We start from the raw sequence: 230,686 nt of genomic DNA on the forward strand, positions 1-230,686 counted from the left end.
GAGTTATAACATTAATACCTGCAGGAAGAGTCGCTAGGTCAAACGATTTTATGAGCTCTGGATTATTCTTAAAAGATACATCAAAAGTCTTAATCTCAGCACCATTATGTAAACTTAAAGTATATTTTTTATCATTAATAAGCGCTATGCTTTCTAGATTTGTTTTTAATGCTACAACGGCTCTGTTTTTATGGTTTGCTACAGAAATTGAAACTCCAATCTCTTCAATTTTATGGTTAATTGGAAAAAGATAGTCTTTGTTTAGGTGGCTAATTTTCACCTTATACTGTTTACCTAACTCTGCCAAAAGCGGGAAATTGCCGATACCCAATTTATTCACCTTAAAGGTTGTAATAAGATCATTGTTCTGGTCAGTTACAGTACCATCGGCAGATGGTAAACCATAGCCCTTTACATCTTTAATTACTACACCTATTTTATTAATAACACCGTGGATTAGGTGCCCACCTTCAGGAAGAAACTGTGCATCTATGTTATTTTTTGCAATTTCATTGACTATAACCCTTTCTTTTTCTGGGTCAATGACCCTAATGGATTCAATAAAATAGTTCTGTTCCTCAAAATTCCGCATCCAATTTGTGTAAGCCTTAATGTTATAATAACCAGAACTAAAGAGAGAATCAATAGTAAATATGTTTGAAGCGACTCCATTATCAATACGGATGAGTTTTTTCTTAATAATGTTTTTGTTTTCGTCTTCAACACTCACGTATAGATTTGTAGTCAATAAAGATGTTTTTTTAGTTTTCTTATCTAAAACATAGGCTGTAAAACCAATTGATTCACCTTTAATGTAAGTTGACTTATTAAGATGTAGATAAACTAATTCTCTTGGTGCATCAATATAATCATCAAAAATGTTAATTAAATCTGATTCTTCTTGAGCATTAAGAAAACTAAAAGAAATACATAAAATGAAATACAGGGATAAGGTAGAATAGTGTGATTTCATAATAGCTGATTTTGTACATGAATATATCAAAAATCACTCCAAAGTAAAACGACTTTAATGCATTATTAAGTATTGTTTCAGCCTTTAACTGATGGTTAAACCATTAGAAACTTCATCCTTGTCAGGATTAACAAACACCAAATTACCTGCTTCATCCTCGGTCATTAAAATCATCCCTTGGCTTTCTACACCACGAAGTTTTCTAGGTGCTAAATTCACTAAAACTGTAACACGTTTACCAATAACGTCTTCTGGCTTAAAGCTTTCTGCAATACCAGAAACGATAGTCCTAGTGTCAATACCAGTATCTACTTTTAAAACCAATAGCTTTTTTGTTTTTGGCATTTTTTCTGCTTCTAAAATAGTACCAACTCTAATATCTAGTTTTGTGAAATCATCAAAAGTGATTTCTTCTTTTTGAGGTTCAACAACTTTATTTGCAACTTCGTTAGCTTTTTTACTGGCTTCAAGCTTTGCTAATTGTGCTTCGATTTGAGAATCCTCAATTTTAGAGAATAGTAGTTCCCCTTTTCCTATTTTATGTTCTGCAAGAAGTAGAATTTCTTTCGTTGATATATCTTCCCAATTAGATTCTGAATCAAGTTCAGAATGACAAAGAATTGCCTTTAGTTTATGAGATGTAAACGGTAAAAAAGGCTCGGATAAAACAGCTAGTGCAGAAGCAATTTGTAATGCCACAAACATTACTGTTTTAGTGCGTTCTTCATCTGTTTTAATAGTTTTCCATGGCTCTTCGTCAGCTAAGTATTTATTACCTAGTCGCGCCAAATTTATAAGCTCTTGGCTTGCTTCTCTAAAACGGTAACGCTCTATAGAACTAGAAATAACAGCTGGATAGGCTTTTACAGTGGCTAAGGTTTCTTCATCTATAGGTTTATAGTTTGATGGAGTTGGCACAATACCATTATAATATTTGTTGGTTAGCACCACAACACGATTAATAAAGTTTCCAAAAATGGCAACGAGTTCATTATTGTTTCTCGCTTGGAAATCTTTCCATGTAAAATCGTTATCCTTAGTTTCTGGTGCATTTGCCGTTAACGCATAACGCAATACATCTTGTTGGTTAGGGAAATCCATTAAATAGTCTGGTAACCAAACTGCCCAATTTTTTGAGGTTGAGAGTTTATTATTTTCTAAGTTTAAAAACTCGTTTGCAGGTACATTTTCTGGTAAAATATAAGAACCTTCAGCCTTTAACATCGATGGAAAAATAATACAGTGAAATACAATATTATCCTTACCTATAAAGTGAACTAGTTTTGTGTTTTCATCCTTCCAATAATCTTCCCAATTTTTGCCTTCTCTTGCAGCCCATTCTTTGGTTGAAGAAATGTAACCAATTGGAGCATCAAACCAAACATAAAGCACTTTACCTTCACCTCCTTCTGCAGGTACCGGAATTCCCCAATCTAAATCTCTAGTTACTGCTCTTGGTCGCAGACCATCATCTATCCAAGATTTTACTTGACCGTAAACATTGGGTTTCCAGTCTTTTTTATGCCCCTTTAAAATCCATTCTCTGAGAAAATCCTCATGCTTGTTTAAAGGTAAAAACCAATGTTTGGTTTCTTTTAAAGTTGGTACATTTCCTGTTATAGCCGATTTCGGGTTTATTAAATCTGTAGCGTTAAGGCTGCTTCCACAGTTTTCGCACTGATCACCATAAGCTTCTTCATTTCCACATTTAGGGCAAGTTCCTATTACAAAACGATCAGCTAAAAACTGATTGGCTTCAGCGTCGTAAAGCTGCTCTGTAACTTCTTCTACAAACTCATTTTTGTTGTAGAGTGTCTTAAAAAACTCTTGAGCTGTATCATGATGGATTTTAGCCGAAGTACGCGAGTAATTATCAAAAGAAATACCAAACTCTTCAAAAGATTTTTTGATAATTGCATGGTATTTATCGACGATGTCTTGTGGTGTAACTCCTTCTTTCTTTGCCTTTATTGTAATTGGCACTCCATGTTCATCACTTCCGCAAATAAAAGCAACATCATTACCTGTTAATCTTAAATAACGAGAATAAATATCTGCAGGCACATATACACCAGCCAAATGACCAATATGTATTGGACCGTTGGTATAAGGTAATGCTGCAGTTATAGTATATCTTTTCGACATGATGTTCATTTTAATTGAAGCGCAAAATTAGCGATTTTACTTGTAGTAATAAAACCAAAAGACCTCTAGTGAAACTAAAGGCCTTATTCTCAATATTCTTTATAATTATTATCTTATTATCAACGACTTACTAAAATTTTGGTTTCCTACTGAAATTCTGTAGATGTACTGACCCACATTTAGTTTTGTGGATACCGCATTTTTTATATTAATACTATGCTCACCTGCAAATAGCATTTCATTTTTAAGTGTCGCAATATCTCTACCCATAATATCATATAGTTTTATGACTGTATGTTGAGTATATGGATTTTTTATTTTTAATACAGAATCATTGTCTGTATAAAGCACATAATGCTTAAATCTATTTTTGTTAAAGTCTTCAACACCGAGTGTACTACAATTAAAACCAAGATCAATTCTGGCATGGGTTGTATTAAGTAAGGCTTCATCTACTAAATCACTATCTATACAAAGCCATTCTTGCATTATACTAGCGTAGATTTCTCTAAAATCTTGCGTGTAATCTAAATTTCCTTCACCATCGTTATTTGTAAGGTCTGGATGTTGACTTATAAAGCCGTTGCCCTGTATTGCTGGGCCAAATAGCATTAATGGAGCGGCTTTCCCATGGTCTGTTCCATTAGAACCATTTTCGTAAATACGACGACCAAATTCACTAATGGTCATTGATAATACCTTATCGTCAAAACCTGCTTGTGCCAAATCTTCGTAAAATGTTTTTATAGAGTTAGATAAATCTATCATCAAATCTCTATGGTCGTCCACTTGGTTAGCATGTGTATCAAAACCATCTAAGCTTACCATGTATACTTTAGTACCTAAATTTCCTTTAATCAATTTTGCTACAATAGATAATTGCTGACCCAAATCTGAATCCATATAGCTGAAACTATTAGTGCCTTGTGTGTAAGCATCATGTATGGTTCCTGCATATTGATAGGTGGTATTTGTTGTGCCTCGCATAAACTCTAACTGCTCGCCATAAATACATTCAGGAAAACTAGACATATCATGTACAGTTCCGTTTTGGGCAATAGATACAAGTTGGTCTGGATTAGCAACAGAAAACGCATAATTATTTGATGCACCATCAAAAATTAAATTTCCAATACTGCCTATTTGAACAGCAGCAGGAATAACTGGCGGATTTAGTAAATATTCAGGATATAATTCTTCAAAATGACGACCTAACCAACCAGATTGTGTTGTGTTCGTTGGATCTGTTGACGCCCAAACATCTGAACCTGCAAAATGTGATTGACTAGGGTTTTCATAACCTACTCCATGTACCACTTTCATAGCACCATTATCCCAGAGATTAAGTAAATCATTCATATAATTTGGAATACCAAAATCTGGAGTTAAAGGGGTAATTTCATTCAAATTATGCTTAATCGATGGTCGCTGTATGGCGTAGGTATCATAATCGTAAATAGGTACAATTGTATTAAGTCCATCATTACCTCCTTTTAATCTAATTATTACAAGAACACGATCGCTTTCAGAATTACTAATAGCAGCTGCTAATTTAGAATTGCTTGATGCTGATAGTGGCATTCCTCCAAGCATCATCGTACCTGCTCCAGATAAACCTAAAGCTTGTAAGAAGGATCGTCGGTTCCATTTTTTGTGCTCTTGGTCGTGAGCACTAGTGCCAAATTTTTTATCTTCATTTGAATTATGATCACACATAGCAGTAGGTTATTTAAGTTGAAATTCTGGAATTTTTATAAGATGGAGTAAAAGTAAAACCATTTGGTAAGGAACGGAATCCCATTGCAAATTCCATATTTGGTTTTCATAGTAGTTTTCTGGTAAATTGTGCTTAAAAACATCTGTTGCAATTTGGTATTCTTCAACAGAAAATAATTCCTTTGGCACAAATCTATCTATAACGCTCTTAGCGACAACGTAAGGATCGTTACTATTCCCTGAGCTTTCTATAGCGAAGGTTCTTAACTCTTCGTTATAGTAGTCCCAAGTCTGCCAAACTGCCCATTGTAAAATCTCCCAACGACCTGTTAAGGTACTAGAGTTAATCCAATCTCTGTCTCCTTGCCATCCAGCAACATCAACAGGTTCAAACATAGATTGTCCCATAAGACCATTTATCCACGGCATAGCTTCATAAAAATCTTGATGTATACTAAAATTTGTGGCTTTTATATATGATACGGTCATATCATAAGGGCTTTTAATCTGAATGCCTATTGTTTTTGAGTCGAAGAAATGTTCACTCTTAAAAAGGGCTCGCAATACATTAGCAATATTAAAATCTTGTACGAAGATTGCCGCCATATCTGTAACAACATCTTCATTAACCGTAGCACTTACAAAATAAGTATATAATTTTCTGCAGATATACTCTGCAATTAGAGGTGATTTTTCCTGAAATAAAATATTAATAACGTCGTCATAACCCCAATTTCCAGTTTGCTCAAAAATGGTTTTATCAGAATCGTCAAAGGTACTAGCATCAAAGTAAATAGGATAGGTCCAGTTCCAATTAAGTCTATGGTTATAACCAGTTAAGGCTTTAGAGGTTTCAACAATGTCTTGTTGTATATAGCCATTATCTACACCAAGTGTGAATAATTCGTATAACTCTCTGGCGTAATTTTCATTTGGACTGAAATTAGTATTTTCTAAGCCATTCAAATAAATTAGCATGGCACTTGTAATACCAATGTCTCTTACAAATTCTTGAAAATTACCAAGCATATAAGTTTCTAAAACACTGTAATATTCATAAAGATGATTACTCAAATAATAATCTTCTAAACGCGTCACAAAATGATTGCTCCAAAACATAATTAAACGTCCTTTTAAGCCTGTGGTTTGCATTTGGTTCATTACCTCAAACATTACTTCAGTGTGATTGAGCTGTGTTTGTTCATCAAAATCGAGACCAAGATTGGCATAATCATCACTTGTGTAATTTGCCCAAACGGGTTCTGGCCAATTGGGAGCATTTAAAGATTCGTCAATTAATTGGTCAATGAGATCGTTTGGTGATAATGCAAGCCCGTTATTGATTGTCGCTTTATTTGCGTCGTAACCAAGGCGTCTGTAAGCGTGCCTAACTCTTAATTCGTTCCAAGGATTTTGGGTAGAAGGAACGTAAGGTTGCAAACTTGTTGTAATACAGGAAGTAAAAACAGTCATACAGTAGGATTTTATTTCAAAATAGTAAATTTATTGCGAAAGCAATAAGGTATATACGTTAAAGTTGCTGATTTCAGATGTTTTTTGTTAAAAATTTATTAAAAAATGATTGCTGCGTGATTTCCTATTTTACTTTTTATATTTACAAAAAGCAAATTTTATGATTTTGAGACATTCCATTTTACTTTTATTTTTTGCTATCAACCTAGCTTTAAGTACTGCTTTTTATGCTCAGAACGAAACAGATAATTCATTCGAAATGACATCTAAATTAATCCAACCACCATATTTAAAAGCTGGTGACACAGTAGCTATTGTTGCACCTTCGGGAATTTTAAAAAATCGTGAACGCGAAGTGCAACAAGCCGTAGATTTATTAAAAAAATGGGGTTTGCACGCTGTTGTTGGTAATCACGTATTTAGTAAGGACGAGCATTTTGCTGGTACTGACGAAGAACGTTGTGAAGATTTACAAAAAGCGATGGATGATCCTAAAATAAGTGCTATTTGGTGTGCTAGAGGTGGTTACGGAACGGTTAGAATTTTAGACAAAATAGATTACACAGAATTCAAGAAAAAGCCGAAATGGATTATTGGTTATAGCGATATTACAGCATTACACAACCAAGTACATAATGAAGGATTTCAATCACTTCATGCTTTAATGTGTGTGAGTTTAACAAAAGATTTAAGCGAAGTACAAAATTCGATTGATACTTTTAAATCTGCTTTATTTGGTAACCCTGAAAATTATACTTTAGAAGGTTCAAAATATAATAGAGAAGGTGATGCGTCAGGTGAATTAGTTGGTGGAAATCTTACCATGTTGCATACCATGTTAGGCTCTAAAGAAAGTATTAATACGTCAGGAAAAATATTATTTATTGAAGAAATAGGCGAATACAAATATCATATTGATCGCATGTTACAAAGCATGAAAAGGGCTGGTTATTTTGACAACTTAAAAGGGCTGATTGTTGGTGACATGTCTAAACTGAGAAAAAATACTACGCTTTGGGGAACTTCTGTTGAGCAATTGGTACTTGATGCTCTAAAGGATTATGATTTCCCAATAGCGTTCAATATGCCTGCAGGTCACGAAAAAGATAATAGAGCTTTGGTTTTAGGTAGAACTGTTGATTTGAATGTTAGAAAGAACAAATCTTTTGTAGAATTTAAAAATTAAAATATTGTGATACTAAAACTTTTTTAGAATATTTATTTGTAAGAAAAAATTCTAAATTTATATTTTAAAGGTTGTAAATCAAAAATTTATGATTAAATTTAAGTGATATTATTACTCCTAATTTTAATCAATCTACTCTATGAAATTTTTGCTCAAGTCTTCGCTACTCCTACTTTTACTAAGTTTGTTTTTTCCTCAAAATGCTAAAGGCCAGACACCTCCAATAGAACCTTCCGAACTGTCTCGATCTGATATTCCTTTTTCTGTAAGATGGTGGAAGCCTAGATTACCTGACGACCAATCAATTACCGATCCTACTAGTTATTGGTTTTATAACCCTAATGCAGTGCTACCTAATGGCTTAAATGGTAAAGCAGATCAATTTTATGCTAACAGATTTCTTTGGACTTACGATGATTTAGATAATGATGATACGACAACAATAAAGTTTCCTCTTAATGCGTCCAATTATGCTACGGTTAGAAGCACTCAGTATGCTATACCACTATATATTGATACTGATAATTTTACTGGCACACCAGAAGAAATAGATTTAGAATTAGGAAACATGATTGCTACAAACCTGTGCGATAGACCTTTACGTAGTATATGGGAAATACAACAAAATTGGTTTGTAAATAGACCGGATTATAATTCATCTGAGTATTTAGACTATCAAATAATACAGGTTAAAAAATTAGTTAATCATGGTAATATTTCATTTCAACAAGATGATTCTGGTGGAAATGTATCCTCAGTTGACTATGGAGGTTCTTTTAGTGCGTCATCTATGACTAAATTTAATACATGGGTGTTAAATAATAATAATGTGCCTACAGAATTACAAAATGAATTATCAAATTATGATGACCTAAAAGACTATCTAAGAACTAAATTATCTTTACCAATTCCTAGTGAAGACCCTGCAAACCCTGACTTAACATTACCTAATCGAGATGATTATCCAGTAGGTGAAGTAGGGGATGATCAATATCAAGCTGCTCTGGATAATTATCAAGCAGCATACTCTCTGTATGACACAACTTGTAATTGTCATTTTGCCGATATCTATGAAGCAACAGAAGATGAAATCAATGATACCAACGTACTGCCTGTTTCGAAATTGAAATATTTTTTTAGAGAATTTCAAAAAGATATGATGATTGATTATTATACCCAATTACATAATAGTATAGATTCATACATATTTACAGAATTTGAAACTCAAGGAACCTATTCAGCAAATAATACAGAACGAAATGAATGGTTAGCACCAGCTTTTGATTTTTGGATTTCAGAGTTGTACCCAAAAGATAATGAGATTGGCTTGGTCTACGATGTTTTTGAAATATCTCGTTTCCTTAGATCTGCATTTTTTGAAGATGACGATTCAAAAAAAGATGTTGTAAGCAGTATTACAGTTGCTAGAACTCAAAAAAAGACCAATAGAACAAGTATAGCTTTGTCATATGCTTCTGGTTTAACTATGATTGCTCCATGGGATGTCTATATTGCTCCATTTGATGGCCCTCAACCCCGTTTTTATGGTGATTCAAATGATTATGATGATCTTTTGTCATTTATAAATTCTAATAATAGTTTATTTGACAATTTTAATATTGTTGAAGAACATAACTATTCGTTTTTAAATTATTATGATGAGGTTCAAAGTGTTTCTGACGTTTATATTATTGATGGTTCAGGTAATTCCGTTGTAGACAATACACGAGACAGAGTAGGCCTTTTGAGAAATAAAAAACTACTAAATATTAGTAATGAATCTAGGGTTAAAATAGGGAATACAGAGTACACAGTTACGCAAACAACAGATGGAAGTATATATGTACCTAAAGGTAGTGTGCAAATTGGAGAACCAGTATATTATGTGAAATTGTATCATGCGAATACTGATAAATATTCCATGTATTTTGACGATTCTTATCGAGTTGAGCGTTCAGCAAATATGCCAGATGTAGATATCACAACAGGTTTTGTGACAAGTGTTCAACCAAGAGTATCACCAGTTGGTAAGACAATCTATTGGACAGATCAGGGTTCATTAGATATACCTGTAGGTAGTATTGTAGGAATTAACGGATCTGAATATACTACAAATGTTGAAACTGGTGTTGGTAACATTTATTTACCATCATCAGCTAATATTAATGTTGGAGATACCGTATGGTATATAATTAATCCTCATGACCCTAATGATCCATATGATGATATTCAAATTTATCCCACAGAAGATAAACCATTTGCTGTAACGTATAGAAATCAGGATAATTATGTAGCTCCTGGAACGGTTAATTGGACAAACACAACCTTATATCCTGATAGGACATTTGTCGTTTGGACAGGCATGGCTCAGCAACCAGATACCTTTAATATTCCTAAAGGAAGCAAGGTGCTCATTAATGATAATTTGTATACAACTGTTGAAAATACTACTAATGGGAGTTTATATTTAGCTTCTGAAGAATATATTCCTAAGAGCACATTTAAAAATGGTGATTCAGTTTGGTATATCAAAGATGATAAAGGAAGTATTATTTATCCCAATAATAAGATCTATAATGATGGAGTTATGCATATAGTGAATTTAGATGATTCACCAACTAAGGTTGCTGTAAAAGTAAAAAAGAACCTATTTCCTGATCACTTTGGTAAAGTCTATTCTCCAGATATAACTACCTTTCAGAACACAGAATACATAGATGCAGGTTTATACCATATTAATATTCTTAATAATAATTTGGATAAATGGGCAATTTTAAAACAAGGCAATGGATTTGGTGGAATTACAGTCCAGAATCTAACAACTAGTAGTGATGAGGTTTTGGTTTATCCTAATCCAAATGACGGAACATTTACAATCAAGCTTCCAGACCAATATACAAATAGCAACATTAATATTTATAATAGTGTTGGATTATTAGTCTATAAAAACTCAGAAGCTACTGCATTAACCAATGTTAGTATGTCAGGACTGTCAAGTGGGATTTATATTGTTCAAATAAAGATGGATGGTGAATACATGACAAAGAAAATAATAATGAAGTAAGAGTGGCATTTTACGATTTATCAAAAGCAGAGAGAAACCTACTAGTTGAAAAAATTAATCAAGAGATTGAAGGTGATTTAGAACAAAGTAGATTAGAAAAGATTACCATGTACTTTTCTGATGAAGACACTTACATTAGGAAAGCAGGTTACTTAACCATTGGTGAAATCTTCTATGCGCAACCTCATTTACAAACTAAAATTCTTTTTACTTTAAAACAGCTGCTAAAATCTGATGACGAATTAATTAGGCAAACTGTAATTAATGCTGCTGGTGAAATCGGAAAATTTCATTTTGATAAAATTCAACATTTTATGGATGCAGGTTTGTTTGATAGACACCACCGTGTAAGAAATGCTGTGATTGGTTCTATCAAAAAAATGAGCGAGCGAAACCCAGTACCAGTTTTGGCTTGGGCTAAAACTTATCTTAAGCATGAGGATAAAGAAATTCGTCGTGAAATTTGCCATGGTATTGAGTTAAGAGGACGCACGCATCCTCAAGATGTTTTACCGCTATTAAAAGAATTAGAATTTGATGAAACTAAGCGTGTTTCTGATACATTAATTCATGTGATTGGTCAAATAGCATACAAAAGAGGTTGTTTGCAAATGGTCGTTAAACATCTCAATACATGGAAAAACAAAAAATTAGTTCAAAGTGCCTTGGATGAAATCGTTGACGTACATAATCGTTATAAAAAATTTGCGATTTTCACACAACAAGAAGCAATTAATTATATTGATGCTAATTATAATCCTTTGTAATTTCTTCCAAAACTTTGTTAAATAATTCTTTTCCATTTTTATCAATAGAAACAAACCAAACATTAGTTTTACAAGTTCTATTAAATACATCTGAATTAGACGAACATTTCTGAATAGTCCCTTTAATTATATAACCTGAATCTACTTTTTCGGCTGAATATCCATATTCGTTGTAAAAATCACCATATGAATTTTGCCAGATTTTCTTTCCTTTTTTATCAGTTTTAATGACAAACATATCATAGTTGCCTTTTCCATAAGAGCTTGTAGAACCTATAATAAGGTAACCATCTTCCGTGGCTAAAATAGAACTTGCCTTATCATAGCTTTTCCCGCCAAATTGTTGTGACCAAATTTCATTACCATTTGTATAATTTTTGGTCAACAGAATTTGTGAAGATAGCCCATCTCTAGAACCGATTGTCGTGACATTGATTGAACCATTTTCGGTTTGGATTTTTGGTTGAAATTTTAAGTTCGTTTTTTTGATGAATTTATTATTTAGTACACGATTTGTTGTGAGAAGAATATCTGTAACTCTATTGAATTGATCGCGTTGAACTTTAAGAATATAATCAAAAACGAGTAGTTCACTTTTATTTAAGACTTCAACCTCTTGATCTTCATCCCAACCATCTAGTGAAACCCATAATTTATTGTCTACCAATTTCAGCGTAAAATCAATCTCTAATTCCTCACTATAATAATCACCTTCGTAGCTTTCTAAGTCAGCAAGTGAAGCTTTTTCTTCAAGTATTTTGCTGTATAAGCTTGCTTTACCTGAAGGATAGAACAATATTAATTCATCGTTAAAGAAACCAACCTTCAATTTAGGGTTATAAGAAATGCTATAAACATTTGGCTTCTCTTTAGTAAGCTCAATCGGATTGTTATTTCCGTTTCTCCATGTCAGTTTACCATTATTAGATTCAATGCGTATGAGGTAATCATTAGGTGATAAATATTGTCCAATTAATTTGCTTTGCCCTAAACTATTTGAAACAGTTTTTAGACGATTGTCATAAGTATCTTTAACCTCTTTTTTTGGTAATAACACTTTAGCAATTTCGTCTGCAATACTGCCACTCCAAAGCTTACTATTATTACTCATTACAAAGATGCTGAGCTTTTCTTCAGGGTAACGTACCGTTTGAGAGTGATATGAACCTGTTCCCCCAGAATGATGAACAGATCTATAATTGAGTCTATCTTCTAACTCTAGTCCAAAACCATAAGTGGTTATTTCACTATTTGGGATAGGCTTCTGGCTATCAATGAGTAATACATCGTTGTTAAATTTTGCATTCTGTATGGCTCGTTCAAAAATCAATTGGTCTTTTAATGTCGTAAACAAAAACCCATCACCATAAAGATTAGTAATCATAGGATATTGCTGCCATACTCCATCTCCCCAATCTGAATAAGGTAAAGCTTGATTAGGTATCACATGCATGTAATTTTTAAGAAATGTAGTATTGTTCATTCCTAAATTCTGGAAGAATTTTTCTGAGTAATCATGAAAGTTTTCTCCAGTTGCAACTTCTATGATTTTTGTTAATAAGGTGTAACCAGAATTACTATACATATACCTTGAGCCTGGTTTAAAGGCTAAATCTTGTTGTTTTTCTAACAACTTTATAGCGTCGTCATTATCTAAGCCTTCTCTTCGCCACCAAGGGTCTTGCTGTATACTCATTAAGTCGTAAAAATCTCTAATACCACTCGTATGATTAATCAAGTGTCTTATTTTAATTATCTCTTTTACGCTTGGGTAAAGTTTAGGCAGATGTTTTCTAATGTCATCTTCTAGACTTAGCTTTTCTTCCAATGCTAAATTTAGGATCATTAAAGCAGTAAATTGTTTGGCCGTTGAAGCAATGTTAGAACACGAGTTGGTATCAATCTTTACATTGTGTTGTAGACTGGCTAAACCCTTATAATTTTCATAAATGATTTTTCCATCTTTAACGATACCTACAAATAATCCAGGTTCATCAGACGTTAGTTTTGAATCGACTATTGAAATAATTTCTTTTAACTTCTCTTGTTGAGCAACGCTAAAAAAGGATGCAAGTAAAAATGATAAGGCAATGATTTTTTTCATGACTATATTTAATAATTCGATACAAATGTGGTGCATTATTGTATGCCAGACGCTTCAAATCTTGATTTGAGACCTCTTTTAAGATAATTTTTCGATATAATCTTTTGGAGAAAGTGATGTGCTCTTTTTAAAAGCTCTATTAAAGGTGGCTTTACTGTTAAAGCCTGAGTCTAAGGCAATGCCTAAAAGTGTTGTGGTATTGTGCTCGCCAGCTTCCAATTTATGCTTTACGGCTTCAATTCTGTAGTGATTTATAAAATCATTAAAGTTCATTTGAAAACCTGAGTTTACTGTAGAAGAAATAACTTTGGTATTTGTATTGAGTGCTAAAGCGACATCAGATAAGTTTAATTTCGGATTTTCATATACTCTATCTTTGGTAAGTAATGCTGATAGTTTTTGTTTCCATTGCTCAATATCATTTTCTTCAGAGATTTCTTGTATTATCTCTTCTTCTTTTTCTTCAAAAATAGTCGCGTCTTTAGAATTAATATCATTAAAAACAGATGCTTTTACAGCATTAGAATATCCATTTAAAGATATATAATAAAAGACAAAAGAGAAAGCAATATAGTGCCAGAACTGACTGCCGAATTCTCCCCAATCTGGGTTAGTGATAAAGAAAACAACACGCAGTATTAGAATTGCAAGAAAGGCAATCATAAAATTTCGAATCCACTGAAATAAGATGCTGTCAGCATAACTCACTTTTTGAAATATTAAGGTCTTATAGCTGTTGTAATAACGTAGACTTAAGATAAGGTAAAATGTCATGGAAATTAGTCCAGTTACCTGATACCAATTAGCTAAGTCCTTGTCTCTACCATCGGCATAGAAATAGTAATCATCCAATACCAACTTATCGGTTACAAAAATAATCAGGCTGTAAATCATATACAGAAAGGCAGGAATAAAATGTTGCCAATCCCTTTTTGAAAGACGAAATGATTTGTTAAGTAAGCTTTGCGTGTAAAAATAAACAATAGGACCAATTAAAAGCACTTGCATAAAAGGAACAAAAAACAAAATCTCTCTGGTGAGCTTTTCTGAATACCAATTAGCATAGCCTAACATATACGGTGTAATGTACATAGCGTACAAAAACAATAAAAGACTAAGCCATTTACTGGATTTATTTTGATTTATAATTCCATTTCTCAATAATAAGAATGAAAAAACAATCCCATGAAAAAAAAAGATAAGAAGTAGTGAGCTTTTTTGTCCAAAACCAAATGGGAAGTTCATTAAAGAGTCAATTTAATTTATAAATTAAGCTATTCTGAATACCAGAATTTAAAAGTAATACTATTTTTCTACTTTAGCGATATGGCACAACACAACGAACTTGGTAAAAAAGGAGAACAATTAGCTGTAGATTTTCTTCTAAAGAATAATTATGAAATTATTGAGCGAAATTACCGCTTTGACAAAGCCGAGGTTGATATTATAGCCTTAAAAGACAATATTCTTGCCATAATTGAAGTAAAAACACGATCTACTACAGATTTTGGGAATCCTCAAGATTTTGTAAAACCAAAACAAATAAAAAATCTTGTAAAGGCTGTTGACGAATACGTTAATGAGAATGATTTAGATATCGAAGTTCGGTTTGATATTATAGCAATTGTAAAAGAAGGGAAAGGATTTATGATTGAGCATCTAGAAAATGCCTTTTATCATTTTTAATGTTCTAGAGTAAGAAAATACTTTCGTAATCAATCCGTTTAATCGAAAAAATTGTCTGATTAATGCTTTTATAAGTAAATTTGATGTACTAATAACCCCAAATTCACACAATTATGAAATTAAGACTACAACACCTACTAAGTCTCCTAATTATCAGTATCATATTTAGCTGCAGTGACAAAGAACCTATAGAAGATGCTGCTTATCAAAATTATTTTGCCGTTACAGAATATTCCATTCCTGAAAATTTATCAAGCAGACCCTCCACATCTGCTGATTATTGTTTTACTGTTGATTTAATTGCAGGTCAGAACATGTATGCAGGAACAGTTACGATATCTAAAACAGAAACGGATTTAATTCTCACTTACAATACTTATGGTGCTTGGACCATCGGAACAACTCACGTTAGTATCGGAGATTGTAATGAAGAATGGGTGCCTTTAACTGGGTCTGGTAATCCTAAGATCGGAAAGTTTGGCCATACAGAACCTCATAGTGAAAACATTAATAGAGTGGTTTATGAGATTAGCTTAGATGTATTACCTGATTATACAGATTTATACTGTTTTGCTGCTCATGCTGAAGTAGAAGGTCCAAACGGAGAAGAAACAGCTTGGGCTGGTGGCGACAATGGTGGTATTGGCGGTATTGGTAGAAGCGCAACAAGTACTAATTCTCAATATGGTTATACGGTAAAAGAATTTGAAGGAAGGAGTTGGGCAACTTATATTGAAGCCTACCAGTGGGCATGTGGAATATGGTAATCTCTATTTTACTTAACAATAATTGAATAAAAGAGTAACAGTGATGTTGCTCTTTTATCTATAAAAATTCATCTCATCCAAATATTCCCAAACATTCTCTGGCAGCATTGGTCGAATATTTTTACCATCTTTTATAGATTTTCTAATAAATGTTGATGACAATTCCATTATTGGTGCATCAACATGATGGATTTTAGGATGCTTATCAAATTGTGTTTCAATTTTACCATCTGAAAGCCTAGGGTAAACGTAAATATGATGATTTTCTAAAATGAGTTCGTAGTTTTTCCACTTATGAAAACTTTTTAAATTGTCTTCACCCATTATGAGAGCAAATTCATAATCTGGAAATTTCTCGAATAAATACGTCAACGTATCTATGGTATAATTGGGCTGTTTTAAGCTAAACTCAATATCACTAGGTCTTAATTTCGTATAGTCTTTTGTAGCGCGGTATACCATTTCTAATCGTTGGTGATTATCTAATAAACTACTTTTCTTTTTAAAAGGACTTAGCGGAGTTACTACAAACCAAACCTGGTCTAAATCACTATACTCAACTAAATGATTGGCTATAGTGAGATGCCCGACATGTATTGGGTTAAAGGTGCCGAAGTACAGACCGATTTTCATTTTATTCCTCAATAAACTTTGAAACTAACTCATATGCATTATCTAAAGCGTCTTCTAAATTAGCATTTACCACAATTTCATCAAAAAGTGGCGCTGTTGCCAATTCGGCAGGTGCTTTTGCTACACGCATGCTTATCTTTTCTTCGCTTTCCTCACCTCTATCTTTAAGACGTCTTACGAGTTCATTTAAATCTGGTGGTTTTACAAAAATAGCAATCGTTTGTTCAGGAAATTTTCTTTTAATACGTAAACCGCCAGAAACATCAATATCGAAAATAACATGTTTGCCTTTTGCCCAAATGCGCTCAATTTCTGATTTTAAAGTGCCATAAAAATTATCTCTATACACTTCTTCCCATTCTAAGAATTCGTCATTTTTAATCTTGTTCTTAAATTCTTTTAGAGATAAGAAATAATAATCCTTAGCATCGACTTCATTGCCTCGTTTTTCTCGTGACGTTGCAGAAATTGAAAACTCTAAATTGAGTTCGGGTTGTTTTAGCAAATGACGAACAATAGTCGTTTTTCCAGAACCAGATGGTGCTGAGAATACGATGAGTTTGCCTTGTTTTTTAGTTTTAATTTCTGACACTGGTAAGATTTTTTAATTTCACACTTAAAGAACATTCAATAATTGTTCCTTAATTTTTTCGAGCTCATCTTTCATTTGTACAACAAGCTTTTGCATTGGTGCATAATTAGATTTTGAACCTATTGTATTAATTTCTCGTCCAATCTCTTGAGAAATAAAACCAAGTTTTTTTCCGTTAGAATCATCAGAGTTTAGTGCTTTTTCAAAATAATCTAAGTGATTGTCTAGCCTTACTTTTTCTTCCGTGATATCAAATTTTTCGATGTAGTAAACGAGTTCTTGTTCAAATCGATTTTCATCTACTTTTTCTTTAATATCTGCAACACCCTTTTCTAAACGTGCTCTTACTCCATCGATACGATCTGGATCCATTGTAATCACTTCTTGCAATAGTCGTCTTAGTGTTTTAATTCTATCTAAAAAATCTTGTTTTAGGATGGCACCTTCGTCTTTTCGGTAAACCACAATTTTGCCAATTGCTTCATTGATACCGTTTGCAATTAAAGCCCATTCTTCTTCATCAATATCATCACGCTCTGTAGTTACAGCATCTGGTAAACGAATTGCCATTTTTAAGAGTTCTGTTGCATCGCCATCAACAACGCCCTTAAGCTGCTTTATATATTCATTAACTACAGTTTTGTTGATTTTAGAGCTAGTGTCTTCACCAGTAATTTCAACATAAAGCGAAAAATCTACCTTTCCTCTTCCAAGATGTTTTGCAATAAGCTTTCTTATGTCTAGCTCTTTTGCACGATACATGGATGGCATGCGAGCATTGAGATCTAAGCTTTTACTATTGAGTGATTTTAATTCTATAGATATTTTTTTAGTTGGGAGCTGAAGTACAGATTTCCCATAACCTGTCATGGATTGTATCATTAAGACATTACTATTTAAGTTGCGCAAAGGTACAAAAAGGAATGGTTTTATGGTTTTAATAAATAGTTTGAAAAGGGTAAAGTAGAGACTTGAGACTTTTATAACTTTGCAATTCTAATTTGAAATGCAATAGATGTATAAAAAACAGTTTGAAATCCGCTGGAGCGATATAGATGCTAATGGTCATTTAGCCAATTCTGCCTATACTAATTTTATGAGTCATGCAAGAATGTCCTTTTTTGGTCAGCAAGGCTTTTCTATGCCAGAAATTAGAAAACATAATGTAGGACCAGTGGTGTTTTATGAGCATATGTACTATTTTAAAGAATCGTTCATTGGAGCACCAATTACTGTTACTATTGAAGTTTCTGGTTTAAGCGAAGATGGAATGTTATTTATGTTTGAACATAATTTTTACAATCACAAAGGTCAAAATTTGGCGTATTGCGAAATGCAAGGTGGTTGGATAGATTTAAAGTTGAGGAAGTTGACAGGCTTGCCAGAAAATTTAATGGAGTTGGCTAATGAGTTTCCAAAATCAGAAAGCTTTAGAATTTTGACAAAAGCTGATACTCGTAAGCATGGTGTACGACCAGAATCTATAAAAGTTTAGAGCGCTTATTTAAAAACTGAATGCTGTTTAAAAGATTTAATTTGAACATTTTTTATAAAAGGCTTCAGAATTTGATTAGGAATATAGCGTTTGTGTTTACAGTAACAGGTCAACGCTTTTGGCTCTGCTCCAAGTGTACTTTTAATTTCAGAGGCTGTTCTACCTAAATTTATTTGGTTTGATTTTGTTTCGATACCTATCCTTACATAATCGTTTAAAATCCTAGGGTAAATGGCAAATTCTTTGTTATTGGAATAATCAATACCTATAAAGTGTGCATCGAGATGAGTTTCGTTTTGCATAGCTGAGAGGAATCCAACTAATTTACCATTCAGGAAATAGCCTTTTACTATAAATTTGTCTTTAAATGTTTTTTTGAGATGAATGTATGTATCGAGATTTAAAATTTGAGCGTTAAAATCAGCATTATCAATAGTATTTTGATATAATTCTTGAAGTTCTTCTTTATGCTTCTCTATGTCTTTCTCAGAAAAGAATTTAGCCTCAAGACACTCACTCTTAGAATCTGCTTTATTCGCTTTTACTCTGTATTTTGATTTTAATGCTTTTTTATAATCCTCAAAAGACTGCCATTCTGGTTTCAAAGTAATAATCATATTAGGCTCTACTTGCATTGCCGCATAATCGTAGGGTTTTAAATGATCTGTGATGTAAAGTGATTCATTTTCAAAATCTTTGATGAATATGGCACTTAATTTTCTTGTGTTCTTTGAGAGTTGCCCAACTGCTTTAGCAATAGCATTAAACGTATCAATTTTATCTTCACCATCTTTTAAAAATGTACCATATTCACCACTCAAAAATACATTTCCACAAAACAATACACCAATGTGATTTCTACAAAACATATTGTTAACCATACGTCTAATTTTATCAGACATTCTAATATTTTTAGTAATGGTTTCTATACCAATCGTAACAATTTGTGTGTTAGCAAAAGCAACAGCTTCTTCGCCTTTTAAAATGAAAATATAATTGAATTCAATATCTGTATTTGCAAGTTCGAAAGCGCTTAAGAATTCTGGTGAATAATAAATATTGGTACAACAATTTACACTATCCCAATAAGTTTGAGGAATAGCATCAACTGTTTTAAAAACTTCTGATTTTAATTGCAATACTAATTAGTTTGTTTAATTTTTACAGTCACAAGGTATACACCTAAAAATATTATAAGCATAGCACCAATTTTTATAGAATCAATAAAATCTACTCCCATTGCAAGTGCAAAAAGTCCGGCAATAACTGGTTGAAGATAAATAAATGTGCCTACAGTAGATGCTTTTAGTTTATTTAACGCTAAAGGGTTAAATAAATAGGTGCCAAAGGTTGCTCCAATAATTACAAACAACACAGAGAATGTAGTATATGGTGTAAAAGTTTGCCATTGTACGGCTTCTAATTCATTATATCCAAACGGAATCAAGATAATTAAACCAAACAAAAACAACCATTTAATAAAAGTGAATGGGTGGTATTTCGCTGTTAATTGCTTTATTAATATGACGTAAATACTGTATGAAATAGCATTTAAGAAAATGAGTAAATTACCCAAAGGTACATTATCGCCAGCTCTTGCAGACTTGCCATAAATGGTTAAAATTAACGCTCCGACTATACCTAATACGACTCCGAATATTTTGAGCTTAGTGACACTCTCTTTTAAAATAATGGAAGATAGTATCAAGATAATAATCGGTACAATTATCATTATAGATGAGGCGTGGATTGGTGAAGTATACTCTAATCCTTTAAAAAAGAAAAGCATATTAACAACAACACCAAAAATGGCAGCTACAAAGAATTTAATGAAATCTTTTTTTTCAATCTTTTGTTTAGGTACAAAAAAACTCAATAACCAAAATAATACTGTAGCACCTGCGACTCTTAACAACACAAAACCAAACGGCTTAATATAATTTTCATTCATTACAGTTTTTGCAATGGTATAGTTAAGTCCATATAATAGCTGCACCATAAAAAGTGCAAAAATGGCAAAGCCTCTACTGTTCATGTATAGCTTGTTTTGCAGCTTCAACCGTTTTTTTAGAATTACCTATAAAAATCTGATTATTGTAAATTATAACTGGTCTTTTTAAGAATGTATAATGTTCTAAAATGTAGCTTTTGAAATCTTCCTCTGATAATGATTTATCTTTTAAACCTAATTCTTTATATAGTCTAGCACGTTTACTAAATAAACTTTCGTAACTGTCTGCTAAGCCTCTCATCTCTTCAATTTGAGCTTTTGTAATCGATTCCGTTTTTATGTCTTGAAGTAGGAATCCTTTAGGTAAATTAAGCTCATTAATGATACGAGTACAGGTATTACAAGTGCTTAGGTAGTATATTTTGTTCATCTTAAAAAGCAATCTATATGTTATGAGATTACAAAGAAACCGTATTTAAAATGAATTTTAAATACATTTATGAAAAATATGAGTAACACAACTCTAAGTGTTACAAAAGGTTTATAATCGATATAATTATTATATTGTAAACACTTAAACTATAGGTATGCAAAGACAATGTCCAGAGTGTGGAGATAAAATTAGAGGAAGAATTGACAAGAAGTTCTGTAGCGATGGTTGTAGAAATGCACACAATAACCGTGTAAACAAGGATTCTAAAAATCTTATTAGAAACACAAATAATAGATTGCGAAAAAATTACAGAATCTTAGAAGGCCTTAACCCAATTAAAAAGACGAAATGCTCTAGAGCCAAACTCATAGAAAAAGGATTTGACTTTAACTATTTTACAAGTATTTATACTACCAAAGCTGGCGCCATTTATTACTTTGTATACGACCAAGGCTATTTACCATTAGAGGGAGACTACTATGCTTTGGTAAAACGTGACGACTAGGACCCTCTTTTAGTTGTACTATTCCAATTTTCGCCTTTAAGCTCTAGTGCTGCTTTTAAAATATCCTTCTGGCTAATTTGCCCAACAAGCTTACCGTTTTCTATGATAGGGAAACGACGTCTTTTGGATTGTAGAAACTTGTTTGCTGCATCAAAAACATCCAAATTACCATCAATAGTTTCTACATTTATGGCCATTCGCTTTTCAACATTATCATGCTCTAAAGGCATATTATAATAACGGCTTTCACTCAATTGCTTTAAACAATCACCTTCAGAAATAATACCTACGAGTTCTTGCTTCTCATTAACTACAGGTCCACCAGAAATTTTGTGTTTAATTAAAGATTCAACAACCTCTTGTACAGATTGATCTGGTCTAAACGTTATAAGATTTGTAGTCATATAATCTTTCACTTTTAATGACGTTGGTGTTGAAGCATTTTGCTGCTTTCGAGCACCTTGAAAACTCTTTATTCCCATAGCGTTAAAAATTTTGTGTTAATCTTAAAGTTACTCAAAATTAATTATCTAGCAAAATCAAAAACCATAAGCTTATATATTGCGTACTTTTATCGCTCATATTTAACCTTTTAACTTGAAAAAACAAATTAGTGTCATTGGTTGTGGTTGGCTTGGGCTTCCTTTAGCTACATTTCTAATTGATGAAGGATTTAAGGTTAGAGGTTCCACAACTTCAGAAAACAAGTTAGAATTATTAAAAAAACATGCCATTGAAGGTTTTATAATTCGCTTAAATGAAGATGGTATTTCTGGAAATTATTCTGAATGTTTAAAAGGAAGTGAAATAGTTATTATTAATATTCCACCTGGTTTAAGACGCAATACAGATAAAAATCATGTCGCCGAGTTATCGCATCTCATTAAAGCAATTGAAGCTCATCGCGTTGAGAATGTACTTTATGTGAGTTCAACTTCAGTTTTTAAAGATGAATCTCATTTTCCGATAATAACAGATTTAACAGCTCCTAACGCAACATCAAATAGCTCTAAACAACTTATCGAAATTGAACAAAAGCTTCAAAATAACTCTAATTTTAATACTACCATTTTGCGTTTTAGTGGCTTATTTGATAAAGATAGGCATCCTGCAAAATATTTGTCTGGTAAAACAGGGGTTTCAAATCCAGATGCTCCCATTAATTTAATACATAAAGAAGATTGTATTCAAATTATCACTGCAATTATAAAAAATCAACTTTGGAGTATAGCGTTAAACGCTTCATACCCAAAACATCCCAACAAAAAAGAATACTATTCTGAGTTTTGTAAACTTCATGATTTGTCCTTACCAGAATTTAATTCAGCAGAAAAAAGTAAAGGAAAAATAATTGATAGCACCAAATTGGTACAGCTTTTGAACTATACCTTTAAACAAGCACCATAGAAATTAATAGATTTTTAAGACCATTTTCTATTAATTTTTATAGTTTTAGCCCTTTAAATTTTTGAAATAACAATCTAAGTACTAATAAACAAGAATAAAATGAAACAGATTACAATTGCAGTTCTTATGCTATTTTCGGTAAGCGTTTTTGCACAGACTAATGCAGATTTGAAAAAACATTACGAAGCATATTACAAACAAATGAAAAAACAAGGTGATATACAAGGTATTATCAATGCCATGACACATCTCGATGTTTTAGAGCCTTCTGTAGCTCGCAAAGACACTTTGGCTTATATATACCTTTCTGAAGGACAATATATGCAAGCTTTAAACACTATTGGAGTAGAAAAAAATGCTACAGATTCTGATATGAATGTTGAAGTAAAAGCCTTAGCATTAAAAAATCTTAATCAGCCAAAAATGGCTTTAGAACATTACGAAGTGCTTTATAAGCGTAATCCAAATGTGTATTTAGCATACGATATGGCCGATATGAAAATTCAGACCAATGATTTGCCAGGCGCAAAACTAAATATAGATTATGCACTAACTAACGTAAAGGATGATATGAAGCGTGCGTTCTATGAGTCGCAACAACCTTATGAAACTTCAATGAAAGCAGCTTTACATTATTTAAAGGGTTTATTGACATTTTCTGAAAATAAAGAAACTAATATCGATGCGGCTCTAAAATTAATGAACGATGCCTTGGCTATTGATCCTAATTTTAATTTAGCAAAAGTTAGTCGACAAGCTTTAGAATCTCAAAAAGCACAGCTAGCAAAACAAACTGCTACTGAAAAAAAGAATTAAAATCTAATTAATTTATAAAAAAAATGGAGCTCACTGAGCTCCATTTTTTTATATAATTGCTTTATTATTCGGCCTTAATTTTATTATAATAATCGTATTCTAATTTTTTATTTATTTGATAATTAAGATTAGAAAATGCTACTAGCACCTCTTTAACACTTTGCAATTTATCAGCTCCATCTATATTATCTAAGGTTAAGTTTTCATTTAATTTTAAAAGCATAGTTTCTAAAATTGCCGTTCTAGATATAATAGGATTGACAAGAAACTGCTTTGGAGTTGCTGTTTTAAAATCGTTAATAAACTCTTTCAATTCTTCCTTATCACTATTAAAAAATGATAAATCAGCCTTTTTTAAATAGCTAATTTGAATTGCCAGTTCTTGATAGTTTTCCCATTCGGCAATTGCATCTTCGCTTTCTGAACTAAGCGCATAGTCCTTATATTCAAAATTCTCAATAGCTTTTTCAGTAATAATTGGTTTTTGATTCGTTTTTTCCGTCTCTACAACTTCCACAGTGCTTTTATCGTCACCACAACTTAAGAAGACAAAACAAAATATACTTAAAACGTAAAATCCAATTTTCATGAGTTACTTATTTGCTTGTAAATATAATTAAACTATTATTTTGAAATTCTATTATATAAACTCAAGAATTATTTCATTGTAAACATCGCAACAGAATGGTGTTTTTTCTAAAAAATTTAATATTAATACAGCGAAATTCTTGCTATTTTTGCGAATAACCTAATTTAAATAAATGTCTTCAAAAATATTAATTATTGGTGCCTGTGGGCAAATAGGAACTGAATTAACTACAAAACTTAGAGAAATTCATGGTGTAACTAATGTTATTGCCAGCGATATTAATACTAGAAATTTAGATTTGGTTAATTCTGGGCCCTTTGAAATTATAGATGCAAAAAATTATAATGCCATTAAGGATTGTTGCTTGCAAAATAATGTAAAGACTGTTTACTTAATGGCTGCATTATTGAGTGCAACTGGCGAAAAGTACCCAATGGAAGCTTGGGATTTGAATATGAATTCCTTGTTCCATGTGCTCAATTTAGCAAAGCAAAAAACTATAGATAAAATTTTCTGGCCAAGTAGTATTGCTGTTTTTGGTCCCACCACACCTAGTGAAAATACACCTCAACACACTATTTGCGAACCTACTACGGTTTATGGTATTACTAAACAAGTGGGTGAACGTTGGTGCGAATACTACCATAACAAATATGATGTAGACGTGCGCAGCATACGTTATCCAGGTATTATAAGCTATAAGGCTATGCCTGGAGGTGGTACTACCGATTATGCTGTAGAAATTTACCATGAAGCTATAAAAACAGGAAAGTATGAGTCTTTCTTATCTGAAAACACAAGCTTACCAATGATGTTTATGGAAGATGCTATAAAAGCAACTACGAAAATTATGGAAGCACCGGCTGAAAATTTAACTATACGCTCAGCATATAACCTCTCCGCAATCAGCTTTACTCCAAAAGAAATTTTTGAAAGTATTAAAGCTAAGATGCCAGAGTTTTCTATGAGTTATAAGCCAGATTTTAGACAAGCCATTGCAGATAGTTGGCCATCCTCAATTGATGATAGTGTTGCAAGAAAGGATTGGAATTGGCAGCACGATTATAATCTAAAGGAAATGACTTCTGAGATGCTAAAACAATTGAGAAAGAAGTATAATTCATAAAAAAACAAAAAAACCGATACTTTCATATCGGTTTTTTTTGCTCCTTCTCTTGGGCTCGAACCAAGGACCCTCTGATTAACAGTCAGATGCTCTAACCAACTGAGCTAAGAAGGAATATCTTTTTTCGCCTTAGCGAGCGCAAATATAAAATTATTTTTAATCTCTACAATACCAAACTTCAATTTTTTTGAAGTAAAATTATTTGGTTACTGCTTTAAAAATATCATTACCATTAGCAAATAACACTAGTGCTATTAAAATAAAGAATCCCACAATTTGAGCACGCTCTAAGAATTTTTCACTTGGTTTACGACCAGAAATAATTTCATACAGTAAAAACATAACATGTCCTCCATCTAAAGCTGGAATTGGCAATAAGTTTAAGACCGCAAGCATTATAGATAAAAAGGCTGTTAGTTTCCAAAAAGCTTCCCAGCTCCAAAAATCTGGAAATATATCATAAATGGCCTTAAATCCACCAAGACCTTTATAAGCTCCTGTCTTTGGGTTAAAAATCGCCTTAAGTTGAGAAAAATAGTTAACTATTGTAGATTTAAACTTACGTCCACCAGCTGCAAAACTTTCGCCAAAACTATATTCTCGTCTGGTAACATCGTAGTATCCAAGCTCAGTAAAACGCTTAGCATCAATGAGTCTAAAAATATTCAGCTTACCTTCTTGAGAAACGCTTAATTCTCTTGTCAGGGTACTCTCATCTCTTAATATTTCTGCCCTGACCTTTTGTCCTTTAAGATCTTTTAATTCAGCTTCAAACTCATCAAAATAATCAAGCTTTTTACCGTTTAGACTTAAGATAACATCACCTCTTTGTATATCGGCTGAAGCATTAGCCGAAGAATCTGGTACAGACTCTACAATAAAAGGATAGCGGTATCTAAACAGATTTCTACTCCCTTCATCAGATAATTGCCCTAAAAAATTCTCGGGAAGATCAATGATTTTCTTCTCTCCTTGTCTATCAACAGTAATTTGTTCAGCACCAATAATATACTGACCTATTTCAGAATCTTTTTCAATGGCTTGGTCATTAATTGCTAATACTTTATCACCTGTTTTAAACCCAGAATCTAAAAGTACTTGGTTCTCAACCAAATAACCGCCTTTTAAACTATCTATCTTTATATCAGTATCACCATATACAAATGATACAAATACAAAAATTACATAGGCTAAAATAAAATTAACCGTTACACCACCTAACATAATAATAAGACGTTGCCATGCAGGTTTAGAGCGGAATTCCCAAGGTTGTGGCGGTTGTGCCATTTGCTCCTTATCCATACTCTCATCAATCATTCCTGCAATTTTCACATAACCACCAAGTGGTAACCAACCAATACCATATTCGGTTTCTCCAATCTTCTTTTTAAATAGTGAAAACTTGACATCAAAAAAGAGGTAAAATTTTTCGACTTTAGTTTTAAAAAGTTTTGCAGGTATAAAGTGTCCTAACTCATGTAATACAATAAGTAAGGATAAGCTTAGTAAGAATTGGGATATTTTTATTACAAATTCCATGTAGTCATTTTCAAATTTCGATTGACAAAAGTAATCTTTTCAAGGCATTTAGAAAACTATTGTATTTCTATTCGATTTATTTTTAACATCGATTTATTAATCTTTAGATTAAATCATCATATTTCTGTTAAAAAAGTTCAAGAAAAATAGCTTGGGTCGTACCTTTGCAATTCAAATTTTCAACATAATTATAATGTCTTTTCTTTCATTTTTTAAAGGTTATAAAAACTTCGGAATATTCTTCTCATTGCTTTGTATCATTATTATTGCAATAATTTACAATATTCTAAATGTAAAGAAGCCTTTACCTATATACCAACCTGCTATGGTGAGCGAAGAATTGGTAGATAGTACAATTCAGCATCAGCAGAAATATCACAAGATTGCAGATTTTAATTTAACCAACCAAAATGGAGAAACCATAACTCAAAACACCTACAAAGACAAAATCTATGTGGCCGACTTCTTCTTTACAACATGTCAAACCATTTGCCCAATAATGACAGACCATATGTATCAAATTCAAAAAGAGATTATAAGTGATGATGACGTTATGTTGCTATCACATTCTGTAACACCAAAGATTGATAGTGTAGCTCAGTTAAAAAAATACGCCAAAGAGAAAGGTGTTATAGACAGAAAATGGAATTTAGTAACAGGAGATAAAAAGCAAATCTACGCACTTGCTAGAAAAAGCTATCTAGCTGTTAAAACAGATGGTAATGGTGATGAATATGATATGATTCATACCGAAAATTTTATGCTCATCGATAAGAAACGTCAAATTAGGGGTTTTTATGATGGTACTAAATCTGAGGATATTAAAAAACTGTTAGAAGATATTGAGATATTAAAAGCAGAATCATAAATTCTTCCAAAAATGGTTTTAACCAGTTGAAATTTTAACTTACTTTTGCTTCTTTAAAATCAATCTAAATAAGAATAGGCTTGACATTAGCAGAACTAAAACGTGGGCAACAAGGCATTATTACTGATGTGTCCTCTGTTCATATTCCTTTGAAACTTCTCGAAATGGGATGTTTACCAGGTAATTCTGTAGAATTGGTTCAAGTTGCACCTTTTGCAGACCCTATGTATCTTAATATTAATGGTTCTCATTTAGCAATAAGAAAAGAAACTGCTATTCATATTTTAATAGAAACTGTCAATGGCTAAGCAGATCAATGTTGCTCTTATTGGAAACCCAAATACAGGAAAAACATCTGTATTTAATGCATTGACTGGTCTTAATCAAAAAGTAGGTAACTATCCAGGTATAACTGTCGAAAAAAAAGAAGGCATTTGTAAATTACCTCGTGGTGTAAAAGCACATATCATCGATTTACCTGGAACCTATAGTTTAAATGCTTCATCACTTGATGAAAATGTGGTTATAGAGCTTCTCCTAAACAAAAATGATAAAGATTTTCCAGATGTTGCGGTTGTGGTGAGTGATGTTGAAAATCTAAAAAGAAATTTACTTTTATTTACGCAAATAAAAGACTTAGAGATACCAACGATTTTGGTTATTAATATGTCTGATAGAATGAAATACAAGGGTATTTCGTTAGATATAGATTATTTAGAAGAGCAACTCGAGACAAAAATTGCGTTAATCAGTACACGCAAAAAACATGGTATTGCAGAATTAAAAGAGCTAATTACTAATTATAAAGACTTATCTATAAAGCCATGTTTAAATGCATCATCTATAGATACAGAGTATTTTACCAATCTTAAAAAAGCATTTCCAAATCAACTCTTGTATAAGCTTTGGTTAGTCATTACCCAAGATGTCAACTTTGGCAAAACAGACAGAAAAACCATTGATGCAGTATCTAATTTTAAAACTAAAGCTAAAGGCGATTTAAAACGACTCCAACAAAAGGAAACTATAAAACGCTATCAGTTTATTAATGAGACTCTAAAAAAAGGACAAACTATAGATCTTAATTCAGCAAAAGATCTTCGTATAAAACTAGATAGAGTGCTCACTCACAAAGTTTGGGGTTATTTAATTTTTGGTGTTATTTTATTGACCATCTTTCAAGCTATTTACGATTGGGCTCAAGTGCCTATGGAGCTTATTGATGGTGCATTTGCTTCTTTAAGTGAATGGACTAAAAATATTATGCCACAAGGTGCGTTCACCGATTTAATTGCAGAAGGCATTATTCCTGGACTTGGAGGTATCGTCATCTTTATTCCGCAAATTGCATTTTTATTTCTATTCATTGCTATTCTAGAAGAAAGCGGTTATATGAGTCGTGTGGTGTTTTTAATGGACCGAATAATGCGACGTTTTGGGCTCAGTGGGAAGAGTGTTGTACCTTTAATTTCAGGAACTGCGTGTGCTATTCCGGCAATTATGGCAACACGTAATATAGAAAGCTGGAAAGAGCGTTTAATTACTATACTGGTAACACCTTTTACTACATGTTCTGCTCGTTTACCAGTGTATTTAATAATCATAGAATTGGTAATTCCTGAAGGTCGTTTTTTTGGTTTAGGTTATCAGCCTTTAACCTTAATGTTACTCTATCTTATTGGTTTTGCTGCAGCCGTAGGATCGGCTTGGATTTTAAATAAAGTGCTTAAAATAAGAAGCAAGACCTTTTTTGTTGTAGAGATGCCAAACTACAAATTACCTATGTTAAAAAATGTGGTATTAACTGTTCTAGAAAAAACAAAATCGTTTGTATTTGGTGCTGGTAAAATCATTCTTGCTATTTCCATCGTACTATGGTTTTTAGCTTCTTACGGACCAGGAGAAAATTTTAATAATGCCCAAAGTATTGTAACTGAACAATATGCTTCAGAGAATTTAACTCAAGACGAATTACACCAAAAAATTGAATCTCATAAGTTAGAACATTCCTTTATTGGTATTGCTGGACATGCAATTGAACCTGTGATTAGACCACTAGGTTACGATTGGAAAATTGGAATTGCCATAGTTAGTTCTTTTGCTGCACGCGAAGTGTTTGTTGGCACACTCGCAACTATATATAGCGTTGGGAGCGACGAAGAAGAAACTATTAAAAATAGAATGGCAGGTGAAGTAAATCCTATTCTAGGTGGACCTTTATTTAACTTTGCCTCTGGTATATCCTTACTGTTATTTTATGCCTTTGCCATGCAATGTATGAGTACATTAGCCATAGTAAAACGTGAAACTAACTCATGGAAATGGCCAATGTATCAACTAGTTATTATGAGTGCTTTTGCGTATATTGTAGCTTTAATTGCTTTTCAAGTATTAAAATAGCATGAACACCATTATTCAAAACATATTAGTTTTTACTGCTTTAGCTCTTGCTCTACTTTTCTTGGTAAGAAAGTTTATTTGGACCTCTAAAAAAACAGCTTCAAAAGCTTGTGGAAATGATGATGATTGCGGTTGTCATTAAAATCACTTAAAAAAAGAGAATAGAATTTCTAGTCTTCTTGGCTTCAAATCAACATTCTTAAACTAAAGTTTTTTCAATTCAAAAATTTACTAAATTTGTAGTAATGAGTAAATTATTTGCCATACCACTTTCTGCGCTAATGCTTATACAGAGTTTCAATATTGGAACAGATGATATTCTGCAATTTGACGAATTGATTGAACATGCCCAATTTCACAAACAGGAATATGGTGATAATTTTTTGGTTTTCTTATCAAAACATTATGGAGAATTAAAAACAGAACACAGTAAAAATCATCAAGAAGAACAAAAAGATCATGAACAATTACCTTTTCAGTGTCAAGGTCATTTCTCAACTGTAATTGCTTTTTTACCCCATCAAACACCTATATATTCAGGTGAAATTGAAACCTTAGACTCAACAGAATTCAATTTTCGTTACTTCAATTTTTATTCGTCATTGTACGAAGAAAAACAGCTACAGCCACCCAAACAGGCCTAATTCATTTCTTTTCAAATTTTGTTTATAACAGCTCATTATAAAATGAGTTGACACTATTTTTATCTATGAATTATGCTATCATATATTATAAAATTCAGCTTACGGAATAAGTTTATTATTCTTCTATTTACCTTATTTATTGTAGGGTTTGGAATGTATTCACTTTCTCAAATCCCTATTGGAGCTGTGCCAGATATTACCAATAACCAAGTGCAAGTTATAACTACATCTCGAAATCTTTCTACACAAGATATGGAACAGTTTATAACCTATCCTGTAGAATTAGAAATGGCAAACTTACCTGGAGTTCGAGAAATTCGATCTGTTTCAAAATTCGGTTTATCAGTAGTGACCATTGTATTCGATGACGACATTGGCACCTACCTGCCGCGTCAACTTATTGCTGAGAAAATAAAATCGGCTTCAGAAAAAATACCAGATGGATTTGGAACACCAGAAATGGGACCAATAACCACTGGACTTGGCGAAATCTATCAATACGTATTAGATGTAAAACCAGAGTATAAGGGTGATTATACCGCAGAAGACCTTCGAACCATACAAGACTGGATTGTAAAAAGACAATTATCGGGTATACCTGGTGTGGTAGAAGTTAATACTTGGGGCGGATTTTTAAAACAGTATGAAGTCGCTATAAATACTGACAAACTGAATGCAATGAATATTACTGCTCAAGAAGTTTTTAATGCTCTTCAGATGAATAATAGTGTTGCTGGTGGAGGTTATATTGAAAAAGTAAACCAAGCTTACTTTATTCGTGGTGATGGACTAGTCACTTCTTTAGAGGATATAGGCAATATTGTTATTAAAAACAATTCAGGTGTACCAATCTATGTAAAAGATTTAGCAGAAGTGGGTTTTGGATACGCAACACGTTTTGGTGCGATTACTGGTAATGGTGAAGGTGAGAAAGTCTTAGGGCAAGTAATGATGCTTAAAGGTGCCAACTCAAAACAAGTGATAGAGGCTGTACAGGAACGTGTAACTTCCATTTCTAAATCTTTACCTAAAGGTGTCTATATCAATGCCTTTTTAGACCGAAGTGAATTAATTGCCAAAACAACCTTTACCGTTACTGAAAACCTTATTTTAGGATGTCTCATTGTGATTTTTGTAGTGGTTTTGCTCCTGGGTAATTGGCGTTCTGGTTTAGTTGTAGCGTCTGTTATACCATTGTGTTTACTATTCGCAATAGCATTAATGAATATGTTTGGTGTTGATGCCAATTTAATGAGTTTAGGTGCAATTGACTTTGGGATTATCATTGACGGAGCCGTTATTATAGTTGAATTTATAGCATTTCAGATTACAAGAAAGCAGTCCGAAATTTCTGCGCTTAGCAAACATGAAGTACAAGCATTTAAGGATAAAGTTACTTTTGAAGGTGCTTCGAAAATGATGAATTCGGCCATCTTTGGTCAACTTATAATTCTCATTGTTTTTATTCCTATTCTTTCTTTAAGTGGTGTTGAAGGGAAAATGTTTAGACCCATGGCATTAACCTTTAGTTTCGCATTAATTGGCGCCATGTTGCTATGTTTTACTTACGTGCCTGTAGTGGCTTCATTGTTTTTGAAACCATCAAAATCTTCAGAGAAAAATATTTCAGTTCGACTAATGCAATGGATTAATGCGATTTACGCTCCAACCATTCATTGGGCGTTACAGAGTAAGAAACTAGTTCTAGTGATTGCTACCTTGTTATTAGCTGGTTCAATCTATTTATTTGTTAACATGGGAGGCGAGTTTGTACCTACTTTAGACGAAGGCGATTTTGTCATACAACCTGTACTTAAAACAGGAACTTCATTGAGTAAAACGGTAGAAATTACCACTAATATCGAAAACATCTTAATCGAAAATTTCCCAGAGGTGAAACAAGTCGTTACTAGGATTGGTGCTGCCGAAGTACCGACAGACCCCATGTCTATGGAAGAAAGTGATGTCATTATTACGCTAAAGCCAAAAGGAGAATGGGTATCAGCATCCTCTAAAGATGAACTTGCTAATAGATTTAAAGAAGCACTAGCCATTATTCCAGGTATGGAAGTGGAATTTACGCAGCCGATAGAAATGCGGTTTAATGAACTTATTACTGGTGTAAGAGCAGATATTGCGATAAAAATTTTTGGCGATGATCTCAGTATACTCACCAAAAAAGGAAGTGAAATAAAATCATTGATTGAAAATGTTGAAGGTGCTGCAGATATTGTAGTTGAAAAAATTGATGGTTTACCTCAAATGAGCGTTAAATATAATCGTGCAAAGGTAGCGCGCTACGGACTCAATATTGAAAACTTAAATACGATGTTATCCATGGGATTTGCTGGTAAAACCGTTGGTAGTGTTTATGAAGGAGAAAAACGTTTTGACCTTGTAGTTAGATTAGATGAAGCAAAGCGCAAAAACATTGATAACATTAAAAATTTTTATATCGATTTACCCAATGGAGGCAAAATACCAATGAGTGAATTGGCTGAAATCACTTATCAAAAAGGAGCCGCCAAAATTTCTAGAGATGACACGAAAAGACGGGTCGTAGTAGGTGTTAATGTTAGAAATCGAGATTTAGAATCTGTAGTTACGGATATTCAAAATCTTATTAATAAACACATAGATTTACCTGTTGGCTATAATATCTCATATGGTGGCCAGTTCGAAAATTTGCAAACTGCTAAAACGAGACTATTAATTGCAGTACCAATAGCCCTCATACTTATTTTTATAATGCTCTATTTTGCTTTTAATTCTATTAAGGACGCACTTCTTATATTCTCTGCCATTCCACTCTCTGCAGTTGGAGGTGTTTTATTATTATGGATTAGAGATATGCCCTTTAGTATTTCAGCAGGTGTAGGTTTTATCGCCTTATTCGGTATCGCTGTGCTTAACGGTATTGTACTTATTGAGCATTTTAAAGAATTAAAACATAAAGGAATTAAAGATATGGAGACATTAATTAAACAAGGTACTAAAGACCGTCTTCGAGCTGTCTTGTTAACCGCTTCTGCGGCTGCTTTGGGTTTCTTGCCAATGGCAATTTCTACAAATGCCGGTGCAGAAGTACAAAGACCTCTTGCAACCGTTGTTATTGGAGGATTAGTTACTGCAACGTTACTCACACTCGTCGTTTTACCCGTACTCTATTCGTACTTTAATCGTGTCAGTACTAAGGGTAAAAACCATAACTCTAATAAGACTTTATTATCTACAATATTAGCTTTAATCGGATTATTTTCGATGCATTCTTATGGGCAAGAAAATCCGAAAACACTTGAAAATCTTATAACAATTACTACTGAAAACAATGCAAGATTGAATGCCAGCAGGTTAAAGGTTGAGCATTCTCATGCACTTATCAATAGTGCATTCGACTTTGATAAGACACAACTCTATTACAGTTACGATCAAAATAATATTGCTATTAATAATGAACCTATTCGAGTATTTGGCATACAACAAGATTTTCTGTTTCCAACGGTTTATTCTTCACAAAAAAAACTGAATAAAGAGAGTCATAATTTAGAGACTACGAGTTACGCTATTAGAGAAAAAGCACTGAAACGTGAAGTTACTTCTTATTATTACACTTATTTATATGCGGTACAAAAAGAACAGATTTATCTAAAACTAGATAGTTTGTATCAAAATTTTTCTAGTGTTGCTCAAAGGCGTTTTGAGTTGGGTGAAACCAATTATTTGGAAAAAATTACGGCAAAATCTAAACATCGACAAGTTAATCTCGATTTCCTGAAAGCCAAAGAAGATGTGGCCATAGCTTACAATCATTTAATGAGCACGATTCAAAGTAAAGATAGTATAGACGTTGCCATTATACCATTACCAAAAGTGTCCTTGGATATTATAAATAGGAATGAGAGTCCGGAGTTAGCTTTTTACTCAAATTCGATTGCGCTACTAGAGTCTAAGCGTCGTTTAGAAAAGCAAAAACTACTTCCAGATATAAGTTTAGAGTATTTTCAAGGTAGCAATTCAGGCATAAAAACCAACTTATATGGTTATCAAATAGGACTAAAAATTCCATTACTATTTATGGGTAAGTCATCAAAAATAAAAGCTTCAAAAATTGCTAAGGCTATTGCGATAGAAGAATTTGAGAATTATAAAATTCAATTTAATACCAAACAAGATGTATTACTATCTCAATTAAATCAACATCAGAAAGCTTTAGACTACTATGAAAAAGAAGGTGCTAATCTCTCAAATGAGATATTAAAAACGGCCAATAGTAGCTTCAAAAATGGTGAGATTGATTTTTACCAATATATTCTAAGTCTAGAAAATGCGTACGATATTCAATTAAAACATCTCGAAAGTCTGAATAATTACAACCAAAGCGTTATAACTATCAATTATTTAACCTTATAAAATAAGTCTTATGAAACCTATATATAAAATTGTTGTATTAAGTAGTGTTCTCACTATTCTTGGATGTAGAAATTCTAACAACGAAACCAAAATTAATAGTCAACAGACCGATGACCGTATCATTGTTTCTAAAGAACAGTTTAAACAAAATAATATGCAGTTAGGAAGCATTGAGGATGAGGCATTTCCTATGAGTATAAAAGTGAATGGTATGATTGATGTCCCACCAGAAAATAAGGCTGTGGTTAACTCGATAACTGGTGGTTATATAAAAACGATTCCACTATTAGTTGGTGATGTTGTAAAGAAAGGTCAAAAATTGGTGACTATTGAAAATCCAGAATTTGTAGAAATGCAACAAGAATACATGGAAATAAAGGAACAGCTCAATTATCTAAAGTCAGAATATGAACGCCAAAGCATCATGTTTAAAGAGAACATCATTTCTCAAAAAGTATTTTTAAAAGCAGAAAGCGAATATAAAACAGCAACTGCAAAATATAATGGTCTTAGAAAGCAGCTGACTCTGTTAAACATTAATCCAACAAGTGTAGAGCAAGGCAATATCACTTCAGTAGTTAATTTGTACGCACCAATTGGTGGCAGCATTACCGAAGTTAACGTTTCTAAAGGCACATACGTATCTCCTTCAACTTCAATATTAGAGATTATTGATAATAGTCATATCCATATTGAATTATCGGTTTTTGAAAAGGACATTTTGAACATAAAAAAAGACCAAAAGATTAGTTTTAGTATTCCTGAAGCTTCAGAGAAATCTTATGAAGCAATAGTACATTTAGTTGGGACTTCTATTGACGAAAACAGAACTATAAAAGTACATGCACATCCATTAGATGAATCACAACATTTTTTAACAGGTATGTTTGTCAATGCCAAAATCATTACAGATACAAGAAATTCAATAGCATTACCTGAAGATGCATTAGTGGAATCTGATGACAATTATTATGCATTATTACTAGATGAAGAAACAAATGATAGTTACTTTTTTAAACAGGTCAAAATTAAAAAAGGCACCTCTTACAATGGTTTCTCAGAAATAAATGATACAAACTTAAATTCTACGGATAAATTTTTGGTAAATGGCGCGTTTAACTTAATCAATATGGAATAAGCATCAACAATTGGTTGCACTTTTTGAATTATTTAGCTACATTTGAAAAATATTTAAGTAAGCTTAAAATTTAATTAAAGCTAATAAAAATGTCAATCGCCATTGAAAATTTTGTAAAGGCTATTTACAATAACAATTCTCACGATGCTAGAGATACCAAACCTGGAAATATTGCAAAGAAGCTAGGGATTTCTAATGCAGCTGCCACCGATATGGCTAAAAAACTAGCTGTAAAAGAATTACTACATTACCAAAAATATCAAGAATTGCAACTTACAGAGAAAGGTAAAAAAATGGCCTTGAATATTGTAAGAAAACATCGTCTTTGGGAAGCATTCTTATTTAAAATGTTCGATATGTCACTTCATGATATTCATAAAGAAGCAGAACTTTTAGAGCACCAGACATCAGATTTATTAGCAAATAAAATCAGTGCATATTTAGGCCATCCCAAATTCGATCCACATGGTGATCCTATTCCAAATTCAGATGGAGAAATTACAACAACAGACACCTCCATTTCACTTTCAAGTGCAGAAGAAGGAAAAACATATATCATTTCTAGATTGATGAGTGACGATAAGGAATTCTTTGAATTCTGTGCACAGCATAAACTCAAATATGGACATGAGGTAAGAGTGTCTAAACAACTTATAAAAAATAAAATGACTGAACTTAGGATCGAAAACCATACAATTTTATTAAATGAAGATTTTTCAACATTAATTTATGTCAATGCAATTACTTAAAAAAAACAGTATTTCTTCTATTGCGTTTTTTGCAACAGCATTATTTTCATTTTCACAAGAAAATAGTGACGTCGATGCCTTAGTTACAGACAGACCAGATGCTACTGAGGCATCTTCTACAGTTGGTAAGGGTGTTTTACAGATTGAAACTGGTGGATTATATGAGGCTTTTAAAAATAACAATATAAAGTCCGAAACTTTTACTTTTAATACTACATTAATTCGTTACGGAATTCTCGATAATATGGAATTACGACTAGGCTGGGATTTTGTTGAAGGCACCACTAAGTTAAATGGAAACCAATTAGACGATATTACAAGTGGACTTTCACCATTATTATTAGGTTTAAAAATTGATATTCTGGAAGAACAGGGATCTATGCCAGAAATTGCACTTATGGGTCATATATTTCCAGTATTTAGTTCTTCTAAAGATTTTAGACCAGAATACACTGGAGTAGATTTTAGACTCGCCTTATCTCATACTTTAAGTGAAAAATCAAGTATTGGTTATAACATAGGGGCACAATGGGGAAATGATTCACCTGAAGCAGCCGCAATTTACTCAGTGTCTTATGGTCTCAGTTTATCGGACAAATTTGGGTATTATATAGAGTTATATGGAGATTTGCCTGAAGATAACTCAGCCAATCATTACTGGGATTCTGGCTTTACATATTTAGTAACAAACGATTTGCAATTTGATTTGTATGCTGGTACAAGTATTACTGATGGGCAAGATTTATTATTAGGAATGGGATTAAGCTATAGAATGCGTAAAAAATAATTGATATATGAGAAAAGTAATATTATTAATAGCTATTACACTGATTTTTAGCTGTAAAAATGAAACTAACAAAGAGGACGGAAAACTGAATGTGGTAACCACCACTACAATGATTACCGATTTGGTGAAAAACATAGGAGGTGAACATATTAACCTCCAAGGGCTGATGGGCTCAGGTGTTGATCCACATCTATATAAAGCAAGTGAAGGAGATGTTTCAAAATTGGTCGATGCTGACATTATTTTTTATAACGGTTTACATTTAGAGGGTAAGCTTGTAGACATTTTTGAAAAAATGGGAAGTGGAGACAAAACACCAATTGCATTAGCAAGCGAAATCAACAAAAAACAACTTATCGGTTCAGATTATTTTGCCTCTAATTACGATCCACATGTGTGGTTTAATATTGACTTCTTTAAACAATTTGTAGAAAAAGTTACTATTGTACTCTGCGAAAAGGATCCGAAAAACGCGGAAATATTTAGAGCTAACGAAAAGCGCTATTTAACAGAATTAGATTTTTTAAAGAAAGATGTGCAAAGTGTTGTTGATGCATTACAGCCAGAAAAAAGGATACTAGTAACAGCTCATGACGCCTTTAATTATTTCGGAAAAGCATACGATTTTAATGTCGTAGGCTTACAAGGCCTATCCACTGCTACAGAGGCAGGTGTGCAAGACGTACAAAAATTATCAGCTTTCATTATTGAAAATAATATCAAAGCTATTTTTATTGAAAGTTCAGTGCCAAAACGAACTATTGAAGCTTTACAAGAAGCTGTAAAATCTAAAGGGCATGATGTTGAAATTGGAGGCACACTTTATTCAGATGCTTTAGGAAATGCGGGCACACTAGAAGGGACTTATGTTGGCATGTACCGCTACAATATTAAAACTATTGTTACTGGTTTACAGTAAGTGGTTTTTAGTTGAAATTCGTAGCAGTTAATCTTATAAATAAAATTCTAAGACAAGTTCTTTATAATAATAAATGATGAAAAAAATAGCCGTAAAAGTTGACGATTTAACCGTTGCCTACAACTACAAACCTGTGCTTTGGGACATCGATTTAGAAATCCCAGAAGGTGTTTTAATGGCTATTGTTGGACCAAATGGCGCAGGAAAATCTACACTCATTAAAGCTATCTTAGGGATATTAAAACCTATTGCTGGTAGTGTTAGTATTTATGGAAAGTCTTATGAAAAGCAACGACAGCTAGTCGCTTATGTGCCTCAAAAAGGAAGTGTGGATTGGGATTTCCCAACTACAGCATTAGATGTTGTTAAAATGGGAACTTATGGAAGCTTAGGTTGGATAAAAAGACCCGGGCAAAAGGAAAAAAAAGCTGCTCTTGAAGCTTTAGAAAAAGTAGGTATGTTGGCTTTTAAAAATAGACAAATAAGCCAGCTTTCTGGTGGACAACAACAACGTATATTTTTGGCAAGAGCTTTGGTTCAAAATGCCTCTATTTATTTTATGGATGAGCCTTTTCAAGGTGTAGATGCTACGACAGAAATCGCCATTATTAATATTTTAAAAGAATTAAGAAAAGCTGGTAAAACAGTTATTGTAGTTCATCACGATTTACAAACCGTACCAGAATACTTTGATTGGGTTACATTTTTGAATGTAAAGAAAATTGCCACAGGACCAGTTAAGGATATTTTTAATGATGATAATTTGACTAAGACTTATGGAATAAATTATAAGGTAAGTATACAAGAGTAATGGATATACAAGAGTATTTCTCTTTAGTCTTCTCAGACTACACATTAAGAACCATAACACTAGGAACAGCAATTTTAGGAGCTGTTACAGGAATGTTAGGTAGTTTTGCCGTACTTAGAAAACAAAGTTTGTTAGGTGACGCTATTTCTCATGCTGCATTACCAGGAATAGCTATTGCATTTTTAATCACAGGAGCAAAAGATAGCAATACTCTACTTTTTGGAGCTTTAATCAGTGGTCTTATTGGAACCTTTTGGATTAGAGGCATTATCACCAAAACCCATTTAAAATCAGACACAGCGTTGGGTTTAATTCTATCCTTATTTTTTGGATTCGGAATGCTATTACTCACTTTTATTCAAAAACAACCCAATGCTAACCAAGCAGGATTAGATAAATACCTCTTTGGGCAAGCAGCGACATTAGTTGTAAGTGATGTTTGGATGATGGCAATCGTTACCGGACTTTGTTTGCTAGTAATGCTAACATTTTGGAAAGAGTTTAAAATATTACTTTTCGATGCAGACTACACCAAAACTTTAGGTTTTAACACTAAATTTATTGATATACTTATTACAAGTTTTATCGTGCTAGCTATTGTTTTGGGTTTACAAACGGTTGGAGTTGTTTTAATGAGCGCCATGCTTTTAGCTCCTGCTGCTGCTGCAAGACAATGGACGAATAGCTTATCTGTAATGGTATTCTTAGCAGCTATTTTTGGAGCCTTTTCTGGTGTTTTGGGCACTGCAATTAGTGCCAGTCAGAACAATTTGTCCACTGGTCCTGTAATCGTATTAGTCGCTTCAGTATTCGTTGTCTTCTCATTTATATTTTCACCAAGTCGTGGGTTACTATTTAAACAACTTCGATTTATTAAAAATCGTCGCGATTTACAGTTACACAAAACATTAGCATTTATGCATCAAATTGCCGCAACGCATGAAGATATTTCACATCCACATGCTATAAAACTTTTAAATAGTTTTCAAGGATATACAAAATCTACGCTTCAAAAATTGGTAGATAAAGATTATGTTCAGCTCCAAGGAAATATGTGGAGTTTAACTAAAATAGGATTTGAAACCGCAGCTAATCTGTACACTAAACAAACCACTGAAGATGAGTAGTGCACAAATAGAAATACAGCTTATAGCGAGTCTAGTAGCAGTTGCCTGTGCTATTCCTGGTACATTTTTGGTGCTAAGAAAAATGGCAATGATAAGTGATGCTATTAGTCATTCCATATTACCAGGAATTGTAATTGGTTTCTTTATTACTCACGATTTAAATTCACCTTTACTAATCCTTCTAGCAGCATTAACGGGAATTATCACCGTAGTGTTAGTAGAATACATTCAAAAAACTGGATTAGTTAAAGAAGATACAGCTATAGGACTTGTCTTTCCAGCGTTATTTAGTATTGGAGTTATAATGATCGCAAAAAATGCCAATGATGTGCATTTAGATGTTGATGCCGTTTTACTTGGTGAATTAGCTTTTGCTCCATTCGATAGGTTGCTAATCAGAGGAACAGATGTTGGCCCAAAATCACTTTGGGTTGTTGGAACAATTCTAATGATTACAATAACTTTGTTAATCACATTTTTTAAGGAATTAAAGATTAGTACTTTTGATAAAGGTCTAGCGGCTTCACTAGGGTTTTCGCCAGCTATTCTACATTATGGATTAATGTCAGTTTCATCTGTAACTACTGTTGGAGCTTTTGATGCTGTTGGAGCTATTTTAGTTGTTGCATTAATGATTGCTCCTGCTGCTGCTGCCTATTTACTAACTACAGATTTAAAGAAAATGTTAGCTTTAGCAATTGGGTTCGGAATTTTCAGTGCCATATTTGGCTATTGGGTTGCGCACTGGTTAGACGCATCAATTTCAGGTTCTATAACAACAGTTCTAGGATTAGTCTTTTTATCGGTGTATTTGTTTGCACCAACAAAAGGTGTTATCGCTGTTATGTACAGAGAAAGACAACAGCGAACAGAAGTTTCTTTATTAACATTTTTATTGCACTTAAAAAATCATGATGACCTTAAGGAACGCCATGTTAATCATCTCAACGAACATATTAATTGGCAAAAAGTTAGGTCTAAAACTGTATTAGATTTAGCTCAGAAAAACAATATGATTCATATTGAAAATAATATCGTTTCGTTAACAAAAAAAGGTGATGAATTTACTTCTAAAGCGATTGACTATATCATCACCAATGAAGATACTCAAATTGAAGACATGAAAGATGACTTCTTTTTATTTAGAGGTTAACGATTTTTAAATCGTTTTTAGCATAGATTATATACATATACCAAAATATTGACTATATTTATAATTGGTAAACCAGTTTGGTAAACCAATTATTTTGATTTAAAGGCTTATTCTATGGCATCAAAACTGTACTTTTTCGGATTGCTAATCATACTATTGTTAGTTACTCAAACTGCTTTCGCTACTGATTATACTGTGAATTCGGCAAGTCAATTCAACAATCTTAATTTACAACCTTGTGATGTTGTCACTTGGACAAACGGAACCTATTCTAATCAAGACATAGACTTTAATGCTATGGGAGAATCTGGTAGTCCAATTGTACTAAGGGCAGAAACACCTGGAGGTGTAATTTTTACTGGCGAATCTAGAATGAATATATGGGGAGAATACCTAATTGTTGATGGTTTTTATTGGAATGGTGGTATTGGGTTTAATAACCATGTTGAATTTAGAAGAAGTGGTTCCAACTCAGATTTTGCAAACAACTGTATTATGCGAAATTGTGCATTCAACGATTTACAGGTAGAAGACCTTACTGAACCAGATGCAAAAAGTAGATGGGCTGTACTCTATGGCACTAATAATACTATTGAAAATTGCGCATTTCTTAATAAAGATACCACTGGTGTATGCATTTTAGTGGAACTGTCTTATAATAATGGTGGTACTGCTGGTCATAATATACTTCGCAATTATTTTTATAATGTGACGCCTAAGGATGGGCGCACAAATTCTGGAGATTCTGAAGGTATAAGAATAGGATCTAGCTCTCAGCAAACCGAAAACGCGTCAGTTTTAGTAGAAGGCAACTATTTTCAGGAAGTAGATGGTGAAAATGAGATTATTTCGAACAAAAGTTTAGGAAATACATTTCGTAATAATACATTCAGAAACTGTAGAGGTTCGTTAGTATTAAGGCATGGTGCTCAAGCCAGAGTAGAAGGCAACTATTTTATGGGCGAAAATAAAGCAAAGTCTGGAGGTATTAGGGTATCTGATCAAGATCATATCATTATCAATAATTATATGCAAGATTTAGATAATACATCAGATTCTTTTAATAATGGTATTACACTAATGGGAGGCAATGCAGCTTCTGGTGGAACAAGTAATGGTTATCAAACTGTTAGTAATGTTTTAATAGCTTTTAACACCATCTATAATTCTGATGACCCTATATATTTTAATGATTCTAGAGGTAATAATATACCGCAAGGAACTATAGCTAATAATGCAATTTATAGTACTAATGGTACTATCGTCTCTGGTGATGTCGCTTCAATAGGAGGTCAAATGAATTATGACGGAAATATTTTTGGAGGCTCAACTATTGGTGTTATGGATCCTGGTATCACAGATGCAAATGCAAATTTTGCAGCTAGTGGAGAAATTTACAAACCAAGTACTACAGGGCCAGTAGCTAATACAGCAACAGGAACTTATAATGATGTAAGTATAGATATAGAAGGGTTTACAAGGCCAACAACAGGGAAAGATGTCGGTGCACATGAAATCGTTGGAGCTACTGGTACAGCAACAAATCAAAATCCGATTACAGATACTTCTGTAGGAGATACCGTAGGTGTTTGCTACTTAGATGCTGCTGGCGTGGCTTCTTCTAGCTCATGCCCACCAACAGATTATGGAACAAATTGTGCTCCTATTCCAGTAACAGGAGTCACAGTAAATCCGGAGACTGCTACACTAGCTATAAACGGGACACAACAGCTTACAGCCACAATTGTACCAAATGATGCTACTAATATGAGTGTAACATGGTCATCTGGCAATAATGCAATTGTTACTGTAGACAGTAATGGATTGGTTACAGCTGTAGGTGAAGGAACAATTAATATTACAGCAACTACAGCAGATGGTTCATTCATGGATTCAGCAAATATTGAGGTTTTAGGACCACTCACTCCTCCTGATTGTGTACAGGGTACTAACCTTTCTTTAGCAGCAACTGTGATTAGTTTTACCGACCAACAAGCAGCAAATCCTGCAAGTAACGTCATTGATGGAGATGCTGATAATCGTTGGTCTGCTGAAACATTTCCTCAAAATATGGTTTTTGACTTGGGTGATGCATTATACGTAAACGAAATAAATTTATTCCCATACCAAAGTAGAGATTATCAATATTTAGTTGAAGGTTCAGAAACCTCTCCAACTTCTGGTTTTGTAACACTTGTAGATAGACAAGCTAATACAACACAAGCAACTTCTATAAACGACACTTTTAATTTATCAGTAGTGAGATATATAAGGCTAACCGTTACTGGTGCAGCAACATATTCTGGTCCTTGGTGCTCTATTTCTGATTTAGAAGTTATATGTGCAGGTGCCAATCTATCTATTGATGAAAATGATTTAGATTTTAAAGTTAGACTATATCCTAATCCTTTTAGCGATGAGTTAAATATTCTTATTCCATCTAGTTCAATTGGAAATGTTTCTAAAATTAGATTAGTAGATATTACAGGAAAAGTAATCGAAGAAACAACAGACATTTATCAGTCAACATCTTTTAAGTTTAATCAAACGCTTTCTAGTGGACTGTATTTTGCTCAGATTTTAGGTGTTAATCAACAGATTTTATCTACTGAGAAGGTAGTTAAGAAATAAAGTTATTAATGTAGAATTTATTTTCACTAAAGCTTAAGTTTATTTTTTGAACTAGGTCTAATTCTGAAATTGAAGTACCTCTAATTAAACCCTTTATTCAGTTTATATAATTCCGCTTTTAACTCATTAACTGTAACCTCTTTAAAGTTTAAATCTATTTCTGAAATCACTTTAGTTTTCAGTTCCTTAACTCCTAAGAAAATTTTATCGCCATTCTTTTTAATGGCTAATAAAATAATATCCTCATCTATAGGTACGTCTCCAAAACTATAATTATCATTTATTCTTTCACTTGGCAAAACCGAACTAATAGACTTAAAAATCATTTTCACATTGGCTCCATCTGCATCCTTTATTTTTACCTTGTATTTAATCTTTTTCTTTTTACTATTTACAAACCTGTCGCAATTAATCCATCCTAAATTGGATGTTGCTAAAGTATAACGTTCAATATCTGAGTTCCCAATTTCTGATATCGCTTTTTCACCGAAAGTTTTTATAAATGCCTTATCACTCTTTATTGTTATAGAAGGTTGATCTAAGGTTTCCCCTTCTAGCTTAAAAACAATAGGCAAATAATAACTGATTGCAACAGATTTGCCTTTTTGTTTCGCAGGAATTAATTTAGGAAATAACTCAATAACTCGAATCGCTTCTTCTGCCATCTCTTTGTGCGAAGCTCTTGCTTCTATTTTTCCTATATTTCCCTCTTCATCAACCTCAAAAGAAGTTCTTATCGTTTGTTTACCTGTTAGTGTTAAATCGTCTGCAATTGATGTATTGAATTTTCTGCTTATAAATTTATTAATAGCCTCTTTCATGCACTCTTTTCTTTCTGCATTACTACTATTTTCACATCCTGGATATATTGGTACTTCTTCAACTGATTGAAAAGTAAAAGAATTTGGTTCGTTACTCATTATTAAATAATCAACTTGCTCCTGTGCGGGTTTAGCCTCAATGCCCTTGGTTTGCTTATCTAATTTCCAATTAATTCCATCATTATTTTTCTCACCTGTAAAAAGTTGCATGTTTAGTTTTCCGCTAGTATTGAAAACGATATTTATTTTCTTTTCTGGACTCAACCTTAATTTTGAATTATTTTTCTTCGCTTCAACATAAAGCATTCCGCCAGTTTCCAGTAATTTATCATCAGATTTTGTGCTTAAATCTACTAATAACATATCAGATAATTTGTAAAATTCAGTGATTTGTATATCTATTTCTCCTGAGACTTCTTTTCCTGTTTTATCATTTACAAAAGCATTTTTAGGAATTGAAATTTTAGTTCCTTCTCTCAACGTGATTTTAAAATCTTCTTCTGTGTTGACTTTAATAACTTGAGGTTCTTTATTATTCGATTTAAAAAATGAGATTGTATTGTTTTTATTCGAAACTTTACGATCTACTACTTCCTTTTCAATAATTATGGCTTCAACTTCTTTATTTGCAGTTGTTACTCTCTTTTGTTTGGGTTTTTCTTCTTCGGTAGAATTTGTATCTAATCTTAAAAGTGATTTTATTTGAGACTTATTCCGCTTTTTATAGTCAATAATAAAAGTATCAGCTTTATTAGATTTTATAACTTGTCGGCTTAAATAAAACGTATCATCAACTATACAACACGAAATAATGGTAAATTTTCTTCCTTTAGGAATTTCTAAAATACTTGAATACACATTTAATATCGTGTTATTATCATTGTCAATGAGATAGGTCTGGTGCCAAACTGAATCTTCTGGATAAGCCTCTTCTGTATGAGTATTTAAATTAAAATCTAAGTTGTTTTTAAGGTTGATAGTTATTTTATCTTCTTCATTTGAAAACTTGTCAATGTTAATCCAACCTAATTTTGAAATATTAATGGCTTCATAAAAGCTTTTATAATTCTCATTTATTCTACTTGTTGATTTAGAGCTATTAGAACCTCTGCGATTACGCTCATCATATATTTCTATGATTTCTTTTAATTGATTTGTATCAATAATCTCATAATTTGTATCAAAAGCATCAGATCCTGAATCGATGTATTCCATTAATAAAACAAGAGTGTCTTTTTGCTTATTAAACCCTAGTTTTTTCGGAAACCTTAACCTTATTTCATTTTTAGATAAGAAACCCAAAGTATCTATTTTTAATATTTGTCTCATGGTTTCCACACCGCCGAAAGCTCTTGTTATTTCTTCATCTAATACAATTGAATCTCTACACAATATTGTAAAATGCTTTTCATTTTTAAGTTGCACCTCACTTAAATTCCAATTTAAATAACCGTTTTCATTCCTTTTTCCATAAAATATTTGCATCTCATCCTCATTGGTGTTTTTAGGAAATTTTACTGAAATAGTTTTGCCTTTTTTTAATACTAATGATTCATCGCCCACCTTAATGTCAATTTTAAATGCGCCACCAGAAATTAGAATCTTACCATTAGATATCGTTTGAGCATTTGCTAAGAGTAAATCTTGTTGATTCGTTAGCTCTAATAAAATTATTGATAGATTATTCGCTTTTAATGGTTTCTTGGATTGATACTCCAAGTCTTTTGGATTAAACTTAATAAGCGTTCCTTTCTTCCCTTCTATACTAATAATTGAATCCGTTGAGACATCAAAACTTTGAATCATTTCAGTCTCAAAATTTAGAATTTCTTCAAGCTCGTTTTTGGCGCTATTTTTAGAAACTAAGAACCATATTAATGAAGCAAAAATTAATATTCCTATAATAATTCCAACCTGCTTAAATCTTTTACCTCTAATAAAGTTAGCTTTAGCATCATTAATTTCTAATTTCGTTTTAGTTCTTTCTATTCCTTTTATAACAATTAAATGCTCCTTATAAATAGTATTAAATTCTGTATCTGTTTTCAACCTATTTTCAAATGCAAGAACCTCACTTTCCGAAAGTGATTGGTCTAAATAAGCGTTTATTAAATCTATATAGTTTTCCATGTTTTCCCGAATTAAGATTGAACCGTTTTAAATTGATTTCTGTAGATGTCTTTTGCTTTTTGTAAGCATTTATACTTCTGGTTTTTTGCAACTTTTTCAGTTTTAAATTGCATGACCTCAGCAATGGCTTTAAAAGACATTTTATTGAGGTAAAACCGTTGAAGTAATTGTTGACATCGTTCTCCTAATTCGCTAAAAGCGCGCTCTGCTGTTTGATATTTCTTTTCTTCTAAAACAGCATCTAAAATGGAAACTTCTTCCGCTTTTAAATTGTGTAATTCTTGTTTAGAAAATTGTTTTTGATTGTCTTTCCATACAAATCGAGATACGGAATATAAATACGTATAAAATGAAGATGTTAGCTTAAATTCAGATTTTTCAAGATTCCGATTTAAAATGATAAGTGACTCTTGAAACACATCATTAGCATCTGCTTTTGTGCCGCCTTTAGAAAGAATCAGTTTTTCAATACGAGGATAGAGTTTGTATAATTCCCAGAACGCTTTGTTGCGCTTACCATTTTTAAAAAGTACCATTATTTTGTCGTCGCTCATAAGAGTGGTTTATCTATTAATGGTCATTTTTTAAAAAGGTCACCTATTTTTTTAAAATTTAAGAGCTATACTCTGAATTTATTTTAGATTTGTGGCTTAATTTATAAAAAAAACGATTATGAAATTAAAACCTTTACTACTTATTAACTTATTACTATTAATTTTTTCGTGTTCTAATGAAAGTTTAAATACCGATGATGGTGAAGGTGAAAATCAAGATGATGTTTTAATAAAACAAATTAACTACAGTATTGTAGACGAAGATGTGGAATTCACAATAGCATTTAATTATAATGACACTAACTTAACCAGTATTATTGATTCTGCATCTGACTTAAGTGGAGATTACTCAGCAACTTTTGAGTATGCTAATAATAATTTGGTACGAGTTAACTTTCTAGATGATACTGACTTGGAAGAATATGTGATTTTAACATATAACTCTGAAGGTTTACTAACAGAGTTTACAAATTATTTGTTTGATATCGATGGAGAAAATATTGCTATAAAACATATGTTAACTTATGATGAAAATAACTCAAATGTAAGTTTAGAACTATTTAGAGGTGATTTCTCTTCTCAAACAGAAAATATTGGAATAACGAACTATACCATAACAAATGGAAATATAACAGAAATAAGCCATAATAGTGGTGATACAGTAAGTTTTCAATATGATTCTAAAAATAGTGCTTATAAAAACATTTATAGTATTAACACTATAGCGTTGATAATGAATGAATCTGAAAATGGTTTTGAGATGATTTTTGGATCTGGTAATAATGTTACCCAAAAAATTGATGATCAAGGAGATTTTGTAGATACTGAAACAACTTCATATACCTATAATTCTGATGACTACCCAAATACAGCGATGTATTTTTATGATGGAGAATTAGACTCTAATATTGAGTTTATATACGAATAAGGTTTACCTCTTTTTATAATAGTTTTAAAAGCCTCTTAAATTTAAGAGGCTTTTAAAATAATATCTCAAGGATAACAGAGTTCTAACTTAAACTCTACTTAAACCCGCGTTCCTTCTGAATATGCTCATAAGCAGCTTGTACTTGCCTAAACTTCTCCTCAGCGCCTTCTTGATGTTCTTTACCTAAATGCCCAACACGATCTGGATGGTATTTTTTAGCCATTTTTCGATATGCTTTTTTCACTTCATCATCAGAAACCGATTTATCAATCTCTAAAACTTTATAAGCATTGTTAGTACTATTGTAGAACATTGCTTTAATACTTTCATAGTCTTTATTACTAATTCCTAAATAACCTGTTATGGTATATATCTGTCGTAATTCATCTTCAGTAACGTGTCCATCTGCTTTTGCAATTCCGAATAAGAAATGAAGTAATTGTAATCTTGAGGCATGATCCATCATTTGCTTAATCTGCAAACAAACCTGTCTAGTCGATATATTTTGTTTTGATATGCGTTTGAATAATTCAAAAGCTTTATTCGCTCTATCCTTACCATACATGTTTCTAAATTGTTGACGTACAAAATCGAGTTCGCGCTGGTCTTGCTTACCATCTGCTTTAATAACAATTGAGGCTAATATTAGTAAGCTGACTTCAAAATCACCAGATTGTGTTTGTGGTCTTTGTCTTCTTGATTGTGTTTTTCTTTGTTGATAAGGATTTTGCCGCTGACGACTCCTTCCTGTTTGACGTTCACCTAATAAAGGTGTTCCGTCACCAGCCAAATTATCGACAAAACTGCCAATTGCTAACCCTATTATAGCACCTATTGGACCACCAAACGACCATCCTATAGCACCACCAATCCATTTTGCAAAACTCATGTGTTGTTTTATTTATTGTAAAATTCAAATATACTACTTGTTAGTATATATTCTTTGATTTTTGTTACCATTGAAAACTAAAATACCACCATTTAAACTGCCTACTAAAGTCTAAAGACTGCCTACTATTTTTCCCTATCTTTGTAACTCAAATAAGATTAATTAAAAATTAAAAAGATATGTATCCAGCAGAATTAGTAAAACCAATGCGTGAGGATTTAACCAACGTAGGTTTTGAAGAATTACATACAGTAGAAGCTGTAGATAATGCCATTGCCAAAGAAGGTACAACTTTAGTGGTTGTGAATTCAGTTTGTGGTTGTGCAGCGGCAAATGCCAGACCAGGAGCTCGTATGAGTTTGCAGAATGCTAAGCGACCAACTAATTTGGTCACTGTTTTTGCAGGTGTAGATAAAGAAGCTACTGATAAGGCAAGAGAATTTATGATTCCTTTTCCACCAAGCTCACCAAGTATGGCTTTATTTAAAGATGGGGAATTAGTACATATGTTGGAGCGCCATCATATAGAGGGTCGTCCTGCAGAATTGATTGCAGAAAATCTCATGGATGCTTATAATGAGCATTGCTAGTACACGTCATTACGAGGAATAAAATGACGTAGTAATCTCTCTAATTGAACAGATTGCCACAGTTGACCTAAAAGTGAACTTCGCAATGACAGAATTTTTAGAATTTAAACCACGATTTTAATCGTGGTTTTTTATTTTTATGCCATGCAAAAACTACTAGCCTATCCACTTACAGTTCTATATTTTGTCTGCTTTGGTTTAACCTTAGTTGTTTTTCATCCTATACAATGGTTATGTTTTAACATGTTTGGTTACAAAGCACATAAAATCAGTGTAGATTGGTTACAGTTTTTTTTAATGCGATGTCTTAATGTTTTAGGTACGCGATTCACATTTAACAATCCTCACAATATCACTACTGACAAGCCTTTAATTATTGTCTCAAATCACCAAAGCATGTACGATATATCACCAATTATGTGGTATATGCGTAAACATCATGTAAAATTTGTTGCAAAACAAGAACTAGGAAAAGGTATCCCAAGTGTGTCGTATAATTTACGGCATGGAGGTTCGGTTTTAATTGATCGAAAAAATCCTCGTCAAGCATTACCAGCGATGATGGAATTTGGTGAATATATTGAACACAATAAAAGAGCCGCAGTTATTTTTCCTGAAGGGACAAGGAGCAAAGATGGTACTCCTAAACCATTTAAAACCAAAGGGCTCGAAATATTAATGAAAAAAGCACCCTCAGCATTAATCGTCCCTGTAACGGTCAATAATTCCTGGAAAATGTTACGGTATGGAAAATTTCCGATGGGAATAGGAAATCATATTAAATTTACAGTGCATAAGCCCCTAGAAATTGCTAAATTTACGGATAAGGTAGACTTAATTCAACAGGTTGAAAAAACTGTAGTTGAAGCTATCGCTAAATAACCCTTAATTAAACCATCAAATATGTCGTTGAAAAATGTGAGGTTAGAAGTGATGCAGCATCTCGAAAAAGATGTGGAATCTCTTATCGAAAAATACTTAATTCCTGTTGAAAACATTTGGCAACCGACTGATTTTTTACCAGACTCTACAAAAGAATCGTTCTACGAAGAAGTAAGAGAAATTAGAGAATTGTCTAAGGAATTAGACTATGATTTTTGGGTGGTCTTAGTGGGCGATATGATTACTGAAGAAGCATTACCAAGTTATGAATCTTGGCTTATGGATGTAGAAGGTATTGACCAAGTTGAACGAAACGGCTGGTCAAAGTGGATAAGACAATGGACAGGTGAAGAAAATAGACATGGCGATGTCCTCAATAAGTATTTGTACCTCTCTGGACGTGTAAATATGAAAGAAATAGAAAAAACCACACAACATTTAATTAACGATGGTTTTGATATTGGCACCGACAGAGATCCTTATAAAAACTTTGTTTATACAAGTTTTCAAGAATTAGCTACCTACGTTTCTCATAATCGTGTGGCCAAAATTGCTAAAGCAAAAGGTAATAAACGATTGGCTAAAATGTGTAAGATTATTTCTGGGGATGAGATGCGTCACCATCATGCCTATTCAGAATTTGTAGAGCGTATTTTTGCTGTAGATCCGAGCCAGATGATGATGGCATTTCATGATATGATGAAACGCAAAATCGCTATGCCAGCTCATTTCTTAAGAGAATCTAGAGATAAAATAGGCACTGCTTTCGAAGAATTTTCTAACACTGCCCAACGCATAGGTGTTTATACGTCTAACGACTATGTAGATATTCTTCAAAAGTTAATTGACCGTTGGGATATTGGCAATATTAACGGATTAAACGAAGAGGCTGAAAAAGCCAGAGATTATTTAATGAAATTACCTCCTAGAATGTATCGTTTATCTGAACGTATTAAAATTCCTGAAAATTCATTTCAGTTTAAGTGGGTAGATCCTGCATAAACAGTTTAGCATGAAGGTATCCGAATCTAATAGCATCATTGAAGCTACGATCAACTTTGTAAAAAGTGAACTTAAAAACGTGGAAGGTGGTCATGACTGGTTTCATATAGAGCGTGTTTACAAAAACACTCTATTGATTGCCAAAAACGAGCCTGTAGATATCACAGTGGTTTCTTTGGCTGCTCTACTACATGATATTGCTGATTCTAAATTTAATGATGGTGATGAAGCGATTGGGCCAAGAGTAGCCAGTGAATTTCTTCTAAAACATAATGTAGATAGTGAAATCATAGAACATGTTACACAGATTATTGAAAACATGTCTTTTAAAAACTCATTTGATTTGAATCCTTCATTTACGTCTAAAGAAATGGAAGTTGTACAAGACGCTGATAGACTTGATGCTATTGGTGCCATTGGTATTGCACGCTGTTTTAACTATGGTGGTTTTAAAAATAGCGCTCTTTATGATCCTGAAATTGAGCCTAACCTAAACATGACTAAAGCTGAATATAAAGCTGCAAAGACACCAACAATTAATCATTTTTACGAAAAACTATTGTTGTTGAAAGATCAGATGAACACTAAAACAGGAAAACGGATTGCTTTAGAACGTCATAAATATATGGAAGGTTTTTTAAAGCAGTTTTATGCTGAATGGAAAGGTGAAAAATAAAATTAATTAGTTCTCTTTTGCCACCTCTAAAGCAGTCAATTTATATTCTATAACTGCCATTTCTTCTCCGTAGTTAATTATCTCATCCGCAGTTAAATTACAATTAGAGTTTACAGCATCTATAATATCTTGACCTTTTTTAGTGTAATACGCAATTGCAATTTCTATTTTATCTTCCATACAAAGTAAAATTTAACTATTGCACCATCAACTTTAGCTCACCTCTATACTTAGAAGCACTTTTTCCCGCAAATTCTTTGAATAACTTATTAAAATGCGAAAAATTATTAAAACCACATTCAAAACTCACATCCGTAATACTCATTTGACTTTCTGAAAGTAGTTTGGTTGCATGTACAATACGATATTCATTAACGAGCTTAGTAAATGTTTTTCCTGTTACTTTTTTAAAATAACGACAAAACGCAGGTACCGTCATGCTCACCTTCTCTGCAATCTCGTCTAAACTAATATGTTCTTTAAAATTTTCATTGACATGTTTAAAAACAATATCAATTTTAGCGCTGTCTTGTGGCTCAGTTTCAAATGCAAATCCATCTGCATTAAGTAATGAGTAATCTTCAGATTTTGCTAAACCATGTAAAATTTCCAACAGAATCAATATCTTTTTAAAACCTTCTTTTTCGTTTAACTTTTCAATTTTGGGCCCTAATTTCTGTTTTGTTTTCACTCCAAAGAGGATGCCCTTTTTAGAACGCTCAAATAATTGGTTAATTTTTCCCATTTCAGGAATGTCAAAAAAATGTTCCCCTAAAAACTCTGGTTTAAACTGTACCAAAGTTTCAGAACCATTGATAGTTAAACGATCTGTAAAACCATTGTGTGGTAAGTTAGAACCAATAAGCAATAACTGACTGTTATTAAAATAAGATAAATGATTACCTATATGACGTTTTCCTCGTCCTTTATTTACATAAACCAATTCAATTTCTGGATGAAAATGCCAAAATGGTTTGGTTTCATCATTGAAAGCATCCATTTTATGGTTCTTTACTAATAATGAACTCCCAAACTCTGGACTTATCTTTTCTAATGTAGGTTTTCTTGTTTTCATAATAGACTTATAATTACAAAGTTAAGTGTATTTTGAATTCAAATCTATGTGTAATTACCAAAAAAGTACACTATTTTAACCATATATACTATTTTAACTTTGAATAAGGTTAATTATGCACATAAACATACCAAAATCCTTGTTTTACAAAAGCTTAAGTCACTATACATTTGTAGTGTTAAATCATTTAAACTGATAATTAAAAATTGTCATTAATAACTAAAAACTAAATAGGCAAGTTTTAAGTTTCAGTGTAACCCAAAAAATGAAACATTATGAAAACATTATTTAAAAACATTTTAGTATTAGTTGTTATGTCTGTAACATTCAACAACTACGCAAATGCAACATTAGAAGTTTTACCTACTTTTAATAATGTAAAAAAAGGAAACTCTATCACTGTAACTGATGCCACTGGTGCAGTTATATTTAGCGGTAGAATAAATTTTGATGGTAATATTAGTCGTCTTTACGATTTTTCACAATTAAAAGATGGTCTATATAGTATAGAAGTTAATAAAGACTATGTAATTGAAATTAGCGCAGTAGAGGTAAAAAACAATAGTGTTTATTTTATAGAACATAAAAATATAAAGGTTTTTAAACCCGTTTTTAGAATCTTTGAGGATAGCATTATAATTTCAAAATTAGCCTTAGATACACCAGAAATGGAAGTTAAGCTTTACTATGAGGACGAATTAATCTACTCAGAAACTGTAAAAGGAAAAGAGATATTAAATAGAGCTTACAAAATAGATAAAACGATAAAAGGTGAATATTCTGTAATCGTTAAAACTAATGACAGAGTATACGTTGAAAACTTTAGAATATAGATTGTTGTTTATATATTAGTTTTTTATTTAGTGAAAAGTGGGCTTATAATAGCCCACTTTTTTTGTTTAAAAAAAATATAATCTTATTTATAATTTTATTAAAATCAAATAATAGCTCCATACGATACTTCATTATTACAAATACAATTCTGACTTATAGATACGTCCTTTTAAAATGAGTTTATTGCAAAACAGAATGTATAAAAGTATTTCACAAATACTAATCTTAAAAACATAGAGACTATAGCGGATTAACACCAATATATACTATTTTAACCTATTGGTATTTCTAGAGCGACTATATGGTTAATTTTGCATATAAATATGCCAAAATGGTTGTTTTCTTAAGCTTTGATGCGCTATACATTTGTACTCATAATCACTTAACCTGATTTTATTATGAAAAAACTATTTAAAAAAATTTTAGTATTAGCTGTAGTGTTCGGAACATATACAAGCTACGCCAGCGAAGTTTTGGAAGTTACATCAACTTATAACTACGTAGAAAAAGGAAGTCAAATTTCTGTAACTGATGCTTCTGGAGAAATTATCTACAGTGGCGAGATTAAACATAACGGTAACCTAACAACCCTTTTTGATTTTAGTCAATTAAAAGATGGTAAATATACTGTAGAAGTTACCAAAGGTTTTGAAATTGAAATCAATTCTATTGAAGTCAAAGATCATACGGTTTCTATAAATACTGATAAACAAATCATTTTTAAACCTGTTGTTAGAAATCGAAATAATCAAGTTTTAATTTCAAAATTAACTTTAGATTCAAATACAATGAAAGTAGAGCTCTATTTTGAAGGGGAATTAATTCATTCGGAAACTGTAGAGGGAAATAACGTATTAAATCGTGTGTACAAACTAGATGAAACACTTAAAGGTCATTACACAGCCAAAATTGAGTCTAACGACAGAGTGTTTATCGAAAACTTTAGAATATAGATTGTTGTTTATATATTAGTTTATTAGTGAAAAGTGGGCCCTTATCAAAGCCCACTTTTTTTGTTTAAAAGAGTTTCATTTGGCCAACTTTATACTGCTCATGAAGCTCTGTGTTTAATCTCGGCATTGTTTTATCCTTAAAATATTTTAGTCTTGCCAATGCAACTAAATCATTAATTTGTTTGGCAATTTGTCCTTCGCCTCGCATTCTAATTCCATATCTACTTTCATTTAATTTACCACCATGACAATTTTCTATTTGGTGTAATACCTTATCAGCTCTGTCTGGCAAAGTCTTTCTTATCCAATCAGTAAAAATCTCACCAATTGCTCCATTTAATCTTACAATCGTATGTGCAATACTTAATGCTCCAGCTTCTGAAACAGATTTTGCAAGTGGTAAAATTTCATGACTATTAATGGATGGAATTATTGGTGCCAACATTACATTTACAGGAATTCCATTCTCACTCAACTCTTTTATAACTTTTAGCCTTCGTTTTATAGTTGCAGTTCTAGGTTCTAAAATTCGTCTAGTGTCTTCAGATAATGAAGTAATTGAAACATTTACTGATATTAAATTATCCTGAGCAAGATCTTTAAGCAAATCCAAATCTCTTAGAATTAAAGCATTTTTAGTGATAATAGCCGTTGGATGTTTGTATTTCAGAAATACTTCTAGACATTGTCTGGTTAGTTGAAATTTTCGCTCTGCTGGTTGATAACAATCAGTATTACCAGACATTACTATGGGATGCGCTTTCCAGCTTTTCTTTTTTAAATGGGTTTCTAAAAGTTCTGGAGCTGTTTTCTTTACTAAAATTCGACGTTCAAAATCTAAACCAGCACTGTAACCCCAAAATTCATGGCTATTACGCGCATAGCAATAAATACAACCATGTTCACAGCCTTGATACATATTCATGGAATAGGCCATACCAACATCTGGGCTCGTTACTTTATTGACTATAGTCTTAGGAAAAACATTAAGGTATTGTGTCTTGTTCTTATCAGCAATTTCACCTTCTTTTTGGCAAAATTCCAAGAAATCGTCTCGCATTTCGTAAGACAACTCAAAGAACCTGTTGTGCGTGTTTTGTTGGGCACCTCTTCCTATTATGGTTGATTTGGGATTTATCATACCATAAAATTAGTATGAAATGAACGTGAGTGTGGCTACAGGTTGTAGTTTTAACCTAATACGTTATTCTCAAGGTTTTGTGGGAAGAGTTGTGTTATTTTATCAAACCAAAAGTAATAAGTTTTGATATAAAAGATTCTATTTTCCAGGAAAATCGGCCTTACGCTTTTCTAAAAACGCAGTAGTACCTTCAACAAAATCTTCAGTACCAAAGCATTTCCCAAATTGCTTGATTTCTACTTTGTAGCCATCTTTTCCGTCTCTATAGTTGGCATTTATTGCCTTTATAGCTTTACCAATGGCAACTAAAGAATTGCGCATAATCTTACTCGCAATTTTTTCTGATAGTGGCAATAGTTCTTCTTGCTCAACTACATGGTTTACTAGGCCATAATTTAAAGCTTGGTTGGCATCAATCATACCAGCAGTCATTACCATTTCCATAGCTCTACCTTTACCAACTAGCTGCGGTAAACGTTGTGTGCCTCCATAACCAGGAATAACACCTAGAGACGTTTCTGGTAAGCCCATTTTAGCATTAGTACTCGCTATCCTAAAGTGACAAGCCATCGCTAATTCTAGACCTCCACCTAGAGCAAAACCGTTAACAGCTGCAATAACTGGTGTACTTAGGTTTTCTACAAAATCGAACAATAAGGCCTGTCCTTGTGCTGCTAATTTACCTCCTTCGTTGATATTAAAATCTGCAAACTCACTAATGTCTGCACCCGCAACAAAAGCTTTTTCTCCGCTCCCTGTAATAATAATGACTTTTGTATCAGCATCCTCATTGGCCTCATCAAAAGCGTCATGCAGTTCTTGAATTGTGTCTTTGTTTAAGGCATTTAGCTTATTTGGTCTGTTGATCGTTATGGTTGTAATTCCGTTTGAGGTTTGAGATAATATGTTTTCGTAGTTCATTAAAAATTATTTAATTAGAGACCTTTTTACTTCGCTCAAGGTAACAGCTAGTTTCTTTCTTGAGGGTTATTCCTTCGGAAAAGTAACAGTAAATGTTGTTCCTATTCCTTGTTGAGACACAAAGGTAATACTTCCATTATAAGTTTCTACAATGTTTTTTACCATGGCCAAGCCTAGTCCCATACCACTTGATTTGGTTGTGAATTTTGGTTCAAAAACTCTAGATTTATTCTCTTCAGAAATACCAGAACCGTTGTCTTTAACAGTTATATTGATCATATCACCTTCGCTAAAAACACGAACTTCTATTTTCGGATTTCCTGAACCTTCTGGTATAGCTTGAATTCCATTTTTTACTAGATTAGTAACAACTCTTATGAGTTGTGTTCTATCGAATTTTGCAATAAGTTCCTCATCCTCTGGATAGAACGTTATATAGTCCTCATTAAAAATATCGAGTGCTAACTTTACTATATGTGCAACATTTAGTACTTCTTTCTTTTGAGCTGGCATTTTTGCAAAATTCGAAAATGCCGAAGCTATAGAACTCATTGTGTCTATTTGCTGAATTAATGTATTGCTATACTCTTCAACTTTTTGATGAATGTTTTCGTCATTAGGATCAAATTTTCGCTGAAAACTTTGCACACTCAATCGCATTGGTGTCAATGGATTTTTAATCTCATGAGCCACCTGCTTGGCCATTTCTCTCCAAGCTTGTTCTCTTTCACTAGTTGCCAATTTCACCGCACTATCTTCTAGCTCATCAATCATGCTGTTATAAGAATTTACAAGTGTTTCAATCTCGTCACTAGAGGAATCAATTTCAATTTTCTTATTGCGTTTTTCAAGTCGTGTTTCGATCATTTTATCACTAATTGTTTTTAGTGATTTAGTAATATATTTTAAAATGAAATATGCGAATATTATTGCAACCAGAATCATCGCTAAATAGGCGTAACCTAAACGCCTTAAAAACTGATTTAATTCTTTGTTGAAAAAATCATCATCTTCTAAGTATGGTAGGTTTAAAATGGCTATATTCTTAAACTTTTCATCAGTTATGTATGTGTATGATGATTGAAACGTTTGTCCGTTTTCCTGATTTTTAACGACATATCGATGCTCTACAGTATTAGCCAATGCATTTAGAATTTCTGCATCTAAACATATTTCCGTAGTATCTCTATATATAGTACGTTTTGAACTTTTTAATAACTGCCCATCTAAATCGTATAGAATAATTTTTTGGTTATGAATAGCGTCTATATCAAATATTTCGTCTTTAAAAATTAGAGGAATATTCTGAGTGGTAACAGGATAAGTAGTTTCTCTAATCGTAAAACTAATACTGCGTCTTATAGCTTTTTCCTTTCGCTCTAAACGTTCTTTGTGATAATCTTTTGCTTCTTCGTTGTACTGATAAATAGTAACTGCTGCTATTAAAATTGAAGCCAATAATACTAATAGTATCATAGCTACAAATATTCTTGCTCTTAAGGACAGTCTTTTTATTTTCATTGAGCTAAATATAGCAATAATCAAGCCAACTAAGCGTCAGGATTTTTAGAACGAATATTTTTATACAATTTAAAGCCTAGCATAATTAAAATCCCTAATATAACTATTCCAACTACCCCAAAAATCCAATTGATAGTACTTTTTAAAATCACTAAAAAGGTTACAGCAAAAAGAATGAATGTAGCACCTTCATTCCAGATGCGCATAAAGTTTGATGTCACTTTAACCTCATCTTTTTGAAGTTGTTTATAATAAATATGTGTTTTATAATGATAAATAAACAGGAATAATACGAATACTAATTTAACATGCATCCAACCTTGTTGAAACCAACTTGGCACTAAAACCATTAACCAAACCGCAAATAAAGTTGCTAGTATTGCAGATGGCCAAGTAATAATAAACCACAAGCGTTTTGCCATAAGTTTTAATTGCTTTCCTAGTATCTCTTTATCTGGTGATGGCTTATGAAAGGCCTCTATTTGATATACGAACAGCCGTGGAATATAGAATAAACCTGCAAACCAAGTAATAACGAAAATGAGGTGTAGGGATTTTATGTAATTGTAGTATTCCATTAATCTTCAACAAATAAATAATTCAATTGTTTGGCATTAAAAGCAGCATTAAATGCTTTTACTTCTTCGTTTAAAATGATATTAAAGGCTGCTAATTGCTTTTCAATTTTAGCAGTTAATTCATTTTTAACTGCAATGTCTTGCTCTGTTGGTGGAAAATCCCCCATACTCACTAGAGAATTTAAATGTCCTAATTTATTGGTTAATCTTATCGGGAAATTTAATGGATCTTGTCCACTTCTGTTTTTCGTTTGATAGAGTTCTTTTTCAATATCAGATAATTGTTCTTCTAAGGCTTTGGCTTTTTCAACCAATTCCTTCACATTTTCATCATCTTTATATTGTTTTTGAAAACTGCTTAGTTGGCTATAAACTTTTCTGATTTTTTTGATGGTTTTATGTGCATTATCCATGGTTTTATTCACATCTTTTATAAACGTAAACTGTTTTTGCATGTCGGCTAATGTACTTTCTGTTCTTGGATCTGCAACAATAGTAAATGGTTGTGATTGCTCGTCTCCATTTACATTTAGACTTACTTTGTACTGACCAGGAATTGCTCTTGGTCCTTGTAAACTTGCCCACCACAAAATCATTCCTTTTAAGCGTTCAGCTCCATCATAAGTCATATTCCAAACAAATTGATTAGCTCCTTTTTTTACTTCTAGCTTGTTCTTTTTGTCTTTAGTTGAAAAGGTCTTAATTGTATCACCTTTAGTATCAAAATACGTCAAAGACACTTTATCATCCTCTTTAAAATCTTTCAAATTGAAATAAGTTATTACTCCATTGGGATGATTGGTTCCAGAAGTTTTACTTCCAGCTCTGCTTCCACCTCGCATTCTATAAGTGTCTTTGGGTTTGAAGAGCATATTTTTACTTAAATCCGCGTCATACAATTGATGAATTAAAGTAAGATCATCAATCATCCAAAGACTTCTTCCTTGTGTTGCAACAATTAAATTATTGTCTTTAATTGTTAAATCCGTGATAGGTACAATTGGTAAATTCAACTGAAATGGTTTCCAGTCCTTACCATCATTAAACGAAATGTACATTCCTGTTTCCGTACCTGCATATAATAAACCTTTGCGTTTTGGATCTTCTCTCAATGCTCTCGTAAAATGTTCTGGATTTATGCCATTGGTGATTTTTGTCCAGCTCTTTCCATAATTAGTCGTTTTATATAAGTATGGAGCAAAATCACCTGTTTTATATTTTGTTCCAGCCACATAACAAGTACCAGCATCAAATGCGCTTGGTTCAATGCTATTAATCATCATCCATTCTGGCATGCCTTTAGGCGTTACATCTGTCCAAGTTTTTCCGCCATCTTGTGTGACATTAATTAAACCATCATCACTACCAACCCAAAGCAACCCTTCCTTTAATGGTGATTCTTGTGCTGCAAAAATGGTACAGTAATATTCCACTGACGTATTATCTTGAGTAATTGGTCCACCTGATGACTTTAATTTTTCAGGATCGTTTCTTGTTAAATCTGGACTAATAATATCCCAAGATTGTCCTTCATTTTCAGTCACATGAACATGTTGTGAAAAAGTGTACAATCGATTTGGATTATGTTTTGAGAATATAATAGGAAAATTCCACTGAAAGCGATATTTCATACCTTCTGCTCCATGTCCCATTGGATTATCTGGCCAAACATTTATGGCTCTAACCGTTCCTGTTTTGTGATTCACTCGCGTTAAGAATCCATCATAACTTCCGCCATAAACAATATCATTATCTTCTGGATCTACTGCAATATGAGCAGATTCACCTCCAGCTGTACTTTCCCAATCGTCTTCAGTGATTGCTCTACCATCTGTTCTGTGTGGAATTCTAATTGTAGAATTATCTTGTTGAGCCACATAAATACGATATGGAAACGCATTATCTGTTGTTACTCTATAAAACTGAGAAGTTGGTTGGTTGTGATAAGTACTCCAGGTTTCTCCCCCGTCATAAGTCACTTGTGCTCCTCCATCATCTCCAATAATCATGCGCTTCGGATCTTCGGGTGCAATCCATAAATCGTGATGATCTCCATGTGGTGCGTTATAGGTATTGAAGGTTTTTCCACCGTCTGTGCTTTTATGATAACGCACATTTAGAACATATACGGTATTGACGTCTTCAGTATCCGCATACAATCTTGTGTAATACCAAGCACGTTGACGCAGTTTACGTTCACTATTTACCTGATTCCAAGTTTCCCCACCATCATCACTTCGATATAATCCTCCTTTATCTTTATTTTCAATAATTGCCCAAACACGTTGGCTATTCAATGGAGACACTGTAACTCCAATAATTCCTAGAGTGCCTTCAGGAAATCCCTTTTTGGTTGAAATCTCTGTCCATGTTTCTCCGCTATCTGTACTTTTCCATAAGGCAGAACCTTCTCCTCCAGAACTTAGACTATAAGGCGTACGCTGCACTCTCCAAGTCGATGCGTATAAAACTCTTGGATTGGTTGGGTCCATAATTAAATCTACAACACCAGCATGTGCATTAGAGAACAGTATTTTTCTCCATGTTTTTCCACCATCTGTACTTTTATAAACACCACGTTCTTGGGTTGGTTTATAAATGTTTCCTAAAACTCCGGCATAAACAATATTATGATTGGTTGGGTGAACTACAATACGAGGTACGTGCCTAGAATTTTTTAAGCCAGATGATTTCCAAGTTTTACCAGCATCTTCACTTTTCCAGATACCATATCCTGAAGATACATTTCCCCTAACCGTTTTTTCTCCTCCTCCAACATACATCACGTTAGGATCACTTTTTGATACCGCAATAGAACCTATACTACCACCAAAGAATCCATCTGAAATATTTTCCCATTGACGACCTCCATTAGTTGTTTTCCAGATGCCTCCACCTGTTGACCCAAAATAATAAAGGTTGGGTTGATTGGGAACACCTGTTACAGCAGCACTTCGCCCACCTCTAAAAGGACCAAGAAGACGATACTCTAAAGCGGCATAATCTGATTCTTGAAAATTTTGAGATTGAAGATTTAAACTGAAAAATGATAACAGAATTACTGAAAAAATCGTTGAAAATCGCATATTAATAAATGGTTGGTTATAGAATCCTAAAATTACGGATTAAAAATTATTCTATCTCCTTTGGCAATAAATTTAACTTTACCTCACGATGTAAAAAGTAAGCTGTAACAATTGTTGCCAAAACATCCGAAATCGGAAATGCCATCCATACTCCTAGAGCACCATAATACTTAGGAAGAATGAATATCAAAGGAATAAAAAATATACCTTGTCTTAACAGTGTTAACAATAATGCAGGAATAGCTTTTCCTATCGCCTGAAAATAAGCGGCTCCTATTAATTGAATACCTATTATTGGTGTTGCTGCAAAAACCCAACGCATAGCAGGAGGAGTTTCTTTTAAAACATCTGCATCTTGCGTAAAAAGCTTTGTAATTGCATCTGGGAAAATCATTAAAAATATAAAGATTATAGCACAGAGTAGAATCCCGTATTTAATAGCCGTTATTATTGATTCACGAACACGTTTATATTTTTCTGCTCCATAATTAAAGCCAGCTATTGGCAAAAAGCCTTGCGTGATTCCATACACAGGAAATAAAGCAAACATTAACATACGCCCAACAATAGCATAGGCTGTTACCGAAGTTTCACCTCCTAAATCGAATAAAATATTATTCATTAATAAATAGGTGACACTTACAATCGCTTGTCTTGTCAAAGTCACAAACCCTAAAGAACCAATTTCCTTTACAATGGGTAGGTCTAAGCCGAAGTGTTTTACATTAATTTTTAGCTCAGAATTCTTCGAAAGAAAAAACCATAAAATAAAAACAAAACAGAGCATATAAGAACCTGTAGTTGCCCATGCAGCACCAGCCATACCAAAATCAAATACTTTGATAAAAAGTACATCTAAAAGTAAGTTCCCAACAGATGGAAACATCATAGCATACATCGCAAATTTTGGCTTCCCTTCTGCTCTAATAACCGTATTTCCCATCATACAAAGCGCCAAAATTGGTACTCCATATAATACAATTCTATAATAGGTTTTCGCTGGTTCGAAAATAGCGCCTTTGCCACCAAAAGCTGGTACTATATCATTTATATATAGTAATCCGAAAATCACAAAAGTTATTGTGACTAAAATGGTAAGCGTAATCTGATTTCCAAAAGTCTTTAGTGCCTTTATTGCATTATCCGCACCTAAAGCTCTAGAAATAATTGACGATCCTCCAATTCCAATCGCCATACCTAAAGCGGCAATAAAAAATGAAACCGGAAGTACTACATTAATTGCTGCAATTGCAGTTGACCCAATCCAATTACCAACAAAAATAGTATCCACCAGAATATTAAGGGACATCACCAAAATACCAATTGATGCTGGTACAGCTTGCTTAATCAGTAATTTACCAATCGGTTGGTTTCCTAAATCTTGTGAAGATACTTTTGCCATTAAACGGCTAAAGTTTTAGCCGTAGCCCATTCTTCTACTATATTAGTAAGCACTTGAGCAAAATCGTCTCGTTCATTCAAACAAGGAATCACTGTAAATTCCTTTCCGCCAACTTCATGGAAAATTTCTTCGCCTTCCATCGCTATTTCTTCCAACGTCTCTAAACAATCACTTACAAAAGCTGGTGTAACTATAGCCATTTTTTTAGTGCCCTCTTTACCCATTCGCTCAATCGTTCGGTCTGTGTAAGGTTTTAACCATGGATCGAAACCAAGTCTAGATTGAAAAGTTGTTGAATATGTGCCATTTTTTAATCCTAGCTTTTTGGCTACATTGACAGTAGTAATTTCGCATTGGTGGCGGTAACAAAATTCGTGTTGCTCACTACCCATTTTAAAACAACATTTACCATTCATCTTACAGTTCCCATTAGTGATATCACTTTTACGGATATGTCTTTCAGGAACGCCATGGTAACTAAAGAGAATATGCTCATAATCTAAACCATCAAGTTTTTCACCAATACTTTTAGAAAGTACATTTATATAATCTTCACGATGATAAAAAGCTGGTGTTCTTATAATTTTTAACTGCGGAAAATACTCAGCAACCAATTCATCTACTTTTACATCAATAGTTTCCGTAGTTGCCATTGCAAATTGTGGATATAGTGGAATGGTCTTTATTTCGGTACAACCTTTATCTACCAATTCTTGAAGACCATTTTTAATAGTCATACTGCCATAACGCATTGCCAAAGCCACAGGAAAATCAACTTTTTGCTGTACTTTTTCTTGAAGTCTTTCAGATAAAACAATCAATGGAGAACCATCTTCCCACCATATCTTTTTATAAGCTTTTGCAGATTGCTTTGGTCTAGTGTTTAAAATAATACCTTTTACCAAAAGTGTTCTTGCCCAAAACGGAACATCAATAACACGTTCGTCCATTAAAAACTCACCTAAATACTTTTTTACATCCTTTGGATTTGGGCTATCCGGAGAACCTAAATTGACTAATAAAATTCCTTTTGACATAATTTTCTTTTTCAAATGCAAAAATACAACACTATCTGCAATGGTAAACAATTCTCTTAATTGCTTTTACTTATAGCAGTATCGTGAAATATTTTTGTGTTTAAATTGTTAAAGGTTTAATATAAAACATCTATAATATCAGTTTTTTAACGAGTTTTATTGATTCAATATGGCTGTTTCGAAGATTTAAATATCTTTACAAGCCTTGATTTAAATTAAATTATGAAAAAAATTCTTTTTGCCCTTATTATTACATTTTCAATAACCTGTTTTTCACAACAAAAATACCAGAGTTTACTTTGGGAAATTTCAGGAAATGGTCTTGAAAAAAAATCATATCTCTATGGGACTATGCACGTTAGCAAAAAAGTTGCTTTCCGTTTAGACGATGTTTTCTATAAAGCTTTAAATGCAAGTGACTGTGTCGCTTTAGAGTCTGATCCTACAACTTGGCCAGGATTTAATTACGATATGATGATTGGTGAAATGGCATATTATAACAATTATAGAAGCCAGTTTTATACCAATCTCTTTAAGTTAACACATCCTGAAGAAATGGCAATTAGAGGTTCGGTAAGAATGGATAATAATGCTGTCAATGCGTATTTATATAGAAAAAATAATGCCTCAGATAATTTTGAAGAAGAAACCTATCTCGACATGTTTATCTTCCAAGCAGGAAAGAAAAATAATAAAGAAATTTATGGACTTGAGGATTTAGCAGAATCTCGTTATTTAACTACCAAAGCAGCTTACAACGCTGATAAAAAAGATTTAGATCCTTGGTTACAGAAACTGTTTGCGAAGGAGAATCCGTATCTCATTCAAGAAAACTTATATCGAGATAGAAATTTAGATTTATTAGATTCTATTGGTGCAGGAGTTAATACGAAATTCTATAGAGAAAACATGTTGTTTATTCGTAATAAAAACATGGTGATTTCATTAGAAGAACTAATGCCTACCAAATCCGTATTCGCAGGTGTTGGTGCTGCGCATTTACCTGGCGAAAAGGGTATGATTAATATGTTACGTCAAAGAGGATATACTGTAAAGGCCTTAACTTCTGATCAAACCGATTATAGTAAAACAGAAAAAATAAAACTAGACAGTCTTTTTGTTTCACCTGTACTAAAAATGAATAAAACTCCTGATGGGTTTTTAGGCATAAATACTTATGATAAACTCAGAGAGTTTTCTTATGGAGGACAGAAGTATTATTTGGATCCAGATATGACCAATGGAGCCTATTTGACAGTGAATAGAATCAGTCGTTTTCTGTATTTACCTAATGAAAAAGAAAACATTACCCTAAAAGAAATTGATGATTTATTATATGAGGATATTCCTGGTGATATTATTAAAAAGGAAGAGCTGACTGAGCCCTATCCAGGTATTAGTATTGTAAATAAAACAAAGAAGGGTGAATTTCAAAAATACCATATTTACCAAACACCATTAGAAATTATAATTATAAAATTTGCTGGTCGTAGTGATTTTGTTTTAAAGCACGAAGACAAAATCTTTAGTTCTATAACCTTAAAAACTCCTTCAGATTCAAATCAATTATTTATTTCTCCGCATAAAAAGTTTGAAGTTAATTTTCCTGAATATTACGTAACTAGTAATATGGCTAATAGTGGTAAGAAACTTTTAGAGGGTTATAAAAATGATGCTTATTATTTTGTTGAAGAAGCTGCATTACATGATGCGTCTTACATTGAAGAAGATAGTTTTGAAGCTAAATATTTTCATCATGCTTTATACAAAAACTATAAGCTAAAGGAAATGAATGGTGGTTTTAAAGCTGGTGATTATAAAACCTATGAATCTCAAGCTGTGTTAGATTCTGCTTCTGGCAAAAATATACATCTTAAGACTATTGTAAAAGACGGAAGTTATTATCTATTAGGTTATGTTGGTAAAAACGAAACGGATAAAACGGATTTTTTCAAGTCATTTAAATTTAACAAAACAGACTATAAAAATTTTGAAAAGGTAATAGATACATCTTTACATTTTTCAGTAAACACAAATGCCAAAGCTCCTATGCCAAACCCATACAATAGTTATGGGTACAATAGCAAAGATGATAAAGATTACCAAGAAAAAACAAAACAAACGGTTTATTCAACTAGTGCTAACGAGCAAATATCTATCACAAGAACTAAGTTTCATGACTTGCAAATGTTTAGGAATATAGATAGTCTATGGAAAAATATGGATCAGAAAATTAACTTCTCTACGCGTTATTATAAGCCAGATAAAGTGTTTAAAATAGCTAATCGTAAGAAATCTAAAACAGAAGACCTCTATTCTTATAGCTTTAGTTATACTGATTCTGCAAGTGCAAAGCAGGTTTTGGTAAAAAACATTTTACAAGAAGGGGTTCTTTTTGAGCTTTCAACTTTAATTGATTCCTTGGCTGGTCCTTCAACCTTTGTTACCGAGTTTTACAAGACCTTTACACCGAAAGATACGCTACTTGGCCAAAGTGTTTTCAAAGACAAGACTAAGCAGTTTTTTGAAGCTCTTAGAGCTAATGATAGTATTGTTTTGGGATCTTATAATCTTATTAAATTTAAGAAGCATAATAGTAAAGAAATTGTGTCGATTCTTAAGGACTTTGAATTCGAAAAGGAGCGCCTAGACATTAAGTATCATCTGGTTGAACAGCTAATTGAGATTGATTTAAAAAATAATTTGCCTTTTATAACTCAATTGTATAACGATAGCTACTCAGACCCTCAAACCCAAACTGCTATTTTAGAAGGCTTGTTAGACTCTAATAAAAAGGATTCTTACAAGTTAGCTTTAGATCTAATGGAACGCGATTTACCATTAAACGGTGTGGGAAGTATTTTTTATAATTATTTCGGAAAAGATTCTTTACAATTAAAAGCTTCATTATTTCCAGAAATACTGCAATACAGCACCATACAAGAATACAAACAGCCGCTATACGATCTGTTGATTAGAGTAAAAGATAGTGGACACATTAAATTAAAGACTTACTCTAAGTACAAAAATCAGTTAATCAATGATGGTAAAATTGAAGTGAAACGAAATCTAGGAAATTCTAACTATGGCTATAATTCGTATTCTAATGATTTATCTACTTATGTGAAGTTACTTTTTCCTTACAGAAAAGAGCGTTCTACTCAAGATTTCTTCGAAAAATTACTTAATGTCGATGATACCTCAGCACTTGTAGATTATTATGTGTTATTGACTAAAAACAAAGAATCAATTCCTACAAAACTTAAAGAAAAGATTCTAGATGATGAAGAAAATCAATACTTATTAATAGAGAAATTGCATAAGGAAAAGCTATTAAGTAAAATAAAATCCTTTAATATAGATCAGCAACAATTTGCTAAATCTAAACTCTTATCTAATGCAAATTTTGAAAAAGAAAAAGACTCTCTGACTTTCCTTATGAAGCGAGATTTTGTAACGGATAAAGGTAAAAATGCTGTGATGTATTTCTTTCAAATTGATAAAGAAGATGAATATTCTGGTAAGTCTGAAATGCTACATTATATATCATTTATTAAGTCAAAAGATCCAAAACAATTAGTAGTAGAATACTATGATCGATCAGAAAATTATGGCACTGAAGTCGATAAAACCAAAGAGCTAGAAGAGCAGTACACTGAGATTATCAATTTAGCAATTTATAAAGATCGTAAGCGTGTTACTCCCAGTGGTCGGGGTGGTTACTATGACTATTAATAATAGATGAAAAACTTCATTCTTATATTTATTTTTCTAATTACCGGATCTCTATTTTCTCAAAATATTGATAGCTTAAAATTGAAGCAGTTTCATAAAGAAATTGATTCGGTTAAATATTCTGAAGCTGATTTTATTAAATTTAAAAAGCACTTTACAGAAAATAAAAAAAAGTATGATTTCATTTCTAAAAAAGCTGCTTCAGGTGACAAGAACTCATCAGATTTTTTTAAACTATTAAATCTTTCTTACGAAGAAGCTAAAGAGGAATTCGGTGAAAAAAATATTAAGATTTCAATATATTCATATTATAAATCGGCTAGTATTTTACAAAAGTTCAAAAAGCTTAACTCTGATTTTCAATCAAAAATTGATAGTTTAAATCTTCAGAAAGAATTTTTAGAAAAGGAAATACTAAAGGATAAAAAAGCTATTGATAGTCTTAGAAAAAATTAATTATACCTTTTCTAGACCGACCCCATAATATATCGCTTTGGCGTAGTGCCAAACTTCTTTTTAAAAGCTGCAATAAAATGGCTAGACGTACTGTAACCTACTTTTAGACCAACCTCATTAACATTATGGTCTCCGGATTCTAAAAGTTTACGAGCGACTTCCATTTTATAGTCAAATAGAAAACTATAAACCGTATCCCCATAAATTTGTTTAAAGCCTTCTTTTAATTTTTTAAGGCTTAAATCTATAGCATCAGCTAATTCTTGTAAACTTGGTGGCTCAGCCATATTAGCAATAATAATATCTTTAGCTTTTTTCAGTTTTGCGACATTAACCTCATCGACCAAAAACGGACATTGCTCTATATTTGCATCTTCACTTCTATTAAAAAATAAACTCAATAACTCGTATGCTTTTCCTTTAAAGTATAGCGGTTTTATAGAATTGTTTAAACTAAAATTTATCATCTGGTTTAAAACCACTGCCATTGAAGGAGAAATCTTTCCATCTTTATAGTATTTCTTGTCTCTATTATCATCGGTTAAAAAAGTAACGTAACTAGCATCATCAGAGAATAAACCATGAAACTTCTTTATGGATATCACCAAAGAAACCAACCAAGAATGTGGTTGCATTTCTAAATGTATTGGTAAATCGCGTTGTGGATTGTAGAGTAATAGCGATGTGTCTTCATTAATATTTAGCGTATAAGTGCCTTGATTAAAGACAAAAGCAGATGATCCCTTGGTACAAAAATGAAACTGAATAAAACTACTATCAATCTCGCGTTCAAGAATCTCAACAGTATCATTTTCATTCTTATAACTCAACACAAAAAAGCCGTCTTCAATAAAAGTTTCGTCAAAAGTACCTGTAGCGACACTTTTTGAAGCTGTTTTTTCTGTTTTCATTTCTTTCTTATTTAGATTCGTTCTAAACAAAAGCATAAAAAGCCCTTGAATTCACTACAAAAATATGATAAAAATCATGTTTTTATAAAAAACAATCTTAAAAAACCAGAAACGATACTTTAAGTTCTTCTAGCGTTGTTTTTTTATGAATAACAAAATTATTTTTGTGCTGTTACTTTCCAAAGTCAGGTAAACGAGCGAATGCAACAGAAAAGCACATATTTTTACGCTATAGGCCTCAGCTATAAAAAAGCTGACGCTGAAGTGCGTGGTCATTTTAGTTTAAGCGATGCTGCGAAACAAAATGTTTTAGCGCAAGCAAAACAAAATGGCATTGAAAGTATTCTATTAATTTCTACCTGTAATCGAACAGAACTTTATGGTTTCGCCGAGCATCCTTACCAATTAATTCATTTATTGTGCGAAAACACTAAGGGGACAGTCGAAGAATTTCAAGACGTAGCTTACGTTCATAAAAATAAAGAAGCAATAAATCATATGTTCCGAGTAGGTTCTGGTTTAGATAGCCAGATTCTTGGAGATTTTGAAATTATAAGTCAACTAAAGTTTGCTGCTAGAGCTTCAAAGAAAGTGAATCTAATGAATTCATTCACAGAACGCTTAGTGAATGCTGTAATACAAGCTAGTAAACGTATCAAAACTGAAACCGAATTATCATCTGGTGCAACCTCTGTATCTTTTGCTTCTGTTCAGTACATCATGAATAACGTTGAGAGCATCACAGATAAAAATATTCTATTATTCGGAACAGGTAAAATTGGTAGAAATACCTGTGAGAATTTGGTTAAACACACTAAAAACTCACATATTACTCTAATTAACAGAACTAAGGATAAAGCCGAAGAAGTTGCAGGTAAATTCAATTTAGTTGTAAAGGACTATGAAAATTTACAAGATGAAATCAACACTTCAGATATTGTAATAGTGGCCACAGGTGCTCAAAATCCAACGGTTTACAAATCTTTAATTTCTACTGATAAGCCTTTATTGGTTTTAGATTTATCGATTCCAAAAAACGTAAACGAAGACATTAGAGAACATTCTAATATTACTTTAGTACATTTAGATGACTTGGCAAAAATTACGGATGATACCTTAGAAAAACGAAAGGCATATATTCCTAATGCTGAAGCTATTATTACGGAGATTATGGCCGAATTTAATGCTTGGCTTGATACTTTAAAGTTTGTACCAACTATACAAGCTATAAAACATAAATTAACAGGTTTTAAAAATTCTGAATTTAATACACAGCGTAAAAAACTAGCTGATTTTAATGAAGATCAGGCAGAATTAATTACTAATAATTTAATTCAGAAAATCACCAATCAGTTTGCACACCATCTTAGAGAAGATAGTAACACTTCAGATGAGAGTTTAGAGCTCATCAAAAAAATATTTCAGTTAGAAACTACCGATAATGTCTAAAATTATTCGCATTGGCACACGCGATAGCCAGCTCGCTATGTGGCAAGCAAAAACTGTTCAAACTCAACTTGAGCATTTAGGTCATAAAACGGTCTTAGTTCCAATAAAATCAACTGGAGATATTGTCCTCGACAAGCCTTTATACGAATTAGGTATCACAGGTATTTTTACAAAAACCCTTGATATAGCGATGCTTAATGAAGACATCGATATTGCAGTGCATTCTCTTAAAGATGTACCAACGATTTTACCAAAAGGGATTGTACAAGCGGCAGTTTTAAAACGAGGAAATATTAATGACACCTTGGTTTATAAAACAAATGAAGAATTTCTCTCAGCAAGAGATGCTGTCATTGCTACTGGAAGTTTAAGACGTAGGGCACAATGGCTAAATCGCTACCCAACACACACTATCGTAGGATTGCGTGGCAATGTAAACTCTAGACTTGAAAAGCTTGAAACGAATGAAAACTGGAATGCAGCAATCATTGCTGGTGCTGGTTTGGGTCGTTTAGATCTCACACCAGAAAATTCAATTAATCTCCATTGGATGATTCCTGCTCCTGCACAAGGAGCTATTATGATTACTGCTTTAGAATCTGACGAAGAGACTAGAGCCATTTGTGCTGAAATCAATGACGAAGTTACCGAAATTTGCACCTCCATTGAGCGCGAATTTTTAAATCGACTCGAAGGTGGTTGTACCGCTCCAATTGGCGCAATTTGTTATATTAACAAAGAGGAGGAATTAAATTTTAAAGGGATTCTTTTAAGTAAAGATGGAACTAAAAAGATAGAAGTCACCAAGGTGGTTCCTCTTGAAAATCGACATAATGTTGCAGAATTCTGTGCAGATTATATTATCGGTAAAGGTGGGAAGGTACTAATAGACCAATTACAGCGTGGAGATAAAATCACTAATATTTATTCTACCAAGAAGCTTACTGATGATCAAGTGCTATTATTTCATAATGATATAGTTTCAGAAAGTAATGATACCATAAAAATTAGTTTGAATAGACTTTCCAAAAGTTTAATTCGGAATGAAATTCAGAATGTCATCATTACAAGTAAAAATGCAGTTGAAGCTTTACTAACTAACTTCTCTGCACCAGAATTGCAATTCAAAAACATTTATTGTGTTGGCAGACGCACCAAACGTATGGTTGAAAAACGTATTGGTAAAGTAGCACATACAGAAGCAAATGCTAAAAAACTAGCTGAATATTTAGTTGAATATATTGATGGGACAGAAGTAACATATTTCTGTAGTGATTTACGCTTAGATGACTTGCCAAATATATTAACTGAAAATAAAATTACGGTAAACGAAATCGAAGCCTATCAGACTAAATTTGATGCTGATAAAATAGAAAGCAATTTAGATGGTATAATGTTTTACAGTCCATCTACGGTTGAGAGTTTCTTAAAGCAAAACAAAGCCAATGGAATTGCTTTCTGTATTGGAGAAACCACAGCAAAAGAGGCAAAGAAATATTTTGAAGATGTACGTGTGGCAAAAGTGCCGACGGTAGAAAGTGTAATTGAATTAGTAAATGAACATTACGTTTAAAACTTATGATAAAGAACGATTTATTCTTAAGAGCATTAAAAGGTGAAACTGTAGATCGTCCACCTGTATGGATGATGCGTCAAGCGGGACGATATTTGCCAGAGTTTATGGAAATCAAAGCTAAGTACGATTTCTTTACACGTTGTCAAACACCCGAATTAGCAAGTGAGATTACGGTTCAACCAATTCGCCGTTATGGTATGGATGCTGCAATTCTATTTTCAGACATTTTAGTAATTCCACAAGCCATGAATATTGAGGTACAAATGAAACCCAACTTTGGACCTTATTTACCAAATCCTATTCGCTCACAAAAAGATGTCGATAATGTAATAGTACCAGATGTCAAAGAAGCATTAAGCTACGTTTACGAAGCTATAAAAGTAACCAAAGAGAAACTTAACGATGAAGTGCCCTTAATTGGTTTTGCTGGTTCACCTTGGACCATTTTATGTTATTGTGTGCAAGGACAAGGTTCTAAAAACTTTGATAAAGCCAAAGAGTTTTGTTTTACAAATCCAATTGCAGCACATCAGTTATTACAGAAAATTACAGATACGACTATTGCTTATTTAAAAGAAAAAGTTAAAGCTGGTTGTAATGCTTTACAAGTATTCGATTCTTGGGGAGGCATGTTATCTCCTGTAGATTATCAAGAATTTTCTTGGCAATATATTCAGCAAATCATCAATGCTTTAAAGGATGATGCTCCTGTTATCGCTTTTGGTAAGGGTTGTTGGTTTGCGCTTAATGAAATGTCTAAATCTGGAGCTTCGGCTTTAGGAATAGATTGGACATGTTCGGCCAGAAATGCACGTTATTTAACTGGAGGTAATATTACATTACAAGGTAATTTTGATCCTACACGCTTATTTTCTCCACCTGCCGAAATTAAAAGAATGGTACATCAAATGATTAATGAATTTGGAAAAGATAAATACATTGTAAATTTAGGTCATGGAATTTTACCAAACATTCCGTTAGAAAATGCTAAAGCATTTATTGATGCTGTTAAAGAATATAAAGCCTAGCTCTTTAGTGTAACTTAAAATACTTTTCAGCGTCTTTTAGTTTGTAACCAACTAAAATCAATAATATGATAAATAACATATTAAAAGGTATAAAAGCATACGCTGGAACATTTGAACTTATTTCCAAACTTAAACTATGGAAATATTTTGCTATTCCAATAGCAATTAGTGTGTTAACTGCGTTCATCATTGGGTTATCTGCTTATGGGTTATCTGATAATATTGGTCGCTTTATCTCCAATATTTGGCCATGGGATTGGGGAAAAGAAACCTTCACGTCTATTTCTACATTTATAGGTTGGATTGTCATTTTGGCCATTGGTTTAATCTTGTACAAGCACATTATAATGGCACTTTCCGCCCCATTTATGAGTCCGGTTTCCGAAAAAATTGAAGCTCATTTAACTGGTTTAGAAAGGCACAGTCATAGAAAAACCTCATTTAAAGAACAACTTTGGAGAGGCATTAGAATAAATGTTAGAAATCTTGGAAAAGAACTACTAATCACCTTACCAATTTTATTGTTGAAATTTATTCCTGTTGTGAATATATTTTCAACGGTACTACTATTTTTAGTTCAGGCGTATTATGCAGGTTTTGGTAATATGGATTATACTTTAGAACGCCATTTTAAGTACAGAGAAAGTATTCAGTTTGTTAGAAAATACAGAGGTATTGCAATTGGCAATGGCATAGTCTTTATGCTCTTTTTATTGATTCCTATTATTGGTGTTATATTGGTTTTACCAATGAGTGTAACAGCATCTTCGTTAAGCACAGTGAAACTTTTAAAACAAGATCACCTGCTCAATCAAAATAAAGTGATTGTATGATGGTAGCACAATTTGACGGTTTCGAAATTAATGCCTTACACGGAGGTGATACTTGGAAGATTTGTGATTTAATGGTGGCAAATGCTGATCGTTTTAAACGTTATTTTCCTAAAACTTTAGAACAGAATTTAAACCCAACTTTATCTCAATTATTTGTTGAAGCTAATATGAAACACTTCCAGAACAAAGAAGTGTTTCTATTCACTTTAAAACAATCTGAAACGCGAGAACTCGCCGGACTTATTTATATAAAAGAGCTAGACTGGGACAAAAAACAAGGTGAATTTGCCTATTGTATTGGTTATACTTTTGAAGGACAAGGTTTGACTTCGAAAGCCATTAAAGCTTTATCAAAATATGCGTTCAACGAATTGGGATTAGAAATTCTTCAGATCATTTCACATAAAGACAATTTAGGAAGTATAAAAGTAGCGACAAATAACAATTTTAAGTGGCAGAAAACCTTAATAAATGGATTTACTCCACCTAGTGAACGGCCTTTAGATATGGAGTTGTATGAATTATATAAAAACTAAAAACTCATAATATGCTTTTCTAAACTGTCTTTAGAAGAGAGATTCAGTTTTTTACGCAGTCTATACCTTGCTTTCTTAACACCTTCTGTTGATATATTTAATAGAGATGCTATTGAATTAGAATCATACTTCATTTTTAGTAATGCTATTAATCTAATATCATTCTTCGTTAAATCATCGTAAAGCTCTGTAATACTATTAAAGAAATTGGGATTCATTTCCATAAACTGAGTTGTAAATTGCTCCCAATTATCATCTATTTGTTTATCGATATGCAATTTATTGATAAGGTGGTTTACACCGTTGGTATTGTTGTCTTTTTTCAATTGGCTTAAATCGGCTTTTAGTTCGTTCAACATCTCATTCTTTTGCGCAATATGAAGTGCTTTAGAGGCTAATTCTCGTTTTTGATATTCAACTTTTTGATTGAGATTATCATTTTCTAATTCTTTTACTTTAGTAATCGCTTTTTGCTTTGTTGCTCTTAATCTAAATTTATTAATCAGCGCATAGGCTATTGCGGCTAATAAAAGTAAAGTTATGAGTAAAGCAATATTTCGGTTATTTGCAGCTCTATTTTTTGTTGAAAGCAAATCATTTTCCTGCTGTTGAATTTTGATTTTATTATCACGCTTTTCAGCTTCATAAAATTTTTCAAGAGCAGTAATCTCTTTAAGTTTTTCTTCACCTAAAACACTGTCCTTTAATTTAATATAGTCTAAAAAGGCATCATGACTTTGTTTGTTTTTACCAACTTCATAACTTGCTTTTGCTAAGGTTAGTATGCTCTTTAGTCTTTCAAAATCATCTTTAGTATTTTTGGATACTGAATCTGACTTTATTGCATATAAGTAAGCCAAATTGGGATTTTTTTTCTCTTTATAAGTCTCGGCCAAATAAATATATAGACTAGAGTACAGGCCACTATTCTTTATGCTTGTATTAATCTCGAGTCCTTTCTTGAAGTTTTTGATGGCCTCATCGTAATTTCCTAATTGAATGTTCAACCTTCCGTAATGCTGATAAACATAAGCATTAGCAAGTTGATGTCTGTTTTCAACGATTTTATGAGAAATAGGTAAATATTTTATAACACTGTCCGTTTTTTTAATATCTAAATACGAAGAACACATGTCTATTAAAGCTACCGCATAGTTAAGGTCTCTCCCTGCATTTTTATATATAAAAGCTGCTTTTTTTGTCGCTTCAATTGCTTTGGTCTTTTCTTGCAAAAAAGTATGCACCATAGCCAAATCTAGGTTAACCATAGCTATTCCAAGAGAGTCTTTAATTGATATATAGTTTTTTTCGGACTCTAAGAGATTCTTCAATGCATTTTTGTAATCAGTATCATTTATATAGGCCGCACCTACAAACGATTGTGCATGAGCAATCTGTTTTAAATCCCCACACTGTTTCGCAATTTCCAATCCATGATTCGCAAGATCTAATAAGTCTGGACTATCTTGAAATAAAGCGAATCGTGTTAAATTAAACTGACTTGTAACAAGTTTACACAAATCACCAGAGGATTTAATTCTATCAAAACCCTTTTGATGTATTTGTCTAGAGATAGTATCCCAATGTCCTAAATCTAGTCTTAGATTAGCAAATTTGTGATAAAAATCAGCAGCTATAGTATCATTATTTAGTTTGTCAATAGATGCTATAGCACTATCAATTTTATTTAAGTTAGCATCATTACGCTTTAAATTAGATTTAAGATTCTGGTAAAGACTATCTAACCCAGTTCGGTCATATAGCTTATTTTGTGATGAAGCGTTTAGAAATGAAAAACAAAAAATGAAAACGCATAAAAACCTGACAATATGCATTAGATTATTAATTAAATGGTTGGCAATTAATTTATTAATAAAAATACGGCTTTTCAAATGATTAGGAAATTAAGCTGTTTTTCAAGAGTTTCTGTAGTGTAATATTGCTTTGGGTTGGTCTATTATTGTATTTTTGCGGTGTTTAAAAGGCTCTTAGAAAGCTAAATAAAGTATTGGTATACATCCAAAATGAAAGATAAATTTTTCAACTACATACAAGAATTACAAGACACAATTACTTCCAAATTGGAAGAAATTGACGGTAAAGGAACCTTTAAAGAAGATCTATGGAAACGCCCAGAAGGTGGTGGGGGTAGAACCCGAGTGATTGAAAATGGTAAGGTGTTCGAAAAAGGTGGAGTAAATATTTCTGGTGTACACGGTAAATTACCAGATTCTATGCAAAAATACTTTGGTGTTGAAGATGCTGATTTTTTTGCTTGCGGATTAAGTTTAGTATTACACCCTAAAAACCCAATGGTGCCAACAGTTCATGCGAATTGGCGTTATTTTGAAATGTATGACAAAGAAGGCAACATTGTTGATCAATGGTTTGGTGGTGGGCAAGATCTAACACCATATTATCTATTTGATGAGGATGCGAAACACTTTCACCAAGTTTGTAAAACAGCATGTGATAAATATAACCCTGAATTCTACTCAAAATACAAAGCAAGATGTGATGAGTATTTTTATAATACCCACCGAAATGAAGGTCGTGGTTTAGGCGGTTTATTCTTTGACTATTGCAAAGCATCGGATGAAATGACTATGCAAAATTGGTACAACTTTGTTATCGAAGTTGGAGATAGTTTTTTAGAAGCTTATGTACCAATAGTTGAAAAACGAAAAAATTTATCATACACTAAAGAGCAGCGTGATTGGCAAGAGATTCGTCGTGGCCGTTATGTAGAATTTAACTTGGTACATGATAAAGGGACTCTATTTGGTCTCAAAACCAATGGGAGAATAGAAAGTATTCTCATGAGTTTGCCACCACATGTACAATGGGTATATAATCATCATCCTGAAAAAGGAAGTAAAGAGGAACGCTTAATAAAAGTTTTACAGAATCCTGTGGATTGGGTTTAAACTACTTCCAAACGGTCAAGTCATCAAGATTATTTTTCAACTCATTAGTATGATGAAATAATCTTGCTTTTAACAATAAGCGCCGTCCTTCTGGTTGACGTGTAAAAATGAGTTTACTTTTCCCCATAAACCGTATCCAATTTTTATGAAATAACGTGGCATCCTCCTTATTCTTTCCAAAAACATCAGGAACAGGATAAAAATTTTCAATATTCAATCCCTTCTTTAAAATATTAGTGTTCACAATAATATATCGAGGCGATTTAACAGGCTCTAAAAGCTCTGTAAGCGTATTCAAAAAGAAAGCTTCTTCATAATTACTCGCGCCTTTTAAATTACAAATTACAACACCATTATACAGTTTTTCGGTATGCACTTTAACATGTTCTCTTCTGGAGTTTAAAATGTGTATGGCTTCCATAGTCTCTAAAATAGCCAATCCCATTTGTTTAAGCTTTTTATGTAGAAAACCATGACGTAGATAATAAATAATTGTTTTATAAAGCTTATAACCAAAAAAAGCTAATGTAACTAAACCTATTAGCTTCATCCCATTCAATAATTTTTGATTTAGTGTTAAGTTGAAGGCTGTAATTATCGTTCCGAGAAAAAAGATGAGGAGTAGTAATACAATTTCTATGGCCACTAATTGTGAAGCCTTTGCAAAATACACCTTTCGTTCAGATTTAAATTCGGGTTCTTTAAAATCTTCAAGTTGTAACTGACGTGTTAATTTGCTTCCGCTTCCTATAGAATATTTCCATTGTGTTGTGGTATCACTCCGATTTCCTGAACGTTCAATTGTGGTCGTATTTAAATCTTCAATGGTGTTAGCATCAATCTCTTTAGGAATTCCTAAACGCTCATAGCCATCTGTTATGAAAGATACTTTGGTGTTAGTGACACCAACAAAAGCTTCGAATCGTCGCTTTAACAATTCAATCTCTTTACCTCCATATTTATCTGTCGGATCGATACATGCTAAGTGCCATATATTACTAGTCTTTTTTGGTTTATTGGCATCTCGACGAATTGCTCTACCTCTCATCTGATTAGATGAAACAAAAGAACCTACAAATGATGCTAAAATGAGACTATTAATAGAAGGTGCGTCCCATCCTTCGCCTAGCAAGGCTTTTGTGCCAATGAGAACTTTTATAATACCATCTTCAAACAATCTTGTCATAATTCCCACAATGGCTTTACTAGAGCGATTTGAAGCATTAACCAACACAAAATTGTCATCACTTTTTAAAGGTATAAATGTGAATGACTCATCTTTGCTACATGCATTTATGGCATGAATAATGGAATGGTGAATAATAACAATACTACCTGTAAGTACAGCTAAATCAAAGTTGTTAACAGAACTCGTTCTGATATAATGAAATATAGGTAGCACACCTATCTTATCAATTTGATCCGTATTTTCTGTTGAGGTATTTAAAAACTCTTTTCTTACATAATCGGTTAACACCACACAACTTAGATCCTCCCCGAGTGATAAACGTTCTGCATTTACTATTTCAACAATACTTTCTAACTTACTTGGGCTAAAGGCTAAGGATTTATAGAGTGATTCGTTACCTATCAGATTAACTTTATTATTGTCAAAAACATGAAGTCGTCTCAGTTGTTTTTCTAAGCTGAGTAAATAATCCTCATGCCCTTCTAAATTTTCACGATCTGTTACTAATAGGTTTTGTAACAGAATCTCTAACCAATTCAAATCTAATTCTGGAAATTGAATCCTGTCTGATTTAAAAATGCCTAAAGGTTCTAATTTATTCTTGTCAATCGCAACACCAATAGTATGAAGTGTTATTAAAATTGAAGAAAAAAATGCGGTGTTTGAATATATAGTATCCAAATGACTTAAAGGATCTTTATGTAAACGATGCTGTTCCAATATTGAAATAAAAGCGTCGTCATGTAAAACATTAGTTTTAAAATCAGCAATATTATTTCTGTAAGTAGTTATAAAATTAAGCTCGGAATCGTAGGGTTTTGAAAAATATATAAAATCCTGATGTGGACTCAAATCCTTTTCTCGTATTAAGTCTGGAACAGAAATTTCGTCATCAACCTCTCCACAGAGTGAAAAATATTTACTAACTTCTAAACGACTACTATCATAAGGAGGGGTTGCTGTTAGGGCTACTATAAAATATAAGCTGCTTTTTTTTAGCTCCATTAAACAGGTCCACCATGCATTTTTTAAATGATGAGCTTCATCTAAAACGATAGTTTCTATATTCTGATCTTTAAAATAGGCTAAAAAATCATCCTTGTCTTCAAAAGACTTATAAAAAGAATGTAATGACTGATAGGTAGAGAATGTGACGTCACTCAGTTGTTTTATATCTAAAGAACAAAATTCAAAACGCTTATTATCAGTAAAAAAGGTCTGTAATCTATCTTGCCATTGATTTCTAATTGTTAGTGTTGGTGTAAGTACTAATGTTTTTTTACCTAGTCTTCTTAAAATCTCAATACCTAAAATAGTTTTACCAGAACCTGGAGGTGCAATAACATGAAAGTGATGATCTGCAATATGAGCTTCAAAATTTTTTAGAAGTTTATCTTGATAACTGCGCCAAGCAAACTGAAATTCTAAAACACTAAGTGATTCTAACAATAAAAATGGGTTTTAATGATTAACTTTGTATTTCATAAAAGTAATCATTATCCTGTTAATTTTAGATTGATATTATGTTTCCAATACGAAGAAATAGACGCTTAAGAACCAACGAAGCGATTAGAGGTTTAGTAAGAGAAACAATCATCTCTCCAAATGATTTTTTAGTACCACTTTTTATAGTTGAAGGCAAAGGCATTAAAGAGGAAATTGCATCAATGCCTAATTACTATCGCTACAGTTTAGATCTACTTAAAAACGAAGTAAAAACATTATGGAGTTTAGGTTTGAAATCCGTTCTTCTTTTTGTAAAAGTAGATGACTCCCTCAAGGACAATAAAGGCACAGAAACTTTAAACCCAAACGGATTAATGCAACGTGCTATTAAAACAGTTAAAGATGCTTGCCCAGAAATGTTGGTAATGACAGACGTCGCTTTAGATCCATTTTCTTCTTATGGTCATGATGGTATTGTTGAAAATGGAAAAATAATAAATGATGCTACAGTCAAAGTTTTAGCCGAAATGAGCATTTCGCACGCTGAAGCTGGAGCAGATTTTGTAGCTCCGAGTGATATGATGGATGGACGAATATTAGGCATCAGAGAAGCTTTAGACCAATCTAATTTTATTGATACCGGGATAATGAGTTACTCGGCAAAATATGCTTCAGCTTTTTATGGTCCTTTTAGAGATGCTTTAGATTCTGCACCTGTGGATATGGCAGATGTCCCAAAAGATAAAAAGACCTATCAGATGGACTTTGCAAACAGAGATGAGGCTATTAGAGAAACTGAAATGGATATTAACGAAGGTGCAGATATCATTATGGTTAAGCCTGGACTTTGCTATCTTGATATCGTTAGAGATATTAGAAATAGTTTTGATGTACCTATTGCTGTTTACCAAGTATCTGGTGAATATGCAATGTTAAAAGCTGCTGCTGAAAAAGGTTGGTTAGATCATGATGCTGTAATGTTAGAACAGATTACCTCTATTAAACGTGCTGGTGCAGATATCATTGCTAGTTATTTTGCTAAGGATATTGTACGATTAATTTCATAAAGGCTTTTATCTCTCAGCTTCTTTAATCGTGTATGTTTTTTCTAAGTAACCTATTTTACCATCTTTAGAAATAGCTTCGACTATTACGGAAACTTCCCCTATGTGATCGTCGTTATAAAACTCTAAAGTATATTCCCCATTAGCATCTAACGTAATATCTGGTGACCAATGGATTACACTTCTGTTATCTGGTATCACCCAATCTTGGTTTGAAAGCGTTTCATAATTTGGAGTATAAAACGCTATAGATTCTGAAAAGCCCTTTATAGTATTTGTAAGCACACCCTTAGATTTGATATTTTTATTCAGTCCATTCTTTGAAAATGTGTATATATGAATATAGCTTAAAACTTTAGGAGCTAAATCACCACTTCTACTATTTAAAAGAACAGGTGTATACCATACATCCCCAAGATATTGTGAAGGTCTTTTTGCCTTTTTAATTAAATCAATACTTTCTACGTCATTTATAGGGATATTGCCTAAATATCGATAATCTTCAAGGTGAACAGGTTTGCCATCTAATAAAACTAGCGTCAAATCTGATCCAACAACAGTAGCAATCATTACTTGTCCATATCTACCAACTCTTTCAATCCTAACAAGATTAGGGTACAATACTTCTAAAACACTATAAATACCATATTCTCTTTTTGGTGCTTTTTTTCTTAGCTCTTCACCTTCAATAACTGCAGATGGCTCACCGTTACGCTCAATAGATTTCTCTCGGGCAGGTGTCAACTTATAGCCCTTTATGTTAACTTCATCTAGAGCTACCATATTATTCGCCACTTCAAAATCACGTTGTATTTTATTTTTCACTTCTACACGCTCAGTAAAAGTTGATATAATCTCACTTGGTAGATCAACCGTTTGCTCTCGTTTAAATTCTATCTTAGGGTTCCACTTTTTATCTATGTTAATCCTAAAATCTATAGGTTTCCCCTTTTTATCTACAACCTGCATAAAGAGTTCTGTATTAGAATTATATATATCTTCTACTTCAAAACAATATTTACCACTAGAGTCTATCTCTTGCTTATAAATATCAACTGGCTCTCCATAGATAAACATATTGATGTCCAAAGGCTTTTTTGGTCGTTTCTTTGGGTTAAAATATTCACCAATTGTGCCAGACACTACAAGACGCTTTTCTGGCTTATAAGTATAATGGGTATTGGCCGAGATCTTTTGGTATTTATAAGTACGCCAGCCCTGACTTAGTAATAATGCATCCAAATCGAGCGCCCTATCATGGTTAGTACTGTCAAAATAATATGTTGGGTCTTCGATGAAACCTTTAAGCTCTGAACTCAATAGCAAATGGGATACCAAATTGGGCCTGTAATTTCTTGAGGCATCAACTCTTTCTTTATCGATGACCAAAACCGATAAACTTGTCCCTTCTGCCTGTAAACTATCCAACTCTATCTTTAAGGTTGTCTTCTCTCTTTGACTATAGCTGTCCCTATCACTTTTTATATCTAATACCAGACGATTGTTAGGTTTGGTATTAAATACTAGTCGTTCGTTAATAACTTGATTGTTATTGTCTACCACACTAATCTTAACGATACCTTCTGGAAGCGATTCTGATGAGATAAACGTTGTTATTTCATCTTTGTTCTTGAAACTTAAATCGTGATATTTTACACCTCGCGATTCCGTCTGAATTCTAATATCACCTTCTGTCTTTTTATTTGAGGCCAATAATATTCTAATGTCGTCCTTTAACCTTACTACAGAAAGAACTCTACCTGTATTTTTAGCTATTGGCAAACTATATTTATAAACCACATCATTAATACTAACTTCTGCATAGTAGTTATGGCCAGTTTTTGGTAATAGCTTAAATGTCCCTAAGCCCAACTTATTGCTCTTAAAACTGGTAATAGCATTGCCCTGTCCGTTTTTAATCTGTCCAGATACTTTATATCCTAAACCTTGGTAATCTAAGGCTTTAAAAGCTACTGTGCTCAAAAGGTTATTGACCAATCTACCTCCTTCTGGGAAAAATTGAACATCTAGGTAATCCTTGTCTATTACTATGGATTTACTGTAACTATCTAAATTATCAGATTCAAACATTTCACCCGAAGCCCCTTTATTAAAACTTAATTTTGTCCATGTCGTGTTTTCTGGCAAGGTGTAATTCAACTTATAGATACCATCCTTAGTCCTATTAAGCTCAACAGAATCTATGGTGTTGCCAGTATCTATATATAACTTTAACTTACCTCTATATTTTGGATTAACAGACCTAGGATTAATATCTGCCGAAAGCGTCTTATCCTCTCCTGCATTAACAACAACGTTTGTTATTAGGCTTTTAGGCTTTACTATTTCATCTAAATTAAATACATCTATCGATTTGCTAAAGATAAAGTCTTCCTCAAAGTTTCGGTTCCAATTCGTGTAAGCTCTGATTAAATATTTTCCTGTGCTATAGCTTTTTTGCAGTTCAAAAGCGCCACTGGCTGTTCCCTTTTTTAACTTTAACAGTTTTTTCTCAACAATAGCCTCATTAGAATCTATCAGTTCTACATGCAAAATTTCGCTGACATCCGATAGACTATTATCGTAAGACTTTGAAACTATAGCTTTGAACCAAACCGTCCCTCCTGTTTGGTATATAGTATTGTCCATCTGAAGATATATCTTTTCGGCTAAGCTGGATTTAGTTAAAGAGGGTTTTGTAATGTTGTTAACCAATTGGGCATTTAGAGTTGACGTAGGAAAACTAAATACTATAAGTAATAAAAGTGTTGTCTTGTGAAATTGCATGTCATAAAATTCAATTAGCGTTGAGCTTCCTTTATGTTATATGTTTTTTCTAAATAACATAATCTTCCATCTTTAGAAATCGCTTCGACAATCACTGAGACTTCACCTATGTGGTCATCGTTATAAAATTCTAAAGTATATTCCCCATTAGCATCTAACATTATATCTGGTGACCAATGAATCACGCTTCTATTATCTGGTATTACCCAATCTTGGTTAGTTAAAGTGTCATAATTAGGAGCATAAAACTCTATGGACTCAGAAAATCCTCGCATATTACTTGTCAAGGTACCTTTTGCCTTAGTTATACCAAAAAAACCTTTTTTTGAATATGTGTAAATATTTATTAAGGCTACACGCTTAGGGCATCCACGAGCACCAGGAAAAGCGGCAGCACAATATCTGTTTTTGTCCTTTGGTTTTCTCAATATATCCATGCTTTCAACTTCTTCTACAGGAAAATCTTGTAGATCTGGATAGTTACCAATAAAGATTGGAATGTTATCAACCAATATATAGGTAAAATCATAGTTTTTAACTTTTGCTAATAACCATTGGCGACCAACAGGTGGTCCAACAGAAATAACATCGACCTCATCCCTAAACTGTGATTGTAATACACTAAAAAGTCCATAATTCCAATCTGGTGCTTTTTCATTGAGCTCTTTTCCTTCAATAACAATATCTGGTTCTCCATGTAAAGCAATAAACTCTTCTCGAGCAGGTGTCAATTTATACCCTTTTATATTGACTTCATCCAACGCAACGGTATTAAATGCAGTTTCATATTGCTGTTGAATTTTATTTTCATTTTCAGCACTTAGTACAAAGTTCGATTTTATATAACTCGGTAAGTCAACAGTCTGCTCTTTATGTATTTGTACCTTAGGTGACCATTTTTTATCAACATTAATATTAAAGTCTATGGGTGTACCCTTCTTATCTACGACCTGCATAAATAGTTCTGCACTAGACTTGTAAACATCTTCTAACTCAAAATAATATTTCCCTTGTGGTGTAATTTCTTGGGTATAAGTATTCATTGGTTCCCCATACACAAATAAGTTAATGTCTAATGGGTTCTTGGGTTTTTTATTTGGATTAAAATACTCACCAACAGTACCTGAAACTGTTAAGTTCTTTTCTGGTTGATAAGCATAAGTTGTATTTGGTGTTGTTTTCTGATATTTATAGGCTCTCCACCCTTGGGTCAACATTAACGCATCAATATCTAACCCTCTATCTTTATTTTGCTTATCAAAATAATACATTGGGTTTTCTACAAAACCTTTTAATTCAGAATTCAATAATAAATATGATAAAATATGAGGCCTAAACCCTTTAGAAGATTCTGCCCTTTCCTTGTCTAGAACTAATACGGATAGGTTGGGTTGGGTTGGTTTTTGTAAACTGTCTAGTTTTAAACTTAAACCTACTTTATCGCGTTGCATGTAAGAGGTTTTATCTGAAGTCAACTCAATATTTAATCTATAGTCTTCCCTATTGTTAAAAAACAAACGTTCACATACTATTTGTTTATTATCATTTACTACTGAAAGTTTTACAATGCCATCTGGTAAGGTTAGTCTAGGTATTGATACATTAATAGTGTCTTTATAACTAAATGGAAGGCTATGGTATTTTACACCCTTGGCTTGTGTTTGAATAATAAAATTATCTGATGATTTACTGTTTGAGGTAATTAATAACTTAATCTCATCTTTTAAATTTACAGCAGACAGAACACTTCCTTTGTTCTTAGCTAATGGTAGGTTAAATTTATAAACAACATCTTCAATCGTAATTTTCGCAAAGTAATTTGCCTCTTTTTGAGGTAATAATTTAAAGGTGCCCATTCCTAAATCATTACTATTAAAAGTAGTGACCTCATTACCCAAATTATCTATGATCTTTCCTTTAACTTTTTTACCCATGCCATTGTAATCAATGGCTTTAAAACCAACTGTACTTAAAAGATTATCAACTAGGTTGCCACCTTCAGGGAAAAACTGAACATCGAGATAGTTCTTGTCTATGATTATAGTTTTACTATATACATTATCCTCTTTTTCTATAAAGCTGTTTTTATCAGAATTGAACTTAAATTTTAGTTCGGCTTGAGTGGCGTCTTTAGGAAGTTCGTAGTCTAATTTATAGATATTATCATTGTCTTTTTTTAGCTCAATGGAATCTATTACTGAGCCCGTATCAATGTACAATTTTAATTTACCCTTAAACTTTGAGTCTATAATTTTAGGGTTAATATCAGCCGAAAGCGTTTTAAAATCACCTGTACCTACTGTAATATTTATTATTGGGGTTTTTTGCTCTACTTTTTTTTTGAGGTTGATAACATCTATACTTTGTGTGAATATAAAATCATCATCAAAGTTTCTGTTCCATCTGGTATAAGCTCTTATTAGATACTTTCCTGATGTAAAGCTTTTTTCTAGGTCAAAATTGCTAGAAGCAATACCATCTTTTAATTTAAGTAATTTACTGTCAACAATAATCTTATTGGAATCTATAAGTTCTACATGTAGTATTCCGCTAATATCAGATAAACTGTTATCGTAAGACTTTGAAACGATTGCTTTAAACCAAACCTTCTCTCCTGTTTTATAAATGGTGTTATCTATTTGTAAATATATCTTCTCTGCTAAACTGTGTTTACTTAAAGATGGCTTAGTGACATTATCAATAATTTGCTGTGCACTTAATGAAGTGGCAAACAGTAATGTGAAAATTAATCGTAAAAAATATGTAGTTGCTCGACTCATAAAATACGCTTTTTGTTGACTTTAATTTACAAATATTTATTGATACATCAAAAAATTCCCACAAAACAGATGATAGATATCGTTAACTCAAAAATAGATGTGATAGACTTTGTTAATTGAAATTAAACTGCAAGTGGCGAAACCTTACTATCCTTTAGCCTCTTAAACAAGCTAGGTTAACGGAAGGTTAACCTAGGTCATTTCTTTTTTTGTATGAATTCTTCGTTCTAGATTTGTACCATCATCAATCATTAAAATCATTTAATCATGAGAACTTTAAACAACAATCAAATCACAGAAAGAGATCAAAGAACTAAAGCGTATAGCTGGAACACCAAAAGACGTTTTAGATAATGATTCTTAATTACAAAACAGAGTTTACTAAATTCATCAATCAGAAAATCAATCAACCATAAAACTGTGAACTCTGTTTTATTTTTAACTTACGGTATCGTATGAAAAGAAAAATCAACCTTTTAATTATAGCTTCAATTATTGGTTTAATAGCACTTTCTATTATTCAAGGCTATCTAATTAACAACACATATAAATTAAAAAAGAAGGCTTTTATTACTGAAACCAGACGCTCTATTTCTCAAATAGACGATTTTTCACCAGCCTTAGATTCACTTGCGGACTTTTGGCAAGAAAACTTTATTAATACAATAGTAGATTACAAATTTGGCTTGGTTGAAAGAGGTGATGTTGTCAAGGGTTTAGAACTTGTTATAGACTCTATTAATGACACTTACAGAGTAGAATACCAAAAAGAGTTGGTGAAAAACAACATCCCATATGGCATAAAATTTCATAAAAAAGTAAAAGCCATCATTTTATTAGACTCCATACAAAACGACACCATTTTTGATGTTGAAAAAACCAATAATCGAATTGTATTAGGAGATCCAATACCTGAAGATAATGCATTAGGTGTTAGTACTACACTTTGGCAAACTGATCACACTTCTAATAGAATCATCAATGGAGAGGATAAAGAAGTTTTCTTTTATTTAATGTTTCAAACTCAAGATAAAATGGATATTGCTGGCTGGAAGAAAATTGTCTTTAAGCAGATGCTAGGTCTTTTATTATTATCCTTACTCATATTCTCAGTGGTTATTGGGCTACTGTACTATTCTATCAAAAGTCTAATTATGCAAAAGAAAATTGCAGATATAAAAACAGACTTTGTAAATAATATTACACATGAATTAAAAACACCTTTAGCAACACTAACTCTAGCAACTAAAATGCTAAATAAAGATGAGGTGAAACAACAACCTCAGTTGGTTGACAATACTATAAATACAATTGATCGTCAGAATAAAAGACTTCAGAAACTCATTGATCAAGTGTTAAATAATAGTTTAGGTTATCAGGAGATTCAGCTTAAAAAAGAATCCGTTAATATCGAAGATTACATCAATACAGTTTTAGATGACTTTATGTTATCAATGAAGACTAAAGATGTGAAATTAAACAGAAATTTTTCAATAACAAGGAAGATCATAAATCTTGATAAATTCTTTACAACAACAGCGCTCTTTAATATTCTAGAAAATGCAGTAAAATATTCAGGAGATAATATTGAAATTGATTGCAATGTTGAAACTAGTAATGCTTTAACAATTTCAATCAAAGACAATGGTATTGGAATTTCTGAGAAAGACAAAAAACAGGTGTTTGATAAATTTTTTAGAGCCGGAAACAAAGAAATACATGACGTAAAAGGTTTGGGTCTTGGGCTTTATTACACTAGTCAAATAATAAAAGCACACAACGGGACAATTGCTGTCGAAAGTAAAGATAGTAAGGGCACAACCTTTATTTTAACTATACCGTTTAATTAAAAAATCTGGCATCATGAAACACATTCTTTTAGCAGAAGATGATTTAGACTTTGGTAACATCCTAAAACAGTATTTAGAGATTTCTGGTTACATCATTACTTGGGCGAAGGATGGAAAAGAAGCATTAGAATTGTTCAAAAAAGAAAGCTATAATATTTGTGTGTTTGATGTTATGATGCCAAAAATGGATGGATTTACGTTAGCAGAAAAAGTGATTGACTATAATCCTGAAACCCCTTTTATTTTCTTAACTGCTCGTAAATTAAAAGAAGATAAGATTAAAGGCTTAAAGCTAGGTGCAGATGATTATATTGTTAAGCCTTTTGAGGCAGACGAACTTGTTTTAAGGCTAAATAATATTTTAAAGCGTACCGAAAAAGCATCAACCCAATTACAGCAATCTGAAACTGTACAAATTGGAACTTATAGCTTTAATACAACACGTTTAGAACTGACTTGTAATAATTACAAAAAACAACTCACACAAAAAGAGGGTGAGCTTATTTTATTTCTCTTCAATCATAAAAACCAACTTTTAAAACGCGAAGACATATTAAAATCAGTTTGGGAAAATGATGATTTTTTCTCTGGTCGTAGTATGGATGTTTTCATCAGTAGACTCCGCAAATATTTTAAGCTAGACCCTTCTATTTCTATTGAAAGCATTAGAAATGTTGGCTTAGAATTTAAGGTAAGTTAATAAGGCATATATACTTGGTTAATGCTAGGTTAACGCCTAGCATTTTCTTTTTTACACCAATTTTGTCCTATACATTTGTATTGTTCAATCATTAAATACGAATATTATGAATTTCAAAAAATCAAAAAACTTAAACAGAAGTATCAGAATTGTGGAGGTAAAAAGAACAGTTTGTTTAATGCTAGTTATGGCATTATTTTCAACATTTAACGGTAATGCACAAACGGTTCCAGATCCGCCAAAACCACCAAAAACTGAAAAAGGCACATCCTATTCTATTTCAATAGATAACGACGACGACGTTACCAACAACAGTTCAGTATCTATCTCAATTTCTGATGATAGTTATAAATTCAGAGCCAGCTATCACAAATCTAAAAATGAAAGCGTAAAAGCTATACTATTAGAAAAGTTAGGAAAAGCTAATCTGAAAATTAATGGTAACACATATTTATGGTCAGACAACCAAAGTGGTGACGAGGTTTTTGAATGTAAATTAACCAAAGGACATCTAAGAATGTATGTAGATACTGAAGTCGCATCAAAAGGCTTTGTAGAGAAAATCAACAAATTAGGTAATGAGTTAAAGTATTTTATCTCTGGTACTGATCCCAAAAAAGAAGAAGCAAAAAAAGCAGAACGTGCTAAACGAGATTTAGAAAGAGCAGAAAGAGAACTCGCTAAAGCAAAACGCGAATTAGCTAAAGCAGAACGTGAAGCAAAACGCGCTAAAGGGAATTAATCATCCTAATCAATCAAAAAATCGAAAGGCCATTAACGTATTACGTTAATGGCCTTTTATATTCAAAATACCTAAGAACAAAATTGAGTAATACATTTAACTATTCATTTTGTAACTTTGTGATAACTAAACTTCAATATCTTTAATGGGCTTACTCATTTTTTACGCTGTCATTTCTATCTTTTTCTCATTTTTATGTTCTATTCTCGAAGCTGTATTACTTAGTATTACACCTACGTTTATTAATATTAAAAAGAAAGAAGGTAAAGCTTATGCTACTGATTTAGAGGAACTAAAAAAAGATGTAGATCGACCATTAATCGCTATACTCACCTTAAATACTATTGCACACACTGTTGGTGCAATATTAGTTGGTGTACAGGCAAAAGTGGCTTATTTAGAAATTTATGGTACTACCAAACGCACCATTTTAGGTATAGAGTTTACCGAAGATTTAATGGTAGGTGTCGTTTCTACAATAATGACGATTTTAATTCTAGTCGCTTCAGAAATCATTCCAAAAACAATTGGTGCAACCTTCTGGAAACAATTGGCAAACTTTACTTCTAAAGCTCTAAATGTTTTAATATTTCCTTTAAAATGGACAGGTATTTTATGGCTACTTCAACTCACCACAAAACTAATTGGAGGGAAAGGACATGGTAGTGTTTTGAGCAGAGAAGGTTTTGTTGCTATGACTGAAATTGCTCATGAAGAAGGTGTTTTTGAAGAAAATGAAAGCAAGGTTATCAAAAACTTACTCACCTTTAAAGAAGTACAAGCAAAGGACGTAATGACTCCTCGCACTGTTATGAAGACTGAAGATGAGAGCATGACTATTGAAGCCTTTTTTAATGCAAACTCAAATATCAGATTTTCACGCATACCAGTATACACAGAAGATGCAGATAATATTACTGGTTTGGTTTTAAAAGCTGAAGTATTTAAGGAAATGGCTCTTGGTAATGGTTCTAAGCCTATAGCAGAAATTAAAAGAAATATCATTATTGTAAATCGAAATTTGCCAATTCCAACATTATTTGAGCAACTCGTAGAAAGCCGAAACCATTTAGCTTTAGTCGTTGATGAATATGGTTCAGTTAGTGGTTTGGTAACTATGGAAGATGTTATTGAAACATTACTTGGGCTCGAAATTATGGACGAAAGTGATAATGTCTCAGATTTACAAATGCTTGCCAGAAAAAGCTGGGAAACCAGAGCTAAACGTTTAGGAATAATAGAAAATGATAATTCCGGAGAGTAATGCAAACTTGCTTTATTGAAACACCTCTTGGTATTGCCAAAATTGTTGGAGACGACAATGGTATAGCATCAGTTTCAATATTAGACACTCAACATGAATTATCTTCCGTAATTCCAGAGACACTTTTGGAATGTGTTACCCAACTCAAAGCCTATTTTAAAAACGAACGCAAAACTTTCAACTTAAAACTTAATCCAGAGGGCACTGTTTTTCAGAAAAAAGTATGGAACCAACTAATTATGATTCCTTTTGGTAAAACAATCTCTTACTTAGAACTATCCAAACAAATAGGAGACGTAAAAGCAATTAGAGCTGCTGCCAGTGCTAACGGTAAAAATCCTCTTTGGATAATTGTGCCCTGTCATCGCGTTATAGGAAGTGATGGAAGTCTAACAGGTTACGCTGGTGGTTTGCATAGAAAGCAATGGCTGCTCAATCATGAAAGTGAATACAAACAGCAATCTCTTTTTTAATTAGACTTTCATTATATTTAAGTTTTAAATCATATTTATGAAATTCCTAAAAAAAACTCTCAAGTTCATTGTCGTTTTACTTGCCCTTATTGTGGCTGTGTTATACATTACAGATACAGATTATCTTATAAAAGCTGTGAGAACAATCTATATGAAAGGTCATACCACAGCTTTTTTAGAAGATTATAAAGAGTTTGATAACCAACAAATCGATATTGCAACACCTCAACCTTGGACAAACCATAAAGACTATAATACTGTAGCAGAAACTCCAGAACTAAAATCAATAAATACAGCAACCGGCACTATTGCGTTTGTAATTATAAAAAAAGATAGTATATGGTTCGAAAAATACTATGATGGTTTTAATGAAGATTCTAAATCAAATAGTTTTTCGATGGCAAAAAGCTACGTTTCAGGATTGATGCAAAAAGCCATTCAAGATGGTTATATAAAAAGTTTAGACCAACCTGTTTGTGATTTTTTACCAGCATTTTGCGAAGGTAAAGCAGCAAAAATGACTGTTGGGGATTTATCAAGTATGAGTTCTGGTACCAATTGGGATGAAGCCTATTATTCTCCTTTATCAATAACTACTCGTGCTTATTTTGATGATGATTTAGCTAAGGTAATGAACGGTTTGAAGGTTGTGGATGAACCAGGAAAAACCTTTAAATACGCTAGTGGTGACACACAAATGCTGGCTATGGTTATTGAAAAAGCCAGTGGTAAAAAACTTTATGATTATTTTGAAGAGAGCTTTTGGAAACCTCTAGGCGCTGAAAATGAAACCCTTTGGCAAGTCGATAGTGAAGACCATGATTTGGTAAAAGCCTATTGCTGTATTGCCAGCAATGCTAAAGATTTTGCACGCTATGGGAAACTCTTTAAAAATCATGGAAAATGGAATGGAAAACAATTTTTAGATTCTGCTTTTGTAGCAAAATCTGTAAAACCACGCTTTGCTGACAACCCACAATATGGTTATGGCTGGTGGTTAGCTGAGTTCAATGAAAAAGAAGTGTTTTATATGCGTGGCCACCTAGGGCAATATGTTATTGTAGTACCAGAAGATGATGTTATTGTAGTAAGGCTAGGTCATAGCATTGCTAAATCAAATCCTGATGTGGATCCACACTCTGCTGATTTTTACTCACTTTTGGATGAGGCTTATGAAATGCTAAACATGTAATCATGATATCCAAACTCAATCTTGAAAACATATTATTCTTAGATATTGAAACCGTTCCAGAAACGGAAAGTTTTTCTGAATTAGACAAAACAAAGCAAGAACTTTGGGATGCAAAATCTAGGTACCAACGCAAAGAGGAATTTACTGCCAAAGAATTCTATGATAGAGCCGGAATTTGGGCTGAGTTTGGGAAAATCATCTGCATTTCTGTAGGCTATTTTAATATAGAAGGTGATGTAAGGACATTTCGAGTGACTTCTTTCCATGGAGATGAAGTAAAAATCCTAAAAGACTTCAAAAACCTGTTAATTTCACATTTTAGTCAAAACAAGCATCTATTGTGTGCACACAATGGCAAGGAATTCGATTTTCCATATATCGCAAGACGAATGATTATTCATAATATAGAATTGCCATATAAACTTAATCTTTTTGGTAAAAAACCTTGGGAAGTACCGCATCTCGATACTTTAGAACTCTGGAAATTTGGCGATTACAAGACGTATACGTCTTTAAAACTATTGACTAACGTATTAGGCATTCCTTCACCAAAAGACGATATTGATGGTAGTGAAGTATATCGTGTTTACTATGAAGATAAAGACATAGATAGAATTATTACCTATTGTGAAAAGGACACAATTGCGGTTGCTCAAATTTTCTTAAGACTAAAAGGAGATGAATTGCTTCACGAGAATGAGATAAAACACATATAAAAAAAGTCCTGATTTTCATCAGGACTTTTTAAGTATTATATTAAACAGTTAGTGTTATTGCTTAATGAATTTTTTGGTCATTGCTTCATCTCCATCATTAACTTCAATAAAATACATACCAGCTTTTAAGCTAGAGACATTTATTTCTTTAAGAGAATTACCTTTTAGTACTGTTTGACCTAATATATTAATAATTCTAAATGACGCTTCCTCTCCTCCAGAAATTTTTACATATAGAGTATTACCTTTAACTGGGTTAGGATAGATTACGAAATCTTCTTCAGAATCAAAATCATTACCTGTATCAACAGCTCTAATGAGCTCTAAAGTATCTCCTTTACTTCTTGAACCAGTACCGATTCCAGTTATAGTTACCTGATCGATATAGACCTGATCATTATTTCCTGAAGCATCACACTGAAATCTAAACTGTGAGTTACTTGCAAAATTATACTGCGAAGCATCTAATGTGACCGTTGCTGTATAGAAAGTATTATTATTAAAGTTTGTGCCTCTAGCATAAGTTGCAACTGTAGTCCAAGATGAACCATTGTAATAACGTACCCAGAAATCCTCGCCATTTTCCATACTATTAGCATAAAAATAGAATTCTACTTCAACTTGGTTGTAACTTCTTAAGTCAAATGACGGTGATGTCATTGCAGATCCTGTACCAGAGTTATCTCTAATTCTAATTGAGTAATTACCTTCATAAGAACGAGATCCTGAATAACGGAAACAATCACTTCCTCCATCAGACCAGCCGTCCCAGCCAGTTTCAAAATAGCCTTCATTTAAAACATCAGAACCTCCTGTAGAACATGGTGCACAAGCTGAACCTCCACAATCAATACCAGTTTCATCTCCATTTTGTATACCATCTGTACATGTAGGAGGTGTAACACATGGTGCACAAGACCCTCCACAATCTACTCCAGTTTCATCTCCGTTTTGTACTCCGTCTGTACATGTTGGCGCTGGTGCTCCGCCTAGACAGAAATCTGTAGCTTCTGAACTAGTAAATGAACCACCTGAAGCTAAACTTCCTGAAGCATCTGTAATAGAATAAGAACCATTACCATAAGAACAGCAAATACCATCACCATACGCATCCGTGATTGTAAATGTATAGCAATCATCTGGTAAACATAAATCTTCACTTACTGAGGAACCATCAGGATTTGCGGCTGAATACGACCCTGAAGCTACAGTCTGATTACTACTATTTGTCAATGTCCAAGCTGTTTCTTCTGGATAATTATCAAATGTAATTGATACATTAACTTGGTTTTCACTGCAACCTGTTTGACAAGGTGCACATGATGAACCACCACAATCAACACCAGTCTCGTCACCATTTTGTACACCATCTGTACAAGTTGGTGCCGTTCCGCCTCCACCACATTTATCAGATAGAGCTAAACTACGTCTAAAACCACCTGAGGCTAAAACAGCTCTCATTCTATTGGCTTGTCCTTGTGTAAATAAGTTCATACAAGAATCATTAGTGTAATCCATATAGTTCTGAACCATATCTGTACTACCACAAGATACTTGCCCTACAGGACATCCACCGTTTGAAGTTTGGTGGGTTGGTGTATCACTTACAAAATCATTACCACAGTTGGCGTCACCCCAAATATGTCTTAGGTTTAAAAAGTGACCAACTTCATGAGTAGTTGTTCTTCCACCATCAAAAGGTGCAGATACATTTCCAACACGTCCAAAATAATTATAAGCCATTACTACTCCATCAGTAGCAGCGCTTCCGCCAGGAAATTGTGCGTAGCCTAAAATTGTACGTCCACCGCTTGTCATTCTTGGAACAATCCACATATTTAAATATTGGCTAGTATCCCACGGGTCAACTCCACCTTGTGAAGCTCTCTTCATATCGTCACTAGTTCCCCAATCTTGGCGAGTTGTTGATTTTCTTGTAATACCTGTTGTTGTATTTCCATTAGGATCAACGGTTGCCATACAAAATTGTATCTGTGAATCTGCAGCCTGTGACCAAGTATTATCAGCATCAGGATTTGTTCTTCTAAAATCTTCGTTTAAAACATCGATCTGAGATTGAATTTGGGCCTCACTAATATTCTCAGTACTATTTCTATATAGTACGTGCACAACAACAGGAAGAGTAATAATATCACCCTCAATGCTTTTGCCTTGCATTGCTTGAATTTTAGCCTCCGTAAAAGCCTCAATGTCATTCATTCGCTTTTCTAAATCTGGATCTAATTGTTTTCGATACTCAAGATTTTCCATTGTAGAGCATTCTCTCTGTTGTGCAAACACTAATGTAAATCCTAGAAGCAGAAAACTTATTAATGTTAGTGTAATTCTGTTTTTCATGTAAAATAATTAAATGGTTAAGGTTTTTAATATTAAAAACCGACCGAAAATATTAAAATTTTGTTAATATGAAAATTTTACGAAAACGATTTCGATGAAATACATAAATGTTTTTTTCGTTACGGTTTTTCCACAACACTTTTGAAGAAAATAATTACATTTACCTATGGCAAATGAAAAATTACTTGAGGTTGAGTCTTTAAATATTTCTTTTTTTAAAGACACAACTGAAACACAAATTATAAATAACATTTCCTTTGAAATTCAACCTAACGAAATTGTGGCTGTAGTTGGCGAATCGGGTTCTGGTAAATCTATTTCTTCGCTAGCTCTAATGGGCTTGTTACCAAAAGGGATTTCAAAAATTACAAACGGTACCATTACGTTTAATGGACGAAACCTTGTTAAGCTTTCAGACAAAGATTTTCAAACGATAAGAGGAAATGAAATTGCCATGATTTTTCAAGAACCCATGAGTTCCTTAAATCCTTCTATGCGCTGTGGGAAACAGGTTGAAGAAATTTTGAATCAACATTTAAAGTTATCACATTCAAAGGTAAAAACTGAAGTCTTAAGTTTATTTGAAAAGGTAAAACTTCCGAATCCAGAACGCATTTACAAAGCATATCCTCACGAAATTTCTGGCGGACAGAAACAACGTGTTATGATTGCTATGGCAATTGCTTGTAAACCTAAATTATTAATTGCTGACGAACCCACAACAGCTTTGGATGTTACGGTCCAAAAAGAAATATTGGAGCTGTTAAAAACAATTCAACAAGAAACAAAGATGAGCGTATTGTTTATCTCTCACGACCTGTCATTAGTTTCCGAATTGGCAGACAGGGTTTTAGTAATGTATCAAGGCGACATAGTAGAACAAGGAGCAACTGAAACCATATTCAATACACCAATACATAATTATACGAAAGCATTAATTGGAGCAAGACCTTCAACCGAATTTAGATTAAAACAGTTGCCAACTATTTCTGATTTTATGTCTGACACTGTGAGTAAAGTTATTGTTTCTGATGCCGATAGAAAGAAAAATCATGAAAAGCTATATAGCCAAGCTCCTTTGTTAGAGGTTGTTGATGTAGAGAAAACGTATTTTACTAAAAAAGGTTGGTTTACAAAGGACAAACCTTTTAAAGCAGTTAACGGAGTTAATTTTAAAGTATATCCTGGCGAAACGATTGGTTTGGTTGGAGAATCTGGTTGTGGCAAATCGACTTTAGGAAATGCTATTTTACAACTCGATAAAGCCACTTCTGGACAAATTATATACAAAGGAAAAAACATTACTGATTTGAGTAGTTCAGAAATGCGGCAACTTAGAAAAGATATTCAAATCATATTTCAAGATCCATTTGCTTCATTAAATCCACGATTAACCGTTGGAAATGCCATTTTAGAACCTATGAAAGTTCATGGTATTGGAACATCTGATACTGATAGGAAAGAGAGCGTTTTGGAAATTCTTGTAAAAGTTGGTTTGGATTCATCAGCTTTTAATAGATATCCTCATGAATTTTCTGGAGGACAACGACAACGTATTGGAATTGCCAGAACTATTGCTCTAGAACCTCAATTAATAGTATGCGACGAATCTGTTTCGGCACTAGACATATCTGTTCAGGCTCAAGTATTAAATCTATTAAATAATTTAAAGGAACAATTTGGGTTTACATATATATTTATTTCGCACGATTTAGCCGTAGTGAAATATATGGCCGATCAATTATTAGTAATGAATAAAGGGAAAATAGAGGAGATTGGTGATGCAGACATAATATATGAATCACCTAAAAAGAATTATACCAAAAAGTTAATTCATGCTATCCCAAAAGGTTTATAGCATGAATATCTTTTTGGCTAACTTTAAGACATTTGAGACTAACTCCAAAGTGTCTTCGAAATATGAAAATTCTTGATTTTCGTTTAAAGTTGGTTCTGGTAGATTTGATTTAGACTTCATAAGCAGTAATTCATGGTAGATTTGGGGCAAAAAGGTAAATCAGGTTAATTTATATTCGTTTTGTTTGGGACTGCAATATGAAACTATATTTCATTTTATCAGTCTAAATACATTATAAATCGATGAAATACATATTTTTTTAACATTTAACGTATGTTGTGAAGTTTTTACCTACAAAAAAGCCACTAAATTTTTAGCGGCTTAATCTTATTTTTCTCTTAAAGTTATAATTTCATTTCAGGTATTTCTCCATCAATAATCAAAGTACCCTCTGTTGCATTTTTAATTTCATCGACTGAAACCCCAGGCGCACGTTCCAAAAGTTTAAATCCTTTAGGTGTTACTTCTATAACAGCCATATTGGTAACTATCTTTTTTACACAACCTACTCCTGTTAAAGGTAATGAACATGTTTTCAGTAACTTAGAAGCTCCTGCTCTATTGGTATGCATCATAGCAACAATGATATTTTCTGCACTTGCCACCAAATCCATAGCTCCGCCCATACCTTTTACCATTTTTCCAGGGATTTTCCAATTAGCTATATCACCATTTTCTGACACTTCCATAGCTCCAAGTATCGTTAAATCAACGTGTTGTCCTCTTATCATTGAGAAACTCATTGCCGAATCAAAGAAAGACGCACCAGGTAATGTTGTAATGGTTTGTTTGCCTGCATTAATAATGTCTGCATCTTCATCTCCTTCAAATGGAAATGGTCCCATTCCTAAAACACCATTTTCACTTTGAAATTCAACTTCAATATCATCTCTAACAAAATTGGCAACTAAAGTTGGAATACCTATTCCAAGATTAACATAGTAACCATCTTTTACTTCTTTTGCAATACGCTTTGCTATTCCGTTTTTGTCTAACATAACTATGCTCTTTGTCTAACTGTTAGTTGTTCTATTCTCTTCTCATATTTTTCACCTTGAAAAATACGCTTTACGAATATACCTGGTATATGTATTTGGTTAGGATCTAATTCTCCTACAGGCACTAACTCCTCTACCTCAGCCACTGTTATTTTAGCCGCACCACACATATTTGGATTAAAGTTTCTTGCTGTACCTTTAAAAATTAAATTTCCAGCAGCATCACCTTTCCAAGCTTTTACAAAAGCAAAATCTGCTTTAAAAGCATGTTCTAATACATACATTTTTCCATCAAACTCTCTAGTTTCTTTTCCTTCAGCTACTTCTGTTCCATAACCAGCTGGTGTATAAATAGCAGGAAAGCCAGCTTGTGCTGCTCTACAGCGTTCTGCTAGTGTACCTTGAGGAATTAATTCTACATCTAATTCGCCTGAAAGCATTTGACGTTCAAACTCATCATTTTCACCTACATAAGATGAAATCATTTTTTTGATTTGCTTTTGTTGTAGAAGTAATCCCAAACCAAAATCATCTACACCTGCATTATTAGAAATACAGGTCAACCCTTTTACATTGCGTTTTACTAATTCTGCTATTGAATTTTCAGCAATACCAGACAAGCCAAATCCACCGAACATAAAAGTCATGTTGTCAGAAACACCATTTAGCGCTTCTACCACACCTGATACTTTTTTATTGATCATAAATTAAAATATTTATACCTTGAAAAGTACAAAACTACGGCTAGAAATCATATAAAAATCTAGCTAAAAAATGAGCTTGAAAAAGAATTTGAAATTTTTAGAAATCCACATCTATATCATCCTCAGGATCATCATCGCTGCCAAGATCACCTTCGTCTCTAGCTTTGCAATCAATATCTATAGATAATCTTGAAGGCTTATCAAACTTCCCGGTAGAAACATCTAAAGTTTCATCTGCATAACAGGCTTTCATATACAATCCCCAAATTGGTAATGCCATAGAAGCACCTTGACCATAAGTGGTTGAACGAAAATGTGCAGCTCTGTCTTCTGCACCAACCCAAACACCTGTAACTAAATTAGGAACCATTCCCATAAACCATCCATCACTTTGGTTTTGAGTGGTTCCTGTTTTACCTGCAATAGGATTTTTTAATTCATAAGGATAACCCGTAATAATTTCTCTGTAAGCGGCATTCCACTTATCAAAGCCTTTATGCCGTAATCGTCTACCTGAGCCTGCTTGAGTTACCCCTTCCATAAGATTCACCGTTACATAAGCCACTTGTTCACTCAAAACATCCTTACTCTCTGGTGCAAATTGATAAAGTACAGTTCCATTTTTGTCTTCAATACGTGTCACCATAACTGGTTTATTGTAGACCCCTTTATTTGCAAATGTAGAATAAGCAGCAACCATTTCATATACACTAATATCTGCAGTTCCTAAAGCGATTGCCGGCACAGGCAGAATTTCTGAAGTAATACCTAGTTTCTTTGCCATTTCAGCAACAGGTTGTGGCCCTATCTCATTCATTAAACGTGCTGTAACTGTATTCGTTGAACTCGCTAAGGCGTCTTTTAGTGTTTGCTTACCAGAATAGTTAGCATCAACGTTTTTAACAGTCCATGATTCTGGATTCCCAAATTTATTTGCTTCAATAGTTATTGGTGATCTTGGAAAAGAATCGCAAGGAGAATACTGTAATTGATCTATCGCTGTTGCATATACAAATGGTTTAAAAGTAGAACCCACTTGACGCTTCCCTTGTTTTACCATATCGTATTGAAAGTGCTTGTAATTCATGCCACCAACCCAAGCTTTCACATGACCTGTAAGTGGATCCATTGACATCATTCCTGGACGCAAAAACGATTTATAATAACGCATAGAATCAATAGGCTTCATAACTGTATCTACTTCGCTTGCTTTACCATCAATCCATTTAAAAATTCGCATTTCTGTTGGCTTTTCAAATGAAGCTCTTATTTCCTTTTCTGATTTTCCTTGTTCTTTCAAAATTCTCCAACGCTCACCACGTTTCATTCCGTCGTTCATCAATTTCTTGATTTCTGATTGGTCCAACTCTAAAAAAGGTGCTGTTTTATTACGCTTTGGTGTGTTTTGATTATCAAATTCAGCTTGTAATCTTGGCATATGTTGTGCTACTGCATCTTCTGCGTATTTCTGCATACGAGAATCTATTGTAGTGAATACCTTTAAACCATCACTATATAAATCGTATTTACTCCCATCCGGTTTTCTATTGTTTTTATCATTTGTCCAATCTTTCATAAAACCTCTAAGATATTCTCTAAAATAGGTTGCAGTACCTTGGCTATGTGTTTCTGGTGTAAAGTTTAGATCGAGTTCTGTTTTTTGCAGTGAGTCTTTAACATTTTCATCTATATATCCATATTTTGCCATTTGAGCCAAAACTACATTTCTTCTGTTTTTAACACCAACAGGGTTTCTTGATGGAATAGGGTTATATAAAGATGAATTCTTAAACATTCCCACCAACATGGCAGACTCTTTTACATCTAAATCTTTTGGCTCTTTACCAAAATAGATCCTAGCTGCTGATCTGATACCATCACCATTATTACCAAAATCATAGATGTTAAAGTACATTGCTATAATCTCTTCTTTTGTGTACTGACGCTCCAAGCGTATAGCGATAACCCATTCTTTTATTTTTTGAGTTAATCTGCTTATTGTGTTTGGAGACGCAACTCCTACAAATAATTGACGAGAAACTTGCTGAGATATTGTACTTGCGCCGCCACTTCTTCCTAAACTTGTAATTGCCCTTAACGTTCCTCTAGCATCAATCCCAGAATGCTCGTAATGACGAATATCTTCAGTGGCTATTAACGCATCAACTAAATTTTTTGGTAAATCTTCATAACCAACGGGTGTTCTGTTATCATCAAAATAAAACTTACCAAGAGTTTCGCCATCAGAGGAGATGATCTCCGTTGCTAAATTCGTTTCTGGATTTTCTAATCTGGTATGATCTGGCATTTCTCCTAAAAACCCCCAAGAAGCCAATAAAAATAAAAGGACTATTGCTAAAATACCTCCTGCAAATGCCATCCAAAACCAACGTATATATTTTGAAAAATCTAAAGTCGCTGATTTAGATTGTGTTGTTTTCTTTTTTGCCATAATTATTATTTTTGAGCATGTTCTACCCTAAAACCTATCTCAGTAATACCTTCTAAATTTTCAATGCCATTGATGTCACCGTTCTTTCTCATAGCATGTTGAATATTGACTGTGTAATCACCTTCCTCATTAAACTTAAATGATTCATTGAAACCTCTAAACCACAATTTATTCTCTTTAATATCGGAAAATCCTGTACCCAAAAGTTCCCCATTCGGCGCAGCCATTTTATACTCTAAAGTATCTTTAACCGCTTTTCCATTTGGATAATTTAATTCTACAAGTAGAAATAAATTACTGAACTTATAATCGTTAGTGTTTCTTAAATTAACGAATAGATTATAGTAATTAACGGTATCTGGTGCTTTAAAATTGAAACTAACAATAGAATCTTTATGCCATTGGTTTGGCGCAGATTCATACCTATCGAAAACAGCATTTGAGTCACAACTTGTGATAAAAAAACAACTGATCAATGATAGAAAGAAACAGTTAATTTTTCTTGGCATTGGTATTTGTTTTGGCATTTGATTTTTGGTTGCGGTTTCGATTATGAGTTCTATTCTTGTTGTTTCTGTTTTTATTATTCCTATTGTTTTTACGTTTCTTTCTCGATTTTGGACTATCGAAACGTGTTAAACTATCTTGACCTACAACGTTCTCAAACTCATTTTTAGTGTCCTCTATATGCTCAGCAGCATATTCTTCGAGACTTGCCACCTTCTCTTTTTTCTTATTTTTTTCAATTATTTCATTGGCTTGGTCTGTAGTAATAACATGCCAATTCATCCATTCACCTTCATAGGCATACCACATTAAACCTTTAAAAATATCAGTCTTTTGGCAAACAGCCGTTCCTTTTTCTGTATAAAGCTTTGTGTCATTTTTCGGGAATGCTTTTAAAGCATCTAAATATGCATCTAGCTCATAATTGAGGCAACATTTCAGTTTACCACACTGACCAGCAAGTTTTAATGGATTTAAAGACAGTTGCTGATAACGTGCTGCAGACGTACTAACGGATCTAAAATCGGTTAACCAAGTAGAGCAACAAAGTTCTCTACCACAAGAACCTATACCTCCTAGTCTTGCGGCTTCTTGTCTAAAGCCAACTTGCTTCATTTCAATACGAGTTCTAAACTCGCGCGCAAAAACTTTTATCAGCTCTCTAAAGTCTACACGTTCTTCTGCTGTGTAGTAAAACGTAGCTTTACTGCCATCTCCTTGAAATTCAATATCAGAGATTTTCATCTTCAAATTCAGGTCAATAGCAAATTGTCTTGCTTTAACCTTCATTGGTTCTTCTTTATCTCTAGAAGCAGACCAAATGTCGATATCTTTTTGTGATGCTTTTCGGTATATTTTTAAAACCTTTTCTGGGTCATCAAGGTTTACTTTCTTACGCTTCATTTGTACTCTTACCAACTCGCCAGTAAGTGTAACCATTCCTATATCATGGCCAGATTTTGCTTGTGTGGCTACAATGTCTCCAATGCTTAGTGTAAGGTTTTCTGTGTTTTTGTAATATTGTTTTCTGCCGTTTTTAAAACGCACTTCAATACCAATAAATGGGTCTTGACCGTTTGGAAGCGACATGTTAGCTAACCAATCAAAAACAGTGAGTTTGTTACAGCTATCTGTACCGCAAGTTCCATTGTTTTTGCATCCTTTTGGTTGGCCATCTTTACCAGTTGAACAACTGTTGCAAGCCATAAAAATTTTATATATTAAATCTAGATGTATTAAAAATCTAGATATAGGATTCGTAAATAATTAATGAGTAAAGATAATATTATTTATTCAGAAAAATAATTGACAGATAGCTTGGGATTCAGACTCAAAAAACTAAAATATAAATTGCTTATATTCAATGTTTTACGTAATTTATGCTCACAAATTAAATTTATTGCGATGTTATAATATTAAAAGCTATTAATTATGAAATCAAAAACTACACTACTAATCCTCATTCTACTTTCCGTTTATTTTTGTAATGCTCAAACTCCCGACTCTCCCATTGGTGGTGGCGAATTTGTTTTTAATCCTGAAAGAAAAGCATGTTTAACACCTGAGCAAAGAAGCGATATAGGGAAAACCCTTCAAACTAATATAAAGAAATTACAACTTCAAAACCGATTATCATTTAAAGAGGTAAAAAGCGGAAATCATCCGCTATTTATATGGCCAATTCAAAAAGCTAGCAACATAGACTATAATGATGTTTGGGCTATTTCTGGCTATGTTGATCACGACTTAAATTTCAATAACAATTTATTAGATTATAATTGTGGTTCAATTACATACGATACTTCAAATTACAATCATCAGGGTATTGATATTTATAATTGGCCATTTACTTGGAAATTAATGGATGATGATGGAGTAGAAATTATTGCTGCTGCTGCTGGACAAATTGTTGCCAAAAGCGATGGAGAATTTGACCGTAGCTGTGATTTTAATACCACAACACCATGGAATGCTGTCTATGTACAACATAGTGATGGAAGTGTGGCTTTGTATGGTCATATGAAAAATGGTTCTACCACATCAAAAAATGTTGGCGATATGGTAAGCGAAGGTGAATATCTAGGCATCGTAGGAAGCTCTGGTATTTCTACAGGACCTCATTTGCATATGGAAGTGTACCAAAGTATTGTTAATAATACCCTTACGGATCTAATAGACCCATATTCAGGAACTTGTAATAGTTTGAATACTGACTCTTGGTGGGCAAACCAAAAACCATATGTCAATTCTAATATTAACGCAATAATGACGCATAGCCAAGCTCCTAATGTTTTCCCTGCATGCCCAACTACTGAAACTACTTATGAAAATTCTGATTTTGATATTTCTGAAGATATTTATCTTTCTGCTTTTCTGAGAGATCAAATCGCGAATACACCTTTGTCATTAAAGGTTATACGACCAAATGGAAGTTATCTATACGATTGGTCAATAAACACCACCACTACATCTTCATCTTGGTATTACTATTGGTTTTTTCCTGTAGATGCTCTTGGTACCTGGACATGGGAAGTAACTTATCAAGGACAAACAGAAACGTACGATTTTAATGTTACTGATCAACTAGGTATTGAAGATGAAACATTAGAAGGAACTTCAATATACCCAAATCCATTTGATGATATTGTAAACGTTAATTCTACAGCTAAAATTAAAAAAGCCAGTGTAGTCGATATACTCGGTAAAACAATTTTAATAGTAAATAAAAATTCAGATGAAGGTATTAAGGAATTGAATTTAGCAGACCTTTCAAATGGAATGTATTTTGTAACTCTTGAAGGCGAACAACAGCAGAAAAAAACAATTAAGCTTATAAAGAAGTAAAATAAAAAGGCTCTAATTAAATTAGAGCCTTTTCTTTATTCTGTAGTATTAAGCGTTTCAAAAATATTTCGTAAATCTTTTTTATATGGTAAATGGTCTGCACGACCTTTTTTGAAAATATCGTTGCTATTACCTTGACCTTTTCTTAAAGCTTTTTGCTCTTCATAAGGCAAACGGTTTATTTCCATACAGTTTGTGGAGCAGCAATTTTCCATTTTTTCTTTACAGGATTCACATTGAATAAACAATAGGTGGCAAGCTTCGTTAGCACAATTTGTGTGCAAATCTGCTGGTTCTCCACATTGATGGCAATTAGCTATAACATCATCACTTATACGCTCTGAGCGCCTTTGGTCAAACACAAAGTTTTTACCTATAAATTTGTTTTCTAAACCTTCGGCTTCAATTTGTCTTACATAATTAATTATGCCACCTTCAAGCTGAAATACGTTTTTAAAACCTTTATGTTTATAATAGGCACTCGCTTTTTCACATCTAATTCCGCCAGTGCAATACATCACAAGTTTCTTATCTTCTTTATGCTCGCGTAAATCTTCTTCAATTAAGTCTAAAGACTCTCTAAATGTATCTACATCTGGCGTTATAGCATTTTTAAAATGACCTATTTCACTTTCGTAATGATTACGCATATCTACTAAAACAGTATCAGGATCTTCAATAAGCTCATTAAATTTTTCAGCATTTACATGAACGCCTTTATTTCTAACATCAAATGAATCGTCATTTAATCCATCTGCTACGATTTTATTTCTAACCTTAACTTTCAACTTTAAAAAGGCAAAATTATCATGCTCAATAGCAATGTTTAATCTTACATTTTCTAAAAAAGTAATGGTGTCTAAATGGTTTTTAAAGTTATCAAAGTTTTCCGCAGGGACAGAGAGTTGTGCATTAATGCCTTCTTTAGCCACATAAATTCGTCCTAGGACTTCTTGTTGGTCCCAAGCTACAAACATGTGGTTTCTAAAAATTTCTGTGTTACCAATTTTGGCGTACTTGTAGAAAGAGATTGTTAAGCGTTCTTTACCAGCTTTTTTTATAAGAGCTGCTCTTTCCTTAGCACTTAAGTTATTGTACAGTTGCATGCTATACTAATTTTAAGGTTAAAGAATAATTATGCTACAAAGGTATTGTTTGTGCTTAAATAACAAAGGATTAGGCATCAAAAAAAGCACTTTAAGATTCTTAAAGTGCTTTTTTACTAACTTAATAACATAAAACTTAATGAAAAGTTAGCTTCACATCGGCTTAACAGCTGCTTAGAAAACTCAGAGCAGCTGAGATGCCTCATGTTTTTACTAATTGAATAAATTTAATACCACTATATTCTAAATGATCAAAAAAAGAATTTTAATGGGTATTTACATAGCAATTTTTTCCTTTTCATTAAGTAGATGTAAAAAGTGTAAAAGGGTTGCGTCATAAAATTGAAAAAATTCCTTTAATGAGAAACCAAATCAATTTTGCTCGTTAATAAACGGATTGCTCTCAATAACAGATTGTGGAATTTCAAAAGTTAAACGTTCATCGTAATGAATAAATGTTTGACCAATAAAATAGTTGTGATTATTACCTCTAATTCCAGTATTTTCCTCGTTGCGTTTGAGTGCTAAATAAGTCTTCCCCTCACCCCAAAATTCTATCCTTGTTTGAAGAAAAATTTCATCTTGTAAGCTACTGCCAGACAGTGAATTAAGATAAGAGGTGTCAGATAATCTGAGTGATAACACTTCTGACAAAGTGCTTCTTGCTGCCGCCTCTTGACCTAATTTGGCTAAGGACTCTGCTTTTAAAATATAAAGTTCAGCAATACGAATAAACACATAGTCTGAGTCTGCTGGCACATATGCTGTTTCTAGTGTATTTGTATCATTTCCCGGTAATCTTTCATCATCATAGAACTTATCAAGTGGTGCTAAATAGTTATCCCCAACAACTGAATAAAACTGTTCTTTTCTTACATCTTCATTTGGTATCGAATTATATAAGTTTTGATCTATTGTTTTATTATCCCCAGCCCAAGAATAACCAAATGTAAAATAGTCCATATGGGTCCACCAAGAATATACTATATCCATTTCTTGGGTAAGATTTACTCCCCAAATCCATCCAGGAGTTTGAACATTATTGAACCCATTTGTAACTTCGGTTGAATTCATTATAGAGGCTCCACTAGTTGCTATTACTTCATCGCACAATAAAACAACCTCGTTAAAGCGAGTTTGATCTCTTTGAGCCGCAATCGTATAGGCCAAAATACTCTGGGCAACGAATTTGTTAATATTTAGTTTAGAAGGTCGTTGATAATTATCCAATAATTCAATGGCCCTATTTAAGTCATTTTCAATCTGCTGAAAAACTTCTTGTGTCGCAGATTTAGGTATATATGTATCTGATCCTTCTAAATATAGCGGTAGTATTTCTGATGAAGGATTATAATCATTGGACATGAATTGGGATAGATAAAAATAGGCATAACTTCTTAATGCTAAAGCTTGGCCAAGATAATGACGAAACATCTCATCTGCAGGGTTTGAGTTGCTACCACCCAATTCTCCAATTACAGTATTTGCAGTCTCAATAATATTATAATAATAAAACCATACTATAGTATTAGACTCGTGAGATGAATCCATTGTGCTCTCAAAAGAAGTTATAGATTTATACCACCCGTATGTAGTATAATTTACAGCCATATCACCAGTTAATACATCTGAATAAATGTCATAGCCTTTTTGGCCAAAATCGTCTATTCTAGTCGAACCTCCAGAGCTTGTACTATACATTTTTGAATATAAATCATCTAGCATTAATGCTATGTTTTCCGGATCAACATTGTCTAATTCATCATACAGATCTTCTAATTCTATATCATTAGAACAAGATGTGAAATTTAAGGAAAACAAGAAAAGAAATAATAACGTCAATATGTATGAGTTCACTTTTTTCATAGGCTTGCAATTTTAAATAAATGTAAGAAATTTAATTTAAGACTCACTTTTGAGCCATGGATATCAAGTATTATATTGAGTAGAGGATTGTTGAAAGAAAGAATAAAATTGGTGCAATATTAAATACAGAAAAATTAAAATAAGTGGTATTTTTGATGCACATAACTAAGAAAAAAACAGAAGAAATGAGTAGTGAAAAAGACGCGAAATTAAAAGCTTTAAAATTAACATTAGATAAACTAGATAAAGCTTATGGAAAAGGGACTGTAATGAAAATGAGCGATCAGGCTATTGTAGATGTCGATGCTATTTCATCTGGTTCTTTAGGTTTAGATATTGCATTAGGTGTGGGTGGATATCCAAGAGGTAGAGTAATTGAAATATATGGTCCGGAATCTTCTGGTAAAACAACGTTAACACTGCATGCTATAGCAGAAGCACAAAAAGCTGGAGGTATTGCCGCTTTTATTGATGCAGAACATGCTTTTGATCGTTTTTATGCTGAAAACTTAGGTGTAGATATAGATAATTTAATTATTTCTCAACCCGATAATGGTGAACAAGCACTAGAAATTGCAGACAACTTAATTAGATCTGGTGCTATTGATATTGTTGTTATTGACTCCGTGGCTGCATTAACACCTAAAAGTGAAATTGAGGGTGAAATGGGAGACTCTAAAATGGGATTGCATGCACGTTTAATGTCTCAAGCTTTAAGAAAACTAACGGCTTCAATAAGTAAAACAAATTGTACTGTAATTTTTATTAATCAATTACGTGAAAAAATCGGTGTAATGTTCGGAAATCCTGAAACCACAACTGGTGGTAATGCCCTTAAATTTTATGCTTCTGTGCGTTTAGATATTAGACGATCAACACAAATAAAGAATAGTGATAGTACTGTAATGGGTAATAAAACTAGAGTAAAAGTGGTTAAAAATAAGGTAGCACCTCCTTTTAAGCTTGCAGAATTTGATATAATGTATGGTGAAGGTATCTCTAAAGTTGGTGAAGTATTAGATTTAGCTGTAGAGCACGACATTGTAAAAAAGAGTGGTTCTTGGTTTAGTTATGAAGATACCAAGCTTGGTCAAGGACGAGATGCTGTAAAGGCTTTAATAAAAGAAAATCCTGATTTAATGGATGAATTAGAGGAAAAAGTAAGAGCTTTAATTAACAGTTCTAAGTAGAAAAAGTAAAAATCCTGAAAAAAAATCAGGATTTTTTCATTTTTACACGCAACCCTTTTGTGATTTTTGCATCTACAGGGTGAAATTGATTATAATTACATGAAAAAGTACGCTCTTTTAGTCGTCGTTTTTATCTCAATGCTTACGTCATGTAGTCTTGATAATGATAATCCTGTTCTATTGACAGAAGTCTTACTAGTTGATAGTGTGGTAGTCCCTGAACAATTTATCCATGGTGAAACATATGAGATTGCTATAACTTACACAAGACCGAGTCTCTGTTACGATTTCTATGATTTTATATATGAAATTAATGGAAACGAAAGAACTATCGCTGTAGTAAATACAGTGCAGTCTGCTAATGAAAGACCTGGTTGTCTTGACGATCCACAACAAGTCACGGTAAGTTTTGATTTTATAGTCTCTGGTACAGAAACATATCTGTTTAAATTTTATCAAGGAGAAAACGATGAGGGCTTAGATCAATACTTTTTAGTAGAAGTTCCAGTGGTAGCGGCAGACTAAATTTAGGAAATGACGATGAGAAATAATTATTAATTAATTCCAAAAAAAATGTGAGTTTAGACAGACTCATTAAAAATTGTATTAAACAAGATGCTCAAGCACAAGGCCAATTATACAAGCAATATGCAAGTAAATTATTTTCGCTTTGTCTTAAGTACTCTAAAAACTATGTGGAAGCAGAAGATAATCTGCACGATACATTTATAACTGTATTTAGTAAAATAGGTCAGTATAACAATAAAGGTTCTTTTGAAGGTTGGTTAAAACGTATTGCAATTAATACAACATTGCAGCGCTACAGAGAGGATGTTGGAGTTTACGACATCGTAAACGAAGGAAATATAGAAGATGTCTCTGTAGACATTAATGATGAGGATTTGAATATCGATTTTTTATTAAAAATCGTTCAAGAATTGCCAGACCGATACAGATTAGTATTCAATTTGTATGTATTAGATGGCTACTCTCATGTAGAGATAAGTGAATTAATAAATATTTCAACCGGAACCTCAAAATCAAATCTTGCTAGAGCAAGATTAATTTTAAAAGACAAAATAGAAGATTACAGAGCGAATTTTAATTCGCAGAGTTTATAAAAATGAACGATAAGAAGAACATAGACAGACTTTTTCAAGAAAAGTTTAAGGATTTTGAAGTAGCACCTAACGATGCTGTTTGGAATCGTATAAATGAAAGTCTTCCAAATAAAAAGAAAAAGCGTAGAGTTATTGCGCTTTGGTGGCAAATTGGTGGAGTTGCAGCTGCAATCGCATTGCTATTGACTGCTGGCGTTTCAATGTTTAATTCTGTTGATAATAGCAATAAAGATTTACCTATTGTAAATACAGATAAAATTGAAACTAACAAAGCTAACGACAATTTAAAAACTTCAACAAATTCTGAGCAAGACGAGTTGCAGAAAACTAATGGGGTTGAAAAAATTAAATATGTTGATTCAGAAGCTGACAATAATTTAATTAATAAAGAAGGTGACGCAACTGATAATCCTAAAAAGGATAATGTTTCTAATCAATTAATTAATTCTAATCAGTATCAGAAAGAATCAAATGCTGTTGCTAACTATTCTAAAGAAAAAGAAAAGATTAATTCTTCTCAAAAGCGTAATGATTTAACAACTGTTAATAATAAAGAGAATAGCACTAAGGTTGCTGCAAATACATCTAATAATAGCTCAAAAGATTCCGATGCTGCGCAACTCGCTAATGAAAAAGAACTCAAATCTACCATTAAAAATACGATTGAAAAGAATAAAACAGCTGTAGCAAATAATGCTAGTTCAAATAAATCAGGTGATGAGAATAAAGGTACTGAAGCAAAAAACGACGAAGAATTAAAGTCTGAAAATGCAATTATTGAAGAGATAAATAAACAAGATATTAAAAACGCTATTGTAGGAAATATTATAGATGAAAAAGAAGAAGAAAAACAAAACAGGTGGAGCATTGCACCCAATGTGGCGCCTGTTTATTACAGTTCTTTAGGACAAGGGTCTTCAATAGGCGAGCAGTTTAATAGCAATACCAAAACAAGCGATATTAATATGAGCTATGGTATTGTTGGATCTTATGCAATTACTAAAAGACTAAAAGTTAGAACTGGTGTGAGCCGCGTTAATCTTAGTCAATCTACTTCTGAAGTTTATGCTTTTACAGGCCCAAGTATATCTACTGCGGCTTCCAGAACATCGAACATTCCTATTGGCGGTAATATTACTTTTAATAATAATTTACCCATAGCATCTCTTATGAGCGCAAAATTGATGCAGATGCCCGAATCATCATCACCTATTAAGTCAGGTAACCTTGATCAACGTTTTGGTTTTATCGAGGTCCCATTAGAGTTAGAGTATAGAATAGTTGATAAAAAATTTGGTGTCAATGTCATTGGTGGATTTAGTACCTTCTTTTTAAATCAGAATGAGATTTATGCAGACTTACACGGAACTCCTACCTTAATTGGTGAAGCTAATAATATTAATAGCACAAGTTATAGTGCTAATTTGGGATTAGGCTTAGATTATAGCCTGTCAAAACAATGGAATGTCAATCTTGAACCTACGTTCAAGTATCAAATAAATACATTCAATAATACGTCTGGTAATTTTAATCCTTTCTTTGTTGGTGTATATACAGGATTAAGTTTTAAGTTTTAGGTTAAATTTAGGTTAGGTTATTGCAACAACAATTAAGCAATGATGAATGCAATGATTAAAAAAGCTACTCGTGGTTAGGGTAGCTTTTTTGCTTTTATAGATTTACTTAATTCATCCCAAATTACCGTTCTTGCGTTTTCATTTAGCGACTTAGTATCTTCAGTGCCTAATCCTTCAGTTTGTAAAAACTTATGGATTTTAGCACGCATTTTACCTGGTCCTCCGCTAAAAAACGTGTACGAAAATCGCTTTTTGTTATCATAAAATGTAATTGGCACCACAGGGATTTGATGATTTATAGCCAAACGAAACGCTCCATCTTTAAAAGCATCTAAAAGAATGTGTTCTTCTGGTACTCCACCTTCTGGGAAGATACAAATACTTAATCCTTGTTTTAAACGTCGTTGCGCTCTTAAAAAAACAGCTTGTCTGCTTTTAGCACTGCTTCGATCTACCAGTATACAAGTACGTTTATAAAAGAACCCAAATAGTGGAATTTTAGCTAATTCAGCTTTACCTACAAATACAAAAGGATTTTTAGAAGCCACTAACATTAGCATTATATCTGTCATAGAGGTATGGTTAGCTACAAACATGTAACTCTTTTTAGGTTCTGGCGTTTCCTCCTTTATGATTTTATAGCCAAACCCCATGCCTATTAAAATAAATTTAGACCATATGCGAGCCAATCGAAAAAAAAGAGGATACCATTGTTCTCTAGAAATAGAAATAATTAACACAGGAAACAATACGATAATAGGTATTAATACAAGAATGTAAAACCAAATACGATATAAAACCCAGAATGGATATTTAAAAATCTTCATCTTTTCAAAACTAAGTATTTAAATTAAATACGGTCTTATAGTTCTATCAAAAAAATTAACTTTGTACTTCGATTAAAAATTAAGTTTAATTTAATGAGACTCCCACTTTTGTGAGAGGTGAACATGGCAAGAATACTAACAGGAATACAAAGTACAGGAACACCACATCTAGGAAATATTTTAGGTGCAATTTTACCTGCAATAGAAATGGCAAATGATTCTAAAAACGACTCATTTCTATTTATTGCAAATTTACACACCTTAACACAAATAAAAGACGCTGAAGAGTTAAGAAATAATACCTACTCTGTTGCTGCAACTTGGTTAGCATTTGGCTTAGATATTGAAAAAACAGTGTTTTACAGGCAAAGTGATATTCCTCAAGTAACAGAATTGGCTTGGTATTTAGATTGCTTTTTTCCATACCAACGCCTAAAATTAGCACATGGATTTAAAGATAAAGCTGACCGTTTAGATGATGTAAATTCAGGGTTATTTATGTATCCAATGCTTATGGCGGCAGATATTTTATTGTATGATGCCGAAATTATTCCAGTTGGTAAAGACCAAGTGCAGCATATTGAATTTACGCGCGATGTTGCTTCACGTTTTCATACTAAAATGGGAGAAGCTTTTGTATTACCTGAAGAAAAATTACAAGAAAACACCATGCTTATTCCTGGAACCGATGGTGAAAAAATGAGTAAAAGTAGAGGGAATTTTATTAATATCTTTTTACCTGAAAAACAACTACGTAAAAAAATAATGTCAATCGAAACTGATAGTACTCCACTTGAAGAACCAAAAGACTGGTCAACTTGTAACTGTTTTGCTTTGTATAGTTTATTAGCTTCTGATGCTCAAATTACAGAGATGAAAGCTAATTACGAAAATGGCAATTACGGTTATGGCCATGCTAAACAAGCTTTATACGAATTGATTTTAGAGCGTTTTTCTGAGCCTAGAGAACGTTATGATTATTATATGAATAATCTTGAAGAAGTTGATGCTGCTTTGGCTAAAGGTGCAGCTAAGGCTAAAGTTGTTGCTGATGATGTATTGAAGCGTGTGAGACAAAAGGTTGGGTATTAGAAAACATAAGATTAATCATCGTTAGTTTTATTCTCTATTAATTTATTCTTTTCGAAGATATAAATCTTATCTATACTTCCGTCTTTTTTATATTTAATAAACTCACCGTGAAATCCTCCATTTTTACAAGTGTATTGTTCTTTTAATACCCCATTTTCATAGTACTCTTTCCAAACACCTGTTTTATATCCATTTTCATTATACTGACCATCAATCTCAATTTGACCAGAGAGGTAATACGTCCTACTTTTACCAATTACTTTATTATTTAAATAGGTGTAAGATGTTTTAATGTTACCGTTTGGGTGGTAATAGATTAAATCTCCATCAATAATCTTATCATCTTTATAAATCGCCTCAACATGAAGATCTCCACCATAATGAAACTCTTTATACTCGCCATCCATTTTACCATTCACATAGTTGGTATAACTAGCTAATTCACCGTCTGGCTGAAATCTGTAACTAGTATTATCTAATAATCCGTTTGAAAAATTTTGAGCAGAGTTTATAAACCCATGTACACTAAAAAAGAACCAAACTCCTTCTTTTTTATTCTCTTTTAAAACACCTATACTCTTTAATACCTCATTATCATAATATTCTTTTTCCAATACAACTTTTGAAAACTTTTGTTTTTCACCTTCTTTGTAAAAAGAAAACTTTCTTACAAAACCTTTTCCATCGAAATATGCATAAAGTCCTTCTTTCTGCTTATTTGATATCTTCCCTATTTCCGTTACCGAATTATTTTTATTATACTCAACACTAAAAATATCTTGAGCCCAAAACATATTTGTAAATAAAGCTATGAACGTAGCTACTAAGATTGACTTTTTCATTATTAAATAAATATTTCTTGTATTCACTATTCTTTGCAAAAAAGTAAATGTAACTATTATACTTAGAAAATTATATAACCTCAAACAACTTACCAGGCAAAGGTCTCACAACTCCCTTCAGTTCCATATTCAATAAAATACCTGCTATTTTATATGTTGGCATTTCGCATCGTAGTGCAATAACATCCAACAGCTCTTTATTATTCTCTTTTAAAAAATTATAAATGATTTTTTCATCGGGTTCTAATTCTACAAACAATTGTTTTTGTGCTACTGGTTTTTTATCAGATTCTAATTCCCAATTCAGCATGTAAGGCACATCTAAAGGATTAGACAGTAAATGTGCTTTCTGAAATTTTATCAAATTATTACAGCCAACACTTTGGCTATCTGTTGTTCTTCCTGGTACAGCAAATACTTCTCTGTCGTATGAATTTGCTATATCTGCAGTAACTAAACTGCCTCCTTTTTCGGCAGATTCAATAACGATTGTAGCTTCGCTAAGACCTGCAATAATTCGGTTTCTTTTTAGAAAATTGTTTCTATCAAAAGGATCAGTACTCCAAAAATCCGTGTAAAAACCACCATGATTTTCGATATCAGCCACATATTTTTTGTGCACTTTAGGATAAATTTGATTAAGTCCATGTGCCAAACAGCCAATGGTTTGTAAATTATGTTTTACCGCAGCTTTTTGAGCAGTAATGTCTGTTCCGTAAGCAAACCCAGAAACAATAATTGGATTGAATTGTGATAGTGATTCAACTAATTTTTCACAGAATCCGATTCCACTTGTCGTAATCTTACGAGCTCCAACGATACTGATAATATGTTGTTTCTTAAGATTTATATTTCCGGATTGGAATAATACAATTGGTCCATCGATGCAATGTTTTAATTTTTCAGGATAAGTGTTTTCTGTAAAATAATGTGCAAGAATATTATTGTCTTTGATGAATTTTAATTCATTTTCTGCTTCTTCAAGATGTGTTTTATCAAAAAGACCTTCTATGGTTATGGTTCCTATTCCATCAATTTTAAGCAGTTTCGATTTTTTTTCTTTTAAAACGGCTTCTGAAGAGCCACAATGATTTATTAATTTTTTAGCTGTTGTTGCACCAATTTTTGGCACGTGTTGTAATGCTAAAGCATAAATAAGTTGCTGGTCTGTCATTGAAAATCAGAAAATTAAAAAACCAAATCGTTAATTCACGAATATATTGCTTTTTGAAGAAAATCATTCCTCTATTGATAGCAAAAAACTGATGTTAATTATTTATTCTTTTGATGTTAATAACTAAGCTTAGTTAAGCTTCGTTCGGAATTAAAAATTTTTAACTTTGTTCGCATATGCAGTTAGAGACATACATTAGCGACCTTTTATACCGTTACGATTGTGTAACCGTTCCTGGTTTTGGAGCGTTTTTAACACAGCGTGTTTCAGCGAAGATTCACGAATCCACTCATACATTTTATCCACCCAAAAAGGTGTTGTCTTTTAACGAGCAGTTGCAGAAAAATGATGGCTTATTGGCTAACTATATCGCTGAGATTGAAAAAATACCATATGCGATTGCAACAAATAAGGTTTCAAAGAAAGTAAAAACAATAAAGTCGTATTTAGTTGAGGGAGAAACTATTCAGTTTGAAAATATTGGTGAACTGACTTTAAATACTGACGGAAAGATGGTATTTAATCCATCTCAACATGTTAATTACCTAACAGATTCCTTTGGCCTATCTCACTTTACATCATCTAATGTTACTCGTGAGATCTATAAAGAGACAGTTGAAAAAATTGAGGAAAAAACCCCAATTGCATTTACTCCAGAAAAACGCTCTAATAATAACTGGTTAAAATATGCAGCTACGGCTGTTATTGTTTTAGGCTTAGGCGGATTTTTTGGCAACAAATATTATAGTAATTCCATTGAAAAACATAATCAATTAGCACAAGAACAAGCTAATGAGCAATTAGACGCTAAAGTACAAGAGGCCACTTTTGTGATTAGCAATCCATTGCCTGCTGCGACTTTATCTCTAGATAAACAAAGCGGAAACTATCATATTGTTGCTGGTGCATTTAGAGTGGAAGCTAATTCTGATAAAAAAGTAAACCAACTTAGAGCTAAAGGTTATAAGGCTAGAAAAATTGGAGCTAACCGTTATGGTCTTCACGAAGTAGTTTATGCTAGTTTTGAAACCAGAGCAGAAGCACAACGCTCACTATACAAAATCCGTCGCGACCACAATCGTGATGCTTGGCTTTTGATTAAGAAACTAGATTAATTCTTACTTATCCCTTTATTTATTTTAAGCATCTTATCTTTGCACAAATTTTAAAAATTTATGCAATCAAGAACCGCAGCACAGTCTAAAACAATCGTTACTGATTTAGTGTTACCTAGTGAAACCAATCCTATCAATAATTTATTTGGTGGAGAGTTGTTGGCGCGTATGGATAGAGCTGCAAGTATTGCTGCTAGACGTCATTCTCGACGCATTGTAGTAACAGCTTCTGTAAATCATGTTGCTTTTAATAGGTCTGTACCTTTAGGAAGTGTTGTTATGATTGAGGCTAAAGTATCGAGAGCGTTTACCTCCTCAATGGAAGTATATATGGATGTGTGGATCGAAGACAGAGAATCCGGTGATCGTGTTAAAGCTAATGAAGCTATTTACACCTTTGTTGCTGTAGATGAAACTGGACGACCAGTAAAAGTTCCTGAACTTGTACCAGAAACCGAGTTAGAAAAACAACGTTTTGATGCTGCCCTAAGACGTAAACAGTTAAGTTTACTATTAGCAGGGAAAATAAAGCCAAATGATGCTACTGAGCTCAAAGCGCTTTTTGAGTAGTTTTTAAACCTTTTTCTTATCACTTAGTCTTATTGTAGAACCAAATTCATTTATGATGAGATATTTAGTTTATGCCTTCGTTTTTATTTTCGCATTAAGTTTTAACTCATGTGCTAGTCGTGTAGTCATTACTCAACCCTCAACAGTTACGGTTGTAAAAAAATTACCTAGAAATTATAAGGTGGTTCGTGTAAAAGGGAAGCGTTACTACTTTTTCAACGGAAATCATTATAGAAAAACCAGAAAAGGCTATGTTATTGTTAGAGTTTAATCAATTCTTTGATAACCAAGATTCTGGATTCAACTTTTTACCATTTTTATAAATCCTAAAATCAAGGAGTGTTTCTCCCTTTATTTTATTAGTAAAAACTTCACCTATTACTTGACCTGTGGTAATCTTATCTCCTTTTTTTACGTAGATCTTTGAAAGATTATGGTAGATCGAAAAGTAATTTCCATGTCTAATTAATATGGTTGGATTTCCTCTTTTCATTAAATGAATCTGTGAAACTTCACCGTTAAATACTGCTTTAACTTCAGCATCTTTTTCTGTGGCTATTTTAATACCCGAATTATTAACCTCAACAGAACTGTCTGTTAATGAACGCCCTTTGCCAAACCTAGCTTTTATAACGCCTCGTGACACTGGCCAACCCAATTTCCCCTTATTAGCTTCGAAATTAGAAGCTAGCTTTTTAGCTTCAGGTGTAAGGACAAATTTTCCTGTAGATGATTTTTTTCCTGCTTTTTTATTAGATGCAGCTATTGCTTCTTTAATTAAGCGATCTATCTCTTTATCTAAACGATCAGCCTCTTGTTTTTTCTTTTTGATTTGGGCTGCAAATTTACCCATATCAGCCTTTATAGAAGCCATTAAGACTTCACGCTGTTTCAATTCTCCTTCTAGCTCTCGCTTGGCGACTCTATTTTCTTCAATTAGTTTTTTCTTATCCTCCTTTTGCTTAGATAGTTGAATATTTCGATCTTGAAGTTCTTTGGTTTTAGCTTTAATTGCTTCGCCCTGTTCTTTTTGATAAGCCCTGTATTGTTTTATGTACTGCAATCTTTTATACGCTTGCTGAAAATTATCTGAAGACAACAAAAACATCACTTTACTTTGTTCTGATTTGCTTTTGTACGATTTTACAACCATGGCTGCGTAATCATCTTTTAATTCTTGAAGTTGGGTTCTAAGACTTGTTATTTCTTTCTGATTAGCGTTTATCTCTCTAGTTAATAGATTGGCTTGTTCATTGGTTATTCTAATTAGATTTTTTCTAGTATTTATTTTATAATTGAGATCTTCAATGAGTGTAATTGCAGACTTTTCTTCTTTCTTTTTAGTGAATAATAAAGCATTAATCTGCTTCATTTCCTTTATAATCTGCTGTCTCTGCTTTTCTAGTTTTTTTTGTTTATCACTTTGGGCTGAAACAGCAAAACAAGACAATATTAGAGTAAAAATAAGAGTAGTGTAAAAACGCTTAGTATTCATTATTTTATGACTATTTCTTTATATCCTGAAGGGATGTTAAATGGAAAACGCACTTCATTATTTAAGGATACAGATTTAAATTCCATAGTGACAGCAACCTCATCGGCATCTTCAACAGCAACAATTCTTATATTTTTAGGTAATATTTGTTTCTCAACTTCTTGGTACGATGAATAATCAACCTGAAGCATTCTTCTTTTCAACTGCTGATATAATTCTAAGCGATCCATCTTAAAATGTGATGGGTTAATTAAATAAAATAAGTCTATAAGTGCATTCTGATCTTTTGGACTTAAGGCATAAGAGTTACCACTTACAGATACCTGATGTGGTTCGTCTTTTAAGTTATATATAGCCTGACCTAACAAGATGTTTTGAACTTTCATATAATCGAGATCAACACCAACAAAATCACTTAATAATTTGTAATCGCCATCAAAATATTCGTTATCTAATTTATTATAGAATCTTACTTTATCTGGTGTTATCATCATACGAGCCATACCGAACGAAGCACTTAACCAAATCACTTTGTCTTTTTCCATTCTAAGGCTAAAGGTGTGGCCTTGTTCTTTTTCTCCTTGTATTAAGTCAATAGCAACCCTAGCATTCATCGTTTTAAAAGACGCATCATTTTTTTGATGCTGTTTTATAACCTGTTTAGATGAAAGTTTATCACTAGTCTCACCAGATGCTATGACACTTTTAGCTGACTTACAGCTAAATGCCATAACCAAAAGAATAGCACTTAAGGAAACTTTAGCGTTTTTATACAATTGAGTTATGTTCATTTATTGTTGGGCTTTTAGGGCTTGTGCCTTTTTAGCAAACGTTTCAGATTTATTAATATTATTTAGGGCTTTGTAGGCAATACTTAATTCTGAATAAAAATCGGCTTCCATAGTCGGATTATCAATTAAAAAGTCCAATCCGGTTTCTAAATTGTCTATTGCTTTTTTATTTTGATTCAAGTTGTTATTTGCTACACCGTTAACTAAATACAATATTGGTTGTGCAGGATACAGTTCTAGAGCGTGTTCACTATCATTTACAACAGCTTTGTAATCCTTTATATCTAATTGTAGTAGCAATACGTCTTTTATTAATTTAAAGTCGTTAGGGTCTTGTTTTAAGGCTTCCTTAAAGTTTGAAAGTGCTTTAGCCTTATCGCCAGCCTTTAGATAATAATGCCCTAAATCACTATGCGTTTGTGCATTTTTATTTTCGTCAACTAAGGCAGTAATGTCTATTAAATCCGATTCGTATTCTGGGTTTTTAGCTACAAAACCAACAAAATCTTTGAGCACCTTCGCTTTGGCATCAGAATTAATCTCTGGGCTTGTTAATGCTATTTTTACAGAACCAATTGCCTCATCTACTTTACCATCTTGGAGATAAAACTTGTACAATGCTAAATGCACAAACTTTGAATCTGGCTTAACTTTTAATAAGTTTTTAGCGGCTTTAAAAGCATTTTTTCGATCTCCTGTTTGACTATATCTGTAGATAAGCTTCAAATGATTGTCCTCGTTATTGGGATTATTGGCAATGCGTTGTTCTAAGTTTTCAATTCTATCATCTGCATTGCCTGTGATGCTATAAATATCGTTTCGCATAGCATCTCTAGATTCGCTAAGTCCAAATTCTTCATCTAGCTGATCTAAAAGCTCTAAAGCCTGATTATATTTTTCCTCTCTAACATAAAGTGCCGCTAGGTCTTCTTTATAATCTGGATGATATTTTACTAGTTGTTTTATAGTTTTTAGAGCATTTTTGATATCATCTTGCTGAAAATAAACATCGTAAAGCTCGTCCAAAAACCAAACATTGTCAGGCTGCATACTAATAGCTTTCTTTAGATTATCTTCTGCAGCACCAAAGTTTTTAAGTTTATTATAGTTTTTACCAAGCTCAAAGTAAATAACTGGAAGCTTGCTATTGAGGTTTAAACACTTATGGAGTGCATCAACTGCTCTATCATAATTTTCAATCCCTTTTTGTTTCAAAGCTTCGAAGAAATATTCTTGAAATTCGTCTTCTACATTTCCTAAATCATCATCTGGTCGTTTATTGAAATCGACCTGGGCAATAGCAAAGCTTGGTACTATGCAAAGTACCAGTAATAATCTTACTATTTCTTTATTCAATTTCATTTTTGATTCTTCACTATGCTCTGAATAATAATTATACTTTCAAAAGTTATTCCAAAACTGTATAATCGCCAATACTAATCTTCGTAAACTCACCATCATACTTTACATGATTACCAATCATAGCTTCGTCTAATTTAGCGTTTTTAATAGTGGTCTGATTCTGAATTAAGCTATTTTTAACGATTGAATTTTCTATAATACAATCTTTACCAATAGACACATGAGGCCCAACGGTTGCGTTTCTCAATACCGTTCCTTTTCCTATACAACAAGGTTCTATAACTGTTGAATTATCTAAAACGACAGAGTCATCAATTAATTGTTCTTCCTTATCGGCTGCTAAAAAGCCTAACATTTTAGCATTAGTTTCTAGAGTAACCGCTTTGTTTCCGCAGTCCATCCATTCGTCAACTGTTCCTGTTTTAAAAATTCGGCCATCAGCCATCATACGCTTTATACCATCATTAATTTGATATTCGCCTCCATTCATTACGTTTTCATCAAGTACTTCTTGAAGCTTCTCTTTTAAAACAGCTACGTCTTTGAAGTAATAGATACCGATAACAGCTTGGTCACTTACAAAGCTTTCTGGCTTTTCAACAAGCTCAACAATTTTTTCGTTTTCATCTAACTTAACCACACCATAGGCTTCTGGATTCTCAACGCGTTTTGTCCAAATCACACTATCTGCTGCTGGGTCTAAATCAAACTCTGCTCTAATCAAGGTGTCTGCATAGGCAATTACTGCTGGTCCTGATAATGATGGTTTAGCACTCATAATTGCATGACCAGTTCCTAATGGTTGGTCTTGTCTGTAAATGGATGCTTTAGCCCCTAAGTCTTCTGCCAGTTCAGTTAAACTCTCAACGACCTCATCTCCGAACCAAGCTGGATCACCTAAAACAAAAGCAATTTCTTCAATCGGTTGCTTTAAAACTTTAGCAATGTCTTTCACCAAACGATGTACTATCGGTTGACCTGCAACAGGAATTAATGGTTTTGGCACTGTTAAACTATGTGGTCTTAGGCGAGAGCCTCTGCCTGCCATTGGTACTATTATTTTCATTCTATAAGTTTATTCGTTGATTTATTTAATTGTTTTATTTAGTTCCTGTACTTCCAAAACCACCTTCACCTCTATCTGTTGAGGATAATTCTTCTGTCACTTCCCATTCTGCGCGTTCGTGTTTTGCTATTACTAATTGCGCAATTCGTTCCCCATTATTGATGGTGAAATCTTCATTAGAAAGATTCACTAAAATAACACCTATTTCACCTCTGTAATCTGCATCTATTGTCCCTGGTGCATTTAGTACTGTAATACCCTTTTTTGCGGCTAAACCACTGCGTGGTCTTACTTGTGCTTCAGTACCAATTGGTAATTCTATAAATAAGCCTGTACCCACTACAGTGCGTTCTAAGGGTTTTAAAATTCTGGATTCTGTTAAACTTGCACGCAAATCCATACCAGCTGACGCAATGGTTTCGTAATGTGGTAAATCGTGTCTTGATTTGTTTATGATTTTTATTTTCATGTTTTTAGCGTTTTAAGACTTGTTTTAGTTGGTTCTTTTCCAACACAATAACTAATCCCAAAAATACAATTAACATTGCAATTCCGACAACATAATTCTCTCGATATCCATAAAAAGACAATGCAGATAAACTAATTGAAATGAATAAGTACAATCCGATTTTTTTAAGGTTATATGGAATCGGGTAATATTTTCGCCCAAAATAATATGACAGTAGCATCATTACTGCATAAGCAATAAGCGTTGCAACAGCAGAAGCTTTATAAGAATAAGTTTCAATAAAGATGAAATTAATTGCGAGTGTCACAATAGCTCCAACGACTGAAATATAGGCGCCAAACTTAGTTCTATCTGTAATTTTATACCAAACGGAAAGGTTGTGATAAATACCTAGACAAAAGTTGGCTAAAAGTATAATGGGTACAATCCACATAGCCTCCCAATAGGCTTCACTTCTTATGATAAATGGTTTTAAAATATCTGCAAATACCACCACCGCAAGTAATATTATAGAACCAAAAGCCACAAAGAATTCTAAGATATTTGCATAGTTTTTTTGTGGATTTTTAGTCTTTGCATGACTAAAAAAGTAAGGTTCTATTCCTAAGCGGTAAGCCGTTGCAAAAAGCGTCATAAATAAGGCTAGCTTATAACAGGCTGAGTACATTCCGATGTCATTTTCAGCCACATCGGCTGGCAATAATTCTTTCAGCAATATGCGGTCAAAGGTTTCATTGATTGAAAACGCGATACCAGCAATTAATACTGGTATGGCATACTTCATCATTTGTTTCCATAGCTTTTTATCAAACCTATAATTAATCTTAGTGTAAAAAGAAAGCATTGCTAAAAGTGTAACTCCACTTGCTACCAGATTAGCGATAAATATATAACTGATTTCAAAGTTAGGTTTGTAAATGCTTTCAAACAGATTTCCGTTTTGGGCTAAGCCTTTTAGAGTCAATAAGAAGAATAGATTTAAACCAATATTAATAACAACATTAAGTATCTTAATAATGGCATATCGCATTGGTTTTTCGTTAGCTCTTAACCAAGCAAAAGGAATAATGACTAAGGCGTCTAGAAGTAATATCCAAATCACTAAGTTGATGTATTTTACATCTATACTAATAAAGTTGGCGATTTGATTTTGAAATACTAAGGCCAATATAAAGAATCCTAGTGATGATATTATCAGCGAAATAGTCGATGTGCTTACCACATTGTCTTTGTCCTCTTCTTTGTTGAAAAAGCGAAAAAATGCTGTTTCCATTCCATAGGCTAAAATCACATTAAACAATACGAAATATGAAAATATAACTGATACCTTGCCGTATTCCGCTGGATTAGCAAGAACTGCTTCACTTGTATATAATGGTACAAGTAAAAAGCTTAACATTCTAGGCAACACAGTTGCTAAACCATATATAAATGTCTGTTTAAAAAGTGATTTGAATCCGCTCAATCTAAAACTATTGATTTGACCCAAAAGTATTGAAATAATATCAAAAGGTTCTTTTTTTCAACTTCAGATTAGTGCATAAAAAAGTCTTATGATATTGGTAAGACTTTTTTTAGTTTTAATTAAATATTTTATTCGCTATCATCATCATTAGTTGCGACTATTGTAGAGGACTTATTGTCATAAATTGATGGTGGTCCATTTTCGTAATAGGTCCCTTCCATTTCTCTTACGTTTACTACTTTAAGATATTTTGTTTCACCGTTTTCGATATATCTTATAGCACATTCATTATTATTTAAGGTAAATGGATAATCATCAGATTTTTGTGTTCCCCTAAATGTGTAATAAGGCGAGTCATTCTTTAGAATTGCAAAATACTTGTCGTCTTTTACAACAAGTTTGCCTTTAAGGTTTTTAAAATAAACGCTATCAATAGTAATATCGCTGCGCTTATTAACGACAGGAACAAAAACATTAACACCAGTTCCACCAACTTTGATACCTGCATACCATTCTTGAAAATAAACAGATTTAACTTTAAATGATGTTGGTTTTTCAAAAGTAGTGGTTACTTCTTTTGGACTTGCACATTGCAAAGTAGTCGCAAAGATACCTGCAAAAACTATGGCATAACATGCACTTTTTAATAGTTTCATTATAATGTAGGTTAAGATTTGGAAGAGCAATATAGATAAAAAAACCAAAAACATCGTTAAAAAGTGTATTTTATCGATGAAATACATAATTATTTAATATCAATACAAAAAAAACCTAACTCGTTAAAGTTAGGTTTAATGGTTTATTCTTTAATTAATTTTAACCTAATTCTGAATATTATTTATTCAGACATTAATTCTTTTAAAATATAAAGTTCTTTTTTTGCTTGGTTGAAAATCAAAAATACACCCAAAACTAAAACTATTACTCCAGAAACTTGAATGTAGGTGTAAAAACCACTTGACAGGCCTGCCTCAAAATATGGCATCAATATTAAAAACCCAATAACATACAAAAGAAGAATGATAGGTGTAAAAATATAATGCGTCGTAACTCGTCTTTTGTAATAGCCTAAAAGACTTTCTTTGAAAGACTTAAAATCGAGATTATAATTTATGCCTTTTAAATTATTAATGCTCAAAAGTTCGATTATAATTCTTGCAATTAATACCATAATCATCAGTCCTAGCGATAAAGTTGCTTTAACTTCCAAATAAGCTTTTACATAGAGAAAAAAACCAATTAAAATTGCTATAGTTATTCCCAATATTATATTAGTAATCTGTTGTTTGTTTTTTAACTCGTTAGTTTTTTTAAATACTTCTTTGAGTCCTTTATCTGTTCCTTCAATATCAGGTTGGTTTTGCCATTCTGATTGTATGTTTTCAAAATTATTCATTGCTCACACATTTAGTTAATTTGTCTTTAATTCGGCATATCCTTACTCTTAAAGTTTCATAATTAATGCCTATAATTTCAGCTATTTCCTTTTGAGGCAGTCCCTCTAATTCCAATAAGATGATGGCCTTATTATCATCGTTCAGTTTATTGATACAATTATATAGTTGTTTGAATTTTGATTCTCTATTTTCAACATCATTATCTATATGGATTTTCAAATCAGGCGGTAAATTATTGGTTGTCTTCCTCTTTTTATTTGTTCTTAAATAGATTAAACATGTATTAACCGTAATTCTATAAATCCAAGTAGATATGCTTGATTCCTTTCTGAAATTTTTAAGATTATCCCAAACTTTTATAAACACATCCTGAGCTAAATCTTGTGCTTGTACTTTGTTACCATTGACATAGCCCAAACATAATCGCATGACTTTTGGATAGTTTTCAGAATAAATAATATTGAAATTCTCTTGATTCATTTTTATTCCAATTCGCTTTTAATCGCTTCTAAAAGCCACTCTGGTTGGTCGTACATAATAAAATGTGCAGAATCCTTGGCATACTTAATCTGGTAATCCTGAAGGTTTTTGTATTGATCTTTATAAGTCATTTTAACCGTTTCTTCCCCATAAGGTTTAGTAGCCGCCAACAACAACACGGGAATTTTAATTTTTATAATGTCCTCTCGTAGATCTAACTTCAAAAGATCAGTAAAACCATATACATAAGTTTCTCTGTCTGTATTGATAATCCAATCTTTTATTACTTGCTTCTTTTCTTCATTTAAAACCATTCCTGATGCCATTTGCGATGCCATAGTTTCAAAATCTTTACTACTCATACTAATCATCTGTTTATTGTATGGTGTATCGTAGGCAATCATGTCGCTATTGTAATTAGGAATCATTAAAGCACCTGTTGATGGTAGCGCGTCAACAGCTATAATTTGTTGAAAGCTTTCATTATCCTCAGCAGCTAACCATAGACTCAAAGTACCACCTAAACTATGACCAATTAAAATGATATTCTCAAGATTTTTATCTGAAATATATGCCGTTATTTCATTTTTAATCTTTGGTAACCACGGTTTTTCAATTGCTGGTACATCCCCAAAACCTGCAAATGTAAAGACATGACATTCATTCGTTTTTGAAAGTTCATTAACTACATCATCCCAAACTTCACCAGGACAAGTGAATCCTGGAAATAAAAAAATAGGATTCCCTTTACCAGTTACTGTTACTTCAAAAGCTTTGTTTTGAGAAATTACCGAAGCGGAAATGAAAAGTGTTAAGATTAGAAGTTTGAATTTGATAGTTTTCATAATGTTATTTTTTATTTGTTTTCCTTTTAGATACAAAATGAAAAAAATGTTACATGAAAACACAAAAAAACCTAACTCTTTAAAGTTAGGTTTTATACTATTTTAAGATACTGAAACAAATTCAGCATGACAAATCTTAATTATTCAATGCTTCCGCACCACCAACAATCTCTAGGATTTCGTTAGTAATCGCTGCTTGTCTTGCTTTGTTATAAGTTAATTTCAACTGATCTCTTAACTCCGTTGCATTATCTGTGGCTTTGTGCATTGCTGTCATACGTGCACCATGCTCAGAAGCAAAAGAATCTCTAATACCTTTAAACAATTGCGTTTTTAATGACTTAGGAATTAAAGTCTCAACAATCTCTTGTTTAGAAGGTTCAAAAATGTAATCTAAATTTACATCAGCGTCTCCCTCAACAGGAACAATCGGTAAAAATTGCTCCGTCATTACGATTTGAGTTGCTGCATTTTTAAAGCTATTGTATACTAATTCAATCTTGTCGAAATCACCACTAACAAATTTTTCCATTAGCATCTCTGCTATTTCCGCAACATTATCAAAAGTTAAATCATCGAAAACTTCACTTTTGTTCGCTATGACTCTATCTTGTTTTGCAAAAGCATCGTTAGCTTTTTTACCAATTGCTAAAACAGATACACTTTTGTCTGAATAATCACTAATTAAAGCATTAGTCTGTTTAATGATGTTAGAGTTAAAAGCACCACATAACCCTCTATTAGAAGTAATAGCTACAATTAAAACATTATTTACCTCTCTCTGAACAGCGTACTTACTACCAGAATCTGCATCTAATGTTGCACTTAAACTCTGAAGTAATTCTGTTAACTTATTAGAGTAAGGACGCATCGCAGTAATAGCATCTTGAGCTTTCTTTAACTTGGCAGCCGATACCATTTTCATGGCACTAGTAATCTGCATCGTAGAAGATACTGATGATATTCTGTTACGTATTTCTTTTAAGTTTGCCATAATCTCTTTTTGACATTATTTGAGATCCTAAAACAAGTTCAGGATGACAAAGATTTTATCCTCTATACTTTCCTGTAAGGTCTTTAGCTACATTTGTTAATGTGTCAATTACCTCATCAGTTAATTTACCTGCTTTTAAAGTACTCAAAACGTCACTATGCTTCGCTTTAAGGAACTCTAAATAATCGCGCTGAAATTCTCTTACTTTCTCAACAGGAACGTCTCTTAATAAGTTCTTAGAACCTGCGTATATAATAGCAACTTGATCTTCTACTCTAAAAGGATCATTTTGCGCTTGTTTTAAGATTTCAACATTACGCTTTCCTTTTTCAATTACATTTAAAGTTGAGGCATCTAAATCTGAACCAAACTTAGCAAACGCTTCTAATTCACGGTACTGCGCTTGATCTAATTTTAATGTTCCAGATACTTTCTTCATTGATTTAATCTGTGCATTACCACCAACACGAGATACAGAGATACCTACGTTAATTGCTGGACGAACACCCGAGTTAAATAAATCACCATCTAAGAATATCTGACCATCTGTAATCGAAATTACGTTCGTTGGAATATATGCCGATACGTCACCTGCTTGTGTTTCAATAATTGGTAAAGCTGTTAATGAACCACCACCTTTAACCATTGGCTTAAGCGAATCTGGTAGATCATTCATTTCTTTAGCAATGGCATCATTATTAATGATTTTCGCAGAACGTTCTAATAATCTTGAGTGTAAATAAAATACATCACCAGGATATGCCTCACGTCCCGGAGGACGTCTTAATAATAAAGATACTTCACGGTAAGCAACAGCTTGCTTTGATAAATCATCAAAGACAATTAAGGCTGGACGACCAGTATCTCTAAAGTATTCTCCAATAGATGCTCCAGTCATTGGTGCATATACTTGCATTGCAGCGGGATCTGATGCGTTTGCAGCTACTATTGTAGTATACGCTAGAGCTCCTTTTTCTTCTAGAGTTTTAGCAATTAGAGCTACAGTTGAAGCCTTTTGACCTACAGCAACATATATACAATATACAGGCTCACCTGCATCGTAAAATTCTTTTTGGTTTATAATAGTATCAATACAAACAGCTGTTTTACCAGTTTGACGGTCACCAATTACCAACTCACGTTGCCCTCTACCAACTGGAATCATAGCATCAATTGCCTTAATACCTGTTTGCATTGGCTCAGTTACTGGCTCTCTATATATAACACCTGGTGCTTTACGCTCTAAAGGCATTTCGTATGTTTCGCCAGCAATTGGTCCTTTACCATCAATTGGGTTACCCAAAGTATCTACAACACGTCCAACAATACCTTCACCTACTTTTACAGATGCGATACGTTCCGTACGTTTTACTGTAGACCCTTCTTTTACTCCTACTGAAGTACCTAAAAGTACAATACCTACGTTATCTTCTTCAAGGTTAAGTACAATTCCTTCTGCACCACCATCGAATTCTACTAATTCACCATATTGTGCGTTAGCCAATCCATAAGCACGTACAATACCATCACCTACAGTTAATACTGTTCCTACTTCGTCTAATGAAGCTCCTGCTTCAAAACCTGAAAGTTGTTGTTTTAAGATTGCTGATATTTCAGCTGGTTTTACTTCTGCCATCTTTTATTTATATTAGATAGATATTATCTTAATTTAATGTAAATTCTCTTTTTAATTTATCGAGCTTATTTGCGATACTAGCATTATACTGAATATCACCTACTCGAAGAATGAAACCACCTAAAATGCTTTCATCTATTATATTTTCTACTTCTGCTTCCTTACCAGTAAGTTCTTTTACTTTAGCTAATACTTTAGTTTTTAAATCTGCTGTTAAAGGCACTGCTGTTGTCACTGTTGCAACTTGAGTTCCTCTCATGTGATCATATAACTCTGTATAACTAGCAGCTACATCATTTAAAAGCGCTAGTCTCTTATTAGAGATTAAAGTATCAATAAGATTAGTTGTAGCAACATTAGCATTTTTAAATACCGATGTTAATACAGCTTTCTTATCTGAAGATCTTACTACAGGACTTTGAAGCATCTGATTTAAATCTTCACTCTGTGCAATTGCATTAGTGATAGATTTCATATCACTGTTTACAGCCTCCGCAGATTTTTGATCTGTTGCTAAGCTTAAAACTGCTTTTGCATAACGTATTGCTGCTCTTGATCCTGACATTTATTTTAGTTTAAAGTTGCTTCACCTAACATATCTTCAACCAACTTTAATTGCTTGTCTTTGTTAGATAATTCATCACGCACTACTTTTTCTGCAATATCTAGTGATAATCCTGCTACATGACTCTTTAATTCTGCCATTGCTGCTTTCTTTTCACTTTCTATTGCTAATTGCGCTTGCTCTATCATTTTACTTGCTTGGGCTTGAGCTTCATCTTTGGCGTCTGAAACAATTTTGTTCTTCATGTCGCGAGCATCTTTTAACATCGCTTCGCGCTCAGCACGTGCTTCTTGTAAAATACGTTCGTTATCAGCAGTAAGATTTTCCATCTCTTTACGTGCATTTTCAGCTGAAGCTAGAGCATCTTTGATGCCCTCTTCTCTTTCGCTTACAGCACCTAAAATTGGTTTCCAAGCGAATTTTCTTAGAATAAATAGTAAGATTAAAAATGTGATTAATGTCCAAAAGACTAATCCAAAACCTGGTTTAATTAATTCCATTTGATATATTGTTTAAATATAAATTTTAGTTCTATAACCATTTAAATTAGTTAACACAGAAGCAACCAACCGTTACTTCTGTGTTTAATTTAATTACTTTAAGATAATGGCTGCAACCACACCGAATAAAGCTACCGCTTCAACGAATGCTGCTAAAATCAATGCAGAAGATTGAATCTTACCGTGCATCTCTGGTTGACGTGCCATTGCTTCCATAGCAGATCCACCGATTTTACCAATACCAATACCAGCTCCAATGGCTGCTAAACCAGCTCCTAAAGCCGCGATTCCTGTAATAGTCATAATATAAAATTTAAATTAATTAATGATGTGCTTCTTCAGTTGCCATACCAAAATAAAGAGCTGACAACACTGTAAATATATATGCTTGTATTGCTGTTACAATAATTTCTATAATTCCAATAAATAATGCAAAAGGAACGGATACTAATCCCATAAACTCAGTCTTAAAGATGAATATTAATGAGTATAGTGCCAAAATAATGATGTGACCCGCTGTGATATTGGCAAACAAACGAATCATCAGGGAAATTGGCTTTGTAAACATTCCAATAATTTCAATTGGCATTAAAAATATTTTCATTGGTACAGGTACTCCTGGCATCCAAAAAATATGCTTCCAATAGTTTTTATTTCCACTAAATGTTGTAATTACAAAAGTTATAAACGCCAGAGTTAAAGTAAATGCGATATTTCCACTAAGATTGGCTCCATTAAAAATTGGAATCAAGCCAAAAATATTATTGATCCAAATAAAGAAAAATACAGTTAATAGATATGGCATGTATTTCTTGTACTTGTGCTCACCAATCATTGGTTTCCCAATTTCATCACGCACAAAAACTACTAAAGGCTCTACAAAGCTGCCTAGTCCTGATGGTACATTATTTTCACTTTTCCTGTAACTACGTGCGGCAGAAAAGAATATAAATAGTAAAACCGCAACAGAAACCCACATCATGAAAACATTTCTAGTAATAGAAAAGTCTAAAGGCATTTTTGCATTCGTAGGATGATGCTCTGCATCGTATGATACTATTGATTCGCCATCATTTAACTGATAGATTTTTTCATGAACGTTTACGAAGCGACCTCCATTTTTTTCAACAATAACTTTACCATTATAATCATGATGAAATTCTGAAGACATAAAAGTTGTTAAACCATTGTCTGTCCACAGTATAACAGGAAGAGGAATACTAATGTGGTGCTCGTCTTCTTTACCTTCGTTTAGGGTAATGATGTGCATACCATATGCATCCTTAACGTGATGCATAATCATTTCATTTGCGTCGAATTCTTTTTCGTCTCCTCCTTCTTTAGTTTCAGAGGCAAAACCAATATTAAATGTAGTTATAAATAACGCAGATAATATTATGTTTTTAAAGGTGTTTATTCTCATTCTAACGGGCTTAAAAATACCTTGCTTTAAATTCGGTGCAAATGTACACACATTAAATGAATTGACAAATAATAATTTGTCTATAATTTTAAATGGCTTTTTATCGATTAAAACCGCTGATTTATAGGTGTTTTAAAATTTGTTTTTAAGATTTTTGAAGAAATTTAGTTAAGGCAAAAACTTCAAAAAACAAATACAAGAAATATGGAATAAAAAAATTGAAAACATCTGGCTGTTTATTTTCAAAGTCTGAGAGCAATAATGGTAATAAAAACAATATCGCTAAAATCATTTTAAGAAACGTCATTATCATGAATAGATTGAAAATTTCTTTTTTGCCAGACGAAAACCTATAGTTGATAATAGAATAAAACAGTAAAGTGATAATGAAATGAAACGTATAAATCTGCCAAATCGGAAGAAAGAATGTAGTTTCTTTTACAAAGTGATACAATAGGTAACTATGTATCGCGAACAATAAGATACTAACACCTATTAATTGCAGTAGAAAAGCTATTTGCCGCTTTTTAAAATCTTCCATTTTAATTTATTGATCATCTTTTGAGGCTGCAATAATACGTCTTATTACATAAACAATTGAAGCTATAACGGAACTTAAAGCAAATACTAAGGTGTATAGGTTGTGTTTGTTAGGGTAATTTTCATCGAGTTTTACACCAATAAAAGTCCCCACACCAATTATAGCGAACATTTGAATTGCAATACCTGAAAAGCGTGCATAAGAATTAAGCCTGTCTTTCTGGTCTTGTACTGGTTTGCGCTGCTGCTTGTTGTGGTTTAGCTTGCTCATTAGATAAGGCTTTAACTGTACCCTTCATACTACATGTAGCATTAAATGCTGCACCTGGTTCTACAGCTAATTTAGTTATGTGTACTTCACCTTCGATGTGTGCAGTAGATTTAAGTGATAATGTTCCTGATAAAATTAGTTTACCTGAAAATTTTCCTTCAAAATCAGCATTTTCTCCTTGTAATGTACCTTTGATAAATCCGGATTTACCTACTACTATTTTGCCAGATGTTTTTACGTTACCCTCAACGGTTCCGTCTATTCTAAAAGGGCCTTGACTTGCTATATCGCCTACTATTTTAGTGCCTTGTGCTATGATATTCTGAGATGTACTTGTTTCCATAGTTGTTTGTTGTTTTGGTTTTTTGTTATCTGAAGAAAACATGTTGATTTGGTTTTAATTTATTGTAGTTTTAAATATGCATTTAAGTTTTTATGTCGTTGAATAATAGCATAGTTTGGTGATGAAATGGCAAAATACTCTTTTGTGATTTTTGGTTTTACTGGTCTTCCTCTTTTGTCTTTTTCATCTGACAGAAGTATTTGAGCAAAACCACTAGCTCCACCAATACTTTTTAAGCCATGAACAACTACAAAGGTAGTGTTTTCGTCATAAACATCCTTTGAGGTTGAAAGGTCGAAATATTTTATTTTTGCTACCTCTTCATCTAAAATCTTTATGAAGGCGTCAATATCTTCACCAGAATTGTTGTCAAACTGATATATCACATTAAATTTTTGGGCCTTCTCGTCTGTTAAAAATTCCTTTTTCGCTAATACAGGAATTGCATCCTGCATAATGTCTTGTGCTTTTTTACCTTCTTCTGTATTGGGATATGTTAAGGCAATGTAATCGATGCCTTGCTTGTAGGCTTCAAAACCAAAAAGTCTCCCATTGGCTGAAGTTTTTAGTATTTCGAATTTAGGCACAAAATCATCCCCTTCTAATCGTTTTATTTGAGCTTCTGCCTCCGCAATGACCTCAGCGTATTCTTCGTTATTAAATTGCTCGTATAATCTTTTATAGATTGCTTCAGGACTATTTTTGTCTTTAGATAACTCGGATTGTGGGTTTAATAGAATTTCGGCATAGCGCGATTCTGGATAGTTTTTTATGATATCGCTTTTAATCGTTTCTGCCTTTCTATTTAATCCCAATTCAATGTAAATCCTATATAAATTATACTTTGAAGGTAAAATCAATCGGTCTTCAGGATTGTTTTCTAAAAGTTTTTCGAGCTTAGTCTTTGCTAATTGATACTCTTTAAATTTCTCCTTGTAAATAATTCCCAGTTGATAATATGCAAAGTTTCTTTCTTTTGCAATACTATCAATTTCACTTTGCTTTGTTGGAAGTGACGCCAAGTATGTTTCGGGATTAAAACGTTCATCTTCTACTAAATCTTTTACCTCTCCATCTGTTGTAGTTGTCACTATACTAGCCCGTTGGTCAGAAAGTCTCCAATTATCCTGAAGCTTACGATCACCCCAAAGTTTTAAAAATTCATTTTTGCCATAAGCAACCGTTGTAGGATTATAAAAATAGAAACGGCTATTACCACTATTATTGTCTTTAGTGCTTTGGTTTCTAGCTAATCCTGGTGGATTGCTTGGACTACTTAAGCTTCTTTGGTTAACATTGGTAGCTTGTGTAGCCTGATTTTGTTGCTTATCTAAAGCTTCTTCTTTTTGCTTTTGTTCTTCTAAAGCTTTCAGTCTCAAATTTTCGGCATGTTCTGCATAGATGGCCAATTGTTCTTCTTTTGGAAGCTTAATAATATTTAAAATACTATCATTAGTTTGAGCAATACCTTCATAGTAAATTACATCGTCAAGATTTTCGCGTTTTCTTTTTATAACTCTATAGGGTTTTGAGTTCTGAACCATGGAAGTCATTGTACTATCGTAATACGCTCCTGCAGTTTTATAAACATTTCGGTCAAAATACATGTTACCTAGCGTCTCATAATTTAGAGATTTTAAGTATTTATCCGAAGTAATTTTACGAAGCGATTTGTTGTAGTACACTTCCGAAAGACTATCTGAAGCTTCATTGCGATGAAATTCTGCAATCCTATAATAGATTTTATCTAAAAAAGGTCTATTCTCTCTATTTTCTTCTAGTTCAGTAAGATATTCTTGAAATTCAATTAAGTCACCATCTGCAGTGTCAAAATTGTTAGATTTTTGAAGATGTGCATTAATATAAAAAGCTCTTGGAATTTGACGATGCATATCTATAATAGCATCAAACTCAATATTAGCACTGTCTTTTTTACCAAACTCATTATACAATTGACCTCTTATAAAATGATAGCGTGCTTTTTCGTTTTTAATTTTGGTTTGTTCTGCGGCAATTGCCAACTCTATTAACGCACTATCCTTGTGCTTTAAATTAATATAAGCATGAGCTAAAGCAGCTTTTGCATCTGCTAAATCTTGATCTTCTAGGTCTTCTTCTTCAAGGAGGCGTTTTAGCTTTTTAATCGCACCTTCATTATTGTCTAAGCGAATACTCGTTTTTTCTCGCCATATTTTAACCTGATTAATTTTATCACTAGTAGGATACTTATTGAGAATATTATTGAAAGCTGCCAAAGCTGGTACAAAACGTTGGTCGAAATAACGTGCTTTTCCTAAAAGTAAATAGGCTTCATCGATCTGCGGGTTTTTTTCTTTACCTTCTATGTTCATCCCATGAACCTGAATGGCTTTAATCGCTTTTTCTTCGGCCCTATCAAAATCTGCGTTTTTTGATTGCCCAGGAAGAAAAATATCTTCCTCTAACTTCATGCGTTCAACAGGTAAAAGTTCCCAAAAATTCTCTGTAAATGCATCGTTAACACCCTCCTTTCCACGCTCTAAAGCTAAGTTGCCGTTATAGAGTACATTATATTTAGTACCCAAGGCGTGAAAACTTCTGTTGAGAAACTTATCTTTTTTTCGTGAGCAACCTTGGGCGACAAATGCCGCACAAAAAAGAGGTAATATGATTTTGTAATAGGTCTTCAACGTTGGTTCTATTTGGTTAATAGATAACTAAAATGTTGGGTGTTTAGTGTGTTAAGTGGTAAAAATAAACATCTTTTTGAATTTTTGATGTTATTTCAGTGTTTTTCGAGGTAATACAATACGTTAAAGCATAAAAAAGCCCGTAACTAAAATAATTACGAGCTTTGATAATATATATAGATTGGTTGTTATTCTTCTTCTTGGTTAGCCATAGTGCTACTTGCAAAATGTGCTTCAAGTTCTTTTAAGGTTGCTGGATTAGTTTCTAAATCCTTAATAACATTTCCTTTTTCTAAAACAACAATACGCTCACACACATCTGTAACATGCATTAAATCATGACTAGACACCAAAATGGTGACTCCTTGTTTTTCTGCCAAATCTTTAAGGATTTGTTTTAAGCGAATTTGAGTTGTTGGGTCTAGATTAGCAAAAGGCTCATCTAGAATAATAACCTCTGGGTTGCCAATAAGTGCCGCAACAATACCAGCTTTCTTTTGATTTCCTTTACTTAAGTCTCTCAGGTATTTTTTCTTTCCTATGATTTCGCCATTAAAGAAATCTTCAAACTTAGAGGTTAATGCATCTACATCTGCTTTATTTTGCCCACGTAAGTCTCCAATAAAATAAAAGTATTCTTCTGGTGTTAAATAGCCGATTAAGAAACTTTCGTCTATAAAAGATGATGTAAAAGGTTTCCAATCTTCACTTTCATCTACCACTATACTGTTACTAGTAATATTTCCTGTTGAAGGTTTTATTAAATCTAGCAATAAACTGAAATAGGTAGTTTTACCAGCTCCATTGTTACCAACTAAACCAAAACTTTGGCCTTTAGGAATACTTAATTCTTCTACATTAAGAACCGTAGTTCCGTTATATGATTTTGAAAGGTCTTTTGTATGTATCATTTGTTGATTTTTTAACTGTCTTGACTAAAGGCGTCAATCATTTTATATTTTGAATCTAAATAACGTTTTGTGATTAGTTTCATTAGTTTTTTATGTAGAACAATACCTGCTATACCCATTAAGATAAGCACTGCAATACCTGTTTCGAAACCAAATAACCAATTTATTATTGCAAAAATTCCCATTGGTAAAAGCATTAATGGCAAACCTATAATCCATTGCACTGCACCAGTACCTTGATAGTTAAATGCAGCTCTTTGGTTTAGGTCTATCTTTTTTCTGTTGAATGAACCCCCAAAAAGAATCACATGGGAGTTAACACCAATGTTGTATATAGCAGCTGCAAAATGAGCGATTAAAATTTTCCAACCGAAATACACATATGGTATACTTAAAACGAACATTATACCAACACTTAGAATCATTAAGACAAACTTTGATCTTAAATACTGTTCGTACTTAATATTTTGACTCATCAACATCTTGTAATAACCGCTATCCCAAGCTGGAATAAACTGTCCAAAATTAATAAGGAAAATCCCTGTTACAAATATGCCTATAAATGGAAACAACCAAACCATGTCTCTATACATCGGTTGAGGGTAGAAAAATAAGCCATACACCAATCCAATCACCATAATGAATACAGACGATTTTGTACGCTTATTTCTCCAAATTAGCTTTAAATCTAATTGCATAAAAGGCGCAATATCCCCAAAATGTCTTGTCCAAGATAAATCTGCTGCTTTTACCTCAGTCACCTTAGATTTTAAAGAGCTATCCAAAAACAGTTTATCCCTTAGTAATTTGAAATTATACCAATAGCACAACGCCAAAACACCTAATGGAATAAGAACTAAAATCGGATTATTAGAAATTGCCAATAATGCATCTCCAATAGCTGATTTAATTGGTAATACATTAAAATAATCTAAGCCATATAAAGTTCCAACCACCACTATTAAGGGTAAAAAAGACAATTCTTTTTCTGCCGAAAAAGCTTCAATAATAAAGTTGAAGAAATTTATGATTAGCACAATAATAATCATGGTGAACATCCATGTTAATATCTGTGATGCTGCATAACCATCGGCAATCAACATTATGCTAAAAGGGATAATAGCGAATAATGGCAAAAAGTTAAAGAAGGACAGGGCTGATTTTCCTAAAACATAATTGACCACTGTAGATCTTTTGATTGGCAATGTTAGTAAAGGCTTTACACTCATTACTGGCAGTTTCTGTAAAAAGAAACGCATCATGAGGTCCACCATGATCCAGAAAAACAAAAATCCGTTTGCGACTACAAAAGGGTCTTGCTCTGGAAAAAGTTTTTTAAGAATAGGAAGTAGTCCAAAACCAAGGCCTAAAAAAATGACAATAAAGTATAGTGCGAAAAACACTAGTAGAATATTTAGACCTAAACTCTTTTGCCAATAAGAAGAACGAAAATACTGTTTCCACTCTAGATTAATGAAGTGTTTTATCATAGTTGTTATTGGTTAGTTTTTCATATTAGTAAACATAATCGTTAATTTGTTACAAACAAAGTTAACTTTAGTGCTAGCTTCCTTATTTTTGCAAAAAAATTACATTAATGTCACAATTTCATACCCTTAATATAAAGTCAGTTGAAAAAGTAACTGCACAATCAATAGCTATTTCATTTGATGTTCCTGAAAACTTAAAAGAAGATTTTAGCTTTAAGGCTGGGCAATACATAACGCTTAAGACCGCTATTAACGGAGAAGAAGTTAGAAGAGATTATTCTATTTGTTCCTCTAAAAATAGTGGAGAAGTAACAGTCGCGGTAAAAGCAGTAGAGGGCGGAACTTTTTCTGTCTATGCCAATTCTCAACTTAAAGCCGGAGATGCTATTGATGTCTCTATTCCAAACGGTCGTTTTGTTTTTGAAGCCAACGATGCTAAAACAAGAACTATTGCTGCATTTGCAGCTGGAAGTGGTATTACTCCGATTTTAAGTATTGCCAAAACACTGTTGGAGGACGAGCCCTTCAGTAATTTTGTGTTAATTTATGGAAATAAATCTTCGGAAAACACCATGTTTTTTAAAGAGCTTGTAGAATTACAAGCACATTATGGTAATCGTTTTCATGTGCATTTTATTTATAGTCAGTTAAACGAAGAAGGTGCTTTATTTGGACGTATTGAAAAAAGTACGGTTAATCTTATTATGAAAAATAAGTACAAGGGTGTTACCATTGAAAACTTTTATCTCTGTGGACCAGAACAAATGATTCATACCGTAAAAGAGGTTTTGATTGAAAATGGTGTAAAAGAGAAAGCGATTTTATTTGAATTATTTACTGTTCCTGTGGAAACAGAATCTGACTCTAATACAGAAAAGTTATCAGGAAATTCAAAAATTAAAGTGCTTGTTGATGACGAAGAATTTGAGTTTGAAATGTCTAAGGAAAAAACTATTCTTGAAGCGGCACTAAAACAAGATATTGATGCGCCTTATTCTTGCCAAGGTGGTATTTGCAGTAGTTGTATCGCCAGATTAACAGAAGGCGAGGCTAAAATGCGACAGAATAACATTCTTACTGATGGTGAAGTTGCTGAAGGATTAATTTTAACTTGCCAAGCGCATCCTACTTCAGATAGTTTGATTGTAGATTATGATGATGTTTAGTTTAGATTTCTAGAAGTGCTTTTACTTTGCTAATTATAGTATCTACTGAAACGCTTCCTGCGGCATTTTCATAACCTTCAGGGAATTTATTCCCATAAACCGAAGTTGGTATTAATGTGTATTGTTCTCTGTCCGCCAATAATGCATAATGGCTAGGTTGGTTAAATGGCGCAAAACCAGCGAAAGGATGTGTTACTCCCCAAATTGTAATCACTTTTATACCTAACATTGCTGCAATGTGCGCATTTCCAGAATCCATAGATAGCATCACATCTAAATTTGAAATCAGATTTAATTCTTCTTCTAGCTTTAATCTTCCTGCAACGGACGATACATTATTGAATTTTGATTCAAACCGATTTAAAACCTCAACTTCTTTTTCTCCACCTCCAAATAAAATAATATTATGATCTTTAGAAACTTTTGAAATCACTTCCTCCATTTTTTCTAATGGATACATTTTACTTTTATGGGCTGCAAAAGGCGCAATTCCGACCGTTCTTTTTTCTTTGTTTGATATAAACTCATTTAAGTTTTCGCTTAACTGTTTTGGATTAGGAAACTTTGGGTTAGATAAATCTACTGAGTAACCTAGGTTTTCAAAAACATCCTTATAACGCTGATGCGTCGTTTTTAACTGCTGAAATAATTTCCCAGAAGTCAATGCCCTTTTTTCTGTTCTACCTTTATCGAGTTGAACCACCTTTTTACCAATAAAAAAGAATTTTAAAATTTTACTTCGTAGCACATTGTGCAAATCTGCAATAGCATCGAATTGTAGAGCTTTTAGTTCCTTTGAAAGTTTATAAAGTCCCGAAACACCATTATGTTTTCCTTTTAAATCTGCTGAATACACTTCAACGTTTTTTAAATCTGAAAAGAAAGGTTTGAAGAAAGCTCTCGTAACTACCGTAATTTTAACTTCAGGATGTTGTTCTGTTAAGGCTCTAATAATAGGTACTGTCATTGCCACGTCTCCCATAGCAGAGAACCTAATGACTAGTATATGTTTCGAGTTTGGCATCGAGCTTAGTTAAAAAGTCTTCGACAAGCTCAGACTGACATAAGGTTAATGAGTTACTTCTGTCCTCTTAAAACAGGATTAAGCTCATCATCATTGTACATTTTCATTTGCTTATAAACTTTCATGTACTTATCTCCATTAGAAATATCTTCCAACAAATCATCAATTGCAGTACTTAAATCTATTCGCTGTTCCAATAAAACATCTAGTTTCTTCTGACATGCCTTCTTGTGGGCATCACTAGCATCTTCCCTCACAGTTTCGATATGCATGTGGTGTATTTTCAAGGCTAAAATTGAAAGTCTATCTATTGCCCAAGCCGGACTTTCAGAATTTATTTTAGCATTTGGTTTTACCTCAACGCTTTTATATTTATCTAAAAAATAACTATCAATAAACTCAACAGTATCTGTTCTGTCTTGGTTGGAGGCATCAATCATACGTTTTAGCTTTAAAGCCGCAATTGGATCGATATTAGGATCTCTGATAATATCCTCGTAAGCCCACTGAACAGTATCTATCCAGGATTTTCTGTACAATAAATGTGCGATTAAATCGTCATTTTTATCATACTTGTTTGAAAAAGGTTGATCTACTGTATTTAAAACCTTGTAAGTCTTTATTACATCTTGGAATATAGTATTGGCTTTTTCTGAAAACATGTTGAAATCTATTTATAATATGCAAATATAGTTTGAATTATTAACTTAGCCACTCAACAAAACACCATTCTATGCAAATTCACAACCTGGCTAAAACTCCTTCAATTTTAAACACTTTTATTTCTGAAATTAGAGATAAAGTCATTCAAAAAGATAGTATGCGCTTTAGACGCAATATTGAGCGTATTGGTGAAATCTTGGGTTATGAATTAAGCAAATCACTTCATTTTGACGCTCATAAAACCAAAACTCCATTGGGAATTTCCAATACTGTTTTGCACAAAAGTGATGTTGTACTGTGTTCAATTCTTAGGGCTGGTGTTCCACTTCACAGTGGTTTACTTAATTACTTTGACGCAGCGGAAAATGCTTTTATCTCTGCTTATAGACAACACAAACACAATCCTGAAAGCTTCGAAATTGTAGTTGAGTATTTGGCTTGCCCAAGCATAGAGGGTAAAACTTTGATTCTGGCTGACCCAATGTTAGCAACTGGGCAATCTATGGTAGCTACATTTGAAGCTTTAAAGCCTTTTGGCACTCCCAAAGAAATTCATTTAGTTAGTGTTATTGGTGCTCAAAAAGGTGTGGATTATGTGGCTAACGCTTTTCAATCAGATACACATCTCTGGATTGCTGCCATAGATGATACACTTAACGATAAGGGTTATATTATTCCTGGTTTAGGTGATGCGGGTGATTTGGCTTTTGGTAATAAGCTACAGCAATAAACTAATTATTGGAGTAATAATTAAAAGTGTTACAAATACTTCTTTAAACCAACGTTCAGAAATCACTTCGATATAATTTCCCATAATTATTGAAAAAGGAGCGAATAAAAACAAAAACTCACTTCCATTTTTAACTGGTGCAATAACCGCAACTAAAATTGCCATGATTGAGGCCCAAGCAATTAAAAAATATGAGGGTCTTAGTTTTTTATTTTTGTCTGGTAAGGTTCTAAAATAATATACAAGCGTCCAAATCAAGGATGTAAATAATACCGTTAGCTTTAATATGTTTGATTTGCTATTGTAGGCCGTAAAATCTAAACTAGCGTAGCGATGAAAATTAGATGGTTTAATGTAAGTGTCTTGAAAAATAATGTTATAAACTAAAAGCAGAATAATTACTGTTGCTATGCCAATAAATGGAATTATTGTGTTTTTTATCTCATTTTGAGAGTGGTAAATTAAAGCTACAATGACCAATGCAAAAAATAAAATAGCCCAAAAATAAAATAGCATTGCTAAGGCAATCCAAAAACCCGCATCAAATAGTTTTTTCTTAACATGGAGGTTAGAGTGCAGACTTATTAAACGCCTTAATGCAAAAAATACAAAGAGGTTAGACAACAACAGGTCTGAATGTTTCATAGCCTGAGGAAACATCCCAAAAAGTAATCCAAAAGTCATTATAGCATAACTGTTTCTTTGAGTTAAGTTGTTTTTAGCAACTATAAAGTCTAAAAGAAAAATTAAAAATAACGTAATTACTAGCTTAGCTGCTGTTACTAATGTGCTATTAAAATCATTAAAAAGTGATGTGAAGTTTGTAATTACAAAAAGCAAAATGACAAAAACCGCAACTATTATAAAGTTTATAGGCTTAGATTTACTAAAAATGCTTGTAATCATTAACTCTTTTTGTATTTTTGCTCTGTAAATTTATAAAGATATGAAGGATTTCTTTTATGGAATACAAGATTTATTTGTTGATGGTCTATTTGCACCATTTGATGCACTAAGAGCTTTAGAGTTAGAAAGCTGGTTTGGTGCCAACATTATGTCGTGGATTTTTATGGCTATTGGCTTTGTTGCATTTACCTATTGGATGCTTCAACTAAAAAAATTCAATGATAATAACGAAGAGGATAAAAGCGTTACATCGCACTCTTACCTATAACAAATTATAGGTCGAAACCTATATCCTTACGATAATACATCTTATCAAAATGTAGATTTTCTATACTTTGATAAGATTTTTTTACGGCTTCTTGGTAAGTGTTCCCATAGGATGTAACTGCCATGACTCTTCCGCCAGACGTTACAACTTTGTCGTCTTGCGCTTTTGCGCCAGCGTGAAAAACTAATGAGTCTGTAACGCTTTCAATTCCTGTAATTTCCTTTCCTTTTTCGTAAGCTTCAGGATAACCACCAGAAACTAGCATAATGGTTGTTGTTGCTCTGTCGTCTATCTCTATGTTTACATCAGACAATGTCTGAGTCGCCATAGCTTCAAAAATATCGCCCAAATCCGTTTTTAGTCTTGGTAGAACTGCTTCAGTTTCAGGATCACCCATTCTAACGTTATACTCTATCACTTTAGGATCGTCACCAACTTTAATTAAACCAATAAATATGAAGCCAACGTATGGTAAGTTGTCTTTCTTTAAGCCTTCAACTGTTGGTTTTACAATTTCATTTTCTATTCTATCTAAAAATCCTTTTGTTGCGAAAGGTACTGGTGAAATCGCTCCCATTCCCCCTGTATTTAGACCTGTATCACCTTCTCCAATTCTCTTATAGTCTTTTGCGGTAGGCAAAATTTTATAGTCTTTACCATCCGTTAAGACAAAACAGCTTAATTCAATACCCTCTAAAAATTCTTCAATTACTACTTTGGTACTTGCTTCACCAAATTTGCCATCAACAAGCATACTTTTCAGCTCAGCTTTTGCTTCATTTAAATCGTTTAGAATTAAAACTCCTTTCCCTGCTGCTAAACCGTCGGCTTTTAAAACGTAAGGAGGTTTTAGTGATTCTAAAAATTTATAGCCCTCTTCTACATTTTGCTTTGTGAAACTCTCATAAGCTGCTGTCGGAATGTTGTGACGCATCATAAACTCTTTAGCAAACTCCTTGCTGCCTTCTAATTCTGCAGCTGCTTTTTGTGGTCCAATAACTGCTACATTTTTTAAGGCGCTGTCTTGTAGAAAAAAATCATGAATGCCTTGCACCAAAGGATCCTCGGGACCAACAACAACTAAATCAATATTATTTTGAATAACCGAATTTTTTATAACTTCAAAATCCGTAACACCAATATTTAAGTTTGTTGCTATTGCTTCAGTTCCAGAGTTTCCTGGTGCAACAAATAATGCTTTACAACGCTTGCTTTGTGCTAATTTCCATGCAAAAGTATGTTCTCTTCCGCCAGAGCCAAGTACTAAAATATTCATGATTAAAATTTGTTTGGGCAAAAATAATTGGTTTTGAGCTTAAAAAACAATTAATTTACAGAAACCTTAAGGGTAAAAAAACACTTTGAGATTATTTGATTTTTCTTTAAAACTAAATGGCTTTGATATTGCTAAGGCCAAATCTGTTTTATCAAAAATTCAGGCAAAAAATGATGCGGAATTTGAAGCTTATATTGAAAAGAAAAAAAAAGACATTGTTTCATATCACTTAAAACATAATTCGTTTTATAAAACCTTTGGCAAATCTATAACTATTGAAGACTGGGGTTCAGTGCCGATTATCACAAAGCGTCATTTGCAACAGCCTCTTGAAGATAGGCTTTCGAAAGGTTATAACATCAAAAACGTCTATTTAAATAAAACGTCTGGCAGTTCTGGTCACCCCTTTATTTTTGCTAAAGACAAATGGTGCCACGCCATGACTTGGGCAGAAATTATGAATCGGTTTTCTTGGTATGGCATTGATTTTAATACGTCTAAGCAAGCGCGTTTTTATGGAATCCCACTAGACAAGAAGGGGTATTACAAAGAGCGATTGAAAGATTACTTTAGCAACCGATTTCGGTTTTCGGTTTTTGATTTGAGTGATAGTGCGTTCGAAAAAAACTTGGCAAAATTTAAAACTTCAAAATTCGAATTTATTAATGGCTATACAAGCCCAATAGTTCAATTTGCAAAGTATTTAAAACAAAAAGACATTGTTTTGACAATGGTTTGTCCGAGTCTAAAAGTTTGTGTAGTCACCTCTGAAATGCTTTTTGAAGATGATAAGACCCTAATGGAAACTTGTTTTGGTGTACCCATAGTTAATGAATATGGAGCTTCAGAATTAGATCTAATAGCGTTTCAGAATACCAAAGGTGAATGGCAAGTTAACAGTGAAACGTTATATGTTGAAGTTTTAGATGAACAAAATAATGTTTTGCCGAATGGAGAAGAAGGCAGAATTGTAATTACGTCTTTCTACAACAAAGCACATCCTTTTATTCGCTACGATATTGGTGATATTGGTTCTCTATCTGAAAATGGTACAATTAGAAAGCCTATATTAAAACAATTAACAGGAAGAACTAATGATATTGCGATTTTACCTAGTGGCAAAAAAGCAGCTGGACTTACATTTTATTACATTACCAAAAGTGTTATTGAGAATGATGGTAATGTGTCGGAGTTTGTTGTTGAGCAATCTCGTTTAGACACCTTTAACATTAGTTATGTTTGTAAAACTGAGCTTTCTGAAGCTAAAAAAGCAACCATAAAAGCTGAAGTAATCCGATATCTCGAACCCAACATAACCATTAATTTTAATCGTGTAGAACAACTCAAACGCTCTAAATCTGGCAAGTTGAAACAATTCACATCACATATAAACTAAGCTATTGGTGAAAAAACTAATGATAATAACGAGTTATTTTCCGCCAGAGATTGGTGCAGCCTCTAACCGTATCTATCATTTAGCACAAGGCTTAAAGGAAGATTACGACGTTAGCGTTGTAACTCCTTTACCCAATTACCCAACTGGAAAAATTTTTAAAGACTATAGGGGAAAAGCTAGCTATAAAACTGAAGAAAATGGTATTAAAATTAACCGTTTGTGGTTGTACGCCTCGGTTTCCAAAAATAAGTTTCTTCGTTTATTTGCAATGCTTTCTTATAGTTTTAGCTTGATTTGGTTTTTTATATGGAATAAAATACCGGATAAAGTTATAGTGCAGTCTCCACCGCTTTTAGTGTCATTTACGTGTGTGTGTTTTTTAAGATCTAAAAAAAGAAAGCTAATACTAAACGTAAGTGATCTGTGGCCAAGCGCAGGGCTTGAATTAGGTGCTTTGAAGGAAAATTTTAGTTATAAAATTCTTAAAAAACTTGAGGCTTTTAATTATAAGAAAGCGAATCTCATTTTAGGGCAAAGTAATGAGATACTCGCACATGTTAAAAATATAACCAACAAACCTGAGTTATTTTTATATAGAAATTTTCCTGAAATAGAAATCCCTAAACTTACTGAAAGGAAATCGCATAATGGTAACATAAAAATAGTCTACGCTGGTCTATTAGGTGTAGCTCAAGGTATTCATAGACTTTGTCGTGAATTAGATTATGAGTCAATTGAATTTCATATTTACGGTTCTGGTGCTGAAGAAGAAGCAATAAAAAAGTTAATTTCATCTCAGAATAAGGCGCCTCTTTATTTCCATGGTAAAGTCACTAGAGATGAATTACATAAAGTCCTCTTGGATTATGATCTTACTATTATACCCTTGTTAAATAGAATTTATGGTTCTGTACCTTCCAAAATATTTGAATACGCTAAACTAGGCTTGCCAATGCTTTATTTTGGGGGAGGTGAAGGAGAAAGTATTATTGAAGAAAATAAATTAGGTTGGGTTGCAAAAGAAGGTGATTATGGTCATTTAAATAAGGTCTTGAAAACGATAACACCTGAACATTTAAATGCGGATTTAAAGACGGCCATCCAAAATACAGCTATAGTTCAGTTTGATTTCAAAAAACAGTTAGAAGCGCTCAAAAAAGTTCTTTAGTAAGCTTTATCGTCACCTTTTACTGCATTAATAAACGTCTGTATGATAATTTTCATATCGAGAAGTAGAGACCAATTTTCTATGTAGAAAATGTCGTATTTGACTCTTCCTATAATATCCTTATCCGTTTCCACCTCTCCTCTATACCCACTTGTTTGAGCTAAACCCGTAATGCCTGGTTTCACGAAATGTCTTACCATAAATTTATCGATTTTTTTGGCATACATGGTTGTATGACTTACCATATGTGGTCTTGGACCCACAACTGACATATCTCCAAAAAGAACGTTGAAGAATTGTGGGAGCTCATCTATACTTGTCTTTCTGATAAATTTACCTACCCCTGTCACACGTTCATCGCCTCTAGTAGCTTGGTATAAATGTGCATCTTTATTTGGCATCATAGATCTAAATTTATAGCAATCGAACTCTTTGTAATTAAATCCATTTCTAGATTGTTTAAAAAATACAGGGCCTTTAGATTCTAACTTTATTAATATTGCTATAATAGGAGTCAACCAAGATAAAACGAATACAACTACAAAGCTGGATAAGATAATATCAAAGCCGCGTTTTAAAATTGTATTTACAGAATCTTCTAGTGGAATATTTCTAAGCCTAAGAACAGGTATGTAATCGTAATACTCATAGCGCAATTTTTTAGAGTAAATCTCTTTACTATCAGGAATAAACTTTAATATTTTAAGATTATTGTCTGCGAAATCCACAATATCCGCAATTTGAGAATTCGAGAGCTCCGATATAGAACAGTAAATTTCATCAATGCCTTCATTGAGAATATATTGAAAGCAACTCTCTATTGATTCGCTTTTGCTTTTAAAATTAAAAGTTTTCTTATGTAAATAACCATACTCTGGATTTTTGGTGAAAAAGTTCTCTAAGGCTAATGTTTTTTTGTTTAACCCCAGAACTACTGTCTTTCTATAATTACCACCAAATGATACCCTATACTTTTGAAGCAAATAATAAATTGCAAATTTAAAAATTGAGATAAAGGCAAAGCAAAGTATCGTGTATTTTACAATTGGTCTAGGGTATATTTTGAATTCGTGATATAATCCAGAAAAAGCAAAAACAAATAGCAAAAATAAAACTAATTGCTTAACAATTAATGCAAGGATATTAACCGGTCTAGAGTATCTGTATACTTCGTAAAAATTTGAATAAATAGCCAGTAAAACCCAACCAATAGAAATAAATACTGAAAAAATTAAGGGATCTTTACCATTAAGTAAATATAATATTGCCGTTCCATTTATAATTGTTAAATCAATTATGTATGAAATAGGTCTTAAATATCCTGAATATCTTCCGTGTTTAAATAAACTCAAATCTATAATTTATGTGCAAAAGAACTAACAATAATCGAATATAATATTCTAAAATCAAAAATTCTAGAAAAAAATCACTTGTTAAAAAACTAAGTCTTGAAGATAATGTCTTTAAACATAATTTAGTAATTATTCCTTTCTTTTTGAAAAGTATTCTCTTATAACTAAGTAAATGAATTTGGTATTACCAATTAAGTACCGTTTCCACATGCGCTTGGGCTCTTGTAGTAATCGATAGAACCACTCAAAACCCAACTTTTGCATCCATTTTGGCGCTCGTTTTACCTTACCTGCTACAACATCAAAACTACCACCAACTCCCATAATAAAATTAACCCCTTTTAAAAATGGTCTATTACTGTAAATAAAGTTTTCTTTAGTTGGTGATGATATTGCCACAAATAAAATATCAGCTCCACTACTAGCTATATCCTCTGCAATGTCAGACTCCTCCTCTGAGTTAAAATAACCATTTCTATATCCAGCAATTATTTTTGGCGAATAAAGGAGAGAATATTTGTTTATCACAGTTTTTACTACAGATTCTTTAGCTCCCAGAAAGAAAATCTTGTAACCTTTCTTATGTGCCAATTTCACCAAATTTTCCATAAGATCAATTCCCGCAACGCGTTCTTTTAAGGGTTTCTTTAAAATTTTTGAAGCCCAAACAACTGCTTGGCCATCTGCATTAATTAAGTCGCTTTTATTTACACTTTCACGCAATTGCAAATCTTTTTGCATTAATACTATTTTTCCAGCATTTATAACAACATGATGGATTTGATCATTATTATCAATGGCATTCTCAATAAGATGCAGAGTTTCATTCATTGAAAAGTTATCAACTTCCGTATTTAAAAATCTCAGTCTATTCATCTTCTAAATTATAATAGCTTAAAGCATAAAACATCCAACCTTGAGCCCAACGAATATATGGGATTTTAGATGAGATAATTTTCCTCTTTTGATAAATAAAATAACCTTTTTTTGTTTGCATATTATCTAATGTCCAATTCAAAACATTATCAACAAGCTCTTTATTTAATTTTAAATTCTTATTCTTATATAGAGTTACAATAAGTTGAGCTGGTGCATGAACGTCAATAGGATAAATCTGATTATTATAATATTTAGACATTCCTTTTTCAGTAAAAAATGTCTTTAAATAATAATCCATCCCTTTATTAATATTGGAATCAAATGTATTATTACCGGATAAATCTTGATAAATCTTTATACACTCTAAATTGTAACCGGTATGAAAATTATCAATCCATTGATGAAATGGCAGTGTGCCATATGCCCATGAGCCATCTTCGTTTTGTCTTTTTCGCACATATGAGACTACTGATTTTGCGGTGTTTATAAGGTTTTCATCTTTGGTGTATGTATATACTAAGCTCAATAGTTTAGCCCCTAATAAACCTGCGTTATAAACTTGTGTATTATCGATGGGTGAGTAAGAAAATGTAAAATCCCCATCTTCATCATAAGATTTGTTTAAATCATTGAGCACAAATTTAGATGCACTAATCGCAACATTTAAATAATCATCGTTTTTTGTTATTTTATAAGCTTCAATTAATGCATCCACGATAAATGTAGTAGCTACAACTGTAGGTGTATATTTAGGTTGGAAAAAGGCACGTGCTTGCCAATCAAAATTATAGCCCCAACAACTCCCAGAATATCCTTTTGTTTGTAGACTAATTATTTTTTTAGCAAGAAAATCTATTTTTTCCAGATAAGAATCTTTTTGTTCAATTTTATAAAGATTGCAATAACCGATTAAAAAAAGTCCAAGTCCCTTGGGATTGAAATCTTTTTTAACCCCAAATAGAGGTCTAAAATTTATAGGGCTTCTTTTAAATAATTGTATCCATGCCAAACGAAATAAACGAGATTTACCTAGTACTGTTTTTTGAATGACCCAACTGTTCAGCCCATCATAAGGGTCCCAGCCCTTAAATCCTTCATTTTCACAATAATTTTTTAGTGCCTCTAAACTCTCTTTAACTATCAACTGAATGCCCTTGCTCATGATTATAAAAATGAAAACACAATAATAAGAACAAAATTGGAGTATTTGCTTCCAAAATAAATGCATCTGCTAAAAAAACTATAGCAAATAATGAAAAAATAAAGAACCAATAAAAACTATGAGAAAATTTGAACTGAAAAAGAACTTTATAAAAATAGAGGTATATCAAAAAACCTATAACACCAAAAAACAAAAACAAGTCAACAAAACCCATCTCGGTTCTTTGTTCACTAAAGTTTAATCCACCAAACAAAAAATTCCAGAAAGTCCAATCATTTACAATGGTAGTCGAGTATATTCTAGTAAACAAGTCACTTCTATATGACGTTAAACTCGATAGCAGTCCTTTGGTTTCATATATTGAATACAATACATCGAAAGTCTTTTGTAAATCTTTCTTAATTGTTATAAATAATAAAAAAGCAAGAAGAGAAACTGGAACACTTAATTGATATGTTATTTTCTTTTTATATCCGCCTAAAAAAAAAAAATAATATACTATCAGCATTGGTACAAATAGATATATACGCTTTGTACCTATTAGGAAAGAACCAAGTATAACTATAATCAGTTTGAGAAAAATTATAAGGCTATATTTTTTAAATATTATTTTGTGTAGATAATATAACACCATTAAAATGAAATAAATACTGGTTTGCCCAGACATTGAATAAATCCCCTTGTAACCAAAGCGTTTGCCGCTGTCATAAGTTAAAAACATGTCAATACTAAAAATATATCCAATTATTATCGCGCCTAGATTAATAAAAAAAAGAATTTCAAAAAACTTTAAAAGTCTTTGAATTGATAGTGCTTCTTTTCTTAAGTCTAAGAATAGAATCAATAGATAGGGGAAAAATAAATACTTTGCTAAGAATATAAAATTTTCACACAAAATTGCAATGGAGCTATTGTTCGTGAAATAAAAGTGTCCAAGAATATAAATTAACGATAAGGATAGCATTAATTTAATTATGTTAACTTTTAAATTGTTTTTGAAAGTGATTTTTCGGAATAAGAAAATTAAACATAAAAAAGAAACCAAGACAAAAACAGTTTTAGATAGGGTTGTATATCTAATAAAACTATAATCAAAATGCATTGCAATGCGCCTTAATATATCTCCTATAAAGACAATTACTAATAGGAATACATACAGTCTATATTGCGTTTTGATTATAGCTTTGTTCATTGAATGATTTAATTATTTCATATTGGATATCGAATTTTTAAACTATTTCAATCTATATATGCCTGCATCCACAATTCAATAGTTAATAATTGATAAATTTGGTATGCATTATCCTCTTTTCCTAATCTATCTCTTTCTATAAGGTTCGATACAAAGTCGTAATTAAAAATGGCCCTATTGTCTATTCTTTCTTTAGACAATAAATCATCCACCATTGGTTTTAGTTCGTTAGAAATCCATGATCGAATTGGCGCGCCAAACGAGGCTTTCTTTCTATAGATTATATCTTTGTTTAGAAACTTTTCGGCGGACTTCTTTAAAACATATTTAGTTTGATTATTTTTGAATTTAAATTTACCCGGAATTGACATCGCAAACTCGATTACTTTTTTATCTATAAAAGGGACTCTTACCTCAACTGAAGCGGCCATTGAAGCCCTGTCAGTGTAGGTTAGGTTTAATCCATTCATAAACATCTGTATATCCGTATTACATACCTGATTAATTATATCACCTTTAAATTTTTCATTAAACTTTTTTTCATGGTATTTAAAAATAAAGTCAATATCACTTTTATCAACATCTTTTAATAAATTTTTCAAGCTATTTTTATTATAATAAGAATAGCTCCTCATGTATGCTTCATCTACTGGTAGTGATGCAAAATTTAAAAACCGCTTAGCCCACCTCGTTATTATTATTCCTTTCCCCCCAATTTTTACAGGTAAAATATTTATAATTTTTTTAGTTAAATATTTCAATGGTCCCGGCAATTTACCGTATTTTCTAGCATACATTAGTGCCCTATGCCTTTGATATCCAAAAAAGATTTCGTCTGCACCCATTCCTGATAATAGTACTTTCACACCCTTGTCTCTTGCTCTTTTGCAAATAAGATACGTATTTATGGCTGCCGGATCACCAATTGGTTCATCTAACGTTTTTACTATTTCGGGTAATATTTTTACAATATCTGGAGATAATTCTATCTCATCATAATCAAATTTATATTGTTGAGCCAATATCCTGGCGTATTTTTGATCATCGGGCATTTGCTCAACTTTTTTATCTTTAGATGATGTTGTAATTGTATATGTAGATAGTTTATTTATATGTTTTGAAGCGATAACCGAGATGAGTGAGGAGTCTACCCCGCCACTTAGAAATGAACTTACAGGTACGTCAGAAATCATGTGTCGTTGAACACTTTTTTCTAATACATTTTCTAATTTTACTGCTGCTTCTTTTTCGGTTATCGTATTGTTTACTTCTCCCGACAACTCCCAATATTTATTTATCTTAACTTTCTTATCAGATGAAATTGTCATGTAATGTGCCGGAGGAAGCTTGTACGTGCCTTTGAAAATTGATTCATTGCCTGGAACCCACAAGTAATTTAATGCAGAAATTAACACCCTTTTATTGATGGTTTTACTAAATCCCTCTACTTTAGTTAATGTTTTTAGTTCAGAAGAAAAACAGATGTTTTCATTTATTAGAGTATAAAATAAAGGCTTAATCCCAAAATGATCTCTTGCTATGAAAGATTCTTTAGTCGCCTTATTATAAATAGCAAAAGAAAACATCCCTTCAAATTTGTCAAGACACTTTTCTTTTTCATTAATAAAATAATCCAAGACTACTTCCGTATCAGATTCTGTTGAGAATTTTGAATTGTACGTATTAGTTAAATATTGTTTTAAAATTTTATAATTATATAGTTCCCCATTATATATAATAACATATTCACCTTTGTGCAGTGGCTGATTAGCTCTTTCGTTTAAATCGATTATTGACAGACGTTGATGTGCCAGTGAAATATACTCATCGCACCAAAAGTCTTGAGAGTCAGGCCCTCTATGCCGTTGTACTTTATTAGCATTGATTGCTAATTCTTGTAAATTATTAAATCCTATAAACCCTGCAATTCCGCACATAAATTATCGACTAATTTGCTTATAATATATTAATTGAAATCCTTAAAGATCTGGTTTATCACTTTAATGAAATTTTCTTCAAATTTTTCTTGAGTATATTTTTGATTGAATTTAGTGTAATTATTAAATCCATGTTCTTTAATTAAATCGGTGTTTTCAATATAATTAATCATTTCATCACTGACATCTTTTCCACTATTAAGTGGAACTATCTGACCATTTACCTCGCGCTCTATTATTTCTGGTATAGCGCCAACTGAAGTCGAGATTACCGGAAGCCACATTTGCATAGCTTCGATAATTGATAATGGAAAACAATCATTTAAAGTGGGGAAAACAAATACATCAGATTGAGCTAATTGATTATACTTGTCTTTTCCGTATTGTGGCCCTAATATTTCTACCGTATCTATAAGATTATTCTCTTTTACGAAAACATTTAAGTCATCTAATGAGAGGTCTTGGCTAATATTTCCAATTATTTTTACTTTAAAATTATACTTCTTTTCAAATGTGATTTTAATTGCTTCTAAGAAAATTTTTATACCCTTAGACTCCATTAAATTGGATAAAAAAACAAATGTTATTATTTCAGGGATGACTTGTTTTTCAAATTTCACATTCTCAATACCATTATTCAAAATATATGATTCTGATTTGTATATCCCCTCAATGTCGTAATTCAATAAGTCCGACAATATGATAACTTTAGTGTTTTTAAAAACCCATTCATAAAAAAACTTATTAACTTTTGACTTTTCTGAATTTTCCTTAATTCCTTTTCCATGTAAATGATATACAATTTTCTTTTTAAAAAGTTTTAGTAACAAAACAAAAAAAATGTCTCTATAAAAAGCATATCCTGTAGGAGAAATAGTGAAATAAACTAAATCTATTTTTTTTGATATCAGAACTTTAAAAAGCTTAATGAATGTTGCTATTAAGGACCAAACTTTTGCTAAACTTGGCCTACCAATTTCCTTGATTTTTTTTACAAAACTCAATGGCACAATAACTAGGTCAAATTCAGAATTTATTAAAGAGCTGTCTATAATATTTTTATTAATTACAGACACGCCATGGACAGGTGGAGGTAATTGCGCTAAGACTAAAATTTTAGGTTTTTCTTTCATTCTTATAAAAAATTAATCTTTTGAGGCTAAGCAAATAAAAAAAGCAAAAAACACTATGCCTTTATTAACAATTAAAAAATTATCCGTTAAGCTTGAAATAGATAATAGAATCAGAATAGTATATAAATAATAATTCTTCTTTTTAATACTATAATATAATCCATACACTAATAATGTAATAAATAATAAAAGTGTTATAATACCACTTTCTAAGAGGTAATGCAAAAATTGATTATGAGTTGAAAATTTCTTGTCATACCCAACTTGAAACCCCATCTCTTTGTATTTTTTGTTTAATGTTTTCTGCGCACAACCAACACCTATTCCGAAAGGGAATGTTTCTTTGATAACATTTAACGTACACTCCCATTTAGCCAGTCTAACATTTAAAGAATTCCAATTTGTATTATGTATATCATCTGTTAAGTTATATTTGAAAATATCTTTATCAATTCCTTTTGTTTTGATGCTAAAAAAGGTTATGGATAACAGTATGGGAATTAAAAAAAATAGGTAGTACTTAAGTTTAATTTTTAAATAATATGCTGTTGATATCGATATTACCCCTAAAGCCATATAGGCCGTAAAAGAGTTCATCAAAGCTATAATTAATCCCAAAAATCCAATTAAAAGAATAGCCTTTAAACGATGTTTGGAATGAGATTTTTTAATAATAAAAGTTTCGAAAAGTATAACTATAGATAGTGTCAAATATAATGCAAAAACCGTCGCGCTTATATTGGCGTTTTCCATTAGTCTGTGATAAGTAAATCGATTTTCTAACACTAAATTTTCAGGATTAAAAACGCTTGTTGTTCCGGTTTGGATAGAATAATAACCCGCTAAAAGCAATGCATAGAAAAATACCAGTACAACAGAAAGTACAAAAGCATACTTAATTATCTGGATTCTTTTTTCACCAATACCCGATAATTGAATAGATATAGGAAATATTAGAAACACTAGATATTTCTCTAGAACTTTAAAGCCAGAGCTTGTGTCACAAGAATAGATTATACTAATTGTGCTAAAAAAGAAGATTAGTATCAAAAAGTAATTTAGTCTATTTATTTTGAATTGAATTTTCTTATCAATGATACTTAATGCGAAAACAAAAAGCATTAAAAAAATAGCAATATTATTTGCTAACATTGGAAGTGGCAATGTAAATGCAACTAATGCAAAAGTGTAAAATCTTAAACTTTCTATATTATGCTTCTTCATTTTTATATCTTAAAATGTCTGAGTACATAAATATTTCAAAGAATATAATTACCGTAAAATATTCAAACCAATAATCCAGAATAAAGTATGCAAGTAATAGAAATAAAACAAGCCTACCATATGTAAGGTGTTTATAACTTTTTATTGGGTAGTATAGATAGAATAAGATAAAAAGAACTATCCCTATCAATCCATATTCGCCAATTATCTTATTGTAAAATGAAAAGGGTTGATTGGCAGTACCGTCTTTATAAGGTCTACTTAAAATTTTCTCATTCCACAACTGAAAGTGATTACTATAAAATTCGTCTGATGCATATACTAAACTTTCAGGATACCAGCTCACATACTCTCCAGCGGTCATAAAAGCTGTTCTAGAAGAAAATTTCCCAGCACCTGCTCCAAATAGAAAATTTGGCGTGTCTAAAAGGGCGTGCTCCATGGTCTGCTCAAAAGAAACTATTTTTCTTGCCTGATCTCTTTTTGCGAAAAGTTTTTTTGTGAGATTTGTTTTAACATATTCTATGTTTTTAGGACTAATGATAGTGAACAATAAAAAGCCAGCAAATACACCTGCAAGAATCCTTAATTTGAATTTAATTGGAAGATAAAAAAATGCAAATATTAATATTGTACCTAAGAATAAAACTATTCCACTCATGTAGGTAGTTAAACTTATACATAATAATGCAACTATTGCAAATTTAATGTTCTTTGTATAGAAAAAATAAATCGAATAAAATGATAGAATTATCATATTAACCGAAGAATTTGTAAAAATACCCTTTATAAAATCACCTGCTCCCATCGATGATAGAAATGGAATTAGAGAGAAGTGCTCAATTGATAGGTTTATATATTGAATAATTATAAAAAGTATATTTATTTTAAAAAAACCTATTAATATTTGCTCTACATCATTTTGAGATAAAGTTTTAAGTAGTCTAGCCACAACTACTGAGCACACAAGCATGAGTACCCATAAAAAAGTTGCTGTAATAGAATTTATTACATAGTTTAAGGAATAATCATTGTTAAAAAAAAACGAAATCTGAATGAACGAAATAAAAATCATTAAAGTGTAAAACACATCCTTAATTGGGAAGAATATTTTGTTGCTTTTTATAAAAAATAGCCCCGTAAAACCTAGAAGAACTATTGAAGAAAACTGTAGAATTACATTTCCAATGGATACACCAAAAAGAAATACAAAGAAGAAAATCTTATATAGTTTTATTTTATTATATCGCATATATTTACACTAACCTTTATCAAAATCAATATTTTTAAATTCTATATTTCGTTTATTTAATAATTAGTCTGGTTCATTGCCGAATTTAATACACTTTCAATTGAATTACCTTCTTCTAAAATCCCTAAGTGCTTCATTATTATTTTATAATGATCAAAAAATAATTGTTCAAAATTCATAATCTCCTCAGCATCTTTTGGTAAATTAAATCCATTTGGCCGATTTAAATAATACAATTTATTGAGCTTAGCTTTGTTTATGGTGTTTTTATTTTTAAGTGGTAAATAATGCACAGGTTGCCATGGTGGTGTTATAAATTTTTTAATATCTAGATTGTGTTTAGCTCTATAGTTTTTATCAATTAACGGTAAATTATAAGAATATAGTCTAATTGGTCTAAGATACGGATAAACAAAACCTTCCGTGTCAACAACGGATAAATCGTCGGACCATATTTCTTTTGTGTTTAATTCTTTAAGAATAGCATTTGTCTTTCCGGTACCACGCCAACCCATTATTACATCTACTTTGCCATTGTCTAAAACACTAGACGCGTGTACGAAAGTCGCATTAGACTCTAATAATAAAATTTGCATAAAAGGTTCTATCAATTCATCTGTAATGTGTCTACCAGGAGTAATTCGTTTAAAAGGTATTCTGCCTCTCTTAACTTTTGTTGGCACTCCTATATCAAAGCCTTTCTCAGTTCTAACAATAAAGTGTCCGGTGTTAAACACTACAGTTTTATCGTTAGCAACACAATCCTTACCTAATGAGGTGACATTTTCTATATTGGGTATGCTATCAGTAATTGTAACATTTAAAACTGACTTAGGGTCTTCTAAGGGCTTGTCAAAGTTCTCGTATATGAGTTTTATAAAATTTAAACAGGACTTAGATAATAATCCTTTAATATTTACATTCACTCTATTTGCAAGTGAAAATTGATAGTTGCTCATTTAAATGTTTTTAATCAAATTAATTGAAGTTTCAATGTTATCTAGACCCTCTTCAACTTCTAATTTTTTTAGAATATAATCACCCCCAAATTCTAAATCATAATTCTTAATGCTAATTGAATCATTTTCGCTAAGGTAAAACACTCCTTCTTTTTCCATAGTGTTGGTCTGGTTTATGGACAAATTTAAGTCTTTGAAGTTTAGATTTGTTAATTGGTTTTTATTTCCACGTTGCATTAAAATAAAATAATCAATCTCTCCTTCAAAAATATTTGGATACCCATTTATTGTTCTTCCATAAAAACTTATCCTACTCCTAGATGCTTTGCCTGCTCGCATCGGCTCTTCAATTGATCTAACCTTATTGTCTTTAATAAAACAATAATTATCTGATATTATGTCACAATTAGCTTCACTAGTCATTCTAGAAACTAATGTTGATTTCCCTACTTTACTTCCTGCTGAAACTACGAAAGTTTTGTCGTTAATCTTAAATACAGAAGCATGGATAAGCCTCCAACCATTCTTGTAATTTATATATTCAATGGGTTCGATGATAGCTGTCCTTATAATTGACATGTATAATTCTGAAACCCCAACTACGCTTGCTTTTTTATTTATAAATTTATAGAAACTTCTAATAATTGCCCTAGGAAGATTTAGTTTAAATATTGATGTGGTAATAACATTGTTGTTTTTCTTCCTATTATACTCAAAAAGTGGTGTTTTTAATATGTGACTGGTTAAGTCTTCATTGAAATTTACAACAACTTTATTTTTAGACATTTTTGGTTTTATAGAGGTCCATTGTTTAAAAAATAGTTTAATATAAAAAGACATAAAAAGACCTTTTTGTATCTCAATGATTATATTATCTGAACTCCATTGAGTTGAAAATAGAACACAATGTTTCGACTTCATAGTAATTCCATTTTTTTAGTATAAATAAGTGTTAAGACACCAAAACTTAACAAACATCCTAATAATGAGAATAGGGTCTGCCCAAAAACAAAACTAAAAACAAAAAACAATATTCCAAATAGTATAACAGCATATGACACTGATAGTCTATCTTTTAAATATTTTTTTTCCTTTAAAGAAATTGCATTTAAAACTGAAACAGTTATTTCTCCTAGTAATACAGAAAAAGCAATTAACACAGGGTAATTACCTATTATAAACCACAATGTTATGCTTGATATTATAACAACACTTGCAGCAATAATTATATTAACACTGTATTGTTTATCGTCTTTCCTGAGTAATAGTCTTGTGCCTGAGCTTGTTGTAAATGAAGATATAAATCCCGCAGCGCCCAATACCGTAAAAACTAATCTATAATCAATGAATTTTTTATCAAATAGCATTGGTATTAATACTTTGGGATAAAACACTATTACAGCAAAAAATAATATTCCTGCAATTATAGCAAAATAATCTACTTTGATAGAAACGGAAAGTTCTTGAAGTTCTTTAAAAAAAGATTGTACAACTAATCTTCTCACTCCTTTGAAAATCATATATAATTTTAAAGCTATGTAGATGATTGCCATGGTCTCATCGTTATAAATATAAGAGGCAACATTTACAATCCCTATTCCTAAAAACATAAATGCAAAAGTTGCTACTCCAATATTTATGTTTTTATAATACTCAACTAAGCTACCTAATTTGGGCTTAACAAAGTATCTAACATCTAGAATCATTGTCACTATAATTCCTGCAACTAAATATGCAGCAGCTAAACTTATGACAAAAAGAAATATTATTAAATCTGGGTAATAAACTGAGCCAAATATTAATGCTAATGAAGGTATTAAAATTCTAACTAACGCCACAAAGGCTCCTGCTATTGGTTTTCCACGACCATATAATGCAAAATCTGCATTTAAGGCCAATATTGGAGATAAAAAGAATAAATAGTTTTCGGTATAAAAAAAGCCTGATATACCAAATAAAAACAACAACAAGGAAAGAGTTAAACGCGCAGATTGGGTTAAATAGTAGTCTTTCTTCCAATCTTCTGATATTGCCATGTTCCTAGTAGCGGAAAGTTGTAATCCAAAAGCAATTATAGAAATTAAAATTAAAGTTAGTGAATCAACATTTCCAATAAAAGCAATCGTCTTGCTGCTTACATGTGTAGATATAAACTTTAATGAAAGTAAAGTTACAATATGTCCTAGTCCAGTTAATGAAATTATTACTACTAGTCTCTTAATCATACAAAATTACTTTTATTGATTTTTGAACTTATAAGTGGTGTAAACCTGATATGAATAAAATTCCTTTTTAACATTTTGTTCTTTCAATTATTTATATTTTTTTAACCATTATACGAACACTTTTTTGCCATGTGCTAAGCTCTTCAAAATAACGTTTAGTTTTATTAAGACTCAACACGCTATATTTAGGTCGTTTGGCAAGTGTTTTAAAGCTTTCTACTGGTGAAATTTTATCAAGTTTTTCTGCATCTAAATTTCTAACAATTTCTTTTGCAAACCTAAACCATGTTGTACTTCCTTTTGCTGAAAAGTTATAAATTCCGTAAGGTAATTTGTCAGTTTCAATTATGTGAAAAATGAAAGCTGACAAATCTAGACAGCTTGTTGGTGTTCCCTCTTCCCCTGTTGTAATACTTAAAGTTTCATCGTTTTTAATTTTACTGATGATTGTTTTTAAAAAGTTTTTACCATGTAATGAATACAACCAGGAGGTTCTAATAATATAATACTCTTTTAATTTCTCTTGGACATAAAGTTCTCCTTGTAGCTTTGATTTTCCATATTCATTGATTGGGTTTGGTGTATCAATAGTTGTATAAGGTTTCAATTTTTTGCCATCGAAAACGTAATCTGTTGATATATGAATCAATTTTACTTGATATGCTTTACATACCTTTGCAATGTTTTTTGCCCCTTCTGCATTAATCAAAAATGCATCTTCGATGTTGGTTTCAGCACCTTCTACATTAGTATAAGCAGCACAATTGATACAATAATCAAAATCAGCATGTTTAAACGCTTTTGTTAATTTGTTTCTGTCGGTAATATCTAAATCTTTTCTTGAAAAAAAACTTAACTCTAATGTTTCTCTTGGAGTCAGGTCTTTAATAGTCATACCTAATTGTCCATTAGACCCAAGGACAATAACTTTTTTCATAGCTTTGCGTTCTTAAATTTAGGTAATACTAAATCTTTATCTGAAATAATTAAATCTTGTTTCGGAAGCTTCCAATCTATATTTAAGTCTTTGTCATTATAAATTATTCCTGCTTCCGATTCCTTGTTATAAAAATTATCGCATTTATAACTAAAAATTGAATCGTCCTCTAAGACTAAAAAGCCATGAGCAAATCCTCTAGGTATGAATAATTGTATTTTATTGTCTTCTGAAAGTTCAATTGAAAAACTCTCTTTAAATGTTTCGGAATTTGGTCTTAAATCTACAACAACGTCTAAAACCCTGCCCTTAATAACCCCTACTAATTTTGCCTGAGCATGTTTCCCTAATTGATAATGTAGCCCTCTTAGGACACCTCTTGAGGATTGTGATTCATTATCTTGAACAAAATTTATATCTAAACCTAATGCTTCATTAAAATTTTTCTTATTATAATTCTCTACAAAATAACCGCGTTTGTCATTAAAAACTTGTGGTTTTACGATAAAACATCCTTTGAGTTTTGTTTCTTTTACAATCATACTATTCCGACAATAGACTTAATAAATGTTTGCCATAGCCACTTTTTATAAGAGGTTTGGCCACTTTTTTAAACTGTTTTTTGTCAATATAACCCATTCTGTAGGCCGCTTCTTCTATAGCACCTATTTTTAATCCTTGACGCTCCTCTATGACTTGAACAAATTGAGATGCTTGCATTAGAGATTTAAAAGTTCCCGTATCTAGCCAAGCTGTACCTTTGTCTAATACACTAACTTTTAATTTTCCTTGATTTAAATAATTCTTGTTAATGTCTGTAATCTCTAGCTCTCCTCGTTTGCTTGGTTTAATGTTTTTGGCAATTTCAACGACTGAATTATCATAAAAATAAATACCAGGAACCGCATAATTAGACTTTGGTTTTTTGGGTTTTTCTTCAATGGATACTGCAATGCCTTTTTCATTAAACTCAACAACACCATAGCGTTCTGGGTCATTAACATGATAAGCATAAACTATACCACCATCAGGATTATTATTTTGCTGAAGCAAATCTGCCAACCCTGTCCCGTAAAAGATATTATCTCCAAGAATCAATGCCACCTTGTCGTCTCCTATAAAATCTTCTCCTATGATAAAGGCTTCGGCCAAACCATTTGGCGACTCTTGCACTGCGTACTCAAAGTTACAACCATATTTTTTACCATCACCTAGAAGTTTTTTAAATAAAGGTAAATCTTCAGGAGTGGAAATAACTAAAATTTCCCTAATTCCAGACCACATTAGTGTTGAAATAGGATAGTAAATCATCGGCTTGTCGTAAACAGGCATTAACTGCTTACTTACCGCTAAAGTTAGTGGATGTAATCTTGTGCCAGAGCCTCCTGCTAATACAATTCCCTTCATTACTTATTATACTTTTTTAAATACCACTCAATAGTTTTTATTATTCCTGTTTCAAAGTTTTCAATAGCAAACCATCCCAATTCATTTTCAATTTTAGAAGCGTCAATGGCATATCTAAAATCGTGACCAGGTCTATCCTTAACAAAAGTAATCTGTTTAGAATAAGGCATTTCTTTTGGTCTTATATTATCTAATATATCACAAATTTTGTGCGCTATATATAAATTATCCCGTTCGTTTTTACCTCCTATATTATAAGTCTCCCCAGAAATTCCTTTTTGAAAAGCTAAATCAATTCCCCTACAATGATCTTCAACATATAACCAATCTCTTATATTTTTTCCATCACCATAAATAGGAATCTGTTCATTGTTAATGGCTTTTTTAATTATAGTGGGTATCAGCTTTTCATCATGTTGCTTGGGCCCATAATTATTACTGCAATTTGTAGTAACCACATTCATTCCATAAGTGTGAAAATAACTTCTAACAATGAAATCTGAGGACGCTTTGGATGCACTATAAGGACTATTAGGGGCATAAGGTGTTTCTTCGGTGAATAAGCCCGTTTTGCCTAATGTGCCATATACCTCATCTGTTGAAATATGATGAAACCTGTGATCTTCGCAACCTTCATTGAATGAAAAAGGGGCATTCATCCAGTGATTTTTAGCAATATTCAATAAATTGAATGTACCATATACATTAGTATTAATAAATGCGTCTGGAGTTTTTATTGAATTGTCTACATGAGATTCTGCGGCAAAATGAATGACACCCGAAAATCGAAACTTTTCAAAAAGGCTATTGATAAGTTTAGTGTCGCAAATATCCCCTTTGATAAAAGTGTAGTTTTCACTACCCTCAAATTCTTTTAAATTAGAAAGCTTACCCGCGTAGGTAAGCTTGTCTAAATTTACAATTTCTATTTCTTTATCCCTTTCTATTAGGTAAGATATAAAATTAGACCCTATGAAACCTGCTCCTCCAGTTATTAAAACTCTGTTATTCATAGTTTTTAATAAATTTAAAAGCTTTAAGGGCAAGGAAACCTAAAACAAAAAGAATTAATGCTAAGACTGGAAATAAAATGGTATAGCGTTGTCTAATATTGTTGTCTTTACTTCCAACTTTATCAAACGAAGAAAGAACATCAAAATAAGTGTTTTCTTCAGCAATACTTTTGTCTAAATAATTTAAGGTTCTTCTAATTTCTTGCTCTTTAAGAAATAGGTCGTATTCTTTGGTTGCTGTTTTTTCTTCTTGAAGTGGTAAAGTCCCAGGAACTGCTAAAGATAAGCTTTGATTTTTTGATTCGTTCTTTATGACCTCCAAATACGTTTTTTGAATACTATCTAGTCGATCTAATTGCGTGTTTAATGCTTGTCGCTCTAGAAAGGCAACAGTATCCCTTACTTTTTTTTGATATTTTGAAAAATCATTCTCAAAAGTTTTCCTAAATCCCTCTTCGAGATGTGGGAAAATGTTATTTTTAAATGATCTCGCCTTAATAGCAAATAAACTCCCAGATAAAAGGTCTCTGTTTTTCACATATTCTACATAGTTTAATTCATCAACTAATGAAGTGTCTATTGATTTAACATATTCATCATACTCTATAAACAAATCATTTTGTGTTTCTGGACCAGCTTTTAATTCAAAACCAACTAATTCCTTAACATCAGAACTATCTATTTCAAAAATATTTGATAATTCGGAATAATTTCTTGAGCTTATTAATCCATTAAAATAATTAATATTACTAGATAATTTATATTTTGAATCGAAATGCGGTCTGACCACCATGTTCGAATAATAAATGGGCTCTTTTACCTTTTTATAAACATAACCCAGAATAGCCGCGATTACCAAAACTATTGCTACCAACTTAAAGTTATCGACTAAAGGTTTTATGGTATAAATAATTGCTGAAAATATCCCTTTAAATATCTTTGCTATAAAAGAAAATAAACGTTCAAATAATCGACCAATGGCATTAAATAATTGCCCTAAATCAACTTCTTCATTTTGAGGTTGCTGTGGTAATTTATCGCTCATATATTATGAATTAAATATTTGTTCAAGTATTTTTTTTGTTATTACATAAGTAGGCTTAACACCTGAGGTGCCTAGTCCGCCAGAAGCTAAAGTACTACCTGTTTCTAATGGATTATCACTAGCATAATAGGCATATCTCACTTTTACATCTTCATTAATACTTCCTCTTACTTTAGAAGCTGCTTGAATCGCTTTTTGATAATGCGCTCCTTCCATTTCTAAACCAATAACATTCCATGTTGAATTTTTAAAGAACTTCAAGATCTCTTTATTTTGAAGTGATGTGCCTAAAACGGTAACCATTGTGCCCTCATATACTGATACTCCACAATCTAACAGATCGTTCTTACTTAATTCGTTTTTAAACGGATAATTATCTGCAGTACCTTCAAAAATATGCGCGTTCGGAATCATTACATCTCCTTTTCCTCCCTCTAAGATTCCTGCTTTCCCCATTATTGAGATAGATTTAACATCTAAATGCACTTTTTTACCATCTGCTTTGATAGGTTTTAAAAACTCATCTAGGGTTTCGTATGCTTGCTCTCCAAAAGCATAATCCATAACAAATATTACCGCTTTGTTATCTTTCTGTTCTTCTATATACTTAAATTCTGTTTTAGAGAAATCGATTTTATCTGTGTCAAAAATCTGAACATCAATATTGGTTCCCGAACTATCTTTAATGTAATGCATTCCGTTTTGCAACGCTGATTTTTCTACTTTATTGCGTAATGCTGAATTTTTTGAATCACTCAGCGCTTCATAGGTTTCAAAAATGTTCTTTTTAGACTCTGATGCTCTAAGAACTCCTTTTGCAAACAATGAATTCATAACACTGTGCATGTTAGCACTTATAATATGAATAGGTCGTTCTAATAATCCGTTTTTGTGAAGCACAGACTTAATGGTATCTGCCCATATTTCGCCATGTATGTGATGCCCCAACCTTTCTCTTAAAACTGGACTAAATGTTATAGTGCGCTTATTACTATTAATTGTTTCTTCGATTGCAAGTTTGCCCAACCAATAAACTATATGCAGAAGACGCTCTGGTTGATTTTCAGTGGCAAATTTTGGGTATGCCTGTGTTAGCTCATTAAATGTTCTTCCTAAAATATTCGCTGTATGTGTTATGGCAATTTCTCTCTCTTTTTGTGTGAGCTTTTTATTTGAATTAACTGCATTTTCTAATTTTTGCCAATCCCTAACTGTTCCTCCATTTTCATCAATAATTACACGTTTGCTTATTTTATGTGATTCCACAAACAAAAATGTAAGATGCGTTAATATATCGTATATCTCGGACCGACCTCTGGTAATTTCAATGTTCATTTGCTCGTTATCTATGCGATAACAGTTTCGCCTTCTTTTAGGAGGAATAATAGGTTTAAAATGAGAATTGGCATAACCCTCATCACTTGTGAGATTAATGAAAGTACATTCTTCAATACCTTGAGGCAAACGATCTACAACATAGAGTAATCCTTCAAGTTCAGCTTTTTCTTCACCAATAGAACCATAAATTTCTGGGCGCAATAGAAGTAACGCCTCTCTTAAGGTTTCTCCCGAAACTCCCATTGGTTTGTAAAACCCACGATTAAAAAGGTGTCGCATTGTAATATACATGCGTTCTATTGCGCTCGAACTTTCTTGAGCCCTTGTTCTCTTATGTCTTTTTTTGGTTGTACTCATATTGAATTTTAACGCTCAAATATAGGGTTATTTCGTTAAATTTAGTTTATACATTATGTCGGCAATTTTTCTGTCGTTAGATAGTCTTGGAATTTTATTTTGTCCTCCTAACTTTCCGATAGATTTCATATAGGTTTGAAATCCTTCTTTTTTGATTTTAGTGATTTTTAATCGTCTTAATACTTTTCCATTAATTAAATCGAAATAATAACTATTTTGGTGTTGCAATGATTTTTCCAAAGCTTCAATAAAAACATGTTCGTTTTCAGGTTCATTTTCAAACTCGATAAACCATTCGTGGTATGGTAAACCCTCAGTTGGATTAATTTGTGGAGCAACAGTGAATTCATTTACCGATATAGAAGTATCTATACAGGCTTCTTTTAGTGCTTGTTCAACCTCTTTTCCTATAACGTGTTCCCCAAATGCTGAAATAAAATGTTTTATTCTTCCGCTTACGATGACTCTGTAAGGTTTTAATGAAGTAAATTCTACAGTATCACCAATGTTATAGGCCCAGAGACCAGCTGTTGTCGAAATTATCATTACATAATTAACTCCTAATTTTACATCAGCAATAGTAATACGTAAAGGATTATCTTCATAGAAATGTTCCGCTTCTACAAACTCATAAAAAATACCCGAATTAAGCTGAAGCAACATTCCTTTTTCGTTTTGTTTATCTTGAAAAGCAAAAAAACCTTCACTCGCAGGATACAATTCTATACTATCTACTTTTCTGCCAATTAAATTTTCAAATTTGGCTTTATATGGCTCATAGTTAACACCCCCAAAGATGAAAAGATTAAAGTTTTTGAAAATGTCACCAACCTGTTTGTCTGATTTTTCAATGAGTTTTTCAAAATACATCTGAACCCATGAAGGAATTCCTGAAATGATCCTCATATCTTCATTGATTGTTTCCTCTACAATCGCCTCAACTTTAGTTTCCCAATCTTCTATGCAATTAGTTTCTAAACTTGGCATTCTGTTTTTTTGAAGATATTTTGGAACATAGTGCGCTACAATACCTGACAAACGCCCTAGTTTTATACCATTCTTTTCTTCTAGAACGGGACTTCCTTGAAGAAAAATCATTTTACCATCAACAAATTTTGAATTCCCAGTTTCGTTGATGTACATCAAAATTGCATTCCTAGCGGCTTCAACATGGGTTGGCATACTCTCTTTAGTGATTGGAATATATTTTGCGCCAGAGGTTGTTCCGGAGGTTTTTGCAAAATAAATAGGTTTCCCTTTCCAAATTACATCTTCTTCACCATTTACAACACGTTCTACATAAGGTTTTAACTCTTCATAATCTCTAATAGGAATGGCCGTCTTAAAATCTTCATAGGTTTTTATTTCACTGAAATTGTGATCTTTCCCAAAAACCGTGTGCTTGGCTTCTGAAATAAGGTTTTTAAATACGTTATGCTGAGTCTCAACTGGTTTGGATGACCATTTTTTTATACGCTTCGCAATATATTTTGCAAAGGGTTTAGAAAGTGCTGCTTTAACTGATGGCATTACTGAAAGTCAATAAAGTTAGTTGGGTTTACAGGGTAGCCTTTGCTCCAAAGTTCAAAATGCAAATGTGGTCCTGTGGTTAATTCGCCCGTATTACCAGACATGGCTATAACCTCACCTGCTTTCACCAAATCACCTTGAGCTTTTGTAATCGAGGAATTGTGCTTGTAAACAGAAATTAACTCCCGATTGTGTTCTATTATAACAACATAACCTGTTTCAACAGTCCATTCTGCGAAGATTACGGTACCGTCTGCAGTAGCTTTTACTGGAGTATTGGCGGCAACAACAACATCTACAGCAAAATGTTTTTCTTCAAAATTATAGCCTTCTGAAATTGTGCCATTGACTGGAGGAAATAGTACAAAATTAGATTGGTCCCCAGATGATTCAAATAGATTATATTTATCCTCTTTATCTACTTTTTCTCTAAGTAATGAGTCTTCTTTATTTGTTGTTACCTGCAAAGTACCCACATCATTCTTTGCGGCTTGCAAAATAGAATCCCTATTAAATTCTAAAGAAGCAACATCCCCTGTCAATACCTTTCTGATAGATGCATAATAACGCTTGTTAAGTTCTAATTCGTTAACAAGAGAATCTGTTTTATAATTTAATGTGGTTGCTTGTTTCTTTAGCCTCGCTGAAGAATAACCTGGAATATATTCTCTCAAAGGCGTGAAAGCTATAAGTAAAATAGTAAAGAAAACAAGAGATATAGCAGAAAGGGAGGTTAATATAAAAACGTTTAGTCTCGTAAGCTTGATGGCAAACCGTTCCTCAAAAGTATCTTCATTTAGAATAACTAAACGATACTTGTGTAGTAACTTTTTGGTGAATTTTTTCTCCTTTTTTTTATTTTTTGCCATCAAAACAAAATTAGTTAAAATCCTTAAATAGCATCATGATAAAGTCTTAAAGTTGGCTTAACAGCGTTATTATTAAACTATAATGATTAACTTTACAGTCTAAATCTAATATTATGATATCTAGCAGTATATTTTTAGCGATGGGTCCTTGGCAAATTGTTCTTATAGTGGTTGCTATTTTACTACTTTTTGGTGGTAAAAAGATTCCCGAATTAATGAGAGGATTGGGCAGCGGAATTAAGGAATTTAAAGACGCAAGTAAAGACGAGTCAGCAGACGGTAAAGAGAAAGAATAAACTCTTTTTTATTATTTAATTTTTATCGATTTAATCATAGATTCTAGTTCAAATATATAATCTCTTTTTTCTAACGAAGGCGCATATACATAGCCGTCAGCTATTAAATAACGATTGTTAATCTTATCTTCAATAGCATAAGTTATAAATGGCCCTCCCATGGTAAAACCTTTCATTACCCAAATGCCTCTAACTTCATATGCTGGTTTATTATCTATAATAGTTTCAAACATGGAAGGAGCATAGTCGTCTACAACTGCCATATAAATACCGTCTTCGCCAGGAATTTTAGTTTTAGTTATCTCATCGCGCATCTTTACAATATCTACAATTGTACTGTCCCCCTTGGAAATAGTGCTAATTGGTATTTCGTAAAGCATTAAATCCATGGTCTTAGTATTAGTAAGACTTTTTCTAATCCAGAAAAAGTCATCTTCTGCTTTACCAATTTTATAAGCTGTTGGGATATCAATAGTTATACCTAGCTTTTTTTCCATTTCTTCATCAGCCAATAACGATTTGTTGATTCGTCTGAGTTTTTCCCTAACCTCTTCTTTATTGAAAGCATCTATAATCTTTTCCTTGTTTTCTTTTAACTGAATAATAATTTCTTCATTTGTCTTGCCGGTAACAACAGCAACTGTTTGTGGCCTTGCTAAAACATCATTCAGGATCTTAGTAGAAGGTTCTTCACTTCCTTTTTCAATTTTAAGTACTATTCTGCTTCGTGCCGCAAAACCATCAAAAACCTGAGGTGGAATTTGTTTCATATTAAACATTGGTTCGTCTGTTGGTAAGCCATTTAATGGAGATGCAAAAATGTTTCGGATATTCTCCCCAACACTGTCTTCCCATAAAATATTATCTGCCACAATTGAGATGGTGTTTAAATTTCCGTTAGATGCAGGTAAATATAACTTACTATCATCTTTCTTTTTATCTCCACAAGCTAATAATACTGCACAAAATAATAAAGAATATAAAGCTCTCATAAGTTTAGGTTTTTCTGAGTTAACTATTCAGAAACAATTAATGTTGTTCCTATTTTTAGTTTGTTACCACTAATATCGTTCCAATCTTTGATATTTTGAACAGAAACTCCAGAAAATTTTTGTGCAATCGTCCAAAGCGAATCTCCAGATTCTACTTTGTAAGTTTGTTTACCGGCAGTATTGACTACTTTTTTTGCTGGTTTTGGGGTAGATGAAGAGCTTTGGTTTCTAGGATAAATAGTTAGTCGTTGCCCTATTTTTAAATTGTTGTTTCGTAAACCATTCCATTGTTTTAACTGGCTAACTCTTACACCATACTTTCGCGCAATTTTACCAAGATAGTCACCATTTCTTACACGATAACGGATTTTAGTGTCGTTTTTAAAAAGTTGAGGTAATGGTTTTTCGCGTTGATTAAATTCAGCATTTGCAAATGCATATATTTTATCTTCATTAGTAACAAAAGAACCCACCGCCTCTCTTGGTAACCTAAGTACATAAGTTTTACCCTCGACCTTTGGTATAATATCTAGTTTGTATGCTGGATTCAAGAACTGTAGTTCTTCAATCTTCACACCAGTAGTTTCTGCAACATGGTCTAACGAAATCATTTGTTTTACATGAACGGTGTCGGTTTCGATATGCTGGAAAGCTGGTCGTTCTGGTTTAAAACCATGTTCTTTTGCATATTCAAAAATGTACATAGTTGCCAAAAATGCTGGTACATAACCAGCGGTTTCACGCGGTAGATTCTGTCGAATATTCCAATAATTCTTATAACCACCCGAACGTCTTATGGCTTTGTTTACATTTCCTGGACCAGAATTGTATGCCGCTAAAGCCAAATCCCAATCTCCAAAAATGCGATATAAACGTCCTAAATATTGTGCAGCCGCTGTGGTCGACTTTATAGGATCACTACGATCGTCAACATAACTACTTACTTGCAGATCGTGTTCTTTTCCTGTTCCATACATAAATTGCCATAAGCCCGTAGCTCCTACTCGAGAGCGTGCTCGTGGTTTTAAAGCCGATTCTACAATGGCAAGATATTTCATCTCTAGAGGGATGTTGTAATTGTCAAACTCCTGTTCGAACATTGGAAAATAAAAATGGCTTAATCCCATTAGTCGCTCTAAAGAATTTCTTCTATGTTTTAAGTAACTTTTAATAACACTTTCTAGAGATTTATTGTACTCTACATTAAAAGGTGTTCTGGCATTAAGACGGGCTAACCTCGCTTTTAAAGTATCCGTTGGAAGTTCTGGATAATAAACAGGTTCATATTCTAGCTCAGTAACAGATTTATAAATAGTATCAAAAAGTGAATTACTATAAAGTTCATCAAGCCATTTCTTGTCCAATTCAGCTGCTTCGGGTAAATCATACAGTTTTTTAACCCTTGAGGAGTCTACAACAGGTGAAATCTTTTTTTTAGAATCAAAAAGTTTCCCATCAATAACAGAGTCTTTGGTAATTACAACTACTGGTTGTTTTGCAATACTATCTGTTTTAGTTTGGGAAAACCCACTAAACATAGGTAAGGATAGACAAGCCAGTAAAAATGTCTTAAATGTCATAGGTCTCAAAAATTGATTCTTAATATACAACGCAATTAGAACGTTGGAGACGCTAAAAATAGTATTTTTTTGCTATTAACCTAATATAGCGGCAATTCCAGGTAAAGTTTTTCCTTCTAAACTCTCTAACATAGCACCACCTCCAGTACTTACATAACTTACTTTGTTCTCAAAACCAAATTGTTTTACGGCTGCAACAGAATCACCTCCTCCCACTAAAGAAAAAGCACCATTTTTAGTTGAGTTTGCAATTGAATCTCCTAAAGCGATAGTTCCTTTCGCGAAACTTTCCATTTCAAAAACCCCAAGAGGACCATTCCAAAGTATGGTTTTACACTCGTTTACTACCTTATCGAAAATTTCTAGCGATTTAGGACCTGCATCAAGACCTTGCCATCCATCAGGAATATGTTTTACATCTACAACTTGTGTATTAGCATCATTACTAAAAGCATCTGCTGCTATTACATCTACAGGTAAATGAATTTTAACACCCTTAGCTTCGGCTTGTTTTAAAATATCTAAAGCCAATTCCATTTTGTCATCTTCACAAATAGAATCTCCAACACGCCCTCCTTGTGCTTTAACGAAGGTAAATGTCATTCCCCCACCAATAATTAAATGATCAACTTTATCTAAAATATTTTCGATAACTGTGATTTTTGAAGATACTTTTGCACCACCAAGAATGGCCAAGACTGGCTTTTCACCATCTTCCATTACCTTTTTGATACTTTCAATTTCTTTCGCTAAAAGACTTCCGAAGCACTTGTTTTCTGGGAAAAATTCTGCCACAATAGTTGTTGAAGCATGTGCTCTGTGTGCTGTACCAAAAGCATCGTTTACGTAAATATCTCCAAGTTTAGATAACTGCTCCGCAAAGTCTTTGTTACCTTGTTTTTCCTCTTCATGAAAACGTAAGTTTTCGAGTAATAAAATTTCTCCTGATTGCAGTGCTACTGCTTTTTCTTCAGCCTCAGGCCCGACACAATTGCTTGCAAACTTTACATCAACACCAATAATGTCTTCAATTTTATCTATTATGTGCCTTAAAGAGAATTCCTCTTGTACACCTTTTGGTCGCCCTAAATGCGACATTAAAACACAGCTTCCACCATCTTCTAAAATTTTAATAATAGTCGGTTTAGCAGACACAATTCTTGTGGCATCTGTAACTTCGAAATTATCATTTAGCGGCACATTGAAATCTACTCGGATTAATGCTTTTTTATCTTGAAAGTTAAAATCGTTTAATGTCTTCATTTTTTAAATTTTGAAACACAAATATAAAGATTAGAAACATAAATTTTTTATATAGTTTTGCTTTATGCAATTTTCTGAAGTATTAGGTCAAGAACATATCAAAAACCACCTTACCACAAGTGTTGATAACGGTAGAATTGCACATGCTCAATTATTTGTCGGACCAGAAGGTTCTGGCACTCTCCCGATGGCTTTGGCTTATGCTCAATATATACTTTGTGGTAATAAAGATGGGGAAAATAAGGGCAGAAATGAGTCTTGCAACATAAAGTTCAAGAATTTTTCGCACCCAGATCTTCATTTTGCATTTCCGGTTACAACAAGTGATAAAGTAAAAAGCAAACCTATTTCTAATTTTTATTTAGAAGAATGGAGACAATTACTAGATCAGCAACCTTATGGAAATCTATTTGATTGGTATAAATTACTTGGCGTAGATAATAAACAGGGGCAAATTGGCGTAGACGAAGCCCTAGAAATTGTAAAATCTTTATCCCTTAAATCTTACGAGGGTGGTTACAAGGTAATGTTGATTTGGATGGCTGAAAAAATGAACACTCCATCAGCCAATAAGCTTTTGAAGTTAATTGAAGAGCCACCGGAAAAGACTATTTTTATTCTTATTGCAGAAGATGAAGAGCAAATTATTAATACGATTCGTTCACGTTGTCAAGTATTACATTTCCCTCCATTAGCAGAAGAAGTTATTACAAGAGCCTTAGTTAAGAACTACCATATTGAACAATCTATAGCCACCAAAATTGCGCATCAAGCTAATGGTAATTACAATAAGGCTTGTGATTTAATTTATCAAGACAGTGAAGATATTCAATTTGAAAAATGGTTTGTAATTTGGGTTCGCTCTGCTTTTAAGGCAAAGGGGAATAAAAGTGCAATTAGAGATTTAATGTCTTGGTCTGAAGAAATTGCTAAGACTGGGCGAGAAACTCAGAAGAAGTTTTTAGCGTTTTGTTTAAATTATTTTAGACAAGCTTTACTGATGAATTATAAAGCTAATGAGTTGGTCTATTTAGAACCAAAATCTGAAAGTTTTAAGCTAGAAAAGTTTGCACCTTTTGTTCACGATTCAAATATTTTAGATATTTCTGAAGAAATACAAGATGCTATTTATCATATTGAACGCAATGGCAACTCTAAGATTATTCTTACAGATTTGTCTATAAAACTCACGCGATTATTGCATAAAAAAAGCCAAGCATAGAAGCTTGGCTTTTGTATATATCCAGAGAATAAAGTTTTAATTATCTTCTACCTTTTCAGTGGTTTTGGTGGTAGCTTCTTCTGAATCCTTACCATTGTAATCATCATTGATTGCTTTTGTTACGGCTTCAGAAATATCTTTTTCTTCTTTACCAAACATAACGCTACCAGCACCGTTTTTACCTAAAATAAATGTATATCCATTCTTTTGTCCATAACCTTCAACAAATTCATTAACACTTTTAATTACTGAATCCATTTCTTTGCTAAATGCTTGCTCCATTTGTTGCTGCTCGTATTGCAATTGTTGTTGAATCAGTTGCCATTTTTGGCTGAACTGTTGTGAACCCTCTTGCTGTTTCTTTTGTGACAAGCTACTCAGCTTTAATTGCGTTTGTTGCGCATCTAATTGATAAGCCTGACCAATACTATCCGTTCTTCTTTTGTAAGCCTCATCCTTTTTCTTGTACTTAGCCTCCATATCGATTTTCATTTGGTAATCTTTAATTACCTGGCCATTATCTATAAAAGCGATTTTTTGTTGTTCCTGGCAAGATGCTGCAACAACTAAAACCAATAGACTTAAAATTATTTTCTTCATTTTATGTTTCAATTTAATTTTTGCAAATGTATAAAAGTTAGGCTGTGTTTTGTTAATTTTTTTTAGTATTGATGTTTTCTATTATAACATTTATAGCATATTATTAATTGCTATGGAAAAAGAGGCCAAATAAGGCCTTTTAAGCACGCTTAGCATTTTTTCTTTGTTCTTGGTTGTTTTGCTTAGTGATATAAAAATAGAGCTGCTTATATTACGGATTGTCATTCTTGACGATATAAATATGAGATGAATACTCTTTAGAGCGTCTTGCTTTTAAATTTGAGCGTAATCCAATCCAAAATGCTTTAATAGGATTCATAAATCCAGATTTATATTTTTCAGAAAGTAGACTGACGTAATAAGCGTCAAAAACCATTGGTAATGTCTTTTCTAATTTTAGATTTTCTTTCTGAAATAATTCTGAAATAGAAGTTTTAGAAAAATGCCATAGGTGTCTAGGGACATCATAAGCAGCCCAGAAGTTTTTATAATATTTAGCATCATAACTTTTAAAATTAGGAACCGCGATTACCAAAGTTCCGTTTGGCTTTAGAAGGTGTTTGAACAATGTTGTATGCATTTCTAGATTTGGTAAATGTTCTAACACATGCCAGAGTGTAATTACATCAAAACTGTTAGGGGCTAATTTATCTAAGTGTTCAGTTTCAAAAACGGAGTTATTGGTTTTAGAGTTTGCAATTAGTCTCGCTTGTTCATTTGGCTCAATGCCTGTAATATTCCAATTAGAGTTTAAGGCAGTTTGTAAAAAGTCTCCTGTGCCACATCCAATATCTAATAAGTTTTTAGATTCAGAAGAAAAAGAATTGATGAGCCTTAATTTTTTATTTAAAGAAATTTCCCTCACTTTATGATAAACATATTCTAAAATATTTCTTTGGGAGTCTGTGTGAGATATGTAATCTTGGCTATTGTAATAATCTGAAAGTTTATGAGTTTCAGGCTGCGGGAATGTTTCTAGCATATCCAATTCCTTATTATACAGTAGCTGAAATTTTTCGCCTGAAACAGAATGATCTTTTAAGGTTATGTATATAGGTTTATTATGCATATTGTATAGATTCTGAAACGAGTTCAGAATGACAAAAATGAGACACTAATTTCAATTGTTTCACGTGGAACATTTAAGTTTATCTACCTAAATAAACCAATAAAACAGAAATATCATTTGGTGAAACACCACTGATTCTAGAAGCCTGAGAAATAGTAACAGGCTTAATTTCGGTTAACTTCAGCCTTGCCTCCATGCTCATAGATTTTAGTTTATGGTAATCGAAGTCGGCTGGTATCTTTAAATTCTCAAGTCGATTTAGTTTATCCGCATTGTTCTTTTCCTTCTCAATGTAGCCGGCATATTTTACTTGAATTTCCGTTTGCTCAATGACTTCGGAATCTAATTTATTAGTTTGAATATAATTCTCAACAGCCTTAAATTTCCGAACATCATCTGTTGTGATATTTGGTCTTGCAAACAACTTAAACATCTTGTCTTGTTGTTTTACTGGAGATGAATTTTTAGACTCTAAAACAGGGTTTGCCTCTTCTGGCTTTACACTAGTGTCTTTAAAAAACTGCACAAACGCATCAGACTTTGATTGTTTTTCCTCCATTCGTTTTAAGCGTTTTTCAGAAGCTAAACCAATTTTATATCCTTTAGGTGTTAATCTAAAATCAGCATTATCTTGTCTTAACAAGGTTCTATATTCAGCTCGAGATGTAAACATTCTGTATGGCTCTTCTGTTCCTTTAGTGATTAAATCATCAATCAAAACACCTATATATGCTTCATCCCTCTGTAGCGTGAAAACTTCTTTGTCTTGAACTTGCAAACTTGCATTTATTCCAGCCATCAAACCTTGAGATGCAGCTTCTTCATAACCTGTTGTTCCGTTAATTTGTCCAGCAAAAAACAATCCTTCAACCAATTTTGTTTCTAGCGTATGCTTTAATTGTGTTGGCGGAAAATAATCGTATTCTATAGCATATCCTGGCCTAAAGAATTTTACGTTTTCAAAACCAACAACTGAACGTAAAGCTTTAAACTGAACATCCTCTGGAAGTGATGTGGAAAACCCATTTACATAAACCTCAACAGTATTCCAACCTTCTGGCTCTACAAATAGTTGATGTCTGTCTTTGTCTGCAAAACGATTAATCTTATCTTCAATCGATGGGCAATATCGTGGCCCAACACTTTTAATTCTACCATTAAACATTGGTGAGCGATCAAAGCCTTCTCGTAGCAAATCATGAACATGTTCGCTTGTATATGTCATATGACAAGAGCGTTGTTCTTTAAGTGCGCTCGTAACATCTAAGTATGAAAACTTCTCTGGGTTTTCATCCCCTGGCTGTTCAATCATTTTAGAATAATCTAATGACCTTCCATCAACTCTTGGCGGTGTTCCAGTTTTCATTCTACCAGAGTCAAACCCAAGATTAACCAATTGTTCCGTGATTCCAGTTGCCGCTCTTTCACCAGCCCTTCCACCACCAAAATTTTTATCCCCTATATGAATTAAACCATTCAAGAAAGTCCCATTCGTTAGGACAACAGTTCTTGATTTAACCTCAATACCAAGTGATGTTTTTACACCCACTACTTTATTGTTTTCAACGATTAAACCCGAAACCATTTCTTGATAGAAATCGAGATTAGGTGTGCCCTCTAAAAGCAATCTCCAATCTTCAGCAAAACGCATTCTGTCGGATTGCACTCTAGGACTCCACATCGCAGGTCCTTTTGACTTATTGAGCATCTTAAATTGAATCGCAGAGGTGTCAGAAACAATCCCGCTATATCCGCCAAGCGCATCAATCTCTCTAACAATCTGACCTTTCGCAATTCCACCCATTGCTGGATTGCAAGACATCTGCGCAATGTTTTGAAGATTCATTGTAATTAACAATGTCTTACTTCCCATATTTGCAGCCGCAGCCGCAGCCTCGCTTCCTGCGTGGCCAGCACCAACCACTATAACATCATAAACATCGTTAAACATAATTCATTTCCATTTTGTTCCACGTGGAACAATTATCACTTATAAAAATTTGAGTTTGCAAATATACATCGAAAGCGTAATACTTATAGGCGCTTAACTAGATAATAATCTTCCTTTGTGCGCATCACCTCTTTATCCTTAGCGGCTTTGTCTTTGTAACCACAATAATGGAGTATGCCATGAATCATTACTCGAGCCAGTTCGTCTTTAAAGTCTACATCAAAATCTGACGCATTTTCTTTAACACGATCAACAGAAATGTAAATATCTCCGTGTAGTTCTTTTCCTACCGAGTAGTCAAAACTAATAATGTCCGTGAAAGTATCGTGACTCAAAAAATCAACATTAAGTTGATGTAAATAATCATCCGAACAAAATATATAATTGATCTCGCCTTCTTTACGGTTTTCCTCTAAAATTGTTTCAGAAATCCATTCTGATAATTGGCTATTGTCCTCTAACTTAAAATCGGTTTCGTAGTGAAAACTAATCATTGCTCTTTTTAAAATACTCTTGAATCTTCTTCTTAAAATGATTCTGCAAAGGTAGGGCTTGGCGATTTAATATTTCTGTAGTATTAAAATATTGTTTCGCTGTTGGTATTTGACTAGCATTTGTTTGATTGAATTCTTTGTTGTTGGTTTCCGATTTGCGCTTAGAGTCTTGTCCTTGCATAAAAGTTGCGTTCTCTAATTTAAGCAGTTGATGTTGTAAATCCATCATCTTTTGAAGTGTTTGATTTGTAAAGCCGGAATTTAATAAATCTAACTCTATATCTTCCATTTGTTTAATTAACTGTCCTGCAGATTCTATCTTTCCATCCTTGGCTAATCTATCTTCTAATGCTTGACGTAATTGTTGTTGTTGTTGATAAATTTTAAACAGTTCGCCATTCTGTTCTTCACTTCCGCCTTCTCCATAACCATCATTCTTCTCACCTTCACCATCGGTTCCGCTACCACCATTTTTACCGTCTTTCCCTTTCTTTCCACCCTTTCCATTATCTCCTTGCTTCCCATTTTGGTTACCCTCTCCATTCTGATTTCCATTTTCGCCCTTTTGTCCTCCTTCGCCACCTTTTCCTTGTTGTTGCCCACTTTTACCGTTCTCTCCGCCTTCTCCGCTTTCACCTTCTTTACCAGACTCTCCGCTTTCCCCAGGCTTTTCGCCTTCTCCTTCTTTTCCTGATTTACCTTCTTCACCAGCTTTCTCTCCCTCACCTTCCTTACCTTCTTTTCCTTTTTCGCTTTTCTTAACACCTTCTTCCATTTGTTTATTGAGCTCTTCTTGACTCATAATAATATCTGGAAGTTGTTGCCCTCCGCCTCCGCCAGAACCTGGTGATGGATTCATAGACATTTCCATATTATCTAGAATATCACTTAAGAAACTCGCTAACTCATTACTTGCCGTAATCGCATATTGTTGTGAAGACACCCCTTGATACAATCTATTCTCTGTTAGCTGTCCAAGTGCTTTATCTATATTAAAATAAACATCTGTGATCTGAGAATTTACTTTTTCTGAAATCTTAGGTTGTCTTAGAGATAAGGAAAACAAACTGTCGTCTATATGCTCAAAGTGCTCTCTAAGATTACTTTGATCAATAATATACTTACCATATTTATTATTATTGATATCAATATCGTCAAACGTATTCATAAGTGACTCTTGGTCAAATGAATAGAGTAGCAAGTTCTCTAGAATCTGTCGCAGGGTGTCTATGTCTTCAGCGGTTTGGTCTCCGCCTCCACCTCCGCCAGACATAGCTTTTTTCATCATTTCACTCATTTGCTTCATCTTCTTGGACGCTTTCTTTTGATTCTTCTTTGCTTTTTCCTGTTGCTCTTGGGCTTGTTGTGAATTTTGTTCCCCTTCGCTTTGTTCTTGTTTTTCAAGCGCTTCTTTAGCCTCTTTCTGGTCGAAATTTATTTCATCTTCTAAAAACTCATCTCTTTTAACTCCCATTGGTTTTTGAAGCTGTCGATCCTCGCGCTTTAATTCATCCAAATCCTTTTGAAGCTTTTCAAATTCTTTGTTCAATTTATCTTGAGCTTCTTTGGTGTTTTCTTTATCATTTTCTGATAGTTTTTCTTGTTCCTCAGACAATTTATCTAGTTGATTCGAAATTTTTTCAGCCTTCTTCATTACATAAAAACGCTTGGTCAATTCTAAAAGCTGTTTCATGCTACGCTTCTTGTTCTTATTTTGCTTGGCTAGTTCTTCAAGTTTTTGTGTGAATTCTTCTTTATTAATTTTATCCTTTAACTCTTCAAGTTCTTCTAGTAATTTTTCGTCTTTTTTGAGTTGCTCTTCATTTTCTTTTAAACGCTCTTTAAGATCCTCTTTGAATTGATCTTCTTCTTTCTTTTCGTTCTGAAACTCTTCTAAATTATCCTGAAGCTTTTTGTTGAAGTTTTTCATCAACTGCTCCTGGTTCTTCTGACGTTTTAGAAAATCTTCAAACTTCTTCTTGTCATTAAAATTTAGGCTTTCCTTTTCTTTTTGAGTTTTAGACAACTCCTCTAGCTTTTTGTCTTGCTCTTGAAGCTTATCAAAAGTTTTACTGATATCTTTTATAGTCTCATTCTGTTCGTTAAGCTGCTTCTGCTCTTCTTCGTCTTTAGTTAATTTTCTATAACTAAATACAGAGCTTTTTGTGCGCTTATAATTGTGAATGACATCATTATCAAAGACCTCGAAATATAATTGGTAGCTTACGCCTTCTTCCAAATTCAACTGATTTGGAAATGCACTTACAAATTCGCTGAAATTTGATTTTGAAATATTAATTGGCACAACCGCTTTTTTAGATTCATCTTCAGAACGATAATACACCAATTGCAATTTGTTTAAGCCATAATCATCGCTCGCTTGACCATAGAAATACAAACTTTGATTGTCTATAGAGTCTTTTTGAACCTTAATGCTTAATTCTGGATAAATATCTCTTACAACATTAATATTATAAGCTAAATCCTCATAGTCTATTAAATTGTTATTGCTCGTCGTGATGCTGTAGTCGTAATTTTTATACAAACGTTTTGAAGTTTCAAAACCACCATCTTTATTAGTCTTAAAATTTAATGTGTCTTCTGCGTAAATACGGACCGCTGTTGTTGATTTTGTTTTTGCCCTCCAGGTAACTTTTGTGCCTTCAGGAATCACCGCAGAACCAGTACTTTTTAAAACTTCATCCTGTTTTTTAGTGTGTGATGGATAATCTAGAGCCATTTCAAAATTTACAAGATTAGGCGTGTTCACCACCTCTAAAGTATAGGGCTTAGATACTACATCATTTGCTGACAAGGTAAACTCAACAGCCTCTTTTGGAAGGCTAAATGTATATTGGAATTCGCTAGGTGCCAATTGCTGTAAAAAGTAAGATTGACCATTAAATTTAATCTGAGCATTCTCAGGAATAACATCGCCAACAGTCGAAACATTTAATTTAAAATCTTTGTTTTCAATAGCTTGAAGCGATTCATTAACCACAAAGAATTGAAATGGTGCTGGTGGCTCATATGCTGTCTGGTAATTTACTACGCGTTCATAGCTGTCGCTAAACCAGTTTATTTTCCCCGTTAAAACGGATAATAAAATAATAGCAATTGGAATTGCTGCGTACTTTAAGTATTTGGTGTTTGATTGAAAATTTATTGCCGATTTAAAGGGAATGGGCTGTAATTCTTGCGACTTCTGCTCTATGCTGGCAATCAACAAATCGGATTGATGCGGATTTTGGTTTAATTGTAATACATTCAACAGCTTATCATTGACTTCTGGAAAATGATTACCTATTAGTTTAGATGCGGTTTCATAGTTAATTCCTTTTCTTAGCTTGAATAAATGTGCGAGAGGAATTGCTATAAATTTGACGAACAAACCCATTTCTACTGCAATAAATGTCCAGAATAGAATTGTTCTAGCTGTTGGGTTTAACCAAAGCATATATTCGACAAACAAGGTTATAATAAGATACAATAAACCAATGGCAAAAAATAAAATGGCGCCTTTAAGCAGTTCATTGGTATAATATCTTTTAATAAACTGTTCTAGTTTACTCTTTATGTTTTCGAAATTGCTCATTTTGTGTAATTTCTATACTGTCTAGTACTTTGAATTTATATAACTTACTAATCTACAATTTTATTTCAATAGCTAATTTGATAAATTTGATAAGATTCTGTTAATTTAGGTGTTTTGAGTGTTAAATTAGGCTCAAAATCAGTAAATCATTAACTTAAAACAAATTCCCGCCTACTTAGGAATAAAAAAATCAATGAAAGACCTTAAATATCTAGCTGCATTTTCGATTCCTTTAATTTGTTTGTTGAGTTTAACCTTAAAAGAATACTGGACTTGGGCAACACCTGTTTTTGCTTTTGTTTGCATTCCCATTTTAGAAGTCATATTTCCTGTGGACACAAACAATCTGAAGCCTGATGAAGCTGACCATAAATTAAAACGAAAACTATTTGATTGGCTGCTTTATTTAAATTTACCTATAGTATTTGGGCTCGTTCTTTATGGTTTATTTATAACTAAAAACGAAACCTTAGCGACTTATGAATTTGTAGGTTTAATTTTTTCTGTTGGTATTGTGCTTGGTGTAAATGGTATTAATGTCGCTCATGAACTTGGTCATAGGCAAACCACCAATGAGCGTTTTATCGGTAAAGCGTTGCTTCTGCCCTCATTCTACATGCACTTTTATATTGAGCATAATTTTGGACACCATTTACACGCTGCAACACCAGAAGATCCTGCAACAGCGCGTTATAACCAAAGCGTATATTCTTTTTGGTTAACCTCAACGGTTCGTCAATATTTCAGTGCTTGGAAAATTCAGAATAAATTGCTGAAGACTAATAAACAATCTTTCTTTTCCTTAAAAAATGATATGTTTTGGTATGTGGTTTTTCAAGTTATTTACCTAGCTGCAATCGCTCTTGCTTTTGGGATTACAGCTTTAATCTTTGCTTTTTTCGCAGGAATTGTTGGTTTTGTTTTGCTCGAAACCGTCAATTATATTGAGCACTATGGATTAATTAGATTTAAAACAAAATCTGGTCGTTACGAACGTGTTAAAGAAATGCACTCTTGGAACTCTAACCATGTTATTGGCAGAATTGTACTCTACGAATTAACTAGACATAGCGATCATCATTATAAATCGTCAAAAAAATATCAGGTTTTAGATTGTCATGATGAAAGTCCTCAAATGCCTTACGGCTATCCGACGTCTATGGTTTTGGCAATGATTCCACCACTTTGGTTTGGTATTATGAATAAGCGCGTACCTAGAGAGATGGTAGTTGATTAATCTTCTTTATAATTAAAATATCCAATATATTTGAGATTACTACATTCTTTGATTAATCCGCTATATTTGAAGTTATAAAGGCAAACAACAGAGTTATAGTGCTCGCTAATAATAGGTATTTGATCACTAAATGTATCAAGATACGAACAGCCTTCTAATTTATCTTCTAAAGACATCTTTTGATTATTGAAATCCACCTCTTGAAATTGGATGTCTATATAATCAATTTTAAAATCAATCATAAATTTCGAGGTTGAATCACCTTCTTTATCAAAAACCTCTTCCATGTACCCACCAAACTCGTTAGCGCCTTTAAAATTTCCAACCCAGATAGATACTTTTCCATATTCTTCCATTAAATAAATTTATTGAATTTAAATAAGATTTGCTTAAATCATCATTGAATAATCCATATTTCTTTGTTCTCAAATCTTATCAAACTATCTTTGCGCTAGATTCTGAAATAAATTCAGAATGACAAATTATTGCTACAACAAGTTATGTCTAAAAACGTACGCGTGCGCTTTGCGCCAAGTCCAACAGGACCTTTACATATTGGTGGTGTAAGAACCGCTTTATTCAACTATTTATTTGCTAAAAAGCATGGTGGTGACTTTGTGTTGAGAATAGAAGACACAGATCAAAATCGCTATGTAGATGGTGCTGAAGACTATATTGTAGAATCCCTGAATTGGTGCGGTATTCCTTTTGATGAAGGTCCTAGCAAGAATGAGAAATTTGGTCCTTATAGGCAAAGTGAGCGTAAACATTTATACAAGCAATATGCAGATGAATTGATAGCCTCTGGTAAAGCCTATTATGCATTTGACACCTCTGAGCAACTCGATGCACACAGAAAAGGTCATGAAGCTGAGGGTAAAACATTTATTTATAATTGGCATAATCGTGAAAAAGGGCGTTTAGTAAATTCTTTAGTGCTTAGTGAAGCAGAAACTCAAGCAAAAATAGAAGCTGGTGAGCACTATGTGGTGCGTTTTAAATCTCCGCAAGATGAAACACTTCACTTAAAAGACATTATCCGTGGTGATATTTCTATCGACACAAATGTACTTGATGATAAAATTCTTTTTAAAAGTGATGGTATGCCAACATATCACCTAGCAAATATTGTGGATGATCATTTAATGGAAATTACGCATGTGATTCGTGGAGAAGAATGGTTGCCATCTTTGGCATTACATCAATTATTATATGATGCTTTTGGTTGGGAAGCACCAGAATTTGCGCATTTACCATTGATTTTGAAACCAACAGGAAAAGGTAAATTAAGTAAACGTGATGGTGATAAGCTGGGCTTTCCTGTGTTTCCATTAGAATATACTGCGCCAGACGGAACCATTTCAAAAGGTTATAAGGAAGATGGTTATTTCCCAGAAGCTGTCGTTAATTTTCTGGCCTTTTTAGGCTGGAATCCAGGGACAGAACAAGAAATTTTCAGCTTAGAAGAATTGATAGAAGCTTTTGATCTAGAGACAGTACACAAAGCCGGAGCGCGTTTTGACCCTGATAAAACAAAGTGGTTTAATCATCACTACATGCAACAACAGCTAGATTTAGATTTGGCAAAGGAATTTCAATCAAAAAACATTTTACTTTCTGATGTTGATATTAATTACATCGCTTTAGTTGTTGACTTAATTAAAGAACGCGCCACTTTTGTTAGTGATTTTTGGGAATTGAGTCACTTCTTTTTTATTTCACCAACATCGTATAATGAAAAAGCGGCTAAAAAAGCATGGAAAGAAGATACTGATACACTAATGAATGAGTTGGTTTCTGTAATTGAAAAAACCCAAGCTGATTCTGCGGAAACCCTACGAACTTCCATAAAAGAATGGATTACATTCAAGGAAATTGGATTTGGTAAAGTGATGATGCCTTTAAGACTGGCTTTAGTTGGTGCTTTACAGGGGCCAGATGTCTTTGATATTATGTTTATGATTGGAAAACACGAAAGCATTAAGCGTATAGAAATCGCTATCAATTCATTTTAAAAAAATACAGTTCAATTTAGAAGGTTATCATAGCTGTAAAAGCTAATAATGATTGGTTTCCTTTAAACTTATCATTATTTCCAATATCTAGGTCTTGGTCGTTTAATTTGCCTAAGATATTTGTAAAGCCATAAATGTATTGTGCTCGGACTTTTAACCTTCTTATTCCCAATGATAAACCAACAGCTCCGTTGGCATTGAAATTAGAAATTCCCCTTATATCCTCGGATAATAGATTGTCATAACCCGAAATTATATAACCCTCTTTTGAATCATCCTTAAGTTCTAACTCACTATTATATTGCAACATCGGCCCAACATCCAATGTCAAATTATTACTAATTAGTTTTATATGAAATAAAAATGAAATATTGGCCGTAAACATCTTATATTCAACATATTCATTAGTTAGACTTCCAAGTGGTGAAGCATTAATGTCAACGTGATTCTGAGATAATTGAATGTTGTAACTTACATTGTACCACCTGTGTGGAATATCTACTGAGGCTGCCATTCCACCAATAAAACCAGAATTGCTTTTAGTTTCAAAATTATCAGTAAGAATATCAAACTGGGTAATTCCACCTTGCAGCCCAATACCATTTTTAATTTTATAATTCTTACGTTGAGCATAACTAAGTGTAACGAAACTTATACAAATAGCTACTAATAGGAGGTGTTTTGTATTTTTCATGCGATTTCAGAGCTGATTACAACAAACCTAAGTAAAATAATTTAATATTACTTACTTTTAGTGTTTCGTAATATTTAACCTTAAAAAAACGTGTTATGGGTCAATTTATTCTAGTTCCAATTATATTTTTTGGATTAATCATTTTAATTTCATCATTCTTTGTGGTGAAACAACAAACTGCCGCCATTATAGAGCGCTTCGGTAAATTTCAAAGTATCCGTCATTCTGGATTACAGCTGAAAATTCCATTAGTAGATCGTATTGCTGGCAAATTAAGTCTTAAAATTCAGCAATTAGACGTTATTATAGAAACCAAAACATTAGATGATGTATTTGTTCGTTTAAAGGTTTCTGTACAATACAAAGTTATAAGAGATAAGGTCTTTGAAGCCTTCTACAAGCTCGATTATCCGCATGACCAAATTACATCTTACGTATTTGATGTGGTACGTGCAGAAGTACCAAAAATGAAATTAGATGACGTTTTTGTACGTAAAGATGATATTGCAATCGCTGTTAAGTCTGAATTAAACGATGCCATGATGGAATATGGTTATGACATCATTAAAACCTTGGTAACAGATATAGATCCTGATGCACAAGTAAAAGCGGCAATGAACAGAATTAATGCCGCAGATAGAGAGAAAACTGCAGCTCAATTTGAAGGTGACGCAGCACGTATTCTTATTGTTGAAAAAGCAAAAGCTGAAGCAGAAAGCAAGCGCCTACAAGGACAGGGTATTGCTGATCAAAGGCGAGAAATTGCTCGTGGTTTAGAAGAATCTGTAGAAGTATTGAACAAGGTTGGTATTAACTCTCAAGAAGCCTCTGCGCTAATTGTTGTAACGCAACATTATGATACGCTTCAATCTATAGGGCAAGAAACCAATAGTAATTTAATATTATTACCTAACTCACCTCAGGCAGGTAGTCAAATGCTTAATGATATGGTCGCGAGTTTTACCGCCAGTAACCAAATTGGAGAAGCTATGAAGAACGCTAAAAAAAACAAAAAAGATGATAACTCAATTTAAAAAATTAATGTTTGTAATATTCTTAGTAACAAGTGCTAGTATATTTTCTCAAACAAAGGAAGACGCGTTAAGTGATGCTAAAATCACCTCTAAGGCTACTCTAGAAATGGATTTTAAAACTGTTTTAAAACATACACTTCCAAAAGTGGTGAACATGATGGGTGGAGAAGAAGCCGCACTTACTTTACTTAAAAGCACTTTTGACACTATGAAAACTCAAGGCTTTGTCTTTGAAAAAGCTGATATTATCAGTGTTTCGGAAATTGTTGAAGAGCAAGGACAATATCGTTGTGTTATCGAGGGTTACAATCAGATGAAAATGGCCAGTCAGCGTATTAAATCCAAAAGTTATCTTTTAGGTATTTATAATGAAACTGATGGATATTGGTGGTTTGTTGAAGCAAAGCAGTTAAAAAATAAGGCGATGTTAGATATGGTTTTGCCAGACTTTGAAACTAATTTAGACATCCCTGATGATGATGTGCAAGTAGAACAAATTGAAGATTAAATAAAAGCCTGAGTTTAAAACTCAGGCTTTTATTTTTTAATAGTGTGTTTTTTAAACCCATCCGCAAACTATTGCTCCCATAATGGTTAAGGTCAACGTCCAATAACCTGCATTTATAAAAATATATTTCCAGGATTTACGCTCAAACAAACCATTCATCCCAAATAATGGTAAGACAAAAAAGATTCCTGCCATTGCTCCATGTAAAGCTCCGTGACCAAATGTTCTGTGAGTGTTTCCATAATCTGCCATAAATGCTCCATATGATGGTAGCGCATTTTCAACTTCGGTACCAACCATTCCTAATGCTCCCATTTGATGAATCACCAAAAAATGAGTAAAGAACGAAAGTAAAATGGCAAGAAGCAATGACACGCCAAAAATAACAACCATATTTCCTCCTTTTATTTTCTCTTCTGTCATACCCGCTTCTTTCATCCATGCATTACCAAAAAGTATAGGATTATACCATAAAAACCCAACAATCGTTGGCACCAATGCAGCAACTAAGACTGCTAAAAAATTAAATTCCATGTGTTTTGATTTATTAGTTAGTATAATACAATGTACAAAAAAACCTCCAAGTTAGTTTTTTGGAGGTTTTGGTTTATTTATAATATGACCTGTTATAACTGATAATTTAGCATCAACTTTTCCGCTAAATATCCAAAGCTTCAGCAACTAATAATTCATTTTTATCGTCTTTTGCTTTGTTGATAAAATCATCAATAGCATCATTTCGTTCTAGACCATTTTTTAGTAACCGTTTTAATGCAATCAATACAGCGATACGAGTCCCTGCTTTTTTCAAAGCCGTCCCAAATAAAGGCTCTAATTCTTCATAAGAAACATCATTTGCTAATTCTTGTATCTCTGCTTTTACTTTTAATTGCTTTTCTTCAGGCAAGTTGGTGTATTTTTTTCCTAGTTGTTGAATCACACTTATTGCAGATCGCTTCTGTTGCGGCTTAGGTTGACTATTGGTTTTAGGATTAGCCTTTTGTTTGGCCCAACTATCCCTTAAACCAACTGTTTTATTAAATACTAACGCACCAGGTTTAGAATCATTATCAACATTAAAATAACCTAGGCGTTGAAACTGAAACTGCTCACCCACATTAACATCTACTAAACTTGGTTCTAAATATCCAGTTTTAATCGTTAAAGAATTTGGATTTATAAATCCCATGAAATCTTTATCTGCATGACCATCTGGTGCTTCGTCACTAAATAAACGATCATATTCTCTTATTTCAGCTTTAATTGCATGCTTTGTAGAGACCCAATGCAGCGTACCTTTTACTTTCTTTGACGTATCGGTATCATAAGTACAATGAATTTCTTTTATTTCACCGTTACTATCCTTAACAACGTTTTCGGCTTTTATGATAAAGGCATTTTTTAAACGCACTTCACCACCTAATTTTAATCTAAAAAACTTGTTACCAGCTTCTTCTTTAAAATCGTCTCGTTCTATGTAAATTTCTCTTGAAAAAGGCACCTTCCTAAATCCAGCAGATTCATCTTCAGGATTATTTTCTGCTTCTAACCATTCTTCTTTGTCTTCAGGATAATTTGTAATCACCACTTTAACTGGATCCAAAACTGCCATCACCCGGTTTGCGCTCTTGTTTAAATCTTCACGAATACAGAATTCAAGAAGTGATACATCAATAATATTTTCGCGTTTAGCAACACCTACTTTTTCTATAAACTGCCTGATAGAATTTGGAGTGTAACCTCGGCGTCTTAGACCAGAAATTGTAGGCATACGAGGATCATCCCAACCCGAAACCACACCTTCTTCTACTAGCTTGAGTAATTTACGCTTACTCATAATCGTATAACTAAGGTTTAAACGTGCAAATTCCCGCTGTTTTGGTGGCAAGGGGTATTTATCCTTGCTGTATTCGTATACGTGATCTCTAAACCAATTATAGAGCTTTCTGTGTGGTTTAAACTCTAAAGAACATAATGAATGTGAAATCTGTTCTAGGTAATCACTTTCACCATGTGTCCAATCATACATTGGGTATATACACCATTCGTCTCCTGTTCTATGGTGATGTGCATGTAGAATACGATACATAATTGGATCGCGCATCAGCATGTTTGGGTCTTCCATGTCAATTTTAGCACGCAGTACATGTGTACCAGCTTCAAATTCACCAGCTTTCATGCGCTGAAATAAATCTAGATTTTCTTCAACACTTCTATTTCTAAACGGGCTATTTGTGCCTACTTGTGTAGGAGTTCCTTTTTGCTCTGCCATAGCTTCTGAAGATTGGCTGTCTACATAGGCTTTGCCATCTTTTATCATTTTAACAGCCCAATCGTATAGCTTCTGAAAATAATCTGAAGAATACAATTCGTTTTCCCATCGATAACCTAGCCAAACGATATCGCGTTTAATTGCATCTACATATTCTTGCTCCTCTTTGATTGGATTGGTATCATCGAAACGAAGATTTACAGGTGCGTTGTACTTCTCACCCAGCCCAAAGCTGATTCCAATAGCCTTGGTGTGACCAATGTGCAAATACCCATTGGGTTCTGGTGGAAAACGAAAACGAAGCTTGTCTTTTGCTAAGCCGTTTTCTAAATCTTCTTCTATGATATGCTCAATAAAATTGAGTGATTTTGTTTCTTCAGACATATTATTAAAATAGACAACAAAGTTATTAAATATTAGTGTAATATATTTGCTTAAAACTAAATGCTTTGGGAGTTATAAAAGTTGAAAATATACGCATGTTTGCGCATCATGGTTGTTTAAAAGAAGAAACAGCTATTGGTAGTGATTATAGAGTAGATTTAGAAGTAAAAGCTGATTTATCTTCTTCAGCTGAATCGGATAATCTTAATGATACAGTAGACTATGTGTTTTTAAATAAGGTGGTTAGAGAAGAAATGCTTAAACCTTCAAAATTGCTTGAAACTGTTGCACAACGCATACTGAACAGAATTTTTAATGAAGATAAATTAGTGAGTAAAGCAATAGTTGCTGTTAGTAAAATTAATCCTCCGATTGGTGGTGATGTTGAAATGGTAACCATTAAAATCTCTCAAAAGCGAAAAAAGTAAAGCAATGTAGTTAGAAACCTATATTTTTTTTACATTTGCCATCGCAATAAGGTGTCGTGGCCGAGTGGCTAGGCAGTGGTCTGCAACACCATCTACAGCGGTTCGAATCCGCTCGACACCTCAAAAAAAGAGATACAAAAAAAGTATCTCTTTTTTATTTTAAATTTTAAGGCGATTTTTTAATTACTAAATAATCTAGTATTAGAATTATACATAACATTAGTGTTCCTAGCACGAATAGCAGGGAACCATAAGGCCAATGTTGTATTTTAAAAAGCAAACCAAATAGAAATGCGGTCAGTCCAATTAATAAGAGGGTGTAGTAAATTACTTTAACCAACCCTTTTTTCTTAAATTTTCTGTTTTTAAAATAGAAGATGCCTTCTTCTGCAAACCACCATATAAACAAAACTATTAAACAAATTTCTATAACATAAGGAATACTATAAAGGTGGAAAACATTTATTAAATAACTAATTACCCATAATGTAACCAAGCCTAACTTCACATAGTCTAAAGTTATTTTTGACTTCTTATTTAAAAACCTGATTATATACATTAGACCAATAGAAATGCCGCTAAAAAACATTAATTCTTTAGAATATGGCCAGTGCATTACTTTAAATAATGCTCCAATAATTAGTATAACAAGTGCTAATCTTAAAGGGAGTGTTAGTATTTTCTTATTCACTTCTTTCAAAGTATACTTAATCTAAAAGATTTTATAGGCCTTCGAGATATTCTACAAACTTTTTGACTGTTAATGGAGATTCAACTTTAACTTTATGTTCTTTTCTGTATTTTTTAATTTCCTTTTTATAATCTGTATAAACTTTTTTAAATTGATTTACAGTTTTAATTCTTGTTAGCGTATCGTCTTTTTTAATGAGATATTCAATATCTAAAGTTACTTTATACAGCTTTGGAAGCTCTATGTTATAAAGATTACCCTGATTTATTATTGCAGTTAATGCTTTAGAGGAAGATGTTTGTGAAGAACTACCATAACCATTTCTTCCTTCAGTTGATGTTGATAAATTACAGTTATACTCAACATATAATTCTATATCAGATTTTAATAAAAGTTCATAAAACTTGTCATCTTTTCTAAAAAACTTTTTGTCCGCTACATAAACTGTATCTATTTTAGTAATTATTGTTGAAGAAAGCCCTAATACCTCATCATCTTTTTTTAAGGCAAAATTATTAGCAAGAGCATTGTAATTTAAAACACCTGTTTGCTTTGAACCATCTTTCATTAGAATATATCCTGGTGCAAACTCACCTAAAACATAATGTTTTGATTGAGCTGATTCATCTTGTGAATATCCAGAATAAGTTAACATTACAAATACAATAATACTTAAGTGAAATTTCATAAAATCTTGTTTTAAGTTTTCTAAAATTAATCTAATGGATTTACTTTATCAATCTGTTGTTTACTCTTTTCATATAACTCTGGAAATAATCCTTGGGTAAGTAGCACAACTCCAAAACCAAGAATAACCAACGCTACAATTTTTTTTGTTTTAAATATACGTTTAGGTGTAAGCTTACTTCTTAAACGTTTTGCTGCAGCAATCTTAAAAATATCCGTTACTAAATATGAAATTAGCATCGTTGTAATAAAGATAACATCTCCGTTTTCTGAAGTTGTGATTGAGGTGCCGATAACTATAAATCCTAACCATCCCAAGAGAACACCAATATTGATAAAGTTGAGCAAAAACCCTTTAATAAAAAGTTTGCCGTAGTCTTTTTTTGGAAGCTCAATTCTATGGTGTTCTCTTACAATAGATCGAAAAGATTTTGAGGTTTTTATAAAACTAATTAGTCCATAAATAACAAGTAAAACACCACCAAAAACCAGTAGTTTAGGATCGTCCTTAATTTTATCTAAAAGTGTATCAGTACTTTTAAAAATTACTAAAATAAAAACGATATCAGCTAAGATTACACCTAAATCAAAAATTAAAGCACTTGTAAAACCTTTTGTTACACTAGTTTCTAATAGAACAAAAAAAACAGGACCAATTGTGAAGGCTAATATTATTCCAAAAGGAATGGCTGTTAAGATATCATCAAACATGTAAACTTATGGTTTACACAAATGTAATAAAACCAAATAAGAATTTACAGATGTATTTAAACAGCAACTTTTACTGCGGTTCCTGTTACAGAAACTATAGGATAGTTACTGGTTGTAAATTCAACTTCCACCTTAATTCCTACAACTGCATTTGCCTTAAGTTTCGAAGCATTATCTCTTAAATTTTGAAACGCTTCTTCTTTTATAGTTTCTATGCTGCCCTGTATTTTAGTATAGTATTTGGACATACTAAATCCCATAGCTAAGGTTTCTTTATTAATAGCTACGCCAGTAACAATACCTAAATAATCAATTATCTTATAACCTTCTATTGAATTTGTAGTTGTTAATATCACAGTGATTTATTTTTTAGATGTGCTTCCCATAGGTCTTGTGGGTTGTTTACAGATAATTCAACTTTACCACAAGAGCCACAGATTTTAGCTTTAAGTGCTCCTTTTTCAAATTTATTAAAAATTATATTATCTGTTTTTTGAATATGCACAGATAAATCTTTGCGCTGGTTACCATGTGCAAAATCTACAATTTTAACATCTTGCATAATTTTATTGGATCCACAAGCATTACAGGTATCTCTTTCCATAATTTAATATTTAAATTATTAGAGTGTAATTATTGAAAATTGTTACAAATTTTAAAAGCTTTTGTTTTGCTATAACAGATTATTCATTTATAATTCGAATACGCTTAGTCTGACAGTTTAGCATAACATAATATTTAATCTTCACTTGGCTTTCCAACCATATAGAAATCTAAATGTTTTTTCACTAAATCTGTATTTTTCACTTTTACGATAACCTCATCTCCAAGTTGATATGTTGTTTCTGTTTTTCTTCCAACCATAGCATATTGATCTTGGTCAAACTGGTAATGATCATCTTTCATATCTCTTACACTTACCATACCTTCACATTTATTAGATATAATTTCTACATAAATTCCCCAATCTGTTACGCCTGAAATCACCCCTAAAAATTCCTCATCTTGGTGATCTTGCATAAAGCGAATTTGCATGTATTTGATAGAATCGCGCTCTGCTTTAGTGGCAAGGTATTCCATATTACTAGAGTGTTTACATTTATCCTCGTAAATATCTTCGTTAGCGGATTTTTCTCCATCAAGATATTGTTGTAATAAGCGATGTGCCATTACATCTGGATAACGCCTAATTGGTGATGTAAAATGACTGTAATAATCGAAAGCTAAACCATAATGTCCTATGTTATGAGTAGTATACTCTGCTTTAGACATCGTCCTAATCGTTAGTGTATCTACTAAATTCTGTTCTTTCTTTCCTACAACATCTTTAAGTAAATTATTTAAAGATGATGCCACACTTCCTTTATCTCTAAAGTTAAGTTTGTGTCCAAAACGACTTACAACAGTTTGTAACTGAGCTAGCTTTGACTCATCTGGCTCATCGTGCACACGATATACAAATGTTTTTTGTGGTTTTTGCTTACCAACGAATTCAGATACTTTTCGGTTAGCTAATAACATAAATTCTTCAATCAGTTTATTAGCATCTTTACTGGTTTTAAAAAATACTCCAACAGGATTTGCTTCTTCATCTAAATTGAATTTTACCTCCACCTTATCGAAAGAAATCGCTCCTTCTCGCATACGTTGTGAACGCATTTTTTTAGCGAGTTCATCCATTTTTAGAATAGCATCAGCTATGGTCTGATCTGTTTTGTAAGCTTTTCCTGTTAATGAAACTTCTTGTGGAATTTCATTAGTTTTTGATTCTATTACAGCTTGTGCTTCTTCATAAGCAAAACGTGCGTCAGAATAGGTTACAGTTCTACCGAACCATTCGTTTTTAATTTCACACTTGTCATTCATTTGAAACACAGCAGAAAAAGTATACTTCTCTTCATGCGGACGTAGTGAACATGCTCCATTAGATAAACGCTCTGGTAACATTGGTACCACACGATCTACTAAATAAATAGAAGTAGCACGCTCATAAGCCTCATCATCTAAAACGGTTCCTGGTTGTACATAATGCGATACATCAGCAATATGAATTCCTATTTCATATAGACCATTATCTAATACTGTAAACGATAAGGCATCATCAAAATCTTTAGCATCTTTAGGATCTATAGTAAAGGTTAAATCTTTGCGCATATCTCGGCGCTTAGCAATTTCTTCTGGTTTTATTGATATATCTAAGTTATTAGCATACGTTTCTACATCGTGAGGAAAATCCATAGGTAAGCCATACTCTGCCATAATAGAATTAATCTCTGTACTATGATCTCCAGGTTTTCCTAAAACTTCTAAAACCTTACCATAAGGTGAGTCTGCCTTTTCTGGCCAATCGGTCAATGATACTAAAACCTTATCACCATCTTCAGCTTTTTTAGTTTTATTAATGGGTACAAAAATATCTTTGTACATCTTAGAACTATCTGGAACTACAAAAGCAAAGTTCTTTTTGTCTTGAATTTGAATCGTACCTACATATTCTGTTTTTGCACGCTTAATAATATTTGTAATTTCACCTTCTTGTTTTCCTCTTCGTTTACGTCTGTAGGCATAAAATTCTACTTCGTCACCGTCTAAAGCTTTATTAATATTATTAGATGCTATAAATACGTCTTCTTCAAAATCGTCTGAAATAATATAACCATTTCCTTTAGAGGAAAGGTCTAAAATACCTGTATGGTATTCTGTATTAACTATCGCTTTAAACTTGCCGCGTTCAACTTCTTCTATCTCTTGCTTCGCTTTGAGTTGCTGAAGTTTTTTTATAATCTGGTTGCGGCTACTAGCATCATTAACACCAAGTTTAGCAGCAATTTGTTTATAGTTAAAGGATTGGTTTCTGTCTTTTTTTAATATACTTAAGATTGTATTTGTAAGGTTGGAAATCTTATTATTTGATGATCTCCTTTTTTTCTTTTTTGTCATTTATTTGTAATCATATTCTTTTCCTAAAAGTGTTAGGAATTCTTCATTTTTAACTTAATATAGGTGGAAGTGAAGATATTAAGTTTATGCAAAGCTACGGTTTAATTATTTAATAGTGTTTAGCTTAAGTTAAATTAATGTAAAAGTGCTGTAAATAATACAGCACTTTTAATTTTATAAATCCTTCATTTTCTATTCTATAATCAACTTTTTAGAGCCTTTTCCTTTATTAGTTTCAATCTGAACAACATATAATCCAGCTGCTAATTTTGAAGAATTTATAGTGGTTTCTTTCGATGTTAATACTAATTGACCTAGATTATTATAAATACTTGCATTCCTTAGTTCTGCAGTAGTGTTTAATTGAATAGTAAATTGATTTTTAGCTGGATTTGGATAGAAGTTAAAACTAAAAATATCATTCTCAGTAATATTTAAATTAACCTGATCTATAATAGTCTGGATTTCTGAAGCTGTTGGATTATATTCATTTATAAAAATACCATTATCTAAAGCGATACTATAATTAATACCTTCAATTGCACCACTTACTCCATTAATACTATTTAATTGATTTGCAGTAATATTAACTTCATTATTATTACCAGTAATATCTTCAATTACTTCTAATAATACTTCTATACTAAAAACACGAACATGACCAGATCTAATACCATTTGCATTATCATTACCTGTAGCTCCAATAGCAACAATACTGCCATTTGAGGATAAGCCTACTGACCGACCTGACAAATCATATTCTGCTTCACCATGTATATCTGGTCCTATCTGAACCCAATTATCTGATTCATTCTTATAAATTCGTACAATGCCAGATGAACCATTCCAAATAGGATTATCATATGTTCCACCAATAGCAATAAGGTTACCTTCTGAGGATAAGCTTATAGAATAACCAAAATGGTCTCTTTCTAATTGACCATCTATATCTGAACCAACTTGAACCCAATTACCTGATTCATTCTTATAAATTCGTACATGACCAGAATTATAACCATTACCATCATTTTGCTCAGCACCTATAGCTATAATACTGCCGTCTGATGATAAACTTACTGACCAACCAGATCTATCAAAAAGATTCTCGCCGTCTATATCCGAACCTATCTGAACCCAATTACCAGATATATTTCTATAAACTCGCACATGACCTGGATTAGTTCCTGAATGTAATCCATAAGCATCATTGTGAATTGCCCCAATAGCAACAATACTGCCGTCGGAAGACAAGCTTACTGAATGTCCTGACCAATCACCAGCTGCTTCTCCGTCTATATCACCTCCTAACTGCGTCCAAACATTGTTTTGGTATTTATACACACGTACGTGACCTGAAGCATTTCCATTTCCGTTATTACTTCTAGCTCCAATAGCAACAATACTTCCATTAAAAGATAAACTTAATGAGATTCCTGAGCCGTCGTAAAAAGATTCTCCACTTATATTTGAACCAATCTGAACCCAATTATTAGATTGATTCTCATAGATACTTACATGACCTGAATCTAAACCATTAGCATCACTATTAACAGCACCAATAGCTACAATCCTTCCATCTGAAGACAAACTTACTGAATAACCAAACCAACCGCCTGTACCATCAATATCTGAACCTATCTGAACCCAGTTACCTGATTCATTTTTATAAACACGTACATGACCAGAGAAATTATTATTTTGTACAGAGCTAATTGCTACAATATTGCCATCAGAAGATAAACTTATTGAATGCCCAGAACGATCTTCTGCAGTTTCTCCATCAATATCTTGTCCTATTTGTATTTGACTAAAGCTTACAGAAGGAATTAAAATTAATACAAGCAATAGTTGTTTCATAACAGCTGATTATTAAAGACTTATATTACAATATAAAAAATAAAAACTTAACAATTAAATGATTACGATAACCTTCATTTAAAATAACATAAAATACACTTATCAACACATATATACATATCATCATTTTTCTTTTAAAATTTTAAAAATAAAATGATGGTTATTATAGTCTGTTAATAGTTGCTATAACTTTTTTGAATTTTGTTTTGAGAAGTTAGTTATCAGATTTACTTCATATATAGTTAACATTAGTTTTTTATTTAACTGCTTCATTTTAAAGGATATTTAATATTCTATACACAGTTGTTAATAACCGTTGTTAATAGAATTAACTGATATGTTTTTTATAAAAAACTGTTCATTTCTATATAAAGTCTGTTTATAAAATCACTCCAAAAAAAGGATTAAAAAATTAGGATAAATGAAATTGAATCTGGTTTGTAAAAATTATGATATAAACCTAATTTTAGTTTTAAAGATTTGTAAACAGTTATTAACAAGTAATGAGTATAGCTATTAACCGACTTTTATTATTTGTAACTTTGTAATTGTAAAATTAATAAGATTTCCGTGTACACGGAAACGATTTAAAATATTAAATAGATGACAATTTCAATAGGAAACGATCACGCTGGTCCAGATTACAAACAAGCAATACTAAAACACTTAGAATCTAAAGGACATTCGATAACAAATTATGGAACTGATACTTTAGATAGTGTGGATTATCCAGATTTTGTGCATCCTGTTGCTAAAGATGTTGATGACAATAAAGTAGATTTTGGTATATTAATTTGTGGTAGTGCTAATGGTGTGGCTATGACGGCAAATAAATACCAAAACGTTAGAGCTGGTGTGTGTTGGACGAGCGAGATTACAGAATTAACGCGTCTGCATAATAATGCAAATATTATTTGTATTCCAGCGCGTTTTACTTCTATACCTCAAGCTATAAAAATGGTGGATACTTTTTTAGAAACCAAATTTGAAGGTGGACGTCATCAAAACCGTGTAGATAAGATTCCGGTATCATGTTAATATATGGGTCATTCACATTCTCATAATCATTCACATTCTCACGACCTAAATAGTCGTAATCTTTTAATTTCAATTGTTTTAAATATAATTATTACAGCTGCTCAAGTTGTAGGTGGACTAATTTCTGGTAGTTTAGCATTACTTAGTGATGCGCTTCATAATTTTAGTGATGTTATATCATTAATTATTAGTTATGTAGCTAATAAATTAGTAAAACGAAAAGCATCTTTAAGTAGAACTTTCGGATATAAACGCGCAGAGATTTTAGCAGCTTTTATCAATGCCTCAACTTTAATCATAGTCGCCGTACTTCTTATTATCGAAGCTATAGAACGTTTTAAAAATCCACAAGAAATAGAATCTAATTTAGTGATTTGGCTATCTATAATCGCCATATTAGGGAATGGTTTTAGCGTACTATTATTAAAGCAAAATGCTGAAGATAACATGAATATGAAAAGTGCCTACCTTCATTTACTTACTGATATGATGGCGAGCGTAGCAGTTTTAGTTGGTGGTTTATTAATGAAATTTTATCAGATATGGTGGATAGATAGTGTGCTTACTTTCGCTATTGCATTATATCTAATTTGGATGGGTTTTGATTTACTAAAAGAGTCCACTAAAGTATTAATGCTGTTTACACCAGATGATATACCTGTGGATGAAATTGTAAAAGAAATAAATGCTTTTGAAGACATTAAAAATGTACATCATATTCATGTTTGGCAACTAAATGAAGCTGAAATTCATTTTGAAGCACATGTAGATTTTGAAACAGATATTACGCTCTCTGAATTCGATGATATATTAAATGAAATAGAAGACCTTCTTTACCATAAGTTTGAAATTAACCATATCAATATCCAACCAGAATTTGGTAAATGTGATGCTAAAGATGTTATAGTACAGGATTAAGTATGTTAAAAATAGAAGTAAAAACATTTAAAGAATTAAGTACTCAACAATTATATGATTTACTTCAGCTAAGAAGTGAAGTTTTTGTTGTAGAGCAAGATTGTGTTTACCAAGATATTGATGGAAAGGATCAAAAAGCACTTCATATTCTAGGGTATAAAGATGAACAACTAGTGGCTTATACCAGATTATTTCAACCAGGTGATTATTTTAAAGAAGCTAGTATTGGTAGAGTAGTGGTGAAGGAGGAAAAAAGACAATACAAATATGGTTATGATATAATGAAAGCATCAATTGAAGCCGTTAAAGATCATTATAATGAAACAAAAATTAAGATTTCTGCACAAACGTATTTGAAACGTTTTTATAACAATTTAGAATTTAGAGAAGTAGGTGAGGAATACTTAGAAGATGGTATTCCGCATATAGGAATGATAAGATCTTAATCAGATTTTTTGTAAACTTTAGTAACTAAAATTTCTACACGCCTATCTAATTCTGGTGCACCACCTAAAGGTTCTTTACGACGCATACCTACAAACTTCATTCGATAAGGTCTTACCCCTTTTTTAACAAGGTAATCATAGATATATTTTGCACGAGCTACAGATAAGTTTCTTTTCTTTGTTTTACGGTCAATAGCATCTCTTTCTCCCTGAGTACAACATACGTGGCCCTCTATAGTAAAGTAAATATTTGTACGTTCTGCTAGTATTTCTGCGATTTTATCTAACACAGGTTTAGAGTCTTTTACGAGGTAACTATATCCTGTTCTAAATAATAAGTTGTCTAGTAAAATTTTATCCCCTTCTTTTAAATCTCCTTTTAATAAACTTTCTGTATTATCTTCTTTTTCTTCTTTAGGTTTAGGGGGAAAAACAGGTTTTACTATAATTTCCACTTTACGGTTTAATCCTCTAATTTTATTTAAATCTTCTTCGTGTACGATATTTAATAAAATTTCACCTTTACCATCAACATTTGTTATTACAGACTCATCAAATTCGTTATTAGAAAAGACAGACTTAATAGCATCTGCACGTTGTTGAGAAAGAACTAGATTATAATTATCACTTCCTCTATCATCACAAAATCCGTATATAGAAATTTTTTCAATATCCATATTTTCTATTTCAGATAAAAAGAGTAATAACCTGCTGTGTTCGGTTTCAGGAATGTCGTGTTTGTCAGTATCAAAATACACTTCGTGTTTCAATTCTTCCTGAGAAAAAGCGAATTGGAAACTAAAGCATAAAAAAACAAGTAGGGCTTTCATGTGTAATTTTATATCAATTTTCTTGCCAATAGAAAATTTATGTGGTGATAAATATAAAAAAAATTAATTTTTATCTCAAAATACTGGCATATTGTGATGGGTTATTAAGGATACTCAACGCTTTTTTAATTTCAACATTATTAACTGTGTAATATGTATACAGACCTTCACTATAAAAATAACGCTTAATTATTTCATCAGTAATTAAAGCTTTTAATTGCGCTTTATTTTCATTTATAGCATTAGACTTATAGTTTTTTAGAGTGGTAATTAAATCATTGTATTCTGACTTTACAACACCATCTAATTCTTCTTCCTTAGCAACATTAATCGTTTTTTGTAAAGCTTTTTCTGTTTTTGTTTCAAAATTAAAACCAGTTGTCTTTAGATAAGTTTTAAACTTTTTAAAGTCCGAATCACTAAGTTTAAAACTCTTTAAGTCCTCTACTTTGTTGCTATAATAATAATTTGTTGCAAAGTTGAACACTAAATTTTCGTTTAAAATAGCTTTTGATATAGGTGTTTGTTTAGAAAACTCAACCTCAACATCTGGTTGTACACCACCACCATCAAACACATCTCTGCCGTTTCTGGTTTTAAATGCGGTGTAATTTTCTTGTTTTGTTCTTGTGGCTTTTCCATTTTCGTCCCTGTTCCAATAATCTAACGCTTGGATACAACGACCAGAAGGAGTATAATATCTAGAAATTGTAATTTTCATTTGTGTGCCATAGGTTAAAGGCTTTGGTCTTTGTACCAATCCTTTACCAAAACTACGAGTACCAACCACAACAGCTCTATCTACATCTTGTAATGCACCAGAAACTATTTCGCTTGCAGAAGCGCTACTGCCATCTACCAATACTACTAAAGGTATTTCTGTATCTACTGGGTCGCGTTTAGTATAATAGGTTTTATTGTATTTTTTAACTTTAGATTTAGTAGTTACTACTAATTGGTTTTGAGGCACAAAAATATTAGTGACGTTAACAGCTTCATTTAGTAAACCTCCTGGATTACCTCTAAGATCTAAAATCAATTGCGTTGCTCCTTGATTTTTTAAAGCTCTAAGCGCACTTATGGTCTCAGCAGAAGCTTTATTATTAAATTTTCTAAGTACTATATAGCCTGTTTTATCATCGACCATAGAATAATGTGGTACAGCCTTTATTTCTAAAGATTCTCTTGTAATTTTTACAGTATTGGTTTTCCCCTGTCTGTTATAAGTTACGGTAACCTCTGTGCCTGCAGCACCTTGTAATAAATTTGCAGCATCATCTTTAAAATCTGCTACGTTCACTTTATCTACTTTTATAATTTCGTCACCAGCTTTTAATCCAGCTTTATCTGCGGCATAATTCTTATATGGTTCTACAATGACTAATTTATCTTTTAAGGTTAATACTTTTGCTCCAATTCCTGTGTAATCTCCAGCATTATTAATTCTAGCTGCTTCTACATCTTGTTCATTATAGAATTGTGTGTAAGGGTCTAAATCATCTAACATGCTTTTTATTGCTGTGTCCATTAAATCACCAGGATTAGTGTCATCAACGTAATTCATGTTTATTTCCTTAAAAAGAGTGGTGAAGATTTCTATTTGCTTCGCTATTTCAAAGAAGTCATTTTTAAAAGCTGTAGTGCTAAAGAATATAATAACTGCTAAAGCAGGAATAGCAATTTTTTTATGTAGTAGTTTTTTCATTTTTCAGAAGTTTTTTGGATAAATTTCTCAAACAACAATTTCATACTGGTGTTTATTTTATCAAAAGTTGTTCCATCTTTACTAAGGTACAAAATCATAAACGCATAAGATGCAGAACTATTGTTAAAGTATAAGGGTTTATTAAGCCTGTAAGCTTCTCTAAGAATACGTTTTATTCTATTTCTTGTAACCGCTGTTTTGTGAAGTCGCTTACTAACAGTAACTCCAGTTTTTAAGTTGACAGCATTTTCAAATTCAGTTTTAAGGTAAATAAGACGCAATGGAAAAACTGTAATCGCTTTCCCCTCATTAAACAGCTGCTCAATGTGTTTTTTGCTTTTTAGCTTATCTTTTTTACCGTATTTAAATGACATTTTATATTCTTAAAGGATGTAAATTTAGAATAGTATTTTACTTTACCAAAGCACCACTATATAATCATCATGACAAAAGTCATACTTTAAATCTTTAACAAATAGTACCTTACATAGATTAACTATTATTTTGTAGTAAATATGGGACATTTAGATGTTAAACAACTTAAAAGCCCTAAAGATAAAGCATTATATATACACCATCTTGTAAAAGATCTTGAAGCTTTAGATATAATGCTAAAAAGAGGATTAATTGAAAAGGAACCTATTAGAATTGGTGCCGAGCAAGAGTTTTGCGTTACCCAAAAAGACTTCTTCCCCAACAACAATAGTATTGAAGTTTTAGAGGCTATAAATGACGACCATTTTACTACCGAAATAGGAAAATATAATCTCGAAATTAATTCAGATCCTTTAGAGTTAAGAGATAATTGTTTTTCTCAACTGCACCTTCAATTTAAAAAACTTCTAGAAAAAGGATTAGAAGTAGCAAAAACTAAGGACTCAAAAATTGTACTAACAGGCATACTACCTACTTTAAGGCTGAAGCACATAAAGGATGATTACATGACAGACAAAGCAAGGTATCATGTGCTTAATAATGCCTTAAAATCGTCGAGAAGAGAGGATTTTAATATTCACATAAAAGGGGTTGACGAATTAAATCTTATACACGATTGCGTAATGTTAGAAGCATGCAATACGAGTTTTCAAACACACCTACAGATTAATCCAGATGAGTTTGTGGACAAATACAACTGGGCACAAGCTATTTCGGGTCCGGTTTTAAGTAGCTGTGTAAATTCCCCTATTTTATTTGGACGAGAACTGTGGGCAGAAACCAGAATAGCACTTTTCACACAAAGCATTGATACCCGAAGAAATTCTTTCATACACAACGAAAAACAATCGCGTGTGAGTTTTGGTGCTGACTGGGAAAAAGGCACTGTGACAGATATTTTTAGAGATCACATTTCAAGATTTAGAAGTCTTTTGACTTCTGATGAGCATGACGATAGTTTAGAAAAACTAGAAAAAGGAGAGATTCCTAAACTCAGAGCACTACAATTGCATAATGGTACAGTTTATAAGTGGAATCGTGTTTGTTATGGTGTTGGAGGCGGAAAGCCGCATCTTAGAATTGAGTGTCGTTACATTCCTTCTGGACCAACACTTACCGATGAAATTGCCAATATGGTTTTTTGGGTAGGCTTAATGCTTGGCCAGCCAGAGAAATACAAAAAAATTCAAGAAAAAATGGACTTTAAAGATGTAAAAAACAATTTCTTTAAGGCAGCTAGAAACGGAATGGAAACCCAATTTAAATGGAATAACCAACTTATATCTCCGAAAGCATTAATTATAGAAGAATTTTTACCAATCGCCGAAAAAGGATTAACTAAAGCTAACATAGACAAAGCAGACATCGACAAATATCTTTCAATAATTAGAAAACGCGTTAACTCTAATAATGGATCTCAATGGATGGTTGAAAATTACAGGAATCTTCAAAAAACGAAAACTAATTTTGAAGCCTTACAAAATATTTCTGCATATATGTATAAGCACCAACTCAAAGATAAAACGGTTGATGAATGGGAATTATTTAATCCTGATGAAAATTTAAAGATAGACGTGAGCCGCATAGTTAAGCACAATATGAACACAAAAATGCTTTTAGTAGACCAAAAGGATAGTTTAGAATTGGTCAGTAATATTATGAAATGGAAAAACATCCACCATTTACCAGTTATAAATAAGGAAAAAGAATTAACTGGCTTATTGACATGGACAGATTTAATAAAGCTAGGAGATAAGGACTTACATTTATGTGTAAAGGACGTTATGACAAAGAACCTAATAACCATATCACAGGAAGCGCCTTTAGAAGAAGCTGAAAAAATTATGAAAGCCCATAAAATTAATTGCTTACCTGTAGTTAGAAATAAAGAACTACTAGGTATTCTAACTACGAGCGATTTATAAAAATGACAGAAACTAGTCTTAAGACATATAAGAAACAAACTGAAGCAACAAATCGAATTTTTCACCATATCGTTGGAGAACATCCTGGATCTACTATGGTTTTTTTTGGAGGAATACATGGTAATGAATATGCCGGAGTTAAGGCCTTAGATAGTGTCTTAAAAAACATTAATACCAAAGAGGTGTATGGTGAAATTTATGGTGTTTATGGCAACATAAAAGCATTAGAACAAAATAAGCGATTTCTAAAGTCTGATCTCAACAGAATGTGGACATTGAAGCAACTAAAAGCATTAAAACACAATGTAGAATTAAACGAGGAGGAACAAGAGCAAGAGGAGCTTTTTTATTTTTTAAACAAGCTTTTAGCCAAAACAAAAAGCCCTCTTTACTTTATAGATCTTCACACCACATCAAGCAAGTCGCTTCCTTTTATTACTATTAACGACGCTTTAATTAACAGAAAGTTTTCTAGCTGTTTTCCTGTTCCGATCGTCCTAGGTATAGAGGAGTATTTGGAAGGCCCTCTCTTAAGTTATCTTAATACTTTAGGTTATGTATCTCTTGGTTTTGAATCTGGTCAACACACAGATCCCAGCGCAATTACTAATTGTGAGGCATTTATACACTTGGCGCTTAAAAACGCAGGGAATTTAAAATCTACAGATGCAAAACGCCATGAAAACGAACTAATAAAAGCCACTAAAAAAGTATCCTCAATTTTTGAGGTTATTTATAAATATCACATAAAACCCAAAGAAGATTTTGCAATGGAGAATGGGTTCGAAAGTTTTCAAAATATAAAAAAAGGAGCACTACTCGCAATAACCGACGGCATAAAGATATATTCAGATTATAACGCTAAATTATTTATGCCTCTATATCAAAAGTCTGGCAATGACGGCTTCTTTATTATAAGATCAATTCCACGATTTTACCTTAAGCTGTCTGAGCTATTAAGAAAAATACATGCAGACAATTTGTTAACTGTGCTTCCGGGAATTTCGTGGCACAATAAAAACTCAGGAGTTTTAAAGGCAAACCTAAAGGTGACACGTTTTATGGCCAAGTCTATTTTTCATCTGTTTGGTTATAGGAACAAACAAGTTGATAAAACACATTTACTATTATATAATCGAGAGCGTGTTTCTAAAAATGAGATGTATAAGAATGAACAATGGTATTAAAGCGAAAACCCCATCAACTTGATGGGGTTTTCAGTGTTTGAATTTCAACAGCCTATTCTAAAGTTAATGTATTATTCTCGCGTTTAACATCAGCCATCATCTGGGTACTATCAATTTCTACAGATTTCACAGTTTTGTTAGCTTCAAAAGTATAGGTTGGCATCGCCCAAGCCCAATCATTAATTATAGTTGCTGAGGTTGGTTTTTCACCTCGCATCATTTGTAGAGGAATATAAAATTCTTCAGTAGAACCATCCGCATATGTTACAGAAAGATCAATAGGCATAGGCATTAGACCAATACGCTCTAAGGTTATGGATTTTCCCTCAACAGCTTTTACACCATAATCTATGGTGTTTGTGGTTTGTGCAAAATCAATTAAATACCAATCGAGTTCTAAATCCGTTATACGTTCAGCTGTTCTAACAATATCCATTGGCTTAGGGTGCTTAAAAGAAAAATCAGTAAAGTATTTTTTAATAGTCTCTTTTAAGTTGCCCTCACCTATAACATAACCTAATTGCGCCATAAAAACAGCCCCTTTACTATATGCTGAAGCTCCATAGGCTCGGTTATACGTGTAGCGATCCGCATGTGTGGTTAAAGGTTGTTCCACACCAGAGTTTGCTAAACCAATATAGCCTCTGTAAGAACCAGTGAAAGGATTATCTCTAGGTTCTTCTCTTAAAGAATTCATTGCTAAAGCAGAAATATAACTAGTAAACCCTTCATCCATCCATTCGTGTTTGGCCTCATTGGTTGCCAATAGAAACTGAAACCAAGTATGTGCCAATTCGTGCGCTGTAACACCTACTAAACTGTTAAATCTACGTTGACCAGTTATAAGAGTGCTCATGGCATATTCCATGCCGCCATCGCCACCTTGAATTATTGAGTATTGCTCGTAAGGATATTTGCCAACATGCTCACTAAAGAACTGCATTAATTTAACGGTTTCTGGCTGTAAATTTTTCCAATTGTCCAGATATTTTTGTTCTAAATCTTTTTTGTAATAAAAGTGAAGCATTGGACCATTAGGTACCTGCATGGTATCATGAAGAAAACCTGGATCTGCGGCCCAAGCAAAATCATGAACTTTTGGAGCTTTAAAATGAATGGTTTTCTTTCCCCCTTTAATTCTTGGTTCACCTTGTTGATAACCCGTGCCACCAACCACGTAATTTTTATCTATAGTAAGCTTTACATCAAAATCTCCCCAAACACCATGAAACTCTCTTCCTATGTATGGATCAGCGTGCCAACCTTCATCATCGTATTCAGCTAATTTAGGATACCATTGTGTCATGGATAATGCCACACCTTCTGCATTGTTTCTTCCAGAGCGACGAATTTGAATAGGGACTTGAGCTTTGAAAAGCATATCAAAAGTCACCTTCTCACCGGGTTGAATAGGCTTGTTTAATTTCACCTCTAAAACCGTTCCGACAGTTTCATAAGAAATAGATTCTCCGTTTTGTTTTAATGAATTAACCTTAATATATCCTATTTCATTTGGCTGTAATTTACTTATGCGGTCACCAATTTTTGGACTAGGATCTTTAATAGTACGTGAACGCACATCCATTTCACTACCTGGTTGAAAAGCATTAAAATATAAATGGTAATACACACGATTAAGAACATCTGGGGAATTATTGGTGTAGACTAATTTTTGTTTCCCATCATATTGAAATGTGTTCACATCCATATCAATTTCCATACTATAATCAACATTTTGTTGCCAATACGAGTCGTTTGCTTTGGTTGTGGGTTTTGTGTTTTGAGATGGTTTTTCTGTTGCTCCACAAGAAAGTGCAAAGACAAAAACAGAAAAACTTAAAAGAAATTTCTTCATGTTTATTTTAATTTTGAAGCCATAATTAAGGCGTTGTAGGCGTTAGCAATTTTACCAGATTTTGATAATTCTGAAAACGGTTTAACGTTAGAGGCATCTCCACCTACAACTACTTTTGTTGTTAATGGCAGTCCTGAATCTAAAATAACTTGCTTTACCTGTGCCGCACTTAAATTAGGATATTGCGAGCGAATTAAAGCTGCTATACCAGCAACACCTGGTGCTGCCATTGAAGTTCCACTGTTAGCCTCGTATTCATTTTCTGGGACTGTAGAATAAATTTCAGATCCTGGTGCAAAAACATCTACATTTTTATTACCGTAATTAGAAAAACTAGACACCATTTTAGAACCATATTTAGGAGCTAATGAGCCCACTCTTATATAGGTGTCTGATACTTCAACATAATTGACATTATCATCCGGAAAATTAGGCTCAGTATCTACATTTTTACTATCGTTTCCAGCCGCATGAACAAAAATAACATCGTTATCTGATGCGTATTTAATAGCTTCTCTTACCCAATCCGCATGAGGTGAAAAAGACTTCCCGAAACTTCCATTAATTACTTTAGCTCCATTATCTACAGCATATCTGATGGCTAAAGCAACATCTTTGTCGTACTCATCTCCATTAGGAACCGTTCTAATGGCCATAATTTCAACATTATTAGCAACACCATTTGCACCTTTGCCATTGTTACGTTCTGCAGCAATAATACCAGCAACGTGCGTTCCATGGGCCTCATCTTTCTTTAAAGGTTTAACATTTCCGTTTCCATAACCAGTATCAGACAGGTTATTAATATCATCACCAGTTTTACGACCAGAAAAGCTTTTATTTAGGTTAAAGTTTAAACGCTCGTTGATTTGTACAAGAATATCATTTATTTCTGAAGTAGCTTCAGTTAAAGTCGCGCCATTAGCATTTACATTTTGAGCAATTTGAACCGCTTGAAGCAATGTCTGGTCTTCAGTTTTTATGGCATTCACTTCTTTGATGGTGTAATCTTTTTTGCCAAGATGTTTAGCTAATGTTTCATCTGCATTTTTAATAACCTGAGCTATTTGGTCATATTGGGTCTTACGACCCGTCCACAATTGGTACTCCTCATCATATTTTGATTGAGCTGCCACATAATTTGGATTAGAAGTGTTTCCACTTGCAAGAATTCTTACATATTCCAATTGCTCATCATAAGCATCACCAAGAAAATTCCAGCCATGAATATCATCTATATACCCATTCTTATCATCATCTTTTCCGTTGTTAGGAATTTCATCCTTGTTGGTCCAAATAACATCATCTAAGTCTTCATGATCTATATCAATTCCAGAATCAATTACGGCAACAATCACTTTCTTTCCTTTTTTATTTTTAATCAGCTCGGCATAAGCTCTATCTACAGCCATACCAGGAATAGTATCTTTTTCGAGATCTAAATGTCCCCAATTATTCTTTTCTGCTTCAGTTAGTTCTGTAACTTTTAAGGGCGAAGTATCTATGTTTTCTATAGGTGTAGAAAGTATGTCTGCTGTTGAGCCACAAGCGACAAATAGGGTTGCGGCAAAACTTAGGTATATTATTGGGTTGTAATTAAATTTCATGTTTTTCTATTTTATTCTTTAGTTAAATAATGTTTTACAGGTATGTGTTTCGTTAAGCCTGACACCTTTTTCAGTGTGCTTAACTGTTATAATTTCGCTATGAGCATCATGCTCTAAAAACAAATAGTAATTATTGTCTGCGGCCAAATTCAAAAATAACTCTTTTTCGTCTAAAGTAAGTAAGGGCCTTGTATCATATCCCATGACAAATGGCAATGGTAAATGACCTGCAGTTGGCAGTAAATCTGCCATAAAACAGATCGTCTTTCCTTTGTATTGTATCATAGGAATCATTTGTTTGTCTGTGTGGCCATTAGCAAAGAAAATATCAAAGCCTAATTCTGAATTTCTTAAAATATGTTGTTCTGGAACAGATGTAAACTTCAATTGCCCACTGTCTTCCATCGGTAAAATATTTTCTTTTAAAAACGAAGCAATTTCACGTCGATTAGGTTCTGTTGCCCATTTCCAATGGTCTTTATTACTCCAAAAATATGCATTCTTAAAAGCGGGTTCGTAACCTGTTTTATCCTTGTTCCATTGAATGCTACCTCCACAATGGTCAAAATGAAGATGCGTCATAAATACATCTGTAATGTCATCTCTGTGAAAACCGTAAGACGCCAATGATTTGTCTATACTGTCATTTCCCCAAAGAAAATAGTAGCCGTAGAACTTATCACTTTGTTTATTGCCCATTCCCGTATCGATTAAAATAAGACGATTTCCATCTTCAATTAACAAACAACGTGCCGCAATATCAATCATATTGTTGTTGTCTGCAGGATTAGTTCTTGTCCACAATGATTTTGGAACCACACCAAACATAGCTCCACCATCGAGCTTAAAGTTTCCGGCATTAATAGGGTATAGTTGCATTAGCAAAATTTTTCAAAGTCGTGCAAATTACTAAAAGGTTTAAAACTAATTGTTGTTAGTCATCATTAATTACAGGATTTTTAACAAATACAATATATACAGTATTAAACTCACTATAAAATAATTACATTTATGTAAAGATAAATTGAACTACATATGAAACAAGAAAAAAAATCATCGTTAAAATTTAAGAAAATGAAATTACTGAGGTTTGGACGTGATTTTAATCCAGACCAAAAAGTTATTTTGAGAGATTATTTAGCAATTGAACGCACGCGTCTGGCAAACGAACGCACACTTTTATCTTATGTAAGATCGTCATTATATTTATTACTTGGGAGTATTGCTCTATATCAACTTAAAGAGTTTGCTAATTTCCAATATTTAGCACTTACCGCTATGGTATTTTGTATTGTGTTTTTTATCATTGGTGTTTACAGGTTTACAATATTAAAAAGAAGTTTAAAAACGCTTTATTATAATGTTGAATCACAGGATAATGACAAATAATTTTACCAGCAATACATTTTTGTTTTAACAAAATTGAATAATACCCAAACTAAACAATAAAATACAATCTTGCTTTTATTAATTAGTTATTGTGTTTCGGGAGTTAGTATGTTTTTAAAAACGAAAACCATAAAACCCTTAACCGCACTCTAAAAATTATATTTATTTAGTATTTTCACGAAAAAAGTAGATAGATGTTAGAATTAGCAGGAATCATAATCTTAGGAATATTAGCACAATGGGTGGCTTGGAAATTTAAAATTCCGGCTATTTTACCTTTAATCTTAATTGGACTTTTGGTTGGACCTATTGCTTCAGAGTTTTTAAGCGAAGACGGAACCAAGTGGATAGAACCCATTTGGAACGAGGAGCTAAAGAAAGGGCTTTTTCCGGGTGAAGCTTTATACTATTTTGTTTCACTTGCCATTAGTATTATTCTTTTTGAAGGAGGTTTAACTCTAAAGCGTTCAGAAATAAAAAATGTTGGCCCTGTTATTACAAAACTTATTACCCTAGGTTCTGCTGTTACATTTTTTGGTGCAGGTATTGTTGCACACTATATTTTTGAACTTAGTTGGGACTTGTCATTTTTGTTTTCGGGACTTATCATTGTTACCGGACCTACTGTAATAACACCAATTTTAAGAAACATTCCGTTAAAAAAAGACATTTCTGCCGTATTAAAATGGGAGGGTATTCTAATTGATCCAATTGGCGCTTTAGTTGCCGTATTGGTATTTGAGTTTATTAGCGTTGGCGGTGACAGTGGCTTTACCAAAACAGCACTTATAGAGTTTGGTAAAATTGTACTTTTCGGAACCACATTTGGATTTACGTTTGCACATGCGTTGGCTTTTGCTATCAACAAAAAATTGATACCTCACTACTTGCTAAATGTCGTCTCATTATCGGTTGTTCTTTTGGTTTTTGTTGAGTCAGAAATTTTTGCACATGAGTCTGGCTTATTAGCAGTTGTAGTAATGGGAATGGTTTTAGGAAACAGTAAACTAGACAACCTAAAAGAACTGCTATATTTCAAAGAATCTTTAAGCGTTTTACTCATTTCTATTTTATTTATTTTGCTAGCCGCAAACATAAATATAGAGGATTTAATGCTACTTTATACATGGAAAACAGCTGCCCTTTTTGCGATTGTAGTATTTGTTATTAGACCTTTAGCGGTATTTATAAGCACTAACGGTTCTAAACTGAATCTTAATGAAAAACTTTTTATTAGTTGGGTTGGTCCTAGAGGTATAGTGGCTGCAGGTATCGCTTCACTTTTTGGAAGCAAACTACTTAAGCAAGGAGTAGAAGGCGCGGAATATATTACACCTTTGGTTTTTATGATAGTTCTTGGAACCGTTTTATTAAATGCAACCACAGCGCGTTTATTTGCTAAAATGGTTGGGGTGTTTTTGACCAAATCTAATGGTATATTAATAGTAGGCGCCTCTAAAGTATCTCGCTTACTAGGTCATTATCTTGAATCTAATGGCAGACATGTCGTTCTTATAGACAGTAACCAAAATAATATTGATAAAGCGAAAGAACTTGGAATTGAGGCTTTAAGTACTAATATATATTCTGAAACACTATCAGATAATATCGAATTGAATGATGTTGGTTATTTAATGGCAATGACAGGTAATTCTGATATTAACAAATACACTATTAATAAATTTAGCAAGCAATTTGGTGAAAATGGTTCATTTAGATTGGTTACAACAAACGAAATGAATAATCCTGAAGATATTCCAAAAGAGGGGCTGTTTTCTCATAGTGGCGATTACTTAACATTAAATGAAGTAGCCCGAAAATTTCCTTCAATACAAGAAATAGAAATTGACGATAAAGCTCACTACAAAAACCTAATAGAAATAACCAATAATGATAAGGATATGGTTCCATTATTTCTAAAAGATAGTGAGGGTGAATTACACATTATTTCATCAAATAATACTGATTCTGATGAAATAGGTGAGGGATACAAGTTGGTTTATTTAGGAAAACCCTTTGATGTTGAAGAGGTTGCGGGTGATCATGAATAGAACATTGAGAGAAGTTTTATTTAAAACCCCTCTCAATGTTCGGTGATTAAATGTTTTAGTTATTTTTTACCAAGATTAAAAATTAAGGATAGGGTTAGTAGATTATTTTTATTAATTAAAAAGTTGGTAAAGTCGTTTTTAAACTCACCTCCGCTTTCAGGTTTAAATGTCCAACGATTATGCGCCACTAGGTTTGTCTCTAGTGCTAAAGACCACCGTGTTGATAACATCAATTGAAATCCAACTATAACAGCCAAAGTAATTCTAGTAAAATCTGTTGTGAGACTGTTAAACTTTTCGCTTCCAAAGCCATAGCCACCAAGAAGACCATAGATTAAGCGAATTTCGTTAAGTCGCGAAATGGTATGAAACATTAAGAATTTTAGTTGTAAATCAACCAAGCTTTGTGTCGTGTCACCAATGCTTAAACCGTTATATGTTAGGCCCAATGACGCATATAATGCCGAGCGTTGAAACTGTCTTAATTTGTAATAATAGGCAGCGTGTAAGCACCATAAAGTTTCGTCTTCACCAAGGCCAAGGCCAGCTCCTATTGCCAACATTTGCATAGCAAATATAATGTCTTCTGGTTTTTGTTCTTCATAAGCTATTAAGCTTAATTCTGGCTTGTTTTCTGTGAAGAATTTAAAATCGTCTAGAATATAACCTGTCTCTACATTGGTAAAATCTTCAGCTTTAATCTCTTTTTGATTGAGATTTAAATCATTAAAAAATTCAGACTGGGCGTTTAATTGCATGAAAAAGCACAGAAAAACAGTACTTATTACATAAGAGAATTTTGTTTTCATATTATTTATGTTTTTGGTTGCATTTAATTTTTTATCAATTTTCTAATAACTTCGATTCCATCAACGGAGATACCTTTTACAAGGTAAATAGCCTTTGGTAATGCTATAATAGAAATGGAATACCCTTTAGAATTTAATATTTTTCTACCTTTTAAATCATAAACCTCTATGGAGGTAATCCGTTCATCAGAAAAAGAAACTAAATCTGTTGATGGGTTGGGATAAATGAATGTAGACTGACTGTTTTGACTTATGTCTTCTGTATCTAACAAAAGACTTGAAATATCTATGCCGTTTTTTATTAGAAGACCGTAATTTGTTAATATAGACAGTACAATAGTTGTTGAGCTGGTTTGAAGGGCTTCAATTTTTCGGATTGATAAATCATCTGGAAGATCATTCGTTAATTTTGCACCTAAGACTTCAATAGTCTCAATTGTTGAGGGGTTATTAGAATCTGGCCTAACGATCTCTGCGCCTATAGTTTTTTCTGATTCTTGAAACTGAATAAACGCCATTAAAGCATTAGCTATATTGGCTCCCTGCGAAGTTGTTATTTCGATTGAGCTTGCTTCAATTTCATCAACAAGTATTGGACAAATATCTTCAACAGCATTACCAAACGCATCTAACGTTATAAAGACTGCTTCGGTAATATCATTAATTATAAAAAAACCAAAATCATCATCTGCATTTGAGGGCATGTCTAATGGTATTGGGTCAACTATTGGGTCTGTAGCAAGTGCAACAGGCATTACAAAAGGAGATGTTGCTGTTGACGATGCATGAGGGATAACATTTATAACTTTTCCTGTTGCTGGTGGCTCTGCAGATGACACAGCTAAGACCCTAAAATTTGGAACCTGCAATCCAGATTTAGCACCAAAAGAAGTGTTTTTAGTTAAATCTCTATCTTCAGTTAATATTTGCTCAGGTGCCGAACATGTTGCATTAGGAATGTCACAAATCGTTTTATAAACTAAATAATTAAAAGCAGCGTCGAAACCCTTATGAACAAGAGTTAGTATTCCATTATCAGAATCACTAACATTTGCTTTTTTAGTAACTATAGCATTATAATTAGGTAGATTGTGATTTAAAGCCGTTGTATTATTACTTTCATCAAAAACTAGCCATCCCGTGCTGTTTTCGACAATAAATTGATTGTTATCACTAACAATACTTCTTAGATAATTACCTGTTGATGGTGTAAGTGTTGTGGCTGTTGAAAACGCCCCATTGAAATTCATGGGGTCAATTTCCGTATAATGAAAATCAAATGTTCTAGTAAAGCCTACATCTATATTGCCATTCATTTTTTACGAATTGAAAAATCACTTATTACATTAGAGTTTACAGCAACAGGAGCATTTAAATAATTAATATTTGAATTGGTGCAGCTTTCGGTTGAGGGTGTAAATTCGACTAATTTCCCGATGTCTGGAATACTAGAAAAAATTATAGGCGCAGCGTATACTTTACCGTTTCCTCCAAAAGCTGTTGCTGAATACACATTTTCGTTTAGACAATTAGCGTCATCTTCTCTATAATTTGTCCATGTATTAGTGCTTAAGTCAACAACCGAAAGTCCAAAAAAATAAGTGCTAGGCGCAGAAGTATTTACGAGTAAATCACTTGTGGTTTCGTTTACTGAAATTTCATGTGCTTGGTAAGGAAGTCCATTAATTGGGTTTAATTCTTGATACGAATTCCAAACGCCCGAACTGCTTAAGGTATTTATTCCTTGAAAACTCCCAATGTATAACGCGTCGTTCATATCCACATATAAAGAGAGTAGAAAATCAGAGAAAAGGTCTGAATTAGAGGGGGTGTGATTTATCCATGTATCTGTAGATTTATCTAATTCCCACAATCCATTTGTATCACTAGCAAAATACGCTTTTGTACCTGTATTATTCTCAACGATATCTTGTGGTCTAAAAGAGGTGGCTTCCTCAACTTCGAAAGCACCATTAATAAACATTTGATACCCTAAAGCATCCTCTTTGTAGATATAAAGTGAACCATCTTTAGCATATTCCACTTGGAGAGGTAAAAAAGCACTTGTTGACTCTCCTATGGTTAAATTAGAATTATCATAACTATAAGTTATGACAGAGGCTCCATCATAAACACCAATACCATCATTTAAAGTAAAGGCGATATTATTACTTGTTGGATCTAAAGCAAGACTTTTAACTTTTCCAACAGCAGGGTCTTGACTTGTTAGGTTTAAAAAATCTGTAACAGAGTTTGTTGAGGTATTATATTTAATATATCCAATATCAGTTGCAAGATGTAGCTCATCTGTATTAACATCATCAGGTGTTATTTTGGTAATTTCACTGGGCTTAGTATATAAATACCAGCCATCGGTTTGTGTGAAAGCATTTATAGTGCAAAAAAACGCTAATAGCGTAAGTAATTTTGTTTTCATCGAAAAATAATTTTGAATTAATAGCTTCAATGAAGTTACACTCTAAATCAATGTATTAGCTTAAAATGTGATAACTGACACAAAAAACAACATGTTTAACTGTAATAATTACCCAAGATTGTTTTTAAAGATGCGAGATAATGGAATATTTATATCTGGCTGGAGAATAACGTTAGACCTATTTATGGAAGAAACAAAGTTTTTGTTGATAATATAGGAGCGGTGCACTTTTACAAAATTTGGCGGTAGTATTTCTAAAATAGCTTTTATTTTATTTCGGTCAATGATTCTCTTTTTATCAGTGACAAATTCTAAATAATTACCATCAGATTTAATGTATTTTAATTCTTTTAAGTAGACCTTGGTTTTATTGTTTAGTATAACAGCAATTTCCTCAACCTTCTTTGCGATATGAGCTTTTTCTAGCTCCACTTCCTTAATGCGTTTTTGAGATTGAAAAAAGCGTCTTCCAAGCCATACGGTAATTAACGAAGAGACCAGGGCGACAATAAACCATCTCCACCTTAAGGTTTCTTGCTTATATATTTCCAACTCATTTTTCTGATTATCTTTTTGAAGTTTTATTATTTTATTAGCTTGTTTTTGGTTTTCAAATTTTGCTGTGATTTCCGCTATCCGTTCATTTTGCTTGAATTCAGCTATAGAATCACTTATTGACTTATAATTATTGGAATGAAAAAGAGCTTCTTTGAAATCTTGTTTAGCCTCATAAGATTTTGATAAAAAATATTCTATTTCTGCAATTTGGTTTCTTTTCTTATTTCCTTCTTTTGCTTTCTTTAAATTTACAATGGCGTTCTCGAAATCACCAACACTATAATAACATTGACCAATTAGGAAATAGGTCTTGTTTAAATTGGTTAAAAAATTAAGGTTCTTTTTTATTTTGATTGAGTTCTTAAAATGACCTATCGCTTCGGAATAACGCTTTTCATCCATTAGCGATTGCCCAAGGTTATATAAAACAATAGACTTTAACTTTTCGTTATCTCCATTTTCAAGCTCTTTAAGCATTTTTAATGACTCAGTTGTTTTTTCGGCGGACGTCATTCCTCTACCACTTGAATCGACGCTGTGTTTTTTGTTGTTATTGCCAGTAACTTTCAGAGAAGCATCAAAGAAATAGTCTGCAAGCTTTAGTTTACCTAATTTTTCGTAAATCACTCCAATTTGCAAATAAGATTTAGCTAGCCCCTTTTTATTATTTGCTGTTTTATAGAATTCTACGCCGTAGAAGTAATATTCTAATGCCTTATCAAACTCTTCTTTTATGTCATAGATAGCCGCTTGATTATAGTTTGTATTGCCATTAAGAACACCATTGAGCTTGTCTTGACTATCAAAATTAAATTGCAATAATGCTTGCGCTTCGGTTATTTTATCTACTGATATAAGATAGAATGAATAATAATAGCCAGTTGCCCCAATGAGAAAGGTGTCTTTTTCTCTCTTAGCAAGGTCATACGCTTTTTGGGAATAATAAATAGCACTATCTTGATTTTTAGCACCACTCTTAATTGCCTTTTGGATAAAAGAATCAATTACTTTATGATCAGTTTGTGCATTTAGAATGCAAGAAATAAAGAAGCAAACGAAAAATAAATAGCCACTATTTTTCATACTTAAAAGTACAAAAAATATAGAAATCTATTCTTTAGTTAAATATTGACAACTTAATCATTCAACTTCAAAACAGCCATAAATGCTTGTTGAGGTATTTCAACATTACCTACTTGTCGCATACGTTTTTTGCCTTTTTTCTGCTTTTCAAGTAGCTTACGTTTACGGGATATATCACCACCATAACATTTAGCGGTTACATCTTTACGAAGTGCCTTTACAGTTTCACGAGAAATAATTTTGGCTCCAATCGCGGCTTGTATTGGAATATCAAATTGTTGTCTCGGAATTAACTCCTTTAACTTTTCACACATTTTTTTACCAATATGTTGCGCATTATCTGCGTGAATTAAAGCTGAAAGTGCATCAACAGGTTGGGCATTTAATAAGACATCTAGCCTAACTAATTTAGAAACCTTCATGCCGATTGGCGAATAATCAAAAGACGCATACCCTTTTGATACTGTTTTTAAGCGATCATAAAAATCAAAAACAATTTCAGCCAATGGCATTTCAAATATTAACTCAACGCGTTCTGTTGTTAAATACGTCTGGTTAATGATCATACCGCGTTTTTCTATACAAAGGCTCATAACATTACCCACAAAATCGGCTTTTGTAATAATAGTCGCTTTTATATAAGGTTCTTCAACTCTATTAACAGTTGTAGGCTCAGGTAAATCACTAGGATTATTAACTTCAAAAGCAACATCTGGTTCTTTATTAGTATAAGCATGATATGATACATTGGGAACGGTTGTAATGACCGTCATATCAAATTCGCGCTCTAAGCGCTCTTGTATAATTTCCATGTGTAACATACCTAAGAAACCACAACGAAACCCGAAACCTAAAGCCGCAGAGCTTTCAGGAGTAAATACCAAAGAGGCATCATTTAATTGAAGTTTTTCCATTGAGTTTCTTAGCTCTTCGTAATCTTCTGTATCTACAGGATAAATACCAGCAAATACCATAGGTTTTACATCTTCAAAACCTTCGACGATATTTGTTGTCGGATTAGCAAAATCAGTAATAGTATCACCAACCTTAACTTCTTTAGCGGTTTTTATACCAGTGATTAAATACCCAACATCTCCTGCTTTTACACTTTGTTTAGGAACCTGATTCAATTTTAATGTACCCACCTCGTCAGCAAAGTATTCTTTATCGGTTGCTACGAATTTAATTTTCTGCCCTTTTTTAATTTCTCCATTAAAGACTCTAAAGTAGGTTTCAATACCTCTAAAAGTATTATAAACAGAATCGAATATCAGAGCTTGGAGTGGCTCATCAACATTTCCTTCAGGAGCAGGAATACGCTCAATTATAGCTTTTAAAATATTATCTACACCAAATCCTGTTTTCCCACTAGCATGAATCACCTCTTCGGGATCACAACCCAATAAATCTACAATATCGTCAGTAACTTCTTCTGGATTTGCACTTGGTAAATCCACCTTATTCAATACAGGAATAATCTCTAAATCATTTTCTAAAGCCAAGTACAAATTAGAAATGGTTTGCGCCTGTATACTTTGAGCAGCATCAACAATCAATAAAGCGCCTTCACAAGCAGCAATAGATCGCGATACTTCATAAGAGAAATCTACGTGACCTGGAGTATCAATAAGATTAAGCACATATTTTTCACCTTCAAACTCATAATCCATTTGAATGGCATGTGATTTTATGGTAATGCCACGCTCACGCTCCAAGTCCATACTATCTAAAAGTTGGTCTTGTTTTTCACGCGCAGTTACAGAACCTGTATAATCTAATAAGCGATCTGCAAGTGTACTTTTTCCGTGGTCTATGTGTGCAATAATGCAAAAATTGCGGATATTCTTCATTTATCTTTATCTAAGGCAACATTTAAGACTGCAAATATAATTGATTTCTTGTGCTTTGTGGTATCAAAAATCATAATTAAACCTTGATGAATTACGGTAAAACCACAAGAAAAAGTAAAAAACAATCTTTATATTGCGATACAAACCAAACTAATGATTGTTCGCCTACGATATTGTTTAAGCGTGTTTTTTTTTACACTGTGCTTTACTGTATTTGCTCAAGATTTCTCCATTTCAGGAAAAGTTGTTGATGCAAACGGTAGTCCTATTGAGTTTGCGAATGTGATTATCTCGGTCGAAAATGAAGAAGAGTTTTTTAAAGGTACTTCAACAGACGAAAGAGGCATTTTTAAGCTAGAGGACTTAACTTCTACCACCTATTTTATTAGAATAAGCTATATTGGTTATGAGGAGTTTGAACAAAAAGTCGTATTAAATGGAACTCTGAACTTAAAAACAATTCAGCTTCATGAGATTCCTGAAAGTTTAAACGAAGTTACTGTAATTGCCAAGAAGCCTACAACAACGCGTAAACCAGATCGATTAATTTTCAATATAGAAAATACGGCTTTGACTGAAGGTTCTACACTTAGTGTTTTAAAAAGTACTCCTGGAGTTATAGTTTCTGAAGGAAGCATAAATATAAAAAGTGCACCAGCAGCTGTTTACATAAACAATAGAAGGGTTCAATTAACTAATGATGAGTTAATGCAACTACTCGAAAGTTCACCAGCCAATAGTATTAAGTCTATTGAAGTCATTACAAACCCTCCAGCAAGCTATGATGCGGATAGTGGTTCTGTTATTAATATTATAATGAGCAAAAACTTAACAACAGGTTATCGCGGAAGTGTGCAAACTAATTATACGCAAGGTGTTTTTCCTAGATATAATGCCGCAACAAGTCATTATTTTAAAAATAATAAAGTCAATCTTAATTTAAATTATAGTTACACCAACAAAAAGATCAATAGAGATCAGGATGACACGGTTAATTTTTTAGGTAATGCAAATGAAATAGATCAAATATGGAAATCAAATGTTAATAGGAACACATGGTCCGAAACTCATAATGTTAATCTTAATTTCGATTATTACCTAGATGATAAAAACACATTGAGCCTTACCAGTACTGGTCTGTATACACCATACTTTAAATATCAAATAAGAAACAATACTGATATTTTTGACGAAAATTTAGTTTTTCAAGAGCGTTTTACAGCAGACAACTTATCAAGGGATAACAAATACAATATTGGAACAGACCTTATTTATAGACACGATTTTGAAAACAAAGCCAGTCTTTCTTTTAATGCACACTACACAATTTACGATTATGAGCGCGACCAGAAAGTGCTTCAGGACGAATCAGGAGAAGTTAATGATTCAGAATTCAAAACCTTGGCTAATCAAAACACCAATATCATCACCGGAAAGGTAGATTATAGTTTGCCGATAGATGAAACCTCTAATTTTGATGCTGGTGTAAAATACTCTAATGTTAAAACCGATAGCGATATCACAAGATTAGATATTGTTGGTGGTGCAGAAGTTTTAAACACAGAAAACACAGATGCTTTTAAATATGATGAAAAGGTTTTTGCAGCTTACAGTAATTATAGCAAATCTTGGGACAAATGGGATTTAAACCTTGGGTTGAGAGCTGAACAAACTAATATCGAAGGAGAATCTTTAACGTTGAGTGAAACGAACACACAAGATTATCTAAACTGGTTTCCTAATGCGAGTATATCACACCAAATAGTTGAAGATGTAAGTTTATACGCAAGCTACAAACGGAGTATTACAAGGCCTAGTTATACAGATTTAAACCCGTTTACATTTTTCTTAAATGAAAATACAATTGTTTTAGGTAACCCTAACCTAATACCAACATACTTGGATCATTATAAAATAGGAACGAACTTTTTAGAACATTTCACCGTAGAGGCTTATTACATAAATTATGATGGCGACATTGTAGAGTTACCTCGTCAAAACAATTCAACTAATGTTATAGCTTACACACCTACCAATCTAGATAAAAAAACGGAGTATGGTTTTGACTTTTCGTTTGAGTATTCTCCTACCCAAAGCTGGTACTTGTATGCAGTGACATCATTTTATAATATCACTGAAGAGTCGGATTTTGGCGAAGGATTTGTAGAGCAAAGCCAGTGGTCCAACTATAGTATTTTACAGAATAGCCTGTTGCTTTTAGAAGATAATAGTTTAAATATTAACTTAACTTTATATTGGGTTGGTAAAAATCTTCAACAATTTCAAACTGTTAAAGATCGTCTGGTGTCGGAGCTGAGTATATCGAAATCAATTTTTAATAAAAAAGGAGTTATTTCTCTAGCTGTTGAAGACATTTTCAATAAACACGATTATGATTCTTCAATAAATTATTTAAATCAATCTAGCAGAAGTTTTGTTGATGCCGATAATCGCTACATAAAACTAGGTTTCCGTTACAACTTCGGTAACACCAAACTAAATACTAACGAGCGTACTACAGACGCTGAAGAAAGAGAAAGATTAAAAGACTTGAATTAATCTTGCCATTCAGCAATAAAGAGATTTGTATCTCTACCACCACCATTATTACGGTTAGAAGAAAACGCTAAATACTTACCATTATTAGAAAACACAGGAAAGGCATCAAAAGTTTCTCCGTGTGTAACACGTTTTAAATTTTTACCATCAATATCGATTAAGTATAAATTAAAGGGAAAACCACGTTCAGCTTCAAAATTAGAAGAGAATAAAATCTTTTCACCAGAAGGATGAAAAAATGGACTCCAATTGGCATTTCCTAAGTCAGTTAGCTGTCTTAGATCAGACCCATCTGCATTACAAATATATAATTCCATTTCGGTTGGTTCTACTAAGCCTTCAGCCAACAGGTCTTTATATTCTTTTATTTCTTGTTCTGTTTTTGGTCGAGATGAGCGAAAGATTAATTTAGTACCATCTGGCGAAAAGAACGCTCCTCCATCGTAACCCAACTCATTGGTGATTTGTTTTACATCAGAGCCGTCAATATTCATGGTATATAGTTCTAAATCACCACTACGTGTAGAGGTGAAAACAATCTTATCTCCTTTTGGTGAAACGGTTGGTTCAGCATCATAACCGATTTCATTGGTTAATTGTTTAACAACATTACCCTCTAAATCAGCTACAAAAATATCGTAACTATCATAGATTGGCCAAATGTATTTCCCGTTTTTTCTAAGTGGGGTTTCAGGACATTCATCTTGCTTTAAGTGCGTAGATGCATAAATAATGTGTTTGTTGTCTGGTAAAAAATAAGCGCAAGTGGTTCTGCCTTTTCCCGTACTTAGCATTGGTGGAGCAATGCTATCCGTAAAGGTTTCATTAGCGTTCATTAAAAACATTTGGTCACAACCCACATTCCATTTTTCGTTATTAGATTGAAATACTAATTGTTTATCATCAAAACTCCAGTAAGCCTCAGCATTATCTCCGCCAAAAGTGACTTGTCTAATAGATTTAAAGTGGGTTTCTTCAGGGTAAATTAAAGAATCATTTGTATTACTTATTTCTGTTTTAGCTTCAGGATTTAAAGCCTCTTTTTTCTCATTTTTACAAGAAAAAAACATAATCAAAAGGACCAAAACAACAGCTAATCTATTCATGATAAAGAATTATAATAAATGGCATTTAATGCCTAATTTTGTGCAAAAATAGCATTTAGTCATGAAATGAGCTCTATTATTTGTTTTATAATGACTGAAATAATTAATAGCGAATTCCATTTTACAGATTTAATTAAAAATATATTTCAAAATGAAAAAATTGATGTTTTTATTCGTTTTAGTGGCGTTTCTATCATGTAAAAACGAAGCAAAAGTTGCCGAGAATAAAATAAAAGAAGATGTGGTCTTTTTAGCAGATGATAAATTAGAGGGACGCCAAACAGGAACACAAGGTGAAATTTTAGCTTCAGAATATCTTATAAAACGATTTGAAACTATTGGGTTAGAACCAAAAGGAACAGAGGGGTATTTACAATCATTTTCCTTTAAACCAAAAACCGATCCTCATAGCGAAGTTGAGTTTACAACCAATGCAGATAGCACCATTACAGGAAATAATGTGATAGGTTTTATTGACAATAATGTAAAAACAACAATAGTTATTGGGGCGCATTATGACCATTTGGGTTATGGCGGTGAAGGTTCTTTGTATCGTGAAAAAGATAAAGCAGTGCATAATGGCGCAGATGATAACGCAAGTGGAGTTGCGGTTTTATTGAATCTTGCTAGCCGATTAAAAATTAAAAACGATCAATCCGAAATTAAGGACAAGAACAACTATTTATTCATGGCATTTTCTGGTGAGGAAATGGGATTATTGGGCTCTAATTATTTTTCCAAAAACCCAACTATAAAAACAGAATCAATCAACTATATGATAAATATGGATATGGTTGGGAGAATGAAGAAAGATAGCACACTGGCAGTTTATGGCACTGGTACATCACCAATGTTTAAACAAACGCTAAAGTCTAATAACGATAAATTTAAACTCGTTGAAAACGAAAGTGGAGTTGGACCAAGTGACCACACATCGTTTTACTTAATTGATATTCCGGTTTTGCATTTTTTTACTGGGCAGCATGAAGATTATCACAAACCAGGTGACGACTCAGATAAATTGAATTACGAAGGAATGAATTTGATTTCTGATTACATCTATAATATTATTTCTGACCTAGATGACAATGGTGAATTGGCATTCAGAAAAACTAAAAACGAAAGCGAAGAAACACCACGCTTTAAGGTGGGCCTTGGAGTAGTTCCTGATTATTTGTTTGATGGAAAAGGCATGCGTATTGATGGTACAAGAGAAGACACACCAGCGTTTGCGGCAGGACTTAAAAAAGGAGATGTTGTCGTTAAATTGGGAGATAGCACAGTAACTGATATGATGAGTTATATGAGGGCTTTATCTGTTTTTGATAAAGGTGATAAAGCTGCAATTACAGTTAAACGAGGTGATAAGACCATAGACACCCAAGTACAGTTTTAAAACAAAGTAATTTAAATTGTATCTTTACAATAAAAAATTGCCAAGCTTTAAAATGAAAAAGATAGTCGCTCTTTTCTGTTTGTTTAGCGCGTTTATAATATTTACTTGCGATAACGAGCCCTATGAAGATGGACTTGAAGAACTAAACACGAATACAAACTGTGATGCCCAGACAATAACGTCAAATGCAGAAAGTGTTTATAACCTAGACCCTTCAATTGTACAAACATGTATCGCATATAGAACTGCGTTGGAAAATCAAATTGCCGAATGTGGTGATGTAGATGGAAGCTTACAACTCATTGTGGATGATCTAGGACATTGTGGGCTTATTTCAGCAGAGCTATTAAAGGTAACCGTTGGGGATTTTAATATTGTTTTTACAACACAAATTATAACTTTTGAAAACGGTATCATTACCACAGAAGGCGTAAGCTCCGGTGGACATTACGAAATCTTTTTTCAAGTATCGGAAGGAGATGTCGGTCTAGATTCTTTTCAAAATTTTAAGATTAGAATTAATGACACCTATTATTTTCCCGCATATCCTGGTAATAATAATTTTACATCTAACACTTTAATTAGTACCAATAATTCTTTTAACGCCACATTTTACGGAACTGCTGCAAGCGTCAATGGAATTGAATTGACATTAACCCAAGGCATAGTAGATGTTAATTATTAGTATGGCCATGTAATTAGTAACTTATGACAACTAAGAACAAACTTTTTGTTCAAAAAATTCATCTAATCATTTCGGTTGTCATCGTAATGCCTGTTGCATTTATTTATGGTTTTGACCCAGGCTCTCAGTTTAATATAGAATTAAATACTGTTGATGAGCAAAATCAGTTTAAAGCAATAATGGGCTTGTATATTGGGTTTTCTGTTTTGTGGATTTCAGGTATTATTAGAACTAAATATTTAAGATTAGCCCTAATAACTAATCTTATTTTTATGTTAGGCTTAGGCTTTGGTAGATTATTGAGTTTGTTTATAGATGGTGTACCAACTTTTGGATATCAATTTGGAACTTTTGCTGAGTTATTTCTTGGTTTTTATGGGCTTTGGGTTCTAAATAGTAAATATTTTAAAAAGCCGTAATTTTGTATCAAATTTTAAGACTTGGTTAAAATAGGCGACATAGAATTACCAGACTTCCCATTACTCCTGGCACCAATGGAAGATGTAAGTGATCCACCATTTCGAGCTTTGTGCAAGGAGCAAGGAGCAGATGTGGTTTATACTGAGTTTGTGAGTAGTGAAGGTTTAATTCGTAATGCAGCAAAAAGCGTTATGAAGTTAGACATATACGAAAAAGAACGACCAGTTGGTATTCAGATTTTTGGAGCCAATATGGAAAGTATGTTACAAACTATTGATATTGTAGAGAAGTCAAATCCAGATATTATTGACATCAATTTTGGTTGCCCTGTTAAGAAAGTTGTTTCTAAAGGTGCTGGAGCAGGAATCCTAAAGGATATCTGCCTCATGGAAAAACTGACAGCCGAAATGGTAAAACGAACTCATCTTCCAGTAACAGTAAAAACCAGATTGGGTTGGGATCATGATTCTATAAGAATTGTTGAGGTTGCAGAGCGATTGCAAGATGTGGGCTGTAAAGCTATTGCTATACACGGAAGAACTAGAGCTCAGATGTACAAAGGTGATGCGGATTGGAAACCTATTGCTGAAGTAAAGAACAATCCGCGAATGCATATTCCTGTGTTCGGAAATGGCGACATCAATTCACCAGAAAGAGCAGTTGAAATGAGAGACAGCTATGGTCTGGATGGTGCCATGATTGGTAGAGCAACCATCGGTAATCCGTGGTTTTTTAAACAAGTGAAGCACTTTTTTAATACAGGGGAACACTTGGCACCAATTTCTTTAGCAGAGCGTGTTGAAGCTGCAAGACGCCATTTACAAATGGCAATTGACTGGAAAGGTGAAATTCTTGGTGTTTTTGAAACCAGAAGGCATTACACCAATTATTTTAAAGGAATCCCTCATTTTAAAGAATACCGAATGAAAATGGTAACTAGTGATGATTCTAAAGATGTGTTTGCCGCTTTTGAAGAGGTTTTAGAAAAATTTTCTGACCACCAATTTACAGTTTAAGACTGTATTAATTGTCTTGTAATACGTTGTGACGCAATTCTAGAAGCAATAATTCCGAGCGCAAAAATAGTGGCTAAGACCACAAGAACATTTATAAATTTCAATCGTACAGGATAGGCTAAATCGGGTGTTAACATCACCAAATCAAAAGATTGCTGTAAAAGCACAATTAGTAATCCAATAGTAACTCCAATTAGACCACTTACAATAGTCATTAAACTGCCTTGTAAAAAGAAAATAGACTTTATAGATTTAGTCTCTGTACCTAAATTAAAAAGCGTATTAAGTGATTTCTTTTTATCTAAAATCATCATAATAATAGCACCAATAACATTAAATAGGGCTATGATAATAACTAAGGTGAAAATGAGGTAGATGGCAAGGTTTTCAGTATTCAACATTTTGAACAAAGCATCATTAAGCTGCTCTCTATTCTTTATTATAAATTTATTTGGGAAAGCGGTCTCTAAAGCTGTTCTTGTTTCAGACTCATCATAATCAGGAAGTAGCTTTAATTCTAAAGCACTCAACTGATTTTCTTTGTAATTTAATAATGATTTTGCCAGGTTAATATCTGCATAAACATACTCATTGTTTAATTCTTCATTAATATTAAAGAGCCCAACATTATTAACATAAGCTGAATTATAATAACCTTTTGGTGTGCTAGCCTGACCTTTTCCCGGTTTAGGGACGTAAATAGATAGCGGTTTTAAATAATCTAAAATCCCAAAGGATAAATTATAAGAAATTCCAGAGCCAGAAACCACATCATTACTGTTTGGGCTTATCCAATTCCCTTGTCTTATCATGGAATCAATATTGGTAACTTTTAAATAGTTTGAATCGACACCTTTAAGGGTCGCCAAAAGATTCTTGTTTTCAGTTTTTAGGATAACACGTTCTTCTATTATTTTAGAGTAAGAGGCAATTCCATTTATGGAATTCAACTTAGACACGTCATCTTCAGAAAAACCAAAGGATTTACCCTCTTTAGGAATTAACTTTAAGTCGGGATCAACAAAAGATGAAAACTGAAGACTGTAATCTTTCAATCCGGCAAAAACTGATAAAACAATAAATAGTGCTGCTGACGCAATGATCACTCCTCCAGAAGCAATAAGGGTCATAATATTTATAGCATTATTACTGCTTTTAGAAAACAGGTAACGTTTTGCTATGTATAAAGGAAAATTCACTTAGGATTTTTTGCGCTTACCAAGTAAATCTGGATTTTCGAGAGGGTTATCTTCTCCTTTAAGAGAGCGCTCAATGCCATCTATATATTCTAAAGAGTCATCAATAAAAAATTCTAGTTGAGGCATTCTTCTTAACTGATGACGCGTGCGTTGTGCTAATTCGTGTCGTATTAACGGCTTATTCGATTTAATACCTTCTAGCAAAGGCTCTGCTTCTTTATTTGGAAAAATACTTAAGTAAACTTTAGCCATAGACAAGTCTACCGTAACACTAACTTTAGAAACTGATATTATCACGCCTTTAAGCCCACCCTCCGAAGCGGCACGCTGTAAAACATCTACCAAATCTTGTTGTAGTATACCTGCTATTTTTTTCTGTCTATTACTTTCCATAATGCAAAAGTAGAAGATATTTGAGGATTATCTTATTTTATCTAACAAAAATCATGATTTATAATTATAAGAATCCCGATATTACGGACACAAAATAAAGTTTTAATGAGAAAAATTGAACACATAGGTATTGCTGTAAAAGATATTGAGAAATCTAATCAGCTTTTTGCTAGTTTATTCGGAAAGGAACATTATAAAATTGAAGATGTAAAAAGCGAAGGAGTAAAAACTTCTTTTTTTAAATGTGGACCAAATAAAATTGAATTACTTCAAGCTACTAATAAAAATAGCCCTATAGCTAAGTTTATAGAGAAAAAAGGAGAGGGTATTCACCATATTGCTTTCGCTGTCGATAATATTGAAAAGGAAATTGAAAGGCTGACCAAAGAAGGTTTTGAAATGATTCATAAAGCACCTAAAAAGGGCGCTGACAATAAGTTAATTGCTTTTTTGCATCCAAAATCTTCAAATGGAGTTTTGGTTGAACTATGTCAAGAGATAGATAAGTAAATTGAATTATTTTTCTTGTGGAGTTTTAAAATATGTAGTAATATTGCACTCGCTTTAGAAATATAGTGATTGACGAAAGTCAATAGGTCCCATAGCTCAGTTGGTTAGAGCACCTGACTCATAATCAGGTGGTCCTTGGTTCGAGCCCAAGTGGGACCAC

At 32.8% G+C, this 230,686-nt stretch carries 202 protein-coding genes and 3 tRNA genes (1 of these 205 running past the window's edge); 84 read left to right on the forward strand and 121 right to left on the reverse strand.

What is annotated here, in order from left to right; genetic code table 11:
* The 4 genes from Q0822_RS04875 to Q0822_RS04890 all read right to left on the reverse strand — a co-directional run.
* A protein-coding gene (locus Q0822_RS04875) for a hypothetical protein (protein WP_299120866.1) crosses the window boundary here: on the reverse strand, positions 1 to 973 show its 5' portion. Its footprint begins 1,394 nt before the window's first position; 973 of the gene's 2,367 nt are visible here — the first part of the coding sequence; its start codon is at positions 971 to 973; the stop codon falls past the left edge of the window.
* 84 nt (positions 974 to 1,057) lie between these two features.
* Complete coding sequence (gene metG, locus Q0822_RS04880) at positions 1,058 to 3,127, reverse strand: methionine--tRNA ligase (protein WP_299120868.1); 2,070 nt, start codon at positions 3,125 to 3,127, stop codon at positions 1,058 to 1,060.
* A gap of 99 nt (positions 3,128 to 3,226) precedes the next feature.
* Complete coding sequence (locus Q0822_RS04885; RefSeq protein WP_299120870.1) at positions 3,227 to 4,834, reverse strand: DUF1501 domain-containing protein; 1,608 nt, start codon at positions 4,832 to 4,834, stop codon at positions 3,227 to 3,229.
* 9 nt (positions 4,835 to 4,843) lie between these two features.
* Positions 4,844 to 6,307 (reverse strand): DUF1800 domain-containing protein, encoded by a 1,464-nt coding sequence (locus Q0822_RS04890; protein WP_299120871.1) that lies wholly within the window; start codon positions 6,305 to 6,307, stop codon positions 4,844 to 4,846.
* A 160-nt stretch (positions 6,308 to 6,467) separates the two neighbouring features.
* On the opposite strand from Q0822_RS04890, the gene Q0822_RS04895 reads away from it, so the two are divergent.
* The 3 genes from Q0822_RS04895 to Q0822_RS04905 all read left to right on the forward strand — a co-directional run bounded on the left by Q0822_RS04895 (position 6,468) and on the right by Q0822_RS04905 (position 11,324).
* Positions 6,468 to 7,493: an LD-carboxypeptidase gene (locus tag Q0822_RS04895; protein ID WP_299120873.1), complete on the forward strand. Its 1,026-nt coding sequence runs from the start codon at positions 6,468 to 6,470 to the stop codon at positions 7,491 to 7,493.
* Between the two features lie 139 nt (positions 7,494 to 7,632).
* Positions 7,633 to 10,557 carry a T9SS type A sorting domain-containing protein gene (locus Q0822_RS04900; RefSeq protein WP_299120874.1) on the forward strand — a complete coding sequence of 975 codons (2,925 nt, stop codon included), beginning with the start codon at positions 7,633 to 7,635 and terminating at the stop codon, positions 10,555 to 10,557.
* Positions 10,558 to 10,559: 2 nt separating this feature from the next.
* A complete protein-coding gene (locus Q0822_RS04905) occupies positions 10,560 to 11,324 on the forward strand; it encodes a HEAT repeat domain-containing protein (RefSeq protein ID WP_299120877.1) in 765 nt (254 codons plus the stop codon).
* Here Q0822_RS04905 and Q0822_RS04910 read toward each other — a convergent pair.
* Positions 11,305 to 13,428, reverse strand: a complete 2,124-nt coding sequence (locus Q0822_RS04910; RefSeq protein WP_299120879.1) for a serine hydrolase domain-containing protein — start codon at positions 13,426 to 13,428, stop codon at positions 11,305 to 11,307. The two genes, Q0822_RS04905 and Q0822_RS04910, sit on opposite strands and share 20 nt — an antisense overlap.
* Positions 13,429 to 13,506: 78 nt before the next feature.
* On the reverse strand, positions 13,507 to 14,673 hold the full coding sequence (locus Q0822_RS04915; protein WP_299120903.1) for a helix-turn-helix domain-containing protein: 1,167 nt from the start codon (positions 14,671 to 14,673) through the stop codon (positions 13,507 to 13,509).
* A gap of 81 nt (positions 14,674 to 14,754) precedes the next feature.
* Between Q0822_RS04915 and Q0822_RS04920 the strand changes: the two genes are divergently transcribed.
* The gene (locus Q0822_RS04920; protein ID WP_299120906.1) at positions 14,755 to 15,114 is read left to right on the forward strand and encodes a YraN family protein; all 360 of its coding nucleotides are present in this window, start codon (positions 14,755 to 14,757) and stop codon (positions 15,112 to 15,114) included.
* Between the two features lie 113 nt (positions 15,115 to 15,227).
* A complete protein-coding gene (locus Q0822_RS04925; protein WP_299120909.1) occupies positions 15,228 to 15,881 on the forward strand; it encodes a hypothetical protein in 654 nt (217 codons plus the stop codon).
* A gap of 54 nt (positions 15,882 to 15,935) precedes the next feature.
* Here the strand turns inward: Q0822_RS04925 and nadD are convergent, their stop codons facing one another.
* From nadD to Q0822_RS04940, 3 genes are read right to left on the reverse strand one after another with little or no spacing between them, the layout of a single operon-like run.
* Positions 15,936 to 16,514, reverse strand: a complete 579-nt coding sequence (gene nadD / locus Q0822_RS04930) for a nicotinate (nicotinamide) nucleotide adenylyltransferase (RefSeq protein WP_299120911.1) — start codon at positions 16,512 to 16,514, stop codon at positions 15,936 to 15,938.
* A 1-nt stretch (position 16,515) separates the two neighbouring features.
* Positions 16,516 to 17,106, reverse strand: a complete 591-nt coding sequence (gene gmk / locus Q0822_RS04935) for a guanylate kinase (RefSeq protein ID WP_299120914.1) — start codon at positions 17,104 to 17,106, stop codon at positions 16,516 to 16,518.
* A gap of 24 nt (positions 17,107 to 17,130) precedes the next feature.
* Positions 17,131 to 17,988: a YicC/YloC family endoribonuclease gene (locus tag Q0822_RS04940; RefSeq protein ID WP_299120916.1), complete on the reverse strand. Its 858-nt coding sequence runs from the start codon at positions 17,986 to 17,988 to the stop codon at positions 17,131 to 17,133.
* Between the two features lie 133 nt (positions 17,989 to 18,121).
* Here Q0822_RS04940 and Q0822_RS04945 point away from each other — a divergent pair, with 133 nt between their 5' ends.
* Positions 18,122 to 18,601 carry an acyl-CoA thioesterase gene (locus Q0822_RS04945; protein WP_299120919.1) on the forward strand — a complete coding sequence of 160 codons (480 nt, stop codon included), beginning with the start codon at positions 18,122 to 18,124 and terminating at the stop codon, positions 18,599 to 18,601.
* A 5-nt stretch (positions 18,602 to 18,606) separates the two neighbouring features.
* Here the strand turns inward: Q0822_RS04945 and Q0822_RS04950 are convergent, their stop codons facing one another.
* From Q0822_RS04950 to Q0822_RS04960, 3 genes are read right to left on the reverse strand one after another with little or no spacing between them, the layout of a single operon-like run.
* Positions 18,607 to 19,740, reverse strand: a complete 1,134-nt coding sequence (locus Q0822_RS04950; protein ID WP_299120922.1) for a hypothetical protein — start codon at positions 19,738 to 19,740, stop codon at positions 18,607 to 18,609.
* Between the two features lie 2 nt (positions 19,741 to 19,742).
* Entirely contained in the window at positions 19,743 to 20,636 is an 894-nt protein-coding gene (locus Q0822_RS04955; RefSeq protein ID WP_299120925.1) for a DMT family transporter, read from the reverse strand.
* Complete coding sequence (locus Q0822_RS04960) at positions 20,626 to 20,982, reverse strand: ArsC/Spx/MgsR family protein (RefSeq protein ID WP_299120928.1); 357 nt, start codon at positions 20,980 to 20,982, stop codon at positions 20,626 to 20,628. The genes Q0822_RS04955 and Q0822_RS04960 overlap by 11 nt, the downstream gene beginning before the upstream one ends.
* Positions 20,983 to 21,139: 157 nt before the next feature.
* Between Q0822_RS04960 and Q0822_RS04965 the strand changes: the two genes are divergently transcribed.
* On the forward strand, positions 21,140 to 21,490 hold the full coding sequence (locus Q0822_RS04965; RefSeq protein WP_299120931.1) for a hypothetical protein: 351 nt from the start codon (positions 21,140 to 21,142) through the stop codon (positions 21,488 to 21,490).
* Here the strand turns inward: Q0822_RS04965 and Q0822_RS04970 are convergent.
* Entirely contained in the window at positions 21,487 to 21,972 is a 486-nt protein-coding gene (locus Q0822_RS04970; RefSeq protein ID WP_299120933.1) for a CBS domain-containing protein, read from the reverse strand. The genes Q0822_RS04965 and Q0822_RS04970 overlap by 4 nt on opposite strands.
* A 115-nt stretch (positions 21,973 to 22,087) precedes the next feature.
* On the opposite strand from Q0822_RS04970, the gene Q0822_RS04975 reads away from it, so the two are divergent.
* Together Q0822_RS04975 and Q0822_RS04980 are read left to right on the forward strand one after the other, a co-directional pair.
* Positions 22,088 to 22,897 carry an NAD(P)H-binding protein gene (locus Q0822_RS04975; RefSeq protein ID WP_299120936.1) on the forward strand — a complete coding sequence of 270 codons (810 nt, stop codon included), beginning with the start codon at positions 22,088 to 22,090 and terminating at the stop codon, positions 22,895 to 22,897.
* Positions 22,898 to 22,996: 99 nt separating this feature from the next.
* Complete coding sequence (locus Q0822_RS04980) at positions 22,997 to 23,713, forward strand: hypothetical protein (protein ID WP_299120938.1); 717 nt, start codon at positions 22,997 to 22,999, stop codon at positions 23,711 to 23,713.
* A gap of 64 nt (positions 23,714 to 23,777) precedes the next feature.
* Here the strand turns inward: Q0822_RS04980 and Q0822_RS04985 are convergent, their stop codons facing one another.
* Positions 23,778 to 24,302, reverse strand: a complete 525-nt coding sequence (locus tag Q0822_RS04985; RefSeq protein WP_299120940.1) for a hypothetical protein — start codon at positions 24,300 to 24,302, stop codon at positions 23,778 to 23,780.
* Between the two features lie 172 nt (positions 24,303 to 24,474).
* On the opposite strand from Q0822_RS04985, the gene Q0822_RS04990 reads away from it, so the two are divergent.
* The gene (locus Q0822_RS04990; RefSeq protein ID WP_299120943.1) at positions 24,475 to 25,428 is read left to right on the forward strand and encodes an NAD-dependent epimerase/dehydratase family protein; all 954 of its coding nucleotides are present in this window, start codon (positions 24,475 to 24,477) and stop codon (positions 25,426 to 25,428) included.
* Positions 25,429 to 25,468: 40 nt separating this feature from the next.
* Here Q0822_RS04990 and Q0822_RS04995 read toward each other — a convergent pair.
* Together Q0822_RS04995 and rseP are read right to left on the reverse strand one after the other, a co-directional pair.
* A tRNA-Asn gene (locus Q0822_RS04995) sits at positions 25,469 to 25,542 on the reverse strand.
* Positions 25,543 to 25,626: 84 nt separating this feature from the next.
* Positions 25,627 to 26,967, reverse strand: coding sequence for an RIP metalloprotease RseP (gene rseP, locus Q0822_RS05000; RefSeq protein WP_299120946.1), 1,341 nt, complete (start codon positions 26,965 to 26,967; stop codon positions 25,627 to 25,629).
* Positions 26,968 to 27,160: 193 nt separating this feature from the next.
* Here rseP and Q0822_RS05005 point away from each other — a divergent pair, with 193 nt between their 5' ends.
* The 14 genes from Q0822_RS05005 (at position 27,161) to Q0822_RS05070 (ending at position 44,604) form a co-directional block, all read left to right on the forward strand.
* The gene (locus Q0822_RS05005) at positions 27,161 to 27,835 is read left to right on the forward strand and encodes an SCO family protein (RefSeq protein WP_299120949.1); all 675 of its coding nucleotides are present in this window, start codon (positions 27,161 to 27,163) and stop codon (positions 27,833 to 27,835) included.
* A 74-nt stretch (positions 27,836 to 27,909) separates the two neighbouring features.
* Positions 27,910 to 28,143: a FeoA family protein gene (locus Q0822_RS05010; protein WP_299122260.1), complete on the forward strand. Its 234-nt coding sequence runs from the start codon at positions 27,910 to 27,912 to the stop codon at positions 28,141 to 28,143.
* Positions 28,136 to 30,235 carry a ferrous iron transport protein B gene (gene feoB / locus Q0822_RS05015; protein ID WP_299120952.1) on the forward strand — a complete coding sequence of 700 codons (2,100 nt, stop codon included), beginning with the start codon at positions 28,136 to 28,138 and terminating at the stop codon, positions 30,233 to 30,235. Before Q0822_RS05010 ends, feoB begins: the two co-directional genes overlap by 8 nt.
* Before the next feature lies 1 nt (position 30,236).
* Positions 30,237 to 30,377, forward strand: coding sequence for a FeoB-associated Cys-rich membrane protein (locus tag Q0822_RS05020; RefSeq protein WP_299120955.1), 141 nt, complete (start codon positions 30,237 to 30,239; stop codon positions 30,375 to 30,377).
* Between the two features lie 103 nt (positions 30,378 to 30,480).
* A complete protein-coding gene (locus Q0822_RS05025) occupies positions 30,481 to 30,879 on the forward strand; it encodes a hypothetical protein (protein ID WP_299120958.1) in 399 nt (132 codons plus the stop codon).
* Between the two features lie 72 nt (positions 30,880 to 30,951).
* Complete coding sequence (locus tag Q0822_RS05030) at positions 30,952 to 35,289, forward strand: CusA/CzcA family heavy metal efflux RND transporter (RefSeq protein WP_299120959.1); 4,338 nt, start codon at positions 30,952 to 30,954, stop codon at positions 35,287 to 35,289.
* 10 nt (positions 35,290 to 35,299) lie between these two features.
* The gene (locus Q0822_RS05035; RefSeq protein WP_299120961.1) at positions 35,300 to 36,427 is read left to right on the forward strand and encodes an efflux RND transporter periplasmic adaptor subunit; all 1,128 of its coding nucleotides are present in this window, start codon (positions 35,300 to 35,302) and stop codon (positions 36,425 to 36,427) included.
* An 89-nt stretch (positions 36,428 to 36,516) separates the two neighbouring features.
* Positions 36,517 to 37,176 carry a metal-dependent transcriptional regulator gene (locus Q0822_RS05040; RefSeq protein WP_299120964.1) on the forward strand — a complete coding sequence of 220 codons (660 nt, stop codon included), beginning with the start codon at positions 36,517 to 36,519 and terminating at the stop codon, positions 37,174 to 37,176.
* Positions 37,163 to 37,963 carry a transporter gene (locus Q0822_RS05045; RefSeq protein ID WP_299120967.1) on the forward strand — a complete coding sequence of 267 codons (801 nt, stop codon included), beginning with the start codon at positions 37,163 to 37,165 and terminating at the stop codon, positions 37,961 to 37,963. Before Q0822_RS05040 ends, Q0822_RS05045 begins: the two co-directional genes overlap by 14 nt.
* Before the next feature lie 7 nt (positions 37,964 to 37,970).
* A complete protein-coding gene (locus Q0822_RS05050; RefSeq protein ID WP_299120970.1) occupies positions 37,971 to 38,882 on the forward strand; it encodes a zinc ABC transporter substrate-binding protein in 912 nt (303 codons plus the stop codon).
* A 73-nt stretch (positions 38,883 to 38,955) separates the two neighbouring features.
* Positions 38,956 to 39,693 (forward strand): metal ABC transporter ATP-binding protein, encoded by a 738-nt coding sequence (locus Q0822_RS05055; RefSeq protein ID WP_299120972.1) that lies wholly within the window; start codon positions 38,956 to 38,958, stop codon positions 39,691 to 39,693.
* Entirely contained in the window at positions 39,693 to 40,820 is a 1,128-nt protein-coding gene (locus tag Q0822_RS05060; protein ID WP_299120974.1) for a metal ABC transporter permease, read from the forward strand. Before Q0822_RS05055 ends, Q0822_RS05060 begins: the two co-directional genes overlap by 1 nt.
* Positions 40,813 to 41,973, forward strand: coding sequence for a metal ABC transporter permease (locus Q0822_RS05065; protein WP_299120977.1), 1,161 nt, complete (start codon positions 40,813 to 40,815; stop codon positions 41,971 to 41,973). The genes Q0822_RS05060 and Q0822_RS05065 overlap by 8 nt, the downstream gene beginning before the upstream one ends.
* A 114-nt stretch (positions 41,974 to 42,087) precedes the next feature.
* The gene (locus Q0822_RS05070) at positions 42,088 to 44,604 is read left to right on the forward strand and encodes a chondroitinase-B domain-containing protein (RefSeq protein ID WP_299120980.1); all 2,517 of its coding nucleotides are present in this window, start codon (positions 42,088 to 42,090) and stop codon (positions 44,602 to 44,604) included.
* Between the two features lie 80 nt (positions 44,605 to 44,684).
* On the opposite strand, the gene Q0822_RS05075 is transcribed toward Q0822_RS05070, so the two are convergent.
* Both Q0822_RS05075 and Q0822_RS05080 read right to left on the reverse strand, forming a co-directional pair.
* Complete coding sequence (locus tag Q0822_RS05075; protein WP_299120982.1) at positions 44,685 to 47,555, reverse strand: energy transducer TonB; 2,871 nt, start codon at positions 47,553 to 47,555, stop codon at positions 44,685 to 44,687.
* A gap of 11 nt (positions 47,556 to 47,566) precedes the next feature.
* Positions 47,567 to 48,109, reverse strand: a complete 543-nt coding sequence (locus Q0822_RS05080; RefSeq protein WP_299120983.1) for a sigma-70 family RNA polymerase sigma factor — start codon at positions 48,107 to 48,109, stop codon at positions 47,567 to 47,569.
* 118 nt (positions 48,110 to 48,227) lie between these two features.
* Here Q0822_RS05080 and Q0822_RS05085 point away from each other — a divergent pair, with 118 nt between their 5' ends.
* Positions 48,228 to 49,037, forward strand: coding sequence for a hypothetical protein (locus tag Q0822_RS05085; protein WP_299120986.1), 810 nt, complete (start codon positions 48,228 to 48,230; stop codon positions 49,035 to 49,037).
* A gap of 94 nt (positions 49,038 to 49,131) precedes the next feature.
* On the opposite strand, the gene Q0822_RS05090 is transcribed toward Q0822_RS05085, so the two are convergent.
* Positions 49,132 to 49,926, reverse strand: coding sequence for a TerB family tellurite resistance protein (locus Q0822_RS05090; RefSeq protein ID WP_299120989.1), 795 nt, complete (start codon positions 49,924 to 49,926; stop codon positions 49,132 to 49,134).
* A gap of 179 nt (positions 49,927 to 50,105) precedes the next feature.
* Between Q0822_RS05090 and Q0822_RS05095 the strand changes: the two genes are divergently transcribed.
* The 4 genes from Q0822_RS05095 (at position 50,106) to Q0822_RS05110 (ending at position 53,076) form a co-directional block, all read left to right on the forward strand.
* Complete coding sequence (locus Q0822_RS05095; protein WP_299120991.1) at positions 50,106 to 50,516, forward strand: BrxA/BrxB family bacilliredoxin; 411 nt, start codon at positions 50,106 to 50,108, stop codon at positions 50,514 to 50,516.
* A gap of 144 nt (positions 50,517 to 50,660) precedes the next feature.
* Positions 50,661 to 51,398, forward strand: a complete 738-nt coding sequence (locus Q0822_RS05100; RefSeq protein ID WP_299120993.1) for a lysophospholipid acyltransferase family protein — start codon at positions 50,661 to 50,663, stop codon at positions 51,396 to 51,398.
* A gap of 21 nt (positions 51,399 to 51,419) precedes the next feature.
* Positions 51,420 to 52,400 carry an acyl-ACP desaturase gene (locus tag Q0822_RS05105; RefSeq protein WP_299120995.1) on the forward strand — a complete coding sequence of 327 codons (981 nt, stop codon included), beginning with the start codon at positions 51,420 to 51,422 and terminating at the stop codon, positions 52,398 to 52,400.
* A 10-nt stretch (positions 52,401 to 52,410) separates the two neighbouring features.
* Positions 52,411 to 53,076: an HD domain-containing protein gene (locus tag Q0822_RS05110; protein ID WP_299120999.1), complete on the forward strand. Its 666-nt coding sequence runs from the start codon at positions 52,411 to 52,413 to the stop codon at positions 53,074 to 53,076.
* 6 nt (positions 53,077 to 53,082) lie between these two features.
* On the opposite strand, the gene Q0822_RS05115 is transcribed toward Q0822_RS05110, so the two are convergent.
* Entirely contained in the window at positions 53,083 to 53,256 is a 174-nt protein-coding gene (locus Q0822_RS05115; RefSeq protein WP_299121002.1) for a hypothetical protein, read from the reverse strand.
* A gap of 16 nt (positions 53,257 to 53,272) precedes the next feature.
* Positions 53,273 to 54,151, reverse strand: coding sequence for an AraC family transcriptional regulator (locus tag Q0822_RS05120; RefSeq protein WP_299121005.1), 879 nt, complete (start codon positions 54,149 to 54,151; stop codon positions 53,273 to 53,275).
* A gap of 275 nt (positions 54,152 to 54,426) precedes the next feature.
* On the opposite strand from Q0822_RS05120, the gene Q0822_RS05125 reads away from it, so the two are divergent.
* Both Q0822_RS05125 and Q0822_RS05130 read left to right on the forward strand, forming a co-directional pair.
* Positions 54,427 to 54,984 (forward strand): hypothetical protein, encoded by a 558-nt coding sequence (locus tag Q0822_RS05125; protein WP_299121007.1) that lies wholly within the window; start codon positions 54,427 to 54,429, stop codon positions 54,982 to 54,984.
* Positions 54,985 to 55,383: 399 nt separating this feature from the next.
* The gene (locus Q0822_RS05130; RefSeq protein WP_299121009.1) at positions 55,384 to 55,938 is read left to right on the forward strand and encodes a hypothetical protein; all 555 of its coding nucleotides are present in this window, start codon (positions 55,384 to 55,386) and stop codon (positions 55,936 to 55,938) included.
* A gap of 64 nt (positions 55,939 to 56,002) precedes the next feature.
* Here Q0822_RS05130 and Q0822_RS05135 read toward each other — a convergent pair whose 3' ends face one another.
* From Q0822_RS05135 to hemH, 7 genes are all read right to left on the reverse strand, one after another.
* Positions 56,003 to 57,076 (reverse strand): PA0069 family radical SAM protein, encoded by a 1,074-nt coding sequence (locus tag Q0822_RS05135; protein ID WP_299122262.1) that lies wholly within the window; start codon positions 57,074 to 57,076, stop codon positions 56,003 to 56,005.
* A gap of 141 nt (positions 57,077 to 57,217) precedes the next feature.
* On the reverse strand, positions 57,218 to 58,000 hold the full coding sequence (locus tag Q0822_RS05140) for an enoyl-CoA hydratase-related protein (protein WP_299121011.1): 783 nt from the start codon (positions 57,998 to 58,000) through the stop codon (positions 57,218 to 57,220).
* 66 nt (positions 58,001 to 58,066) lie between these two features.
* A complete protein-coding gene (locus Q0822_RS05145) occupies positions 58,067 to 59,521 on the reverse strand; it encodes a HAMP domain-containing sensor histidine kinase (RefSeq protein ID WP_299121013.1) in 1,455 nt (484 codons plus the stop codon).
* Positions 59,522 to 59,550: 29 nt separating this feature from the next.
* Positions 59,551 to 60,099, reverse strand: coding sequence for a CopD family protein (locus Q0822_RS05150; protein WP_299121015.1), 549 nt, complete (start codon positions 60,097 to 60,099; stop codon positions 59,551 to 59,553).
* Positions 60,099 to 63,185 (reverse strand): glycosyl hydrolase, encoded by a 3,087-nt coding sequence (locus tag Q0822_RS05155; protein WP_299121018.1) that lies wholly within the window; start codon positions 63,183 to 63,185, stop codon positions 60,099 to 60,101. The genes Q0822_RS05150 and Q0822_RS05155 overlap by 1 nt, the downstream gene beginning before the upstream one ends.
* 46 nt (positions 63,186 to 63,231) lie before the next feature.
* Entirely contained in the window at positions 63,232 to 64,587 is a 1,356-nt protein-coding gene (locus tag Q0822_RS05160) for an MATE family efflux transporter (protein WP_299121020.1), read from the reverse strand.
* Positions 64,587 to 65,624, reverse strand: a complete 1,038-nt coding sequence (gene hemH, locus Q0822_RS05165; protein WP_299121022.1) for a ferrochelatase — start codon at positions 65,622 to 65,624, stop codon at positions 64,587 to 64,589. Before hemH ends, Q0822_RS05160 begins: the two co-directional genes overlap by 1 nt.
* A gap of 222 nt (positions 65,625 to 65,846) precedes the next feature.
* Here hemH and Q0822_RS05170 point away from each other — a divergent pair, with 222 nt between their 5' ends.
* Together Q0822_RS05170 and Q0822_RS05175 are read left to right on the forward strand one after the other, a co-directional pair.
* Entirely contained in the window at positions 65,847 to 69,359 is a 3,513-nt protein-coding gene (locus Q0822_RS05170) for a TraB/GumN family protein (protein WP_299121023.1), read from the forward strand.
* A gap of 6 nt (positions 69,360 to 69,365) precedes the next feature.
* Positions 69,366 to 69,815, forward strand: coding sequence for a hypothetical protein (locus Q0822_RS05175; protein WP_299121024.1), 450 nt, complete (start codon positions 69,366 to 69,368; stop codon positions 69,813 to 69,815).
* 11 nt (positions 69,816 to 69,826) lie between these two features.
* Here Q0822_RS05175 and Q0822_RS05180 read toward each other — a convergent pair whose 3' ends face one another.
* On the reverse strand, positions 69,827 to 70,726 hold the full coding sequence (locus Q0822_RS05180) for an AraC family transcriptional regulator (protein WP_299121027.1): 900 nt from the start codon (positions 70,724 to 70,726) through the stop codon (positions 69,827 to 69,829).
* A gap of 201 nt (positions 70,727 to 70,927) precedes the next feature.
* Between Q0822_RS05180 and hemA the strand changes: the two genes are divergently transcribed.
* From hemA to Q0822_RS05205, 5 genes are all read left to right on the forward strand, one after another.
* Positions 70,928 to 72,175, forward strand: coding sequence for a glutamyl-tRNA reductase (gene hemA, locus Q0822_RS05185; protein WP_299121030.1), 1,248 nt, complete (start codon positions 70,928 to 70,930; stop codon positions 72,173 to 72,175).
* On the forward strand, positions 72,168 to 73,748 hold the full coding sequence (gene hemC / locus Q0822_RS05190) for a hydroxymethylbilane synthase (RefSeq protein ID WP_299121033.1): 1,581 nt from the start codon (positions 72,168 to 72,170) through the stop codon (positions 73,746 to 73,748). The genes hemA and hemC overlap by 8 nt, the downstream gene beginning before the upstream one ends.
* A gap of 5 nt (positions 73,749 to 73,753) precedes the next feature.
* Entirely contained in the window at positions 73,754 to 74,779 is a 1,026-nt protein-coding gene (hemE, locus tag Q0822_RS05195) for a uroporphyrinogen decarboxylase (RefSeq protein ID WP_299121036.1), read from the forward strand.
* Positions 74,780 to 74,844: 65 nt separating this feature from the next.
* A complete protein-coding gene (locus Q0822_RS05200) occupies positions 74,845 to 75,612 on the forward strand; it encodes an EI24 domain-containing protein (protein ID WP_299121039.1) in 768 nt (255 codons plus the stop codon).
* Positions 75,609 to 76,148 carry a GNAT family protein gene (locus tag Q0822_RS05205; protein WP_299121041.1) on the forward strand — a complete coding sequence of 180 codons (540 nt, stop codon included), beginning with the start codon at positions 75,609 to 75,611 and terminating at the stop codon, positions 76,146 to 76,148. The genes Q0822_RS05200 and Q0822_RS05205 overlap by 4 nt, the downstream gene beginning before the upstream one ends.
* Here Q0822_RS05205 and Q0822_RS05210 read toward each other — a convergent pair.
* Positions 76,145 to 77,983, reverse strand: coding sequence for a hypothetical protein (locus tag Q0822_RS05210; RefSeq protein ID WP_299121042.1), 1,839 nt, complete (start codon positions 77,981 to 77,983; stop codon positions 76,145 to 76,147). The two genes, Q0822_RS05205 and Q0822_RS05210, sit on opposite strands and share 4 nt — an antisense overlap.
* Before the next feature lie 189 nt (positions 77,984 to 78,172).
* Here Q0822_RS05210 and hemF point away from each other — a divergent pair, with 189 nt between their 5' ends.
* Complete coding sequence (hemF, locus tag Q0822_RS05215; protein WP_299121044.1) at positions 78,173 to 79,075, forward strand: oxygen-dependent coproporphyrinogen oxidase; 903 nt, start codon at positions 78,173 to 78,175, stop codon at positions 79,073 to 79,075.
* A gap of 1 nt (position 79,076) precedes the next feature.
* Here hemF and Q0822_RS05220 read toward each other — a convergent pair whose 3' ends face one another.
* On the reverse strand, positions 79,077 to 81,713 hold the full coding sequence (locus tag Q0822_RS05220; protein ID WP_299121047.1) for a DEAD/DEAH box helicase family protein: 2,637 nt from the start codon (positions 81,711 to 81,713) through the stop codon (positions 79,077 to 79,079).
* Between the two features lie 74 nt (positions 81,714 to 81,787).
* Here Q0822_RS05220 and hemB point away from each other — a divergent pair, with 74 nt between their 5' ends.
* Positions 81,788 to 82,777 carry a porphobilinogen synthase gene (hemB, locus tag Q0822_RS05225; protein ID WP_299121050.1) on the forward strand — a complete coding sequence of 330 codons (990 nt, stop codon included), beginning with the start codon at positions 81,788 to 81,790 and terminating at the stop codon, positions 82,775 to 82,777.
* A 6-nt stretch (positions 82,778 to 82,783) separates the two neighbouring features.
* Here the strand turns inward: hemB and Q0822_RS05230 are convergent, their stop codons facing one another.
* Both Q0822_RS05230 and Q0822_RS05235 read right to left on the reverse strand, forming a co-directional pair.
* Positions 82,784 to 85,561: a hypothetical protein gene (locus Q0822_RS05230; protein ID WP_299121053.1), complete on the reverse strand. Its 2,778-nt coding sequence runs from the start codon at positions 85,559 to 85,561 to the stop codon at positions 82,784 to 82,786.
* 14 nt (positions 85,562 to 85,575) lie between these two features.
* Positions 85,576 to 88,341 carry a hypothetical protein gene (locus tag Q0822_RS05235; protein ID WP_299121056.1) on the reverse strand — a complete coding sequence of 922 codons (2,766 nt, stop codon included), beginning with the start codon at positions 88,339 to 88,341 and terminating at the stop codon, positions 85,576 to 85,578.
* Between the two features lie 455 nt (positions 88,342 to 88,796).
* Between Q0822_RS05235 and Q0822_RS05240 the strand changes: the two genes are divergently transcribed.
* The 7 genes from Q0822_RS05240 to Q0822_RS05270 all read left to right on the forward strand — a co-directional run bounded on the left by Q0822_RS05240 (position 88,797) and on the right by Q0822_RS05270 (position 95,278).
* Entirely contained in the window at positions 88,797 to 90,191 is a 1,395-nt protein-coding gene (locus Q0822_RS05240) for a HAMP domain-containing sensor histidine kinase (protein ID WP_299121059.1), read from the forward strand.
* Positions 90,192 to 90,204: 13 nt separating this feature from the next.
* On the forward strand, positions 90,205 to 90,891 hold the full coding sequence (locus tag Q0822_RS05245; protein WP_299121060.1) for a response regulator transcription factor: 687 nt from the start codon (positions 90,205 to 90,207) through the stop codon (positions 90,889 to 90,891).
* A 106-nt stretch (positions 90,892 to 90,997) separates the two neighbouring features.
* A complete protein-coding gene (locus Q0822_RS05250) occupies positions 90,998 to 91,633 on the forward strand; it encodes a hypothetical protein (protein WP_299121063.1) in 636 nt (211 codons plus the stop codon).
* 145 nt (positions 91,634 to 91,778) lie between these two features.
* Positions 91,779 to 92,897: a CNNM domain-containing protein gene (locus Q0822_RS05255; RefSeq protein WP_299121066.1), complete on the forward strand. Its 1,119-nt coding sequence runs from the start codon at positions 91,779 to 91,781 to the stop codon at positions 92,895 to 92,897.
* Positions 92,897 to 93,370 (forward strand): methylated-DNA--[protein]-cysteine S-methyltransferase, encoded by a 474-nt coding sequence (locus Q0822_RS05260; RefSeq protein ID WP_299121069.1) that lies wholly within the window; start codon positions 92,897 to 92,899, stop codon positions 93,368 to 93,370. Before Q0822_RS05255 ends, Q0822_RS05260 begins: the two co-directional genes overlap by 1 nt.
* 37 nt (positions 93,371 to 93,407) lie before the next feature.
* On the forward strand, positions 93,408 to 94,562 hold the full coding sequence (locus Q0822_RS05265; protein ID WP_299121072.1) for a serine hydrolase: 1,155 nt from the start codon (positions 93,408 to 93,410) through the stop codon (positions 94,560 to 94,562).
* Positions 94,563 to 94,564: 2 nt separating this feature from the next.
* The gene (locus Q0822_RS05270) at positions 94,565 to 95,278 is read left to right on the forward strand and encodes a 3'-5' exonuclease (protein ID WP_299121075.1); all 714 of its coding nucleotides are present in this window, start codon (positions 94,565 to 94,567) and stop codon (positions 95,276 to 95,278) included.
* Between the two features lie 54 nt (positions 95,279 to 95,332).
* Here Q0822_RS05270 and Q0822_RS05275 read toward each other — a convergent pair whose 3' ends face one another.
* Complete coding sequence (locus tag Q0822_RS05275) at positions 95,333 to 97,636, reverse strand: M43 family zinc metalloprotease (protein WP_299121078.1); 2,304 nt, start codon at positions 97,634 to 97,636, stop codon at positions 95,333 to 95,335.
* 166 nt (positions 97,637 to 97,802) lie between these two features.
* Between Q0822_RS05275 and Q0822_RS05280 the strand changes: the two genes are divergently transcribed.
* Positions 97,803 to 99,494, forward strand: a complete 1,692-nt coding sequence (locus Q0822_RS05280) for an ABC transporter ATP-binding protein (RefSeq protein WP_299121081.1) — start codon at positions 97,803 to 97,805, stop codon at positions 99,492 to 99,494.
* Positions 99,495 to 99,838: 344 nt separating this feature from the next.
* Here Q0822_RS05280 and Q0822_RS05285 read toward each other — a convergent pair whose 3' ends face one another.
* The 5 genes from Q0822_RS05285 to ricT form a co-directional block, all read right to left on the reverse strand.
* Complete coding sequence (locus tag Q0822_RS05285) at positions 99,839 to 100,492, reverse strand: 3-oxoacid CoA-transferase subunit B (RefSeq protein ID WP_299121084.1); 654 nt, start codon at positions 100,490 to 100,492, stop codon at positions 99,839 to 99,841.
* Positions 100,493 to 100,494: 2 nt separating this feature from the next.
* Positions 100,495 to 101,196, reverse strand: a complete 702-nt coding sequence (locus tag Q0822_RS05290) for a CoA transferase subunit A (protein ID WP_299121086.1) — start codon at positions 101,194 to 101,196, stop codon at positions 100,495 to 100,497.
* Positions 101,197 to 101,293: 97 nt separating this feature from the next.
* Positions 101,294 to 103,648 carry a transglycosylase domain-containing protein gene (locus Q0822_RS05295; protein ID WP_299121088.1) on the reverse strand — a complete coding sequence of 785 codons (2,355 nt, stop codon included), beginning with the start codon at positions 103,646 to 103,648 and terminating at the stop codon, positions 101,294 to 101,296.
* Positions 103,649 to 103,653: 5 nt separating this feature from the next.
* Positions 103,654 to 104,157: a gliding motility lipoprotein GldH gene (locus Q0822_RS05300; protein ID WP_299121093.1), complete on the reverse strand. Its 504-nt coding sequence runs from the start codon at positions 104,155 to 104,157 to the stop codon at positions 103,654 to 103,656.
* On the reverse strand, positions 104,141 to 105,361 hold the full coding sequence (gene ricT, locus Q0822_RS05305; protein ID WP_299121096.1) for a regulatory iron-sulfur-containing complex subunit RicT: 1,221 nt from the start codon (positions 105,359 to 105,361) through the stop codon (positions 104,141 to 104,143). The genes Q0822_RS05300 and ricT overlap by 17 nt, the downstream gene beginning before the upstream one ends.
* Positions 105,362 to 105,586: 225 nt before the next feature.
* Here ricT and Q0822_RS05310 point away from each other — a divergent pair, with 225 nt between their 5' ends.
* On the forward strand, positions 105,587 to 106,999 hold the full coding sequence (locus Q0822_RS05310; RefSeq protein ID WP_299121099.1) for a peptidoglycan DD-metalloendopeptidase family protein: 1,413 nt from the start codon (positions 105,587 to 105,589) through the stop codon (positions 106,997 to 106,999).
* Between the two features lie 35 nt (positions 107,000 to 107,034).
* Here the strand turns inward: Q0822_RS05310 and Q0822_RS05315 are convergent, their stop codons facing one another.
* A complete protein-coding gene (locus tag Q0822_RS05315; protein WP_299121102.1) occupies positions 107,035 to 108,105 on the reverse strand; it encodes a rhodanese-related sulfurtransferase in 1,071 nt (356 codons plus the stop codon).
* A gap of 372 nt (positions 108,106 to 108,477) precedes the next feature.
* Entirely contained in the window at positions 108,478 to 109,971 is a 1,494-nt protein-coding gene (locus tag Q0822_RS05320; protein ID WP_299121105.1) for a RagB/SusD family nutrient uptake outer membrane protein, read from the reverse strand.
* 185 nt (positions 109,972 to 110,156) lie between these two features.
* On the opposite strand from Q0822_RS05320, the gene recA reads away from it, so the two are divergent.
* From recA to Q0822_RS05340, 4 genes are all read left to right on the forward strand, one after another.
* Positions 110,157 to 111,161 carry a recombinase RecA gene (gene recA / locus Q0822_RS05325; RefSeq protein ID WP_299121107.1) on the forward strand — a complete coding sequence of 335 codons (1,005 nt, stop codon included), beginning with the start codon at positions 110,157 to 110,159 and terminating at the stop codon, positions 111,159 to 111,161.
* A 99-nt stretch (positions 111,162 to 111,260) separates the two neighbouring features.
* Positions 111,261 to 111,686, forward strand: coding sequence for a hypothetical protein (locus tag Q0822_RS05330; protein ID WP_299121110.1), 426 nt, complete (start codon positions 111,261 to 111,263; stop codon positions 111,684 to 111,686).
* 50 nt (positions 111,687 to 111,736) lie between these two features.
* A complete protein-coding gene (locus Q0822_RS05335; RefSeq protein ID WP_299121113.1) occupies positions 111,737 to 112,282 on the forward strand; it encodes an RNA polymerase sigma factor in 546 nt (181 codons plus the stop codon).
* A gap of 2 nt (positions 112,283 to 112,284) precedes the next feature.
* Positions 112,285 to 113,859, forward strand: coding sequence for a hypothetical protein (locus tag Q0822_RS05340; protein ID WP_299121114.1), 1,575 nt, complete (start codon positions 112,285 to 112,287; stop codon positions 113,857 to 113,859).
* A gap of 74 nt (positions 113,860 to 113,933) precedes the next feature.
* Here Q0822_RS05340 and Q0822_RS05345 read toward each other — a convergent pair whose 3' ends face one another.
* On the reverse strand, positions 113,934 to 114,686 hold the full coding sequence (locus Q0822_RS05345) for a lysophospholipid acyltransferase family protein (protein WP_299121116.1): 753 nt from the start codon (positions 114,684 to 114,686) through the stop codon (positions 113,934 to 113,936).
* Positions 114,687 to 114,809: 123 nt separating this feature from the next.
* On the opposite strand from Q0822_RS05345, the gene trpS reads away from it, so the two are divergent.
* Positions 114,810 to 115,778: a tryptophan--tRNA ligase gene (gene trpS, locus Q0822_RS05350; RefSeq protein WP_299121119.1), complete on the forward strand. Its 969-nt coding sequence runs from the start codon at positions 114,810 to 114,812 to the stop codon at positions 115,776 to 115,778.
* 11 nt (positions 115,779 to 115,789) lie between these two features.
* On the opposite strand, the gene Q0822_RS05355 is transcribed toward trpS, so the two are convergent.
* Together Q0822_RS05355 and dprA are read right to left on the reverse strand one after the other, a co-directional pair.
* Positions 115,790 to 116,620 (reverse strand): hypothetical protein, encoded by an 831-nt coding sequence (locus Q0822_RS05355; RefSeq protein ID WP_299121121.1) that lies wholly within the window; start codon positions 116,618 to 116,620, stop codon positions 115,790 to 115,792.
* Between the two features lie 70 nt (positions 116,621 to 116,690).
* On the reverse strand, positions 116,691 to 117,794 hold the full coding sequence (gene dprA / locus Q0822_RS05360; RefSeq protein WP_299121123.1) for a DNA-processing protein DprA: 1,104 nt from the start codon (positions 117,792 to 117,794) through the stop codon (positions 116,691 to 116,693).
* 176 nt (positions 117,795 to 117,970) lie between these two features.
* Between dprA and Q0822_RS05365 the strand changes: the two genes are divergently transcribed.
* From Q0822_RS05365 to Q0822_RS05375, 3 genes are read left to right on the forward strand one after another with little or no spacing between them, the layout of a single operon-like run.
* Positions 117,971 to 118,909, forward strand: coding sequence for an SPOR domain-containing protein (locus Q0822_RS05365; RefSeq protein ID WP_299121125.1), 939 nt, complete (start codon positions 117,971 to 117,973; stop codon positions 118,907 to 118,909).
* 60 nt (positions 118,910 to 118,969) lie between these two features.
* Entirely contained in the window at positions 118,970 to 119,479 is a 510-nt protein-coding gene (locus tag Q0822_RS05370) for an acyl-CoA thioesterase (RefSeq protein WP_299121126.1), read from the forward strand.
* 52 nt (positions 119,480 to 119,531) lie between these two features.
* Positions 119,532 to 119,750 carry a DUF6515 family protein gene (locus tag Q0822_RS05375; protein WP_299121127.1) on the forward strand — a complete coding sequence of 73 codons (219 nt, stop codon included), beginning with the start codon at positions 119,532 to 119,534 and terminating at the stop codon, positions 119,748 to 119,750.
* Here the strand turns inward: Q0822_RS05375 and Q0822_RS05380 are convergent, their stop codons facing one another.
* From Q0822_RS05380 to Q0822_RS05480, 21 genes are all read right to left on the reverse strand, one after another.
* On the reverse strand, positions 119,751 to 120,974 hold the full coding sequence (locus tag Q0822_RS05380) for a peptidoglycan DD-metalloendopeptidase family protein (protein ID WP_299121130.1): 1,224 nt from the start codon (positions 120,972 to 120,974) through the stop codon (positions 119,751 to 119,753).
* The gene (locus tag Q0822_RS05385; RefSeq protein ID WP_299121133.1) at positions 120,974 to 121,765 is read right to left on the reverse strand and encodes a DUF4292 domain-containing protein; all 792 of its coding nucleotides are present in this window, start codon (positions 121,763 to 121,765) and stop codon (positions 120,974 to 120,976) included. The genes Q0822_RS05380 and Q0822_RS05385 overlap by 1 nt, the downstream gene beginning before the upstream one ends.
* Positions 121,766 to 123,127: a tetratricopeptide repeat protein gene (locus Q0822_RS05390; protein WP_299121135.1), complete on the reverse strand. Its 1,362-nt coding sequence runs from the start codon at positions 123,125 to 123,127 to the stop codon at positions 121,766 to 121,768.
* Positions 123,128 to 123,173: 46 nt separating this feature from the next.
* Positions 123,174 to 124,193, reverse strand: coding sequence for a sugar phosphate nucleotidyltransferase (locus Q0822_RS05395; RefSeq protein WP_299121137.1), 1,020 nt, complete (start codon positions 124,191 to 124,193; stop codon positions 123,174 to 123,176).
* Positions 124,194 to 124,227: 34 nt separating this feature from the next.
* Entirely contained in the window at positions 124,228 to 124,662 is a 435-nt protein-coding gene (gene dut, locus Q0822_RS05400) for a dUTP diphosphatase (RefSeq protein WP_299121140.1), read from the reverse strand.
* Positions 124,663 to 124,666: 4 nt separating this feature from the next.
* Positions 124,667 to 126,127, reverse strand: a complete 1,461-nt coding sequence (locus Q0822_RS05405; RefSeq protein ID WP_299121143.1) for an oligosaccharide flippase family protein — start codon at positions 126,125 to 126,127, stop codon at positions 124,667 to 124,669.
* Positions 126,128 to 126,255: 128 nt separating this feature from the next.
* Complete coding sequence (locus tag Q0822_RS05410) at positions 126,256 to 126,783, reverse strand: hypothetical protein (RefSeq protein WP_299121146.1); 528 nt, start codon at positions 126,781 to 126,783, stop codon at positions 126,256 to 126,258.
* A gap of 182 nt (positions 126,784 to 126,965) precedes the next feature.
* The gene (locus Q0822_RS05415; protein ID WP_299121148.1) at positions 126,966 to 127,523 is read right to left on the reverse strand and encodes a hypothetical protein; all 558 of its coding nucleotides are present in this window, start codon (positions 127,521 to 127,523) and stop codon (positions 126,966 to 126,968) included.
* Positions 127,516 to 128,004: a sigma-70 family RNA polymerase sigma factor gene (locus tag Q0822_RS05420; RefSeq protein ID WP_299121150.1), complete on the reverse strand. Its 489-nt coding sequence runs from the start codon at positions 128,002 to 128,004 to the stop codon at positions 127,516 to 127,518. Before Q0822_RS05420 ends, Q0822_RS05415 begins: the two co-directional genes overlap by 8 nt.
* A gap of 2 nt (positions 128,005 to 128,006) precedes the next feature.
* Entirely contained in the window at positions 128,007 to 128,849 is an 843-nt protein-coding gene (locus Q0822_RS05425) for an alpha/beta hydrolase (RefSeq protein ID WP_299121153.1), read from the reverse strand.
* A 136-nt stretch (positions 128,850 to 128,985) separates the two neighbouring features.
* Positions 128,986 to 129,843, reverse strand: a complete 858-nt coding sequence (gene atpG / locus Q0822_RS05430; RefSeq protein WP_299121155.1) for an ATP synthase F1 subunit gamma — start codon at positions 129,841 to 129,843, stop codon at positions 128,986 to 128,988.
* Between the two features lie 55 nt (positions 129,844 to 129,898).
* Positions 129,899 to 131,479, reverse strand: a complete 1,581-nt coding sequence (atpA, locus tag Q0822_RS05435) for a F0F1 ATP synthase subunit alpha (protein ID WP_299121157.1) — start codon at positions 131,477 to 131,479, stop codon at positions 129,899 to 129,901.
* Between the two features lie 28 nt (positions 131,480 to 131,507).
* Positions 131,508 to 132,044 carry an ATP synthase F1 subunit delta gene (atpH, locus tag Q0822_RS05440; protein WP_299121160.1) on the reverse strand — a complete coding sequence of 179 codons (537 nt, stop codon included), beginning with the start codon at positions 132,042 to 132,044 and terminating at the stop codon, positions 131,508 to 131,510.
* Between the two features lie 5 nt (positions 132,045 to 132,049).
* Positions 132,050 to 132,544, reverse strand: coding sequence for a F0F1 ATP synthase subunit B (locus tag Q0822_RS05445; protein WP_299121163.1), 495 nt, complete (start codon positions 132,542 to 132,544; stop codon positions 132,050 to 132,052).
* 93 nt (positions 132,545 to 132,637) lie between these two features.
* A complete protein-coding gene (gene atpE / locus Q0822_RS05450) occupies positions 132,638 to 132,847 on the reverse strand; it encodes an ATP synthase F0 subunit C (RefSeq protein WP_299121164.1) in 210 nt (69 codons plus the stop codon).
* Positions 132,848 to 132,866: 19 nt separating this feature from the next.
* Complete coding sequence (atpB, locus tag Q0822_RS05455) at positions 132,867 to 133,967, reverse strand: F0F1 ATP synthase subunit A (protein ID WP_299121166.1); 1,101 nt, start codon at positions 133,965 to 133,967, stop codon at positions 132,867 to 132,869.
* A gap of 547 nt (positions 133,968 to 134,514) precedes the next feature.
* A complete protein-coding gene (locus tag Q0822_RS05460) occupies positions 134,515 to 134,778 on the reverse strand; it encodes an AtpZ/AtpI family protein (protein WP_299121168.1) in 264 nt (87 codons plus the stop codon).
* Positions 134,714 to 135,163, reverse strand: a complete 450-nt coding sequence (locus Q0822_RS05465) for a polymer-forming cytoskeletal protein (RefSeq protein ID WP_299121171.1) — start codon at positions 135,161 to 135,163, stop codon at positions 134,714 to 134,716. Before Q0822_RS05465 ends, Q0822_RS05460 begins: the two co-directional genes overlap by 65 nt.
* 17 nt (positions 135,164 to 135,180) lie before the next feature.
* Complete coding sequence (locus Q0822_RS05470; protein ID WP_299121174.1) at positions 135,181 to 137,685, reverse strand: tetratricopeptide repeat protein; 2,505 nt, start codon at positions 137,683 to 137,685, stop codon at positions 135,181 to 135,183.
* A 293-nt stretch (positions 137,686 to 137,978) separates the two neighbouring features.
* Positions 137,979 to 138,701: an ATP-binding cassette domain-containing protein gene (locus Q0822_RS05475; protein ID WP_299121177.1), complete on the reverse strand. Its 723-nt coding sequence runs from the start codon at positions 138,699 to 138,701 to the stop codon at positions 137,979 to 137,981.
* An 11-nt stretch (positions 138,702 to 138,712) separates the two neighbouring features.
* A complete protein-coding gene (locus Q0822_RS05480) occupies positions 138,713 to 140,191 on the reverse strand; it encodes a DUF5687 family protein (RefSeq protein WP_299121180.1) in 1,479 nt (492 codons plus the stop codon).
* 107 nt (positions 140,192 to 140,298) lie between these two features.
* Between Q0822_RS05480 and Q0822_RS05485 the strand changes: the two genes are divergently transcribed.
* On the forward strand, positions 140,299 to 141,357 hold the full coding sequence (locus tag Q0822_RS05485; protein ID WP_299121182.1) for a ferredoxin--NADP reductase: 1,059 nt from the start codon (positions 140,299 to 140,301) through the stop codon (positions 141,355 to 141,357).
* Position 141,358: 1 nt separating this feature from the next.
* Here Q0822_RS05485 and Q0822_RS05490 read toward each other — a convergent pair whose 3' ends face one another.
* Positions 141,359 to 142,381 (reverse strand): glycosyltransferase family 9 protein, encoded by a 1,023-nt coding sequence (locus Q0822_RS05490; RefSeq protein ID WP_299121186.1) that lies wholly within the window; start codon positions 142,379 to 142,381, stop codon positions 141,359 to 141,361.
* 53 nt (positions 142,382 to 142,434) lie between these two features.
* Positions 142,435 to 143,043 (reverse strand): DUF4254 domain-containing protein, encoded by a 609-nt coding sequence (locus Q0822_RS05495; protein WP_299121188.1) that lies wholly within the window; start codon positions 143,041 to 143,043, stop codon positions 142,435 to 142,437.
* A gap of 71 nt (positions 143,044 to 143,114) precedes the next feature.
* Here Q0822_RS05495 and upp point away from each other — a divergent pair, with 71 nt between their 5' ends.
* Positions 143,115 to 143,774 carry a uracil phosphoribosyltransferase gene (gene upp, locus Q0822_RS05500; protein ID WP_299121191.1) on the forward strand — a complete coding sequence of 220 codons (660 nt, stop codon included), beginning with the start codon at positions 143,115 to 143,117 and terminating at the stop codon, positions 143,772 to 143,774.
* Here the strand turns inward: upp and Q0822_RS05505 are convergent.
* Positions 143,763 to 144,680 (reverse strand): DUF6427 family protein, encoded by a 918-nt coding sequence (locus tag Q0822_RS05505; protein ID WP_299121192.1) that lies wholly within the window; start codon positions 144,678 to 144,680, stop codon positions 143,763 to 143,765. The two genes, upp and Q0822_RS05505, sit on opposite strands and share 12 nt — an antisense overlap.
* A 40-nt stretch (positions 144,681 to 144,720) precedes the next feature.
* Between Q0822_RS05505 and Q0822_RS05510 the strand changes: the two genes are divergently transcribed.
* A complete protein-coding gene (locus tag Q0822_RS05510) occupies positions 144,721 to 144,948 on the forward strand; it encodes a uracil phosphoribosyltransferase (protein ID WP_299121194.1) in 228 nt (75 codons plus the stop codon).
* A 4-nt stretch (positions 144,949 to 144,952) separates the two neighbouring features.
* On the opposite strand, the gene purD is transcribed toward Q0822_RS05510, so the two are convergent.
* A complete protein-coding gene (purD, locus tag Q0822_RS05515) occupies positions 144,953 to 146,224 on the reverse strand; it encodes a phosphoribosylamine--glycine ligase (protein ID WP_299121196.1) in 1,272 nt (423 codons plus the stop codon).
* A gap of 85 nt (positions 146,225 to 146,309) precedes the next feature.
* Between purD and Q0822_RS05520 the strand changes: the two genes are divergently transcribed.
* Positions 146,310 to 147,620 carry a phenylacetate--CoA ligase family protein gene (locus Q0822_RS05520; RefSeq protein ID WP_299121200.1) on the forward strand — a complete coding sequence of 437 codons (1,311 nt, stop codon included), beginning with the start codon at positions 146,310 to 146,312 and terminating at the stop codon, positions 147,618 to 147,620.
* Positions 147,621 to 147,627: 7 nt separating this feature from the next.
* A complete protein-coding gene (locus tag Q0822_RS05525; protein ID WP_299121203.1) occupies positions 147,628 to 148,788 on the forward strand; it encodes a glycosyltransferase family 4 protein in 1,161 nt (386 codons plus the stop codon).
* Here the strand turns inward: Q0822_RS05525 and Q0822_RS05530 are convergent.
* The 19 genes from Q0822_RS05530 to Q0822_RS05620 form a co-directional block, all read right to left on the reverse strand.
* Positions 148,785 to 150,140: an exopolysaccharide biosynthesis polyprenyl glycosylphosphotransferase gene (locus tag Q0822_RS05530; RefSeq protein ID WP_299121206.1), complete on the reverse strand. Its 1,356-nt coding sequence runs from the start codon at positions 150,138 to 150,140 to the stop codon at positions 148,785 to 148,787. The genes Q0822_RS05525 and Q0822_RS05530 overlap by 4 nt on opposite strands.
* Before the next feature lie 129 nt (positions 150,141 to 150,269).
* Positions 150,270 to 151,016, reverse strand: coding sequence for a WecB/TagA/CpsF family glycosyltransferase (locus Q0822_RS05535; RefSeq protein WP_299121209.1), 747 nt, complete (start codon positions 151,014 to 151,016; stop codon positions 150,270 to 150,272).
* The gene (locus tag Q0822_RS05540) at positions 151,009 to 152,181 is read right to left on the reverse strand and encodes a delta-aminolevulinic acid dehydratase (protein ID WP_299121211.1); all 1,173 of its coding nucleotides are present in this window, start codon (positions 152,179 to 152,181) and stop codon (positions 151,009 to 151,011) included. Before Q0822_RS05540 ends, Q0822_RS05535 begins: the two co-directional genes overlap by 8 nt.
* Positions 152,153 to 153,373 (reverse strand): O-antigen polymerase, encoded by a 1,221-nt coding sequence (locus Q0822_RS05545; RefSeq protein WP_299121214.1) that lies wholly within the window; start codon positions 153,371 to 153,373, stop codon positions 152,153 to 152,155. The genes Q0822_RS05540 and Q0822_RS05545 overlap by 29 nt, the downstream gene beginning before the upstream one ends.
* 47 nt (positions 153,374 to 153,420) lie before the next feature.
* Positions 153,421 to 155,310, reverse strand: a complete 1,890-nt coding sequence (asnB, locus tag Q0822_RS05550) for an asparagine synthase (glutamine-hydrolyzing) (RefSeq protein ID WP_299121217.1) — start codon at positions 155,308 to 155,310, stop codon at positions 153,421 to 153,423.
* A gap of 29 nt (positions 155,311 to 155,339) precedes the next feature.
* A complete protein-coding gene (locus Q0822_RS05555; RefSeq protein WP_299121220.1) occupies positions 155,340 to 156,443 on the reverse strand; it encodes a glycosyltransferase family 4 protein in 1,104 nt (367 codons plus the stop codon).
* 12 nt (positions 156,444 to 156,455) lie between these two features.
* Positions 156,456 to 157,595, reverse strand: coding sequence for an O-antigen ligase family protein (locus Q0822_RS05560; protein WP_299121223.1), 1,140 nt, complete (start codon positions 157,593 to 157,595; stop codon positions 156,456 to 156,458).
* A gap of 58 nt (positions 157,596 to 157,653) precedes the next feature.
* Positions 157,654 to 158,328 (reverse strand): hypothetical protein, encoded by a 675-nt coding sequence (locus Q0822_RS05565; protein ID WP_299121226.1) that lies wholly within the window; start codon positions 158,326 to 158,328, stop codon positions 157,654 to 157,656.
* A gap of 647 nt (positions 158,329 to 158,975) precedes the next feature.
* Positions 158,976 to 159,878, reverse strand: a complete 903-nt coding sequence (locus tag Q0822_RS05570; RefSeq protein ID WP_299121229.1) for a hypothetical protein — start codon at positions 159,876 to 159,878, stop codon at positions 158,976 to 158,978.
* A complete protein-coding gene (locus Q0822_RS05575; protein WP_299121232.1) occupies positions 159,879 to 160,664 on the reverse strand; it encodes a hypothetical protein in 786 nt (261 codons plus the stop codon).
* A gap of 131 nt (positions 160,665 to 160,795) precedes the next feature.
* Positions 160,796 to 162,103, reverse strand: a complete 1,308-nt coding sequence (locus Q0822_RS05580) for a hypothetical protein (protein ID WP_299121234.1) — start codon at positions 162,101 to 162,103, stop codon at positions 160,796 to 160,798.
* 91 nt (positions 162,104 to 162,194) lie between these two features.
* On the reverse strand, positions 162,195 to 163,040 hold the full coding sequence (gene rfbD, locus Q0822_RS05585) for a dTDP-4-dehydrorhamnose reductase (protein ID WP_299121237.1): 846 nt from the start codon (positions 163,038 to 163,040) through the stop codon (positions 162,195 to 162,197).
* Positions 163,037 to 163,582, reverse strand: coding sequence for a dTDP-4-dehydrorhamnose 3,5-epimerase (gene rfbC, locus Q0822_RS05590; protein WP_299121240.1), 546 nt, complete (start codon positions 163,580 to 163,582; stop codon positions 163,037 to 163,039). The genes rfbD and rfbC overlap by 4 nt, the downstream gene beginning before the upstream one ends.
* A gap of 1 nt (position 163,583) precedes the next feature.
* A complete protein-coding gene (gene rfbA, locus Q0822_RS05595; RefSeq protein ID WP_299121242.1) occupies positions 163,584 to 164,447 on the reverse strand; it encodes a glucose-1-phosphate thymidylyltransferase RfbA in 864 nt (287 codons plus the stop codon).
* Positions 164,447 to 165,460 carry a dTDP-glucose 4,6-dehydratase gene (rfbB, locus tag Q0822_RS05600; protein ID WP_299121243.1) on the reverse strand — a complete coding sequence of 338 codons (1,014 nt, stop codon included), beginning with the start codon at positions 165,458 to 165,460 and terminating at the stop codon, positions 164,447 to 164,449. Before rfbB ends, rfbA begins: the two co-directional genes overlap by 1 nt.
* On the reverse strand, positions 165,453 to 166,505 hold the full coding sequence (locus tag Q0822_RS05605; protein ID WP_299121244.1) for a hypothetical protein: 1,053 nt from the start codon (positions 166,503 to 166,505) through the stop codon (positions 165,453 to 165,455). The genes rfbB and Q0822_RS05605 overlap by 8 nt, the downstream gene beginning before the upstream one ends.
* A 3-nt stretch (positions 166,506 to 166,508) precedes the next feature.
* Positions 166,509 to 168,200 carry a hypothetical protein gene (locus Q0822_RS05610; RefSeq protein ID WP_299121245.1) on the reverse strand — a complete coding sequence of 564 codons (1,692 nt, stop codon included), beginning with the start codon at positions 168,198 to 168,200 and terminating at the stop codon, positions 166,509 to 166,511.
* A 27-nt stretch (positions 168,201 to 168,227) separates the two neighbouring features.
* Positions 168,228 to 169,730, reverse strand: a complete 1,503-nt coding sequence (locus tag Q0822_RS05615; RefSeq protein WP_299121247.1) for a GH3 auxin-responsive promoter family protein — start codon at positions 169,728 to 169,730, stop codon at positions 168,228 to 168,230.
* Positions 169,730 to 170,599, reverse strand: coding sequence for a M23 family metallopeptidase (locus Q0822_RS05620; RefSeq protein ID WP_299121249.1), 870 nt, complete (start codon positions 170,597 to 170,599; stop codon positions 169,730 to 169,732). Before Q0822_RS05620 ends, Q0822_RS05615 begins: the two co-directional genes overlap by 1 nt.
* A gap of 113 nt (positions 170,600 to 170,712) precedes the next feature.
* On the opposite strand from Q0822_RS05620, the gene Q0822_RS05625 reads away from it, so the two are divergent.
* Entirely contained in the window at positions 170,713 to 170,895 is a 183-nt protein-coding gene (locus Q0822_RS05625; RefSeq protein ID WP_299121251.1) for a twin-arginine translocase TatA/TatE family subunit, read from the forward strand.
* Between the two features lie 11 nt (positions 170,896 to 170,906).
* Here Q0822_RS05625 and Q0822_RS05630 read toward each other — a convergent pair whose 3' ends face one another.
* The 3 genes from Q0822_RS05630 to Q0822_RS05640 form a co-directional block, all read right to left on the reverse strand.
* Entirely contained in the window at positions 170,907 to 171,887 is a 981-nt protein-coding gene (locus Q0822_RS05630) for a DUF4837 family protein (RefSeq protein WP_299121253.1), read from the reverse strand.
* A 23-nt stretch (positions 171,888 to 171,910) separates the two neighbouring features.
* The gene (locus Q0822_RS05635) at positions 171,911 to 173,467 is read right to left on the reverse strand and encodes a LysM peptidoglycan-binding domain-containing protein (protein ID WP_299121255.1); all 1,557 of its coding nucleotides are present in this window, start codon (positions 173,465 to 173,467) and stop codon (positions 171,911 to 171,913) included.
* A 75-nt stretch (positions 173,468 to 173,542) separates the two neighbouring features.
* Positions 173,543 to 174,730, reverse strand: coding sequence for a phosphoglycerate kinase (locus Q0822_RS05640; RefSeq protein WP_299121257.1), 1,188 nt, complete (start codon positions 174,728 to 174,730; stop codon positions 173,543 to 173,545).
* Positions 174,731 to 174,794: 64 nt separating this feature from the next.
* Between Q0822_RS05640 and Q0822_RS05645 the strand changes: the two genes are divergently transcribed.
* Positions 174,795 to 175,952 carry a DNA polymerase III subunit delta' gene (locus Q0822_RS05645; protein ID WP_299121259.1) on the forward strand — a complete coding sequence of 386 codons (1,158 nt, stop codon included), beginning with the start codon at positions 174,795 to 174,797 and terminating at the stop codon, positions 175,950 to 175,952.
* 36 nt (positions 175,953 to 175,988) lie between these two features.
* Here the strand turns inward: Q0822_RS05645 and Q0822_RS05650 are convergent, their stop codons facing one another.
* From Q0822_RS05650 to Q0822_RS05670, 5 genes are all read right to left on the reverse strand, one after another.
* Positions 175,989 to 176,552 carry an OmpH family outer membrane protein gene (locus tag Q0822_RS05650; RefSeq protein ID WP_299121262.1) on the reverse strand — a complete coding sequence of 188 codons (564 nt, stop codon included), beginning with the start codon at positions 176,550 to 176,552 and terminating at the stop codon, positions 175,989 to 175,991.
* 211 nt (positions 176,553 to 176,763) lie between these two features.
* Positions 176,764 to 177,621, reverse strand: a complete 858-nt coding sequence (locus Q0822_RS05655) for a class I SAM-dependent methyltransferase (RefSeq protein ID WP_299121264.1) — start codon at positions 177,619 to 177,621, stop codon at positions 176,764 to 176,766.
* Between the two features lie 79 nt (positions 177,622 to 177,700).
* A complete protein-coding gene (mnmG, locus tag Q0822_RS05660) occupies positions 177,701 to 179,572 on the reverse strand; it encodes a tRNA uridine-5-carboxymethylaminomethyl(34) synthesis enzyme MnmG (RefSeq protein ID WP_299121267.1) in 1,872 nt (623 codons plus the stop codon).
* Between the two features lie 83 nt (positions 179,573 to 179,655).
* Positions 179,656 to 180,066, reverse strand: coding sequence for an rRNA maturation RNase YbeY (gene ybeY / locus Q0822_RS05665; protein WP_299121269.1), 411 nt, complete (start codon positions 180,064 to 180,066; stop codon positions 179,656 to 179,658).
* Positions 180,059 to 183,661, reverse strand: coding sequence for a DUF4175 family protein (locus tag Q0822_RS05670; RefSeq protein WP_299121272.1), 3,603 nt, complete (start codon positions 183,659 to 183,661; stop codon positions 180,059 to 180,061). Before Q0822_RS05670 ends, ybeY begins: the two co-directional genes overlap by 8 nt.
* Positions 183,662 to 183,854: 193 nt before the next feature.
* Here Q0822_RS05670 and Q0822_RS05675 point away from each other — a divergent pair, with 193 nt between their 5' ends.
* Positions 183,855 to 184,898 (forward strand): alkane 1-monooxygenase, encoded by a 1,044-nt coding sequence (locus tag Q0822_RS05675; RefSeq protein ID WP_299121275.1) that lies wholly within the window; start codon positions 183,855 to 183,857, stop codon positions 184,896 to 184,898.
* Here Q0822_RS05675 and Q0822_RS05680 read toward each other — a convergent pair.
* Positions 184,895 to 185,254 carry an immunity 22 family protein gene (locus Q0822_RS05680; RefSeq protein ID WP_299121277.1) on the reverse strand — a complete coding sequence of 120 codons (360 nt, stop codon included), beginning with the start codon at positions 185,252 to 185,254 and terminating at the stop codon, positions 184,895 to 184,897. The two genes, Q0822_RS05675 and Q0822_RS05680, sit on opposite strands and share 4 nt — an antisense overlap.
* 144 nt (positions 185,255 to 185,398) lie before the next feature.
* Between Q0822_RS05680 and gltX the strand changes: the two genes are divergently transcribed.
* Positions 185,399 to 186,913, forward strand: coding sequence for a glutamate--tRNA ligase (gene gltX, locus Q0822_RS05685; RefSeq protein ID WP_299121279.1), 1,515 nt, complete (start codon positions 185,399 to 185,401; stop codon positions 186,911 to 186,913).
* Between the two features lie 16 nt (positions 186,914 to 186,929).
* On the opposite strand, the gene Q0822_RS05690 is transcribed toward gltX, so the two are convergent.
* A complete protein-coding gene (locus tag Q0822_RS05690) occupies positions 186,930 to 187,607 on the reverse strand; it encodes a hypothetical protein (protein WP_299121281.1) in 678 nt (225 codons plus the stop codon).
* A gap of 95 nt (positions 187,608 to 187,702) precedes the next feature.
* Here Q0822_RS05690 and Q0822_RS05695 point away from each other — a divergent pair, with 95 nt between their 5' ends.
* Complete coding sequence (locus tag Q0822_RS05695) at positions 187,703 to 188,641, forward strand: SPFH domain-containing protein (RefSeq protein WP_299121284.1); 939 nt, start codon at positions 187,703 to 187,705, stop codon at positions 188,639 to 188,641.
* Positions 188,625 to 189,149 (forward strand): hypothetical protein, encoded by a 525-nt coding sequence (locus Q0822_RS05700; protein WP_299121287.1) that lies wholly within the window; start codon positions 188,625 to 188,627, stop codon positions 189,147 to 189,149. The genes Q0822_RS05695 and Q0822_RS05700 overlap by 17 nt, the downstream gene beginning before the upstream one ends.
* A 51-nt stretch (positions 189,150 to 189,200) precedes the next feature.
* On the opposite strand, the gene Q0822_RS05705 is transcribed toward Q0822_RS05700, so the two are convergent.
* Together Q0822_RS05705 and Q0822_RS05710 are read right to left on the reverse strand one after the other, a co-directional pair.
* Positions 189,201 to 189,683, reverse strand: coding sequence for a DUF1761 domain-containing protein (locus tag Q0822_RS05705; RefSeq protein WP_299121289.1), 483 nt, complete (start codon positions 189,681 to 189,683; stop codon positions 189,201 to 189,203).
* Between the two features lie 124 nt (positions 189,684 to 189,807).
* Positions 189,808 to 191,805 (reverse strand): glutamine--tRNA ligase/YqeY domain fusion protein, encoded by a 1,998-nt coding sequence (locus tag Q0822_RS05710; RefSeq protein WP_299121291.1) that lies wholly within the window; start codon positions 191,803 to 191,805, stop codon positions 189,808 to 189,810.
* A gap of 65 nt (positions 191,806 to 191,870) precedes the next feature.
* Between Q0822_RS05710 and folB the strand changes: the two genes are divergently transcribed.
* Entirely contained in the window at positions 191,871 to 192,233 is a 363-nt protein-coding gene (gene folB, locus Q0822_RS05715; RefSeq protein WP_299121293.1) for a dihydroneopterin aldolase, read from the forward strand.
* Positions 192,234 to 192,283: 50 nt separating this feature from the next.
* Positions 192,284 to 192,354: transfer RNA gene (locus tag Q0822_RS05720), tRNA-Cys, on the forward strand.
* A 45-nt stretch (positions 192,355 to 192,399) separates the two neighbouring features.
* Here the strand turns inward: Q0822_RS05720 and Q0822_RS05725 are convergent.
* The 7 genes from Q0822_RS05725 to Q0822_RS05755 form a co-directional block, all read right to left on the reverse strand.
* A complete protein-coding gene (locus tag Q0822_RS05725; protein WP_299121296.1) occupies positions 192,400 to 192,924 on the reverse strand; it encodes a hypothetical protein in 525 nt (174 codons plus the stop codon).
* Positions 192,925 to 192,955: 31 nt separating this feature from the next.
* Positions 192,956 to 193,612, reverse strand: a complete 657-nt coding sequence (locus tag Q0822_RS05730; protein ID WP_299121299.1) for a hypothetical protein — start codon at positions 193,610 to 193,612, stop codon at positions 192,956 to 192,958.
* 26 nt (positions 193,613 to 193,638) lie between these two features.
* Positions 193,639 to 194,322 (reverse strand): LysE family transporter, encoded by a 684-nt coding sequence (locus tag Q0822_RS05735; RefSeq protein ID WP_299121304.1) that lies wholly within the window; start codon positions 194,320 to 194,322, stop codon positions 193,639 to 193,641.
* Positions 194,323 to 194,378: 56 nt separating this feature from the next.
* A complete protein-coding gene (locus tag Q0822_RS05740; protein ID WP_299121307.1) occupies positions 194,379 to 194,678 on the reverse strand; it encodes a heavy metal-binding domain-containing protein in 300 nt (99 codons plus the stop codon).
* Positions 194,675 to 194,926 (reverse strand): hypothetical protein, encoded by a 252-nt coding sequence (locus Q0822_RS05745; protein WP_299121309.1) that lies wholly within the window; start codon positions 194,924 to 194,926, stop codon positions 194,675 to 194,677. Before Q0822_RS05745 ends, Q0822_RS05740 begins: the two co-directional genes overlap by 4 nt.
* Positions 194,927 to 195,060: 134 nt before the next feature.
* Positions 195,061 to 197,262, reverse strand: coding sequence for a ribonuclease R (rnr, locus tag Q0822_RS05750; RefSeq protein ID WP_299121311.1), 2,202 nt, complete (start codon positions 197,260 to 197,262; stop codon positions 195,061 to 195,063).
* A gap of 192 nt (positions 197,263 to 197,454) precedes the next feature.
* Entirely contained in the window at positions 197,455 to 199,119 is a 1,665-nt protein-coding gene (locus tag Q0822_RS05755; protein WP_299121313.1) for a T9SS type A sorting domain-containing protein, read from the reverse strand.
* A gap of 603 nt (positions 199,120 to 199,722) precedes the next feature.
* Between Q0822_RS05755 and rpiB the strand changes: the two genes are divergently transcribed.
* From rpiB to Q0822_RS05770, 3 genes are read left to right on the forward strand one after another with little or no spacing between them, the layout of a single operon-like run.
* A complete protein-coding gene (rpiB, locus tag Q0822_RS05760; protein ID WP_299121316.1) occupies positions 199,723 to 200,157 on the forward strand; it encodes a ribose 5-phosphate isomerase B in 435 nt (144 codons plus the stop codon).
* Between the two features lie 3 nt (positions 200,158 to 200,160).
* Positions 200,161 to 201,075 (forward strand): cation diffusion facilitator family transporter, encoded by a 915-nt coding sequence (locus Q0822_RS05765; protein WP_299121319.1) that lies wholly within the window; start codon positions 200,161 to 200,163, stop codon positions 201,073 to 201,075.
* Between the two features lie 2 nt (positions 201,076 to 201,077).
* Positions 201,078 to 201,521 carry a GNAT family N-acetyltransferase gene (locus tag Q0822_RS05770; RefSeq protein WP_299121322.1) on the forward strand — a complete coding sequence of 148 codons (444 nt, stop codon included), beginning with the start codon at positions 201,078 to 201,080 and terminating at the stop codon, positions 201,519 to 201,521.
* On the opposite strand, the gene Q0822_RS05775 is transcribed toward Q0822_RS05770, so the two are convergent.
* The 3 genes from Q0822_RS05775 to rnpA form a co-directional block, all read right to left on the reverse strand.
* Positions 201,518 to 202,351: an OmpA family protein gene (locus Q0822_RS05775; RefSeq protein WP_299121324.1), complete on the reverse strand. Its 834-nt coding sequence runs from the start codon at positions 202,349 to 202,351 to the stop codon at positions 201,518 to 201,520. The genes Q0822_RS05770 and Q0822_RS05775 overlap by 4 nt on opposite strands.
* A 70-nt stretch (positions 202,352 to 202,421) precedes the next feature.
* Positions 202,422 to 204,056: a S41 family peptidase gene (locus Q0822_RS05780; RefSeq protein ID WP_299121326.1), complete on the reverse strand. Its 1,635-nt coding sequence runs from the start codon at positions 204,054 to 204,056 to the stop codon at positions 202,422 to 202,424.
* Positions 204,053 to 204,430 carry a ribonuclease P protein component gene (gene rnpA, locus Q0822_RS05785; RefSeq protein ID WP_299121327.1) on the reverse strand — a complete coding sequence of 126 codons (378 nt, stop codon included), beginning with the start codon at positions 204,428 to 204,430 and terminating at the stop codon, positions 204,053 to 204,055. Before rnpA ends, Q0822_RS05780 begins: the two co-directional genes overlap by 4 nt.
* A gap of 141 nt (positions 204,431 to 204,571) precedes the next feature.
* Between rnpA and Q0822_RS05790 the strand changes: the two genes are divergently transcribed.
* Together Q0822_RS05790 and Q0822_RS05795 are read left to right on the forward strand one after the other, a co-directional pair.
* On the forward strand, positions 204,572 to 206,416 hold the full coding sequence (locus Q0822_RS05790) for a CBS domain-containing protein (RefSeq protein ID WP_299121329.1): 1,845 nt from the start codon (positions 204,572 to 204,574) through the stop codon (positions 206,414 to 206,416).
* Positions 206,417 to 206,418: 2 nt separating this feature from the next.
* Complete coding sequence (locus Q0822_RS05795; protein WP_299121332.1) at positions 206,419 to 207,603, forward strand: succinylglutamate desuccinylase/aspartoacylase family protein; 1,185 nt, start codon at positions 206,419 to 206,421, stop codon at positions 207,601 to 207,603.
* A gap of 52 nt (positions 207,604 to 207,655) precedes the next feature.
* Here the strand turns inward: Q0822_RS05795 and Q0822_RS05800 are convergent, their stop codons facing one another.
* Genes Q0822_RS05800 through Q0822_RS05810 form a run of 3 tightly spaced genes read right to left on the reverse strand, consistent with a single transcriptional unit; the run spans position 207,656 to position 211,944 of the window.
* A complete protein-coding gene (locus Q0822_RS05800; protein ID WP_299121335.1) occupies positions 207,656 to 209,458 on the reverse strand; it encodes a M1 family metallopeptidase in 1,803 nt (600 codons plus the stop codon).
* A gap of 2 nt (positions 209,459 to 209,460) precedes the next feature.
* Positions 209,461 to 211,065, reverse strand: a complete 1,605-nt coding sequence (locus Q0822_RS05805) for a S8 family peptidase (protein ID WP_299121339.1) — start codon at positions 211,063 to 211,065, stop codon at positions 209,461 to 209,463.
* Between the two features lie 18 nt (positions 211,066 to 211,083).
* Positions 211,084 to 211,944 (reverse strand): MBL fold metallo-hydrolase, encoded by an 861-nt coding sequence (locus Q0822_RS05810; protein ID WP_299121341.1) that lies wholly within the window; start codon positions 211,942 to 211,944, stop codon positions 211,084 to 211,086.
* Positions 211,945 to 212,100: 156 nt separating this feature from the next.
* Here Q0822_RS05810 and Q0822_RS05815 point away from each other — a divergent pair, with 156 nt between their 5' ends.
* Both Q0822_RS05815 and Q0822_RS05820 read left to right on the forward strand, forming a co-directional pair.
* On the forward strand, positions 212,101 to 212,454 hold the full coding sequence (locus Q0822_RS05815; RefSeq protein ID WP_299121344.1) for a DUF202 domain-containing protein: 354 nt from the start codon (positions 212,101 to 212,103) through the stop codon (positions 212,452 to 212,454).
* A gap of 194 nt (positions 212,455 to 212,648) precedes the next feature.
* Positions 212,649 to 214,505, forward strand: coding sequence for a sodium:proton antiporter (locus Q0822_RS05820; RefSeq protein WP_299121346.1), 1,857 nt, complete (start codon positions 212,649 to 212,651; stop codon positions 214,503 to 214,505).
* Positions 214,506 to 214,564: 59 nt separating this feature from the next.
* On the opposite strand, the gene Q0822_RS05825 is transcribed toward Q0822_RS05820, so the two are convergent.
* The 5 genes from Q0822_RS05825 to lepA all read right to left on the reverse strand — a co-directional run bounded on the left by Q0822_RS05825 (position 214,565) and on the right by lepA (position 221,242).
* A complete protein-coding gene (locus Q0822_RS05825; protein ID WP_299121348.1) occupies positions 214,565 to 215,314 on the reverse strand; it encodes a hypothetical protein in 750 nt (249 codons plus the stop codon).
* A 23-nt stretch (positions 215,315 to 215,337) separates the two neighbouring features.
* A complete protein-coding gene (locus Q0822_RS05830; protein WP_299121352.1) occupies positions 215,338 to 216,630 on the reverse strand; it encodes a T9SS type A sorting domain-containing protein in 1,293 nt (430 codons plus the stop codon).
* Positions 216,627 to 217,751, reverse strand: coding sequence for a hypothetical protein (locus Q0822_RS05835; RefSeq protein WP_299121354.1), 1,125 nt, complete (start codon positions 217,749 to 217,751; stop codon positions 216,627 to 216,629). Before Q0822_RS05835 ends, Q0822_RS05830 begins: the two co-directional genes overlap by 4 nt.
* Before the next feature lie 108 nt (positions 217,752 to 217,859).
* A complete protein-coding gene (locus Q0822_RS05840) occupies positions 217,860 to 219,392 on the reverse strand; it encodes a LytTR family transcriptional regulator (protein ID WP_299121357.1) in 1,533 nt (510 codons plus the stop codon).
* A gap of 53 nt (positions 219,393 to 219,445) precedes the next feature.
* On the reverse strand, positions 219,446 to 221,242 hold the full coding sequence (gene lepA, locus Q0822_RS05845) for a translation elongation factor 4 (protein WP_299121358.1): 1,797 nt from the start codon (positions 221,240 to 221,242) through the stop codon (positions 219,446 to 219,448).
* A gap of 183 nt (positions 221,243 to 221,425) precedes the next feature.
* Between lepA and Q0822_RS05850 the strand changes: the two genes are divergently transcribed.
* Entirely contained in the window at positions 221,426 to 223,801 is a 2,376-nt protein-coding gene (locus tag Q0822_RS05850) for a TonB-dependent receptor (RefSeq protein ID WP_299121361.1), read from the forward strand.
* On the opposite strand, the gene Q0822_RS05855 is transcribed toward Q0822_RS05850, so the two are convergent.
* Positions 223,798 to 224,907, reverse strand: a complete 1,110-nt coding sequence (locus Q0822_RS05855; protein ID WP_299121363.1) for a hypothetical protein — start codon at positions 224,905 to 224,907, stop codon at positions 223,798 to 223,800. The genes Q0822_RS05850 and Q0822_RS05855 overlap by 4 nt on opposite strands.
* 151 nt (positions 224,908 to 225,058) lie before the next feature.
* Between Q0822_RS05855 and Q0822_RS05860 the strand changes: the two genes are divergently transcribed.
* Genes Q0822_RS05860 through dusB form a run of 4 tightly spaced genes read left to right on the forward strand, consistent with a single transcriptional unit; the run spans position 225,059 to position 228,424 of the window.
* The gene (locus Q0822_RS05860; RefSeq protein WP_299121365.1) at positions 225,059 to 226,303 is read left to right on the forward strand and encodes a M28 family peptidase; all 1,245 of its coding nucleotides are present in this window, start codon (positions 225,059 to 225,061) and stop codon (positions 226,301 to 226,303) included.
* 52 nt (positions 226,304 to 226,355) lie between these two features.
* Entirely contained in the window at positions 226,356 to 226,988 is a 633-nt protein-coding gene (locus Q0822_RS05865; protein WP_299121368.1) for a hypothetical protein, read from the forward strand.
* 23 nt (positions 226,989 to 227,011) lie between these two features.
* Positions 227,012 to 227,407, forward strand: a complete 396-nt coding sequence (locus Q0822_RS05870) for a DUF4345 domain-containing protein (protein ID WP_299121371.1) — start codon at positions 227,012 to 227,014, stop codon at positions 227,405 to 227,407.
* A 21-nt stretch (positions 227,408 to 227,428) separates the two neighbouring features.
* Complete coding sequence (gene dusB, locus Q0822_RS05875) at positions 227,429 to 228,424, forward strand: tRNA dihydrouridine synthase DusB (protein ID WP_299121373.1); 996 nt, start codon at positions 227,429 to 227,431, stop codon at positions 228,422 to 228,424.
* Here the strand turns inward: dusB and Q0822_RS05880 are convergent.
* Together Q0822_RS05880 and rbfA are read right to left on the reverse strand one after the other, a co-directional pair.
* Complete coding sequence (locus Q0822_RS05880) at positions 228,421 to 229,623, reverse strand: ABC transporter permease (protein WP_299121374.1); 1,203 nt, start codon at positions 229,621 to 229,623, stop codon at positions 228,421 to 228,423. The two genes, dusB and Q0822_RS05880, sit on opposite strands and share 4 nt — an antisense overlap.
* The gene (gene rbfA / locus Q0822_RS05885; protein WP_299121378.1) at positions 229,624 to 230,016 is read right to left on the reverse strand and encodes a 30S ribosome-binding factor RbfA; all 393 of its coding nucleotides are present in this window, start codon (positions 230,014 to 230,016) and stop codon (positions 229,624 to 229,626) included. It abuts the gene before it with no gap.
* A gap of 105 nt (positions 230,017 to 230,121) precedes the next feature.
* On the opposite strand from rbfA, the gene mce reads away from it, so the two are divergent.
* Positions 230,122 to 230,526: a methylmalonyl-CoA epimerase gene (gene mce / locus Q0822_RS05890; RefSeq protein ID WP_299121380.1), complete on the forward strand. Its 405-nt coding sequence runs from the start codon at positions 230,122 to 230,124 to the stop codon at positions 230,524 to 230,526.
* A gap of 85 nt (positions 230,527 to 230,611) precedes the next feature.
* Positions 230,612 to 230,685, forward strand: a tRNA-Ile gene (locus tag Q0822_RS05895).
* Position 230,686: the final 1 nt, after the last annotated feature.

The organism is uncultured Winogradskyella sp., assembly GCF_947496485.1.
Classification (GTDB): Bacteria; Bacteroidota; Bacteroidia; order Flavobacteriales; family Flavobacteriaceae; genus Winogradskyella.

Excerpts from the sequence above, each read along its gene's own strand:
- Q0822_RS05580 (WP_299121234.1), bottom strand. The coding sequence starts at position 162,103 with ATGATTAAGAGACTAGTAGTAATAATTTCATTAACTGGACTAGGACAT.
- Q0822_RS05695 (WP_299121284.1), top strand. The coding sequence starts at position 187,703 with ATGGGTCAATTTATTCTAGTTCCAATTATATTTTTTGGATTAATCATT.
- Q0822_RS05460 (WP_299121168.1), bottom strand. The coding sequence starts at position 134,778 with ATGAGCAAGCTAAACCACAACAAGCAGCAGCGCAAACCAGTACAAGAC.
- Q0822_RS05815 (WP_299121344.1), top strand. The coding sequence starts at position 212,101 with ATGAAACAAGAAAAAAAATCATCGTTAAAATTTAAGAAAATGAAATTA.
- Q0822_RS05365 (WP_299121125.1), top strand. The coding sequence starts at position 117,971 with ATGCAGTTAGAGACATACATTAGCGACCTTTTATACCGTTACGATTGT.
- Q0822_RS05770 (WP_299121322.1), top strand. The coding sequence starts at position 201,078 with ATGTTAAAAATAGAAGTAAAAACATTTAAAGAATTAAGTACTCAACAA.
- Q0822_RS05315 (WP_299121102.1), bottom strand. The coding sequence starts at position 108,105 with ATGCAACTGTACAATAACTTAAGTGCTAAGGAAAGAGCAGCTCTTATA.
- Q0822_RS05265 (WP_299121072.1), top strand. The coding sequence starts at position 93,408 with ATGAAATTCCTAAAAAAAACTCTCAAGTTCATTGTCGTTTTACTTGCC.
- atpG (WP_299121155.1), bottom strand. The coding sequence starts at position 129,843 with ATGGCAAACTTAAAAGAAATACGTAACAGAATATCATCAGTATCTTCT.
- Q0822_RS05085 (WP_299120986.1), top strand. The coding sequence starts at position 48,228 with ATGAAATTAAAACCTTTACTACTTATTAACTTATTACTATTAATTTTT.
- Q0822_RS05755 (WP_299121313.1), bottom strand. The coding sequence starts at position 199,119 with ATGAAACAACTATTGCTTGTATTAATTTTAATTCCTTCTGTAAGCTTT.
- Q0822_RS05285 (WP_299121084.1), bottom strand. The coding sequence starts at position 100,492 with ATGTTAGACAAAAACGGAATAGCAAAGCGTATTGCAAAAGAAGTAAAA.
- atpA (WP_299121157.1), bottom strand. The coding sequence starts at position 131,479 with ATGGCAGAAGTAAAACCAGCTGAAATATCAGCAATCTTAAAACAACAA.
- Q0822_RS05650 (WP_299121262.1), bottom strand. The coding sequence starts at position 176,552 with ATGAAGAAAATAATTTTAAGTCTATTGGTTTTAGTTGTTGCAGCATCT.
- Q0822_RS05020 (WP_299120955.1), top strand. The coding sequence starts at position 30,237 with ATGAACACCATTATTCAAAACATATTAGTTTTTACTGCTTTAGCTCTT.
- Q0822_RS05800 (WP_299121335.1), bottom strand. The coding sequence starts at position 209,458 with ATGAAGAAATTTCTTTTAAGTTTTTCTGTTTTTGTCTTTGCACTTTCT.
- Q0822_RS05260 (WP_299121069.1), top strand. The coding sequence starts at position 92,897 with ATGCAAACTTGCTTTATTGAAACACCTCTTGGTATTGCCAAAATTGTT.
- Q0822_RS05210 (WP_299121042.1), bottom strand. The coding sequence starts at position 77,983 with ATGCATATTGTCAGGTTTTTATGCGTTTTCATTTTTTGTTTTTCATTT.
- Q0822_RS05100 (WP_299120993.1), top strand. The coding sequence starts at position 50,661 with ATGCAAAAACTACTAGCCTATCCACTTACAGTTCTATATTTTGTCTGC.
- dprA (WP_299121123.1), bottom strand. The coding sequence starts at position 117,794 with ATGACAGACCAGCAACTTATTTATGCTTTAGCATTACAACACGTGCCA.
- Q0822_RS05130 (WP_299121009.1), top strand. The coding sequence starts at position 55,384 with ATGAAAAAACTATTTAAAAAAATTTTAGTATTAGCTGTAGTGTTCGGA.
- Q0822_RS05775 (WP_299121324.1), bottom strand. The coding sequence starts at position 202,351 with ATGAAAGCCCTACTTGTTTTTTTATGCTTTAGTTTCCAATTCGCTTTT.
- rpiB (WP_299121316.1), top strand. The coding sequence starts at position 199,723 with ATGACAATTTCAATAGGAAACGATCACGCTGGTCCAGATTACAAACAA.
- mnmG (WP_299121267.1), bottom strand. The coding sequence starts at position 179,572 with ATGTTTAACGATGTTTATGATGTTATAGTGGTTGGTGCTGGCCACGCA.
- Q0822_RS05710 (WP_299121291.1), bottom strand. The coding sequence starts at position 191,805 with ATGTCTGAAGAAACAAAATCACTCAATTTTATTGAGCATATCATAGAA.
- Q0822_RS05080 (WP_299120983.1), bottom strand. The coding sequence starts at position 48,109 with ATGAGCGACGACAAAATAATGGTACTTTTTAAAAATGGTAAGCGCAAC.
- rnpA (WP_299121327.1), bottom strand. The coding sequence starts at position 204,430 with ATGTCATTTAAATACGGTAAAAAAGATAAGCTAAAAAGCAAAAAACAC.
- Q0822_RS05480 (WP_299121180.1), bottom strand. The coding sequence starts at position 140,191 with ATGATAAAACACTTCATTAATCTAGAGTGGAAACAGTATTTTCGTTCT.
- Q0822_RS04925 (WP_299120909.1), top strand. The coding sequence starts at position 15,228 with ATGAAATTAAGACTACAACACCTACTAAGTCTCCTAATTATCAGTATC.
- Q0822_RS05330 (WP_299121110.1), top strand. The coding sequence starts at position 111,261 with ATGAAAAAGTACGCTCTTTTAGTCGTCGTTTTTATCTCAATGCTTACG.
- Q0822_RS05855 (WP_299121363.1), bottom strand. The coding sequence starts at position 224,907 with ATGAATAGATTAGCTGTTGTTTTGGTCCTTTTGATTATGTTTTTTTCT.
- Q0822_RS05295 (WP_299121088.1), bottom strand. The coding sequence starts at position 103,648 with ATGGCAAAAAAGAAAACAACACAATCTAAATCAGCGACTTTAGATTTT.
- Q0822_RS05570 (WP_299121229.1), bottom strand. The coding sequence starts at position 159,878 with ATGAGCAACTATCAATTTTCACTTGCAAATAGAGTGAATGTAAATATT.
- hemE (WP_299121036.1), top strand. The coding sequence starts at position 73,754 with ATGATAAAGAACGATTTATTCTTAAGAGCATTAAAAGGTGAAACTGTA.
- Q0822_RS05475 (WP_299121177.1), bottom strand. The coding sequence starts at position 138,701 with ATGATACATACAAAAGACCTTTCAAAATCATATAACGGAACTACGGTT.
- Q0822_RS04885 (WP_299120870.1), bottom strand. The coding sequence starts at position 4,834 with ATGTGTGATCATAATTCAAATGAAGATAAAAAATTTGGCACTAGTGCT.
- Q0822_RS04970 (WP_299120933.1), bottom strand. The coding sequence starts at position 21,972 with ATGGGAATAAAGAGTTTTCAAGGTGCTCGAAAGCAGCAAAATGCTTCA.
- Q0822_RS04990 (WP_299120943.1), top strand. The coding sequence starts at position 24,475 with ATGTCTTCAAAAATATTAATTATTGGTGCCTGTGGGCAAATAGGAACT.
- Q0822_RS05780 (WP_299121326.1), bottom strand. The coding sequence starts at position 204,056 with ATGAAAAAACTACTACATAAAAAAATTGCTATTCCTGCTTTAGCAGTT.
- hemH (WP_299121022.1), bottom strand. The coding sequence starts at position 65,624 with ATGTCAAAAGGAATTTTATTAGTCAATTTAGGTTCTCCGGATAGCCCA.
- rfbC (WP_299121240.1), bottom strand. The coding sequence starts at position 163,582 with ATGATTGTAAAAGAAACAAAACTCAAAGGATGTTTTATCGTAAAACCA.
- Q0822_RS05340 (WP_299121114.1), top strand. The coding sequence starts at position 112,285 with ATGAACGATAAGAAGAACATAGACAGACTTTTTCAAGAAAAGTTTAAG.
- Q0822_RS05565 (WP_299121226.1), bottom strand. The coding sequence starts at position 158,328 with ATGAGTGGAATAGTTTTATTCTTAGGTACAATATTAATATTTGCATTT.
- Q0822_RS05700 (WP_299121287.1), top strand. The coding sequence starts at position 188,625 with ATGATAACTCAATTTAAAAAATTAATGTTTGTAATATTCTTAGTAACA.
- hemA (WP_299121030.1), top strand. The coding sequence starts at position 70,928 with ATGCAACAGAAAAGCACATATTTTTACGCTATAGGCCTCAGCTATAAA.
- Q0822_RS05125 (WP_299121007.1), top strand. The coding sequence starts at position 54,427 with ATGAAAACATTATTTAAAAACATTTTAGTATTAGTTGTTATGTCTGTA.
- Q0822_RS05860 (WP_299121365.1), top strand. The coding sequence starts at position 225,059 with ATGAAAAAATTGATGTTTTTATTCGTTTTAGTGGCGTTTCTATCATGT.
- Q0822_RS05610 (WP_299121245.1), bottom strand. The coding sequence starts at position 168,200 with ATGAGTACAACCAAAAAAAGACATAAGAGAACAAGGGCTCAAGAAAGT.
- hemB (WP_299121050.1), top strand. The coding sequence starts at position 81,788 with ATGTTTCCAATACGAAGAAATAGACGCTTAAGAACCAACGAAGCGATT.
- Q0822_RS05065 (WP_299120977.1), top strand. The coding sequence starts at position 40,813 with ATGAGTAGTGCACAAATAGAAATACAGCTTATAGCGAGTCTAGTAGCA.
- ybeY (WP_299121269.1), bottom strand. The coding sequence starts at position 180,066 with ATGATTAGTTTTCACTACGAAACCGATTTTAAGTTAGAGGACAATAGC.
- Q0822_RS05805 (WP_299121339.1), bottom strand. The coding sequence starts at position 211,065 with ATGAAATTTAATTACAACCCAATAATATACCTAAGTTTTGCCGCAACC.
- Q0822_RS05320 (WP_299121105.1), bottom strand. The coding sequence starts at position 109,971 with ATGAAAAAAGTGAACTCATACATATTGACGTTATTATTTCTTTTCTTG.
- Q0822_RS05865 (WP_299121368.1), top strand. The coding sequence starts at position 226,356 with ATGAAAAAGATAGTCGCTCTTTTCTGTTTGTTTAGCGCGTTTATAATA.
- Q0822_RS05510 (WP_299121194.1), top strand. The coding sequence starts at position 144,721 with ATGAAGGATTTCTTTTATGGAATACAAGATTTATTTGTTGATGGTCTA.
- rfbD (WP_299121237.1), bottom strand. The coding sequence starts at position 163,040 with ATGAAAAAAGTTATTGTCCTTGGGTCTAATGGACAATTAGGTATGACT.
- Q0822_RS05825 (WP_299121348.1), bottom strand. The coding sequence starts at position 215,314 with ATGAAAACAAAATTCTCTTATGTAATAAGTACTGTTTTTCTGTGCTTT.
- Q0822_RS05655 (WP_299121264.1), bottom strand. The coding sequence starts at position 177,621 with ATGCATAATAAACCTATATACATAACCTTAAAAGATCATTCTGTTTCA.
- asnB (WP_299121217.1), bottom strand. The coding sequence starts at position 155,310 with ATGTGCGGAATTGCAGGGTTTATAGGATTTAATAATTTACAAGAATTA.
- rfbA (WP_299121242.1), bottom strand. The coding sequence starts at position 164,447 with ATGAAGGGAATTGTATTAGCAGGAGGCTCTGGCACAAGATTACATCCA.
- hemC (WP_299121033.1), top strand. The coding sequence starts at position 72,168 with ATGTCTAAAATTATTCGCATTGGCACACGCGATAGCCAGCTCGCTATG.
- Q0822_RS04915 (WP_299120903.1), bottom strand. The coding sequence starts at position 14,673 with ATGAACTTCCCATTTGGTTTTGGACAAAAAAGCTCACTACTTCTTATC.
- Q0822_RS05705 (WP_299121289.1), bottom strand. The coding sequence starts at position 189,683 with ATGGAATTTAATTTTTTAGCAGTCTTAGTTGCTGCATTGGTGCCAACG.
- Q0822_RS05355 (WP_299121121.1), bottom strand. The coding sequence starts at position 116,620 with ATGAAAAAGTCAATCTTAGTAGCTACGTTCATAGCTTTATTTACAAAT.
- Q0822_RS05025 (WP_299120958.1), top strand. The coding sequence starts at position 30,481 with ATGAGTAAATTATTTGCCATACCACTTTCTGCGCTAATGCTTATACAG.
- Q0822_RS04965 (WP_299120931.1), top strand. The coding sequence starts at position 21,140 with ATGCAAAGACAATGTCCAGAGTGTGGAGATAAAATTAGAGGAAGAATT.
- Q0822_RS04920 (WP_299120906.1), top strand. The coding sequence starts at position 14,755 with ATGGCACAACACAACGAACTTGGTAAAAAAGGAGAACAATTAGCTGTA.
- Q0822_RS05645 (WP_299121259.1), top strand. The coding sequence starts at position 174,795 with ATGCAATTTTCTGAAGTATTAGGTCAAGAACATATCAAAAACCACCTT.
- Q0822_RS05640 (WP_299121257.1), bottom strand. The coding sequence starts at position 174,730 with ATGAAGACATTAAACGATTTTAACTTTCAAGATAAAAAAGCATTAATC.
- Q0822_RS05160 (WP_299121020.1), bottom strand. The coding sequence starts at position 64,587 with ATGGCAAAAGTATCTTCACAAGATTTAGGAAACCAACCGATTGGTAAA.
- Q0822_RS05465 (WP_299121171.1), bottom strand. The coding sequence starts at position 135,163 with ATGTTTTCTTCAGATAACAAAAAACCAAAACAACAAACAACTATGGAA.
- Q0822_RS04895 (WP_299120873.1), top strand. The coding sequence starts at position 6,468 with ATGATTTTGAGACATTCCATTTTACTTTTATTTTTTGCTATCAACCTA.
- Q0822_RS05385 (WP_299121133.1), bottom strand. The coding sequence starts at position 121,765 with ATGAACATAACTCAATTGTATAAAAACGCTAAAGTTTCCTTAAGTGCT.
- Q0822_RS05380 (WP_299121130.1), bottom strand. The coding sequence starts at position 120,974 with ATGAATACTAAGCGTTTTTACACTACTCTTATTTTTACTCTAATATTG.
- Q0822_RS05820 (WP_299121346.1), top strand. The coding sequence starts at position 212,649 with ATGTTAGAATTAGCAGGAATCATAATCTTAGGAATATTAGCACAATGG.
- rbfA (WP_299121378.1), bottom strand. The coding sequence starts at position 230,016 with ATGGAAAGTAATAGACAGAAAAAAATAGCAGGTATACTACAACAAGAT.
- Q0822_RS05030 (WP_299120959.1), top strand. The coding sequence starts at position 30,952 with ATGCTATCATATATTATAAAATTCAGCTTACGGAATAAGTTTATTATT.
- metG (WP_299120868.1), bottom strand. The coding sequence starts at position 3,127 with ATGAACATCATGTCGAAAAGATATACTATAACTGCAGCATTACCTTAT.
- lepA (WP_299121358.1), bottom strand. The coding sequence starts at position 221,242 with ATGAAGAATATCCGCAATTTTTGCATTATTGCACACATAGACCACGGA.
- rnr (WP_299121311.1), bottom strand. The coding sequence starts at position 197,262 with ATGACAAAAAAGAAAAAAAGGAGATCATCAAATAATAAGATTTCCAAC.
- Q0822_RS05170 (WP_299121023.1), top strand. The coding sequence starts at position 65,847 with ATGAAAAAAATTCTTTTTGCCCTTATTATTACATTTTCAATAACCTGT.
- Q0822_RS05730 (WP_299121299.1), bottom strand. The coding sequence starts at position 193,612 with ATGAAATTTCACTTAAGTATTATTGTATTTGTAATGTTAACTTATTCT.
- purD (WP_299121196.1), bottom strand. The coding sequence starts at position 146,224 with ATGAATATTTTAGTACTTGGCTCTGGCGGAAGAGAACATACTTTTGCA.
- Q0822_RS04900 (WP_299120874.1), top strand. The coding sequence starts at position 7,633 with ATGAAATTTTTGCTCAAGTCTTCGCTACTCCTACTTTTACTAAGTTTG.
- Q0822_RS05240 (WP_299121059.1), top strand. The coding sequence starts at position 88,797 with ATGAAAAGAAAAATCAACCTTTTAATTATAGCTTCAATTATTGGTTTA.
- Q0822_RS05735 (WP_299121304.1), bottom strand. The coding sequence starts at position 194,322 with ATGTTTGATGATATCTTAACAGCCATTCCTTTTGGAATAATATTAGCC.
- Q0822_RS05620 (WP_299121249.1), bottom strand. The coding sequence starts at position 170,599 with ATGGCAAAAAATAAAAAAAAGGAGAAAAAATTCACCAAAAAGTTACTA.
- Q0822_RS05575 (WP_299121232.1), bottom strand. The coding sequence starts at position 160,664 with ATGTCTAAAAATAAAGTTGTTGTAAATTTCAATGAAGACTTAACCAGT.
- Q0822_RS05055 (WP_299120972.1), top strand. The coding sequence starts at position 38,956 with ATGATGAAAAAAATAGCCGTAAAAGTTGACGATTTAACCGTTGCCTAC.
- Q0822_RS05180 (WP_299121027.1), bottom strand. The coding sequence starts at position 70,726 with ATGAAAACAGAAAAAACAGCTTCAAAAAGTGTCGCTACAGGTACTTTT.
- atpB (WP_299121166.1), bottom strand. The coding sequence starts at position 133,967 with ATGAGAATAAACACCTTTAAAAACATAATATTATCTGCGTTATTTATA.
- Q0822_RS05445 (WP_299121163.1), bottom strand. The coding sequence starts at position 132,544 with ATGGAATTAATTAAACCAGGTTTTGGATTAGTCTTTTGGACATTAATC.
- Q0822_RS05115 (WP_299121002.1), bottom strand. The coding sequence starts at position 53,256 with ATGGAAGATAAAATAGAAATTGCAATTGCGTATTACACTAAAAAAGGT.
- Q0822_RS05415 (WP_299121148.1), bottom strand. The coding sequence starts at position 127,523 with ATGAATAATTTTGAAAACATACAATCAGAATGGCAAAACCAACCTGAT.
- Q0822_RS05495 (WP_299121188.1), bottom strand. The coding sequence starts at position 143,043 with ATGTTTTCAGAAAAAGCCAATACTATATTCCAAGATGTAATAAAGACT.
- Q0822_RS05745 (WP_299121309.1), bottom strand. The coding sequence starts at position 194,926 with ATGGAAAGAGATACCTGTAATGCTTGTGGATCCAATAAAATTATGCAA.
- rfbB (WP_299121243.1), bottom strand. The coding sequence starts at position 165,460 with ATGAATAACAGAGTTTTAATAACTGGAGGAGCAGGTTTCATAGGGTCT.
- Q0822_RS05105 (WP_299120995.1), top strand. The coding sequence starts at position 51,420 with ATGTCGTTGAAAAATGTGAGGTTAGAAGTGATGCAGCATCTCGAAAAA.
- Q0822_RS05175 (WP_299121024.1), top strand. The coding sequence starts at position 69,366 with ATGAAAAACTTCATTCTTATATTTATTTTTCTAATTACCGGATCTCTA.
- Q0822_RS05150 (WP_299121015.1), bottom strand. The coding sequence starts at position 60,099 with ATGGAATACTACAATTACATAAAATCCCTACACCTCATTTTCGTTATT.
- Q0822_RS05615 (WP_299121247.1), bottom strand. The coding sequence starts at position 169,730 with ATGCCATCAGTTAAAGCAGCACTTTCTAAACCCTTTGCAAAATATATT.
- trpS (WP_299121119.1), top strand. The coding sequence starts at position 114,810 with ATGGCAAGAATACTAACAGGAATACAAAGTACAGGAACACCACATCTA.
- Q0822_RS05555 (WP_299121220.1), bottom strand. The coding sequence starts at position 156,443 with ATGAAAGAAAAACCTAAAATTTTAGTCTTAGCGCAATTACCTCCACCT.
- Q0822_RS05290 (WP_299121086.1), bottom strand. The coding sequence starts at position 101,196 with ATGATCAATAAAAAAGTATCAGGTGTGGTAGAAGCGCTAAATGGTGTT.
- Q0822_RS05630 (WP_299121253.1), bottom strand. The coding sequence starts at position 171,887 with ATGAGAGCTTTATATTCTTTATTATTTTGTGCAGTATTATTAGCTTGT.
- Q0822_RS05625 (WP_299121251.1), top strand. The coding sequence starts at position 170,713 with ATGATATCTAGCAGTATATTTTTAGCGATGGGTCCTTGGCAAATTGTT.
- Q0822_RS05095 (WP_299120991.1), top strand. The coding sequence starts at position 50,106 with ATGTATCCAGCAGAATTAGTAAAACCAATGCGTGAGGATTTAACCAAC.
- Q0822_RS04940 (WP_299120916.1), bottom strand. The coding sequence starts at position 17,988 with ATGATACAATCCATGACAGGTTATGGGAAATCTGTACTTCAGCTCCCA.
- Q0822_RS05840 (WP_299121357.1), bottom strand. The coding sequence starts at position 219,392 with ATGAAAAATAGTGGCTATTTATTTTTCGTTTGCTTCTTTATTTCTTGC.
- Q0822_RS05070 (WP_299120980.1), top strand. The coding sequence starts at position 42,088 with ATGGCATCAAAACTGTACTTTTTCGGATTGCTAATCATACTATTGTTA.
- rseP (WP_299120946.1), bottom strand. The coding sequence starts at position 26,967 with ATGGAATTTGTAATAAAAATATCCCAATTCTTACTAAGCTTATCCTTA.
- dut (WP_299121140.1), bottom strand. The coding sequence starts at position 124,662 with ATGAAAATAAAAATCATAAACAAATCAAGACACGATTTACCACATTAC.
- Q0822_RS05560 (WP_299121223.1), bottom strand. The coding sequence starts at position 157,595 with ATGTTAGCAAATAATATTGCTATTTTTTTAATGCTTTTTGTTTTCGCA.
- Q0822_RS05050 (WP_299120970.1), top strand. The coding sequence starts at position 37,971 with ATGAGAAAAGTAATATTATTAATAGCTATTACACTGATTTTTAGCTGT.
- Q0822_RS05420 (WP_299121150.1), bottom strand. The coding sequence starts at position 128,004 with ATGAATCAAGAGAATTTCAATATTATTTATTCTGAAAACTATCCAAAA.
- mce (WP_299121380.1), top strand. The coding sequence starts at position 230,122 with ATGAGAAAAATTGAACACATAGGTATTGCTGTAAAAGATATTGAGAAA.
- Q0822_RS04980 (WP_299120938.1), top strand. The coding sequence starts at position 22,997 with ATGAAACAGATTACAATTGCAGTTCTTATGCTATTTTCGGTAAGCGTT.
- Q0822_RS05270 (WP_299121075.1), top strand. The coding sequence starts at position 94,565 with ATGATATCCAAACTCAATCTTGAAAACATATTATTCTTAGATATTGAA.
- Q0822_RS05680 (WP_299121277.1), bottom strand. The coding sequence starts at position 185,254 with ATGGAAGAATATGGAAAAGTATCTATCTGGGTTGGAAATTTTAAAGGC.
- Q0822_RS05140 (WP_299121011.1), bottom strand. The coding sequence starts at position 58,000 with ATGAACTACGAAAACATATTATCTCAAACCTCAAACGGAATTACAACC.
- Q0822_RS05200 (WP_299121039.1), top strand. The coding sequence starts at position 74,845 with ATGATAAATAACATATTAAAAGGTATAAAAGCATACGCTGGAACATTT.
- Q0822_RS05235 (WP_299121056.1), bottom strand. The coding sequence starts at position 88,341 with ATGAGTCGAGCAACTACATATTTTTTACGATTAATTTTCACATTACTG.
- Q0822_RS05205 (WP_299121041.1), top strand. The coding sequence starts at position 75,609 with ATGATGGTAGCACAATTTGACGGTTTCGAAATTAATGCCTTACACGGA.
- Q0822_RS05300 (WP_299121093.1), bottom strand. The coding sequence starts at position 104,157 with ATGCCAAGAAAAATTAACTGTTTCTTTCTATCATTGATCAGTTGTTTT.
- Q0822_RS05545 (WP_299121214.1), bottom strand. The coding sequence starts at position 153,373 with ATGAACAAAGCTATAATCAAAACGCAATATAGACTGTATGTATTCCTA.
- Q0822_RS05370 (WP_299121126.1), top strand. The coding sequence starts at position 118,970 with ATGCAATCAAGAACCGCAGCACAGTCTAAAACAATCGTTACTGATTTA.
- Q0822_RS05275 (WP_299121078.1), bottom strand. The coding sequence starts at position 97,636 with ATGAAAAACAGAATTACACTAACATTAATAAGTTTTCTGCTTCTAGGA.
- Q0822_RS05110 (WP_299120999.1), top strand. The coding sequence starts at position 52,411 with ATGAAGGTATCCGAATCTAATAGCATCATTGAAGCTACGATCAACTTT.
- Q0822_RS05605 (WP_299121244.1), bottom strand. The coding sequence starts at position 166,505 with ATGAGCGATAAATTACCACAGCAACCTCAAAATGAAGAAGTTGATTTA.
- Q0822_RS05505 (WP_299121192.1), bottom strand. The coding sequence starts at position 144,680 with ATGATTACAAGCATTTTTAGTAAATCTAAGCCTATAAACTTTATAATA.
- Q0822_RS05810 (WP_299121341.1), bottom strand. The coding sequence starts at position 211,944 with ATGCAACTATACCCTATTAATGCCGGAAACTTTAAGCTCGATGGTGGA.
- atpH (WP_299121160.1), bottom strand. The coding sequence starts at position 132,044 with ATGTCAGGATCAAGAGCAGCAATACGTTATGCAAAAGCAGTTTTAAGC.
- Q0822_RS04890 (WP_299120871.1), bottom strand. The coding sequence starts at position 6,307 with ATGACTGTTTTTACTTCCTGTATTACAACAAGTTTGCAACCTTACGTT.
- Q0822_RS05765 (WP_299121319.1), top strand. The coding sequence starts at position 200,161 with ATGGGTCATTCACATTCTCATAATCATTCACATTCTCACGACCTAAAT.
- hemF (WP_299121044.1), top strand. The coding sequence starts at position 78,173 with ATGAAAGATAAATTTTTCAACTACATACAAGAATTACAAGACACAATT.
- Q0822_RS05060 (WP_299120974.1), top strand. The coding sequence starts at position 39,693 with ATGGATATACAAGAGTATTTCTCTTTAGTCTTCTCAGACTACACATTA.
- gltX (WP_299121279.1), top strand. The coding sequence starts at position 185,399 with ATGTCTAAAAACGTACGCGTGCGCTTTGCGCCAAGTCCAACAGGACCT.
- Q0822_RS04945 (WP_299120919.1), top strand. The coding sequence starts at position 18,122 with ATGTATAAAAAACAGTTTGAAATCCGCTGGAGCGATATAGATGCTAAT.
- Q0822_RS04960 (WP_299120928.1), bottom strand. The coding sequence starts at position 20,982 with ATGAACAAAATATACTACCTAAGCACTTGTAATACCTGTACTCGTATC.
- Q0822_RS05090 (WP_299120989.1), bottom strand. The coding sequence starts at position 49,926 with ATGAGTTTTGCAAAATGGATTGGTGGTGCTATAGGATGGTCGTTTGGT.
- Q0822_RS05245 (WP_299121060.1), top strand. The coding sequence starts at position 90,205 with ATGAAACACATTCTTTTAGCAGAAGATGATTTAGACTTTGGTAACATC.
- Q0822_RS05795 (WP_299121332.1), top strand. The coding sequence starts at position 206,419 with ATGACAGAAACTAGTCTTAAGACATATAAGAAACAAACTGAAGCAACA.
- Q0822_RS05540 (WP_299121211.1), bottom strand. The coding sequence starts at position 152,181 with ATGAGCAAGGGCATTCAGTTGATAGTTAAAGAGAGTTTAGAGGCACTA.
- Q0822_RS05040 (WP_299120964.1), top strand. The coding sequence starts at position 36,517 with ATGTCAATCGCCATTGAAAATTTTGTAAAGGCTATTTACAATAACAAT.
- Q0822_RS05425 (WP_299121153.1), bottom strand. The coding sequence starts at position 128,849 with ATGAAAACTATCAAATTCAAACTTCTAATCTTAACACTTTTCATTTCC.
- Q0822_RS05395 (WP_299121137.1), bottom strand. The coding sequence starts at position 124,193 with ATGAAAATAATAGTACCAATGGCAGGCAGAGGCTCTCGCCTAAGACCA.
- Q0822_RS04985 (WP_299120940.1), bottom strand. The coding sequence starts at position 24,302 with ATGAAAATTGGATTTTACGTTTTAAGTATATTTTGTTTTGTCTTCTTA.
- Q0822_RS05250 (WP_299121063.1), top strand. The coding sequence starts at position 90,998 with ATGAATTTCAAAAAATCAAAAAACTTAAACAGAAGTATCAGAATTGTG.
- Q0822_RS05145 (WP_299121013.1), bottom strand. The coding sequence starts at position 59,521 with ATGAAAATAAAAAGACTGTCCTTAAGAGCAAGAATATTTGTAGCTATG.
- Q0822_RS05345 (WP_299121116.1), bottom strand. The coding sequence starts at position 114,686 with ATGAAGATTTTTAAATATCCATTCTGGGTTTTATATCGTATTTGGTTT.
- Q0822_RS05075 (WP_299120982.1), bottom strand. The coding sequence starts at position 47,555 with ATGGAAAACTATATAGATTTAATAAACGCTTATTTAGACCAATCACTT.
- Q0822_RS05535 (WP_299121209.1), bottom strand. The coding sequence starts at position 151,016 with ATGAATAGACTGAGATTTTTAAATACGGAAGTTGATAACTTTTCAATG.
- Q0822_RS05045 (WP_299120967.1), top strand. The coding sequence starts at position 37,163 with ATGCAATTACTTAAAAAAAACAGTATTTCTTCTATTGCGTTTTTTGCA.
- Q0822_RS05230 (WP_299121053.1), bottom strand. The coding sequence starts at position 85,561 with ATGCAATTTCACAAGACAACACTTTTATTACTTATAGTATTTAGTTTT.
- Q0822_RS05375 (WP_299121127.1), top strand. The coding sequence starts at position 119,532 with ATGATGAGATATTTAGTTTATGCCTTCGTTTTTATTTTCGCATTAAGT.
- recA (WP_299121107.1), top strand. The coding sequence starts at position 110,157 with ATGAGTAGTGAAAAAGACGCGAAATTAAAAGCTTTAAAATTAACATTA.
- Q0822_RS05635 (WP_299121255.1), bottom strand. The coding sequence starts at position 173,467 with ATGACATTTAAGACATTTTTACTGGCTTGTCTATCCTTACCTATGTTT.
- ricT (WP_299121096.1), bottom strand. The coding sequence starts at position 105,361 with ATGGCTTGCAACAGTTGTTCAACTGGTAAAGATGGCCAACCAAAAGGA.
- nadD (WP_299120911.1), bottom strand. The coding sequence starts at position 16,514 with ATGAAAATCGGTCTGTACTTCGGCACCTTTAACCCAATACATGTCGGG.
- Q0822_RS05390 (WP_299121135.1), bottom strand. The coding sequence starts at position 123,127 with ATGAAATTGAATAAAGAAATAGTAAGATTATTACTGGTACTTTGCATA.
- Q0822_RS05310 (WP_299121099.1), top strand. The coding sequence starts at position 105,587 with ATGAAATCAAAAACTACACTACTAATCCTCATTCTACTTTCCGTTTAT.
- Q0822_RS05120 (WP_299121005.1), bottom strand. The coding sequence starts at position 54,151 with ATGAAAACAAGAAAACCTACATTAGAAAAGATAAGTCCAGAGTTTGGG.
- atpE (WP_299121164.1), bottom strand. The coding sequence starts at position 132,847 with ATGACTATTACAGGAATCGCGGCTTTAGGAGCTGGTTTAGCAGCCATT.
- Q0822_RS05280 (WP_299121081.1), top strand. The coding sequence starts at position 97,803 with ATGGCAAATGAAAAATTACTTGAGGTTGAGTCTTTAAATATTTCTTTT.
- Q0822_RS05670 (WP_299121272.1), bottom strand. The coding sequence starts at position 183,661 with ATGAGCAATTTCGAAAACATAAAGAGTAAACTAGAACAGTTTATTAAA.
- Q0822_RS04955 (WP_299120925.1), bottom strand. The coding sequence starts at position 20,636 with ATGAACAGTAGAGGCTTTGCCATTTTTGCACTTTTTATGGTGCAGCTA.
- Q0822_RS05410 (WP_299121146.1), bottom strand. The coding sequence starts at position 126,783 with ATGAAACTATTAAAAAGTGCATGTTATGCCATAGTTTTTGCAGGTATC.
- Q0822_RS05035 (WP_299120961.1), top strand. The coding sequence starts at position 35,300 with ATGAAACCTATATATAAAATTGTTGTATTAAGTAGTGTTCTCACTATT.
- Q0822_RS05690 (WP_299121281.1), bottom strand. The coding sequence starts at position 187,607 with ATGAAAAATACAAAACACCTCCTATTAGTAGCTATTTGTATAAGTTTC.
- Q0822_RS05005 (WP_299120949.1), top strand. The coding sequence starts at position 27,161 with ATGTCTTTTCTTTCATTTTTTAAAGGTTATAAAAACTTCGGAATATTC.
- Q0822_RS05485 (WP_299121182.1), top strand. The coding sequence starts at position 140,299 with ATGTCACAATTTCATACCCTTAATATAAAGTCAGTTGAAAAAGTAACT.
- Q0822_RS05675 (WP_299121275.1), top strand. The coding sequence starts at position 183,855 with ATGAAAGACCTTAAATATCTAGCTGCATTTTCGATTCCTTTAATTTGT.
- Q0822_RS05830 (WP_299121352.1), bottom strand. The coding sequence starts at position 216,630 with ATGAATGGCAATATAGATGTAGGCTTTACTAGAACATTTGATTTTCAT.
- Q0822_RS05870 (WP_299121371.1), top strand. The coding sequence starts at position 227,012 with ATGACAACTAAGAACAAACTTTTTGTTCAAAAAATTCATCTAATCATT.
- Q0822_RS05835 (WP_299121354.1), bottom strand. The coding sequence starts at position 217,751 with ATGAAAACAAAATTACTTACGCTATTAGCGTTTTTTTGCACTATAAAT.
- Q0822_RS05255 (WP_299121066.1), top strand. The coding sequence starts at position 91,779 with ATGGGCTTACTCATTTTTTACGCTGTCATTTCTATCTTTTTCTCATTT.
- Q0822_RS05490 (WP_299121186.1), bottom strand. The coding sequence starts at position 142,381 with ATGCCAAACTCGAAACATATACTAGTCATTAGGTTCTCTGCTATGGGA.
- feoB (WP_299120952.1), top strand. The coding sequence starts at position 28,136 with ATGGCTAAGCAGATCAATGTTGCTCTTATTGGAAACCCAAATACAGGA.
- Q0822_RS05790 (WP_299121329.1), top strand. The coding sequence starts at position 204,572 with ATGGGACATTTAGATGTTAAACAACTTAAAAGCCCTAAAGATAAAGCA.
- upp (WP_299121191.1), top strand. The coding sequence starts at position 143,115 with ATGCAAATTCACAACCTGGCTAAAACTCCTTCAATTTTAAACACTTTT.
- Q0822_RS05155 (WP_299121018.1), bottom strand. The coding sequence starts at position 63,185 with ATGCGATTTTCAACGATTTTTTCAGTAATTCTGTTATCATTTTTCAGT.
- Q0822_RS04910 (WP_299120879.1), bottom strand. The coding sequence starts at position 13,428 with ATGAAAAAAATCATTGCCTTATCATTTTTACTTGCATCCTTTTTTAGC.